This window comes from Chiayiivirga flava (genome assembly GCF_014202825.1).
GTDB lineage: Bacteria > Pseudomonadota > Gammaproteobacteria > Xanthomonadales > Xanthomonadaceae > Chiayiivirga > Chiayiivirga flava.
Genome location: NZ_JACHHP010000002.1, coordinates 172790 through 402315, shown reverse-complemented (window position 1 = coordinate 402315; position 229526 = coordinate 172790). Strand labels below are relative to the sequence as shown.

The 229526-nt window shown below is 69.0% G+C and carries 192 protein-coding genes, 3 tRNA genes, 3 rRNA genes and 2 riboswitches (2 of these 200 running past the window's edge); of the genes, 106 read left to right on the top strand and 92 right to left on the bottom strand.

Annotation, left to right across the window (positions count from 1 at the left end; genetic code table 11):
- From HNQ52_RS06260 to HNQ52_RS06235, 6 genes are all read left to right on the top strand, one after another.
- Window positions 1-2917 carry the 3' portion of a PKD domain-containing protein gene (locus tag HNQ52_RS06260; RefSeq protein WP_183960257.1) on the top strand. 548 nt of this gene lie to the left of the window's left edge, so the window shows 2917 of its 3465 coding nt (coding positions 549-3465); its start codon lies beyond the left edge, outside the window; it ends in the stop codon at window positions 2915-2917.
- Window positions 2918-2933: 16 nt separating this feature from the next.
- Complete coding sequence (locus tag HNQ52_RS06255) at window positions 2934-3401, top strand: SixA phosphatase family protein (protein WP_183960256.1); 468 nt, start codon at window positions 2934-2936, stop codon at window positions 3399-3401.
- A gap of 22 nt (window positions 3402-3423) precedes the next feature.
- Window positions 3424-3987 (top strand): YceI family protein, encoded by a 564-nt coding sequence (locus tag HNQ52_RS06250; protein WP_183960255.1) that lies wholly within the window; start codon window positions 3424-3426, stop codon window positions 3985-3987.
- Window positions 3984-5900, top strand: coding sequence for a phospholipase D-like domain-containing protein (locus HNQ52_RS06245; protein ID WP_183960254.1), 1917 nt, complete (start codon window positions 3984-3986; stop codon window positions 5898-5900). Before HNQ52_RS06250 ends, HNQ52_RS06245 begins: the two co-directional genes overlap by 4 nt.
- Before the next feature lie 122 nt (window positions 5901-6022).
- The gene (locus HNQ52_RS06240; protein WP_183960253.1) at window positions 6023-6640 is read left to right on the top strand and encodes a YkvA family protein; all 618 of its coding nucleotides are present in this window, start codon (window positions 6023-6025) and stop codon (window positions 6638-6640) included.
- 289 nt (window positions 6641-6929) lie between these two features.
- Window positions 6930-7355 (top strand): hotdog fold thioesterase, encoded by a 426-nt coding sequence (locus tag HNQ52_RS06235; protein ID WP_183960252.1) that lies wholly within the window; start codon window positions 6930-6932, stop codon window positions 7353-7355.
- Window positions 7356-7430: 75 nt separating this feature from the next.
- Here the strand turns inward: HNQ52_RS06235 and HNQ52_RS06230 are convergent, their stop codons facing one another.
- From HNQ52_RS06230 to HNQ52_RS06215, 4 genes are all read right to left on the bottom strand, one after another.
- Window positions 7431-8312, bottom strand: coding sequence for an OmpA family protein (locus tag HNQ52_RS06230; protein ID WP_183960251.1), 882 nt, complete (start codon window positions 8310-8312; stop codon window positions 7431-7433).
- The gene (locus HNQ52_RS06225; protein WP_183960250.1) at window positions 8309-8674 is read right to left on the bottom strand and encodes a DUF4398 domain-containing protein; all 366 of its coding nucleotides are present in this window, start codon (window positions 8672-8674) and stop codon (window positions 8309-8311) included. Before HNQ52_RS06225 ends, HNQ52_RS06230 begins: the two co-directional genes overlap by 4 nt.
- Before the next feature lie 170 nt (window positions 8675-8844).
- Window positions 8845-9009, bottom strand: a complete 165-nt coding sequence (locus HNQ52_RS06220) for an entericidin A/B family lipoprotein (protein ID WP_183960249.1) — start codon at window positions 9007-9009, stop codon at window positions 8845-8847.
- A 65-nt stretch (window positions 9010-9074) separates the two neighbouring features.
- A complete protein-coding gene (locus HNQ52_RS06215) occupies window positions 9075-9239 on the bottom strand; it encodes a DUF1328 domain-containing protein (protein WP_183960248.1) in 165 nt (54 codons plus the stop codon).
- A gap of 242 nt (window positions 9240-9481) precedes the next feature.
- Here HNQ52_RS06215 and HNQ52_RS06210 point away from each other — a divergent pair, with 242 nt between their 5' ends.
- From HNQ52_RS06210 to HNQ52_RS06195, 4 genes are all read left to right on the top strand, one after another.
- Window positions 9482-10837 (top strand): sigma-54-dependent transcriptional regulator, encoded by a 1356-nt coding sequence (locus HNQ52_RS06210; protein WP_183960247.1) that lies wholly within the window; start codon window positions 9482-9484, stop codon window positions 10835-10837.
- Window positions 10838-10852: 15 nt separating this feature from the next.
- A complete protein-coding gene (locus HNQ52_RS06205) occupies window positions 10853-11338 on the top strand; it encodes a YetF domain-containing protein (RefSeq protein ID WP_183960712.1) in 486 nt (161 codons plus the stop codon).
- A gap of 34 nt (window positions 11339-11372) precedes the next feature.
- A complete protein-coding gene (locus tag HNQ52_RS06200; protein ID WP_183960246.1) occupies window positions 11373-13205 on the top strand; it encodes a sensor histidine kinase in 1833 nt (610 codons plus the stop codon).
- Window positions 13206-13392: 187 nt separating this feature from the next.
- Window positions 13393-13848 (top strand): hypothetical protein, encoded by a 456-nt coding sequence (locus HNQ52_RS06195; protein WP_183960245.1) that lies wholly within the window; start codon window positions 13393-13395, stop codon window positions 13846-13848.
- Between the two features lie 120 nt (window positions 13849-13968).
- On the opposite strand, the gene HNQ52_RS06190 is transcribed toward HNQ52_RS06195, so the two are convergent.
- From HNQ52_RS06190 to oleC, 3 genes are all read right to left on the bottom strand, one after another.
- Window positions 13969-14610 (bottom strand): ubiquinone biosynthesis accessory factor UbiJ, encoded by a 642-nt coding sequence (locus HNQ52_RS06190; protein WP_246387628.1) that lies wholly within the window; start codon window positions 14608-14610, stop codon window positions 13969-13971.
- Between the two features lie 46 nt (window positions 14611-14656).
- Complete coding sequence (locus HNQ52_RS06185) at window positions 14657-15679, bottom strand: NAD-dependent epimerase/dehydratase family protein (protein ID WP_183960244.1); 1023 nt, start codon at window positions 15677-15679, stop codon at window positions 14657-14659.
- Between the two features lie 91 nt (window positions 15680-15770).
- Entirely contained in the window at window positions 15771-17438 is a 1668-nt protein-coding gene (gene oleC, locus HNQ52_RS06180) for an olefin beta-lactone synthetase (RefSeq protein WP_183960243.1), read from the bottom strand.
- Window positions 17439-17583: 145 nt separating this feature from the next.
- Between oleC and HNQ52_RS06175 the strand changes: the two genes are divergently transcribed.
- From HNQ52_RS06175 to HNQ52_RS06165, 3 genes are read left to right on the top strand one after another with little or no spacing between them, the layout of a single operon-like run.
- Complete coding sequence (locus HNQ52_RS06175) at window positions 17584-19068, top strand: alpha/beta hydrolase (RefSeq protein WP_183960242.1); 1485 nt, start codon at window positions 17584-17586, stop codon at window positions 19066-19068.
- A 1-nt stretch (window position 19069) separates the two neighbouring features.
- The gene (locus tag HNQ52_RS06170) at window positions 19070-19816 is read left to right on the top strand and encodes an ABC transporter ATP-binding protein (RefSeq protein ID WP_183960241.1); all 747 of its coding nucleotides are present in this window, start codon (window positions 19070-19072) and stop codon (window positions 19814-19816) included.
- Window positions 19813-20997: an ABC transporter permease gene (locus HNQ52_RS06165; protein ID WP_183960240.1), complete on the top strand. Its 1185-nt coding sequence runs from the start codon at window positions 19813-19815 to the stop codon at window positions 20995-20997. Before HNQ52_RS06170 ends, HNQ52_RS06165 begins: the two co-directional genes overlap by 4 nt.
- Window positions 20998-21031: 34 nt before the next feature.
- Here the strand turns inward: HNQ52_RS06165 and HNQ52_RS17385 are convergent, their stop codons facing one another.
- From HNQ52_RS17385 to HNQ52_RS06150, 3 genes are all read right to left on the bottom strand, one after another.
- Window positions 21032-21982 carry a TonB family protein gene (locus HNQ52_RS17385; protein WP_183960239.1) on the bottom strand — a complete coding sequence of 317 codons (951 nt, stop codon included), beginning with the start codon at window positions 21980-21982 and terminating at the stop codon, window positions 21032-21034.
- 163 nt (window positions 21983-22145) lie between these two features.
- Window positions 22146-23147, bottom strand: a complete 1002-nt coding sequence (locus HNQ52_RS06155) for an energy transducer TonB (protein ID WP_183960238.1) — start codon at window positions 23145-23147, stop codon at window positions 22146-22148.
- 340 nt (window positions 23148-23487) lie between these two features.
- Entirely contained in the window at window positions 23488-25314 is a 1827-nt protein-coding gene (locus tag HNQ52_RS06150; RefSeq protein WP_183960237.1) for an acyl-CoA dehydrogenase, read from the bottom strand.
- A gap of 95 nt (window positions 25315-25409) precedes the next feature.
- Between HNQ52_RS06150 and HNQ52_RS06145 the strand changes: the two genes are divergently transcribed.
- Window positions 25410-26654, top strand: a complete 1245-nt coding sequence (locus tag HNQ52_RS06145) for an acyl-CoA dehydrogenase family protein (RefSeq protein ID WP_183960236.1) — start codon at window positions 25410-25412, stop codon at window positions 26652-26654.
- Between the two features lie 353 nt (window positions 26655-27007).
- On the opposite strand, the gene mnmE is transcribed toward HNQ52_RS06145, so the two are convergent.
- The 4 genes from mnmE to rpmH form a co-directional block, all read right to left on the bottom strand.
- Window positions 27008-28348, bottom strand: coding sequence for a tRNA uridine-5-carboxymethylaminomethyl(34) synthesis GTPase MnmE (gene mnmE / locus HNQ52_RS06140; protein ID WP_183960235.1), 1341 nt, complete (start codon window positions 28346-28348; stop codon window positions 27008-27010).
- Between the two features lie 22 nt (window positions 28349-28370).
- Window positions 28371-30053 (bottom strand): membrane protein insertase YidC, encoded by a 1683-nt coding sequence (yidC, locus tag HNQ52_RS06135; RefSeq protein ID WP_183960234.1) that lies wholly within the window; start codon window positions 30051-30053, stop codon window positions 28371-28373.
- A gap of 58 nt (window positions 30054-30111) precedes the next feature.
- On the bottom strand, window positions 30112-30522 hold the full coding sequence (gene rnpA / locus HNQ52_RS06130) for a ribonuclease P protein component (RefSeq protein WP_183960233.1): 411 nt from the start codon (window positions 30520-30522) through the stop codon (window positions 30112-30114).
- Between the two features lie 107 nt (window positions 30523-30629).
- Window positions 30630-30770, bottom strand: coding sequence for a 50S ribosomal protein L34 (gene rpmH, locus HNQ52_RS06125; RefSeq protein WP_183960232.1), 141 nt, complete (start codon window positions 30768-30770; stop codon window positions 30630-30632).
- Window positions 30771-30988: 218 nt separating this feature from the next.
- On the opposite strand from rpmH, the gene dnaA reads away from it, so the two are divergent.
- The 13 genes from dnaA to HNQ52_RS06060 all read left to right on the top strand — a co-directional run bounded on the left by dnaA (window position 30989) and on the right by HNQ52_RS06060 (window position 45289).
- On the top strand, window positions 30989-32323 hold the full coding sequence (dnaA, locus tag HNQ52_RS06120) for a chromosomal replication initiator protein DnaA (protein WP_183960231.1): 1335 nt from the start codon (window positions 30989-30991) through the stop codon (window positions 32321-32323).
- 245 nt (window positions 32324-32568) lie between these two features.
- The gene (gene dnaN / locus HNQ52_RS06115; protein ID WP_183960230.1) at window positions 32569-33669 is read left to right on the top strand and encodes a DNA polymerase III subunit beta; all 1101 of its coding nucleotides are present in this window, start codon (window positions 32569-32571) and stop codon (window positions 33667-33669) included.
- A 129-nt stretch (window positions 33670-33798) separates the two neighbouring features.
- Window positions 33799-34884, top strand: a complete 1086-nt coding sequence (gene recF, locus HNQ52_RS06110) for a DNA replication/repair protein RecF (protein ID WP_183960229.1) — start codon at window positions 33799-33801, stop codon at window positions 34882-34884.
- A gap of 146 nt (window positions 34885-35030) precedes the next feature.
- The gene (gyrB, locus tag HNQ52_RS06105; protein WP_183960228.1) at window positions 35031-37490 is read left to right on the top strand and encodes a DNA topoisomerase (ATP-hydrolyzing) subunit B; all 2460 of its coding nucleotides are present in this window, start codon (window positions 35031-35033) and stop codon (window positions 37488-37490) included.
- A 109-nt stretch (window positions 37491-37599) separates the two neighbouring features.
- Window positions 37600-39267 (top strand): inactive transglutaminase family protein, encoded by a 1668-nt coding sequence (locus HNQ52_RS06100; RefSeq protein WP_183960227.1) that lies wholly within the window; start codon window positions 37600-37602, stop codon window positions 39265-39267.
- A gap of 8 nt (window positions 39268-39275) precedes the next feature.
- Complete coding sequence (locus HNQ52_RS06095) at window positions 39276-40241, top strand: alpha-L-glutamate ligase-like protein (RefSeq protein WP_183960226.1); 966 nt, start codon at window positions 39276-39278, stop codon at window positions 40239-40241.
- A gap of 38 nt (window positions 40242-40279) precedes the next feature.
- The gene (locus HNQ52_RS06090; protein WP_183960225.1) at window positions 40280-40501 is read left to right on the top strand and encodes an SHOCT domain-containing protein; all 222 of its coding nucleotides are present in this window, start codon (window positions 40280-40282) and stop codon (window positions 40499-40501) included.
- 273 nt (window positions 40502-40774) lie between these two features.
- Window positions 40775-42052 carry a tetratricopeptide repeat protein gene (locus HNQ52_RS06085; RefSeq protein ID WP_183960224.1) on the top strand — a complete coding sequence of 426 codons (1278 nt, stop codon included), beginning with the start codon at window positions 40775-40777 and terminating at the stop codon, window positions 42050-42052.
- A gap of 114 nt (window positions 42053-42166) precedes the next feature.
- Entirely contained in the window at window positions 42167-42829 is a 663-nt protein-coding gene (locus tag HNQ52_RS06080; protein ID WP_183960223.1) for an energy transducer TonB, read from the top strand.
- A 134-nt stretch (window positions 42830-42963) separates the two neighbouring features.
- A complete protein-coding gene (locus tag HNQ52_RS06075; RefSeq protein WP_246387626.1) occupies window positions 42964-43689 on the top strand; it encodes a MotA/TolQ/ExbB proton channel family protein in 726 nt (241 codons plus the stop codon).
- A 27-nt stretch (window positions 43690-43716) separates the two neighbouring features.
- Window positions 43717-44130: an ExbD/TolR family protein gene (locus HNQ52_RS06070; RefSeq protein ID WP_183960221.1), complete on the top strand. Its 414-nt coding sequence runs from the start codon at window positions 43717-43719 to the stop codon at window positions 44128-44130.
- 18 nt (window positions 44131-44148) lie between these two features.
- The gene (locus HNQ52_RS06065) at window positions 44149-44568 is read left to right on the top strand and encodes an ExbD/TolR family protein (protein ID WP_183960220.1); all 420 of its coding nucleotides are present in this window, start codon (window positions 44149-44151) and stop codon (window positions 44566-44568) included.
- Window positions 44569-44887: 319 nt separating this feature from the next.
- Window positions 44888-45289 (top strand): ExbD/TolR family protein, encoded by a 402-nt coding sequence (locus HNQ52_RS06060; protein WP_183960219.1) that lies wholly within the window; start codon window positions 44888-44890, stop codon window positions 45287-45289.
- A 124-nt stretch (window positions 45290-45413) separates the two neighbouring features.
- Here HNQ52_RS06060 and HNQ52_RS06055 read toward each other — a convergent pair whose 3' ends face one another.
- The 5 genes from HNQ52_RS06055 to HNQ52_RS06035 all read right to left on the bottom strand — a co-directional run bounded on the left by HNQ52_RS06055 (window position 45414) and on the right by HNQ52_RS06035 (window position 49019).
- Window positions 45414-46172, bottom strand: a complete 759-nt coding sequence (locus HNQ52_RS06055; protein WP_183960218.1) for a pyridoxine 5'-phosphate synthase — start codon at window positions 46170-46172, stop codon at window positions 45414-45416.
- A gap of 83 nt (window positions 46173-46255) precedes the next feature.
- Window positions 46256-47200 (bottom strand): PDZ domain-containing protein, encoded by a 945-nt coding sequence (locus HNQ52_RS06050; RefSeq protein WP_183960217.1) that lies wholly within the window; start codon window positions 47198-47200, stop codon window positions 46256-46258.
- Between the two features lie 70 nt (window positions 47201-47270).
- Window positions 47271-47732 carry a hypothetical protein gene (locus tag HNQ52_RS06045; RefSeq protein WP_183960216.1) on the bottom strand — a complete coding sequence of 154 codons (462 nt, stop codon included), beginning with the start codon at window positions 47730-47732 and terminating at the stop codon, window positions 47271-47273.
- Window positions 47729-48295, bottom strand: coding sequence for an RNA polymerase sigma factor (locus tag HNQ52_RS06040; protein ID WP_183960215.1), 567 nt, complete (start codon window positions 48293-48295; stop codon window positions 47729-47731). Before HNQ52_RS06040 ends, HNQ52_RS06045 begins: the two co-directional genes overlap by 4 nt.
- Before the next feature lie 70 nt (window positions 48296-48365).
- The gene (locus HNQ52_RS06035; RefSeq protein WP_183960214.1) at window positions 48366-49019 is read right to left on the bottom strand and encodes a 4'-phosphopantetheinyl transferase family protein; all 654 of its coding nucleotides are present in this window, start codon (window positions 49017-49019) and stop codon (window positions 48366-48368) included.
- 98 nt (window positions 49020-49117) lie between these two features.
- Here HNQ52_RS06035 and HNQ52_RS06030 point away from each other — a divergent pair, with 98 nt between their 5' ends.
- Window positions 49118-52651 carry a PAS domain-containing hybrid sensor histidine kinase/response regulator gene (locus tag HNQ52_RS06030; RefSeq protein ID WP_183960213.1) on the top strand — a complete coding sequence of 1178 codons (3534 nt, stop codon included), beginning with the start codon at window positions 49118-49120 and terminating at the stop codon, window positions 52649-52651.
- 104 nt (window positions 52652-52755) lie between these two features.
- Here the strand turns inward: HNQ52_RS06030 and HNQ52_RS06025 are convergent, their stop codons facing one another.
- The 4 genes from HNQ52_RS06025 to acs all read right to left on the bottom strand — a co-directional run bounded on the left by HNQ52_RS06025 (window position 52756) and on the right by acs (window position 57410).
- Window positions 52756-53511 carry an ATP-binding cassette domain-containing protein gene (locus tag HNQ52_RS06025; protein WP_183960212.1) on the bottom strand — a complete coding sequence of 252 codons (756 nt, stop codon included), beginning with the start codon at window positions 53509-53511 and terminating at the stop codon, window positions 52756-52758.
- Complete coding sequence (locus HNQ52_RS06020; protein ID WP_183960211.1) at window positions 53508-54605, bottom strand: hypothetical protein; 1098 nt, start codon at window positions 54603-54605, stop codon at window positions 53508-53510. Before HNQ52_RS06020 ends, HNQ52_RS06025 begins: the two co-directional genes overlap by 4 nt.
- Window positions 54606-54650: 45 nt before the next feature.
- A complete protein-coding gene (locus HNQ52_RS06015) occupies window positions 54651-55328 on the bottom strand; it encodes a response regulator transcription factor (protein ID WP_183960210.1) in 678 nt (225 codons plus the stop codon).
- 135 nt (window positions 55329-55463) lie between these two features.
- Window positions 55464-57410 (bottom strand): acetate--CoA ligase, encoded by a 1947-nt coding sequence (gene acs, locus HNQ52_RS06010; RefSeq protein ID WP_183960209.1) that lies wholly within the window; start codon window positions 57408-57410, stop codon window positions 55464-55466.
- Between the two features lie 196 nt (window positions 57411-57606).
- Here acs and HNQ52_RS06005 point away from each other — a divergent pair, with 196 nt between their 5' ends.
- Together HNQ52_RS06005 and HNQ52_RS06000 are read left to right on the top strand one after the other, a co-directional pair.
- On the top strand, window positions 57607-58977 hold the full coding sequence (locus tag HNQ52_RS06005) for a DcaP family trimeric outer membrane transporter (RefSeq protein WP_183960208.1): 1371 nt from the start codon (window positions 57607-57609) through the stop codon (window positions 58975-58977).
- A gap of 15 nt (window positions 58978-58992) precedes the next feature.
- The gene (locus HNQ52_RS06000) at window positions 58993-60651 is read left to right on the top strand and encodes an MFS transporter (protein WP_183960207.1); all 1659 of its coding nucleotides are present in this window, start codon (window positions 58993-58995) and stop codon (window positions 60649-60651) included.
- Window positions 60652-60784: 133 nt separating this feature from the next.
- Here HNQ52_RS06000 and HNQ52_RS05995 read toward each other — a convergent pair whose 3' ends face one another.
- The 5 genes from HNQ52_RS05995 to cls form a co-directional block, all read right to left on the bottom strand.
- Window positions 60785-61057 carry a type II toxin-antitoxin system RelE family toxin gene (locus tag HNQ52_RS05995; protein WP_183960206.1) on the bottom strand — a complete coding sequence of 91 codons (273 nt, stop codon included), beginning with the start codon at window positions 61055-61057 and terminating at the stop codon, window positions 60785-60787.
- Window positions 61041-61268 carry a type II toxin-antitoxin system RelB family antitoxin gene (relB, locus tag HNQ52_RS05990; protein WP_183960205.1) on the bottom strand — a complete coding sequence of 76 codons (228 nt, stop codon included), beginning with the start codon at window positions 61266-61268 and terminating at the stop codon, window positions 61041-61043. Before relB ends, HNQ52_RS05995 begins: the two co-directional genes overlap by 17 nt.
- 173 nt (window positions 61269-61441) lie before the next feature.
- Window positions 61442-61702: a GlsB/YeaQ/YmgE family stress response membrane protein gene (locus HNQ52_RS05985; RefSeq protein ID WP_221281960.1), complete on the bottom strand. Its 261-nt coding sequence runs from the start codon at window positions 61700-61702 to the stop codon at window positions 61442-61444.
- A gap of 153 nt (window positions 61703-61855) precedes the next feature.
- Window positions 61856-62215 carry a hypothetical protein gene (locus tag HNQ52_RS17060; protein WP_246387624.1) on the bottom strand — a complete coding sequence of 120 codons (360 nt, stop codon included), beginning with the start codon at window positions 62213-62215 and terminating at the stop codon, window positions 61856-61858.
- 74 nt (window positions 62216-62289) lie between these two features.
- The gene (cls, locus tag HNQ52_RS05975) at window positions 62290-63732 is read right to left on the bottom strand and encodes a cardiolipin synthase (protein WP_183960204.1); all 1443 of its coding nucleotides are present in this window, start codon (window positions 63730-63732) and stop codon (window positions 62290-62292) included.
- A gap of 106 nt (window positions 63733-63838) precedes the next feature.
- On the opposite strand from cls, the gene HNQ52_RS05970 reads away from it, so the two are divergent.
- Both HNQ52_RS05970 and HNQ52_RS05965 read left to right on the top strand, forming a co-directional pair.
- A complete protein-coding gene (locus HNQ52_RS05970; protein ID WP_183960203.1) occupies window positions 63839-64915 on the top strand; it encodes a PA0069 family radical SAM protein in 1077 nt (358 codons plus the stop codon).
- A gap of 144 nt (window positions 64916-65059) precedes the next feature.
- A complete protein-coding gene (locus HNQ52_RS05965) occupies window positions 65060-65500 on the top strand; it encodes a nuclear transport factor 2 family protein (RefSeq protein WP_183960202.1) in 441 nt (146 codons plus the stop codon).
- A 6-nt stretch (window positions 65501-65506) separates the two neighbouring features.
- Here the strand turns inward: HNQ52_RS05965 and HNQ52_RS05960 are convergent, their stop codons facing one another.
- From HNQ52_RS05960 to HNQ52_RS05950, 3 genes are all read right to left on the bottom strand, one after another.
- Window positions 65507-67585: a DUF7452 domain-containing protein gene (locus HNQ52_RS05960; protein ID WP_183960201.1), complete on the bottom strand. Its 2079-nt coding sequence runs from the start codon at window positions 67583-67585 to the stop codon at window positions 65507-65509.
- 190 nt (window positions 67586-67775) lie between these two features.
- Window positions 67776-69587: an NHL repeat-containing protein gene (locus HNQ52_RS05955; protein WP_183960200.1), complete on the bottom strand. Its 1812-nt coding sequence runs from the start codon at window positions 69585-69587 to the stop codon at window positions 67776-67778.
- Window positions 69577-70443 (bottom strand): hypothetical protein, encoded by an 867-nt coding sequence (locus HNQ52_RS05950; protein WP_183960199.1) that lies wholly within the window; start codon window positions 70441-70443, stop codon window positions 69577-69579. Before HNQ52_RS05950 ends, HNQ52_RS05955 begins: the two co-directional genes overlap by 11 nt.
- A gap of 98 nt (window positions 70444-70541) precedes the next feature.
- On the opposite strand from HNQ52_RS05950, the gene HNQ52_RS05945 reads away from it, so the two are divergent.
- Both HNQ52_RS05945 and HNQ52_RS05940 read left to right on the top strand, forming a co-directional pair.
- The gene (locus HNQ52_RS05945; RefSeq protein WP_183960198.1) at window positions 70542-71468 is read left to right on the top strand and encodes a lysophospholipid acyltransferase family protein; all 927 of its coding nucleotides are present in this window, start codon (window positions 70542-70544) and stop codon (window positions 71466-71468) included.
- A gap of 89 nt (window positions 71469-71557) precedes the next feature.
- On the top strand, window positions 71558-72844 hold the full coding sequence (locus HNQ52_RS05940) for an acetyl-CoA C-acetyltransferase (RefSeq protein WP_183960197.1): 1287 nt from the start codon (window positions 71558-71560) through the stop codon (window positions 72842-72844).
- Window positions 72845-72937: 93 nt separating this feature from the next.
- Here the strand turns inward: HNQ52_RS05940 and HNQ52_RS05935 are convergent, their stop codons facing one another.
- The 5 genes from HNQ52_RS05935 to bioB all read right to left on the bottom strand — a co-directional run bounded on the left by HNQ52_RS05935 (window position 72938) and on the right by bioB (window position 78927).
- Window positions 72938-74599, bottom strand: a complete 1662-nt coding sequence (locus tag HNQ52_RS05935) for a hypothetical protein (RefSeq protein WP_183960196.1) — start codon at window positions 74597-74599, stop codon at window positions 72938-72940.
- Window positions 74600-74756: 157 nt separating this feature from the next.
- Window positions 74757-75644 carry a malonyl-ACP O-methyltransferase BioC gene (gene bioC, locus HNQ52_RS05930; protein ID WP_183960195.1) on the bottom strand — a complete coding sequence of 296 codons (888 nt, stop codon included), beginning with the start codon at window positions 75642-75644 and terminating at the stop codon, window positions 74757-74759.
- Between the two features lie 268 nt (window positions 75645-75912).
- Window positions 75913-76680, bottom strand: coding sequence for a pimeloyl-ACP methyl ester esterase BioH (bioH, locus tag HNQ52_RS05925; protein ID WP_183960194.1), 768 nt, complete (start codon window positions 76678-76680; stop codon window positions 75913-75915).
- Window position 76681: 1 nt separating this feature from the next.
- Entirely contained in the window at window positions 76682-77893 is a 1212-nt protein-coding gene (gene bioF, locus HNQ52_RS05920; protein ID WP_425486477.1) for an 8-amino-7-oxononanoate synthase, read from the bottom strand.
- An 11-nt stretch (window positions 77894-77904) separates the two neighbouring features.
- Entirely contained in the window at window positions 77905-78927 is a 1023-nt protein-coding gene (gene bioB / locus HNQ52_RS05915; protein ID WP_183960193.1) for a biotin synthase BioB, read from the bottom strand.
- A gap of 86 nt (window positions 78928-79013) precedes the next feature.
- On the opposite strand from bioB, the gene HNQ52_RS05910 reads away from it, so the two are divergent.
- Together HNQ52_RS05910 and ppa are read left to right on the top strand one after the other, a co-directional pair.
- The gene (locus HNQ52_RS05910) at window positions 79014-79706 is read left to right on the top strand and encodes a ComF family protein (RefSeq protein ID WP_183960192.1); all 693 of its coding nucleotides are present in this window, start codon (window positions 79014-79016) and stop codon (window positions 79704-79706) included.
- Window positions 79707-80084: 378 nt separating this feature from the next.
- Window positions 80085-80633, top strand: a complete 549-nt coding sequence (gene ppa / locus HNQ52_RS05905; protein ID WP_183960191.1) for an inorganic diphosphatase — start codon at window positions 80085-80087, stop codon at window positions 80631-80633.
- Between the two features lie 92 nt (window positions 80634-80725).
- On the opposite strand, the gene HNQ52_RS05900 is transcribed toward ppa, so the two are convergent.
- From HNQ52_RS05900 to HNQ52_RS05890, 3 genes are all read right to left on the bottom strand, one after another.
- A complete protein-coding gene (locus HNQ52_RS05900; protein WP_183960190.1) occupies window positions 80726-81748 on the bottom strand; it encodes a DUF2333 family protein in 1023 nt (340 codons plus the stop codon).
- Window positions 81749-82216: 468 nt separating this feature from the next.
- Window positions 82217-84097 carry a phosphomethylpyrimidine synthase ThiC gene (gene thiC / locus HNQ52_RS05895; RefSeq protein WP_183960189.1) on the bottom strand — a complete coding sequence of 627 codons (1881 nt, stop codon included), beginning with the start codon at window positions 84095-84097 and terminating at the stop codon, window positions 82217-82219.
- Between the two features lie 81 nt (window positions 84098-84178).
- A riboswitch (TPP riboswitch) is annotated at window positions 84179-84271 on the bottom strand.
- A gap of 87 nt (window positions 84272-84358) precedes the next feature.
- Window positions 84359-85879: a right-handed parallel beta-helix repeat-containing protein gene (locus HNQ52_RS05890; protein ID WP_183960188.1), complete on the bottom strand. Its 1521-nt coding sequence runs from the start codon at window positions 85877-85879 to the stop codon at window positions 84359-84361.
- A 150-nt stretch (window positions 85880-86029) separates the two neighbouring features.
- On the opposite strand from HNQ52_RS05890, the gene HNQ52_RS05885 reads away from it, so the two are divergent.
- From HNQ52_RS05885 to HNQ52_RS05870, 4 genes are all read left to right on the top strand, one after another.
- Window positions 86030-87814, top strand: a complete 1785-nt coding sequence (locus HNQ52_RS05885) for an acyl-CoA dehydrogenase C-terminal domain-containing protein (protein ID WP_183960187.1) — start codon at window positions 86030-86032, stop codon at window positions 87812-87814.
- A 243-nt stretch (window positions 87815-88057) separates the two neighbouring features.
- Window positions 88058-88531, top strand: coding sequence for an ArsR/SmtB family transcription factor (locus HNQ52_RS05880; RefSeq protein WP_183960186.1), 474 nt, complete (start codon window positions 88058-88060; stop codon window positions 88529-88531).
- Entirely contained in the window at window positions 88528-89007 is a 480-nt protein-coding gene (locus HNQ52_RS05875) for an SRPBCC family protein (RefSeq protein WP_183960185.1), read from the top strand. Before HNQ52_RS05880 ends, HNQ52_RS05875 begins: the two co-directional genes overlap by 4 nt.
- Window positions 89004-89537 (top strand): SRPBCC family protein, encoded by a 534-nt coding sequence (locus HNQ52_RS05870; RefSeq protein ID WP_183960184.1) that lies wholly within the window; start codon window positions 89004-89006, stop codon window positions 89535-89537. The genes HNQ52_RS05875 and HNQ52_RS05870 overlap by 4 nt, the downstream gene beginning before the upstream one ends.
- Window positions 89538-89561: 24 nt before the next feature.
- Here the strand turns inward: HNQ52_RS05870 and HNQ52_RS05865 are convergent, their stop codons facing one another.
- Window positions 89562-90818, bottom strand: a complete 1257-nt coding sequence (locus HNQ52_RS05865; protein ID WP_183960183.1) for a cation:proton antiporter — start codon at window positions 90816-90818, stop codon at window positions 89562-89564.
- A 181-nt stretch (window positions 90819-90999) separates the two neighbouring features.
- On the opposite strand from HNQ52_RS05865, the gene HNQ52_RS05860 reads away from it, so the two are divergent.
- Window positions 91000-92490: an MFS transporter gene (locus HNQ52_RS05860; RefSeq protein ID WP_183960182.1), complete on the top strand. Its 1491-nt coding sequence runs from the start codon at window positions 91000-91002 to the stop codon at window positions 92488-92490.
- A gap of 224 nt (window positions 92491-92714) precedes the next feature.
- The gene (locus HNQ52_RS05855) at window positions 92715-94418 is read left to right on the top strand and encodes an alpha-amylase family glycosyl hydrolase (RefSeq protein WP_425486476.1); all 1704 of its coding nucleotides are present in this window, start codon (window positions 92715-92717) and stop codon (window positions 94416-94418) included.
- A gap of 25 nt (window positions 94419-94443) precedes the next feature.
- Here HNQ52_RS05855 and HNQ52_RS05850 read toward each other — a convergent pair whose 3' ends face one another.
- Both HNQ52_RS05850 and glk read right to left on the bottom strand, forming a co-directional pair.
- On the bottom strand, window positions 94444-95484 hold the full coding sequence (locus HNQ52_RS05850; protein ID WP_183960181.1) for a LacI family DNA-binding transcriptional regulator: 1041 nt from the start codon (window positions 95482-95484) through the stop codon (window positions 94444-94446).
- A gap of 162 nt (window positions 95485-95646) precedes the next feature.
- Window positions 95647-96624: a glucokinase gene (gene glk, locus HNQ52_RS05845; RefSeq protein ID WP_183960180.1), complete on the bottom strand. Its 978-nt coding sequence runs from the start codon at window positions 96622-96624 to the stop codon at window positions 95647-95649.
- 152 nt (window positions 96625-96776) lie between these two features.
- Here glk and HNQ52_RS05840 point away from each other — a divergent pair.
- Window positions 96777-96853: transfer RNA gene (locus tag HNQ52_RS05840), tRNA-Arg, on the top strand.
- Between the two features lie 150 nt (window positions 96854-97003).
- Window positions 97004-97534, top strand: coding sequence for a dihydrofolate reductase family protein (locus HNQ52_RS05835; protein WP_183960179.1), 531 nt, complete (start codon window positions 97004-97006; stop codon window positions 97532-97534).
- 75 nt (window positions 97535-97609) lie between these two features.
- On the opposite strand, the gene HNQ52_RS05830 is transcribed toward HNQ52_RS05835, so the two are convergent.
- From HNQ52_RS05830 to HNQ52_RS05815, 4 genes are all read right to left on the bottom strand, one after another.
- A complete protein-coding gene (locus HNQ52_RS05830) occupies window positions 97610-97972 on the bottom strand; it encodes a PilZ domain-containing protein (protein ID WP_183960178.1) in 363 nt (120 codons plus the stop codon).
- On the bottom strand, window positions 97969-100548 hold the full coding sequence (locus HNQ52_RS05825) for a DUF1631 domain-containing protein (protein WP_183960177.1): 2580 nt from the start codon (window positions 100546-100548) through the stop codon (window positions 97969-97971). Before HNQ52_RS05825 ends, HNQ52_RS05830 begins: the two co-directional genes overlap by 4 nt.
- 236 nt (window positions 100549-100784) lie before the next feature.
- Entirely contained in the window at window positions 100785-102605 is a 1821-nt protein-coding gene (locus HNQ52_RS05820) for a TonB-dependent receptor domain-containing protein (protein WP_183960176.1), read from the bottom strand.
- Window positions 102606-102746: 141 nt separating this feature from the next.
- Window positions 102747-102939, bottom strand: a riboswitch (cobalamin riboswitch).
- Window positions 102940-103182: 243 nt separating this feature from the next.
- Window positions 103183-105705 (bottom strand): right-handed parallel beta-helix repeat-containing protein, encoded by a 2523-nt coding sequence (locus HNQ52_RS05815; RefSeq protein ID WP_183960175.1) that lies wholly within the window; start codon window positions 105703-105705, stop codon window positions 103183-103185.
- Between the two features lie 159 nt (window positions 105706-105864).
- On the opposite strand from HNQ52_RS05815, the gene HNQ52_RS05810 reads away from it, so the two are divergent.
- Window positions 105865-108237: a Tex family protein gene (locus HNQ52_RS05810; RefSeq protein WP_183960174.1), complete on the top strand. Its 2373-nt coding sequence runs from the start codon at window positions 105865-105867 to the stop codon at window positions 108235-108237.
- Between the two features lie 545 nt (window positions 108238-108782).
- Window positions 108783-110036: a serine hydrolase domain-containing protein gene (locus HNQ52_RS05805; RefSeq protein ID WP_183960173.1), complete on the top strand. Its 1254-nt coding sequence runs from the start codon at window positions 108783-108785 to the stop codon at window positions 110034-110036.
- A 24-nt stretch (window positions 110037-110060) separates the two neighbouring features.
- On the opposite strand, the gene HNQ52_RS05800 is transcribed toward HNQ52_RS05805, so the two are convergent.
- The 6 genes from HNQ52_RS05800 to HNQ52_RS05775 form a co-directional block, all read right to left on the bottom strand.
- On the bottom strand, window positions 110061-110495 hold the full coding sequence (locus HNQ52_RS05800) for a VOC family protein (RefSeq protein ID WP_183960172.1): 435 nt from the start codon (window positions 110493-110495) through the stop codon (window positions 110061-110063).
- Window positions 110496-110583: 88 nt separating this feature from the next.
- Window positions 110584-111054 (bottom strand): YehS family protein, encoded by a 471-nt coding sequence (locus HNQ52_RS05795; protein ID WP_183960171.1) that lies wholly within the window; start codon window positions 111052-111054, stop codon window positions 110584-110586.
- A 76-nt stretch (window positions 111055-111130) separates the two neighbouring features.
- The gene (locus HNQ52_RS05790; protein WP_246387622.1) at window positions 111131-111952 is read right to left on the bottom strand and encodes a kinase; all 822 of its coding nucleotides are present in this window, start codon (window positions 111950-111952) and stop codon (window positions 111131-111133) included.
- A 28-nt stretch (window positions 111953-111980) separates the two neighbouring features.
- The gene (locus HNQ52_RS05785) at window positions 111981-112427 is read right to left on the bottom strand and encodes a YkgJ family cysteine cluster protein (RefSeq protein WP_183960170.1); all 447 of its coding nucleotides are present in this window, start codon (window positions 112425-112427) and stop codon (window positions 111981-111983) included.
- A gap of 11 nt (window positions 112428-112438) precedes the next feature.
- Entirely contained in the window at window positions 112439-113590 is a 1152-nt protein-coding gene (hemW, locus tag HNQ52_RS05780) for a radical SAM family heme chaperone HemW (RefSeq protein ID WP_183960169.1), read from the bottom strand.
- A gap of 29 nt (window positions 113591-113619) precedes the next feature.
- Window positions 113620-114312, bottom strand: a complete 693-nt coding sequence (locus HNQ52_RS05775; RefSeq protein ID WP_183960168.1) for a LamG-like jellyroll fold domain-containing protein — start codon at window positions 114310-114312, stop codon at window positions 113620-113622.
- Window positions 114313-114473: 161 nt separating this feature from the next.
- Between HNQ52_RS05775 and aceE the strand changes: the two genes are divergently transcribed.
- The gene (gene aceE / locus HNQ52_RS05770) at window positions 114474-117164 is read left to right on the top strand and encodes a pyruvate dehydrogenase (acetyl-transferring), homodimeric type (protein ID WP_183960167.1); all 2691 of its coding nucleotides are present in this window, start codon (window positions 114474-114476) and stop codon (window positions 117162-117164) included.
- Window positions 117165-117535: 371 nt separating this feature from the next.
- Window positions 117536-117943 carry a type II toxin-antitoxin system HicB family antitoxin gene (locus HNQ52_RS05765; RefSeq protein WP_183960166.1) on the top strand — a complete coding sequence of 136 codons (408 nt, stop codon included), beginning with the start codon at window positions 117536-117538 and terminating at the stop codon, window positions 117941-117943.
- A 5-nt stretch (window positions 117944-117948) separates the two neighbouring features.
- On the opposite strand, the gene HNQ52_RS05760 is transcribed toward HNQ52_RS05765, so the two are convergent.
- Window positions 117949-118323, bottom strand: coding sequence for a YciI family protein (locus tag HNQ52_RS05760; RefSeq protein ID WP_183960165.1), 375 nt, complete (start codon window positions 118321-118323; stop codon window positions 117949-117951).
- Between the two features lie 241 nt (window positions 118324-118564).
- The gene (locus HNQ52_RS05755) at window positions 118565-119530 is read right to left on the bottom strand and encodes a LysR substrate-binding domain-containing protein (RefSeq protein ID WP_183960164.1); all 966 of its coding nucleotides are present in this window, start codon (window positions 119528-119530) and stop codon (window positions 118565-118567) included.
- A gap of 176 nt (window positions 119531-119706) precedes the next feature.
- Between HNQ52_RS05755 and HNQ52_RS05750 the strand changes: the two genes are divergently transcribed.
- From HNQ52_RS05750 to HNQ52_RS05740, 3 genes are all read left to right on the top strand, one after another.
- On the top strand, window positions 119707-120711 hold the full coding sequence (locus HNQ52_RS05750) for an aldo/keto reductase (protein WP_183960163.1): 1005 nt from the start codon (window positions 119707-119709) through the stop codon (window positions 120709-120711).
- A 281-nt stretch (window positions 120712-120992) separates the two neighbouring features.
- The gene (locus HNQ52_RS05745; RefSeq protein WP_343059227.1) at window positions 120993-121919 is read left to right on the top strand and encodes an ABC transporter ATP-binding protein; all 927 of its coding nucleotides are present in this window, start codon (window positions 120993-120995) and stop codon (window positions 121917-121919) included.
- A complete protein-coding gene (locus tag HNQ52_RS05740; RefSeq protein ID WP_183960161.1) occupies window positions 121916-122677 on the top strand; it encodes an ABC transporter permease in 762 nt (253 codons plus the stop codon). The genes HNQ52_RS05745 and HNQ52_RS05740 overlap by 4 nt, the downstream gene beginning before the upstream one ends.
- 65 nt (window positions 122678-122742) lie before the next feature.
- Here HNQ52_RS05740 and HNQ52_RS05735 read toward each other — a convergent pair whose 3' ends face one another.
- Window positions 122743-123207, bottom strand: a complete 465-nt coding sequence (locus HNQ52_RS05735) for a hypothetical protein (protein WP_183960160.1) — start codon at window positions 123205-123207, stop codon at window positions 122743-122745.
- Window positions 123208-123337: 130 nt separating this feature from the next.
- Here HNQ52_RS05735 and HNQ52_RS05730 point away from each other — a divergent pair, with 130 nt between their 5' ends.
- Entirely contained in the window at window positions 123338-123826 is a 489-nt protein-coding gene (locus HNQ52_RS05730; protein ID WP_343059261.1) for an acyl-CoA thioesterase, read from the top strand.
- A gap of 134 nt (window positions 123827-123960) precedes the next feature.
- Here HNQ52_RS05730 and HNQ52_RS05725 read toward each other — a convergent pair whose 3' ends face one another.
- The gene (locus HNQ52_RS05725) at window positions 123961-124218 is read right to left on the bottom strand and encodes a DUF3297 family protein (protein ID WP_183960159.1); all 258 of its coding nucleotides are present in this window, start codon (window positions 124216-124218) and stop codon (window positions 123961-123963) included.
- Window positions 124219-124614: 396 nt separating this feature from the next.
- Between HNQ52_RS05725 and HNQ52_RS17055 the strand changes: the two genes are divergently transcribed.
- From HNQ52_RS17055 to HNQ52_RS05710, 3 genes are all read left to right on the top strand, one after another.
- A complete protein-coding gene (locus HNQ52_RS17055) occupies window positions 124615-125523 on the top strand; it encodes a M23 family metallopeptidase (RefSeq protein ID WP_183960158.1) in 909 nt (302 codons plus the stop codon).
- A 106-nt stretch (window positions 125524-125629) separates the two neighbouring features.
- Entirely contained in the window at window positions 125630-126010 is a 381-nt protein-coding gene (locus HNQ52_RS05715; RefSeq protein WP_221281957.1) for a hypothetical protein, read from the top strand.
- Complete coding sequence (locus HNQ52_RS05710) at window positions 125997-126287, top strand: GIY-YIG nuclease family protein (RefSeq protein WP_183960156.1); 291 nt, start codon at window positions 125997-125999, stop codon at window positions 126285-126287. The genes HNQ52_RS05715 and HNQ52_RS05710 overlap by 14 nt, the downstream gene beginning before the upstream one ends.
- A 19-nt stretch (window positions 126288-126306) precedes the next feature.
- Here HNQ52_RS05710 and HNQ52_RS05705 read toward each other — a convergent pair whose 3' ends face one another.
- Window positions 126307-127440, bottom strand: a complete 1134-nt coding sequence (locus HNQ52_RS05705; RefSeq protein ID WP_183960155.1) for a mechanosensitive ion channel family protein — start codon at window positions 127438-127440, stop codon at window positions 126307-126309.
- Between the two features lie 118 nt (window positions 127441-127558).
- On the opposite strand from HNQ52_RS05705, the gene HNQ52_RS05700 reads away from it, so the two are divergent.
- From HNQ52_RS05700 to HNQ52_RS05685, 4 genes are read left to right on the top strand one after another with little or no spacing between them, the layout of a single operon-like run.
- On the top strand, window positions 127559-128134 hold the full coding sequence (locus HNQ52_RS05700) for an RNA polymerase sigma factor (RefSeq protein ID WP_183960154.1): 576 nt from the start codon (window positions 127559-127561) through the stop codon (window positions 128132-128134).
- Window positions 128135-128136: 2 nt separating this feature from the next.
- Window positions 128137-128985 (top strand): hypothetical protein, encoded by an 849-nt coding sequence (locus tag HNQ52_RS05695; protein ID WP_183960153.1) that lies wholly within the window; start codon window positions 128137-128139, stop codon window positions 128983-128985.
- Window positions 128986-129000: 15 nt separating this feature from the next.
- Complete coding sequence (locus HNQ52_RS05690; RefSeq protein WP_183960152.1) at window positions 129001-130209, top strand: HEAT repeat domain-containing protein; 1209 nt, start codon at window positions 129001-129003, stop codon at window positions 130207-130209.
- Window positions 130206-131282: a HEAT repeat domain-containing protein gene (locus HNQ52_RS05685; protein WP_183960151.1), complete on the top strand. Its 1077-nt coding sequence runs from the start codon at window positions 130206-130208 to the stop codon at window positions 131280-131282. The genes HNQ52_RS05690 and HNQ52_RS05685 overlap by 4 nt, the downstream gene beginning before the upstream one ends.
- 42 nt (window positions 131283-131324) lie before the next feature.
- Here the strand turns inward: HNQ52_RS05685 and HNQ52_RS05680 are convergent, their stop codons facing one another.
- The 3 genes from HNQ52_RS05680 to HNQ52_RS05670 form a co-directional block, all read right to left on the bottom strand.
- The gene (locus HNQ52_RS05680) at window positions 131325-131897 is read right to left on the bottom strand and encodes a YceI family protein (protein WP_183960150.1); all 573 of its coding nucleotides are present in this window, start codon (window positions 131895-131897) and stop codon (window positions 131325-131327) included.
- Between the two features lie 25 nt (window positions 131898-131922).
- The gene (locus HNQ52_RS05675) at window positions 131923-132279 is read right to left on the bottom strand and encodes a DUF1428 domain-containing protein (RefSeq protein WP_183960149.1); all 357 of its coding nucleotides are present in this window, start codon (window positions 132277-132279) and stop codon (window positions 131923-131925) included.
- 131 nt (window positions 132280-132410) lie between these two features.
- Window positions 132411-133364: a helix-turn-helix transcriptional regulator gene (locus tag HNQ52_RS05670; RefSeq protein WP_183960148.1), complete on the bottom strand. Its 954-nt coding sequence runs from the start codon at window positions 133362-133364 to the stop codon at window positions 132411-132413.
- Window positions 133365-133481: 117 nt separating this feature from the next.
- On the opposite strand from HNQ52_RS05670, the gene HNQ52_RS05665 reads away from it, so the two are divergent.
- On the top strand, window positions 133482-133985 hold the full coding sequence (locus tag HNQ52_RS05665) for a hypothetical protein (protein WP_183960147.1): 504 nt from the start codon (window positions 133482-133484) through the stop codon (window positions 133983-133985).
- 17 nt (window positions 133986-134002) lie between these two features.
- Here HNQ52_RS05665 and HNQ52_RS05660 read toward each other — a convergent pair whose 3' ends face one another.
- The 7 genes from HNQ52_RS05660 to HNQ52_RS05630 all read right to left on the bottom strand — a co-directional run bounded on the left by HNQ52_RS05660 (window position 134003) and on the right by HNQ52_RS05630 (window position 140317).
- Window positions 134003-134776, bottom strand: coding sequence for a hypothetical protein (locus HNQ52_RS05660; RefSeq protein ID WP_183960146.1), 774 nt, complete (start codon window positions 134774-134776; stop codon window positions 134003-134005).
- Complete coding sequence (locus HNQ52_RS05655) at window positions 134773-135294, bottom strand: RNA polymerase sigma factor (protein ID WP_183960145.1); 522 nt, start codon at window positions 135292-135294, stop codon at window positions 134773-134775. The genes HNQ52_RS05660 and HNQ52_RS05655 overlap by 4 nt, the downstream gene beginning before the upstream one ends.
- Before the next feature lie 412 nt (window positions 135295-135706).
- Complete coding sequence (locus tag HNQ52_RS05650) at window positions 135707-136492, bottom strand: fatty acid desaturase (RefSeq protein WP_183960144.1); 786 nt, start codon at window positions 136490-136492, stop codon at window positions 135707-135709.
- Complete coding sequence (locus HNQ52_RS05645; protein ID WP_183960143.1) at window positions 136485-136862, bottom strand: thiol-disulfide oxidoreductase DCC family protein; 378 nt, start codon at window positions 136860-136862, stop codon at window positions 136485-136487. The genes HNQ52_RS05650 and HNQ52_RS05645 overlap by 8 nt, the downstream gene beginning before the upstream one ends.
- Before the next feature lie 215 nt (window positions 136863-137077).
- Window positions 137078-138184: a DUF4397 domain-containing protein gene (locus HNQ52_RS05640; protein ID WP_183960142.1), complete on the bottom strand. Its 1107-nt coding sequence runs from the start codon at window positions 138182-138184 to the stop codon at window positions 137078-137080.
- Between the two features lie 347 nt (window positions 138185-138531).
- The gene (locus tag HNQ52_RS05635) at window positions 138532-139551 is read right to left on the bottom strand and encodes an AraC family transcriptional regulator (protein WP_183960141.1); all 1020 of its coding nucleotides are present in this window, start codon (window positions 139549-139551) and stop codon (window positions 138532-138534) included.
- A gap of 13 nt (window positions 139552-139564) precedes the next feature.
- Window positions 139565-140317 carry a hypothetical protein gene (locus tag HNQ52_RS05630; protein ID WP_183960140.1) on the bottom strand — a complete coding sequence of 251 codons (753 nt, stop codon included), beginning with the start codon at window positions 140315-140317 and terminating at the stop codon, window positions 139565-139567.
- Window positions 140318-140511: 194 nt separating this feature from the next.
- Between HNQ52_RS05630 and HNQ52_RS05625 the strand changes: the two genes are divergently transcribed.
- The 9 genes from HNQ52_RS05625 (at window position 140512) to HNQ52_RS05585 (ending at window position 156614) form a co-directional block, all read left to right on the top strand.
- Window positions 140512-141819, top strand: a complete 1308-nt coding sequence (locus tag HNQ52_RS05625) for a PQQ-dependent sugar dehydrogenase (protein ID WP_183960139.1) — start codon at window positions 140512-140514, stop codon at window positions 141817-141819.
- Between the two features lie 68 nt (window positions 141820-141887).
- The gene (gene glnE / locus HNQ52_RS05620) at window positions 141888-144716 is read left to right on the top strand and encodes a bifunctional [glutamate--ammonia ligase]-adenylyl-L-tyrosine phosphorylase/[glutamate--ammonia-ligase] adenylyltransferase (protein ID WP_183960138.1); all 2829 of its coding nucleotides are present in this window, start codon (window positions 141888-141890) and stop codon (window positions 144714-144716) included.
- A gap of 25 nt (window positions 144717-144741) precedes the next feature.
- The gene (gene nhaA, locus HNQ52_RS05615) at window positions 144742-145953 is read left to right on the top strand and encodes a Na+/H+ antiporter NhaA (protein ID WP_183960137.1); all 1212 of its coding nucleotides are present in this window, start codon (window positions 144742-144744) and stop codon (window positions 145951-145953) included.
- Window positions 145950-146852 (top strand): SDR family oxidoreductase, encoded by a 903-nt coding sequence (locus HNQ52_RS05610; protein ID WP_183960136.1) that lies wholly within the window; start codon window positions 145950-145952, stop codon window positions 146850-146852. The genes nhaA and HNQ52_RS05610 overlap by 4 nt, the downstream gene beginning before the upstream one ends.
- Before the next feature lie 97 nt (window positions 146853-146949).
- Entirely contained in the window at window positions 146950-149094 is a 2145-nt protein-coding gene (locus tag HNQ52_RS05605) for an Ig-like domain-containing protein (RefSeq protein WP_183960135.1), read from the top strand.
- Between the two features lie 24 nt (window positions 149095-149118).
- A complete protein-coding gene (locus tag HNQ52_RS05600; protein ID WP_183960134.1) occupies window positions 149119-151080 on the top strand; it encodes a DUF1302 domain-containing protein in 1962 nt (653 codons plus the stop codon).
- Window positions 151081-151100: 20 nt separating this feature from the next.
- On the top strand, window positions 151101-152459 hold the full coding sequence (locus HNQ52_RS05595) for a DUF1329 domain-containing protein (RefSeq protein WP_183960133.1): 1359 nt from the start codon (window positions 151101-151103) through the stop codon (window positions 152457-152459).
- Window positions 152460-152783: 324 nt separating this feature from the next.
- Window positions 152784-154091, top strand: a complete 1308-nt coding sequence (locus HNQ52_RS05590) for a WD40/YVTN/BNR-like repeat-containing protein (protein WP_183960132.1) — start codon at window positions 152784-152786, stop codon at window positions 154089-154091.
- Window positions 154092-154118: 27 nt separating this feature from the next.
- Window positions 154119-156614 carry an efflux RND transporter permease subunit gene (locus HNQ52_RS05585; RefSeq protein ID WP_183960131.1) on the top strand — a complete coding sequence of 832 codons (2496 nt, stop codon included), beginning with the start codon at window positions 154119-154121 and terminating at the stop codon, window positions 156612-156614.
- A gap of 254 nt (window positions 156615-156868) precedes the next feature.
- On the opposite strand, the gene HNQ52_RS05580 is transcribed toward HNQ52_RS05585, so the two are convergent.
- The 3 genes from HNQ52_RS05580 to HNQ52_RS05570 all read right to left on the bottom strand — a co-directional run bounded on the left by HNQ52_RS05580 (window position 156869) and on the right by HNQ52_RS05570 (window position 159364).
- On the bottom strand, window positions 156869-157756 hold the full coding sequence (locus tag HNQ52_RS05580) for a DMT family transporter (protein WP_183960130.1): 888 nt from the start codon (window positions 157754-157756) through the stop codon (window positions 156869-156871).
- Window positions 157757-157942: 186 nt separating this feature from the next.
- Complete coding sequence (locus tag HNQ52_RS05575) at window positions 157943-158437, bottom strand: Mpo1 family 2-hydroxy fatty acid dioxygenase (protein WP_183960129.1); 495 nt, start codon at window positions 158435-158437, stop codon at window positions 157943-157945.
- Window positions 158438-158470: 33 nt separating this feature from the next.
- On the bottom strand, window positions 158471-159364 hold the full coding sequence (locus HNQ52_RS05570) for a phosphoribosylaminoimidazolesuccinocarboxamide synthase (protein ID WP_343059226.1): 894 nt from the start codon (window positions 159362-159364) through the stop codon (window positions 158471-158473).
- 60 nt (window positions 159365-159424) lie between these two features.
- Between HNQ52_RS05570 and HNQ52_RS05565 the strand changes: the two genes are divergently transcribed.
- The 3 genes from HNQ52_RS05565 to rraA all read left to right on the top strand — a co-directional run bounded on the left by HNQ52_RS05565 (window position 159425) and on the right by rraA (window position 161241).
- The gene (locus tag HNQ52_RS05565; protein WP_183960127.1) at window positions 159425-159772 is read left to right on the top strand and encodes a J domain-containing protein; all 348 of its coding nucleotides are present in this window, start codon (window positions 159425-159427) and stop codon (window positions 159770-159772) included.
- 288 nt (window positions 159773-160060) lie between these two features.
- Entirely contained in the window at window positions 160061-160744 is a 684-nt protein-coding gene (gene rpe / locus HNQ52_RS05560) for a ribulose-phosphate 3-epimerase (protein WP_183960126.1), read from the top strand.
- Window positions 160741-161241, top strand: coding sequence for a ribonuclease E activity regulator RraA (gene rraA / locus HNQ52_RS05555; RefSeq protein WP_183960125.1), 501 nt, complete (start codon window positions 160741-160743; stop codon window positions 161239-161241). The genes rpe and rraA overlap by 4 nt, the downstream gene beginning before the upstream one ends.
- A gap of 241 nt (window positions 161242-161482) precedes the next feature.
- On the opposite strand, the gene HNQ52_RS05550 is transcribed toward rraA, so the two are convergent.
- From HNQ52_RS05550 to HNQ52_RS05540, 3 genes are read right to left on the bottom strand one after another with little or no spacing between them, the layout of a single operon-like run.
- Window positions 161483-162949 (bottom strand): efflux transporter outer membrane subunit, encoded by a 1467-nt coding sequence (locus HNQ52_RS05550; protein ID WP_183960124.1) that lies wholly within the window; start codon window positions 162947-162949, stop codon window positions 161483-161485.
- On the bottom strand, window positions 162946-166101 hold the full coding sequence (locus tag HNQ52_RS05545; protein ID WP_183960123.1) for an efflux RND transporter permease subunit: 3156 nt from the start codon (window positions 166099-166101) through the stop codon (window positions 162946-162948). Before HNQ52_RS05545 ends, HNQ52_RS05550 begins: the two co-directional genes overlap by 4 nt.
- A 4-nt stretch (window positions 166102-166105) precedes the next feature.
- A complete protein-coding gene (locus HNQ52_RS05540) occupies window positions 166106-167326 on the bottom strand; it encodes an efflux RND transporter periplasmic adaptor subunit (protein WP_183960122.1) in 1221 nt (406 codons plus the stop codon).
- A 173-nt stretch (window positions 167327-167499) separates the two neighbouring features.
- On the opposite strand from HNQ52_RS05540, the gene HNQ52_RS05535 reads away from it, so the two are divergent.
- Together HNQ52_RS05535 and uvrD are read left to right on the top strand one after the other, a co-directional pair.
- Window positions 167500-168174: a TetR family transcriptional regulator gene (locus HNQ52_RS05535; RefSeq protein WP_183960121.1), complete on the top strand. Its 675-nt coding sequence runs from the start codon at window positions 167500-167502 to the stop codon at window positions 168172-168174.
- A 374-nt stretch (window positions 168175-168548) separates the two neighbouring features.
- A complete protein-coding gene (gene uvrD / locus HNQ52_RS05530) occupies window positions 168549-170714 on the top strand; it encodes a DNA helicase II (protein WP_183960120.1) in 2166 nt (721 codons plus the stop codon).
- Window positions 170715-171072: 358 nt separating this feature from the next.
- Here uvrD and HNQ52_RS05525 read toward each other — a convergent pair whose 3' ends face one another.
- Window positions 171073-172008: a bile acid:sodium symporter family protein gene (locus HNQ52_RS05525; RefSeq protein WP_425486475.1), complete on the bottom strand. Its 936-nt coding sequence runs from the start codon at window positions 172006-172008 to the stop codon at window positions 171073-171075.
- A gap of 192 nt (window positions 172009-172200) precedes the next feature.
- On the opposite strand from HNQ52_RS05525, the gene HNQ52_RS05520 reads away from it, so the two are divergent.
- Complete coding sequence (locus HNQ52_RS05520) at window positions 172201-173070, top strand: pirin family protein (RefSeq protein ID WP_183960118.1); 870 nt, start codon at window positions 172201-172203, stop codon at window positions 173068-173070.
- Window position 173071: 1 nt separating this feature from the next.
- On the opposite strand, the gene HNQ52_RS05515 is transcribed toward HNQ52_RS05520, so the two are convergent.
- Window positions 173072-174175 (bottom strand): acyltransferase family protein, encoded by a 1104-nt coding sequence (locus HNQ52_RS05515; protein ID WP_183960117.1) that lies wholly within the window; start codon window positions 174173-174175, stop codon window positions 173072-173074.
- Window positions 174176-174260: 85 nt separating this feature from the next.
- The gene (locus HNQ52_RS05510; protein ID WP_183960116.1) at window positions 174261-176228 is read right to left on the bottom strand and encodes a serine/threonine-protein kinase; all 1968 of its coding nucleotides are present in this window, start codon (window positions 176226-176228) and stop codon (window positions 174261-174263) included.
- 238 nt (window positions 176229-176466) lie between these two features.
- On the opposite strand from HNQ52_RS05510, the gene HNQ52_RS05505 reads away from it, so the two are divergent.
- Window positions 176467-177558 (top strand): TRAP transporter substrate-binding protein, encoded by a 1092-nt coding sequence (locus tag HNQ52_RS05505; RefSeq protein ID WP_183960115.1) that lies wholly within the window; start codon window positions 176467-176469, stop codon window positions 177556-177558.
- Between the two features lie 16 nt (window positions 177559-177574).
- Here the strand turns inward: HNQ52_RS05505 and HNQ52_RS05500 are convergent, their stop codons facing one another.
- Window positions 177575-177970 (bottom strand): DUF2782 domain-containing protein, encoded by a 396-nt coding sequence (locus tag HNQ52_RS05500; RefSeq protein ID WP_183960114.1) that lies wholly within the window; start codon window positions 177968-177970, stop codon window positions 177575-177577.
- A gap of 146 nt (window positions 177971-178116) precedes the next feature.
- Window positions 178117-179379, bottom strand: a complete 1263-nt coding sequence (locus HNQ52_RS05495; RefSeq protein ID WP_183960113.1) for a 6-phosphofructokinase — start codon at window positions 179377-179379, stop codon at window positions 178117-178119.
- 234 nt (window positions 179380-179613) lie between these two features.
- On the opposite strand from HNQ52_RS05495, the gene HNQ52_RS05490 reads away from it, so the two are divergent.
- The 4 genes from HNQ52_RS05490 (at window position 179614) to HNQ52_RS05475 (ending at window position 182912) form a co-directional block, all read left to right on the top strand.
- Window positions 179614-180189 (top strand): adenylate kinase, encoded by a 576-nt coding sequence (locus tag HNQ52_RS05490; protein WP_183960112.1) that lies wholly within the window; start codon window positions 179614-179616, stop codon window positions 180187-180189.
- Window positions 180190-180218: 29 nt separating this feature from the next.
- Complete coding sequence (locus tag HNQ52_RS05485) at window positions 180219-180752, top strand: hypothetical protein (RefSeq protein ID WP_183960111.1); 534 nt, start codon at window positions 180219-180221, stop codon at window positions 180750-180752.
- Between the two features lie 31 nt (window positions 180753-180783).
- Window positions 180784-182145, top strand: coding sequence for a UDP-N-acetylmuramate:L-alanyl-gamma-D-glutamyl-meso-diaminopimelate ligase (mpl, locus tag HNQ52_RS05480; RefSeq protein ID WP_183960110.1), 1362 nt, complete (start codon window positions 180784-180786; stop codon window positions 182143-182145).
- A 179-nt stretch (window positions 182146-182324) separates the two neighbouring features.
- The gene (locus HNQ52_RS05475) at window positions 182325-182912 is read left to right on the top strand and encodes an LON peptidase substrate-binding domain-containing protein (protein ID WP_183960109.1); all 588 of its coding nucleotides are present in this window, start codon (window positions 182325-182327) and stop codon (window positions 182910-182912) included.
- 6 nt (window positions 182913-182918) lie between these two features.
- Here HNQ52_RS05475 and HNQ52_RS05470 read toward each other — a convergent pair whose 3' ends face one another.
- Complete coding sequence (locus HNQ52_RS05470) at window positions 182919-184931, bottom strand: bifunctional DedA family/phosphatase PAP2 family protein (protein ID WP_183960108.1); 2013 nt, start codon at window positions 184929-184931, stop codon at window positions 182919-182921.
- A gap of 98 nt (window positions 184932-185029) precedes the next feature.
- Here HNQ52_RS05470 and HNQ52_RS05465 point away from each other — a divergent pair, with 98 nt between their 5' ends.
- From HNQ52_RS05465 to HNQ52_RS05450, 4 genes are read left to right on the top strand one after another with little or no spacing between them, the layout of a single operon-like run.
- Window positions 185030-185848, top strand: a complete 819-nt coding sequence (locus HNQ52_RS05465) for an SDR family oxidoreductase (protein WP_183960107.1) — start codon at window positions 185030-185032, stop codon at window positions 185846-185848.
- Window positions 185849-185858: 10 nt separating this feature from the next.
- Window positions 185859-186278, top strand: a complete 420-nt coding sequence (locus tag HNQ52_RS05460; protein WP_183960106.1) for a VOC family protein — start codon at window positions 185859-185861, stop codon at window positions 186276-186278.
- Window positions 186279-186288: 10 nt separating this feature from the next.
- Window positions 186289-187095, top strand: a complete 807-nt coding sequence (locus HNQ52_RS05455; RefSeq protein ID WP_183960105.1) for an aminotransferase class IV — start codon at window positions 186289-186291, stop codon at window positions 187093-187095.
- A gap of 27 nt (window positions 187096-187122) precedes the next feature.
- Window positions 187123-188349, top strand: a complete 1227-nt coding sequence (locus HNQ52_RS05450) for an acetylornithine/succinylornithine family transaminase (protein WP_183960104.1) — start codon at window positions 187123-187125, stop codon at window positions 188347-188349.
- Window positions 188350-188364: 15 nt separating this feature from the next.
- Here HNQ52_RS05450 and HNQ52_RS05445 read toward each other — a convergent pair whose 3' ends face one another.
- The 4 genes from HNQ52_RS05445 to thiE form a co-directional block, all read right to left on the bottom strand.
- Window positions 188365-189480: a trans-sulfuration enzyme family protein gene (locus HNQ52_RS05445; protein WP_183960103.1), complete on the bottom strand. Its 1116-nt coding sequence runs from the start codon at window positions 189478-189480 to the stop codon at window positions 188365-188367.
- 76 nt (window positions 189481-189556) lie between these two features.
- Entirely contained in the window at window positions 189557-190441 is an 885-nt protein-coding gene (locus HNQ52_RS05440; protein WP_183960102.1) for an ion transporter, read from the bottom strand.
- The gene (hemL, locus tag HNQ52_RS05435) at window positions 190438-191724 is read right to left on the bottom strand and encodes a glutamate-1-semialdehyde 2,1-aminomutase (protein ID WP_183960101.1); all 1287 of its coding nucleotides are present in this window, start codon (window positions 191722-191724) and stop codon (window positions 190438-190440) included. The genes HNQ52_RS05440 and hemL overlap by 4 nt, the downstream gene beginning before the upstream one ends.
- Complete coding sequence (gene thiE, locus HNQ52_RS05430) at window positions 191721-192338, bottom strand: thiamine phosphate synthase (protein WP_183960100.1); 618 nt, start codon at window positions 192336-192338, stop codon at window positions 191721-191723. Before thiE ends, hemL begins: the two co-directional genes overlap by 4 nt.
- A gap of 72 nt (window positions 192339-192410) precedes the next feature.
- Here thiE and HNQ52_RS05425 point away from each other — a divergent pair, with 72 nt between their 5' ends.
- Window positions 192411-192590, top strand: coding sequence for a rubredoxin (locus HNQ52_RS05425; protein ID WP_183960099.1), 180 nt, complete (start codon window positions 192411-192413; stop codon window positions 192588-192590).
- Between the two features lie 18 nt (window positions 192591-192608).
- On the opposite strand, the gene HNQ52_RS05420 is transcribed toward HNQ52_RS05425, so the two are convergent.
- Together HNQ52_RS05420 and HNQ52_RS05415 are read right to left on the bottom strand one after the other, a co-directional pair.
- The gene (locus tag HNQ52_RS05420; protein ID WP_183960098.1) at window positions 192609-193454 is read right to left on the bottom strand and encodes a SirB1 family protein; all 846 of its coding nucleotides are present in this window, start codon (window positions 193452-193454) and stop codon (window positions 192609-192611) included.
- Window positions 193455-193475: 21 nt separating this feature from the next.
- Window positions 193476-193931 carry a DUF192 domain-containing protein gene (locus HNQ52_RS05415; RefSeq protein WP_246387620.1) on the bottom strand — a complete coding sequence of 152 codons (456 nt, stop codon included), beginning with the start codon at window positions 193929-193931 and terminating at the stop codon, window positions 193476-193478.
- Window positions 193932-194450: 519 nt separating this feature from the next.
- Between HNQ52_RS05415 and HNQ52_RS05410 the strand changes: the two genes are divergently transcribed.
- The 15 genes from HNQ52_RS05410 to HNQ52_RS05340 all read left to right on the top strand — a co-directional run bounded on the left by HNQ52_RS05410 (window position 194451) and on the right by HNQ52_RS05340 (window position 210909).
- Window positions 194451-195989: ribosomal RNA gene (locus HNQ52_RS05410) — 16S ribosomal RNA — on the top strand.
- Between the two features lie 99 nt (window positions 195990-196088).
- Window positions 196089-196164, top strand: a tRNA-Ala gene (locus HNQ52_RS05405).
- A 61-nt stretch (window positions 196165-196225) separates the two neighbouring features.
- Window positions 196226-196302 (top strand) — tRNA-Ile (locus HNQ52_RS05400).
- A 205-nt stretch (window positions 196303-196507) separates the two neighbouring features.
- A 23S ribosomal RNA gene (locus HNQ52_RS05395) occupies window positions 196508-199387 on the top strand.
- A gap of 171 nt (window positions 199388-199558) precedes the next feature.
- Window positions 199559-199671, top strand: a 5S ribosomal RNA gene (gene rrf, locus HNQ52_RS05390).
- Together the 16S, 23S and 5S rRNA genes with 2 tRNA genes alongside form the textbook arrangement of a ribosomal RNA operon.
- A 384-nt stretch (window positions 199672-200055) precedes the next feature.
- The gene (locus HNQ52_RS05385; protein WP_183960097.1) at window positions 200056-202722 is read left to right on the top strand and encodes a protein kinase domain-containing protein; all 2667 of its coding nucleotides are present in this window, start codon (window positions 200056-200058) and stop codon (window positions 202720-202722) included.
- 94 nt (window positions 202723-202816) lie between these two features.
- Complete coding sequence (locus HNQ52_RS05380) at window positions 202817-203431, top strand: hypothetical protein (RefSeq protein WP_183960096.1); 615 nt, start codon at window positions 202817-202819, stop codon at window positions 203429-203431.
- Between the two features lie 194 nt (window positions 203432-203625).
- Window positions 203626-204426, top strand: a complete 801-nt coding sequence (locus HNQ52_RS05375) for a lysophospholipid acyltransferase family protein (protein WP_425486474.1) — start codon at window positions 203626-203628, stop codon at window positions 204424-204426.
- A gap of 10 nt (window positions 204427-204436) precedes the next feature.
- Window positions 204437-205483 (top strand): YheT family hydrolase, encoded by a 1047-nt coding sequence (locus HNQ52_RS05370; RefSeq protein ID WP_183960094.1) that lies wholly within the window; start codon window positions 204437-204439, stop codon window positions 205481-205483.
- 22 nt (window positions 205484-205505) lie between these two features.
- Window positions 205506-207617, top strand: a complete 2112-nt coding sequence (locus tag HNQ52_RS05365; RefSeq protein WP_183960093.1) for a tetratricopeptide repeat protein — start codon at window positions 205506-205508, stop codon at window positions 207615-207617.
- Window position 207618: 1 nt separating this feature from the next.
- The gene (locus tag HNQ52_RS05360) at window positions 207619-208233 is read left to right on the top strand and encodes a hypothetical protein (RefSeq protein ID WP_183960092.1); all 615 of its coding nucleotides are present in this window, start codon (window positions 207619-207621) and stop codon (window positions 208231-208233) included.
- A complete protein-coding gene (locus HNQ52_RS05355; RefSeq protein ID WP_183960091.1) occupies window positions 208230-208865 on the top strand; it encodes a YbhB/YbcL family Raf kinase inhibitor-like protein in 636 nt (211 codons plus the stop codon). Before HNQ52_RS05360 ends, HNQ52_RS05355 begins: the two co-directional genes overlap by 4 nt.
- A 2-nt stretch (window positions 208866-208867) precedes the next feature.
- Window positions 208868-209383, top strand: a complete 516-nt coding sequence (locus tag HNQ52_RS05350) for a YcxB family protein (RefSeq protein WP_183960090.1) — start codon at window positions 208868-208870, stop codon at window positions 209381-209383.
- A 13-nt stretch (window positions 209384-209396) separates the two neighbouring features.
- Window positions 209397-210251, top strand: a complete 855-nt coding sequence (locus HNQ52_RS05345) for an undecaprenyl-diphosphate phosphatase (protein ID WP_183960089.1) — start codon at window positions 209397-209399, stop codon at window positions 210249-210251.
- 214 nt (window positions 210252-210465) lie between these two features.
- Entirely contained in the window at window positions 210466-210909 is a 444-nt protein-coding gene (locus HNQ52_RS05340) for a PA2169 family four-helix-bundle protein (protein ID WP_183960088.1), read from the top strand.
- 90 nt (window positions 210910-210999) lie between these two features.
- On the opposite strand, the gene HNQ52_RS05335 is transcribed toward HNQ52_RS05340, so the two are convergent.
- Together HNQ52_RS05335 and HNQ52_RS05330 are read right to left on the bottom strand one after the other, a co-directional pair.
- Entirely contained in the window at window positions 211000-213177 is a 2178-nt protein-coding gene (locus HNQ52_RS05335; RefSeq protein ID WP_183960087.1) for a patatin-like phospholipase family protein, read from the bottom strand.
- Between the two features lie 408 nt (window positions 213178-213585).
- Complete coding sequence (locus tag HNQ52_RS05330; RefSeq protein ID WP_183960086.1) at window positions 213586-214722, bottom strand: acyltransferase family protein; 1137 nt, start codon at window positions 214720-214722, stop codon at window positions 213586-213588.
- Between the two features lie 242 nt (window positions 214723-214964).
- On the opposite strand from HNQ52_RS05330, the gene glnA reads away from it, so the two are divergent.
- The 5 genes from glnA (at window position 214965) to HNQ52_RS05305 (ending at window position 220050) form a co-directional block, all read left to right on the top strand.
- Window positions 214965-216374, top strand: a complete 1410-nt coding sequence (gene glnA, locus HNQ52_RS05325) for a type I glutamate--ammonia ligase (protein ID WP_183960085.1) — start codon at window positions 214965-214967, stop codon at window positions 216372-216374.
- A 180-nt stretch (window positions 216375-216554) separates the two neighbouring features.
- Window positions 216555-217286, top strand: a complete 732-nt coding sequence (locus tag HNQ52_RS05320; protein ID WP_183960084.1) for a TorF family putative porin — start codon at window positions 216555-216557, stop codon at window positions 217284-217286.
- Between the two features lie 199 nt (window positions 217287-217485).
- Complete coding sequence (locus HNQ52_RS05315) at window positions 217486-217824, top strand: P-II family nitrogen regulator (protein ID WP_183960083.1); 339 nt, start codon at window positions 217486-217488, stop codon at window positions 217822-217824.
- Window positions 217825-217843: 19 nt separating this feature from the next.
- Window positions 217844-219262 (top strand): ammonium transporter, encoded by a 1419-nt coding sequence (locus HNQ52_RS05310; protein ID WP_221281956.1) that lies wholly within the window; start codon window positions 217844-217846, stop codon window positions 219260-219262.
- A 272-nt stretch (window positions 219263-219534) separates the two neighbouring features.
- Window positions 219535-220050 (top strand): GNAT family N-acetyltransferase, encoded by a 516-nt coding sequence (locus HNQ52_RS05305; protein WP_183960082.1) that lies wholly within the window; start codon window positions 219535-219537, stop codon window positions 220048-220050.
- Between the two features lie 305 nt (window positions 220051-220355).
- Here the strand turns inward: HNQ52_RS05305 and HNQ52_RS05300 are convergent, their stop codons facing one another.
- The gene (locus tag HNQ52_RS05300) at window positions 220356-220724 is read right to left on the bottom strand and encodes a hypothetical protein (RefSeq protein WP_183960081.1); all 369 of its coding nucleotides are present in this window, start codon (window positions 220722-220724) and stop codon (window positions 220356-220358) included.
- 521 nt (window positions 220725-221245) lie between these two features.
- Between HNQ52_RS05300 and HNQ52_RS05295 the strand changes: the two genes are divergently transcribed.
- On the top strand, window positions 221246-222529 hold the full coding sequence (locus tag HNQ52_RS05295; RefSeq protein ID WP_183960080.1) for an MgtC/SapB family protein: 1284 nt from the start codon (window positions 221246-221248) through the stop codon (window positions 222527-222529).
- A 402-nt stretch (window positions 222530-222931) separates the two neighbouring features.
- On the opposite strand, the gene hrpB is transcribed toward HNQ52_RS05295, so the two are convergent.
- The 4 genes from hrpB to HNQ52_RS05275 form a co-directional block, all read right to left on the bottom strand.
- Entirely contained in the window at window positions 222932-225412 is a 2481-nt protein-coding gene (gene hrpB / locus HNQ52_RS05290; RefSeq protein ID WP_183960079.1) for an ATP-dependent helicase HrpB, read from the bottom strand.
- 166 nt (window positions 225413-225578) lie between these two features.
- A complete protein-coding gene (locus HNQ52_RS05285) occupies window positions 225579-226637 on the bottom strand; it encodes a hypothetical protein (RefSeq protein ID WP_183960078.1) in 1059 nt (352 codons plus the stop codon).
- A 169-nt stretch (window positions 226638-226806) separates the two neighbouring features.
- The gene (locus HNQ52_RS05280) at window positions 226807-227448 is read right to left on the bottom strand and encodes a ParA family protein (RefSeq protein WP_183960077.1); all 642 of its coding nucleotides are present in this window, start codon (window positions 227446-227448) and stop codon (window positions 226807-226809) included.
- 344 nt (window positions 227449-227792) lie between these two features.
- Window positions 227793-229526, bottom strand: the 3' portion of a protein-coding gene (locus tag HNQ52_RS05275) for a hypothetical protein (protein ID WP_183960076.1). 1131 nt of this gene lie beyond the right edge of the window; the window shows 1734 of its 2865 coding nt (coding positions 1132-2865); the start codon falls outside the window, past its right edge; it ends in the stop codon at window positions 227793-227795.

Below are 229526 nucleotides of genomic sequence, written 5' to 3'. Positions count from 1 at the left end.
CGGCTATCGCGATCCGTTCCAGGCGCAAGCGACCGCAAAGTCGGGCAACTGCAACATCGATACGGTCTGTCCCCAGGGCGATGCGTGGCGTGACGAGATCGCCTCCGTCGCGCAGTACACCTTCCAGGCCGGATCGTCGAGCTACGTTTGTACCGGCCAGCTGATGGCCACCGGCAACTCGGCGGCGGATAGTGCCACGCCGCGCTTTTCCACCGCGCATCACTGCATTTCGACGCAAGCCGAGGCACAGTCGATCGTCCTTTACTGGGGATACGAAAGCCCCACGTGCCGCACCCCGGGTACGGCCGCCAACAGCCAGGTTCTGAACAAGCCGAACAATTCGCGTGCGACCCAGAGCGGCACGACGCTTCTTGCAACGCATGAGGCGACCGATTGGACCGCATTGCAGCTCAGCTCGCAGGTACCAGCCGCAGCACTTGCGGAATGGAGTGGCTGGGACCGGAGCGGCATTGCCCCTCCCGGCACCGTGGGTATCCACCATCCGCAGGGTGACGAGAAGCGCATCACCTTCAACACCGATGCCCCGTCAACGATTCCAATCTGCATCCCCAGCAGCACGTCGCTGCCCAACTCCCACTGGTTCATTTCCGAATACGAGGCCGGTACCACCGAAGGCGGCTCGTCCGGATCGGGCTTGTGGAGCTCCGACGAAAAGCTCCTGATCGGTGTGCTTTCGGGCGGTTCGGCCTCGTGCACCGTTCTTGATGGGTCCGATTGCTATGGGCGGCTCAGCACCGCCTGGGAAGCGGGGAGCTCGCCCAGCAGCAGAATGCGGGACCACTTTGATCGAAGTGGCGCCAATCCGCAGCAAATGCCGGGAAGTGCCGCCTGCAACGCCCCCACCGTCACCCTGAGCTCGCCCGCCTTCACCACTGCGCCCACCGCCGGCGCCACGGTCGCGTTCACCGGCGCGGCCAGCGGTGGCTCCGGTAGCGGTTACACCTACGCCTGGGATCTGGACGGCGACGGCGTCGCCGATCGCAGCGGCAGCGTCAATACCGTGTCCACCGTCTACAACGCGCGCCAGAGCGTGCAGGTGCGCCTCACCGTCACCGATTCGGCCGGGTGCAGCGGCGTGGCCTCGCAGGCGCTCGACATCAAGGGACCGGCGCTGACCGTGACCTCCGCCGCGCCCACGCAGGTGTGCGGCAACAACGACGGCAAGATCGATCCGGGCGAGCGCTGGCAGGTGCCGGTGACGCTGCGCAACAGCGGCGATGCGCAGATTTCCGGTCCGGCACGCGTGCTGTACGCGGCATCGAACGACTACGCCGCGAGCACGGGCGCCGCCTGCGGCTTCGACTATGTCGACATCGCGTCCGGCGCGAGCGCGGTGCCGGCGGTGACGCTGTCGCCGGCCGACGGCGGCGTGGCCGCCAGCGACGACGGCCGCTCGGCCCAGGCGATCACCCTCGGCGGCGGCGGCGTGCGCCTGTTCGGCACCACGTACAGCCAGGCCGTGGTCTCGACCAACGGCTATGTCTCCTTCGACACCGCCGAATCGGGCGGCGACTACGACAACGCCTGCAACACCGCACCGGACCGCGGTTCGCTCGGCCCGCAGCTGCGCCCGATGCACGACGATCTCGTGGTCGGCGCGATCACGGGCTCGGGCCTGCGCTACCGCTATTTCGCCACCTGTCCGCGTCCCGCGGCGGGCGCGGGCGCCGGCTGCCACGTGTTCCAGTGGAGTCACATGCAGCAGTATTCCAACAGCGGCCCGGCGACCGGGGATTTCGGGTTCCAGGCGCTGGTCTACGACGGCGGCAGCGTGGTCTACCAGTACGAAACCGCCTCGCCCAACGCCGGCGCAGGCGCCACGATCGGCCTGGTCGACAGCACGGGCGCTGCGTTCGACGCACGTTGCAACGTCGCCAACGCGGCACCGGCCAACAGCGCGATCTGCCTGTCGTCGCTGGCCGGCAGCGTGCGTCCGGAATCGCCGACGCGGGCGCTGCTGGCGCTGCCGGCGAACGAATCGTCCACCGTCAACGTGCCGTTCTACGTGCCGACATCGGCCGCCTGCGGTGCGCCGCTGGCGATGGATTTCGTCGCGGCCGCGGCAAACAACCTGACCCGGGTGGCGCCGACGCGCGTGCTGAACGCCAACGTGGGCGCCGGCTGCACGGTGGTCAACAACTGCCCGATCCAGCAGCTGTCGTTCGAGACCAAGCAGGGCCTGTACCACAACCGGGTGCGGCCCGGTAACGGCATCGCCCACTATTCCTACGGCGGCGGCTGGTACACCGGCGACGCCGAGCGCAAACCGACGTGGTACCAGCTCTCGGGCAGCGTGCAGGACTATCTGATGCGCCTGCCGCTGGTGGAAACCCACAACGACGGCAGCACGAGCAACGTGGAGGTGTCGCTGCAGCAGCGCGGCCGGGCGTGGCTGGCGCAGGTGTCGCCGACCGAGATCATGTACGCCTGGCAGTTCGACGACGGCCGCAGCGGCGCCGAGCTGCTGTCGCACACGCTGTCGCTGGCGGGCTTCATCTCGCGTCCGGCCACCAACCGCACCGAGACCTGGTTCGCACTGAGCGATCCGGGCTGGGGTCTGGCGGTGGAAAGCGGCAGCAACGCCGGCACCACGCTCGAAGCCATCGGCGTGTTCCTCTACGACGCGGCCGGCGCGCCGCGCTGGACGCTCGGCAACGGCACCGGCGCCAGCGGCCAGGCCGTGGCCCTGACGGCCGTGCGTCCGCATTGCCCGGGTTGCCCGTGGTTGCCGGACTACGCCGATACCGCCGCCGCCGCGGGTACCATCACCCCGACATGGACCGGCGCAACCGGCGTCAGCGTCAACACCGCGATCACGTTCCCGGCGCCGCTGCAGGGCACGTGGAACCGCACCGCGCTGCCGATGATCCCCATTCTCCCGCCCGCGCAGGATTGACCCGGAGACACGCGAAATGGAACTGATCCTGTTGCGCCACGCCCACGCCGACAGCCCAGCCGGCCTCGACGACACCGCGCGGCCGCTCTCGCCCCGCGGTGTGGCCGAGGCGCAGGACGCGGCGCGCTGGATCGCCGCGCACGGCACGCCCGACCGCGTGCTGTGCTCGCCCGCGCAACGCACGCGCGAGACCCTGCGGCACGTGACCGCGAGCACCGGCGACATCGACACCCGCGTCGATCCGCGCATCTACGAAGCCACGCCGGGCACGCTGCTCGACGTACTGGCCGAGCACCGCGACAGCGCCCGCCTGCTGCTGGTGGGGCACAATCCCGGGCTCGAAAGCCTCGTGGCGCTGCTGGCCACCGGCCAGTCCGGCGACCACCGCGGCATGCCCCCCGGCAGCATCGCGGTGCTGTCGCTGGCGGCCGACGCGCCGACCGAGCCGGGCGTGGCGCGGCTCGACACGTTCTGGTCGCCGTAACGGACGCGCAGCGCCGGTGAGAATGCGGCTGCTGGGGGCGCTGCTGTGTCTGGTCTGCGTCCCGGCGCAGGCCGAAACCCTGCTGATCGACAAGGCGCGCTCGCACGCCGGCTTCGCGCTGCGCGCACTGTGGGTGAAGAAGATCGACGGCGCGTTCACCGGCGTCGAAGGTGCGGTGACGCGCGATGCCGCCAACGGCCGCGTCGGCGTGGACGTTCGGATCGCGGCCGACAGCGTGACCATGGACCGCGACAGCTACGCCGACTGGGCGCGTTCGGACGATTTCTTTGCCGCCGCCACCCACCCCTGGATCCAGTTCCGTGCCGAGAACATCCCCGAACGCCTGCTGCGCGACGGCGGTGAAAGCCAGGGCCTGCTGACGTTGCGCGGCATCACGCGGCCGGTGCAGCTGCGCATCGAGGCCGCCAACTGCCCGCGCCCGGGGCTGGACTGCGCGGTGCACGCCAGCGGCGAAGTGCGACGCAGCGAATTCGGCATGGACGCGCGCCGCGTGGTGCTGGGCGACAAGGTGGAGTTGCAGTTCAGCGTGCGCCTGCTGCCGGGCACGGCGGCGGAGCCGTCGTGAGTCCGCTGCGCGCAGCGGTGGCTGCGCTGCTGGCGTTGTTGCTCGCGGCCTGCATGCCCAGCCGCAAGGACATCCGCGAAGCGGTGGCGGACGCGCGCGCGCAGCAGGACACCGCGATCGCCTGCGACCGCGCCGACCACTGCGCGCTGGCCTCGCCGCTGCGCGAACTGGGCGACGCCGCGCTCGACGCGTCCACCCCGCAGGCGCCCCGGCATCATGTCGCCCTGCTCGAGAACGGCCCGGACGCGCTGCTGGCGCGCATCAACCTGATCCGCGCTGCGCGCCGCAGCATCGACGTGCAGAGCTTCATCTACGCGCAGGACGATGCCGGCTTCTTCGTGCTCGGCGAGCTGCTCGGCGCGGCGCGGCGCGGGGTGAAGGTGCGCGTGCTGCTCGACCAGCTGTTCAGCGTCGACGACGTCAAGCTGCTGGCGGGGCTGGCACGCGCCCACGTCAACTTCGAGCTGCGCCTGTACAACCCCACCTTCGGCGAGGCGCAGACCGGCCCGGTGCAGTTCGTCGCCGGCATCGTCTGCTGTTTTTTCCGCTTCAACCAGCGCATGCACAACAAGCTGCTGCTGGTCGACGGGGCCGTCGGCGTGACCGGCGGACGCAATTACCAGAACCGCTATTTCGACTGGGATCCGGAATACAACTACCGCGATCGCGACATCCTCGTCGCCGGCCCCGCCGCGGCGCAGATGCAGGACTCGTTCGACGCCTTCTGGCGGCACCAGCGCAGCGTTCCGGTGGCCGCGTTGCGCGACGTGCGGCGCTGGGTGGAGCGCGACGAGGGCGACGGCGCCGCGATGGATGCACCGCGCCTCACCGACGCGGCCCGCATCCTCGATCTCTCGGCGCAGGCCGACAACGCCGCGCTCGTCGCGCAGCGCATCGGGCCGGTGTTCGACGTGGGACCGGTGGAGTACGTGTCGGATCTGCCGAACAAGGCCTTCGAGTCCAACACCGACGCCGAGCGCGACCTCACGCGCCGCCTGCAGACCCTGTTCCTCGGCGCGCGCGAACGCATCGTGCTGCAGACGCCGTACCTGGTGTTCTCCGGCACCGCGCAGGACCATTTCCGCGACCTGCAGGAACGCGATCCGCCGCCGCGCGTGATCGTGTCGACCAACAGCCTCGCATCCACCGACGCGTTCCCGGTGTACGCGCTGTCGCACAAGTACAAGCGCCGCTACCTGCGCGAGTTCGGCTTCGAGATCCACGAGTACAAGCCGTTCCCGGCCAGCGCGCCGATCGATGTGGCCAGCACCGGCGCGCTCGGCCGCGAAGTGGCCAACAGCGTGCCGTACAACGCGCTCAAGAGTTCGGGCAGCGGCGGCCGCGAGCGCGATCCGTCGCGCTACGCCACCGAATCGCAGCGACGCTTCGGCGCCGGCAGCGGGCCGGGGCGCAATGTCGATCCGGGCCCGCTGCCGCTGGAACGCGCCGGCGTGCGGGTGGGCATGCACGCCAAGTCCATCGTCATCGACGACGCACTGGCCCTGGTGGGCACGCACAACTTCGACCCGCGCTCGGACAAGCTCAACACCGAAAGCGCGGTGATCGTGCACGACCGTGCCTTCGCCGAAGCGCTGGCCGCCAACATCCTGCACGACACCCTGCCCGAGAACGCCTGGACCATCGCGCGGCGGCCGCGGCCGCCGGTGTTGTCGGGCGTCAACTACAGCCTGGGCAAGGTGTTCGAGGCGCTGCCGCTGTTCGACTTCTGGCCGTTCCGCTACGCCACCAGCTGGGAGATCAAGCCCGGCTGCGCGCCGCTGCGCATCGACGATCCGGGCTTCGAGGCCTGCTACGAGCCGGTCGGCGACTTTCCCGAAGTGGACGTGCCGCTCAAGTCCATCTACACCCGCGTGCTCACCGCCTTCGGCGCAGGGCTTGCCCCCATCCTCTGACGCCGGGTCCGCGACCGCCGTTCGGCATACGGGGTGTGCCGCTGTTGCGGTGCAGCGACGCGATTGACGCTGTGCCCCCCGCTGGCTAGGCTGGCGTTCTTTCCGCCCGCCAGGAAATTCGCATGTCCCTCAGCGTTGCCATCGAACTCAGCGACAAGGATCTCGAGCACTTCACCACCGCGCTCAACGCGGCGCGTGAAGCGGCAGCGCACAAGACCCCCGAGGAAATCATCGCGGCCGCCAGCGGCCTGCTGATCGAGGCGCAGAAGGTGCACGTGCCCGATTTCGTCGGCGCGCGCCTGGCGCAGCTCGATACGCTGATCGCGATGGCGCGCGACGAGGGCTTCCATCTGCCGGAGGAAGACCGTCAGCGCGTGCTGTCCGCGCTGGTCTACTTCAACGATCCCAAGGACGTGATCCCCGACGCGGTGCCGGTGCTCGGCTACCTCGACGACGCGATCATGATCGAACTGTGCGTGCGCGATCTGCGCCACGAGTTCGACTCCTACGAGGATTTCTGCGACTACCGCCAGGCCGAGGCGATCCGCCGCGGCCAGGACCCGTCCACCGTCGGCCGCGCCGACTGGCTGGAAAGCCGCCGCGACGAACTGATCGAACGCATGCACAACCGCCGCGAGCGCGAATTCGGCGGCGGCTACGGCAGCTCCAGCGGCTACGCGAGCAAGCGCAGCTACGTGGCGTCGGCCAGCTGGCGCCCGGGCATCTTCAAGACCTCCTGAACCTCGCCTTCATCGGCAACAGAAAGCCACCCCCGGGTGGCTTTCTGCGTTTCGCCGGAGGCGCCCGCCGAAACGCCGCGGCGTTTGCATTTCCTTCTCCCGCCGGGAGAAGGTGCCGAAGGCGGATGAGGGAAGGGCGCCGCAACGTGCCCGCAACCGGCGCCTGCGCCAGCCACCGGGCAAGAGCGACCCAGCCCGTCAGGGTGAAAGGAGGCAAGCGCGTCGAGTTCGCGTGCGGCCCTGATCGCCGCCTTCCCGCCAGCGTTCCCCGTCCCACCGGTACGACCCCATGCCCCATTTCAAGTCCCACCCCACCCCCGAATCCATCAACGCCACCACCGGCAAGACCCTGATGCATGCCCTCGGCATCCGCATCACCGAGGTCGGCGACGACGTCATCCGCGGCACCATGCCGGTCGACGCGCGCACCCACCAACCGTTCGGCCTGCTGCACGGCGGCGCATCGGTGGCGCTGGCGGAAACCCTCGGCAGCTTCGGCGGCACGTTGTGCTGCGCTCCGGGATTCGTGGCCGTGGGCCTGGAGATCAACGCCAACCACGTGCGCGGCGTCACCGACGGCACCGTCACCGGCACGGCGCGTCCGCTGCACGTCGGCCGCAGCACCCAGGTGTGGGAGATCCGCATCGAGGACGAGGCCGGCAGGCTCGTCTGCATCTCGCGCCTGACGCTGGCCGTGGTGCCGAAGGCTGCGTGAGGCGAACAAAAAAAAAGGCGTGCGGTGTGACCCGCACGCCTTCCAGTCCTGCCCCGGACTGAGTTCCGTGGACCGTCAGCGCGGCGGACGGTCCTGGATCACCACTTCCACGCGACGGTTCTGCTGGCGACCGGCAGCATCGTTGTTGCTCGCCACCGGCACGCCTTCGCCGAGGCCACGCGCGGTGATGCGCATCGTGTCGATGCCCTGCGAGACCAGGTAGGCCTTCACCGAATCGGCGCGCCGCTGCGAGAGCGAGAGGTTGTAGGCGTCGTCGCCGGTGGAGTCGGTGTGGCCTTCGATCGCGATCGTCGACGCGGGGTTCTCGCGCAGCACGTCGACGAGGTTCGCCAACCGGGCGGTGGCGCCGGGCTTGAGCTCGGCACGGTCGACTTCGAACAAGACATCGCCCAACGTCACCACGAGGCCGCGCTCGGTCTGCCGCGCTTCCAGCTCGGCAAGACGTGCGCGGGTCGCTTCCAGCTCCAGCATCGCGCGTTCGGCGTCGGTGCGCGCCATCATCGCGTCGTCGCGTGCCATCTCGGCGGCGCGGCGCTCGGCTTCGGCGCGCGCGCGCGCCATGTCCGCTTCGCGCGTGCGGGAATCGAGCAGCAGGGTTTCGCGTTCGCGACCCAGCGTCACCGCGCGTTGTTCCGCGTAACGACCCAGACCCTCGGCTTCGGCGATCTGCACCAGACGGTCGGCGAGGTAGATGTTGTGGTCGAACAGGTCGTCGTCCATGCGCCGGCCGTCGCGCTCGAGCGTGTCGACGGCGACCTGCGCTTCGCGCAATTCCTTGTCGGCCAGCGGAGCGATGCGCGGGTCGGCGCGCAGCTGTTCGAGGTGGGTCTGGATGCGCACCAGTTCCGGCGGCGGGCCCTTCGGGCTACCCGCACAGCCGGCCAGCAGGGCCGCACCGACGAGGACGGACAGCGAGGTGGAGCGCAGTGCGTTCATCGGACACCTCCCTGGCGGTTCAGTTCGGCGCGCAGCGTTTCGACGGCGGCCTCGATTTCGGCGGTGGCGCTTTCGGCCTTTACCTGCCGCGCGCGCGCCTCAGCCAGGCGGGCATCGGCGCGGGCGCGGTGCGCTTCACGCTCGGCGTCGGTCCAGTCGCGGTCTTCGTACGAGCCTTCGGCACGGGCCAGCAGTGCACGTGCGTCGGCGGTCGGCACCGGCGCGGCCTGCACCGAACCGGCGCGTTCGGCCGCGGCGACGGCGCTGCGCGCCTGGGTGAGGGACAGGTCGGCTTCCTGCCGCCCGGCGACGGCGAGCGCCGGCAGCGACAGCAGGAGCAATGTCAGGGTCTGGCGTTTCATTCGCGTAGGTCCTCGGTGGAGTCCGGCGCAGCGGAAACGGGCGCCCGCTCCGGACCGCCGCCGTCGGGGGCGGGGCCGGCAAGGGCCGGAACGTCGAATGGGAGTCGATGCGGGCGCGTGGCGCCGCAGGCGACCGCGCGGAGAGCTCCGCGCGGCCGCGAGGGGTTGGATCAGTTGCTGGCGTCCTGCGCCGCGTCTTCGATTTCTTCCCCTGCCTTCTGCACGTCGCGCCCGGCGCCCTCGACCGTGTTGCAGGCCGTCAGCGAGCCGATCGAGCCGAACAGCAGCGCAAGGCACAGGGCGGCAAAGAATTTCCGGGTGATGTCGGTTTTCATGGTGGATTCCTCGGTTGTTATTGCTGTTGTGGAAACACGGTAACCAGTTGCGCGGGCGTGCAGCGTCAGACCCGGGGGCGGCGGCCCATGACGAGCGACACGATGAACAGGATCAGGAACACGAAGAACAGGATCTTGGCGATGCCGGCGGCCGCACCGGCGATACCGCCGAAGCCGAGGACGGCGGCGATGATCGCCACCACGAAGAAGATCAGGGCGTAGTGCAGCATGGGATTGCTCCTTTCGTCGTTCTTGTCGGTCGCCGGCCGGAGGGGATTCCGGTGCGGCCCGGTGTTTGCATTACAAGACCCATGCCAAACAGGACATCGGTCATTCGGCACGAACAAACAACGACTTGCAATTCCATCGCCGCGGCAATCCGTCGCGGAGTGCATGTCGGGCAAGTCGGTTCGTTGCAAAATGCAATTGACCCGAGTCTCGCGGCGACACCAACACCTCAGGAGAGCAACGCATGAGCAAGGACACACCGCCGCCCGCACGCATTCTGCTGGTCGACGATGAATCGGCGATCCTTCGAACCTTCCGCTACTGCCTCGAAGACGCCGGACATCGCGTCGCCACGGCCCAGAACAGCGCGCTGGCCCTGGAGGCGCTGCAGCACGACGTGTTCGATGTCTGTTTCCTCGATCTGGGCCTGGGCAGCGAGTCGGGCCTGGATCTGCTGCCGAAGATCAAGGCGGCCGCGCCGTGGACGCGGGTGGTGGTCGCCACCGCGCAGGCCTCGATCGACGTGGCCGTGGAATCGATGCGTGCCGGCGCGTCGGACTATCTGGTGAAGCCGTGCTCGCCCGAGCAGCTGCGCTTCGCGGCGAACAAGCAGATCGAGGCGCGCCGCCTGGAGGCACGCGTCGAAGCGCTGGAAAGCGAGCGCAGCGCGCACTCCAATGCCGAGCTCACGTCCGGTTCGCCGGCGATGGCGCACGTGCTCGACGAAGCCCGCCGCGTCGCCGATACCGATGCCTCGGTGCTGATCCTGGGCGAAAGCGGCACCGGCAAGGGCGTGACGGCGCGCGCGATCCACGCGTGGAGCCTGCGCAACGCACGCAATTTCGTCACCGTGAACTGCCCGTCGCTGTCGGCCGACCTGCTCGAATCCGAACTCTTCGGCCACGCCAAGGGCGCCTTCACCGGCGCGACCGAAAGCACCCAGGGCCGCGTCGCGCAGGCCGACGGCGGCACCCTGTTCCTCGACGAGATCGGCGACTTTCCGCTCGCGCTGCAGCCCAAGCTGCTGCGCTTCGTGCAGGACAAGGAATACGAGCGCGTCGGCGACGCCTCCACGCGCAAGGCCGACGTGCGCATCGTCGCGGCCACCAACCGCGACCTCGACGCGATGGTGGCCGCCGGCACCTTCCGCCAGGACCTGCTGTACCGCCTCAACGTCATCTCGCTGAAGCTGCCGGCGCTGCGCGAACGCGGCGAGGACATCATGGTGCTGGCGGAAAAGGTGCTGCTCGAGTTCGCGCTGGCCTACCGCCGTCCGGCGCGCCGCTTCGACGCGGCCGCGCAGCAGGCGATCCGCGGCTACGGCTGGCCCGGCAACATCCGCGAGCTGCGCAACGTGATCGAACGCGCGGTGATCCTGAGCTCCACCGAAGACGTGGGCGTGCACTGCCTGTCGATCGCCCAGGACACGCAGCCGCAGGCAGGATCGGTGCGGGTCGGCGCCAACGTGTCGCTGGAGGAACTCGAACGCGCCCACATCGTCGCGGTGATGGCGGCCACGCCGACGCTGGACATGGCGGCCAACACGCTCGGCATCGACGCGTCGACCCTCTACCGCAAGCGCAAGCAGTACGGTCTCTGACCGGCCGCGCCGATGATCGAATCGCTGTTCGAGCTCGCGATGCCGTGGTGGGAATTCGTGCTGCGCGCGTGCGTGGTGTACGTCGCGATCCTGGTCATGGTGCGCATGTCGGGCAAACGCTCGGTGGCCCAGACCACGCCGTTCGACATGATCCTGCTGGTGCTGCTCGGCACCGCGGTACAGAACTCGCTGATCGGCGAGGACGTCTCGCTGCTCGGCGGCTTGTTGCTGGCCGCGACGCTGGTGAGCCTCAACCACATCGTGGGCGTCGTGACCGCACGCCGGTTGCGTGTCCACAATCTGGTGGAAGGCGTGCCCGTGCTGCTGGCGCGCAATGGCGTGGTGCTGGACGCGGTTCTGCGACGCGAGAACGTGAGCCCGGCGGATTTCGACGAGGCGATGCGCCGCGCCGGACTGCGCGACCATGCCGAGATCGAATGCGCCTGGCTCGAAACCGACGGCCGCGTGAATCTGCTCAAGCGCCGGGACGCAGCGCCGTGATGCCGCGCCGCACCGCACCGCGGAGGCCGCGTTGATGCGAACGATGCGGCTGCGCACGTGGCTGATCGGCGGCTACGGCGTGGTGTTGGCGGTGGCCGTGCTGGGACTTGCGCTGGGGCTGATCGCGGCGGTCAACCTGGCCGACATCAGCCGCCGGATGGTGACCGAGAACTTCGAGTCGGTCGAGAATGCCGCGCGCCTGCGGCGGCTCGCCAACGACGAGCAGGTGGCGTTGATGGGTCTGCCCGACATCGCCGACACCGCGATCATGGAGCGCATGCGCGCGTTCGTCGCGCGCTCGCGCGAACTGCTCGCCGACGCCCGCAACGACGCTGGCGGCGATGCGCGCAGCGGCGAAACCCTGCAGGCGGTGGACGACGCGATCGGCGCGATCGCACGCCGGGTCGATGCCCCGCCGCCTCCGGTTGCCGAGGCCACCGGCACCGCCGGCACGATGATCGTCGGCATCAAGGAACCGTTCGCCGCCGACCTGGAGCGCGTGCGGGAACACGCGCTCGCCTTCTATCGCCACCAGTACGAGAGCATGGTGGAACACGGCAACGCGCTGCGCACGCAGTCGGTGCGGCTGGCGTGGGCGCTCGCGGCGCTGGCGCTGACCACGCTGGCGATCGGCATCTGGGCGTCGATGCGCATCGCGCGCCGGCTCACGCGCCCGATGGACCATCTGGTCCGCGCCAGCGACCGCGTCGCCACCGGCGACTTCACCGTGCGCACGGCGCGCAGCGGCCTGCTCGAACCCGATCGCGTCGCGCAGCGGTTCGACGAGATGGTCGCGGCGCTCGAACGCTTCCATGCGATGAATCTGGACCGCATCGTCGCCGAGCGCCGTCGACTCGACCAGGTGGTCGCCAACATCGACGACGGACTGGTCATCTTCGACGAGGCAGGCCGGATCGAACGCGTCAACCCGGTGGCCGCGCTGCAGCTGGAGGTGGATCCCGAGCGCGCCGTCGGCATGCACATCGACCAGATCGTCGCCATGCCGCAGCTGGCCGACGAAATCCAGCGACTGCTCGCGCACCCGGGCGCCGCGCCGGCGGCGGCCTGCGATCTCGTCGTCGGCGACGACACCGAACGCCGCACCCTCAACTGCTCGCTGCTGCCGTTTTACGACACCGCGCGCCTGGGCCTGATCCTGGTGCTGCGCGACGTCACCGAGCAGCGTCGCTTCGAGCGCATGCGCACCGATTTCATCCTGCGCGCCTCGCACGAACTGCGCACGCCGATCACCGGCATGCGCATGTCGATCGGGCTGCTGCGCGACAAGATCCAGTTCGCGCCGGACAACGCGCGCGACCGCGAGCTGTTCGCCACGCTGCAGCAGGAAACCGAGCGACTGGTCGCGCTCATCACCGAGCTGTTCGACCTCTCGCGCCTGTATGCGCGCAGCGAACAGCGCCAGACCGGGCCGGTCGATCCGGCCGAGCTGCTCGAACGCGTCCGGCTGCAGTTCGCCCCGCGTGCGGTCGAGGCCGCCGTGCATCTGGATCTGCTCCAGCCGCCGCCGCTGCCCACGCTGGACGTCGACGAGGAGGCCATCGAACGCGTGCTCGACAACCTCGTGGCCAACGCGCTGCGCCACACGCCCGCCGGCGGGCAGGTGCAGCTGGGCGCGAGCGTGTCGGGCGAACACGTGGCGCTGTGGGTGCAGGACACGGGCGACGGCATCGCGCCGGCCGACCGCGCGCGCATCTTCGAACCCTTCATGCAGCTCGGCGGCAAGGTCGGCGGTGCCGGCCTCGGCCTTGCGATGTGCCGCGAGATCGTGCACCAGCACGGCGGCCGCATCCTGCTCGATTCGTCGGTCGGCGAGGGCTCGCGTTTCACCGTCTGCCTGCCGATCTGATGCAGCGCGATCTGCCCGCCGCGGCCAGCGGTCCATTGCACATTGCAATCAAGCGTCGCTGCGGCTTGGACGCCAAGCCCCTGATTCCAAAGGGGGTCTCATCCCCGTGGACCGTGGCATGCAGATTGCTCACCTGATCGCAACGCGGCGAATTGCGCCGTTTTTGCCCCCTCCGAGGAGACACACCATGCGTCCTATTGCTCTCACCGTCGCGATCGCCGCCGCCCTCGCACTGAGCGCGTGCAACAAGCCCGAGACCCCGGCGGAAAATCGCCAGGACGTCCAGGAAGCCCGCCAGGAAGGCGCCAAGGATGTGGCCGAAGCGCGCCAGGATGCGGCGCAGGACGTGGCCGCCGCCCAGCAGGACGTGCAGGACGCGGTGGCCGACAACGATCCGGACGATGTCGTCGACCAGCAGGCCGACGTCGTCGACCAGCGCGCCAACTCCAACTATGACGTTGCGATGGCCGAAGCCGACGCCGCGCACAAGGTCGCGAAGGAAAAGTGCGACGTGCTGACCGGCGACCCGAAGGACGCCTGCCAGAAGGCGGCCGACGATGCCTACGACGCGGCCAAGATGCAGGCCGAGCGCGTCAAGGACGCCGGCGAAGCCGCGGCCGACGCCATGGACGACAACCGCTGATCATCCGCAGCATCCGCTCCCCACAGGGCGAAGAACGACAATAAACCCGAATAACAACGCAGCATCTCCTTCAAACCCGGCTTCGGCCGGGTTTTTCTTTGGCACGTGCCGCCGCGATGCTCAGTGCCCGGGGACGCGGTCGCGCAGGCGGCCGACGCGGCGTTCGAACCGGTCGACATCGTCGCGTATTGCGTCGACATCGTCGTGGAATGCGCCCAGTTCCGCCGCGGCGACGACGCTTCGGTTCTCCTCGGTGAGGAACTCGCCGGCATCGCGCGCGAAGCCCGACGCGGTGCGGCGCGACCAGTCCAGCCCGCGCTTGAGGGCGCGCGCGATCTGCACCCCGGCCACATCGCCGAAGACGCGGGCGAAGGCTTCTTCCACGTCCGGGTCGTAGCGCTGCACCAGCTGCTGCAGGCGGCGCGCCAGTTCGGCATCGCCGCTGATCGTGATGCGGCCGGCCGGGGCCGCGGCGCCCGCCGCACCCGGCAGCAGCTGCGCCAGCAGCGCGCCGGGCGAGGCCCGCACGCTCAGGTCCGCCGCTGCTGCCGCCTCCGCCGGGCCGATGACGAAGCGGCCGTCGCGCACGGTGGCGGACAGCGCCAGCGCCGGCGCGCTCAACGCCAGTTCCAGGCGCCGGCCCTCGAGCGCCGACAGCTGCGCGGAAAAGTCCGGATCCAGCGCCACCACGCGCGCGAGCGCGGCTTCGAGCAGGCGCCCGAGCGTGGACCTGATCATCTGCGGAAACGCGGGAGCGGTCATCGCGCGAGTGTAGGCGATGCCGCCACGGCCGTCAGCGCGGCGGCACTCAGCCGCGCTGCAGCGCCGGCGGCAACTGCTTCCACCACGCCGACAACTGGCGCAGGCCTTCGATCGTGGTGACCTTCGGCTGGTAGCCGAAATCGCGCCGCGCGGCGCCGATGTCGTAGTAGTGCGTGGTCGACAGCTGCTCGGCGAGGAACCGGGTCATCGCCGGTTCGCGCTTGAGCGGCAATACGCTGTGCACGAGTTCGAGCGCGGCACCGATGGTGTAGGCGGCACGGAACGGCAGCAGCTTGTCGACGATGGGCGCGCCGGCCGCGCGCAGCAGGCTGTTGATGATGTCGCCGATCGGCCTGGGTTCGCCGTTGGAAATGAAGTAGGCCTTGCCGGCGCATTTCGCGCCGCGCTTGCCGTGCAGCGCGTCGAAGGCGTCCAGGTGCGCCTGCGCGGCGTTGTCGATGAAGGTGGTGTCGATGCGGTTCTGGCCGTCGCCGACGAAACGCAGCCGCCCGGCGTGCGCGCGCTGCACCAGGCGCGGCAGCAGCTGGTTGTCGCCCGGACCCCAGATCAGGCGCGGCCGCAGCGCCACGGTGGCGAGCTCGGCGCCGTTCGCGGCCAGCACGTGTTCTTCGGCCACGCGTTTGGTGCTCGGGTACCAGGCCTTGAAGTTGTCGGCCAGCGGCGTGTCCGCTTCGTTGCCGCCGGTCACCGGGCGCGTGGCGCGGTGGGTGACGCTCGGCGTGGAGGTGTAGACCAGGGTGGGCACGCCGTTCATGCGGCAGGCGGCGATGACGTTCCAGGTGCCGCGCACGTTGGCGTCGAAATAGTCGTGGAAGCTGCCCCAGGCGCCGGCCTTGGCACCGACATGGAACACCGCGTCGACGCCGCGGCACGCGGTGGTGACATCGTCGAAGCTCGCAAGATCGCCCTGCACCTGGCGCACGCCGAGCGCGGCGAGGCCCGGGTAGGTGCCGCGGTTGTAGCTGACCACGTCGTGCCCGCGCGCGACCAGGCGCTGCGAAATGGCCTGGCCGAGAAAGCCGCCGCCGCCGGTGACCAGTAGTTTCATGTCTGCAACCCCGTGTCTGCGTGCCGCGTGTCGTCGCTCGGGCACTGGCGCGTTGTACCGCGGCCGCGCGCCCGGCGAAAGGGTCGGCGCGCTACCGCAGCCGCGCGGCCGCCCACCGCGCCAGCGCCTCGCGACCGATCTTCGCGTTGTGCCGGATGTCCACCGGAAACCCGGGATGGAACAGCACGCGCTGCACGCGCGCGGTGTGGGCGTGCCGCTGTCCCGCGTTGAGCAGTTCGGCCTCGATGCGCTCGCGCGCGGCGGCGTCGGTGCCCGGTTCGAGTTCGATGCACAGCACCGGCAGCTGCGCGCTACGCTGGCCGACGCCGACGAGCGCGCTGCGCCTGACCTGCGGATGGCAGTTGAACACCGGTTCCACCTGTTCGGTGTACAGCGGCCCGGTCGCGGTCTCCACGCGCTGCGTCTTGCGTCCGCAGAACCAGAGGCGGCCGTCGGCATCGAAATAGCCGAGGTCGCCCATGCGATGCAGGATGTGCGTGCTGCCGTCGGGCAGCGTCTCGCGGATCTTCGCCAGTGCGGTCGCCTGCGGCCGACCGAAATATTCGTCGGTGACGCTCGGCCCGCCGACGACGATCTCGCCCACGCTGCCGGGCGCGGCCAGCAATGCGTCGCCCCAACGTTCGATCGGCGCGTCGTCGATGGCGATGATGCGCACGATGTTCGGCGCCACGGGCCGGCCGACGCAGGTGCCGGCACCGGCCTCGGTGGCAGCGCGGGTGGCGCGCAGTTCGCGGCCCTCGATCACCGCCACCGGCAGGCATTCGGTGGCGCCGTACGGCGTCCAGATCTGCGCCTCGTCCGGCAACAGGCGCTGCATGCGTTCGACCACGTGCGGCGGCACCGGGGCACCGGCCGAGAGCACGCGGCGCAGCGTCGGCAACGTGGTGCCGTGCGCCGCGCCGAAGCGGCTCAGCGTGTCGAGCAACGCGGGCGAACCGAACATCTGCGTGACGCCGAAACGCGCGATCGCGTCGACGAGCCTGCGCGGATCGGCCTGTGCCGGGCGCGTCGGGTCCATGTCGGGAATGACGCTGGTGAGCCCGAGCGCGGGGTCGAACAGCGCGAACGGCGGGAACGTCGGCAGGCTCACGCCGCCGGCCTGCACGTCGAACGCGTCGCGCAGCATGTCGACCTGCGCGACGAAATGCCGATGGCGGTAGACCACGCCTTTCGGCGTGCCGGTCGAGCCGGACGTGAACAGGATCGCGGCGATGTCGTCGGGCAGGGTGTGGGCCATCGCAAAGGCGTCGTCCGCGCCGGCGGCAAGCAGTGCGTCGAGCGTGTGTCCGCCCCAGAACCAGCGCCGCCCGACCGTGACCACGTGCCGGCAGCTGCCGCGCGCCCAGCCGAGCACCACACGCGCGGCCTGCGCCAGCGGGATGCCGACGAAGGCCTCGGGCGCGGCTTCGTCGAGGCAGGCCTTCAGCGCACGCCGGTCGATGCCCGGATCGATCAGCACCGGCACGGCGCCGGCCTTGAACAGCGCGAACATCAGCAGGAACAGTTCCGGCGACGGCCGCACCATCAGCGCCGTGCGCGTGCCGCGCACGATGCCGGCGCGCGCCAGCGCCGCCGCGATGCGATCGCTGCGCGCGTCCAGCTGCGCGCAGGTGAGTTCGGTGGCGTACGCGACGCGTCCGTCGGGCAGGCGCCCGGACGGACAGCGGATGGCGATCGCGTCGGGACGCTGCGCGGCCATGCGCGGCAGCGCCGCGGCGATATTGCAGGGGGAAGTCATCGCGCGAGTGTATGGGATGCGGCCTGCGGAGGTACTCGACTCGTCCCGCGCCCGCCGCGGTGACTGCACGCCCTGCGTCCGTCACACTGTGTCGATACGTTCGTCTGGACAGCACATGCCGGTTGCGCCGGCCGGGGATCGATCGATGCATACACACCACATCCTGCCGACCGTCGGCCTGCTCGCCATCGGCCTGCTCGCCGGCGCGTCGGCAACGCAGGCCCGCAACTACGGCGCGATCGAATTCGCGCCGTGCACGCTCGCACCGGAGTTCTCGACCCAGTCGGTCGAAGCACAATGCGGCGTGCTCCGGGTTCCGGAAGACCGAGCCGCACCCGATGGCCGCAGCATCGAGCTTGCCATTGCGTGGGTGCCGACCGAAGGCGAGCCGTCGGCCGATCCGGTGTTCATGCTCGCCGGTGGGCCCGGGCAGTCGGCACGCGACAGCTATCCGAACGCCGCACCGGCGTTCCGCGACATCCTGCGCCACCGCGACGTGATCCTCGTCGACCAGCGCGGTACCGGTGGCTCGAACGCGCTCGGGTGCAAGGACGAGGCTGGCGAGAATGCCTTCACCGCGGCCGACGACGACTCGCTCGACGGCGCCACCCGCTTCGCGCGCGAGTGCCTCGCGGCGCTCGGCGCACGCGCCGACGTGCGCCACTACACCACCGGCGACGCGGTCGCGGATCTGGAGGCGGTGCGGCAAGCACTCGGGGTCGCGACGATCAACCTGATCGGCATCTCGTACGGCACGCGGGTGGCGCAGCAGTACGTGCTGCACCATCCGGCGCAGACACGCAGCGTGATCCTCGACGGCGTGGTGCCGAACACCCTGGTGCTCGGGAGCGAGCACGCGAAGAACCTCGATGCCGCGCTCGCGCTGCAGTACGCGCGCTGCGCCGAGGCCGAGGCCTGCCGGACCGCGTTCGGCGACCCGCGACAGAATTTCCGGACGCTCGCAGCCGAGCTGCGCGCCGCGCCGCGCACCGTGGCCTACCGCGACGCGGTCAGCGGCGAGTGGCGCGAGGAGCAGCTGACCTACGGCCACCTTGCGGCCGTGATGCGGCTGTACTCGTACGCGCCCACCGTGGCCGCGATGCTGCCGCTGACGCTGCACGAGGCCGTCAACGGCCGCGGCGACACGCTGATGGCGCAGGCGCACATGCTGATGGGCGAGATCGGCGACCAGATCCAGCACGGCATGCAGCTGTCGGTGATGTGTGCCGAAGATGCACCGGGCCTCAAGCCCGACCCGGCCGATGCCGACACCGTGCTCGGCACCGAATTCGTCGACTATTCGCTGGCGCAGTGCGGCGTGTGGCCGCGCGGCAGCGTGGCCGAGGATTTCGCGACACCCGTCACCGCGGATGTTCCCGTTCTGCTGCTCTCGGGCGAATTCGATCCGGTCACGCCGCCGCGCTACGGCGACAACGTGGCGCAGGCGTGGCCCGGCGCACGCCACCTCGTGCTCAAGGGCCAGGGCCACAACGTCATCGGCGTCGGCTGCACGCCCAAGCTCGCCGCGCGCTTCATCGACACGCTCGACGCCGCCGAGCTCGACGCCACGTGCCTGGACAGCCTCAACTACACGCCGCCGTTTGCCGGGCACTACGGCTGGGAGCCCTGAGATGATCGACGTCGACAACCTGCACAAACACTTCAAGAGCAAGACCGGCACGGTGAAGGCCGTCGACGGCGTGGGATTCTCCGCGCGCGACGGCGAGATCACCGGCCTGCTCGGTCCCAACGGCGCCGGCAAGACCACCACGCTGCGCATGCTCTACACGCTGATGACGCCGGACCGGGGCTCGGTCCGCGTCGACGGCATCGATGTGGGCAAGGACGCCGAAGCCGTGCGCCGCCGACTCGGCGTGCTGCCCGATGCACGCGGCGTCTACAAGCGCCTCACCGCGCGCGAGAACATCGCCTATTTCGGCCGCCTGCACGGCATGTCCGAGGCCGACATCCGTGCGCGCACCGATGCACTCATCGCGGCGCTCGGCATGGAAGACGTCGCCGAGCGCCAGACCGAAGGCTTCTCTCAGGGCCAGCGCACCAAGACCGCGATCGCGCGCGCGCTGATCCACGATCCGAAAAACGTGATCCTCGACGAACCGACCAACGGCCTGGACGTGATGACCACGCGCGCGATGCGCACCTTCCTGCGCCAGCTGCGCGACGAAGGCCGCTGCGTGATCTTTTCCAGCCACATCATGCAGGAGGTCGCGGCATTGTGTGACCGCATCGTCGTCATCGCGCAGGGCAAGGTCGTGGCGCAGGGCACGGCCGACGAACTGCGCGCGCAGACCGGCGAGGACAACCTGGAAGACGCCTTCGTGCGGGTCATCGGTTCGGAGGAGGGCCTGCTGCAATGAAGACCTCCGCACTGAAAGTCCTGTGGGTGGTGATGCTCAAGGAGCTGCTCGACCTGATGCGCGATCGGCGCACGGTCTACATCTCGCTGTTCATGGGGCCGCTGATCGCGGTGGGCTTCATCGTCGGCATGGGCGCGCTGATCCAGAAAAAGACCACGACGCAACTGGAGAAGACGCTGGAGCTGCCGATCGTCGGCGCCGAGCACGCACCGAACCTCGTGGCGTGGCTGACCGCGCAGAACGCCGTCGCCAAACCCGCGCCGGACGATCCGGAGGCGGCCATCCGCAACCAGGACGAGGACGTGATCCTGCGCATCCCCGAGGGCTTCGCCGAGGACTGGCGCGCCGGCCGCCCGGCGCTGATCGAGATCCTGCACGACAGCACGCGCGACGATTCGCGCATTCCGGTGGCGCGCGTGACGCGGTTGCTGGAGGCCTACAACGGCACCGTCGGCGCGTTGCGCCTGCTCGCGCGCGGCGTGAGCCCGGGCGTCGGCCAGCCGATGCGTGTGGCGCAGACCGATCTGTCCACGCCCGAAAGCCGCGTCGGGCAGGCGCTCGCGTTCCTGCCGTACCTGCTGATCATGAGTGCCTTCCTCGGCGGCGCGTATCTGGTCATCGACGCCACCGCCGGCGAACGCGAACGCCAGTCGCTCGAACCGCTGCTGGCCACGCCCGCGTCGCGCTCGATGATCATGAGCGGCAAGATCGCGGCTGCCTGCGTGTTCGGTCTCGCGAGCCTGGTGCTGATGCTGCTCGCATTCAAGTTCGCCTTCGCGATCATGCCCAAGAGCGGGGTCAAGGTGGACATGTCGGTGCTGGCGATGGCCAAGCTGCTGCTGATCCTGACCCCGATGCTGCTGTTCGGCACCGCGCTGCTCACGCTGATCGCCGCGAGCGCCAAGAGCGTGAAGGAAGCGCAGAGCTACATGAGCCTGCTGTTCCTGCTGCCGATGGTGCCGACCATCTACCTGCTGATCTCGCCGGTGAAGGATGCGCTGTGGATGATGGCGGTGCCGTTCCTGTCGCAGAACCAGATGATCATGCAGGTGCTGCGCGCCGAGACCATCACCGCGCTGGAGTGGCTGGTGTACCTGGGCGTCGGCTTCGGCGCGGGCATGCTGCTGTGGCTGGTTGCCTCGCGCCTCTACCACCGCGAGAAGCTCGCGATCTCGGCCTAGGCGCCGCGCACCGCGGGCGGCAACGCCCGCGGCTTCAGTCCAGGCGGAAATCGAACACGCGGCGCGCGCGTTGTTGCGCGCGCTGCGGCGCGAACCGCCAGCGCTGCATCGCGGCCACGGCTTCCCGGTCGAACACGCCGGCAGGGTCGCTGGCCAGCACGCGCACGTCGTCGACGCTGCCGTCCTTCAGCACGGTGAACTCGAGCTCGACCTGGCCTTCGATCCTGCGCCGCATCGCGATCACCGGATACCGCGCCTGCGCGCGCGACAGCACCTGCGGCGCAGTCGCGGCGACGAGCGCGGTCGGGGCAACGGCAGGCGCTGCCGGGTCGGGCTGCGGTGCGGGCGCGGGCGGCTGTACTGCGACTGTGGCCGGCGCCGGGGGCGAGCCCGGCGTGGCGTCGGCCGGTGCGGTAACGATGGCCGGCGCCGGCTCGGGCGCCTCGGGCCGCGCCGCCGGCGTCGGGATTGCGCCACGTTCGCCGGGCGGCAAAGGCGCCTGTGCAGCGCGCAGTTCCGCCAGCGCCGTCGACAGGCGCGGCAGGGCCGGCGCGTCCGCATCGGCGCGCTGCATCAGGGCGAGCATGCGTGCGGCATCGGACGCGTCGCCGGCAGCCAGGCGTTCCTCGATGTAGATCAGCGCGTACGGAAACAGGTCGCCGAGCGCGTTGCGCGCGGTCGCGTTGGCCGGATCGGCGTCCAGCACCCGCAGATAAAGTTCGAAGGCATTGTCGCCGGGCGGCGCGAACAGGCGCGTGTCGCGCATCGCACGCTCGGCGCGCGCGGCGCGCTCGTCGATGGACGCGGGCGGCGCGGCCGCCGGCACGGGCGGTGCCGGCACCGCCGCCGGTGCGGCGTCGGCGACCCCGCGCTGCGACCACGCGTACAGGACGGCGATCAGTCCGCCGCCGAGCACAAACGCAAGAACAATGGTCGCCATCACGCCGCGACCGCGCTGGTGCGCGCGCGAAGTCCGCTGGTGCATCGTCGATCCCCTGTGGCCGACGGCAGCGCGGGTGTGTTCCCGGCTATCCGCGTCGCCACATGCTGCGCTGCAGCGATGACGAATGCGTGAACCCGCGATGCGGGGCGCGCGCAGGGTGCGACGATTCCGCGCCGTCCGCCGGAGCGGCGGACGGCAAACCGGATCAGTCCAGCTTGAACTCGAAGACGCGGCGCGCCTTGATGTCGCCCTCGCCCGGCTCGAACCGCCAGCGCTGCATGGCGGCGATGGCGTCGCGGTCGAAGGTGCCGTTCGGCTCGCTCGACACCACCTCGATGTCGGCCACCGAGCCGTCCGCCAGCACGGTGAACTGCAGCTCGACGCGCCCGGTGATGCCGCGGCGCTTGGCCATCATCGGATAACGCGGCTGCGCGCTGCTGACCACCACCGGCACGCGCCGTGCCGACGGCGTGGCGGCCGGCGGCGTGCTCGGCGCCGGGGTGGCCGCGGGCGGCGGCGTGGCGGCGGCCGGCGCGCTGGGCTGCTCGGCCGCAGGCGGCGGGCTGGACACCGGAGCGGTCGTGCTCGTCGCCGGCGCGGGTGCGGGCGCCGAGGCAGCGGGCGGCGGTGGTTCGGCAGCGGGCGCGGCAGGCTGCGCCGCGGCGGCGGCGGCGGCGGCCCGGCGTTCGGCCTCGGCCTGCTGTTCGGACTCGCGCCGGCGCACGTCGGCCAGCTGCGACTCCAGGCGCGGCAGCGCCGGCGCCGCGGCATCGGCTCGCTGCATCAGGGCCAGCACGCGCTCGCCGTCGGCGGCATCGCCGGCCGCGATGCGCTGCTCCACGTACAGCACCGCGTACGGGAACAGTTCGCCCAGCGCGTTGCGGGCCTGGACGTTGTCCGCGTCCTCGTCGCGCACCTTGAGGTAGAGCTCGAAGGCGTTGTTGCCCGGCGGCACGAACATGCGCTTTTCCTGCATCGCAAGTTCGGCGAGTTCGGCCGGATCGCCTTCCGGCACCACGACCGGTTCGGGCGCTGGCGTCGCCGGCGTGGCCGTTGCGTCCGGCGTGCCGGGCGCGTCGACCGCAGCCGGCCGCGTCGACCACCAGTACAGAATCCCCACCAGCACCGCACCCAGCACGAGCGCCAGCACGATGGTCGCCACCACACCGCGGCCACGCTGCCGCGGCGACGAAGTCGTTCGATTCATTGTCGTTCCCCTGCGTCCGTCAACCCCCGCGTTTTAGCCCCGACCCGTGACCCCCAGGCGACGAATCCGCGCACGCTGCACTGCACAGTAAGGCAATTCCGGCCTGCTGCGAAGCGCCAAATGCCCGGATCTGCCGCCCGGCGCGCCCGCCGGGCCTCGGCCGGACCCGTGACCTTTCGTGCGATTTCATCACAAGTCATTGACTTTCAATACTGTTTTGCAGTCGGCCGACGCAGGCACGAACTGCACTTTCGTCGCGGCACATCTGTAAACGATTCCAACGTTTCGCAGCTGCGTGTCCGGCGCGACGCTCCGCTGCGTCCGCCGCACGTGCCCGGCGTCAGAACCAGGCGTCGCGCATCCGCAGCGGCGACGATTCGAACGCGGACAGCAGATCGAACATCGCGTCCACCCGCGGCAGCTCGCGGGTGAAGAAGAAGTCCGCCGCCGCGCGTTTGCCGTCGAACAGCTCGCCGCGCCGGCCCTGTGCCACGGTGGCCTGCTCCAGCCAGATCCACGCCACCACCACGTGTCCGAAGGCTTCGAGGTAGACGCTGGCGTCGGCAAGCGTGCGCGCGGTATCGCCGGCAGCCCACAGCCGGCGCGTGAGGTCCTGCAACCGCGCCAGACGCGCGCCCAGGGCGCCGGCATGGTCGGCCAGCGCCGCATGCGATCGGGCACGCGACACCGCCGCATCGATCCGCGACGACAGCGCGGCAAACGCCGCGCCGCCCTCCATCGTCACCTTGCGGCCGAGCAGGTCGAGCGCCTGGATGCCGTGCGTGCCTTCGTGGATCGCGTTGAGGCGGTTGTCGCGCCAGAACTGTTCCACCTTGTAGTCGCGCGTGTAGCCGTAGCCGCCGTGCACCTGGATCGCGAGATCGTTGGCCGCCAGGCACCACTGCGAGGGCCAGCTTTTCGCGATCGGGGTGAGGATGTCGAGCAGCTGCGTGGCGGTGCGGCGCGTGTCGGCATCGTCCGCGACACGCGCTTCGTCGACGAGTTTCGCGCAGTAGAGATTGAGGCCGAGACCGCCTTCCACGTACGCCTTCTGCGCGAGCAGCATGCGGCGCACGTCGGCGTGGTCGATCAGCGGCACCTGCGGCTGCGCGGCGTCCTTGCCGGCGGCGCCGACCGGTCGACCCTGCGGGCGATGGCGCGCGTAATCGAGCGCGTGCAGATAGCCGGTGTAGCCGAGTGCCACCGCACCGAGGCCGACGCCGATGCGCGCCTCGTTCATCATGTGGAACATGCAGGCAAGGCCCACGCCCGGTGCGCCGACGAGATAGCCGATCGCACCCGCGCGGCCGTGGGGCCGGTGCACGCCTTCGCCGAAGTTCAGCAGGCAGTTGACCGTGCCGCGGTAGCCCATCTTGTGGTTGATGCCGGCGACGACGACATCGTTGCGCATGCCTGGCGCGCCGTCCGCGTCCGGCAGGAACTTCGGCACGGCGAACAGCGAGATGCCTTTCGTGCCGGGCACGAGGCGGCCGTCGGCATCGGGGATCTTCGCGAGCACCAGGTGCACGATGTTGCCGGCGAGATCGTGGTCGCCGCCGGAAATCCACATCTTGCGTCCGTGGAGGCGGTATTGCGCGCCGAGCGCGGTGTCGGCGTCGAATTCGGCACGCGTGGCGATGTCGGACAACGACGACCCGGCCTGCGGTTCCGACAGGCACATCGTGCCGAACCAGCGGCCGTCGAGTTGCGGCTGCGCGAACGCCTCGATCTGCGCCGGCGTGCCGTGCGCGAGCAGCAGGCGCGCGTTCGCCATCGTCAGCAGCGCGTAGGCGATGGTCGAGACGTTGGCGGCGTAGAAGTACGTCATCGCCGCCTTCTCGATCAGCGTCGGCAGCTGCATGCCGCCGCGCCCGGTGTCCTGCGAGGCGGCGGCGAGACCGCTCTGGGCGAACGCACGCAATGCCGGCGCGATGGCGGGATGCACGTGCACCTGCGTGCCGTCGAAGCGCGGTTCGTCGCGGTCGGCGGCCTGGTAGTGCGGCGCGAACAGGTCGGTGGCCATGCGCTCGCAGGCATCGATGACCGCGTCGAAGGTCTCGCGCGAATGCTCGGCGTAACGCGGCGCGCGCACGAGGGATTGGGCGTCGAGCCAGTCGTAGAGCTGGAACGCAAGGTCGCGGCGCGACAGCAGCAGGGATTCGCTCATGCGGAACGCTCGGAGGATTCGACGAGAAGGCAGACGCGCGGGCCGCCACCGCGCACATAATACGGAACGCTTCCCGACGACGGCGATCGATCCGCATGGACTTCTCCCATTCCCCGAAGGTCGAGGCACTGCGGCAGCAGCTGCAGGCCTTCTTCGACGAACACATCGCAGCGAACGAGGACGCACACGCCGCCGAAGCGCTCGCACACCGCGACGCCGGCCGTGCATGGACGCCGTCGGCACTGCTCGAATCGCTGAAGGCCAAAGCGCGCGAGCACGGGCTGTGGAACCTGTTCCTGCCGCAGTCCGCGCGTGTGCCGACCGGGCTGACGAACCTCGAGTACGCGCCGCTGTGCGAGATCATGGGCCGCGTGCCGTGGGCGCCGGAGGTGTTCAACTGCTCGGCGCCGGACACCGGCAACATGGAAGTGCTGGAACGCTACGGCACACCCGCGCAGCAGGCGCGCTGGCTCGACCCGCTGCTGGCGGGCGAGATCCGGTCCGCCTTCCTGATGACCGAGCCGGATGTCGCATCGTCGGATGCCACCAACATCGCGTGTTCGATCCGGCGCGACGGCGACAGCTACATCATCGACGGGCGCAAGTGGTTCTCGTCGGGTGCCGGCGATCCGCGCTGCGCGGTGGCGATCGTGATGGGCAAGACCGATGCGGACGCAGCAGCGCACCAGCAGCAGTCGATGGTGCTGGTGCCGATGGACACGCCGGGGTTGCGCATCCTGCGGCCGGTGACGGTGTTCGGCTACGACGATGCGCCGCACGGCCACATGGACATCGAACTGCGCGACGTGCGCGTGCCGGTGGAGAACGTGATCCTCGGCGAAGGCCGCGGCTTCGAGATCGCGCAGGGACGGCTCGGACCGGGCCGCATCCATCACTGCATGCGCCTGATCGGGCTGGCGGAACGTGCACTGGAGCTGCTGTGCAGGCGCGTCCAGGCGCGCGTGGCGTTCGGCAAACCGATCGCGTCGTACTCGGTGTGGCACGAACGCATCGCGGAGGCACGCTGCGCGATCGAACAGGCCCGGCTGCTGACACTGAAGGCGGCGTGGATGATGGACACCGCCGGCAACAAGGCGGCGCGCGGCGAGATCGCGATGATCAAGGTGGTGGCGCCGTCGATGGCCGAACGCATCATCGACTGGGCGATCCAGGCGCACGGCGGCGCAGGCGTGAGCCAGGACACGCCGCTGGCGCAGGCGTATGTGTCGGCGCGGTCGCTGCGGCTCGCGGACGGGCCGGACGAGGTGCATCGGGTGGCGATCGCGAAGCTGGAGCTGGCGCGGCATGCGGTGCGCGAGGGGCGGGGGCAGCACGGGTAGCGGTTGCCCGATGTGGCTGCATCGCTTGCTGGCGCTCGGCGCCGACACGTCGCGACTCACGACTTCAGGTTCGATGCGCGATTCCCGCTGCGCTCATGACGCAGCAGCGAAGGCCGTCGTCATCACGCGCGCTGACACCCCGCATCGTCATTCCCGCGAATGCGGGAATCCAGTGACTTTGCTTGGTTTTGCTCGTTTCCGAGACGGTGAAAACAAAGAAGAGTCACTGGATTCCCGCATTCGCGGGAATGACGATGGGAGGGAGACGTGGGAGCGCGTTGCATGGGCTTGGTTGTCGCGATGTGGGTTGTGGAGACAAGCGGTTTGTGCTCTCGCTACACCTCATCGGTGCGTCACTTCCCGATACAGAAGTCCGCAAAGATGCGGCCCAGCAGATCGTCGCTGCTGACCACGCCGGTGATGTCGCCGAGGTGCTGCTGCACGACACGCAGCTCTTCCGCCGCGAGTTCACCCGCGGACTGATCGGTGAGCGCCGCGATGGCCAAATTCAGGTGCAGATGCGCCTGTTCCAGCGCGAGCACATGCCGCGCGCGCGCACTGAACGTGCCTGCGTTGTTCGCTTCGAGGCCCGCTGCGGTGCGCAACGCGACACGCAGCGCGTCGAGGCCGGCGCCGGTGGCTGCGGACAGCCACAGATGTGTCGCGGCGCCGCGCGACTCGACACGCGGCTCACCGCCGTGCACATCGATCTTGTTGTGCACGATCAGCCTCATCGCCGTCACGGGCGCCGCGTCGAGCAGCGCGAGATCGGCATCGACATGCACGTCGTCGGTCACCAGCAGCGCGAGATCCGCGCGCTCGAGCTCCGCCCGCGCGCGGCGCATGCCTTCGCGTTCGATCGCATCGCCTTCGTCGCGCAGGCCGGCCGTGTCGACCAGCGTGAGCGCGATGCCGTCGAGGTCGACCGTCTCGCGCAGCAGGTCGCGCGTGGTGCCGGCGATGTCGGTGACGATGGCGCGGTCGCTCTGCGCCAGCGCGTTGAGCAGGCTCGACTTGCCGGCGTTCGGGCGGCCGAGGATGACGACGTGCAGGCCGTCGCGCAGGCGCTGCCCGCGACGGGCCGCGGCGAGCAGTGCGTCGGACGACGCGACCAGCGCATCGAGGTCGGCACGCAGCGACGGCGCCGCAAGGAAGTCGATTTCCTCGTCCGGGAAATCGATCGCGGCCTCGATCCACACGCGCGTGCGGATCACGGCTTCGGTCAGCGCATGCACGCGGCGCGAGAACTCGCCGTCGAGGCTGCGCTGCGCGGCCCGCGCCGCAGCGTCGGAGCCGGCGGCGATGAGGTCGGCCACGGCTTCGGCCTGCGCGAGGTCGAGCTTGTCGTTGAGGAAGGCACGTTCGGTGAATTCGCCCGCACGCGCCGGTCGCGCGCCGAGGACGTGCAGATGCCGCAGCAGGCGCTGCAGCACCGGCATGCTGCCGTGCAGATGAAGTTCGAGCACGTCTTCGCCGGTGTACGACGCAGGCGCGGCGAAGAACAGGAGCAGGCCGTGGTCGATGGGCCCGTCGGCGTCGGAGAAGGTGGCGAAGTGCGCGTGCCGCACGCGCGGCGTGCGGCCGAGCAGGGTGCGTGCGATGTCTGCGGCGCGATCGCCGGAGACACGCACCACGCCGATGCCGCCGGCACCGGGCGGCGTCGCGATCGCCGCGATGGTGTCGCGCGCGCTCATGCAGACGCGGCGCGACGCACCGTCACGCCTTCGCGGGCGTCGACGCGACGGGCGCGTTGCGGCGGATGATGATCCACTGCTGCAGCAGGCCGAGCGCGCCGTTCGTGGTCCAGTACAGCACGAGACCCGCGGGGAAGAAGACGAACATCGCGCTCATCACGAGCGGCATGATCGTCATCATCTTCTTCTGCATCGGATCCATGCCGACGGTGGGCGACAGTTTCTGCGTGAGGTACATCGTCGCCATGTTGAGGATCGGCAGGATGAAGTACGGATCGGGCGCGGTGAGGTTCTGGATCCAGCCGAACCACGGCGCCTGGCGCAGTTCCACGCTTTCCAGCAGCACCCAGTACAGGCCCATGAAGATCGGGATCTGCGGCAGCATCGGCAGGCAGCCGCCCATCGGGTTGATCTTCTCCTTCTTGTACAGCTCCATCATCGCCATCTGGAATTTCTGGCGATCGTCGCCGTACCGTTCCTTCAGCGCCTCGATGCGCGGCTGCACGCGGCGCATGTTGGCGAAACTCTTGTATTGCGCTTCGGAGAGCTTGAACAGCGCGAGCTTGATCAGCACCACCAGCAGCACGATGGCCCAGCCCCAGTTGCCAGTGAGCTTGTGCAGTTGCGCGAGCAGCCAGTGCAGCGGCTGCGCGATGACGGTGAAGATGCCGTAGTCGAGCGTGAGGCCGAAGCCGGGCGCGGTCGCATCGAGCACGTCCGGCAGTTTGGGGCCGGCGTACAGGCGCGTGGTCTGCGCGATATTCGCGCCGGGCGCGAGTTCCACCGTCGGGCCGAGCGCGCGCACCAGGTAACGCGTGCCGTCGACGATGGCCGTGGAGAACTGCGTGGGCTGGTCGACCGGCGGAATCCATGCGGCGGCGAAGTAGTGCTGCAGCATCGACAGCCAGCCGCCGGTGACGTCCTTCTTCAGCGGTTGCGCGGGGTCGTAATCGGCGAACTTGAGTTTCTCGAACTTGTCCTGCGGGCTGTACCACGCCGCGCCGACGAAGCTGTACGACTCGGGATTGGTGAAGCCACCGCCCTTCGACGGCGGCTGCACGCGCAGCAGCTGGTGGTAGGGATTCGCACGCCAGGTGTCGCTGCCGGCGTTGCGGACGGCGTCGATCACCTCGACCACGTAGCTCAGGCGGGCCAGACGGTAGGTGCGCTGCACGCTGACGCCGGAGGCATCGGTCCAGACGAAGGTCTGTTCGACCGTGTCGGCGCCGTCGGCCAGCGTCGCGTCGCCACCCTGCGGCTGGAACGCGGTCTGGTGGTTGGGTGCCGCGCGCGGACCCACCCAGCCGCTCTGCGCGACGAAGAAGTGCGCCGGATCCTGGCTCATGAGCTGCACCGGCGGGCTGCCCGCTTCGGTGGACTGCGGGTAGTCGAGCAGGTCGGCCGCGAGGATGGTGCCGCCGCGCGCGTCGAGGGTGAGGCGCAGCACGTCGTTGCTCAGGATCACGCGGGACGCGGGCGGCGCCTCGGGCAGCGCGTCAGGCACCGCGGACACGCCGGGGGTCGCGGCCGGTGCATCGGTGGGAATGGCCGGCACCGCGCCATCGCCGGTGTCGAGCGCCGGTGCAGGCGCGGCGGGCGCCTCGATCGACGGCGGCGTCTGCAGGTAATCGCGCTGCCACGCGTCCCACAGGAAAAAGGCGACGATCAGCCAGGCGATCAGGAGAAAGGTGCGGGTCTGGGTCATGAAGGCAACAGGCGGCGGCGCGTGGAATGCATCGGGACGCGCGGGGCGGGAGAATGTGTCAGGCGTCGGCGGGCGGCGACGGGAGCGGCGCGACACCGTCCGCCATTGTGCCCGGCGCGGGCGCGGGCTTCAACGCGAGCGAACGGCGGAAGAGTGCGTCCAGGTCGCGGCGCAGGTCCGCCGCCGGCACGTTGCGTGCCTCGGGCCGGGCGTTGACGAAGTAGTCGGCGGCGGGGAGCTCGGCACGGCGGTGGCGAAACCATTCGCGCACGATGCGCCGGATGCGGTTGCGCTCCACCGCGCGGCCGTCGACCTTGCGCGAGATCGCGCTGCCGAGCCGGGCGGTGTCGCGCTGCGATTTGACGAGGCGGAAATAGCGCCCGCTCGCGCGCAGTCCGTGCGCGAAGCAGTGCTTGAATTCGGCCAGTTTGCGGAGCCGCGCGCTGCGCGGAAAACGGACGTCGGGCATGCCGTGGGTCCGTGCCGGGACGGCGGCACCGGGAATCGGTGCGGCGCCGTCGCTCGGGGCGTCGATCGGGCGGTCTGCGTCGTCGACCGGATCGCCCGCCGTCTCGATCAGGGGATCAGGTTCTTGCGGCCCTTGGCGCGGCGCGCATTGATGATCTTGCGGCCGTCGGCGGTGCGCATGCGGGCACGGAACCCGTGGGTGCGCGCGCGCTTGAGGTTGCTGGGCTGGTAGGTGCGCTTGGTGCTCATGGCAAAACCCGGGTGTTTTTCGCGGAGAAAGACTTTCAATGGTAGCGATCGTGCCCGCCTTCTGTCAATCGGGCCGCGCTTGGCACCGGCGTCGGCGCGCGGGTAGACTGGCCCGCTCTTTCTCGCGAACTGCGCGTGCGCCCGGCGTCACGCGGCGGATCGCTTCGACCGTGCGACTGCCCATTTCCACTTCCCCCACTCCCACCGCCACGTCCACGATGCTTGCCGCCTGGCCGCTTTGCCTCGAACGTCTGGAAGCCGAACTGCCGGCCGAGGACTTCCACACCTGGGTCAAGCCGCTGCAATTGGCCAACGGCGACGGCAACGCATTGGCGCTGTTCGCGCCGAACGCCTTCGTGGTCGACACGATCCGCGAGCGCTACCTGGCGCGCATCGTCGAACTGCTGCGCCACTACAGCGGCGAGGCCGGCCTGCAGGTACGGATCGAGGTCGGCTCGCTGCGCCGCGCCGAGCCCGCGGCCGTCGCCCGACCCACGTCGGCGCTGGCCCCCGCGCGCGGTGCCGACGAGGTTCCGAGCAACCTCGATCCGAGCTACAGCTTCGAGGTGTTCGTCGAGGGCAAGTCCAACCAGCTCGGCAAGTCCGCCGCGCTGCAGGTGGCGCAGAATCCCGGCCGCGCCTACAACCCGCTGCTGCTGTACGGCGGCACGGGCCTGGGCAAGACCCATCTGATGCACGCCGCCGGCAACATGATGCGGGCCAACAACCCCGCCATGAAGGTGCTCTACCTGCGCTCGGAACAGTTCTTCAGCGCGATGATGAAGGCGCTGCAGGACAAGGCGATGGACGCGTTCAAGCGCCAGTTCCAGCAGGTCGACGCGCTGCTGATCGACGATATCCAGTTCTTCGCCGGCAAGGACCGCACCCAGGAGGAGTTCTTCCACACCTTCAATGCGCTGTTCGACGGCAAGCAGCAGATCATCCTCACCTGCGACCGCTATCCGAAGGAAGTCGAAAACCTCGAGCCGCGGCTGAAGTCGCGCCTGGGCTGGGGCCTCTCGGTGGCGATCGAGCCACCGGACTTCGAAACCCGTGCCGCGATCCTGCTGAGCAAGGCGCGCAGCCGCGGCGTGACCCTGCCGGACGATGTCGCCTACCTCATCGCCAAGCGCATGCGGTCCAACGTGCGCGATCTCGAAGGCGCACTCAACACCCTGGCCGCGCGCGCCAACTTCACCGGCCGCAGCATCACCGTGGAGTTCGCGCAGGAAACGCTGCGCGATCTGCTGCGCGCCCAGCAGCAGGCCATTTCCATCGCAAACATCCAGAAGACCGTGGCAGACTACTATCAGCTGCGCCTGGTCGACCTGAACTCGAAACGGCGCACGCGATCGCTGGCGCGTCCGCGCCAGATCGCGATGGCGCTGGCGAAGGAACTGACCGAACACAGCCTGCCGGAAATCGGCGATGCCTTCGGTGGCCGCGACCACACGACGGTGCTGCATGCCTGCCGGGTGGTGCGCGAACTGGTCGACACGGACGGAAAGACCCGCGAAGACTTCGAAAAACTGGTGCGCAAGCTGACCGAATGACCGAGCGGCGTTTTTTTCGCCGGGCCGTGGAACATCACTCGCTTCAACCTGTGGATAAGCTGGGGAGGGGATTGGAGGGCAAGGTTATGCACAAGCCACGCACAGGCTCGGGAAGGCTTTCCGGAACGTTCGGGACACCGGTTTCCCTTTGAAAATCAATCGCCTGTGATACTTGTCCGCAGAAACATCCTGCTCCACCATCACCACCGTTTTCCATTCGATCTATAAAAAAACCAGGAATCGGTATGCGTTTCAACATCCAGCGCGAAGTGTTGCTCAAGCCGCTGCAGCAGGTGGTCAACGTCGTCGAGCGACGGCAGACATTGCCGGTGCTCGCGAATCTGCTGGTGGCCGTCGCCGACGACAGACTGTCGCTGACCGGCACCGACCTCGAAGTGGAAATGGTCGCGCGCGCCGCGCTCGAAGGGTCCGACCCGGGCGAAACCACGATTCCGGCACGCAAGCTGTTCGAGATCGTCCGGGCGCTGCCCGACGGCAGCAAGGTGAACTTCGCCCTGAGCGGCGACCGCGTCGCGGTCAGCGCCGGACGCAGCCGGTTCACGCTGTCCACGCTGTCGCCGAAGGAATTCCCGTCGACCGACGATCTCGAACTGGTCGAACGGATCCAGATCCCGGAAGCCGGCCTCAAGGAACTGATCGAACGCACCGCGTTCGCGATGGCGCAGCAGGACGTGCGGTTCTACCTCAACGGGCTGCTCTTCGACCTGCGCGAAACCGGTCTGCGGTGCGTCGCCACCGATGGCCACCGGCTGGCGCTGTGCGAAGCCGATCTGCCCGAAGGGGCGAAGAGCCGCAAGCAGATCATCCTGCCGCGCAAGGGCGTGCTCGAACTGCAGCGCCTGCTCGAAGGCGGCGACCGCGTGCTGGAACTGGAAGTCGGCCGCAACCATGTGCGCGTGCGGCGCGAGGACGTGACCTTCACGTCCAAGTTGATCGACGGCCGCTTCCCGGACTACGAGGCGGTGATTCCGATCGGCGCGGACAAGGAAGTGAAGGTCGAACGCGAACTGCTGAAGGCCGCGCTGCAGCGTGCGGCCATCCTGTCGAACGAAAAGTACCGCGGGGTGAAGCTCGAGTTTTCGCCCGGCCAGATCCGGATCGTGGCGCACAACCCGGAGCAGGAAGAGGCGGTGGAGGAGATCGAGGCGCAGAGCACGGTCGACAATGTGTCGATCGGCTTCAACGTCACCTACCTGCTCGATGCGCTGGGCGCGCTGCGCGACGACACGGTCTCGATCAACCTGCGCGACGCGAACTCCAGCGCCCTGGTGCGCGAGGCGAGCAACGCCCGTTCGCGGCACGTGGTGATGCCGCTGCGTCTTTGAGCCGCGACACGGTCCAGGTCCCGGCCGGCGCGGCGGGGCAACCGGCAGGGCGGGGGGCAACCTTCCGCCCTGTCGCGTTTTCGGGTGTCTGCATGTCCTGGCGGTTGCTGCCGGCGTTCGTGGACGCTCATGTGGATTGAACGCCTGCGGATCGAACGGCTGCGCCTGTTCGAAGAGGTGGAGCTCGGTTTCAGGCGGGGCCTCAACGTTCTGGTCGGCGCCAACGGTGCCGGGAAGACATCGGTGCTGGAGGCCGTTCACGTGCTCGCGAACGGGCGCTCGTTCCGCGGCAACGTGCGCGATGGGCTGATCCGCAGCGGGTCGGCAGCGTTGCGGATCTACGCGGAATTGGATCCCGACGACGGCAGCACGGTGCGGCGCATCGGGGTGGAGCGCGGCACCCGCGACTGGTCGGCGCGGATCGATGGGTCCCCGGTGCCGCTGCTGAGCGACGTGTACCGCGAGCTCGCGGTGGTCTGTTTCGAGCCGGGCAGCCACGCGCTGATTGCCGGCACCTCCGAACACCGGCGTCGCTTCCTCGACTGGGCCTTGTTCCACGTGGAACATGCGTTTCTGGCCGATTGGCGTGGTTACCAGCGCGCCCTCCGGCAGCGCAATGCGCTGCTCAAGCAGCCGGCGGTCGACGTCGCATTGCTCGATGCCTGGGAGGCCGACATGGCGCAGGCCGGTGAACGCCTGACCGTCCACCGTCGGGATTACCTTGCCCGGTTCGAGCCGGTGCTGCTCGACGTGGCGCGGCGCTTCCTGCCCGAGGCGGGGCAGCTCGAACTCCGCTTCCAGCAGGGATGGGGCGATCGACCACTCGCGGATGCATTGCAGAATGCACGTAACCGCGACATGGCCATCGGACACACCACGGTCGGTCCGCACCGCGCCGACTGGGAGATACGCTACGAACGGCTTCCTTCACGTGAAACCTTTTCGCGCGGGCAGGAAAAGCTGACCGTGCTGGCATGCGTGCTGGCACAGGCGGAACTGTTTGCCGCCGATCGCGGCAGCTGGCCGGTGGTGTTGCTCGACGACCTCGCGTCCGAACTGGACGCCGGCCACCTGGCACTGACCCTCGACCGGCTCGTGCACAGCGCCGCGCAGGTCCTCGTCACCGGAACCGCAGCGTTGCCCATCGTCTCCGGGGCCGAAGACCGCGCCACCGTGTTCCACGTGGAACATGCCAGGGTGCGCCGCGAGGACTGAGCTGCGGGGCAGATTCGGGCCGCCTGCTATAATCGTCGCATTCTGCGGACTGCCCTGCGTCCCCCCGGATTGCATCGATCCGGGCGGCGCATCGCAGCCCCGAGCCACCGGCGCCACGCCGGCCTGTGAACCGACCCTGTGAGCGTATGAGCGAAGAAACGACTCCGCCGACCGATCCGACCCCGCCCAACACCAGCTACGACTCGAGCAAGATCACCGTCCTGCGCGGGCTCGAAGCCGTGCGCAAGCGGCCCGGCATGTACATCGGCGACGTGCACGACGGCACCGGCCTGCACCACATGGTGTTCGAAGTGGTCGACAACGGCATCGACGAGGCCCTGGCCGGCTACTGCGATCGGCTCGTCGTGACCCTGCATGCCGACGGTTCGGCGTCGATTTCGGACAACGGCCGCGGCATTCCGGTCGACATCCACAAGGAAGAGGGCGTGTCGGCGGCCGAGGTCATCATGACCGTGCTGCACGCCGGCGGTAAGTTCGACGACAACAGCTACAAGGTGTCCGGCGGCCTGCACGGCGTGGGCGTGTCGGTGGTCAATGCGCTGTCGTCGAAGCTGTGGCTCGACATCTGGCGCGACGGCTTCCATTACCAGCAGGAATACGCCGTCGGCGAGCCGGTGTATCCGCTGCGCCAGGTCGGCCCGTCGCACGGCAAGCGCGGCACCGAGCTGCGCTTCCTGCCCAATGCCGACATCTTCACCGACGTCGACTTCCACTACGACATCCTCGCCAAGCGCCTGCGCGAGCTGTCGTTCCTGAATTCGGGCGTCCGGATCGAACTCGTCGACGAGCGCGGCGAGGGCAAGCGCGACCTGTTCGAGTACGAGGGCGGCATCAAGAGCTTCGTCGAGCATCTGGCGCAGCTGAAGACGCCCCTGCATCCCTCGGTGATCTCCGCGAGCGGCGAGAAGGACGGCATCGTCGTCGATATCGCCGTGCAGTGGACCGATTCGTACCAGGAAACGATGTTCTGCTTCACCAACAACATCCCGCAGAAGGACGGCGGCACCCACCTGATCGGCTTCCGCGCAGCGCTCACGCGCACGCTCGGCAACTACATCGAGCAAAGCGGCATCGCCAGGCAGGCCAAGATGTCGCTCACCGGCGACGACATGCGCGAGGGCATGATCGCGGTGCTGTCGGTCAAGGTGCCGGATCCGAGCTTCTCGTCGCAGACCAAGGAAAAGCTGGTCTCGTCCGAGGTGCGCCCGGCGGTGGAGTCGGTGATCGGCGCCAAGCTCGAGGAATTCCTGCAGGAGCAGCCGAACGAAGCCCGCGCGATCGCCGGCAAGATCGTCGACGCCGCACGTGCACGCGAAGCCGCGCGCAAGGCGCGCGATCTGACGCGCCGCAAGGGCGCACTCGACATCGCCGGCCTGCCCGGAAAGCTCGCCGACTGCCAGGAGAAAGATCCGGCGCACTCCGAACTGTTCATCGTCGAGGGCGACTCGGCCGGCGGCTCGGCCAAGCAGGGCCGCAACCGCAAGAACCAGGCGGTATTGCCGTTGCGCGGCAAGATCCTCAACGTGGAACGTGCACGCTTCGACCGCATGCTGGGGAGCGCCGAGGTCGGCACCCTGATCACCGCGCTCGGCACCGGCATCGGCAAGGACGAATTCAACCCGGACAAGCTGCGCTACCACCGCATCATCATCATGACCGACGCCGACGTCGACGGCTCGCACATCCGCACCCTGCTGCTGACCTTCTTCTACCGCCAGATGCCGGAGCTGATCGAACGCGGCCACGTCTACATCGGCCTGCCGCCGCTGTACAAGCTCAAGCAGGGCAAGACCGAGCTGTACATGAAGGACGATGCCGCGCTGAACGAGTATTTGATCAACCATGCGGTTGAAGGTGCCGAGCTGCGCTATGCCCCCGACGCGCCGCCGGTCACCGGTGCCGCGCTCGAAAAACTGATGACCGACTTCGTCAACGCGCAGGAGGCCGTGCGCCGTCTGTCGCACCGTTTCGATACGAACGTGCTCGAAGCGCTGTTCGACCAGCCTGCGCTGCGTGCCTCGAGCTTCGCCGATCCGGCCGCGATGGGGCCGTGGATGGAGGCCCTCGAAACCCGCCTGCGCACCTCCGGGCTGGGCAAACCGAAGTACCGCATCACCGCGTTGCCGCTGGGCGACGACGGGCAGGGCGGGGGACTGGTCGTGGAGCGTCGGCACCACGGCTTGTCCGTGACCCAGACGCTGAGCGCGGGACTGTTCGACAGCGGCGACCTGCGCCCCATCATGGACGCCGCCGCGCAGCTGCATGACCTGATCCAGCCCGGCGCCAGCGTTGCCCGCGGTGGCCGCTCGGCCCCGGTCGACGACTTCCGTCAGGCGCACGCGTGGCTCATGGACGAAGCCAAGCGCGGCCGCACCGTGCAGCGCTTCAAGGGCCTGGGCGAAATGAACCCCGAGCAGCTGTGGGACACCACGGTGAACCCGGAAACGCGGCGCCTGCTGAAGGTGCGCATCGAGGACGCGGTGGCTGCCGACCAGATCTTCGCCACGCTCATGGGCGACGTGGTGGAACCGCGCCGCGACTTCATCGAGGACAACGCGCTCAAGGTCTCCAACCTCGACGTGTGACCGTGCCGCGGCGCGCTGACGCCTGCCCGCGGCGACTCGTTATACTGCGGCGTCACGCGAGACCGATCGCGCGCGCGGCGGGGGAGCCGCGGCTGACCACAAGAAACCCATGAAAAAAGCCCATCTCTACCTGCTGGCAGCGCTGATCGCGCTGGCCGGCGCGAGTGCCATCGTCTACAAGTGGCAGGTGCTCAACTTCCCGCTGCGGCCCTCGACCGAGGCCGAGGTGTGGACGGTGCAGGCGCGCGTGGAGTACCAGCCGCGCAAGCCGGCCAACAAGGTGACGCTGCAGCTGCCGTCCGATCCGCCGGGATTCACCGTGCTGGACGAACGCTTCGTCGCAAAGAACTACTCGATGCTGGAGGAAACGCACCGCGGCGCGCGCGAGGTGCAGTGGACGATCCGCCGCGCCACCGGCAAGCAGGCGCTCTACTATCGCGCCACCGTCGTGCGCAGCGATCCGGCCGACACCCCGGCCGACACCGCGACGCCGCGCATCGGCGATCCGCCCGTGCTCGTGGAACCGTACGACACGGCCGCACGCACCCTGCTCGACCAGGTGCGCGAAGGCTCGGTCGACAACGGCACCTATGCGCAGGAGCTGGTGCGCCGCTTCAACGATCCGAACCCGACGCAGGAAGTCGCGCTGCTGTCCGAGGACCTGCCGAACGAGGAAGCGCGTGCGCGCTTCTTCGTGCAGCTGCTCGCGCTGCGCAACATCCCGGCCAAGGTGGTGCACGGGTTCGAACTCGGCGACACGCAGTCCGACGCGCCGATGCAGCCGTGGCTGCAGGTGTACAACGGCGTGCGCTGGATCACGATCAACCTGCGCACCGCGGCCGACGGCTGGCCGGACGACCTGTTCCTGTGGAGCCCGAGCCGCGAGGCGCTGGTGCAGGTGGACGACAATCCCGGCGCGCTCGTGCGGTACTCGGTCAGCCGCAACCTCGTCGACGCGATGGCCACCGCCGAACGCCGGCTGGAAGTGCAGAACGCCAACCTGGTGAACTACTCGCTGCTGAGTCTGCCGCTGCAGGCGCAGGGCGTGTACCGCGTGCTGTTCATGGTGCCGATCGGCGCCTTCATCATGCTGCTGCTGCGCAACCTGGTCGGCATCAAGAGCTTCGGCACCTTCATGCCGGTGCTGATCGCGCTCGCGTTCCGCGAAACCGAACTGCTCGCCGGCGTGGCGCTGTTCGTGATCGTGGTGAGCCTCGGCCTGCTCGTGCGGTTCTATCTCGAACGCTTGCGCCTGCTGCTGGTGCCGCGACTGACCGCGGTGCTGATCCTCGTGGTGCTGCTGATGGCCTTCGTCTCGGTGATCTCCAACCGGCTCGGCATCGAGGTGGGCCTATCGGTGGCGCTGTTCCCGATGGTGATCATGGCGATGACCATCGAGCGCATCTCCGTGGCATGGGAAGAACGCGGGCCCGGACTCGCCATCCGCGAGGCGATCGGCTCGCTGATCGTGGCCTCCATCGCCTACCTCGCGATGAGCTGGGACTGGCTCGAACATTTCGTGTTCGTCTTCCCCGAATCGCTGCTGATCCTGTTTGCGATCACGCTCGTCATCGGCCGCTATTCGGGCTACCGCCTGTCCGAACTGTTCCGCTTCCGCGCACTCGTGCGCGAGGTCGACAAGGACGCGGCCGAACGCGCTGCCGCCGCCGCGGCCGCGGGTGCCACGGCCGCTGCCGTCGCGACGCCGGGCGGCACCGGCGACATCGACGCGGCCACGCTGGACGACGCCGCCAAGCCCGGCCCGGACAAGGCCTGAGCCGCGCCATGCTCGGACTCTTCCGCACCGCAAGGCGCCTGCGCGAGATCGGCATGATGGGCATCGGCCAGCGCAACGCCGACTACGTGCTGCTGCACAATCCGCGCAAGTTCTATCCGCGCGTCGACGACAAGGTGATCACCAAGCGCCTGGCGATCGAGGCCGGCCTGCCGGTGCCCGAACTCTACGCGCTGGTGAAGGAAGAACACGAGATCGAGGAACTGCACGCGGTGCTGAAGGACCGCCAGCAGTTCGTGGTGAAGCCCGCGCACGGTTCGGGCGGCGACGGCATCCTCGTCATCACCGGCCGGCGCGGCGACAAGTACCGCCGCTCGAACGGCACGCTGATGTCGCGCGGCGAATTCGAGCACCATCTGTCCAACGGATTGAGCGGCCTGTTCTCGCTCGGCGGCCAGCCCGATCACCTGCTGGTCGAATACTGCGTGCAGTTCGATCCGATCTTCGATCAGGTGAGTTTTCGCGGCGTGCCCGACATCCGCATCATCGTCTTCCTCGGCTACCCGGTGATGGCGATGATCCGTCTGCCCACGCGCATGTCCGACGGCAAGGCCAACCTGCACCAGGGCGCGATCGGCGTCGGCATCGACATCCCCACCGGCAAGACCAAGCGCGGCGTGTGGGGCACCGAAATCATCCGCGAACATCCGGACACCGAGCACAGCATCGTGGGCCTGGAAATTCCGCGCTGGAACGAGCTGATCGGCATGGCGGCGCGTTGCTACGAACTCTCCGGGCTCGGCTACGTCGGCGTCGACTTCGTGCTCGACCGCAATCTCGGCCCGCTGATCCTCGAACTCAACGCACGCCCGGGACTGTCGATCCAGATGGCGAACGGCAATGGCCTGCTGCACCGGCTCAAGAAGGTCGAAGCACTGCGCGAGGCCGGCGCGCTCTCGGCCGACCCGGCCGAACGCGCAGAGTTCTCGCTGCGCAACTTCCCCACGCTAGGCTAGCGATTCACGCCGAATCGGCGCCGTCGCGGAGCAACGCCATGGGTTCGTTCAGCATCGTCCACTGGGGCATCGTCCTTGCGATTCCCGTGATCGTCATCGTCATCATCGCGAAGCTCGCGACGAGCGCATCGCGACGAAACAGCGCCGACGCACGTCCTGTCGCTTCGCGCCTTGCCGAACTCGACGACCTGCGCGCGCGCGGCGTCATCGATGCGGCCGAGGCCGATGCGCAGCGGGCACGCATCCTGCGCGATCTGTAGCGCCGCGCATTCATCGGCGGGCCGGTGTGCATGTGCGGCGCAACGCAGTGACGCCGGCCGTGCACGCGCCGCCGACCGTGTCGCGAAACGCTGCCGCACCGCACAAAACCGCCGTCGAACTGTCATCGGAACAAGACTTGAGCCAATGCACTAAACCCGGTTAGGCTTGCCGGCCACCCTGTCGGGCCGGACGTCTGCATCGACCCCGAACGCCGAACCGGCACGTTGGACCGTACACGCTCCCACCTCACGCTTTCGACCAAGGCGGTACCCATGAAAATCGCGCATTCCCTCAAGGCGGTCCTGGTTCTTCTGGTCCTCTCCCTGTTCGTCGTCACGCAGGCCTCGGCCGCGCGCGGCGATCGCAAGGAAAAGGAAAGCGAGAAGAAGGAAGCGTTGTATCCGAACGCCACGCGTGCGGAGCCCGAGATCAAGCCGGTCGCGAGCCTCAACAAGCAGCTGAGCAAGCTCTACGACCTGAACGAGGCCGAGAAGTTCGACGAGGTGCTTCCGCTGGGCGAGACCATCCTCGCGCACAAGAAGGCCGGTCCGTACGAGAAATCGATCGTCTACCAGGTGATGGGCTTCGTCTACATCGACAAGGACGACTACCCGACCGCGATCGAATACCTGCAGAAGGCGCTCGACGCCAACGGCCTGCCGAACGACACGCACTACCAGATCATGAACCAGATCGCGCAGATGCAGATGGCCGAGGAGCAGTACGAGGCCGCGGAGAAGACCACCGCGCGCCTGCTCTCGGAAACGCGCAGCGAGCGTCCGGAACTGCTTGCCACGCGCGGCAACGTGCTCTACCGCCTGGAGCGTTACGACGAAGCGGCCGAGGCGCTGAAGAAGGCGATCGCCGCCTCGCCCGAGCCGCAGGAAAGCTGGAACCAGCTGCTCATGGCGACCTACGCCGACCAGGGCAAGCCCGAGGAAGCGGCGAAGATCGCCGAGCAGATCGCCGCCCGCACGCCGAACGACAAGAAGGCGATGATGAATCTCGCGGCGGTCTACGCGCAGTCGGACCAGTACGACAAGGCCGGCGAGGTGCTCGAGAAAGTGCGCGCCCAGGGCATGATGACCGACGAGCGCGACTACCGTCAGCTGTACGCGATCTACCTCAACTCCGAAGGCAAGGAAGCCCAGGCCATCGACGTCATCAACGACGGCCTGGCCAAGAACGTCCTCAAGCCCAGCAGCGATGTCTACATCGCGCTCGGCCAGGCCTACTACTTCACCGACAAGCCGAACGAGGCGATCGACGCCTACAAGAAGGCCGCGCAATACGCCACCGACGGCGAAGCCTCGCTCAATCTCGCACGCATGCTGTCGAACGAGGACCGCAACGCCGAGGCCAAGGCGGCCGCGCAGGAAGCGCTGAAGAAGGGCGTGAAGAAGCCCGGCGACGCGTGGATGGTGCTCGGTCGCGCGGAGTTCGGCCTCGACAACCGCGCAGGTCTGGTGGCCGCCTACAAGGAGGCCGCGAAGTACCCGGAAACCAAGCAGGCAGCGGAAGAATGGCTGCGCAAAAACGGCTCCAAGTGACCGTAGGCACACACTGGAACTTGAGATAAGCTACGATCCCCGCGCTCACCGACCGGACGCTGCGTACGCGCAGTGTCCCGCCGGTGTCGCCCGAACCGAAGTACGCCGGCGCGCATGACGCAATCCTCCTACAACTCAGAAACCTCGAGCAACAAGCTCAGCTGGGCGCGCATCAGCGGCTTTGCGTTCGCGATCGCCCTGCACGTGTCCGGCTTCATGCTGATGCTTGCGCCCGTCTCGCCGCCGATCGCGGAGGAAGACGCACCCGACGTGGTGGAAGTGACATTCATCGAGCCGCCGCCGCCGCCGCCCCCGCCGCCGCCGCCGCCGCCGGAACCGCCGAAGCGTCCGCCGCCGAAGATCATCGAACGGCCCACGCCGCCGCCGCCGCCGCAGGAAGCGCCGCCGCCGGTCGTGCTCGACGACCCCACGCCGATGTCGATTCCGGCCCCGCCGCCGGCCCCGCCCGCACCGCCGGCCCCCGCCGCGAACTACGGCGCGAGCGAAGACACCAGCTACCGCCGCTACCGTCCGCCGCGCTATCCGCCGCAGGCCGTTCGCCGGCGCGAGGAAGGCGAGGTGATGCTGCGCGTCCTCGTCGACGAGCAGGGCAATCCGATCCAGGTCGAAGTCGAGAAGACGAGCCGTTCGCGCCTCCTCGATCGCGCTGCCATGGACGCGGTGCGCGACTGGAAGTTCAACCCCGGGATGAAGGACGGCAAGGCCGTCCAGAGTTGGGTCCTGGTTCCCATTTCATTCAAGCTTACTGATCTCTAAAAGGGATAGGCGTTATGCAACAAGATCCTGCTTCGACCCCCGCGACCACGCCGGCCCCGCCGGCCGCCGCTCCCGCTGTCGACCCTGCAGTTGCGCCGGGCGCCTCCTTCGGGGGTGATTCGGATGCGGATGCAATGTCGCAAATGGGCTTTGCCCACCTGTTCCAGGAGATGGTGGCGCACCCGGGCGAGTTCGTCGTCTCGTGGGTGGTGCTGCTGTCCCTGGTGATCATGTCGATCGGCTCGTGGTACTACACGATCGTCAACTTCCTCAAGAACAGCGTGATCCGCGCCCGCGCCGATCGCGTCATCACCACGTTCTGGGAAACGCACAATCCGCAGGAAGCGATCCGCTTCATGGAAGAGCAGCCCAAGAACGAGCCGTTCTCCAAGATCGCGCTCGACGCGGCGCAGGCTGCGCATCACCACCAGCGCCACGAGGGCAGCCGTCTGGTCGAGGCTCTGAACCGGTCCGAGTTCATCGACCGTTCGCTGCGCCAGGCTGTCACGCGCGAAAGCGGCAAGCTGGAGAACGGCCTCACGTGGCTCGCCACGGTCGGCTCCACCGCCCCGTTCGTCGGTCTGCTCGGTACGGTGTGGGGCATCTACGGCGCCCTGATCCGCATCGGCGCCAGCGGCTCGGCCTCGATGGACGCGGTCGCAGGTCCGGTCGGTGAAGCGCTGATCATGACCGCGTTCGGTCTGTTCGTCGCGATCCCGGCGGTGCTCGCGTACAACGCCTTCGTCCGCGTCAACCGCGACACGAATGCCAAGTTCGACACCTTCGCGCACGACCTGCACGACTTCTTCGCCACCGGTTCGCGCGTCGGCGACGTGCCGGCCCCGGCCGCCAAGCGCTAAAGCGGCGCAGCGACAAGGAGTCCGATCATGGCGTTCAGTAGCGGAAGCGGTGGTGGCGGGCCGATGGCGGAAATCAACGTCACGCCGCTGGTCGACGTGATGTTGGTGCTGCTGATCATCTTCATGATCACGGCACCGCTGCTGACCCACAAGGTCGAGATCAAGCTGCCCGAGGCGAACCTGGACGAACGTCCGGAGGAGCCCGGCGTGCCGATCACGCTCGCGATCCAGGACAACGGCCAGATCTACTGGAACGACGACCCGGTGAACATGGTCGCGCTCGAGTCGCAGCTGGCGGTCGAGGCGCAGAAGAAGCCGCAGCCGCGCGTCGACATCCGCGCCGACGACACCACGAAGTACCGCATCATCGCGGACGTGGTGAAGACGGCGAAGAATGTCGGCATCGCGAAGGTCGGCTTCGTCGCGACGCCCGAGCGCTGAGACAGGGAACCCGAAGACATGTCATTCAGTACTGGATCCGGTGGTGGCAACAGCACCCCGATGGGCGACATCAACGTCACGCCGCTGGTCGACGTGATGCTGGTGCTGCTGATCATCTTCATGCTCAACGCGCCGTTGACCTCCTACCCGGTGCCCGTGGACCTGCCGCAACCGACCAAGAACCCGGTCGATCCGCCGCCCGATCCGCCGCTGCCGATCCGTCTGCGCATCGACGCGAGCGGCCAGCTGTTCTGGGACAACAGCCCGCTGCCGAAGTCGGCGCTGAAGCCGTCGTTGCTGGTCGAGGCCACACGCGATCCGCAGCCGACGCTCGAACTGGAAACCAGCCCGGACGCGCAGTACCACACGCTGGCCGAAGTGCTTGCCACGGCCAAGAACGCCGGCATGATCAAGATCGGCTTCGTCGAAACGCTGTAACGCGCTCCGGCGCAGCCGCATCGAAACGCCGCCTCCGGGCGGCGTTTTCGTTTTCTGCAGTCCGGGCAGGACCGGCCGACGCCGTTGGAGTCTGCCGCCGCGGACGGCGCACGGTGTGCCGGTTCAACGGAGCCCGCCTGCACGTGCAATGCATTTGGGAGACGCGGAACACGCGCAACTGAATCGGCGCCAACGGCGAACGAAACGACGTTCCCGGAACAGACGCGAACCGCGTAGCGTCGAGCCGCGGCACACGGATGCACGCCGCCATGCGATCAGGGACGACGTCGAAGCACCGACCGGACCCGAGGACAGACACATGGCATTCGCAACGGCATCGAACGGCAATACCGCGATGAGCGACATCAACGTCACGCCCCTGGTCGACGTGATGCTGGTGCTTCTGATCATCTTCATGCTGACCACGCCGCTGCTGTCGCAGCGCATTGGCCTAGATCTTCCGCAGGTGCCGGACGCGGCGCCGCCGCCGCCGCAGGTCGATCCCATCCGCCTGCGCATCGATGCCGGCGGTGCGCTCACGTGGAACGACACGCCGCTGTCGGAACGCGCGCTGATGCCCTCGCTGCAGGTCGAAGCCACGCGCGAGCCGCAGCCGGTGCTCGAAGTGGAAACCAGTCCCGATGCGAGCTACGGGCGACTGACGGAGGTGCTTGCGGTCGCGAAGAATGCCGGGATGGTCAGGATCGGGTTCGTCGACTGACATCGTCGGCGTCGCGCCGCGGACTGTGCGTGGCGCGCGGCCCGGCGGTCGGTCGGCCGATTCGTCCTGCCGTCGCGTGCGGCCGTGCCGGAATGTCCGACTCGCAAGGCGACACCGTGCGCGGTCAGCCCGCGCCGGCAGCCGCGATCGCCCGCAGGTAGGCGCGCACCGTCGGTCCGAGTCCTGCGTACAGCGCCTCGCCGATCAGGGCGTGCCCGATCGACACCTCGCTCACGCCGGGCACGGCGCGCAGGAAGGCGGTGAGGTTGGCCTGGTTCAGATCGTGTCCGGCGTTGACGCCGAGCCCGACCGCGTGCGCGGCGCGCGCGGTCGCGACGCACGCCGAGAGCGCCGCTGCGGCGTCGCCGTGCGCATATGCGTCGGCAAACGGCCCGGTGTAGATTTCGACGCGATCCGCGCCGATGCGCGCCGCCGGCGACAGATCGACGGTGCCGGCATCCACGAACAGACTCACGCGCACGCCCATCGCCTTGAGCTTCGCCACCAGCGGCGCGAGTGCGTCGGCGTCGCGCGCCGGATCGAAGCCGTGGTCGGAGGTGATCTGCCCGTCCGAATCGGGCACGAGGGTGGCCTGCTGCGGGCGCACGGCAGCGACGAGTTCGAGGAAGCCGGGGTATCCGTCGCGCGGTGGCGCGAACGGATTGCCTTCGAGGTTGTACTCGACGCGTCCGCGCACGACCTCGGCCAGCGCGAGCACATCGTCGGGACGGATGTGGCGCAGGTCCGGACGCGGGTGCACGGTGATGCCGCCGCAGCCGGCGTCGATCGCGCAACGCGCCGCGTCGACCACGCTCGGCATGTCGCCGCCGCGCGAATTGCGCAGCACGGCGATCTTGTTGATGTTGACGCTCAGCACCGTCATCGCGAAAGCCTACTGCAGATCGTCACGCGTGCGCAGCAGCGCCGCAGACGGCAACGCCGCCCGGGGGCGGCGTTGCGATGACATCAGCGGCAGGTTTCGGCCGCTTCCGACCAGATGATCGGCTCCCAGTAACTGTTGTCGCGGATGCGGTTGCGGTTCTCCACCACCAGCTGCACGCCGAGGCGATAGGTCACGCCGGGCTGCACGTCGACATAAAAATCCTTGTAGCGGTCGCGCGCCGGGCGGTTGCGGATCGTCTGCTGCTGGTTGCTGAACTGCACCGAATCGATCGCTTCGGCCACGGTGAGGCGACGGCGGCCGGGTTCGACGCGGAACACGTCCGAACTCGTCGGCCCGGGCGTCTCGCCGTCGATGGCGATCAGCACGGCCGGGTACATCTGCTTGCCGCGCGGCACCGCGTCGAAGACGCTGATGCGGCCGCAGCGCGACACGCCGTCACCGCTGCCGCCGGCGCCCGCGGCATAGGTGGCGCCGGCGATCGCGTTGCCCAGTTCCAGCCGATACGCGGGCAGGCTCACCATGCGCACGCTGCCACGCAGATCGAGCGTGCCGCCGTCGCGCACCACGCGCAACGAGAGCGCATCGGCGTCGGCGACGAGTGCATCGCGCAGCCGCTGCATGGCCACGGCGCGCCCGGCGGCGTCCGCCCCGAGGCCGAGCAGGCTCGCGTCGTTCACCGCGACGATGCGGTCGCCGGCGCGCAGGCCGATGCCGTCGGCGCTGCCGCCGGGCGTGACCGCGGCCACCGGCAGGCCGCTGCGATTGGAGTCTGGGCGGAAACGCGCATCGATGATGGCGCCGAACACCGGCGTGCGGCTGGCGGGGGCGTCCAGGCGCAGGGTCGCCAGCTGCTCGGGGGCGACTTCGCCGGCCTCGACCAGCCGCAGCAATGCCGACTGCACCTCTTCCTGCACGCGTTGCTGGGGATCGGCCGCCGGTGCGGCGACGGCGGCACCGCCCAGGCCGGTGAGCAGCGACAGCAGGAGGGTGCGAAGGACGGTATGCATGGGTCGGTTCTCGTGGAGCTCGAAAAAACGTGGGGCGGTGGAAGAGCGGAAAGTGCCGGGCACGGCAGCGTCAGAGCTGCACGAGTTCGGCCGGAGCCGCGGTGGCGAGGCTGTCGACCAGATCGCCGCGCGCCTGCCACAGGGCATCGAGGCGTGCGTCGTCGGCATCGTGTTCGTAAGCGCGCGCCAGCTGCGCGTCCAGGCGCAGCAGGCTGGCTCGGCTGGCCGGATCCTGTGGGGTGTCCGGCACTGCCGGTGCCTCTGGGGACTTCGACGCCAGCGGGGCTGCCGGATGCGGCTGGGGCAGCAGCTGCGTCGCCAGCACGGCGATGGCGAGCGCCGCGGCACTGGCCAGCCACGGCCAGCGCGCGCGCTGGGCGGGCGCAGCGCGCGCCTGCCGCAGCCGCTCCAGCAGCGCGGCGGGCGGGTCGACCTCCGGCAGCGCGGCCAGATAGGCGCGGCAACGCAGGTCGCCGGGATCGTCGGCGAGGTACAGGTGGCGGATCGTCGGGTGCGCGTCGTGCGGTGTCATCGTACGGTGTCCTGGGAAAGCGGCGCGGCCGGTTCGGCGTCGAGCATGCCGCGCAACCGGCCGATGGCGCGCGACAACAGGGATTTGGAATAACTCTCGCTCTTGCCGAACAGTTGCGCGAGTTCGGCGTGGTTGTAGCCTTCGATTTCGTGCAGCACGAGCGCGGCGCGCGCGTGCGGCGTCATGCGCGCCAGCAGGCCCAGTGCCTCGATCTGCGCCTCGGCGCCGGACTCGGCCGGCAGCAGCAGCGTTTCCGCGTCGCCGTCCACCCAGCGCCGGTCGGCGCGCAGGCGGTCGATGGAACAGTTGGCCACCAGGCGCTTGAGCCAGGCGCCGAACGGGGCGTCGCCGCGGAAGCCGCCGAGTTTTTCCATTGCCTTCATGAAGGCCTCCTGCACCACATCGTCGGCCACGTCCGGGCGGCCGGTCAGGCGCAGCGCGAGCGTGTAGGCGGCCCGCGCGTAGAGCCGATAGATCGACTCGAACGCCCGCCCGTCGCCACGCCTGGCGCGCGCCAGCGTCAGCGCATCCAGTTCCGCGCCGAAGCCGGTTGCCATCGTCATGCCGTTACCGTCTGCCATCGCGGACAAGGACGGTGTCGGGCGGCGTGCCGTCGCGCCGGCAAACGCGCGTTCAGCTTGCGCACGGCAACCGGAATCCCTGCGCCACCGGCGCAAACCCGTGGCAGCTGAGCACGGCGGTGAAGTCCGGGTGCGGCTGCACCCGCCGATGGTGCCAGTCGACGCGCGCGCCGGCCTCGGCCGGCAGGTCCCACAGCAGCGGTGCGTCGGGTGCGGGGTCGAAGCTCCAGCGCGGCAGCCAGCCGAAGATGCCGGTGCCGGTCGCCTTGCACGAGGATTCCTTGGCGGTCCACAGGCGCAGGAAGGCTTGCCGAGCGGTCTCGTCGTCGAGGCGTTCCAGCGCTGCGATCTCGCGGTCGGCGAAATAGCGCCGGGCAAGATCGCGGTGCGAGAGCCGGCGGTCGAGGCGTTCGAGATCGATGCCGACGCGCCCGCGTTGCGCCACCGCAACGAGCGTGCCGCCGCCGGTGTCGCTGAGATTGAAATCGGGCGCGTCGTCGGCCAGCAGGAACGGCCGTCCGCGCGACTCGCGACCGAAGCGCAACGCGGCCGGTTCCTGCTGCACGTACGGCGCCAGCACGCGACGCAGGATCGCGTCGAGCCGCGCCCGGCGCGTGCCCGGCGGCGGCTTCAGCGGGCCCTCGAGCCACCACAGGTGCACCGCGCCGGGCGTCCACGGCGGGGGTGTGGCGGGAGCGGGCTGCATCTGCATCCGGGCATGCTCGCGGAACCGGCGCGCGGCCGCAAGGCGGCGGCGGTGCGCTGGTACCATCGCCGCTCGCATCGAGGGGAACACGGGTACGCATGGTCGCCGGCTGGGTCCTGCTGGGCGTGTCGCTGGTCTACGTCGGACTGCTGTTCGTCGTGGCGTACTACGGCGACCGCCGACCGCTGTACCCGGAGCGCACCTGGCTGCGGCCGATCGTGTACAGCCTCGCGCTGGCGGTGTACTGCTCGTCGTGGACGTTCTACGGCGCGGTCGGCACGGCGGTGTCGTCGGGCTGGAGCTATCTGCCCATCTATCTGGGCCCGGTGCTGCTGTTCGTGTTCGCGATCGGCATCCTGCGCCGGCTGGTGCAGATCGCGCACGAGCAGAACATCACGTCCATCGCCGACTTTCTCGGGGCGCGCTACGGCAAGTCGCAGGGGCTCGCGGCGCTCGCCACCGTCATCGCGGTGATCGCCGCGGTGCCCTACATCGCGCTGCAGTTCAAGGCCGGTGCGATGAGCATCGACGTGATGAGCGGCGCCGGCAGCGGTGGCGGCGTGTTCCGCGACTCGGCGTTCTACCTCGCCGTGCTGCTGGCGGTGTTCGCGATCCTGTTCGGCACGCGCCAGGTGGACGCCACCGAGCACCACCACGGCCTGATGCTCGCGGTGGCGCTCGAATCGGTGGTCAAGCTCGTCGCGTTCGTGGCGGTGGGTGCGTACGCGTGGTTCCACCTGCGCGGCGAGGCGCAGCCGCTGTTCGAGGCATCGGCGTTCGCGCAGCCCGACATGCCGCCCGATTTCCTCGCGCAGACCCTGCTCGCCTTCCTCGCCATGTTCTGCCTGCCGCGCCAGTTCCAGGTGGGCGTGGTGGAATGCGAGAACACGCGCGATCTGCGCCCCGCGCGCTGGTTCTTCCCGCTGTACCTGATCGTGATCAGCGCACTCGTGGTGCCGATCGCGCTGGCCGGCATCGCGAAGTTCGGCGGCACGTCGGTGAACCCGGACACCTACGTGCTGATGCTGCCGCTGGCCAACGGCAACAATGCGCTCGCGCTGGTGGCGTATCTGGGCGGCTTCTCGGCCGCCACCGGCATGGTGCTGGTGGCCTCGGTGGCGCTGGCCACGATGGTCAGCAACGATCTGGTGATGCCGGCGCTGCTGCGCTGGCGTGCACTCAGGCTCGACCAGCAGCCGGATCTCTCGCGCATCGTGCTCGGGGTGCGGCGCGGCACCATCGTGGTGCTCGCGATCGCCGCGTACGGCTACTACCGCGCCACCGAAACGCAGCAGAACCTGGCGTCGATCGGCCTGCTGTCGTTCGCCGCCGTGGCGCAGTTCGCGCCGGCGATCATCGGCGGCCTGTACTGGCGCGGCGCGAGCCGCATCGGCGCCATCGGCGGTCTGGTCGCGGGCTTCGCGGTGTGGGGCTACACCCTGCTGTTGCCGACGCTGGCCAATGCGGACTGGATGTCGCGCACCTGGGTCTATCTCGGCCCCGCCGACATCGCCTGGCTGCGGCCGCAGGCGCTGTTCGGCCTTGCCGGCTGGAACGCGCTGACGCACGGCGTGTTCTGGTCGCTGCTGTTCAACATCGGCGCCTACGTGTTCCTGAGCCTGCGCCACCGGCCGGGCGTGGACGAACGGCTGCGCGCGCTGCCGTTCCTCGATCCGTGGATGCGGCGCCCGAGCAACGTCGGCGGCGAATGGCACGGCCGCATCAACGTGGCGGATCTGCGCGCCATCGCCGAGCGCATCATCGGCCCGCGCGCGGTGGAACGCGCCTTCGACGAGTACCGCGAGGTCAGCGCCCGGCCTCTCGCCCCCACCGACGCGGCCGACCGCGGCCTGCTGCAATACACCGAACGCCTGCTGGCCGCTGCCATCGGCGGTGCGTCGGCGCGGCGCATGCTCACCACCGCCTTGCGCGGCACCGGCATGGACCTGGGCGAGGTGGTCTCGCTGCTCGACGAGGCCTCGCAGGAGCTGCGCTTCAACCGCGAGATGCTCGGCGTGACGCTGGAGAACATCTCGCAGGGCGTCAGCGTGGTCGACGGCGGCATGTGCCTGGTCGCGTGGAACCGGCGCTACCTCGAAATGTTCGGTTACCCCGACGGCATGGTCTACGTCGGCCGCCCCGTGGCGGATCTGATCCGCTGGAACGCCGAGCGCGGCGAATGCGGGCCGGGCGAGGTCGACGAACACGTGCGCAAGCGCATCGCCTACATGCGCCAGGGCTCGCCGCACGTGTTCGAGCGCGTGCGCGCGGACGGCACGGTGATCGAGATGCGCGGGCAACCGATGCCCGGCGGTGGCTACGTCACCACGTACACCGACGTCACCGCGTACAAGCGCGTCGAACAGGCGCTGATCGATGCCAACGAAACGCTCGAACAGCGCGTGCAGGACCGCACCGAGGAGCTGACCGCCGCGCTCGACGCGCAACGTCGCGCCAAACTCGAAGCCGAGGCCGCCAACCTCTCCAAGACGCGGTTTCTCGCCGCCGCGAGCCACGATCTGCTGCAACCGCTGAACGCCGCGCGGCTGTTCTCGTCGGCACTCAACGCCAACCCGCCCGACGATCCGGACACGCGCCAGCTCGCCGAGCGCATCGACAGCGCACTGAAGAACGCCGAGGAGCTGCTCGACGGCCTGCTCGACACCTCGCGCCTGGACTCGGGCGCGCTGCGGCCCGAGCCGTCGGACGTGTCGGCGGCGCGCCTGTGCGACTCGCTGCAGGAACAGTTCGCGCCGCTGGCCGAGGCCCGTGGACTCGCGCTGCGCGTGTTCTGCGACGAGCACCTGTGGCTGCACAGCGACCGCCGCCTGCTGCGCCGCATCCTGCAGAACTTCCTCGCCAATGCCCTGCGCTACACCCGTCACGGCGGCGTGTTGCTCGCGTGCCGTCCGCGCGGCAGCGAACTCGAATGGCAGGTCTGGGACACCGGCGGCGGCATCGCGCCGGAACACGTGGGCGCGGTGTTCGAGGAATTCCGGCGCCTGGACCAGCCCTCGCCGTGGGGCGAGCAGGGTCTCGGGCTCGGGCTGTCGATCTGCGAGCGCCTCGCGCGCATGCTCGGCCATCCGATCGGGCTGCGTTCGCGCCTGGGCCGCGGCAGCGTGTTCACGCTGCGCGTGCCGCGCGTGCGGGAGCCGGACATGAAACCGGTGCCGCTGCCGCAGCCCACGCGCGACGTCGCCGGCTTGCGCGCGCTGTGCATCGACAACGATCCCGCCATCCTCGACGGCATGCGCGCCCTGCTGCAGCGCTGGGGCGTGGTGGTGGACACCGCCAACGGCCTGGAAACCGCCCTCGTGGCGGCACGCGCGCATCGGCCCGACGTGTTGCTGGTGGACTACCACCTCGGCGAAACGCTCGATGGCCTCGCGGTGCTCGCGATCGTGCAGCGCGAACTTGCGCCGCGCTCGCCGCCGGGTGCGCTGCTGACCGCGGACGGCAGCGACGAACTGGCGCGGCGCGCGCGCGGCGACGGTTACCCGCTGCTGCAGAAACCGGTGCGGCCGGCGGCGCTGCGTGCATTGCTCGCGGCGCTGGCGCGGCGCACGTCGATCGCGCCGGAACCGGTGCGATCGACGCCGCTGCCGCCGGGGTCGTTGCAGGCGAAGTAGGGCGGCGCACACCGTCCGTCGTGCCGGCGAACGGCCACTGGCGTGCGGGGAAACACACGTGTTCCGTCACGAAGGGCCGGACCCCGATGATGCGGCCGCATCGATCAGCGCGCCGCCGCGCGCAGGCGTTCGACGACGGCGGCTTCGAGTCCATCGCCCTCGCGGCGCAGGCGCGCGAGTTCGGTGCGGTTCCAGTCGGCGGCGATGACGCCGTCGAGCAGCAGCACGGCGCGGTCGAGGAAGCGTTCGGCCACTTCCAGTCCGTGCGTGGCGAGCAGCACGGCGGCGCCCGCGTCGGCGCGGCGGCGCAGTTCCGATTTCAGCGCGTAGGCCGCAAGCGGGTCGAGGCCGTTGAGCACTTCGTCGAGCAACAGCAGCGGCGGATCGCCGAGCAGGGCGAGCACCACGGCGAGTTTCTGGCGCGTGCCGAGCGAGCAGTCGCCGACCTCGTGTTCGAGCCAGCGCTGCAGGCCGAGCGTGTGCGACAGCGAGAGACCCGCCTCGATCGCCGTGCGGTCGAGGCCGCGCGTGTGCGCCACCAGTTCGATGCACTGCCGCACGCGCAGCGAGGCCGGCAGGCGTTCGGGTTCGACCGCCACGCCGAGACGGCGGCGTGCCTCGACCGGCCGGGCGTGCAGGTCGATGCCGTCGACATGCACCGTGCCTTCGCACGGCAGCTGCCCGGACAGGGCGCGCAGCAGGCTGCTCTTGCCCGAGCCGTTCGGGCCGATCAGGCCGACGAGTTCGCCGCCCTGCAGCTGCAGGTCGACGCCGCGCAGCACGGGTGTCGCGGCGTAGGCGAGGCGCAGGGCGCGGGCGTCGAGGCGCGCTGCGGCGTCCGGCTGCGTTGCGATCGTCATGTCCGCATCGCCCTGCGCAGCAGCCAGCCGGTCTGCAGCAGCCAGGCGGGCAGCGCCAGCGGCGGCATCGCCTGCAGGATCGCGAGCAACAGCACGACGTGCAGCGCGACGAGCACGGGGATGCGACGCGGCGTGCGACGCGACGCGGCGACGCATGCCGCCTGCAGCGTGCCGCCGGCGAACAGCACGCCGCACGCGATCCATGCGAGCCGGGGTGTGCCGAGCGCGACGAACAGCACGCCCGCGGCCAGCATCGCGAGCCCCAGCACCGCGGCGGGCACGCCGGCGGTGCCGCGCAGCAACGCGCTCGCACGCAGCGGCTGCGGCGCGAGCCAGGCCTGCGCCGCCACCACCACGCCGAGGCTTCGCCGCCACGCGCCGAGCAGCCATGCCACCACGAGCCCGCACACCAGCATCACGCCCACCACGATCGGGCCGCTGCCCATCGGCACCAGCAGCAGCAGCAGCACGCCGCCGGCCAGCGTCCGTGCGCGGAAGGCGACGCCGGCCTCGATCGTCTGCCAGCGCCAGAGGCGGCCGGTACCGACGTCGGCGACGGCCGAGCGCTGGCGCAGCGTGGCCGCGGCCCGGTGCGTGCCGCGCACCGGCAGCCACGGCGCGAGCGTCGCGGCGAGCGGCACGAGCGCCACCGCGACGGCCAGCGCGCGGCTGCCGATGCCGCTCGATGCCAGCGCACCGAGCAGCACGACGAGCTGCAGCGCCGCCTCGGTCGCATGCCGGCGCCACGCGCGCCGGCGCAGCATCGCCGCCGGCAACGGCTGCACCGCGAGCCAGCCGCTGCGCGCCGATGCGGCGTCCTCGGCGGCGATGCGTGCCTGGCGCAGCAGCAGCACGGCAAGCAGCACGGCGGCGGCGGCCATCGGCCACTGCTGCACGATGCCGCGCAGCTGCGCCGCCACATCGAGCCGCGCGATCTGCCGCGGCGCCTGCCACGCGACGAAGGCCGCGAGCGCGCCCAGCGCCGTGGCGTGGAAGGCGGTTTCGGCGGCATTCGCGCGCCAGCGTGCGACGCGGTTGTGCCACAGCAGCCGGGCCTGCGCACGGAACGGATCGAAGAAGAGCATGGACGCCATGCCGGGCTGACCGCGCCGCGCGCCGCACAGTTCCGACGCGCCGACTCAGCCCGGCTCGTCCTCGTCCGGCGGCGGCGCCACCCCGCGGCCTTCGAGCGTGAGGCGGCCGGCCAGCAGCACCGCCTGCGTGCGCGAATGCGCGCCGAGCTTGCGCAGGATCGCGGTCATGTGTGCCTTGACGGTGGCCTCGGACACGTCGAGCTCGTACGCGATCTGCTTGTTGAGCAGCCCGTTGCAGACCATCGCGAGCACCCGGTACTGCTGCGGCGTGAGTTCGGCCACGCGCTTGGCCATCGCCTCCTCTTCCGGATCGAGCGCGGTGTGTTGCGTCGCGACGCCCGGCGGCAGCCAGGTTTCGCCGTCGAGCACCGCGTGCAGAGCGGTGCCGATCGTGGCGATGTCGGAGGACTTCGGAATGAAGCCGGCGGCGCCGTGCCCGATGGCGCGGCGCATCAGCGCGCTCTCCTCGCGCGCCGACACCACGATGACCGGCAGCGCCGGGAAACTCGCGCGCACGTGCGCGAGCGCGCTGAAACCGTGGGCGCCGGGCATGTTGAGATCGAGCAGCAGCAGCTCGGCCTGCGGATGCGCGCCGGCCAGCTCGACCAGCGAGGCGACGCTGTCGGCTTCGCGCAGCGCGGCATCGGGCAGCACCTGCATCACCGCGCGGCGCAGGGCATCGCGGAACAGCGGATGGTCGTCGGCGATGAGGATTTCGCGCATCGGGCGGAGTCGGTATCGGGCCGGCCTGTGCGGGAGCTTGGCATCGGGAACGGCGCGGCGCCAACTAGACCTTGGCCTAGCGTGCGCAACGCAGGGCGCGTGGACGTCGGCGCCCACGCGGCACCCGTCGGTCCGTCACCTGATCAGCCGCTCCTTCACGAGGCTGTCGACCACCGCCGGATCCGCCAGCGTCGAGGTGTCGCCGAGCTGGTCCGGCGCGTTCTCGGCGATCTTGCGCAGGATGCGGCGCATGATCTTGCCCGAACGCGTCTTCGGCAGGCCGGGCGCCCACTGCAGGAAATCCGGGGTCGCGATCGGCCCGATCTCCTTGCGCACCCAGGCCACGAGTTCCTTGCGCAAGTCCTCGCTCGGCGTCTCGCCCTTGTTGAGCGTGACGTAGGCGTAGATGCCCTGGCCCTTGATCTCGTGCGCGCAGCCCACCACGGCCGCCTCGGCCACCTTCGGATGTGCGACCAGCGCGCTTTCGACCTCCGCCGTGCCGATGCGGTGGCCGCTGACGTTGATCACGTCGTCGACGCGGCCGGTGATCCAGTAGTAGCCGTCCGCATCGCGGCGCACGCCGTCGCCGGTGAAATACGTGCCGGGATAGGTCCGGAAGTAGGTGTCGATGAAACGCTGGTGGTCGCCGTACAGCGTGCGCATCTGGCCCGGCCACGAATCGAGCAGCACGAGGTTGCCTTCCGCCGCGCCGTCGAGTACGGTGCCCGAGGCATCGACCACGGCCGGCTTCACGCCGAAGAACGGTTTCGTCGCCGAGCCCGGCTTCTGCGGGATCGCGCCGGCGAGCGGCGTGATCAGGATGCCGCCGGTTTCGGTCTGCCACCAGGTATCGACGATCGGGCAGCGCTCGTCGCCGACCACGCGCCAGTACCACTCCCACGCTTCGGGATTGATCGGTTCGCCGACGCTGCCGAGCAGGCGCAGGCTCGCGCGCGAGGTCTTCTTCACCGGCGCCTCGCCCTCGCGCATCAGCGCGCGGATCGCGGTGGGCGCGGTGTAGAACAGCGTGACCTTGTGCTTGTCGACCACCTGCCAGAAGCGGCTCGTGTCCGGATAGTTCGGCACGCCTTCGAACATCACGGTGGTCGCGCCGTTCGCGAGCGGGCCGTAGAGCAGGTAGCTGTGGCCGGTGACCCAGCCGACGTCGGCCGTGCACCAGTACACGTCGTCCTCGCGCAGGTCGAACACGCTTTCGTGCGTGTAGCTTGCGTAGACGAGATAGCCGCCGGTGGTGTGCAGCACGCCCTTCGGCTTGCCCGTCGAACCGGAGGTGTAGAGGATGAACAGCGGGTCCTCGGCGTTCATGCGCTCGGGGTCGCAGGTGTCGGGCTGGCCCTCGACGAGGGTGTGGTACCAGCGGTCGCGCGGGGCCTGCATCTGGATCGCGCCGCCGGTGTGGCGCACGACGATGACGGTCTCGACCACGCTGGTACCGTCGCGCCGGAGCGCCTCGTCCACGTTCGCCTTCAGCGCGACCGGCTTGCCGCCGCGCACGCCTTCGTCGGCGGTGATGACCACCTTCGAGCCGCAGTCGGCGATGCGGCCGGCGAGCGAATCGGGCGAGAAGCCGCCGAACACCACCGAATGCACCGCACCGATGCGCGTGCACGCGAGCATCGCGACGGCGGCCTCCACGATCATCGGAAGATAGATCGTGACGCGATCGCCCTTGCCGACGCCGAGGTTGCGCAGCGCATTCGCGAAGCGGCACACGCGTGCATGCAGCTCGCGGTAGCTCAGCCGTTCGGACACCTCGGGGTTGTCGCCTTCCCAGATCACCGCGGTCTTGTCGCCGCGCGTGGCGAGGTGGCGGTCGAGGCAGTTGACGCTGACGTTGAGCTCGCCGTCGGCGTACCAGCGGATGTGGAAATCCTCCAGCGCGTAGCTCGTGTCCTTGATCCGCGTCGGCGCGCGCATCCAGTCCAGGCGCCTGGCGATGTCGGCCCAGAAGGCGTCCGGGTCGGCCACCGATGCGGCGTAGAGCCTGTCGTAGTCCTCGGGCTTGAAACGCGACTTCGCCGTGAACTCGGGCGAGGCGGTATGCAGACGGTCGTTCGACATGGCAGGTCCTGACACGAAGGGAAAGATGTGGAGTGCATACGTTGCGCGCACGGGGTCTCCGGTTCTAGCACCGGCACGCGATGGACCAATTAGACCTTGGTCGAAACCGCGCCCGGTATCGACCAAAGGCGAATGGTCGCATGCGTCATCGTGCATTCAGACTCCAGACGCTCGCATCCTGGGGAGGAACCGCACCATGAGCTTCGCGACGAAGATCGCAACAACGGCGCTGAGCGCGGCAATCGTTGCCGCGTGTGCGCTTCCGCAAACCGCCCATGCACAGTCCGAACGCGAACTCGCGCTCGAAGCGCGCGTGGCCGAACTCGAACGCATGGTGCAGTCGCTGGTGTCGCAGCAGCAGACGCTGACCACCCAGCAGCAGGCCACCGCGCAGCAACTCGACGCGATGCCAGCGGCGCGATCGCTGCCGGCCGGCACGCAGCCGGTGCAGGCAACGTCGATCATGCCGAACGCGCTGGCCGGCACGCGTTTCAGCTACGGCGGCTTCATCAAGTTCGACGCGATGGCCACCGACACGCCCGACGGCCTGATCGCGGACGGTTCCGCGGGCCGTCTGTTCTACCTGCCCGGTGCGATCCCCGTCGGCGGCAGCAACGACGACGCCTACACCGACGTGCACGCCCAGTTTTCGCGCTTCTGGTTCGGCGCCGATTCGGAAACCGACAACGGCGACAAGCTCAAGGCCTATCTCGAATTCGATCTGTTCGGCGGCGGCAGCAACGCGCTGCTCGGCAACGAGGTGGCGACCAACACGCACGGCCTCGCACTGCGCCAGGCCTACGTGAGCTGGAACAAGTGGCTGGCCGGCCAGACCTGGTCGAACTTCCAGGACACCGCGGCCTTGCCCGACGCGGTCGACTTCGTCGGCACCACCGAAGGCACGATCTTCGTGCGCCAGGCGCAGATCCGCTACACCAACGGGCCGTGGTCGGTCTCGCTGGAAAATCCCGAAACCACCGTGCAGGCCTTCGGCGGTGCCACGCGCAGCAACAGCGAAAACAACGTGCTGCCCGACGCCACCGCGCGCTGGATCACCAAGGGCGACTGGGGCCATTTCACCGTCGCCGGGCTGCTGCGCCAGCTGCGCGTGAACACGCCCGGCGGCGACCAGTCCGACACCGGTGCCGCGCTCAGCGCCTCGGGCAAGTTCGTGCTCGGACCGAGCGACGACATCCGCTACATGGTCAACGCCGGCTCCGGCATCGGCCGGTACCTGGGCTTCGGCATTTCGGCCGATGCGGTGGCCAACGCCGGCGGCGACATCGACGCGATCGACGGCTACGGCGCGTTCGCCGCGTGGCGCCACGTGTTCAGTCCCAAGGTGCGTACCAACCTGATGTATTCGACCGCGATGTTCGACAACGACAAGGTCAATACCGGCTTCGGCGTCACCGAGAAGGTGCACAGCTTCCACGCCAACGTGATCTACACGCCCATCGCCAAGCTCGATGTCGGCGCGGAACTCATCTGGGCGCAACGCCAGCTCGAAGACGCGCGCGAGGGCGATCTGCGTCGCCTGCACATGTCGGTCAAATACAACTTCTAAGGGGAGGACGCACTCATGGCAACCGTCACCGCCGGGCAACCGGCGCAACTCACGCAGGGTCACCGCAAGGTCATCGTCGCGTCCAGCCTCGGCACCGTGTTCGAGTGGTACGACTTCTATCTGTACGGTTCGCTCGCGGCGATCATCGCCAAGCAGTTCTTCACCGCGCTCAATCCGACCAGCGGCTTCATCTTCGCGCTGCTCGCGTTCGCCGCCGGTTTCGCGGTGCGGCCGTTCGGCGCGCTGGTGTTCGGCCGCCTCGGCGACATCATCGGCCGCAAGTACACCTTCCTCGTCACCATCGTGATCATGGGCCTGTCGACCTTCCTGGTCGGCATCCTGCCCACGTACGCCACGATCGGCATTGCCGCACCGATCATCCTGATCCTGCTGCGGCTGGCGCAGGGTCTGGCGCTCGGCGGCGAGTACGGCGGTGCGGCCACCTACGTGGCCGAACACGCGCCGATGGGCAAGCGCGGCCTGTACACGAGCTTCATCCAGACCACCGCGACGCTGGGCCTGTTCCTGTCGCTGCTCGTGATCCTGGGTTGCCGCCTGTGGCTGGGCAACGAAGCCTTCGAGGCCTGGGGCTGGCGCATCCCGTTCCTGCTGTCGGTGATCCTGCTCGGCGTGTCGGTGTGGATCCGCCTGCAGTTGAACGAATCGCCGCTGTTCCAGCAGATGAAGGCCGAAGGCAAGGGCTCCAAGGCGCCGATCACCGAAAGCTTCCTGACCAAGAAAAACGGCAGCATCGCGCTGCTTGCCCTGCTCGGCGGCACTGCCGGCCAGGCCGTGGTGTGGTATGCGGGCCAGTTCTATGCGCTGTTCTTCCTCACCCAGACGCTGAAGGTGGATCCGACGACGGCCAATCTGCTGATCGCCGGCGCGCTCATCATCGGCACGCCGTTCTTCATCGTGTTCGGCTGGCTGTCGGACAAGATCGGGCGCAAGCCCATCATCCTCGGCGGCTGCCTGATCGCGGCGCTGACCTACTTCCCGATCTTCACCGGGCTGACGCACTTCGCCAACCCGGCGGTGGAGCGTGCCGCGGCCACGAGCCCGGTGGTGGTCACCGCCGATCCGGACGCCTGCACGTTCCAGTTCAATCCGGTCGGCACCTCGAAGTTCACCGATTCGTGCGACGTGGCCAAGGGCGCACTCGCCCGCGGCGGCGTGCCGTATTCGAACGTCGAGGCGCCGGCGGGCACGCTGGCGACGATCTCGGTCGGCAGCACGGTGATCAACTCCTACGAAGCCGCAGGCATCTCCGCGGAAGAGTCCGCCGCCCAGGCCGCGCGCTTCAACGGTGAACTCAAGGCCGCGCTGACGGCGGCGGGGTATCCGGAGAAAGCGGACCCGGCGCAGATCAACAAGCCGATGGTGCTGGTGCTGCTGACCATCCTCGTGCTGTACGTGACGATGGTCTACGGCCCGATCGCGGCCTGGCTGGTCGAGCTCTTCCCGACCCGCATCCGCTACACCTCGATGTCGCTGCCGTACCACATCGGCAACGGCTGGTTCGGCGGCTTCCTGCCGACCACCGCATTCGCGCTCGTGGCCCTCACCGGCGACATCTATTACGGCCTGTGGTACCCGATCGTCATCGCGCTGATGACGGTGGTGATCGGCACCTTCTTCACGCCCGAAACCAAAGACGTGGACATCTCCAAGTAAGGTTCCCCGGCGGCCGCGGCCTCGTGCCGCGGCCGCCCTTGCAGCGCGGTGCAACCGCGAACCCTCGGCTTGCCGGGGGTTTCTTTTTTCGAATCGTCGCACGCGTCAGCGCTACGGCCTTCAGCGCAATCTGTCAGGGTCTTTTGTAGACCGTGTCGCGTCTGCCGACCGTCAGCACGAGCACCACCAGCCGGTGGTCCTGGATGTCGCAGACCAGGCGGATGTCGCCGACCCTGTAGCGCCAGAAATCCCCGAGCGGACCGCGAAGTGCCTTGCCGATGGAGCGGGCGTTATCGGCCGTTGCGATCCGTGTCCGGAGGAACTGCAGCACGCGTTCGGCGTCGTTGTGTCCCAGCTTGCCGAGCTGCCGCGACGCCGAGGCCGCGAATTCAATGACCCAAGGCAAGCGCGCGCTCTACCTCGTCCAGCGACAACGTTGCTTCCTCGCCGCGGCGCACGCGGTCGAGCGTCTCGGCGGCAAGGTAGTAATCCTCCAGCTCGTCGAGTCCGCGCTCGATGATCTGACGCAGATAAAACGCCTTGGTTCTACCGGTTGCGCTGGCAAGATCATCAAGACGTCGTTCGGTGTCGGCGGCCAGCCGGATGGACGTGGGCATGCGCAGCATCTCGTTGGCGATACATGTATTCATTGTATCGCCAGTGCGACCTCTCGGCCATGGCGCGTCGTGATCGGAACGCCGCCGCTTGTCCGGGAGCGCGACGATCCCCGCGGAAACACGTGTCGGAACATCGGCGGGAGCACCCGCAGGCCTCCCGCCGAACCCAGGCGCTACGCCCGTTTGATCAGGCTGATCAGGAACAGCAGGATCACCGCGCCGATGAAGGCGTTGATGATCGAACCGAGGATGCCGCCGCCGATCACCACGCCCAGCATGCCCAGCACCCAGCCGCCGATGAAGGCGCCGAGGATGCCGACCACGATGTTGCCGAGGATGCCGAGGCCCCGGCCGCGCATCACGAGCGCCGCGAGCCAGCCGGCAATGCCGCCGACGAGCAGGATGATGATCAGGCCTTGCAAGGATATTGTCATGGTGCGGTCCCTCCCAGCGCGGGCTCATGCCCGGGCCGATGGTGGGAGAGGCGGCGGGTGCGCGTCAAACCCGGCTGCGTCGACATCCGGCGACAGACGGCGTTCGCGCGGATGCCGGACGTGACGCCGGCTGCGACGAAACGTGTGTCCGGCTCAGTCGCCGCCGCCGCCGCCGTCGGACCCGGCGTCGCTGCCGCCGTCGACCGAATCCAGGTCGCGATCCATGCCGCCCGCGACATGCGTGCCGACCACCGCGCCGCCGACCGCAAGCGGGGCCACGTCGGCACTGCCGCGGCGCTGCGCCGCTTCGCGCATCCGGCGCAGTTCATCGGGACCGAGCAGGGTGGTGACATCGCGGCTGCGCGCGTCGATGCGGGCCGACGCCAGCGCCACCACGCCGATCAGCAGGAACGCCAGCGCGCCGATCAGGCACAGCACCGCGAGGCCCATCGACGGGGTCTTGAACACCACGGCGAAACAGACCAGCGAACCGACAAACCACAACCAGCGCATACGGCTCTCCTCGGCCATCCGGGCCGGGCGCTAGTGTATCCGGTCGCCGGCGCCGGTCCAGCCGGCCCGCGCCCTCACAGCAGCGGCGACAGTAGCCGCGCAAACGCCTCGGCCAGGCGCCGCCACCACGGCGCGCGGCGTCGGTCGGCGTGGATCTCGACGCTGTCGGGCATGTAGCCGTCCCACACCCGCTCGAGCGCGCTCGCAATCCCGGTGTCGTGGATCAGCACCGAGAGTTCGAAATTCACCCGGAAGCTGCGGTTATCGAAGTTGGCGCTGCCCAGCAGCGCGATGTCGTGGTCCACCAGCAGGGCCTTGGAATGCAGCATGCCGGGCCGGTACTCGAACACGCGCACGCCGGCGGCGAACAGTTCGTCGTAGTACGACCGTGCCGCGGCCGTGACGATGCGCGAATCGCTCCTGCGCGGCACCAGAACGCGCACGTCCACGCCGCGCAACGCGGCGGACGTGATCGCAAAGCGCGCGGCCTCGCCGGGCACGAAGTACGGCGTCATCAGCCACGCGCGCTGTTCGGCCTGGTGCAGCGCTTCCACGTGCAGGCGATGGATCGATTCCCACGGCGAGTCCGGCCCCGACGGCAGGATCAGCGCCGGCACGCCGCCGGTGGGCAGCTCCGGCCACAGCCGCGCGTCGCGCAGCGCCACGCGCGCGGCGTAGACCCAGTCCTCGAGAAAGGTCAGCTGCAGACCGCGCACGGCCTCGCCCTCGAAGCGCAGGTGCAGGTCGCGGTAGGCCGCCGGATTGATGCGCTCGTCCTGGTCGTCGGTGATGTTGATGCCGCCGGTGAAGCCGATCCGTCCATCCACGACGACGATCTTGCGGTGGCTGCGCAGGTTGATCTTCGGACGGCGCAGCAGCCGCACGCGAAACGGATGGAACCACGCGACCTCGCCGCCCGCCTCCTTCAGCGGTTTCAGGAAGCGGTTGGACGCGCGCCCGGAACCGACACCGTCGAGCAGCAGCCGCACCCGCACGCCGGCGCGCGCGCGCTCGATCAGCGCGTCGCGCAAGGCGGTGCCGGTGCGGTCCGGCTCGAAGATGTAGTAGGCAAGATGGATGTGGTGCGTGGCCGCGGCGATGGCGTCGAGCAACGCGGGGAAGGTCTGTGCGCCGTTTTCCAGCAGCGTCGGCCGCAGTGCTGCGCTCGGCTCCAACCCGGTGGAGGCGCGCGCCAGCAGCGACAGCTTCACGCATTCGTCGAGGCGGTCGCGCGCCAGCGACACCTCGGCGCGGCCGAGCCGGCTGCGCGCGCGGATGCGCTTCATCCGCTGCCGGCGGATGCGCTGCGGCCCGAGCAGGAAATAGATCACGAAGCCCAGGTACGGCAGCGCCGCCAGCGACAGCACCCAGCTCAGCGTCGCGGCCGGCTCGCGCTTCTGCAGCACGATCCAGCCGGCCAGCAGCACCAGGTAGGCGAACCACGCGATCGACACGTACAGCCCGATGTGCGGGATGTCCGCGATGCGGTTCCAGAGCTGGGCGAGGGCGTCGGGCATCGGCACAGCTTATGCGAGCCGGGTGACGGCTGCGCGGCGCCGCACCGCAAAGGCGCCGCCGCGACATGTCGCAATCGCTGCGACATCCGGGCAGCATGGTCGCCCCATGCAGCACGAACGCATCAAGGGGCGCGGCAGCGCGCTGAACCTCGAAGGCCGCTACATCCAGCGCCGGCACGAGGCCGAGGACGACGGCTGGTTCGTCGATGGCGAACCGGCGTCGCCGCCGCGCACCACCGTCACCGACGAACGCGCGCGCAGCATCGTCAGCCACAACCAGTCGCCGGACCTTGGCTTTACCGCGTCGATCAACCCGTATCGCGGCTGCGAGCACGGCTGCTCGTACTGCTACGCGCGGCCGTCGCACAGCTATCTCGAACTGTCGCCCGGCCTCGATTTCGAGACGAAACTCTACGCCAAGACCAACGCCGCCGAGCTGCTGCGCGCCGAACTCGCCAGACCCGGCTACGTCGTCTCGCCGATCGCGCTCGGCGCCAACACTGATCCGTACCAGCCGATCGAAAAACGCTACCGCATCACGCGGCAGATCCTCGAGGTGCTGCACGAGACCCGGCACCCGGTGTCCATCGTCACGAAGAACGCGATGGTCGAACGCGACCTCGACCTGCTCGCGCCGATGGCGCGCGACAACCTTGCCAAGGTCTATCTCTCGGTCACCACGCTCGACAACAGGCTCGCCGCGCGCATGGAGCCGCGCGCCTCGGCCCCGTACCGCAAGATCGAGGCCCTGCGCCGCCTGCGCGATGCCGGCGTGCCCACCGGCGTGATGTTCGCCCCGGTGATCCCGATGATCAACGACATGGAGCTCGAAGCCGTGGTCGAAGCCGCGGCGGACGCCGGCGCGCGCAGTGCCGGCTACGTCATGCTGCGCCTGCCGCACGAACTGAAGGACCTCTTCCGCGACTGGCTCGCGCTGCACTTTCCCGATCGCGCCGCGCACGTGATGAGCCTCATCCGGCAGTCGCGCGGCGGCAAGGACTACGACGCCGATTTCGCCACGCGCCAGAGCGGCACCGGCGTATTCGCGCAGCTCGCCGCGCGCCGCTTCCGCCTCGCCGTGCGCAAGGCCGGCTTCGGCGAGCACGGCCGCAACCTCGATCTGGACACGACGAAGTTCGTGAAGCCGCGCAAGCCGTCGCCGCAGGGCGAACTGTTCCTGTAGCGACGCAATCCACCATGCACCTGTGCGCAGGTCATCGCACACCGACATCGTCCGGCCGCAGCGCGTGACGTTCGGCACCGGCCCGCGCAACGTCGGTACCGCAGCATCGCCGGCCCTCTCGAAGCGAACCGGAATACCATGACGATGCACCGCTGGACGATGGCTGCCCTGCTTGCCCTGGCCGTGTCGGCGCCGGCTCACGCCGGGCCGGACGAAGACGCGATCCGTGGCCTCGCGGACCGCATCGCGCAGGCCTGGCGCGAGGGCGATGCCGCGTTTCTCGACAGCGTGTTCGACGCGCGCTACATCCACACCAACACACGCGGCCTGGTCACCGATCGCGCGTTCGATCTGGACGAAGTCCGCCGCCGCGATCCGCACTTCGACACCTACACCCACAGCGATGTCGACGTGATCGTGCACGGCGACAGCGCCATCGCGAGCGGTCGCACCGCGGTGGCGGGGCGCTACGGCGACACGCCGTTCGCGCTCGATCTGCGCTTTACCGACACCTTCGTCCGCCGCGACGGTGTGTGGCGTCTGGCAGCCACGCACGTCACGCCGCTGCCCGCTCCGCGACGCTGAGCGTCGCTATGGCGCGCTCTCCAGACCGTCGCCGAACAGCACCGCACCGCAGGTTTCCGCCTGCGCCGGCAGCACCAGCACGTGGAACTGCGTCCCCGCGCTGACCGGTGTTCCGAAGGTATCGACGCGCCAGCCGCCGCCGTCGTAACGCACGGCGAAGTGGTTGGCGACGTCGTCGCCGACGTACTGGCGCGTCACCTGGGGCGCGGCGCACGGATTGCCGTCCAGCAGCGGATGCGGCAGCGGGATCAGGCTCGCGCCGGTGTCCGGCACCACGCGGAACGCGTTCGGGCTCGGCGCCTGCGCGTAGACGTTGAAGCCCGCGTTTTCCGGCATGGGCGCATCGTCCATGTTGTCGATGAACCAGCGCGTGCCGTTCCAGAACAGCCCCACCGGATGCGGGTTGTAGATTGGCGCGATCGACCAGTTCTGCGTCACCAGCACGATGCGATCGCCCAGGTCGTTGAGTGCGCTGTTGTCGAGGCTGGTGTAGTTGCCGAAGCTGTTCGCCGCGGTCGCCGTGTGGCGGAACGTGCCGCTGCCCGCGGCCGGGACGAAGACCTCGAAGTGCGCATCGAGCGGCATCGTGCTGCCATCCTGCGAAAACACCGCCCATCGGCTGCCGGACTGGTAGACGCCCAGTGGCCGGTCGTAGACCGACGCCGACGCCCGGTACGGCGTCGCGAAGACGTTGGCCGCAGGCATCGATGTGGTGGACGGATGCAGGATCTGGGTCTCGTTGGCAAACGTGGTGGCCGGTTCGGCCGCATGCAGGAACGCGGTGTCGCCGAACTCGTAGGCACCGATGTCGGCCGATACCGGTTCGGGGCCCTTGATGCGGCGCAAGCCGTCGGCATCGGTGGCCGGCAGCGCATTGAGGATGATGCCCAAGCCGAGCGCTGCGGTGTCTGCCGCGTCGATGGCGGGCGAGGCGGCCGTCAGGCGCGGCACGGCGCTCGATTGCAGCCGCGCGGGTGCCGTGATCGTCGCTGGGCCGAGCGTGGCGACGTTCGAGGCCGCGTTGATGAGGTTGTGGTCGTTGGTCGGCAGCGCGGCGAGCTCGCTCGAGAGCGTCAGCCCGCGGAACGCGGCGATGACATTGTTGAGCACCGTTCCCTCGACCTGCGCCGTGGGCTCCCCGCCCACCCAGCGCAAGGCCAGAATGCCGTTCGAGGCGTTGGTCACGGTGTTGTTCACCACCACCGCATGCAGCCTGCCCGCATCCACCGTCATCGCGATGCCGTTGCCGTTGCCGTCGCCCGCGTCGCCACCGGACGGTCCCACCACCACGTTGTTGAACGCACGCACCGAGTAGTCCGACGGCGACAGCGCCGCCAGCCCCTCGCTGAAATGCACGCCGCCGCGGAAGAATCCGCCGCGCACCGTATTGCCGTGCACGCGGGTCGTGCCGCTGCCGCCATTCACCGCGCTGAGCTGGATGCCTGCGCCGTCGCCGGGCGTGGCACCGGCGCGCGTGATCCGGTTCTCGAAGACGCGGGCGTTGAGCTCGGCTCCGTCGGCCTCCAGCGAGATCATCGCGGCGTTGATTCCGGTCGGCCGGCCGCGCAGGCGATTGCGCTCGATGCGCGCATCGACTGTGCCACCGAGCGCACGCACGCCGATGTAACCGCCGAACGTCGTCGGCAACGCCTGCCGGAAGGTCAGATCGCGCAGCGTGAACGCGCCGTTGCCGGCATTGTTGAACGACACCGACACGTAGCCGTCGGTGAAGGTCAACCCCTCCAGCACCACCACCACGTCGCCGCTGATCGGCGCCACGCCGATGAACACGTTGTTGCCCGGCGCGAACTGTGCGTCCACGCCCGGCGCCGCGCGCAGCGTCAGGCTGCGGTTGGGGATGTTGAGCGTCTCGTCGATCGGTTCGGACGTGACGATGACGATCTCGGCATCGGGCGCCGCGCCGTCGATGCAGGCCTGCAACGTGGCGTTGCACGGCAGCGTGCCGGGCCAGACGTAGGACGTGGTGCCGGCCAGCGCGGGGCCGGCGGCGACGGCGAGAAGCAGAAGCCCGGCACGCGCGAACGCGGACAGGGAAACGGGTGGAACATCGGGCAGCGAGCGCATGCGTCGTCTCCGGCAGAAGCCGCCCCCGCGGCAGGCCCGCCGGCGGCGGCGGGGTCATGCTGGAGGTACGGAACCGCCGGGTTGGATCGGACATACGCAATCCAGGCCGGTAGGGCGCAAGGTGAGATCACTCGAACCGTGGCGGCGCGCTCCCGACCGCACTCGGGCCCTGCCGCGGGCCCGGAAAACCTCACTCGAAGCCGTCGTCGAACACGTCCGGGCTGGCCAGCTTGAACGTGATGCGGGCAGTGCAGTGCGCAACCACCGGGGCGGTGACGTAGACGTCGCCGTCCATGCCGCCGCCGCACTCGCCCGGTGCCTTGCCGATCGTCGCGACCGCGTAGCCCGGGGCCGGCACCACGACGAACTCGGCGCGATTGCTGTGCAGTACCTGCTGCGCCACCGCCGGCATGAGCGTGCCGTGCGCCCCGACCACAGGCGTCACGGAAAACAGCTGGTTCTTGCCGTGGTCCAGGCGTGCCAGGGCGAAATCGACGCGATAGTCGTTGGGCACGTCCGGATCATCGGCGGACGCGATACCGGTCAGCAGCACGCGGTCACCCTCGAGGAGCACGGTGGATGCTCCGTCTGACTGGTATTGCAGGCCCTGGTCGAAAGCCACGGTACTTGTGCCGGGTGTGATGTCGTTCTTGAACGTGGGATCGAGTGTCCCATCGGCGAGAATGCGCATCGCGAGGAAATCCCACGCCACTTGCGAACCGGGACTCACACGCCCGGCAAGAACGAGGCGTTCGTCCTGCAGCACGGCGACATCGCGGATCGACATGCTGCAACCGAACGCATAGTCGACGCAGGGGTCGAACACGCGCTGTCCGGAGGGACCGAAGCTCAGGTCGCGTGCACCGCTGTCGGTGAGCTTGACCACGGCAGCGCGTTCGTATCCAGGAAGGGCAGTCTGCGCGTTTCCGGCGACCACGATTCCGCCGTCGGGAGACACGTCGATCGCATAGGCAGAATCGTGGTCGGCGAAGCCTGCGTCGAATGCGATTCTTGCAACGCCGCCGTCAGCGAACTCGGCCACTTTCTGGCCGTTGGCCGCAGCCAATCGCATGACCAGGAAATCCCTGTTCGACGCTTGCACCCATCCGGCAGCGAGAATGTCGCCGTTCGCGGCGAGTGCCACGTCCTCGAATCCGGAGTCGACGATACCGTCGACCAACACGGAACCGTCATCGCCGAACCCCGCGTCGAGCACGCCTTCCGGCATCAGGCGGACTACGCGTGCCTCATGATTCCATGTGGTACCGGCAACGACGATACGGCGATCGGCCTGCACTGCGAGCGCACGCAGATTGCCCCCGCCGATGTCGACGCACCCCGGCGTCTGAGACGCGCCGAACGTGCTGTCGAGCACACCCGACGGAAGCAGGCGACAGACCACCATCGCCGGGTTGGACAGTCCTACAAGCAGCCGCCCGTCTGGCTGGAGCGCGGCCGCGGAAAGATAGCCGAACATCCCGTACGCCTCCGGCACGGGCGTGACCGCCAGACCGCCGTTGCCGAAGGACGCGTCGAGCGTGCCGTCATGATGGAGGCGGACGATCTGCAGCACGGGACTGTCGCTGGTGGCGTTGGGATTGTCGGCCAGATACAGCCGACCCGCGGCGTCCCGCAACGCAAATCCGGGTTTGGGCAAGGTGGCAACAACCACCGACGCCGGCAACGCCACCGTCGTCTTGCCTCCCGTGCCGAATGAGGGGTCGAGGTGTCCGGCGGGTGCTGCGTCGGCGTGGCCGGGCAGCAACCCGGCAACGACGATCGCGCAGGCGGCGGCGAAACGCGGGTGTGAAGGCATCACGACACGGCACTCCGGTGACGCCGGCCATCGACGGAACTGTCGGGAAGGGGCGTATGGAGAGCCGTACGCCGCGGCGGCAGCTTGCGGCGCATCTGCAGCCAAACGCTTCGCCGTGTCCGTGCAGATGCCCTGCGGAAATGTCCCAGATCGGTGCTCCGCCCCGACGCGGCACTCAGCTGCCAAGCACCTCGCGCGGATCGCGCGTCGCCGGGCAGTGGTCGAACTGCACGCCGATGCCGTGCGCGCCGAGCACCGCGGCAAACTGCCGCTGGCGCCGCTGGAAGGCATCGAAACGGCGCGAGAGGGTGTTCGCGTCCACGCCGGCGGGGGCGAAGCCGCGGTCGGCCCAGGCGTCCAGGTCCAGCAGGGCGATGCGGACCTCGCCGTCGGCGAATCGCGCGAGCGGCTCGGGCGGTGCGTCGAGCCATTCCTCGCTGCCGGGCGCCAGCAGCGCGGCTTCGATCAGCGGCCACAGCGGGCCGAGGCCGGCATGTTCGTATTGCATCGCGGTGAGCGCGCACAGGTCGTGCACGCTCATGTAGCGCACGTGTTCCAGGCGCGTGCCGAATGCGGTCTGCGCGAACAGTGCGGTGGACGCGTCGGCCATGCCGGTGTCGAGCAGGCGTTCTTCCATCGCGCGTCCGACGGCCACCAGCGCATCGGCACCGCCCAGCAGCGCGAACGGCACCAGATGCAGCGCCCCGCCGGCCAGCGCGGCGTCGGGCTGCAGGCCGGCGGGCATCGCGCCGTCCGCCGCGCCGAAGCCGAGCACGCGCGCCGCCCCGCGCCCGGGCGCGGCCAGTGCCAGCTGCGCGAGCGCCGCGTGCCGCGGCCAGCCCGGGCGCAGCAATTCGGCCGGATCGAAGGCCGCGGCGGCGATGGCGAGATCGAGGCGTTCCACGCCCGGCAACAATCGCTGCAGGTCGTTCGACACATGGTCGGCCAGCATCGACGCGGCATCGCGATCGAGCAGCGCGCGTGCGAGTGGCGCGCCGCTCTCGAGCGCGAAGACACCGAAGCTGTGCAGGGGTGCGGACATGACGGGCTCGCGACGGGACACCGCGAAAGGCGACGGGTTGCGGTGACTCGCTACAGTACCATCGACCTCCGTCCATTCCCGAGCGACCGATCGCCACGATGCTCCACTCGCTCCGCCTCGAACTGCGCAGCCTGCTCGAATACTTCCTGCTGCCGGGTATCGCCGCCGTGCTGCCGTGGCCGATCGCGTTCCGTCTGCTGCGTTTCGCGGTGCGGTATCCGGGCCTGTACGAAGAGGAGTGGCGACCCGCGCTGGCGCAGGCCAGGCGCTTCGTGCCGATCGACGACGAGGCACGCTGGGCGCACCTCTATCGCCTGTCGCGCGCCGTGGACCACGCCGATTTCTGGACCAGCCGGCTGCGCGGCGATGGCTGGCTGCGCCGGCATGTCGACGTGCGGCAGCCGTTTCCCGCGCTCGACGGTCCGGCCGTCGGCGTCTTCTTCCACTGGTGCGCCGGGCTCTGGGGCGCGCGTGCGCTGAAGGCCAGCGGGCCGCGCGCCTCGGTGCTGGCCGGGCGCTTCAGCACGCGGTCGATGGGCGGCGCGCGGCTGGGCTACCTCTACGGCCACATCCGCCTGCGCGAACTGGCGCGCGCCTCCGGCAATCCGCTGATCTATGCCCCGGGCACGGTCAAGCGCGCGCTCGAAACCCTCGCCGCAGGCCGCTGGGTGTGCGGCACGCCGGACGTGCCACCCACCGAAACCGCGCTCGGCGTGCCGGTGACGCTGTTCGACCGGCCCGCGGTGTTTGCCGAAGGCCTGCTGCTGATCGCGCGCCGCGCCAACGTGCCGGTGGTGCTGTTCACGCTCGGCCTGGATCCGGTCACCGGCCGTCGCGACCAGCGCGTGGCCGGTCCGTTCGACCCGCACGATCCGGCCTTGCTGCAGCACATCGTCGACTACTGGCAATCACTGCTACGCGAACGCTCGTGGGGATTCACGCTGTGGCCGGCGATGCCGGCGTGGTTCGCCCCGGCTGCGGCATCCGTGCCGTCGCCAGTGCCGCGCAACCCGCACCCCGCCTGACCCGCGGCGTCGATCACCGTCCGCCGGCGTATGGGGCTGCGTTATCATCCCGGATCGACGCACTTCCGCTGTTGCCACGAGTCCCCAGAATGGCCAAGAACCGCGCCCTGCGCCCCGTCGGAATCATCGGCGGCGTGCGCATCCCCTTCGTCCGCAACAACACCGCCTACTCGGATGTCGGCAACCTCGGCATGTCGATCCGCACGCTCGGCGCGCTGGTCGAACGCTTCGGCCTGCACGGCCAGCACCTGGGGGAAGTGGCGATGGGTGCGGTGCTGAAGCACTCGTCGGACTGGAACATCGGGCGCGAGGCCACGCTGTCGTCGGGCCTGGCGCCGACCACGCCCGGCATCACCATGCAGCGCGCCTGCGGCACCAGCCTCGACACGGTGGTGGCCATCGCCAACAAGATCGCCGTCGGCCAGATCGAGGCCGGCATCGGTGGCGGTTCGGATACCACGTCCGACGTGCCGATCGCCGTCAGCCGCGAATTCCGCCGCCGCCTGCTCAACCTCAACATGGCGCGCACCTTCGGCGACCGCATGAAGGCGTTCAAGGGCTTCTCGTGGCGCGAGATCAAGCCCGAGTTCCCCGGCGTGGGCGAACCGCGCACCGGCAAGAGCATGGGCGAACACTGCGAGATGATGGCGAAGGAGTGGAACATCTCCCGTGCCGACCAGGACCAGCTCGCCTACGACTCGCACCGCAAGGCCGCCGCCGCGTACGAGCGCGGCTTCTTCCGCGACCTGGTGGTGCCGTTCCGCGGCGTGGAGCGCGACAACATCCTGCGCCCGGACACAACGCCGGAAAAACTCGCCACGCTCAAACCCGCGTTCGACAAGACCTCGGGCAAGGGCACGCTGACCGCCGGCAACTCCACGCCGCTGACCGACGGCGCGAGCGCCGTACTGCTCGGCACCGAGGAATGGGCCACGTCGCGCGGGCTGAAGGTGCAGGCGTGGATCACCGATTCGCAGGTGGCGGCGGTGGATTTCGTGCACGGCGAAGGCCTGTTGATGGCACCGGCGTGGGCCGTGCCGCAGATGCTCGCGCGCAACAAGCTGACCTTCGCCGATTTTGACTTCTTCGAAATCCACGAAGCGTTCGCCGCGCAGGTGTTGTGCACGCTGCGGGCGTGGGAATCGGAGACCTTCTGCCGCGATCGGCTGGGACTTGCCGCACCGCTCGGCAGCATCGATCCGGCCAAACTCAACGTGGTCGGTTCGTCGCTGGCCGTGGGCCACCCGTTCGCCGCGACCGGCGCGCGCATCGTCGCCACGCTCGCGAAGCTGCTGGAAGAAAAAGGCTCCGGCCGCGGCCTGATCTCGATCTGCACCGCCGGCGGCATGGGCGTGACGGCGATCATCGAACGCTGAGACTGTGGCACGTTCCCGGCGCTTCAGGCACCGGGAATCCGATTCTCCGGAACCGGAGTCGACAACTTCCGACTCCGGTCCCGGCCGGTCCCGCTATTCCTCGAACCCGTCGGCAAACAGTGCGGCGGGCTTCTGGCCGAACACCACGGTGATCGTGCAGTCCGCGACGATGGCGCCCGTGGTGTAGACCGACCCATACAGCGCGCCACCGCAGCCTTCCGCCGAGACGATCATCTCACCCGGCGCCGGCGTCAGGTCGAACTCGACGTGATCGCTGTGCGTGACATCCTGTGCGCCCGGAGGCGTGCTCGTGCCGTTGCCGGCGATGTCGACGGAAACATCGAAAAACGTCGTGTCGAGACCGTGGTCCAGGCGCGCCACCGCGAAGTCGGTCTGTGCCCACGGGTTGGGATCGATCGGAGGCAGCACCGCGCTGCCTGCGAGAACGAGACGGGCGCCATCCAGCGCCACCTGTTGGGCCCTGTCCGCAGACAAGTCCTCGTCGATCAGCGCAAAATCGACCGATGCCACTCCCTGGCCGTTGCCGAAGCCCGGATCCGCATCGCCGGTCGGCGACAGCTGCAGGGCCAGGAAATCCGACGATTCGCTGGTCGGCGTTCGTGTGAAGCCTGCCAGCACGATGCGGCCATCGGGCAGCACGACGGAATCGCGCGACTCGCTGGAGCATGCAGTCGCGCATGGATCGTACAGGCGGATGCCTCCGTCGAACGAGGGATCCAGTTCGCCGTCCGGTCCAAGCTTGAGGGCAAGCAGGGTGTGCGACAGGGCGGGGCCGGCATCGGGGTTGTTGTCGGAAGACACATAGCCCGTGACGAGCAGCGACCCGTCGGACAGCGCGTGCACGCGCGTCGCCACATCGTCCTTGCGGCCCGGGGACGATCCTGCGTTGATCGCGATCACTTTTGCCCCGTCGGCACCGAACGCTTCATTCGGCGCACCGTTCGGGTCGACGCGGAACAGCAGCACGTCGTCTTCGTCGTCGGGATCCAGGCGCACGCGTCCTGCAGCAATCAGGTCGCCATTCGGCGCAACGTCGATCGAGACCAGTCCGGAATCGGCGTATGCGCCGGTGAGCAACGCCGTGCCGTTGTCGCCGAATGTTTCGTCGTCGCTGCCGTCGGGCTCCAGCCGCAGCAACAGCGAGCCCACGGACTTGCGGTCCGCGGCCACGACGATGCGCCCGTCCTGTTGCACGTAGAGCGCATGCGCGGCCTGGTTGGCGCCGAACAGCCGGCAACCGGGCGTTTCCGGATCGCCGAACGTGCTGTCCGGCGTGCCGGACGGCAGGAGCCGGCAGAGCAGGGTCCGGTTCGTCGTTTCTCCTGTTGCCAGCGCCCAGCCGGCGACGAGCAGCTTTCCGTCCTGCTGAAGCGCCGTCGCCAGCGCGGCATTCCTGCCCTGGACGACGTCAAGGACGACACGACCGCCGTCGCCGAACGCAGGGTCGATCGCCCCGTCGTAGCGCATGCGCGTCACGCCGATCGCGATATCGGCTCCCTCCCGACGCACGAGTCCGGTGAGATACATCCTGCCGCCGGGGGCCATGGTCAACGCGGTCAGATCGTCGTCGTTGCCGAAGGTGTCGACAAGGGTGCCGGCGAGGTCGAACGCGGTGGTTTGCATGCCGTCGGCGTCGAACGTGGGATCGAGGGTGCCTGAGGGTACGGCATGCGCAGCACAACACGCGCCAAGCGCAAATACCGCCGTGGCGGTGCGAAACAGGGGCAGATTCATGAGCGACTCCGTCGTCGGTGGGCGAAGATGCCCGTAGAAAACCGAATCAGCGGGGCACCTTCACCTGCATACGCAGTCCGGAGCGTCAGGGCTCAGGCATGGCAGCTGCGAAACGGTCGAACGGCGGAGGGTCTTGTCAGCGACCGCGCGAACGCGTTCATCCGACCCGTCGCCGGATGCGGATGCGGTCGATCGGCACGGCGGCGACCTCGCCGTCGCGGCCACCGCGGCGCGGCTGGCCCGGTTCGGGGCCGAAGGCGTGCGCGTAGATCACCTCGTAGGTGGCCGGCAGGCGCGTGTCCGGCTGGCGGAAGGCCTCGTACGCTTCCACCGCACGCCGCAGGCGCTGCTTGCCGGTGAGCGTGCGCCGCCGCGCTGCGAGCGCGTTGCCGGCGCCGATGCCGTGCAGTTCGCGCATCAGCGTCATCGCGTCGGCGTACGTCAGCGTGAAGGTATCGCCGTCGAGCACCGGGTCGCGGAAGCCGGCGGCGAGCATCGCGTCGCCGACGGTCTGGATCGGCGCGAACGGGCTCACGTGTTCCTCGTCGTCGGCGTGGGCGAACGCTTCTCGCAGTTCGTGCAGCGTGTCGGGGCCGAACGTCGAGCACAGCAGCAGGCCGCCGGGCGACAGCACGCGACGCCATTCGGCGAACAGCGCGGGCAGGTCGGGAATCCACTGCATGCAGAGGTTCGAGAAGATGACATCGACGCTGCCGTCGGACAGCGGCACGGCGCTGGCGTCGGCGTTGACGCGCGAGAACTTCGGGCGCCACCAGCCGGCGTGCCTGCGTGCTTCGACGAGCATCGGCAACGCCAGATCGAGCGCGATGACGTGCGCCTTTGGCCAGCGCTGCTTCAGCGCGGCACTGGCGCGACCGGGGCCGGCACCGAGGTCGAGGATGCGCTTCGGTGGCGTTTTCGCGTAGTCGAGTTGTTCGAGCAGGCGCGATTCGACTTCGCGCTGCAGCACCGCGGTCGCGCTGTAGGCGGACGCGGCGCGGCCGAAGGCGCGGCGGATCTGGCGGGAGTCGAACGGGGAGGGCATGGAGCGCGGCATTGTACCCGCGCGTCGCGGCGCCACGGTGTCGCTGCCGTGCGCGTTGCGGCGTCGTCAGGTCGGGCAGCGATGCGTTGCATGCTCGCGACTCTCGCCGTCGTCCCGGCGAAAGCCGGGACCCAGTGACGTGGCTCGGTTTGCGTTCTGCGTTGACGGCAAAACCAAGAAAACGCCGCTGGGTCCCGGCTTTCGCCGGGACGACGGGGAGAGGGGCGATGCGGGGCGACGGTGTGCGCTGTCGACAGCGTGCAATCGGTCAGACGGCCGCGTGTCCGGCCGCGAAGGCGTCGATCGCGCCTGCCACGCGCTCCGGATGGGTGAGGAACGGCGCATGACCCGCCGAGACCTCGAGGAACTCCCCGCGCGGTGCCTGCGCCGCCGCCCACTGCATTGCGGCCGGCGGCACGAGGCGGTCGCGCCGTCCCGCGATCCACAGCGACGGCATCGCAAGCCGCGGCAGCTCTGCACGCAGATCGCTGCGATCGAGCGTGCGCAAGCCGTCCTGCAGCACCGACAGCGCCGGCTCGCCGCGTGCGAACACGTTCGCCTTCAACTCGCGCAACTCCGCCTGCATGCGTTCCGAGCCGTGCGCCTCCAACGCGAGGAACCGTTCGATGGTGCGTTTCCAGTCGTCGCGCAGGCCGTCGGCGAATTGCCTGAACACCGCTGCGTCGACGCCGTGCGGCCAGTCGTCGGCCAGCACGAAGCGCGGGTTCGCGGCGATCTCGACCAGCGTCGTCACTTTCCGAGGTTGCGACAGCGCCGCGTGCAGCGCGACGAGCCCCCCGAGCGACCAGCCGACCCATGTTGCCGCCGGCACCTGCGCGGCGATGCGCGTGGCGCAGTCGAGCGGGTCGAAGACGACATCGCGTTCCGCGCTGCGGCCGTGACCCGGCAGGTCGACGAGGAACACCTCGAACCGCTCGGCCAGCCGCGCCGTCAGCGGCGCGAAGATGCCGGCGTGCATCGCCCAGCCGTGGATCAGGACCAGCGCCGGACCCTGGCCGATCGATTCGATGAACACGTCAGCCCGCTGCAGCCGTGTTGCGCGGCTTGCAGCATTTCTCCAGCGCATCGAGCAAGGCGTCGATCTGCGTTTCCTCGTGCGCCGCGCTCAGCGTCACGCGCAGGCGCGCCGAGCCGGGCGCGACCGTCGGCGGACGGATCGCGGCAACGAGGAAGCCGGCGCGCTCGAGCGCGATCGAGGCATCGAGCGCGGCCTGGTTTTCGCCCAGCACGATCGGCTGGATCGGCGTGCCGGAATCGAGCAGCGGCAGGCCCAGCTGCGCGGCGCCACGACGAAAGCGCTTGACCAGCGCGCTCAGCTTGAGGCGTCGCCAGCTTTCGCCGCGCACGAGCTCGATCGCCGCGCAGCTCGCCGCGGCCAGCGCCGGCGGCAACGCGGTGGTGAACAGATACGGTCGCGCGCGCTGTGCGATGGCCTCGATCAGTTCCTCGGTGCCGAGCACGAGGGCGCCGTAGCCGCCGAGCGCCTTGCCCAGCGTGATCATCTGCAGCGGCACATCGCGCACGCCCAGGCCCGCCTGCGCGACGCTGCCGCGGCCGTAGGGGCCGATCACGCCGACGCCGTGGGCGTCGTCGATGTAGAGCAGCGCGTCCTCGCTGCGCGCGAGCAGCGCGAGCAGCGGCAGTGGCGCGAGGTCGCCGTCCATGCTGAAGACGCCGTCGCTGGCGATCAGCGCCGTGGCGTCGGGGCGCGTGCGCAGCTGACGCTGCGCGGCATCGAGGTCGAGGTGCGGGTAGCGCTTGAGGTCGGCGCCGGAGAAACGTGCGCCGTCGAGCAGGCAGGCGTGGTTGAGCTTGTCCTGCACGCAGAGGTCGCCATCGCGCAGCAGCGCCTGCAGCACGCCGAGGTTGGCCAGATAGCCCGAGCCGAACAGCAGCGCGCGCGGATACTTCTGCCACTCGGCGGCAAGCTCCTCCAGCCGGACATGTTCGCGGTGGTGGCCGCAGACCAGATGCGACGCGGTGCTGCCGACGCCGCTGTAGGCGGCGCATTCCTGCAGCGCGGCGGTGAGGTCCAGGTGCTGCGCGAGGCCGAGGTAATCGTTGCTGCTGAAGTTGACGAGGCGACGGCCGTCCACGTGCACGAAGACGCCGTCGCGCTGCTGCACCTGCCGAACGTGGCGACGCATCGCGGTGGCTTCGCGTGCCAGCGCGTCGCGGCGCAGCCGATCGCTCCACGACGGGCGCGCGCTGCGGTCGGCTCCGTCCATCGCGACGTGGCTCAGGCCGCGCGTTCGACCGGCGCGGTCGGCGTGCAGATGTCCGCGTGCACCGTGCCGGGCTCGTGTGCGACCGGCATCGGTTCCAGGCCGAGGCGTGCGAACAGGGCGCGGTCCTTTTCGGCCTCGGGATTGGCCGTGGTCAGCAGCTTTTCGCCGTGGAAGATCGAATTGGCGCCGGCCAGGAAACACAGCGCCTGCAATTCGTCGCTCATCGTTTCGCGGCCCGCCGACAGCCGCACCATCGATTGCGGCATCAGCAGCCGTGCGACGGCGATGGTGCGCACGAATTCGAACGGATCGAGTTCGACGGTGCCGGCGAGCGGCGTGCCGTCCACCTGCACGAGGCGGTTGATCGGCACCGACTGCGGATGCTCGGGCAGGTTGGCGAGCGTCTGCAGCAGGCCGGCGCGCTGCTCGCGCGACTCGCCCATGCCGACGATGCCGCCGCAGCAGGTCTTCATGCCTGAATTGCGGACATGCTCGAGCGTATCGAGGCGGTCCTGGTATTCGCGCGTCCGGATCACCTCGCCGTAGAACTCGGGCGCGGTGTCGAGGTTGTGGTTGTAGTAGTCCAGGCCCGCGGACTTGAGCGCCTGCGCCTGCGGCTCGCTCAGCATGCCGAGCGTGGCGCAGGTTTCGAGCCCCAGCGCGCGCACGCCGCGGATCATCTCGGCCACCTTTTCCACGTCGCGGTCTTTCGGCGAGCGCCACGCGGCGCCCATGCAGAAGCGCGAGGCACCGGCCGCCTTGGCCGCGCGTGCCTTCTCCAGCACCTCCTCGGTGCTCATGAGCTTGTGCGCCTTGACGCCGGTGCTGTAGCGCTGCGCCTGCGGGCAGTAGGCGCAGTCTTCCGGACAGCCGCCGGTCTTCACCGACAGCAGGGTGGAGATCTGCACCCGGTTCGGGTCGAAGTGCTCGCGGTGCGCGGCGGCGGCGCGAAAGAGCAGGTCGTTGAAGGGCAGGTCGAACAGCGCGACGACGTCGTCGCGGCGCCAGTCGTGGCGCAGAGGCGTGGAATGCATGGGGACTCGATCCGGGGCGGCCGGACTGGCAAAGTGGGGCAAGTCTGGAAAGCGGGGTCAGGACTGTCAACCGCAGGCTCGCAAGGATGCTGGGCGAATCGTTCGCGCGGGTGGGCGCGGCCCTGCTGCCGCCGCGCTGTCTCGTGTGCGGCGCGGCCGGCGCCGATGCCGACCTGTGCGCGGCCTGTCGCGGCGAGTTGCCGTGGAATCGCGCCTGTTGCGCACGCTGCGCGCTGCCGCTGCCGGCACCCGCGCCCGACTGCGGCATCTGCCAGCGCCGGCCACCCGGGTTCGCCGCCACGGTGGCGCCGCTGCTGTATGCGGCGCCGGTGGATCGGCTGCTGACGCGCTTCAAGTTCCACGCCGATCTGGCCAGCGGGCGGCTGCTGGCGGACGTGCTCGGCGCCGCGCTGGCGGGCCGCGTGCAGGGCCTGGACTTCATCGTGCCGGTGCCCCTGCACCGCCGGCGGCTCGCGCAGCGCGGCTACAACCAGACGCTGGAGCTGGCGCGCCCGGTCGCGCGTCGGCTCGGATTGCGGCTCGCCCCCGGACTGCTGCACCGCACCCGTGCCACCGCGGCGCAGAGCGAACTCGACGGCGCGGCGCGGCGACGCAACGTGCGTGGCGCGTTTGCCGCCGCCGGCGACCTGTCCGGTGCGCGGATCCTGCTGCTCGACGACGTGGTGACCACGACGACGACCGTGCGCGAGGCCGCCGCGACGCTGCTCGATGCGGGCGCGGCGGTGGTGCACGTGGGTGCGGTCGCGCGGGCGCCGTGAGGCGCGACGCGCTCGATCGCGACCTTTCTTCCCGCAACGCTCCCCGCCGATCCCGGACGATTTGAGCGCAGCCATTCCAACGTCGGCGCCGATTGGCTCGTGCCTAGGACCGCCTCAAAACCCGTCGTCCCGGCGTTCGCCGGGACGACGGAGGGGGCGCGCGGCGTTACCTTGCCACCAGCGGTCGAACGCCGGAAGGACGGACATACGGCATCGCGGAGCGGGCGGACAGCACCCCGCCGCGACGCCATCCCGGAGCGCGAATGCGTCAGGTGCCGACGCCGCCATGATGCACCGCAACATCGATTGTCGTATCCTGTTGCGCTACCGCGCGCGGCTGGTTTGCGCCGCGAAACCGACTTCGCAGGAGCAAATGTCATGGGTCTGGACCTCGTCGACGCCGGCCGCAATGTGCCGGACGAGATCAACGTCATCATCGAAATCCCGAAGGATGCCGAGCCGGTCAAGTACGAGGTGGACAAGGCCTCCGGCGCGATCTTCGTCGACCGCATCCTGTCCACGCCCATGCGCTATCCGTGCAACTACGGCTACGTGCCGCGCACCCTGTGCGGCGACGGCGATCCGGTCGACGTGCTGGTGATCCTGCCGTTGCCGCTGATCCCCGGTGCCGCGATCCGCTGCCGCCCGGTCGGCATGCTGCAGATGACCGACGAGGCCGGCACCGACACCAAGATCCTCGCCGTGCCGGTGGAAAAGGTGTTCGGCGGCTACTCGCACATTTCCGACATCGGCCAGGTCTCGCCGCACTGGCTCGAACGCATCGGCCACTTCTTCGAGCACTACAAGGACCTGGAGAAGGGCAAGTGGGTGCGGATCGAAGGCTGGGAAAACGCCGCCGCGGCGAAAAAGGAAATCCTCGATTCGCAGGTGCGTTTCAGCGAGGCGACGGACAAGCCGAAGTTCTGAGGGCCGGGATTCGGGATTCGCAATTCGTGATTCGGTAAAGCGGGCAACGCAGCCGCTGGTGTCTGCGCTGCTGGCGAATCACGAAGCGAGGCTCAGCCGCGTTCGAGCAACTGCCGCAGATCGATGATCGCCGCGTTCGCGCGCGAGACGTAGTTCGCCATCACCAGCGAATGGTTGGCGAAGAAGCCGAACGGACTGCCGTTGAGCACGACCGGGCTGCCGAGCGAATGCTGCGATTCCTCCAGCTCGCGGATGATCTGCTGCAGGCTGACGAGTGCGTTCTTGTCGCGCAGCACCGGCTCGAAATCGTGTTCCACCGCGCGCAGGAACTGCAGCAGCGCCCAGGTGGAACCGCGCGCTTCGTAGAACACGTCGTCCACCTGCGACCACGGCGTGCGGACATTGCGCTCGGCGGCGCCGGGCGTGGATTGCCGGGCACTGGGATCGTTCCCGAGATCGGTGTCCACGCGCTCCTGCCCCACGCTTGCCGACAGCCGCTGCGAGAGCGAGCCCAGGCGTTTTTCCACCACCGCCAGCCAGTCGGCGAGGTTGTCGGCGCGGGCGTAGAACTGGGCGTTGTACGGGTCGGCATCGGTCAGGCGCGCCAGGTATCCGTCGATGTGGGCGGCCGCCTTGCGGTACTGGCCTTCGGAAGACGGCAGCAGCCAGCGGTCGTTCGGCGACGAATACAGCGGGTCGGCCTCCATGAGGTCCGGATCTTCGGTGCTCTGGGTCTGCGAGCGGCTGAACTCGTTGCGCAGGGCCTTGGCGAAGTCGCGCGTCTGCACCAGCACGCCGAATTCCCAGTTCGGCACGTTGTCCATGAACAGACCGGGCGGCATCACGTCGTTGGACAGGTAGCCGCCGCGCTTGTCGAGCAGGGTGCCGGTGACGCGGATCAGCGTTTCGGTGGTGATCGTGCCCGTGACCACCGGTTGCCCGCGCGCGGCGGCGCGCTCCTGCGCGTGGGCGACCGGATCGAAGGTGTCCGGCTCGTGGTCCCACCACCACATCAGCGCGAGCGTCACCAGGATCAGCACCGCGAGCAACACCGTGGCAATGCGGATCCACAGGTGCGAACGGTTGCCGGTGCGGGCGGGGATGGCCGAGTTCATGGACGGTCCTTGGCCGGCGCGGGCCGGCTGAAAATCGTTGGATCGCGCGGCGGATGCCGGCACGCGATCGTGAGGTTAGCGCAAGCGTCGGCGGGCTGCGTGCCTGTCAGGACGCGTGTGTGGACGCGGCGTGACTTGGTTGCGCCGGGAGCGCAGCGCTGCCAGACCGGGGGCGCGATGGTATTCGTGCTGTACAAAGCCCCCCTTCCGCCTGCGTTCCGCCGGTGGCAACCGGCGTCACCCTTTCCTCGCTGCGCGGGAGAAGGATTTAATCGGTCGCGCTGCTCGCACTTCGGACTTGGGAAAATCGGCCGACAGACCGACAGACAAAGCCCCCAAGGTCACTGGCCACAGGCCATTGGCCACACGCCTGTCGACCGCATCCGGCAGGACAGTCCTTCTCCCGCGCAGCGGGGGAAGGTGCCGGCAGGCGGAAGGGGGCGATTTCCTCCCGCCCGCCCCTGATTCCTACTCCGGCCGATACACCTCGCCGCCCGCGGCGCGGAACTCGGCGGCCTTCTCCGCCATGCCGCGCTCCAGCGCCTCGGCATCGTCCGCCACGCCGTGCTCCTTCGCGTACTCGCGCACGTCCTGCGTGATCTTCATCGAGCAGAAGTGCGGGCCGCACATCGAGCAGAAGTGCGCGGTCTTGTGGGCGTCCTTCGGCAGGGTTTCATCGTGGAATTCCTGCGCCTTGTCCGGATCGAGGCTGAGGTTGAACTGGTCCTGCCAGCGGAATTCGAAACGCGCCTTCGACAGCGCGTTGTCGCGTGCCTGCGCACCCGGATGGCCTTTCGCGAGATCGGCCGCGTGCGCAGCGAGCTTGTAGGTGATGATGCCGTCGCGCACGTCCTGCTTGTCGGGCAGGCCGAGGTGTTCCTTCGGGGTGACGTAGCAGAGCATCGCGGTGCCGTACCAGCCGATCATCGCGGCGCCGATGGCGCTGGTGATGTGGTCGTAGCCCGGCGCGATGTCGGTGGTGAGCGGGCCCAAGGTGTAGAAGGGCGCTTCGCCGCACCACGCGAGTTGTTTCTCCATATTCTCCTTGATGAGGTGCATCGGCACGTGGCCGGGCCCCTCGATCATGGTCTGCACGTCGTGTTTCCAGGCGATCTGCGTGAGTTCGCCCAGCGTTTCGAGTTCGGCGAACTGCGCGGCGTCGTTGGCATCGGCGATCGAGCCCGGACGCAGGCCGTCGCCGAGCGAGAAGGCCACGTCGTAGGCCTTCATGATCTCGCAGATGTCCTCGAAGTGCGTGTAGAGGAAGGATTCGCGATGGTGCGCGAGGCACCACTTGGCCATGATGCTGCCGCCGCGCGAGACGATGCCGGTCACGCGTTTGGCGCTGAGCGGGATGTACGCCAGCCGCACGCCGGCGTGGATGGTGAAGTAGTCGACGCCCTGTTCGGCCTGCTCGATCAGCGTGTCGCGGAAGATGTCCCAGGTGAGCTCTTCGGCGCGGCCGTCGACCTTCTCCAGCGCCTGGTAGATCGGCACGGTGCCGATGGGCACGGGCGAGTTGCGCAGGATCCATTCACGCGTTTCGTGGATGTGCTTGCCGGTGGAGAGATCCATCACCGTGTCCGCGCCCCAGCGGATGGCCCACACCATCTTCTCGACTTCCTCCGCGATCGAACTCGTCACGGCGGAATTACCGATATTTGCGTTGATCTTCACCAGGAAGTTGCGCCCGATGATCATCGGTTCGCTTTCCGGATGGTTGATGTTGTTCGGCAGGATGGCGCGGCCGCGCGCGATTTCGTCGCGCACGAACTCGGGGGTCATGCGCTCGGGCAAGGCCGCGCCGAAGGATTCGCCCCGGTGCTGGCGCAGCAGCTTCGCATCGCGGATCGCGTCGAGTTTCTGGTTCTCGCGGATCGCCACGTATTCCATTTCCGGCGTGACGATGCCGCGCTTGGCGTAGTGCATCTGGCTGACGTTGGCGCCCGCGATCGCGCGCCGCGGCGCACGCAGGCCGGGGAAGCGCACATGATCGAGTTTTGCGTCGGTGGCGCGCGCGCGGCCGAAGTGCGAACTGAGGTCCGGCAACTGTTCGGTGTCGCCGCGTTCGGCAATCCACGCGGCGCGTATCGCCGGCAGGCCGGTGGTGAGGTCGATCGTCGCGTTCGCGTCGGTGTACGCGCCGGAGGTGTCGTACACCGCGAACGGAGCATTGATTTCGGCGCCGAAGATCTTCGGCGTCTGCGTGAGCTCCACCTCGCGCATCGGCACGCGGATGTCCTCGCGCGAGCCGGTGACGTGGATCTTGCGGGAGCCCGAGATCGGCCGGGTGACGTCGGCGGACAGCGCCTGCGTCTGGCGGATCAGGTCGGAAGGCTGGGCATTCATCGGCATCGTCCTCGCGGTTGAGTGACGAAGCGGCGCGGCTGCGCTCGAACGCTCGGCGCGCGGGCCGCTGCACACACGCAGCACCCGCGACACGAAGCTCCCTACGCCGGTCCCAACCGGATCAGGTTCGAAGGGACTCTCTCAGCCGGCAACGCGGCACCCCCGCTTCTTGCGTGCATTGCAGCAGATATCGCGCTGCCGGGCCAGCGTCCGGGCGTCCTGCGCCGTCCGCGGTGGGGCGAGTGAGGCGACCCGGGACGACTATTCGAAGCCGTCCGCGAACAGGCTGGTGTCGGTGTAGGCGACGCAGGCCGACAGTTCGCTGGTGTTGCCGGACGCGTCGTGCGCGAGAGCGACGATCACGCCGCCGGCAAGGGATTCGCCATCGCCCGCCTGCACCGGCGCGACGAAATCCACGGTCTTGTCGCCCGGCGGAATCGGCGCGAACGGCACGTTGACGTCGATCGCGCCGACGAAGTTCTCCGCTTCGCCGTGTCCGGTCGAGTCGCACGCGGCGTTGCTGTAGAACTCGACGGTGTAGTCGCCGGAGCGGGTGGTGAGGCTGCCGCGCACCGTGCCCGCGAGCGCGTCGCCGACGGCGCTGTCGAGTTCCGGGTAGTTCTGCGTGCCGTTTGCACCGGGGCCGGGCACCGTGTCCTCGTCCTGCGGATCGACGCCGTTCGGGTTCAGGTCGATCGCCTGGTCGCCGTTGCGCAGGAAGCGGTTGCCGGAGATGCGTGCGGCCTGCACCGCGGCCTGCGCGTTGAGGCCGTCGTTGGTGCTGAAGGCGATGGTGTTGTCCAGCACCTGGATATTGGCGCCGGAGGTGAGGCGGATGCCGTTGGTGGTGTTGCCGGCATCGCGACTGGACCCGTTCGGCACCGGGCTGTAGCCGATCAGGTTGCCGACGATGCGGTTGTAGAACTCCGGTCCGCCCTTGGCCGCCGAGGCGCGCGAAAACGTCGGCATCGCCACGCGCACGCCGAAGCTGTCGTTGTGGCCGATGCTGTTGCCTTCGATCAGGGTGCCGTAGGCGTCGACCAGATCGATGCCGACGTTGTTGCCGATGTTGCTGAAGCCGCTGACACCGATGCCGACCAGATTGTTGCGCACCGTGCGCGGTCCGCCGAGGCCGAGAAAGATGCCGGCCCCGAGCGCATTGCCGACGACGTTGCGCTGCGCCGGCGTGTCGCCGCCGATGACGGTGCCGGGGGCGTCGACCACGCGGATCGCGCTGGTCGCAAAGCCGTTGAACAACGCGGTGAAGCCGCCGCCGAAGCCGTTGCCTTCGATGTGCGCCGCGCCCGCGCCTTCGACCTCGATCGCGGCCGTGTTGAAATTGTCGAAGCCCAGGCCCCGCACCGTGATCGTCGTGCCGGCCGGCGGCTCCAGGCGCAGCGCGTGCGAGATGTTGCTGTTGAGCACGATGCAGTGCTGCGCGTCGTATGCGAGCGTCGATGTGTTCGGACTGCTGCCGGACTGGGTCAGGCCGTCGATGACGAGCGGCACCGTCACGGTGGGCAGCGGCGTCAGCGGCGCGATGACGATGAGGCAATCGTCGTCGATGGCGAAGGCGACAGTGCCGCCGCCGGCGCCGTTGGCATCAAGGATCGCCTGCCGCAGCGACCCCGGCCCGGCATCGGCGGCGCTGGTCACGAGAAAGGTGCCGGCGCCCTTGCCGGTGGCGGCGGCGGTTGCCTGCAGTACGAGGCAGAGGCAGGCGGCCAGTGCCGTGCGGTGTGGCGCATGGACGCGTGATACGCGGTGCGGATTGCAGGTCATCGTCGTCGCTCGAACCGGAGAGGCCCAGTCTGCGCCAACGGCGGCGTTGCCCGACAGGGGCCAGCATCGCCGTCACGCCCGCCCGCCTTCGCGTAACATACGCCTCCGTACGGTGCGACGTCCGCACCGGGATCCCGTCCGGAGCCAGCCATGCCCACTTATTCCGCGCCGCTGCGCGACATGCGTTTCGTGCTGTTCGATCTGCTGCGCGCCGACGAAGAGCTGCGCGCGCTGCCCCGGTATGCGGACCTGGATCGCGACACCATCGATGCGGTGCTGGACGAGGCCGCGAAATTCGCACGCGACGTGGTGTTCCCGCTCAACCGCATCGGCGACGTCGAGGGCTGCACGTACGCGGGCGACGGCGTGGTCACCGCGCCGACCGGCTTCGCGCAGGCGTACAGGCAATGGGTCGACGCCGGCTGGCCCTCGCTCGGCTGCGATCCGGACGTCGGTGGCCAGGGCCTGCCGGTGCTGGTCAACAACCGCCTGTACGAGATGATGAATTCGGCCAACCAGGCCTGGCTGATGTACTCGGGCCTCTCGCACAGCGCCTACGAATGCCTCGTCGCGTACGGCACGCCGGAACAGAAGCAGACGTACCTGACGAAGATCGTTTCCGGCGAATGGACCGGCACGATGTGCCTCACCGAAGCGCACTGCGGCACCGACCTCGGCCTGCTGCGCACGCGCGCGGAGCCGAACGCGGACGGCAGCTACGCGCTCACCGGCACCAAGATCTTCATCAGCGCGGGCGAACACGACCTGGCGGAAAACATCGTGCACATGGTGCTCGCGCGTCTGCCCGACGCACCGCCCGGCACCAAGGGCATCTCACTGTTCCTCGTGCCGAAGTTCCTGCCCGATGCCGATGGCAAGCCCGGCGCGCGCAACGGCATTCGCGCCGGTTCGATCGAACACAAGATGGGCATCCACGGCAACGCGACGTGCGTGATGAACCTCGACGGCGCCACCGGCTGGCTGATCGGCGCCCCGAACAAGGGCCTCGCGGCGATGTTCGTGATGATGAACTCGGCGCGGCTCGGCGTCGGCATGCAGTCGCTCGGCCTCGCGGAAGCGGCGCTGCAGAACGCGACGGCGTACGCGAAGGATCGCGTGCAGGGTCGCGCGGCCGCGGGGCCGCAGTCGCCGCACAGGCCCGCCGATCCGATCGTGGTGCATCCGGACGTGCGCCGCATGCTGCTCACCGCACGCGCCTACACCGAAGGCGGCCGCGCGCTCACCACGTGGACCGCGCTGCTGCTCGATCGCGAGCACGCGCACCCGGATGCGGCCGTGCGCGAGGACGCCGCCGAACTGCTCGCGCTGCTGACGCCGGTGGTGAAGGCCTTCCTCACCGACAACGCCTTCGAGACCATCAACCTCTGCCTGCAGGTCTTCGGTGGCCACGGCTACATCGCCGAGTGGGGCATGGAACAGTACGCGCGCGATTGCCGCATCAACATGATCTACGAGGGCACCAACGGCGTGCAGGCGATGGACCTGCTCGGGCGCAAGGTGCTGTTCGACGGCGGCGCGAAGCTGGCGCGGCTGTCGGCGCTGATCCGTGCGGACCTGGATGCGAACGCTGCACACGCCGAACTCGGCGGCTACGTGGCGGCGCTCGCCGAATTGCTGCGCGACATCGCTGCGCTGACGCAGGAGCTCGGCGCGCGCGCGGCGACGGATCCGGACGAGATCGGCGCGGCCGCGACCTCGTACCTGCGCCTCGTCGGGCATCTGGTGTTCGGCTGGCTGTGGCTGCGCATGGCGCGCCTGGCCCTCGACGCGGGCGAGGGCGATGCGTTCCACGTGCAGAAGCTCGCGACCGCGCGGTTCTATTTCTCGCGATTGCTGCCGGAGACGGCGACGCATCTGCAGCTGGCGCGCGCGGGTGCGCGGACGCTGGCGATGCCGGATGCGTTCGTGATCTGACGTCACCGCTGCGCCCGGCCACGCTATCGCCCCTGCCGCCGGTCGTACCCCACACCGTCGTCCCGGCGAACGCCGGGACCCAGTGACGTTGCTTGGGGGTCGGCGAAGAGCAACACCGAGAAACGCCGCTGGGTCCCGGCGTTCGCCGGGACGACGGAGGTTCAAGGTTGCAACATTCCCTGCGATTTCGTTCATTCAACAAAACGGTTGACATCGCCCTCGCTTCGGCCGAAGATCAACCTCATGGTTGAATCAATCGCTACCGACCGCCTCGACGCGGTATTCCACGCCCTCGCCGACCCCACCCGTCGCGCGATGCTGCAACGCCTCGCCACGCGCGAGCACAACGTCGGCGATCTCGCCGCGCCGTTCGCGATGTCGCTCGCGGCCGCGTCCAAGCACATCCAGGTGCTGGAACGCGCCGGCCTCGTGCAGCGCGAAGTGCAGGGTCGCAGGCACATCTGCCGGCTCGATGCCGCGCCGCTGCATCGCGGCGTGGAGTGGCTGCGCCACTACGAGCGCTTCTGGAACGCGCGCCTCGATGCGCTCGACGCCTTGCTGCGTGCGGAGGATGCCGCCGCAAACCCCGCGGGCAAGGCAGGCACGCGGAAATCCGCCGCGTCCGGCAACCCCGCACGCGCCGGCGCAGCGACGGCGCCCGCTCGCGAACGTTCCCGTGCACCCGCACCGCGCAAACGCAAGTCGAGGACAGCATGACCACCGACGCCCCGCTCGTGCTGCGCATCGCGCGCCGCTTCGACGTCACGCCCGAACGCGTGTTCGACGCCTGGCTCGACCCCGCCGTCGCCGGCCGCTGGCTGTTCGCGACGCCCGGCGGCGCGATGCAGCGGGTCGAGATCGACGCCCGCGTCGGCGGCGGCTTTCTCATCGCCGAGCAGCGCGCCGACGGCCTTGCGAGTCACCACGGCCGCTACCTGGAGCTCGACCGTCCGCGCCGCATCGTGTTCGATTTCTGGGCCGATCCCGGCGATGCCGACGATCCCGCGCGCGTCGTCATCGACATCGCGCCCGCCGCGGACGGCTGCGAGCTCGTGCTCGTCCAGCATCTGCCCGCGCGCTACGCCGACTACGCCGACCGCACGCGGAACGGCTGGACCACCCTGCTCGCGAATCTCGCGCGCACCCTCGACGCCGCGCCAGCGGCCACCCACTCCCGGGAGACCTCCGCATGACCACCTATGCCGACATCACCACCGCCACCAGCCTGCGCATCGAACGCCTCCTGCCCGGGCCGATCGAACGCGTGTGGGAGTATCTCGTCGACGGCGACAAGCGCGGCCTGTGGCTCGCCAGCGGCCCGCTCGACGCGCGCACGGGTGGCCGCGTCGGCCTGCACTTCGACAACAGCCGCCTGACCGGCCACGCCGACGACGTGCCTCCGGCGAAATACGCCGCGCACGGGAACCCGAGCACGCTGCACGGCGACGTGCTGGCCTGCGATCCGCCGCGCCTGCTTGCGTTCCGCTGGGGCGACGCGCCGGACGCCTCGCAGGTGCGCTTCGAACTGCAGCAGGAGGGCACGCAGGTGCGCCTCACCGTGATCCACACCGATGCGCGCAACCGCGACATGATGATCAGCATCTCCGGCGGCTGGCACACCCACCTCGACATTCTGGCCGACCGCCTCGCCGAGCGCGCGCCGAAACCGTTCTGGGCCACGCACGCCACGCACGAAGCCGAGTACGAACGCCGCATCCCCTGAGTGGGCGGCAGCGGCGCGGCGCGCCTACGCGCGGCGCGCCGACGCGCGGCGCGCCGGTGCGGTGCGGGCGGGCACGGCGTCGCCGGTGCCGGTCGCGCCGTGGCGCAGCGCACGCAGCTTCGGATTCACCTGCGGAATCGTCAGCATCGTGCTGCCCACCGCCATCAGCAGCAGCGCGGTGAAGGTCGCGTTGCTGATCAGCGCCTTGTCCAGCAGCACGTTGGCGAAGATGATCATGATCAGCGCCTTGGTCTGCAGCAGCCAGCCGATCACCGACGCCTCTCCCGGCGGCCAGCGCAGCAGCCGGCCGGCGAGGTGGACACCCGCGAGCTTGCCCGCGACCGACGCCACGAGCAGCAGCGCCGCGGCGCCGAACACCGCCACGCCGCCCACGTCCCACGTGGTCCGCAGCCCGGTGCTGAGGAAGAACACCGGCATCACCAGCAGCAGCAGGTGTTGACGCAACAGTTCGAGGCGGCCTTCGTCGAACCACTGGCGATCGGTCACCACGCCGGCGAGGAACGCGCCCACCATGTAGTGCAGCCCGGCCCAGTCCGCACCGAGCCCGCACAGCGCAAGCCAGATCAGCGCGATGTACCAGCGGTCGATCTCGGGCACACGCCGCATCAGGGCGCGGAAGCCGATCGCCACCGGCACGAAGGCGAGCAGGAAGACGCACTGGCGGCCGATGCGTTCGAAGTCGATCAGGATCAGCGCGAGCACGGCCCAGATCGCGATGTCGTCGAGGCTGGCGTAGCGCAGCACGCGCTGCCCGAGCGGCGTTCGCAGGATGTCGAGCTTCACCATGAACAGGATCAGGATCGGCAGCGCCGTCACCGCGCAGGCCATGCCGACGCCCAGCACGAACTGCCAGTGCGTGCCCTGCACGCCGAGCCAGCCGTCGCCCCAGGCGAGCAGCGCGATGCCCGCCGCGGCTCCGGCGAGCAGCGGCACGCCGAGGGCGAGCCCCGCGACCAGACCGCTCTCGCGCCGCTGCGTCCACGCCTCGCCTAGGTCCAGCTCCAGCCCCGCCGTCCACACGAACGCCATCACCGCCCACCACGCGATGCCGTTGAGCGCCTGGATCACCGGCGGCGGAAACACGAAGGCGTAGTACTCCGGGAACACCGCGCCGAGCACGCCCGGTCCGAGCAGGATGCCGGTCACGATCTGCACCACCACCAGCGGCGCGAAGTACTCGGTGCGGCCGACGCGCCAGATCAGGTACGGCACGCCGAAGATCAGCGCCATGGCGATGAGGAACAGTTCGGTGGTGGTCATGCGCGGGCGCGTCGGGATGGGCGCGCGCATCTTCGCGCATTTCGCGCGGCCCGCGCGCGCCGTCGCAACGCGCATGAATACGTATGCATCCGCTGCGCACACGCGACCCGGCCACTACCATGCGGCAAGCGACGAACGCGCCCGCACGAGGCACGTCGGCCGCCGGGGAGGAAACCACGCGATGACGAACAAGCCGACGCTGTCGTTCTGGCAGATCTGGAACATGTGCTTCGGATTCCTCGGCATCCAGTTCGGCTTCGCGCTGCAGAACGCGAACGTCAGCCGCATCTTCCAGACGCTGGGCGCGGAGATGGAGGCGCTGCCGATCCTGTGGATCGCGGCACCGCTGACCGGACTGATCGTGCAGCCGATCGTGGGCTACTGCTCGGACCGCACCTGGACGCGGCTCGGCCGGCGGCGGCCGTATTTCCTCTACGGCGCGCTGCTCGCGAGCGCCGCCCTGGTGCTGATGCCGAACGCGCCGGTGCTGTGGATGGCGGCCGGACTGCTGTGGCTGCTGGATGCCTCGATCAACATCTCGATGGAACCGTTCCGCGCCTTCGTCGGCGACCAGCTGCCGCCGTCGCAGCGTGCGCGCGGCTATGCGATGCAGAGCTTCTTCATCGGCGTCGGCGCGATCGTGGCGAGCGCGCTGCCGTGGCTGCTGACGCAGGCGGGCGTAGCCAACACCGCGCCGGCCGGGCAGATCCCGGCCTCGGTGCGCTACGCGTTCTACGCCGGCGCGGTGGTGATGCTGGGCGCGATCGGCTGGACCGTGCTGCGCACGCGCGAGTACCCGCCCGAGCAGCTCGACGCGTTCGACGACGCCTCGCCGCCCGGCCCCGTGCGCGCACCGCGCGATGCGCGCTCGATCGATGCGCTGCCGTGGCTGGTGCTCGGCGCCGGCCTGATCGCGTGGATCGTCGTGGCGGGTCTTGCGAAGGAACTGTACGTGCTCGGCGGCGGCCTGCTCGCGTACGGACTGGCACTGCTGTTCGTCGCGCACACGCGCGCGGTCAACGCGTTCACCACCATCATGGCCGACCTGCGCAACATGCCCGGGCCGATGCGTCGCCTCGCCGTGGTGCAGTTCTTCTCGTGGTTCGCGCTGTTCGCGATGTGGATCTACACCAGCGCCGCGGTGACGATGGTGCATTTCGGCAGCACCGATCCGACCTCGACCGCGTACAACGACGGCGCGAACTGGGTCGGCGTGCTGTTTGCCGCCTACAACGGCTTCGCGGCGCTGGCGGCGCTGGTGATCCCGCGCATGGTCGCGGCGTGGGGCCTGCGCGTGAGCCACCTGGTCAATCTGTGGATCGGCGGCGGGGCGCTGGTGTCGATCGTGTTCATCCGCGATCCGGATTGGCTGCTGCTGTCGATGGTGGGCATCGGTTTCGCATGGGCATCGATCCTGTCGCTGCCGTACGCGATGCTCAGCGACTGCCTGCCGGCAAGGAAGATGGGCGTGTACATGGGCATCTTCAATTTCTTCATCGTGATCCCGCAGCTGCTGGCGGCGAGCGTGCTCGGAGTGCTGCTGAAGCTGTTTTTCGGCAGCCAGCCGATCTATGCGCTGGTGATCGGCGGTTCGAGCTTCGCGTTGGCGGGATTGTGCGTGCTGCGCGTGCGGGAGCCGCGTGGCGTGGCGGCAGCAACGTCCCATGCATAGCCCTCGACCTGTCGTCCGTGCCCTCCTTCTCCCGCCGGGAGAAGGTGCCGGCAGGCGGATGAGGGCAAGTCACTGCAAGCTTGCCCATCGCATTCGCCCGTGGCGCGCTGTTCGCTTCGAGGCAATGCTCGCCAACACCGACACGTGGCGCCCTCATCCGCCTGCCGGCACCTTCTCCCGACGGGAGAAGGACTGTTTCGACGACTGCCTTGCGAGGGCATGACATGCTTCGGAGTACCGTACGCCGTGGTGCGATGCTTGCCGCCGCGCTTGCGCTTGTTGGCTGCGCGACGACGCATGACACCGGCACCTCACCGCCGCCCGCCGATTACTACGGCACCCTCGAACCCTTCACCGCGCACCCCATCTACTTCGTCGTCACCGACCGCTTCGTCAACGGCGATTCGTCCAACGACCACCGCGACCAGGGCGGCGCGCACCGCAGCTTCGACATCCCGCTGCACTGTCCGGACGGCACGGTCGCCCACCTCGGCTACCTCGGCGGCGATTTCCGCGGCCTGCTCGACCATGCCGACTACATCCGCGCGATGGGCTTCGGCGCCGTCTGGCTCACGCCCATCGTCGATAATCCGGACGAAGCCTTCAGCGGCGGCGACGAAGTCACCTGCACCTCGTTCCTCACCGATCGCGGCAAGTCCGGCTACCACGGCTACTGGGGCACGAACTTCTACCGCGTGGACGAACACCTGCCGAGCCCGGGCCTGGGTTTCCGCGAACTCGCCGACGGCCTGCGCGCGCACGGACTGAAAACCGTGCTCGACATCGTCGGCAACCACGGCTCGCCGGCGTTCTCGATGCCGACCGCGCAACCGCAATTCGGCCAGATCTTCGATGCGAACGGCACGCTCGTCGCCGATCACCAGAACCTGCGCCCCGAGCAGCTCGATCCTGCCAACAACCCGCTGCACCGCTTCTACAACACCCAACCCGACCTCGCCCAGCTCGGCGATTTCGACGCCGGCAATCCCGCCGTCGTCGACTACCTCGCCGGCGCCTACCTGCACTGGATCGATGAAGGCGCGGACGCATTCCGCATCGACACCATCCGCCACCAGCCGCTGGCGTTCTGGAAAACCGTCTCCGACCGTGTGCGCGCGCATCGTCCGGGCTTCTACATGTTCGGCGAAGCCTTCGACCACGAGGCGAAGAACATCGCGCCGTTCACCTGGCCGGAGAACGGCGGCATCAGCGTGCTCGACTTCCCGCTCAAGGCCGCGCTGGTCGGCGCCTTCGGGCCGGACGACGCCGGCTACGAGACGCTTGCCGACGTGCTGTACCTCGATGCCGGCCCGTACCACAACCCCTACGAGCTGACGACGTTCTACGACAACCACGACATGGCGCGGCTCGATGCCACAGACGCCGGATTCATCGACGCACACAACTTCCTCTTCACCGCACGCGGCATCCCGGTGATCTACCAGGGGTCGGAAATAGGCTTCATGCGCGGGCGCGTGGAGCACCACGGCAACCGCAACTACTTCGGCGTCGAGAACATCGCGAAGGCGGCCACGCACCCGATCCGCGCGCGGCTTGCGCGTATTGCGGCGGTGCGCGCGGCGATTCCGGCGCTGCAGCGCGGCCTGCAGCTGAACCTGCTGCTGCAGGGTGACCGCGCCGCGTTCTACCGCGTGCTGCAGCACGACGGCGTGGTGCAGACTGCGCTGGTGCTGCTCAACAAGGGCGATGCGCCGACGACGTTCGAGCTCGGCGACGGATTGCAGGCCGGCACGTGGCGAAACGCCTTGGCGACGAATGCTGCAGCATTGGAGATTGCTGCAGGCGCGCCGATGACGTTCGAGGTGCCCGCGCACGATGTCGCGGTGTGGGTGACCGACGGTCCGATCACCGATCCACGGCTGCGCGCGCGGCTCGATGCGCTGATGCGTCGCACCGTCCGCAAGTAGCCACGCCCGATCGCGCGCCGCCGTCTCAACCGGCGCGGTTGGCCCCGCACGAGCGCCGCACGATCACCTGCGCCGGCAGCATCTCGCTGCGCGCAGCTTCGCCGCGGATCTGCTGCAGCAGCCGCTCGACCAGGATCTCGCCGGCGCGCTTGGTGTCCTGCTGCACCGTGGTCAGCGCCGGGCTCGCGAAACTTGCCATCGGGATATCGTCGAAGCCGGCCACCGACACGTCGCCCGGCACCGACAGGCCCAGATCGCCGAGCGCGTGCATCGCCCCGATCGCGAGCAGGTCGCTCGCCGCGAACACCGCATCGAACGCCACGCCGCGCGCGTGCAGCGTGCGCAGCGCGCGGTCGCCGACCTGTTCGGTCGAATCCACCGCGTCGACCTGCAGCAGCGGATCGACCGCGATGCCCGCCGCGCGCAGCGCTTCGCAGTGGCCGATGTAGCGGTCGAAGAACTCCGGGCAGTGCGCCGAGGCATTGCCGACGAACGCGATCCGCCGCCGTCCGAGCGAAAGCAGGTGCTCGGTGATCGCGCGCGCGCCCTGCACGTTGTCGCAGCCGACGGAAATGCCGGGCTGGCCCTCGACCACCGCACCCCAGCGCACGAAATGCGTGTCGTGCTCCACCAGCTTCTGCAGCTTGCTGCGCGCGACCAGATAGTCGCCGTAGCCGAGCAGGATCAGGCCGTCGGCCTTGTGGCTGTCCTGGTAGTCGGCGTGCCAGTCGTCGGAGAACTGCTGGAACGACACCAGCAGGTCGTACCCGCGCCGCGCGCAGGCGCGCGTGATCGAGCCGAGCATCGAAAGAAAAAACGGATTGATCAGCGAATCGTCCGAGGTCGGATCCTCGAACAGCAGCAGCGCCAGCGTCACCGAATGCTGGCGGCGCAGGTTGGACGCGTTCTTGTCGACCTTGTAGTTGAGTTCCTTGGCGATGGCCTGCACGCGCCGGCGCGTGTCCAGGCTCACCAGCGGGCTGCCGCTGAGCGCGCGCGACACCGTCGATTGCGAGACACCGGCCTGGTAGGCGATGTCGAAGGACGTGGCCTTGCTGGTCTTCATGGATGCGCCGTTTCGTCCGCCGCGCGGTGCCGCGCGGGAAACCACCTGTCGGCGCACTGTCGCCCGAATGCGCGGCTCAGGCATCTTGCGATGCAGCAAACGGCGCGACGCCCGCGCTCGCGGCGCCTGCGGCCACGCGCGGACCGTGCCGGGCCGTTCCGCTCAGCGCGGCGCGCGCAGCGCCATCGCCGCCCCGAGCAGGCCCGGATGCGCATGCGTGACCACATGCACGCTCACCGCTTCGAGGTATGGCGCGAAGCGTCCCTTGGCGAGGAATTTCTCGCGGAAGGCGCTGGTGCGCAGGAACGGAACGAAGCGCGGCACGATGCCGCCGGCGATCATCATCGTGCGCGCGCCGTGGATCAGTACCGCATCGCCCGCGACGCTGCCGAGCACCGCGCAGAAGCGCGCCAGCGCGCGCCGCGCGTCGCGGTCATGGCCGTCGAGCGCGCCCTCGACGATGCGGCGCGGATCGCGCAGGTCCGGCTTGCGTCCGTCGGCCGGCACGCTGTCGGCGCCGCGCAGCGCCGCGTCGATGTGCGACAGGCCCGAACCGCTCAGCAGGCGCTCGGTCGAACAGCGCCCGAAGCGCGCCGTGACCCAGCGCGCGATGGTGACCTCTTCCTCGCTCAGCGGCGCGAAACTGACGTGCCCGCCCTCGGTCTCGACCACGTCCCAGCCGCGCTCCGCATCGCCGGTCAGCAGCGCCACGCCAAGCCCGGTGCCGGGGCCGATCACGGTCACTGGCCCGCGCAGCGGCGCGGACGGCGCGCCGTGCAGGGTCACGCGGTCCGCCTCGGCCAGCGCCGGCACGGCATGGGCGATGGCGCCGAAGTCGTTGATCAGGCGCAGCTCGTCCAGGTGCAGCGCCCGCTCCAGCTCGCTGCGGCTGAACGACCAGGCGCGGTTGGTCAGGCGGATCTCGTCGCTGCCGACCGGCGACGCCACCGCGATCGCGGCGCGTTTCGGGGTCGCGCCGACCTGCTGCAGGTAATGTTCGGCCGCGTGCTGCAGGTTCGCGAACTGCTCGTTCGGCAAGCCCAGCGGGTGCAGCAGTTGCGCGGTGGGCGCAGACGGATCGGTGAGCGCGAAGCGCGCGTTGGTGCCGCCGATGTCGCCGATCAATGCCAGTTCGCTCACCATCACTCCTGCCTGCGGACACCCGGACGCGCCGGCGCGGCACGGCCTGCGAGGTTAACCAAGCCCACGCCGGGCTGCACGCGCCTCCGCGGGCGGGCCGACGCCGCGCAACTGGCCGCGCGGCCGCGCGAACAGGTAAACTGCCCGGCCACGCGCCCGTAGCTCAGCCGGATAGAGTAGTGGCTTCCGAAGCCATTGGTCGGGGGTTCGAATCCCTCCGGGCGCGCCAGATTCCGCTGTCGTTCGTTTGCCGGCGCACAACGTGACGCAGACGCCGGGCCGCAGTCGCCCACAGCGTTGCGGGCCACGCCGACGCGCTCGATCCGGCCCGCCGCGGCCCGCGTCATCGCAGCGCACGATCCGGACGCAGGGAGTGGGCATGGCAAGACTCGTGTTCGGGATGAACGTGTCGCTGGACGGCTACGTCGATCACATGGCGTTTGCCCCCGGGCCGACGCTGTTCCGCCATTTCATCGATGAAGCCGGTGCGCAGACCGGCGGCGTGTACGGCCGCCGCATGTACGACATCATGCGCTACTGGGACGACGCGCATCCCGAGTGGCAGGCCGCGGAACGCGACTTCGCCGCGGCATGGCGCCGCCAGCACAAATGGGTGGTTTCGCGCTCTGCGCTGGAGGTCGGGCCGAATGCCACGGCGGTGGCCGGCGACCTCGAACACGCGATCCGCGCCCTGAAGTCCGCACAGGACGGAGAGATCGAAGTCGCGGGACCGGATCTTGCGCACAGCCTTACCGCGCTTGGCCTGATCGACGAGTACAGGATCTACCTGCATCCGGTCGTGCTGGGCCAGGGCACGCCCTACTTCGCCGGACCCCGGCCGCAGCTGCGCCTGCTCGCGCACGACCGCATCGACGAGGACGTGCTGCGGTTGCGCTACGTGCCCGTCTGAGCGCGGGTCGGGTCGGACGACGCGGCGCGGCAGTCGGCGAGGAATCCGACGACCGGCGGTCATCCTCGACTCGACTCAGACGTACTGCCCGCCCGGCTGGTCGATCCATGCGCGCAGGCGCGCGGCGTCGTCCGGCGAGATGTCGATGAAGCGGAAGCCGGCCCAGAACTGTCCGGGCATGTTGGCCGCGTCGGTCCACAGGTGGTGGGCGCCGATCTCGATCGGTTTCGGGCGGCCGTGGTCGTCCGGCAGCTGGAAGCTGAGCTGGAACAGCGCGTCTTCCGGCAGGTTCACCGTGGCGAACAGCATCATGCCGGTTTCGGAGATGTTGCCGATGCGGCCGATCGGGCGCTCGGTCATCGTGTCGATGACTTCGATCGCTTCCTGGGCACGCTTGCGCTTGGCGCGGCGGTGGTCGGTCACGGATTCGGTGCTCATGTGGCGGCCTGCGCGGGTTTGGCGGTGCCGCCGGCGAACGAGCGCAGCGCGCCGACGATGGCCTGCCAGGCGCGGTCCACCACCGATCCCTGCTCGGCCTGCACGATCTTCACCGTGCCGCGGCACATTTCACGCGCCAGCCAGCTCAGGGTGTATTCGCCGGCGCGCTGGCCGCGGTGGTTGACGAACAGGCAGTGGCCGGTGACGGTGCTGAACCACGACATGCGGCGGCGCGTGATGTCGCCCTGCTGGTTGACGGTGAAGTCGAACCAGGTGCCGAACGGCAGGCGGCGGATCTGATCGAAGCACGCGCGTTCGGCGTCGTTGAGCGGCGGCAGTTTCTCGCCGCCGGCGCCGGTGCCGGCGTTCGGCGTGCCTTCGATGTTCTGCCCGAGCCGCACGCGCGACTTGAGCTTCATCGCAAGTTCGGTGCGCGAGGCCGGATCGTCGTCGTCCTCGTCGCCGCTGGCGGCGAGCAGGCGGGCGGACACTTCCTTGGCGTCGTTGCCGTGGTAGCCGACCTGGGTCAGCGCTTCCTCGATCTCGGCCTTCAGCGCCGGCGCCTCCGACGGCGCGATCAGCGGCGTGCCGGTGGTGCGGCGCGCGACGGCCGATTCGATCAGGCGCTCGGCGATCTGCAGCTGGTGCTGGAAGCCGTCGGACTGTTCGCCGCCGCGCAGCAGCGAGAGCGAGAGCACGTCGGTCCAGGCCTGCCCGAGCAGGGTGTGCAGGAATTTCGGCACGCGCTTGCCGGCGAGCTTGGCGTCCACCGCCTCGGCCGCGCGCATGCGCGCAAGCTCGAGTTTTTCCTTGCCGCGCGCGGCTTCCACGTGGCGGCGCTCGGCCACTTCGGCCTTGCGCACCTGGGTCTGCAGATGGCCGCCGAGATCGCCGAGCAGGGAATCGAACAGCGTCATGTCGCCGCTGAATTCCTGCGTCACGCGATCCACCAGCAGGTTCATCTTGTCGATGAGCGTGCGGTCGGCCTCGTCTTCGCCGCTCCAGTACATGCCGGTTTCGGCGATGGTGTTGAGCATCTGCCGCGCGGGATGCTGGCGGCGGGTGAAGAAGGCCTTGTCGTTCAGCGCCACGCGCAGCAGCGGCACCTGCAGCTTGCCCAGCAGGCTGGCCGCCGCGGTGTTGGGACGCACGTCCTTGAGGATGTGGTCGAACAGCATGCCGACCAGATCGATGGTGTCGCTGTGTTCTTCCTCCAGCGCGGGCGCCTTGTCCTCGGGCGTGACGCTGCGCAGCTGCGCGAGCAGATCCTGCTTGAGGTGGGTGATCGACCGCGGCTGCGGCTTGCCGTCGACGATCAGCGGCTTGACCGGCCTGGTCTGCAGCACGCCGAGCATCTTCTGCACGTCGTCGGCCGAGGCCGCCTGCACCGGCTGGGTGGGGCCGGACGGTGCCTTGCTGCCGGTGCCGAGCTTGCCGAGCAAGGCACGGCGACCGGCCAGGAGCTGGCGCAGGACGTCGAACATCTCGGTGTCCTGCCGCGCGTGCGTTTCCGCCGCGGCGTCCGGCGTGCCCGGCCACGCGGTGAACGGCCGCGGGCCGTCCGGGGACGGCGTCGGCATCTCGGGATAGGCCGCGGCGGCCGCGGCCGATCGCGCCGGCGGTGGTTGGCCGTGGCCGCTGCCGCGCGTGCCCGGCGACGGCGCGGTCGGGTCGCCTTCGCCGTCGGTGGGGCCGCCGTGTGCGGAGGCGCCCTGCGGCGGTGCCGGCATCGCACCCGCACGCGTGCCGCCCGGCGGCGGCGCGATGCCGTGCTTCTCGCGGTCGGCGGCGCGTTCGGCCGCCTTGGCCGCTTCCTTGCGCGGTTCCTTCGGCGGTGGCGGCGCACTGCGCTGGGTCTGCGCGCGCAGCGGCACGTAGGTGAGGTTCGGCAACACGCGTTCGCGGATGAGATAGGCGTTCACCGCCTCGTACATCGGCGCGAGGAATTGCATCACGCTGCGGTCGAACTGGCGGTACAGTAGCTGGCGGTATTCGGAGTTCAGGTCGAGGCAGCCGACGGCCTCGCGCAGGATGTTGACCAGGCTCTGCGGCCCGATCGGCAGGGTTTCGCTGTCGAAGGCCGGGCGGCCGGCGATGACGCCGAAACGCTGCCCGAGCAGGAACAGCGGCAGGCTGTTGCGGATTTCGCAGCGCGTGGCGATCTCGTTGAGGGCGACGGATTCGTCCATCACCACGTCCTCGACCAGCGACAGCTCGCCTGCCCGCCGCCCGCCGCCCGCGATCGGACTGGGCCTGGGCGGATCCTGGATGCCGGCCAGCGCGGTCTCAAGGCCCAGCAGGAAGCGCGGCGCCAGATCCGCGCGCCCGCGCTTGACCTCGCGCAGCGCGTCGAAGAAGCCTTTCTGCATGCTGTTGCTGCGGGCCTGCTCGGCGAGCTTGAACAGCTGCTGTTCGAGTTCGCCGAGCATCGTCGCGATGCCGCGATCGACCTCGTCGGAGACAAAATCGAGCACGCCCTCGAGCAGGGTGCGTACGCGCCGCGGAAACTGGCGCTGCCCCAGCGACGCGCGCGCGGGCGCGTTCGAGCCGGTGGAAAATGAAGCCGGGCCTTGCATCGACGCTCCCCCTGAAGACCGTCACCGGATTCTATGCCAGTGCCGACGCGCCCACTAGCGAGCGCGGCGCCTGCGCCAGGTGCGGCGCGACCCGCCAAAGGACGGGGGTCTGGTCCGGATAACGATGAAACCGTGGGGGAACTGTCACGGGAAGGGGTTTTCTCCCACTGCGGCCGCGCGTTGGAGGTTGCGATCCTTCTCCCATCGGGAGAAGGACGCAGGGGCTTCCGCCGGCGTCAGCGCGCGCCGCCATCCCAGCGCAGCGTCAGCAGCGCGGTCATGCCGGGCGTGGTGTAGCCGTCGATGACGGTGTACTCGCGGTCGAGCAGATTCTCGATGCGGCCGTCGAGGCTGAGGCCAGCGCCCAGCGGCAGGCGGCCGCGCAGCGCCAGCGTGCCGTAGCCCGGCAGGCTGGTGCCGAAGTCCGGCCGCGGCGATGCCGCGTAGCCTTCGAGGCCGACACGCGCGCCGCCGTCGAACACGCGCTCCACCAGCGCGGTGGCCTTGCGCGCGGGGCGACGCAGCAGCCTGGCGCCGGTGTCGCGGTCTTCCGGGCTCTGCCAGGTGGCGTTGCCGGTCACCGCCCAGCCGTTCGCGGCCCAGCGCCATTCGGCTTCGGCGCCGTCGATGCGCGCGCGCTTGATGTTGATCGCGTTGAAGGTGTCGGGCGCCGAGAAGTCGATGAGGTCGTCGACGTCGTTGCGGAAGGCGCGCAGCGCGAGCCGCGACGCCGGCGACAGCGTGATGTCCAGCGCCGCTTCGAGATTCCGCGACGATTCGGGATCCAGCAGCGGATTGCCGCCGTACAGGCCGCCGAAGCCGGGCGAGTACAGCTCGTTGAAGGTCGGCGCGCGGTAGCCCTCGTTCCACGACAACGACAGGCGCGTGGCGTCCGTGACGCGCCAGCCGATCGCGCCGCCGACCGTGCTCTCGCTGCCGTAGACGCTGCTGTCGTCGTAGCGGCCGGAGGCCTCGAAATCCAGCACGCCGGCGCGGCCGTGCCACGTCGCGAAACCGGCGCGGCCGGTGCGGCGCGCGGCGTAGATCGGATCGCCGCCGAAGGTATCGATGTTCTCGCCGCGCTCGCGCAGGTACGACAGGCCGAACAGCAGCGAACTGTTCGAGGCCAGCGTCAGCGTGTGCAGCCAGTCGGCCTGTTCGCGGCGCGATGCGTAGGCCGAGAAAAACGCCGGCGTTTCCAGGTCCTCGCGCGAGCCGGCGAGGTTGACGCGGTGCGTCCACGTGTCCGTCAGCGGGCCTTCGAGGCCGAGCGCCAGTGTGTCCTGCGTGACGGCGGTTTCGCCGGCGTCGAATTCCACGTCGTCGTCGCTGCGCAGCAGGTTGGCCGACAGCGTGTAGGCGCCGAGTTCCACGTCGCCGTTGGCGCCGATGCTGCGCTGGACGAAGCCGTCGCGGTCCGGATCGAAACTGAAGTTGCCCGGGCGCGTGGCATTGGTTCCGCGCGATTCGAGGTAACCCACGCGCACGCCGAAGCCGCCGCGCTCGCCGCGCGTGCCGACGCCGGCGTTGGCGCCGTAGGTGTCGTGGTTGCCGACGGTCAGCGTGCCGTCGAGCGTCTCGTTGCGCCGCGTGAAGATCTGGATAACGCCGCCGAGCGCATCCGCGCCCCACACGGCCGCGCGCGGGCCGCGCACGATCTCGATGCGTTCGATCTGGTCCACCGGCAGGTGTTCCCACGCATACGCACCGGTGCCGAGCGAGGCCACGCGCACGCCGTCGATCAGCACCAGCGTGTGGTTGGAATTGGCGCCGCGCAGGAACACCGAGGCCTGCTGGCCGATGCCGCCGCCGCGCACGATGTCCACGCCCGGCACGACACGCAGCAGGTCGACGATGTCGTTGGTCGCGCTGGCCTCGATGTCCTCGCGCGTGATCACGCTCACGGCCGCGAGCGTGTCGTCGACGGCCTCGGGCAGGCGGTTGGCGGTGACGATGACGCCCGGTTGCGGCGTCGCGGGTTCGGGCGCCGGGACGGCAACGGCGGACAGGGACACGCCGACGCCCAGCGCCAGCAACGACAGTTTCAAGACTCGCATGGAATTCTCCGGCACACGCTCACCCGCGGGGCACGCGTTCGGACGACGGACAGACGAAGTGCGCGCCGCAGGCACGGCACGCGATCGCCCGCGTCGCCCTCCGCAACGCGCAGACAGTGGCGGCAACGGCGCGGGACGCGCGCTCCACCACGCTTGCAGGCCGGTCTCCGGGCTGGCAGGGCGGACGCGCACGCCGAACATGCGCCGCATCCCGTGCGATCCGCCTTCCCGGAGCGGACTCCAGTGGCATCGTGGATCGCACACCTGCTTACCGTTGCGGGGGCAGCGCCGGACTTTCACCGGCTTCCCGAGCACCTGGAAGCGCGCGCAGTGTAGCGGGCGATGCTGCGGCGCGCCATGCGCAGGACCCGGGTGGCCCCGCGCGATCTCCAGCCCGCCGTCATCCGGCCGAAGACATCCACACCCCCGTCGTCCCGGCGAAAGCCGGGACCCAGCGGCGTTGCTCGGTTGATTGAACTGCTTTAAAAACAAGAAACGTCACTGGGTCCCGGCCTTCGCCGGGACGACGGTGGGGGAACACTGCATTCCCCGGGCAGCAGCAGGGCGACGGAGGTGATCAGTCCTCGAACCCGTCCGCGAAGATCGCATCGCCCGCCGTGTTCTCGTCCACCAGCGTCATGCACTGCGAGAACTCCGACGTGTTCCCGCCCGGCGAGGTCGCCGTCAGCGTGATCGCGTCGCCGGGCGCCACGCCGACTTCCGACACCCACACGGTGAAGCCCGCCGTGCAGTTGAACTCCGTGCATGCAAAGCACAGCCCGCCGCCGTCCGGGCAGTAGGGTTCGTTCTCGATCGTCAGCGACTTCGCCGCAAGCAACCGCTGTCCTTCGCCGTATCCGTTCGCGTCGCAGGCATCGCCGCCGAACACCTCGATGCGGTAGGGCCCGCCCGGCAGCGACCGCAGCGTGCCCTCGATGCGCACCGGCGTGTCGACCGGAATCAGCCCCGTGCGCGCCCGCACCGCATCGGTGAGCACCGGGAAGTTCTGCCCCGCGTTTGCACTGCATCCCTCGGGCGGCTGGCAGAACCCCGGATCGGGATCGTTCGTGCTCACGCCGTTGCTGCCCAGGTCGATCCCCAGCGCGTCGTTGCGCGCGATGCGGTTGCCGTTGATGCTGTTGTAGCCGCCCGCATCGGGCATCACGCGCACGCCGTCGTCGCCGTTGCGGCCGATGAGGTTGTCCGGGCCGATCGCATTGGCCCACGCACCACCCTCGAGCATCACGCCCATGCGGCCGTTGCCCGTCGTGAGCGAGAGCGAGCCGGTGCCGCCGCCGATCCAGTTGCCCTGCACCACGTTGCCGCGCGCGTTGTCGCCGGCGATGCGGATGCCGTCGACGCTGTTGCCGCCGATGCGGTTGCCGAGGATCTCGTTGTTGCCGCCGTTGACGACGATGCCGGTGCCGTTCGGCACCGCCGTCGCACCGAAGCGGTCGAGGCCGATCAGGTTGTTGACCACGCGGTTGTCGTTGCCGCCGCCGCCGAGGAACTGCAGGATCCACACGCCGATGTCGCTGGACGCGGCGATCATGTTGCGCTGCGCCGGGCTGTCGCCGCCGATCACCGTGTCGGTGCCGCCGAGGATCGCGATTGCCTGGGTGTTGCCCGCGAGCGTGGTCGACGAACCGCCGCCGCTGCCCGAAATCGGTCCGCCGAACTGGCTGCCCTGCACGCGATGGGCGGTACCGAACGCCAGGCTGATGGCGAGATCGTAGTTTTCGAACGCGAGCCCGCGCACGGACACGAAGCCGTTGCCGGCATTGAGATCACCCATCGTCTCGATGCCGATCCCGCGCGTGCCGCCGCCGTTGAGCACGATGCACGGCTGGCCGTCGAAGCCGATCTCCTGCGTGTTGGCCACGTGGCCCGGCTGCGTGCTGCCGTCGAAGAACACCGACTCGTACACCTTCAGCGACGTGCCGGGCGTGATGCGCTTCGGACAGCCGCCCGGGATGTTGAAGCGGATCTGGTTGAAGCCGTCGTCGAGGTTGGACTGCTCCAGCGCCCACGCCAGCGAGCCGTTGCCGCTGGCGTTGGTGTTGGTGACGGTGTAGACGCCGCTGCCGTCGGTCGGCGACTCCAGCGCGCCCATGTCGGGGCGCGCACCGATGACGCGGTCGTTGCCGGTGTGGTCGACGCTGGTGAGGCCGCCGGGGACATTGCTGGTGCCGAGGTTCACCGCCGGCGAGCCGGGTTGCGGCACGTAGCTCGCGTCGAGCTGCGCGGCCGCGGCGGAGTTCTCGCCCGAGCCGGGCTGCAGCAGCGCGCCGTTGCCGAAGCCGATGCCGTCGTAGCGGCTGTTGCGGATGTAGAGATTCGCATCGCTGACGATTTCGTTGCCGGAGCGCACGAAGACACTGTTGTAGATCGCCGCGGAGCCCGGAAGGCCATTCTGGCTCACGAGCTGCAGACGGCCGTTGCTGATGGTCGAATTGATCATCGTGAGCTTCGAGGCGCGGTTGTAGGCCTCCTCGTTGAAAGCCAGGTAGATGCCCACGCCCACGTCGCCGGACAGCCCGCCGCCGGGCAGCGCGACGCCGTTGGTGAACAGCGAGTTGCTGATCTTCACGTCGTGGCACCAGGCGCTCACATCGAGACTGGCGCCGTCGATGCGCACGCGGCTGGTCGAGAACTGCCGCCGGCTGCCGGGGCACGGCGCCAGCGTCTGGCTGATCATGCGCAGGAAGGCGCCGTCAAAGGTCAGGCCATTGACGGCGACGTTGCCGGTCTCGGTGATGATGCTCAGGCGACTTGCGTTCGTGCTGTCGATCACGGTGGCGCCGGCGGCGAGCGAATAGTCGGAACAGTCGCTGTTGTAGCCGCCGCGCAGGGTCAGGTCGCCGGCTGGGACGACGCCTTCGAGCTCCGCGTCGTAGATCGCGTCCTGCGCCAGCACGATGGTGCCGCTGCGGATCCTGACGAGGCTGTCGTCGCCATCGACTTCGGCGTCATTGAGCGCAGCGCGCAAGCCGCTGGACGAGCCCACGCAATATTCGGTCAGCGCAAAGGCCGGTGTCGCGCACGCGAACAGCAGCAACGCGGCGAACGGGCGCCACAGGGGCGGGCGGGTCGGGGTCATGGTGGACACTCCGTGGAGGACGTGACCTGCCCCCACGCAGAACGCCGCCGGCGCGGGCCACCGACGTCTGTCAAGACTTCTCCCCGCCGCCACCCCCGCTAGAATCCGCGACCGGGTCGCATCAGGCGACCCGTTTCATTTCATACGAACGGATTCCGCATGCTCTCGATCGAACACCGCATTGCCAACGACATCGCCGCCAAGCCGGACCAGGTCCGCGCGGCCGTGGATCTGCTCGACGGCGGTGCGACCGTGCCCTTCATCGCGCGTTACCGCAAGGAAGTCACCGGCGGCCTCGACGACACGCAATTGCGCCTGCTCGAAGAACGCCTGGGCTACCTGCGTGAACTCGAGGATCGCCGCGCGGCCGTGATCGCGAGCATCGAGGAGCAGGGCAAGATGACCGACGCGCTGCGCGGCGACATCCTCGCCGCCGACACGAAATCGCGCCTCGAGGACCTCTACCTGCCGTACAAGCCCAAGCGCCGCACGCGCGCCATGATCGCGCGCGAAGCCGGGCTGCAGCCGCTGGCCGATGGCCTGCTCGAAGATCGCACGCGCAAGCCCGAAGACTTCGCCGCGTCGTTCGTCGATGCGGAAAAGGGCGTGCCCGACGTGAAGGCCGCGCTCGACGGCGCCCGCGCCATCCTGCTCGAACAGTTCGGCGAGGATCCCGCGCTGGTCGGCGAGATCCGCGACTGGCTCTGGAGCCGCGCACAGATCCGCGCGCGCGTGGTCGCCGGCAAGGAGCAGGACGGCGAAAAATTCCGCGACTATTTCAACCACGTCGAAAGCGTCGGCAGCATTCCCTCGCATCGCCTGCTCGCGCTGTTCCGCGCCAGCAAGGAAGGCGTCATCGATCTCGACCTGATCCCGCTGCCGACCAGCGCGCCAAAAGTGATCGCCAGCGACGCGATGGACGAGACCGTCGCCGCAGGCCACGCCGAAGCCGAAGGCCGCGTCGGCCGTTTCCTCGACATCGCCGACGAAGGCCGCGCCGCCGACCGCTGGTTGCTCGACACCGTGCGCCAGGTGTGGCGCGTGAAGCTGCACCTGCACCTGACCATCGATCTCTTCGGCCGCGCGCGCGAAGCCGCCGAAGCCGAAGCCATCCGCGTGTTCGGCGACAACCTCAAGGACCTGCTGATGGCCGCTCCGGCCGGCCCGAAAGTGGTGATGGGCCTCGATCCGGGCATCCGCACCGGCGTGAAGGTGGCCATCGTCGACGCCACCGGCAAGGTGCTCGGCACCGATACGGTTTACCCGCACCAGCCGCGCAACGACTGGGACCGTTCCATCGCCACGCTCGCGCATGCCTGCAAGGCCACGGGCGTGAACCTGATCGCGATCGGCAACGGCACGGGTTCGCGCGAGACGGATCGTCTGGTCGCCGAATTGATGAAGAAACATCCGGAGCTGAAGCTCGGCAAGATCACCGTGAGCGAAGCCGGTGCCTCGGTGTACTCGGCGTCTGAAGTCGCGGCGAAGGAATTCCCGGACCTCGACGTGTCGCTGCGCGGCGCGGTGTCGATCGCGCGCCGCCTGCAGGATCCGCTCGCGGAGCTGGTGAAGATCGATCCGAAGTCGATCGGCGTGGGCCAGTACCAGCACGACGTCAACCAGACCAGGCTCGCGCGCGCACTCGATGCGCGCGTGGAAGACTGCGTGAACGCGGTCGGCGTCGATGTGAACACCGCGTCGGCCGCGCTGCTGACGCGTGTGGCCGGACTGAGCGCGAGCGTCGCGGAGAACGTGGTGAAGCACCGCGATGCCAACGGTGCGTTCCGCACGCGTCGCGATTTGTTGAAGGTGCCGCGCCTCGGCGACAAGGCCTTCGAACAATGCGCCGGCTTCCTGCGTATTCCGAACGGCGACAATCCGCTCGATGCCTCGTCGGTGCATCCAGAAGCCTATCCGCTGGTGGAGCGCATCATCGCCACGTCCGGGCGCGACGTGAAGCAGATCGTCGGCGACGGCAGCTTCCTGCGCAGCCTGAAACCCGAGACTTTCACCGACGAGAAATTCGGCCTGCCGACCGTGCGCGACATCCTGCGCGAACTGGAAAAACCCGGTCGCGATCCGCGTCCCGAGTTCAAGGCCGCGGCCTTTGCCGAGGGCGTGGAAGACATCAAGGATCTCAAGCCCGGCATGGTGCTCGAAGGTGTGATCAGCAACGTGGCCGCGTTCGGCGCCTTCGTCGATCTGGGCGTTCACCAGGACGGTCTGGTGCACGTGTCCGCGCTGTCGAAAACCTTCGTCAAGGATCCGCGCGATGTGGTGAAGGCGGGCGATATCGTCAAGGTGAAGGTGCTCGAAGTCGATCTCCCCCGCAAACGCATCGCGCTGACGATGCGGCTGGACGATCCGATCGGCGAGGCGCGCACGAGCGACATGCCGCGCGGTGACCGCGGTGGCAATGCGCGCGGCGGGCAGGGCCGTCCGGGCGGCAACCAGGGTGGACGCCCGGGCCAAGCCTCGCCACCGCCGGCGAATGCGTTTGCCGATGCGTTCGCGCGCGCGAAACGTAGCTGAGGCCGTTTGCGAGCGCGACGTGTGATCGTGCTCGGGAACGGCGGCATCGCTGCGACAGATGCACACACCGCTCGTCATCAACGCAGCCGATCCGGGACAGAGGCCGCGCCACCTCGATATCAATCCCGCTGCCGCGCATCGGTGTCGGGGAAACGTAGCGCGGTCCGGCACCGTCGTCCCGGCGAAAGCCGGGACCCAGCGACGTTGCTCGGTGTGTTCAACGCACCCTGAAATCAAACAACGTCACTGGGTCCCGGCTTTCGCCGGGATGACGGGGGTTTTTGAGGTTCTCGCCGAATCGGTCGACCGGGTGGGCCTGCGCAGGCGAGCAACTGCGCGGCTGACGTTGAACGCGCCACACCGAACCGCTGCCGCACCGTGGCGCGGATGCGGCGACCACAGTGTTCGGGTTGTCTGACCGGCGTTACGCAGTCGCTTCACCGGTGAAAACCCGTTTCAAGCGGCCGAACCCGGATTCCTCCGCCGGCGGCTGTCATCTTCCGGCCACTGGCGCGTCGAACCGATGGACCCCCGGAGGAGGCACCATGACAATCACCCGCACCACCCAACCTCATCGCCGCAACCCCGCCGCAGACAACCGCACGACCATCGCCGCGCTCCTGCTTGCCGGCGCCGGCCTGTGCAGCGCCACAGAACCACCCGCGCGGCCCACGTCCACCGCGATCGAGCAGGAAGCCACGCGCGCCATGGCCGCCACCGGCGCGCAGGGCCTCGCCATCGCCGTCGTCGACGATGGCGCCGTGGTGCACGTCTCCGCGCACGGCAAACGCAACGCCGCCGGCGATCCGTTGCAGCCGGACACCATCATGTACGGCGCATCGCTGACCAAGACCGTCTTCGCCTACACCGTGCTGCAACTGGCGGACGAAGGCCGCATCGACCTCGATCGCCCCCTCGCGGCAGTGCTCGATCGCCCGCTGCCCGAGTACCCGGACGAAGACCGCTACGCGGCCTGGTCCGACCTCGCCGACGATCCGCGCTGGCGCAATATCACCGCGCGCCACGCCCTCACCCACAGCGTCGGCTTCGCCAATTTCGGCTTCATGGAACCGGACGGCAAACTGCGTTTCCACTTCGACCCCGGCGCGCGTTACGCCTACTCGGGCGACGGCCTGATCCTGCTGCAGTTCGCGTTCGAACGCGGGCTCGGCCTGGACATCGGTGCGGAAGTGCAGCGGCGTGTCTTCGACCGGTTCGGCATGGTGCGCAGCGCGATGCAGTGGCACGAGGGCCTGGCCACCAACCTCGCCGACGGCTGGCGCAGCGACGGCAGCCCCGAACCGCACGATCCCCGCAGCCGCGTGCGCGTGGCAGGATCGATGGACACCACGATCGCCGACATGGCGCGGTTCGCCGCCATGCTGGTGCGTGGCGAAGGCCTCGCCTCCGGCAGCCGTGCCGCCTTCGCCGCGCCGCAGCTGCCGATCACCACCGCCAGCCAGTTCCCCACGCTGCAGCCGGAACTGCCGGTCGAACGCCGCCGCGCCGATCTCGCGGCGGGCCTCGGCGTCGTGGTGTTCGACGGGCCGCAGGGCCGCGGCTTCATGAAGGGCGGCCACAACGATTCCACCGGCAACACGATGGTGTGCATCGAGCGCGGCAAGCGCTGCGTGCTGATCCTCGCGAACGACGTGCGTGCGGAAATGGCATTCCCGCGGCTCGTGGCCTTCGTGCTGGGCGAAACGGGCGCGCCGTGGACGTGGGAATACGGTGGGATGGCGTTCTGGGACGGCAGCGACGCGACCGTGCGCGACGTGCGGACCGGGTCGGGGTGGTGAGCGGCGGCCGGCGGCCGCGGCCGGTCAGAATTCGATCCTGACCGCCGCCGCGCTGCGTTTCGCCTCACCGTGGAACACCGCTTCGACATTGTTGCCGTCCGGATCGATCACGAACGCGGCGTAGTAACCCGGGTGGTAGTTCTCGCGCAGGCCGGGTGCCCCGTTGTCCTTGCCGCCGGCCGCGAGCGCGGCCTTGTGGATGGCGTCCACCATCGCGCGATCGCGCGCCTGGAACGCGAAGTGGCTTTTGCCGGTAAGCGTCCCCTGCGCGGCCGCGCTGTCCTTGCGCGAGACGACGAATTCGTCGGCCCAGAAGAAGCCGGCGTCCTCCACGTCGATCACCGGAATGCCGAGCACGTCGAAAATCGCGCCGTAGAAGCGCCGACTCGCGTCCAGATCCTTCACCACGAGCTGGATGTGGTCGATCAGCCGACCGCGATACAGTTCCTGCGTTTCCATTAGGCCTCCGGCGTCGGACAGGGAAGCCGATGTATACACCGCGGTCGCGGCACGATGAAGCGCTCTGCTGACCGCCGGCTGTCCGGCCTCAGCGACCGCGCAACCGCAGCGTCAGGCCCTTGAGGAAATTGCGCAGCATCTGATCGCCGCAGAGGCGGAAGTTCGCGTGCTCGGGCGCGCGGAACAGCGCGCTCAGCTCCGGCTTCGAGACCGGGAACCCCGCGTCCTCGAAGATCCGGTGCATGTCGACATCCTTGAGCTCGAACGCCACGCGCAGCTTCTTCAGCACCACGTTGTTGTTCACGCGCTTCTCCACCGGTCGCGGCGGCACGGCGTCGTCGCGTCCGCGGCGGTGGATTACGAGGCCGTCGAGGAAATGCGCCAGCACGCGATTGCTGCACTCCACGTAGCCGGGCTCGTCTTCGCGCAGCAACATTGCCTGCACGTCGGCTTTCTCGATCGGGAAGGCCGGATCGACGAGGTGCACGATCTCCACCACGTGCGCATCGCCGAGGTCGAGCATGTAACGGATGCTGCGCAGGATGTCGTTGTTGATCATCGGGGCGTTCCGAAGCGGGACATTGAACAATGTTGCCGTCGCGCAGGCGTGCTGCAGAGGATAGCGCGCAAGGGCGTCAGGCAAGTGGCCTTCTGTCGCGGTCGAGTGCGATGACACGATCGGCAAGCGCAGGCAGCGTCGCGAGCGCTTGCCGGCTGATGCGTTCGTAGTGCGCGACGAAGCGCGCCACGTCTAGCGGCGACATCGCGTGCGGGGCGCCGATGTTGCGCAGGTTCTGCTCCTGTTCGTCGCGCCAGTCTGCGACCACGTCGAAGGACGGCGCCTGCAGCACGAGGAGGCGGTCGAGCCGTTGCCACAGCTGCGCGTAGTCGCGGGCAAGCGCGGTATTGATGTGGCGGCGCCAGCGGCCGTCGGGGTCTTCGTCGCGTTCGAGGGTGTTGATCGGGGTGTACAGGGTGGCGTCCGGCTGCGGCGGGACGCCGATGCACCAGCCTTCGAGCACGATCAATTGCGGTGGCGCGACGATGCGTGGCCAGGTGGCGGGTGGTGTTCGATCGTCGGTGCCCTTGTCGAAGCGTGGGACGGCGGCGGGTGTGTCCGGCGCGGCGTCGGCGAGCGCGTCGAGTGTTGCGTGCAGCAGGGCGAGGTCGTGCGTGCCGGGCACGCCGCGGGTGGCGAGCAGCGGATGCACGTCGCGGGCGAGGTCGAGGCGCTCGGCGCGCGTGAGATAGACGTCGTCGAGCGACAGCGCGATCGCGTCGATGCCCGATGCGCCGCAGTGCGTGACCAGTTGCGCGGCGAGGGTGCTTTTGCCGCTGCCTTGCAGGCCGGAGAGGCCGAGCAGCAGCGGGAAGGTGCGGTCGGCCATCGCGTCGACGGCGAATGCGGCAAGCGATGCGATGAGGTGCTGCGGCCACACCGCGCCCGGGGGGCTCATGCGGCGCTGCCGGTGACGTCGACCTTGCTCACGCGGCAGGGTTCTCCGGTGCGGTGGGCAACGCGGCGGGCGCGGCGTGGGCGATGTGCGACGCGTCCTGGTGCGGCAGTGCCCAATCGTCCGGCCGCAACGGCGCCAGTCCGTGCCGCGCCCGCGCGCGATCGCACTGCGGGCTCGGTGCGCCGTGTTCCCATGCCGGCTGCAGTTCGCGACACGGCGAGGGGCGTCGCTCGTAAACCGTGCACGCGTTGAACGCGCCAACGTCACCCTGCAGGGCGATGCAGCGCGGCGCGCGTGCATAGGTGCCGCGCATCGCGACACGGTGTGCATCGAGCGCTTCGGTCAGCGCAGCCGGCACCGGTGCGACGGCCTCGTCGGACGCTTCCGACCAGTGGAACGCCACGACGTAGCTCGCGCAGCATGCGCCGCAGCGCTGGCACGGGTGGGTTGGTGGGGAAGGCTGGGCGGGAGGCATGCGGGGCGCGCTCAGTCGAGGAAGACCGACATCACGTCGTTGAGGAAGCGCCGGCCGAGTTCCGTCGGCACGATGCGTTCGCCGTCGCGTTCGAGCCAGCCCTTCGCGATGCAGTCGTCGAGCCGCGGCGACAGCGCCGCGCGCGGCAGGCCGGTGCGTTGTTCGAATTCGCCGAGCGCGAATCCCGCATTGAGCCGCAGCGCGTTGAGCATGTAGTCGAACGGACGCGCCGCCGCCGCGATCCACTCGTCGCCGCCGATGCGCGCATCGCTCGCGCCCGCCGCGAGATACGCGGCCGGATGCTTGATCTTCCAGCGCCGCAGGATGCCGTCGTCCGCAGGCTGGGTGAGCTTGCCGTGCGCACCGGCGCCGATGCCGAGGTAGTCGCCGTAACGCCAGTAATTCACGTTGTGCGCGCACTGGCGGCCATCGCGCGCGTAGGCCGAGACTTCGTACTGCGCGTAGCCATGCGCCGCGAGTGCGGCCTGACAGGCTTCCTGCATGTCCCAGGCATCGTCGTCTTCGGGGATGCCTTTCGGCGGTTTCGCAGCGAAGACGGTGTTGGGTTCGAGCGTGAGCTGGTAGTGCGAGACATGCGCGGGTTGCAGCGCGAAGGCGCGGTCGAGATCGTGCAGCGCCATCGCCTGCGTCTGCTGCGGCAGTGCGTACATCAGGTCGAGATTGATGTTGTCGATGCCGGCGTCCTGCGCCAGCTTCACCGCGGTCTCGGCCTGTGCGCTGTCGTGGATGCGGCCGAGGCGTTGCAGGCAGCCGTTGTCGAAGCTCTGGATGCCGAAGCTGATGCGGTTGACGCCGGCGCGGCGATACGCCTCGAAGCGGTCATGCTCGACCGTGCCGGGATTGGTTTCGAGCGTGACCTCCAGTCCCGGGCGAAAGCTCAACCGCGCCGCACAACCGTCGAGGATCGCCGCGATGCTGTCGGCCGAGAACAGGCTCGGCGTGCCGCCGCCGAAAAATACACTGGTCACCGTCCGGCCCCACACCCGAGGCAGATCCTGTTCCAGATCGGCCAGCAACGCGGCCACATACTCCCGCTGCGGCAGCGCCGAAGGCGAGGTGTGCGAGTTGAAATCGCAATACGGGCATTTGCGCACGCACCACGGGATGTGGATGTAGAGCGCGAGCGGGGGCAGCGTGAGCATCCGCGCAGTGTAGTGCGACGTTGCCCGGGTCAGTTCGGCAGCAGCTCGAAGCCGTCGCGGAGCACCACCTGGTTGTCGTCGAGCACGGCCACGACGTCGGGGCTCAGCACGTAGTCGTAGAGCCGGATACGGGCGATGGCGCCGCCGGACCGTTCGCCGACCGTGACCGCGTCGTCGACCACGAACGAAAGCAGCGCCTCGGCCGAGATCTCGCCCACGCCACCGTCGTTGCCGGAGAACTGGCGAAAGCCGTCGACATAGCCGACGTAGTCCCCGTTCGCGGCGCGCGTGACCGTCACCTGATGCCATTCGTCGGGCGGAAGCCTCGGTGCGTTGCCCGAAAACAACGGATACAGCCGCAGCCGGTTGTTCTGCGCGTAGAGGCCGGCATCGTCGTTGCGCGCCCTGGTGTCGAGGATCTTTGCGTACGAACCGGTCGAATCGAGCCGCAGCAGGATGGCGACGCTGTAGCCGGTGTTGTCGATCAAGCCGGCGGACGAGACCTGGAAGCCGCCGCCGGGGGAAAACAGCCGCACGGTGCGATTGTCCGGTCCGACAGTGTCGGTGATGAAGCTGCCGTCGGCCGGCTGCAATGCGGTGAGCGCCGGTGCCGCGCCGAGACTGTCGTCCAGGGTGTTGTCGAAGCGGTAATCCGCCACGGGTTGGGCACGGGCGACGCAGCCGAGCAAAAGAAGCGCGAGGCCCAGGAAGAGTCGGTTCATGCGGCATTCCGGCAACGGGGACCGGACCAAGGATCGCGGCATCGCCGGCAAACGTCCAGCGCTGCAGCACCGCGTGCTTCGGTTAGACTTCCGACTCTATTTTGCCGTCCGAGACCGGCCACGGTCGCGGGTGGCACGCCAGCGCCTGCAGGAGACGCCGCATGAATCCGCTCAACGACATCCTCGACCAGGATCTCGACCCCACCGAAACCCGCGAATGGACCGAGTCGCTGCGCGCCGTCATCGACAGCGACGGGGCCGATCGCGCGCACTACCTGCTCGAACGCATGGTCGAACAGACGCGCCGTGCCGGCGCCTTCCTGCCGTTCCAGCCGACCACCGAATACGTCAACACCATCCCGCCGCAGAACGAGGCCAAGAGCCCCGGCGATGCCGCGATGGAATGGCGCATCCGCAGCATCCTGCGCTGGAACGCGATGGCGATGGTGGTGCGCGCCAACCGCAAGCCGGGCGACCTCGGCGGCCACATCGCGAGCTTCGCGTCGAGCGCCACGCTGTACGACGTCGGCTTCAACCACTTCTGGCGCGCACCGAGCGACGACCACCCCGGTGACCTGATCTACTCGCAGGGCCACAGTTCCCCGGGCATCTACGCCCGCGCCTTCCTCGAAGGCCGCCTCACCGAATCGCAGCTCGACCACTTCCGCATGGAAGTCGACGGCAAGGGCATCAGCTCCTACCCGCACCCGTGGTTGATGCCGGAGTTCTGGCAGACGCCCACCGTCTCGATGGGCCTTGGCCCGATCAGCGCGATCTACCAGGCGCGCAACTGGAAATACCTCGAAGGCCGCGGCCTGATGCCGAAGTCCGACCGCAAGGTGTGGTGCTTCCTCGGCGACGGCGAGACGGACGAACCCGAATCGCTCGGCGCGATCTCGCTCGGCGGCCGCGAGCAGCTCGACAACCTCGTCTTCGTCATCAACTGCAACCTGCAGCGCCTAGACGGCCCGGTGCGCGGCAACGGCAAGATCATCCAGGAACTCGAAGGCGTGTTCCGCGGTGCCGGCTGGAACGTCATCAAGGTGGTCTGGGGTTCGTACTGGGATCCGCTCCTCGCGCGCGACACCAACGGCGTGCTGCGCAAGCTGATGATGGAAACCGTCGACGGCGAGTACCAGAACTGCAAGGCCTTCGGCGGCAAGTACACGCGCGAGAATTTCTTCAATCGCTATCCGGAAACGGCGGCGATGGTCGCCAACCTCAGCGACGACGACATCTGGCGTCTCAACCGCGGCGGCCACGATCCGCACAAGGTCTACGCGGCCTATGACGCAGCCGTGAAGACCAAGGGCCAGCCGACCGTGATCCTCGCCAAGACGGTGAAGGGTTACGGCATGGGTTCGGCCGGCGAATCGCTAAATCCGACGCACCAGACCAAGAAACTCGACGACGACGCGATCCGCGTCTTCCGCGACCGCTTCAACATTCCGGTGAGCGACGCACAGCTCGCCGACGGCCAGGTGCCGTTCTACCACCCGGGCGAGAATTCGCCCGAGGTGCAGTACATGAAGGAACGCCGCGCCGCGCTCGGTGGCTCGCTGCCGCAGCGTCGCCGCAAGAGCACGCAGACGCTGGAAGCGCCCAAGCTCGAAGTGTTCGACCGCCTGCTCAAGAGCAGCGGCGAGCGCGAGATCAGCACCACGATGTCGTTCGTGCAGGCGCTCAACATCATCCTGCGCGACAAGCAGGTCGGCCCGCGCGTGGTGCCGATCGTGGCGGACGAAGCGCGCACCTTCGGCATGGAAGGCCTGTTCCGCCAGATCGGCATCTACGCGCCGTTCGGACAGAAGTACCAGCCGGTGGATCGTGATCAATTGATGTACTACCGCGAGGACGCAAGCGGCCAGGTGCTCGAGGAAGGCATCACCGAATGCGGCGCGTTCTCGTCGTGGATGGCGAGCGCGACCAGCTACAGCACCAACGATCTGCCGATGCTGCCGTTCTACATCTTCTACTCGATGTTCGGCTTCCAGCGCATCGGCGACAGCGCCTGGCAGGCCGCGGACATGCGCGCGCGCGGCTTCCTACTCGGCGCCACCGCCGGCCGCACCACGCTCAACGGCGAAGGCCTGCAGCACGAAGACGGCCACTCGCACCTGCTCGCCGGCGCGATCCCGAACTGCCGTCCGTACGATCCGACCTTCGGCTTTGAAGTGGCCGTCATCCTGCAGCACGGCATGCAGCGCATGCTGGCCGAGCAGGTAGACGAGTACTACTACCTCACGCTGATGAACGAGAACTACAGCCATCCGGAAATGCCGGAAGGTGCAGCCGAGGGCATCATCAAGGGCATGTACCTGCTGACCGACGCAGGCAAGCCGAAGAAGAACGAACTGCGCGTGCAGCTGCTCGGCTCCGGCACCATCCTGCGCGAAGTCATCGCTGCGGCGGAACTGCTGGAGAAGGAATTCGGCGTCAGCGCCGACATCTGGAGCTGCCCGAGCTTCACCGAACTGCGCCGCGACGGTTTCGACGCCGAACGCTGGAACCGCCTGCATCCGGAAGACAAGACGCAGAAGAAGGCCTACGTCACCGAACTGCTCGAAGGCCGCAGCGGCCCGGTGATCGCCGCGACCGACTACGTGCGTGCCTACGCCGACCAGATCCGCGCCTTCGTCCCGCAGCGCTACACCGTGCTGGGCACCGACGGCTTCGGCCGCAGCGACACGCGCGCCAACCTGCGCCGTTTCTTCGAAGTGGACCGCTACTACATCGCCCACGCCGCCATCGCCGCGCTGGCGCAGGACGGCAAGATGAATGCGAAGGACGTGGCGCGGGCGATCAAGGCGTTCAAGATCGATCCGGAAAAGGCGAATCCGGTCGGGGTTTGATCGGCGACCAAACGGTATCGTCATGCGATCGCGCAATCACGCGCCGCGCTGATTTTCCGGTTCGCGCCTCGCTGCTGGTTTATTGCTGCGACGACCGCTACCGGAGAAAACGCCGGGCGCCCCGATGCGTCATTCCCGCGAATGCGGGAATCCAGCGCCCCTTCTTGGTTTCGACCGGAAAAGTCCAAACCAAGCAAAGTCACTGGATTCCCGCGTTCGCGGGAACGACGTCAGGTGAGGGCGCGAATCCGATTTGTCTACGGATTTCGCTGTAGCGCAGACCGCCGGAAGCACCCACGAGCGGTTCGGGCATGCAGTCGGGCCCACATCTCCCCTGATCCGCGGGGCCACTATCCGGCGTAAGCGGAGTCATGCGCTACGCAATCGTCATCGAAACCGCGCGTCGTAAGCTCTCGGCGTACGTCCCGGATCTTCCCGGCTGTGTTGCAACGGGCGAAACCTTGCCTCTCGTCCGGACCGCCATCCGCCGGGCGATCGAACTTCATCTGTCAGGCATGCGCGAGGATGGCATCGCCATTCCGATCCCGAGTAGCCAAGTCCATCACGTCGACATCGCGGACGGCGCACGCGATGCGACGCCAAAGCTCAGCGACTGGGATACCTGCGAGTTCCTGCTGACGCCCGAAGACGTCCGCGGCTACCTCGACGAGTGTTTCACCTCGTTCGGCGATGATGCCGTCTTCCTCGAACGCGCGTGCCGCATCGGAGCGGACGCACTTCAACGGATGAATGCGCGCTCCGCCGCCACCGACGCCTGACCGCTTCAGGCCCCCACGCGCCGCCGCACCGCGTCCATGTCCCGCACCGGTCGCACCTCGATGCTGCCGAGGCCCGCCCACGGGAAGCTCTGCGCGATCTTCAGCGCTTCGTCCATGTTCTCGGCTTCGATCAGGTTGAAGCCGGCGAGGAATTCCTTCGTCTCCGCGAACGGACCGTCGACGACGATGCTCTTGCCGTTGCGCACGCGCACGGTCTTCGCGGTGGTCGGGGCTTCGAGCTGCTGCGAGTCGAAAAGTTTGCCGTCGGCGCGCATGGCGTCGGCGTTCTCGAAGCAGTGGCGCATCATCGTGTCGGCCTCCGCGCCCGGGACGGCGTCGAGCAGGCTGGGGTCGTTGTAGATCATCACGAGGAATTTCATCGGGGTCTCCGCGGCGGTCGCGCACTGTTACCGGGGGTATGTGGCGAGGTCAAGACGAGGCGCGGGTCGAACGTGTTGCGGCGGTGCACCGTCCGCACGCGCGGGCAGACTCCGCACCGTCGTTTCGAAGGACGCGGCCGTTGTGCAGGCACGCCCGGGCGTCCCCTCACCGTCGTCCCGGCGAAAGCCGGGACCCAGTGGCGTTGCTCGGTTCTTGAACCGGCTCGAAAACCGAGAAACGTCACTGGGTCCCGGCTTGACCAGCTTCGCTGTTGAGAGCCGCCGGGACGACGGGGGATGGGGTTGCATCCGCGGTCGACGAAGCGTCCGTGCGCAGGAAGTCGACGAACGCCCGCAGCGGCGCGGTCTGGTGGCGACCCGAGAAGTACAGCTTCGGTCCGGGAAACGGCGGCAGCCAGTCCCCGAGCACCGCCTCCAGCAGCCCGGCATCGATCGCCGGCCGCAGGAATTCGTCGAACGAGGCCACGAGCCCGAGGCCGTCGACCGCGGCCTGCACCTCGATGCCGCTGTGCGAACCGATCACGCGGCCGGCCGGCGCGATGCGGATCAGTTCATCGCCGCGTTCGAACTCCCACACAGCCACGAGGCCGCTGGCGAAGCGGTGCCCGATGCAGTGCTCGGCGCGAAGTTGGTCGGGATGCGTCGGTCGTCCGTGCCGCGCGAACCACGCCGGCGCGCCGGCCACGACGAAGCGCTGCTCGCGCGGCCCCAGCGGCACGGCGATCATGTCGCGCTCCAGGCGCTCGTCGTAACGCACGCCGGCATCGAAGCCGGCCCCGAGCACGTCGATGAAGCGGTCGTCGCCGATCACCTCCATGCGCACGTGCGGATGCCGGTGCAGAAAGCGCGCGACGATGGGCGGCAGCACGTGGCTGGCGACGATGGTGGGCACATTGAGGCGCAGCGTGCCGGCGGGTTCGTCGCCGTCGGCGTGCAGCGCGGCGAGCGCGTCGGCGACGCCGCCGAGCGCGGGTTCGAGGCGGTCGAGCAGGCGCTGGCCGGCCTCTGTCGGCGTGACGCTGCGCGTGCTCCGCTGCAGCAGGCGCGTATCGAGGCGCGCTTCGAGCCGGCGCACCGCTTCGCTCAGCGCGGAGGCGGAGACGTTGCCGAGATAAGCCGCGCGGCGGAAGCCGCGCGCGCGGGCGACGGCGACGAACGCATCGAGATCGGCGAGGTCGGGGATCATGGGCGCCAGTCTGCCGCGGAGCATTGTGCGAAAAACCGCACAAGGCGTGCGGCCGGAATCGGATTATCGCACGCTGATCGCTTGGCCAGACTGCGCTCCACGGTCGGCCGCCTGTCTCGCGGACGCCGCGCCACGGTCGGAAGCGACCGCACCCCCTCACTCAACGGAGCGCAGCAATGGACACCACCACCCTCGGCCGCACCGGCCTCACCGTCTCCCGCCTCGGCCTCGGCTGCATGGCCATGTCCGGCATGTACGGCCCGAGCGACCGCAGCGAAAGCATCGCCACTATCCACGCCGCCCTCGACGCCGGCATCACCCTGCTCGACACCGGCGATTTCTACGGCATGGGCCACAACGAACTGCTGATCGCCGAAGCCCTGCGCGGCCGCAACCGCGACGACGCCGTGATCAGCGTCAAGTTCGGCGCCCTGCGCGATCCTGTCGGCGGCTTTTCCGGCTACGACGCGCGCCCTGCTGCGGTGCAGAACTTCGTCGCCTACTCGCTGCAGCGGCTCGGCGTCGATCACATCGACATCTACCGCCCGTCGCGGCTGGACCCGGCGGTGCCGATCGAGGACACCATCGGCGCGATCGCCGACCTGGTGAAGGCCGGTCACGTGCGCCACATCGGCCTGTCGGAAATGGGCCCGGAGACGATCCGGCGTGCGGCTGCGGTGCATCCGATCTGCGATCTGCAGATTGAATACTCGCTGCTCTCGCGCGGCATCGAGGCGGAGATCCTGCCGACGTGCCGCGAGCTCGGCATCGGTGTCACCGCCTACGGCGTGTTGTCGCGCGGGCTCATCAGCGGGCACTGGCAGGCGGACGCGGCGAAAGTGCCGGGCGATTTCCGCGGCCACTCGCCGCGCTTCCAGGCCGGAAACGTCGAGGCCAACCTCGCGCTGGTGGAGGCACTGCGTGCGGTGGCGTCGCGCCGCGGCGTGACGGTGGCGCAGATCGCCATCGCATGGGTGGCGGTGCAGGGCGACGACATCGTGCCGCTGATCGGCGCGCGGCGTCGCGACCGGCTGGATGAATCCCTCGGTGCGCTCGACCTCGTGCTCGATGCGGACGACATCGCCGCGATCGAGCGTGCGGTGCCGAAGGATGCGGCGGCGGGCACGCGTTACGCTGCGCCGCTGATGGCGCATCTGGACAGCGAGCGCGCGGTGCACTGACCTGATGTCTGACCGAAAGGGGCAGCGAGCACTTCAACCCCCCGTCGTCCCGGCGAAAGCCGGGACCCAGCGGCGTTGGCTCGATTGCCTGCGACCGACGGGTGCAGAAGCCACGCCGCTGGGTCCCGGCTTTCGCCGGGACGACGGGGTTAGGGGTGCGCGGTATGTGTTGTGACTTTGAGCGCGACGGCGCGGTTCGGGACAGTGAATCCCACGCCCGCACGCCGCCACGCACCACCGCATCCACTAGCATGTGCGACCTCCCAACGCCGGAGCCCCGCGTGCCCGCCGTCATCACCATCCGCAACCTGCGCAAAACCTACGCCTCCGGTTTCGAGGCGCTGAAGGGCATCGACCTCGACATCGAACGCGGCGAAATCCTCGCCCTGCTCGGCCCCAACGGCGCCGGCAAGACCACGCTGATCAGCGTCGTCTGCGGCATCGTCAACCCGAGCGATGGCGAAGTCATCGTCGACGGCCACCACATTCAGCGCGACTGCCGCGAGGCGCGGAAAAGGATCGGCCTCGTCCCACAGGAACTCTCCACCGACGCGTTCGAAACCGTGCTCGCCACGGTGAAATTCAGCCGCGGCCTCTTCGGCAAACCACGCAACGACGCGCATGTCGAGCAGGTGCTGCGCGATCTTTCGCTGTGGGACAAGCGCAACAGCAAGATCATGCAACTCTCCGGCGGCATGAAGCGCCGCGTGCTGATCGCCAAGGCCCTGTCGCACGAGCCCGACGTCCTCTTCCTCGACGAACCCACCGCAGGCGTCGACGTCGAACTGCGCCACGACATGTGGCAGATGGTGCGCCGCCTGCGCGAGCGCGGCACCACCATCATCCTGACCACGCACTACATCGAGGAGGCCGAGGAAATGGCCGACCGCATCGGCGTGATCAACAAGGGCGAACTCGTGCTGGTGGAGGACAAGGCCAAACTCATGCGCAAGCTCGGCAAGAAACAGCTCGCGCTGCAGCTGCAGTCGCCGCTGGAATCGATTCCCGCCGCCTTGCACGACCTGCCGCTGGAACTGTCGAAGGACGGCACCACGCTCACCTACACCTTCGATGCACAAAGCGACGACACCGGTATCGCGCCGCTGCTCAAACGCCTGTCCGAGCAGGGCATCGACTTCAAGGACCTGCACTCGAGCGAATCCTCGCTCGAAGACATCTTCGTCAGCCTCGTGAGGAAGAGCGCATGAACCTCCACGCGATCCGCGCGATCTACCGCTTCGAGATGGCGCGCACCTTCCGCACGCTGACGCAGAGCATCGCCTCGCCGGTGCTGTCGACCTCGCTCTACTTCATCGTCTTCGGCGCCGCGATCGGGTCGCGCATGGGCGACATCGGCGGCGTCAGCTATGGCGCCTTCATCATTCCCGGCCTCATCATGCTGTCGTTGCTGAGCGAGAGCATCTCGAACGCGTCGTTCGGCATCTACATGCCGAAGTGGGCAGGCACCATCTTCGAACTGCTCTCGGCGCCGGTGTCGTGGGTCGAAGTTGTGATCGGCTATGTCGGCGCGGCGGCGACGAAATCGGTGATGCTCGGCCTGCTGATCCTCGTGACGGCACGCATCTTCGTGCCGTACGAGATCGCGCATCCGTTCTGGATGGTGACGTTCCTGACCCTCACCGCGATCACGTTCTCGCTGTTCGGCTTCATCATCGGCGTGTGGGCCGACGGCTTCGAGAAACTGCAGGTGATCCCGCTGATGGTGGTGACGCCGCTCACCTTCCTCGGTGGTGCGTTTTACTCGATCGACATGCTGCCGCCGCTGTGGCAGAAGGTGGCGCTGTTCAATCCGGTGGTGTACCTCATCAGCGGCATGCGCTGGAGCTTCTACGGCGTCTCCGACGTGCACGTTGGCATCAGCGCGGGCGCGACACTCGGCTTCATGCTGCTGTGCCTCGGCACGATCTGGTGGATCTTCCGCAGCGGTTACAAGCTCAAGGCCTGACGGCGCGCGGGCATTCCGCTCCGCGCCCCGCCTGCCTGATTCTCAGGCGATGCCGTGCCGCATACTCACCGCGCCGGCAGCGGCTGGCCCCAGCCGATGTCGCCGTTGAGCCAGTTGTAGCATTCGGCTTCCGTGCACGGGAACGTGGCGACAAGGCGTGCGCTTGACAGCAACTGTTCGTGGCCGCGCACGCTCGTGCGTTCGCTGTCGATCTCGGCGACGGCGATGACGGCCGTCTGGCGGAAGGTTTCCGGCGTCACGTCGCCGAGCACGAAGACCGGGCCGGCGTCGTCGCCGAGCTGGCGGACCAGCGCATTGGCCGGGTCGAGCATGCGCTGCAGGCGCAGCACCACGCCGACGCGTTTGCCTTGCCACAGGTAGGGGTTGCGATCGATCTGGGTGGCGCTGAGCCACGTGGCCGCGCGCTGTTCGGCGGCGAAATCGGCGGGTGTGCGCGGCGCGGCGGCGGACGCCGTGCCGGTGCCCGAACCGAGCGTCATGGCGATCAGCAGTAGCGAACGAAGGGTCATGCGAATGCTCCGTGGGGGATCGAGGTCGGCGGACTGCCTGCCGACCCGTTCTGTTGCATACGCAGGCCGGCATCGCACGGCGCATCTGCTGCTACCATCGAACGGGCCACCGCTCACGAGGGACGCTCCCATCGCCGGCACCCAGCGCGAACTCACCTTCCGCTTCCTCGCCGAACCCGGCGACGTGAACTTCGGCGGCAACGTGCACGGCGGCGCGGTGATGAAATGGATCGACCAGGCCGGCTACGCCTGCGCCGCCGGCTGGGCCGGCACCTACTGCGTCACGGTGTACGTGGGCGGCATCCAGTTCGAGCGGCCGGTGCGCATTGGGCAGCTGGTGGAAGTGCACGCGCAGATCGTGCTCACCGGCACCACCAGCATGCACGTGGCGGTGACCGTGTCGGCCCGCGATACCACGGCCGAAGGCGCCGAGCGCACCACGCACTGCCTGATGGTGTTCGTGGCGCAGGACGCGCAGCGCCGCTCGATTCCCGTGCCCGCCTACACGCCGGGCACGGACCGCGAGCGCGAACTCGCCGCCTACGCGCGCGACATCATGCGCATGCGCAAGGACATCGAAGCTGCGCGACGCGATTTTCTTGCGCGGTATCCGGGCTGAGTGCCGGCGAGATCGATCCGGATCCTAGTGCGCCGGCAGCAGCGCCGCGCGCCGGAGCGCGGCGACCAGGGCATCGCGGTTGCCGGTGTCGAGCGGCCAGCCCGCAAGGTGTCCAACGACGCGGCGCGCGGGGCTCAGGTCTCTTCGCGGTTCACCTGATCGTAGAAATACGCCTCCACCTCGCCCTTCACCTTGAGGGTCATCGGTTGCCCGCGGCGGTCGAGCGAGCGGCCGACGGGCAGGCGCACCCAGCCTTCGCTGATGCAATATTCCTCGACGTTGGTTTTTTCCTCGCCCTTGAAGCGGATGCCGACGCCGCGCTCGAGCACGGCCTTGTCGTGGAACTTGCTGCGCGGGTCGGTGGACAGGCGGTCGGGCGGGGTGTCGGACATATCGGGGTCACCGGAAACGGGCGGCACGGGGCCGTGAAGCGCGCAAGGATACGGGGCGGGGTGGCGGCGGGCCAGTCGCGGGTGCGTCGGGCGTGCGTTTTGCCTGCCTTGTGGTCGTCCATCCGGAGCTTTGCAATCGTGGTCGCCGCGCCGCCTGCTTCCTTCTCCCGCCGGGAGAAGGTGGCCCGGCAGGGCCGGATGAGGGTGGAGCGGCCGCGACCGCCGAAGCTCGCACGCAGCGGAGTTCGGCCTGTCGGCCTCCGGCAGACCGCGACGTGGCGCCCTCATCCACCTTCGGCACCTTCTCCCGGCGGGAGAAGGAAGCAGTACATGGCACATCGCTTGCTGCACGCCCGCGTCCGCGCGGCCTCCGTCGCGCCCGCTCCGGAGACCTCCATGCACGCACCCCGCCTCGCCTTCGCCGCGCTTGCCGTCGCGCTCGCCACGTCCGCCCACGCCGCCGAGGTCGAAGGGGTGAAAGCGCCGCAGGGCGGCGTCGTGCGCTGGAACGGCATGGCTGCCGACGAATGCGGCTTCCGCGGCAAGCGCTACCCGGCCGTCGACGCGGCCTGCTACTACCCGATCGATTTCCGCGCCAAGCCCGGCGTGCACGAGATCGCGCTGTACGACCAGGACGGCAAGCAGCACCTGAGCTCGGTCACGGTCGAGGCGGTCGAATTTCCGAAGGTCGAGATCGAACTGCCGGACGACACCTATCTGAATGTGTCGGAGGACAACCGCAAGCGCCACATCGAGGAGCGCAAGCGTGTGCTCGCCCTGTTTGAGCGCGACATCGGCGAGCCGCGTTTCTCGCTGCCGCTGTCGCGCCCGTCGGCCACCCTGCCCGACAGCGAGGACGATTTCGGCAGCCACCGCCTCTTCAACGGCAGCAAGGAAAGCCAGCACACCGGGCGCGACTTTCCCGTCGGCGCGGGCAACCCGGTCAAGGCCGTGGCCGACGGCACCGTGGTGCTGGCCGAGGAGCAGTTCTACACCGGCAACACCGTGTTCGTGGACCACGGCGGCGGCCTGATCAGCATGAACTTCCACATGGCCGATCTGGCGGTGAAGACCGGCGACGAGGTCGAACGCGGCCAGTCGCTCGGCACGGTCGGCTCGACGGGGCGTTCGACCGGGCCGCATCTGCATCTGGGGTTCCGCTGGCTCGGCGCGCGCATCGATCCGCTGCTGCTGCTCGATACGCCGAACACGCTGCCGAGCATCGGCGATTCGCCACGCACGGCGGAGAAGAAGATCGATGCGGCCGATGCCAAGGAGCCGCCGGAAGATTCGCCCGCCAACTGACGGTCATGGAAATCCGCGCCGCGTGCAGCGAAGATGCACGCGGCAGCGGCGTGCGCTGCGCTGACGGGGACACGCGATGCGCGGTGCGGGTGGCACGGACGGAGGAGTGGGGCTGTTCCTGATCGGATTCGTCTGCGTGATCGCGGGCGGCTGGATGCTGCTCAACCAGGTCACGGTGAGCGGCGGCGGCTGGACGCTGTGGGGCTACAACAGCTTCGGACTGTCGCTGCTGCCGCTGCTGGTCGGCATCGGCGTGCTGTTCTTCGACGGTCGCTCGGTCATCGGCTGGCTGCTGCTGATCGCCGGCGCCGTGATTATCCTCGCCGGCGTGCTGATGAACATGCGCATCTACTTCCAGTCGACCAGCCTGTTCAACACGGTGGTGATGCTCGGGCTGCTCGCCGCCGGCATCGGCCTTGTGGCGCGCTCGTTCCGTTCGGCCGAACGCGCCGTGGGCGCGGCGTCGCGCGACGATGCCGGACGCTGATCGCGGCGGCTGGTGCCTGTACCTGATCGAATGCGTCAACGGCGCGTTGTACGCCGGCATCACCAACGATCTGCCGCGCCGCTACGCCGCACATTGCGAGGGACGCGGCGCACGCTATACGCGCGCCAATCCGCCGCGGCGGCTGGTGGGCTCGCGTCCGTATCCCGATCGCGCGGCCGCGTCGCGCGCCGAATACGCGATCAGGCAGCTGCCGCGGGCGCGCAAGATCGGCTACCTCGCGCAGATCGACGCCACACCGTGCCCGGAGCGGGACTGACCGCGTCGGCGTGCAGCGGTCAGTCCCCGGGCAGCTCCCCATCCTCGGCGTGCGGCGAACGCACGGTCTCGGCGGCCGGCGCGTGCGACGGCCCGTCGTCGCCACCGCTGCGGGTGAGCGTTGCGCGCGTCCGCGGCAGCGCCTCGGGATGCTCGCGCGCGAGAAAGGCGATCAGGCCTTCGCGCACCGCGCAGCGCAGATCGAAGGCATCGCCGGAGTTGCGCGCGCTGACCAGCAGGCGGACCTGCATCGTGGATTCGGACGTGTCGGTGACCTGCGCGATGCACACCTTGCCGTCCCAGCGTGGATCGTCGCTGCAGATGCGCTGCAGCTCGTCGCGTACCGCCGCCATCGGGGTGCGGTAGTCGAGCCACAGCACCGCGGTGCCGAGCATGTCGGCGGTGCTGCGCGTCCAGTTCTGGAACGGATGTTCGATGAACCAGGTCAGCGGCACCACGAGACGACGCTCGTCCCAGATGCGCACCACCACGTAGGACGCGGTGATCTCCTCGATGCGGCCCCACTCGCCCTCGACGATGACCACGTCGTCGAGCCGGATCGGCTGGGCCAGCGCGATCTGCAGCCCGGCGATGAGGTTGCTGAACACGGGCTTGGCCGCGATGCCGGCCGCGATGCCGATGATACCGGCCGACGCCAGCAGCGTGGCGCCGACCTGGCGCACGGCCGGGAAGGTCATCAGTGCCGTGGCCACGCCGAGCAGCACGATCGCGCCCATCACCACCCGGCCGAGCACGCGCGTCTGCGTGTGGATGCGGCGCGCGTGGACGTTGTCGGCCACGTCGATGGGGTACTGGCGCAGGATCGCGCGTTCGATGCCGGACACCACACGCACCAGCAGCCACGTCACGCACGCGAACAGCGCGATGCGGATCGCGTGCTGGCTCCAGTCGAGCGCCTGCGGCGGCAGCGGCGTCGCGCGCAGCGCGAGCGCGAGCATCAGCAGCGGCACCGCAAACGCCAGCGGCAGCGCGATCACGCGAAGGATGCGGCCGCGGCGCGAATCCGCGGCGCGCACGCGGCGGGCGATGCGCATCAGCAGCAGATGCACGGCCAGGCCCAGCAGCGCGGCCGCGCCGAGCGGCATGGCCACGGCGAGCATGGCGTCCCAGTCGATGCGTGCGGACAGGTCCATCCCGGGGACTATGCCAGCCACCGACGGCATGTCGTTGAATCGCAAGTGACCACGGGGCCGCGGATCGCCGACACTGGCGCCTGCTAACCGATCGCGCCGTGCGCGCATCCAAGCCCGCATGATCGACACCGACCCGCGCTGGGTGGAACGGGCCCGGCAGGGCGACACCGCCGCATTCAAGTGCCTGGTGGATGCGCACGCGCGCCCGCTGTTCGTGTTGTGCGAACGGATCACGCGCGACGCTGCGCTGGCCGAGGACGCGGTACAGGAGGCGCTCTACAAGGCCTGGCGCGGGCTGGCCGACTTCGACGGCCGCGCCGCGTTCCGCACCTGGCTGCACCGCATCGCGGTCAACGCCGCGCTCGAACAGTTGCGCCGCAACGCCCGGCACCGGCACGAGGTCGCCGTCGGCGGCAGCGCGCACGACGACGACCCGGGCGATTTCCTCGACGCGATCGGCGACGAGGAACCCGGCCCCGACGAACACGCCGTCGGCGCCCAGATCGGGCACCGAATCCGCGCCCAGATGCAGCACCTGAGCGCACTCGAACGCGCCGCCTTCGTCCTGCGCCACCACGAGGGCGAATCGCTCGAACACATTTCCGCCACGCTCGATCTGACCGTCGGCCAGAGCAAGCAGGCGATCTTCCGCGCCGTGCGCAAGTTGCGCGCGGCGCTGCAACCGTGGAGGTGAGCATGTCCACCATCGACGACAACGCCCTGATCCTGCATTACTACGGCGACGACGAGACACCGCAGCAGCGCGAACTCGTGGCGCAGGCGCTGCGTCTCTCGCCCGACCTGCGCCTGCGCTACGCGCGCCTGCGCGATCTGCTCGACGCCGCCGCGCACGATGTTCCCGCGCCGCCCGACGCCGGCTTCGAGCAGCGCCTCTGGCAGAACTTCAACGCCCGCCTCGCCTCCGAAAAAGCCCCTCTCCCCGTGGGAGAGGGGTTGGGGAGAGGGTCCGGCGACGTCAGCCACTCCTCGAATGCAGCAAACCTCACCCGCGGCTCCAGACCCACACCCACCGCCCACACCCGCCGCCGCCCGCGCCTGAGACTTGCCACGGCCGCAGCCACATCCGTGCTGCTGCTCCTCGGTGCCGGCTTCTTCGCAGGCCGCCTCAGCGGCCCGGACCCGGCGCCACCGCTGGCGCACCAGCCCGCCGTGCAAACCGATCCCGTGCTCGCCGCGCGCGTGCTCGACGCCTACGTCGCCGCCCACCTGCGCCAGACCGAGGGCGTGCTGCTCACCGCGCTCAACAGCGACAGCCCCGACCTTGCCGCCGGCAACGCCGATCTTGCCGCCGCGCTGATCGACAGCAACCGCCTCTACACCCAGGCTGCACAGCGCGCCGGCAACACCCGCCTCGCGGAGTTCCTGCGCCAGATGGAGCCGGTGCTGATCGAACTGGCTAACCCGCCGCGTGGCGACGGCATCGAAGTGCGTGACGGCCTGCGCGATTACGTGCGCGAGTCGGATCTGCTGTTCCAGGTGCGCGCGACCGAAGGCGCCCTGGCCACGCGCAACCTGCGCACCTGATCGTTCGAGGACACCATGATGCGATTCACCTTCCACCCCCTCTGCCTCGCGCTCGCGCTGGCGTTTGCCGCAGGCGGCGCACACGGCGCCGCCAACGACGCGGCGATGGCACCGCAGGACAGCGACGCGAAAGCCGTCTACTGGCAAGGCCACGACGCGCTCAAGCGCGCCGACTGGGACGGCGCGATCAAGCGCTTTCGCGAGCTCGAAGACCGCCTGCGCCGCGACGAACCGGCCGCCGCCGACGCCGCGCTCTACTGGCAGGCCTACGCGCAGTCGCGCGCCGGCCAGGACGGCGCGGCACGCGGCACGGTCGAACGCCTCCACCGGCAATATCCGCAGAGCCGCTGGGGCAGCGAGGCCGATGCGCTACTCGGCAAACGGCCGAGTCAGGCCGCGGCCGGCGACGATGCCGACGCGCTCGCCGAGATCGCGGTCGAAGGCCTGATCTCCGCGCCGCCGGAACGCGCCATGCCGCTGCTGAAGAAGGTGCTGGCCGGCAACTACTCGACCCGCGTCAAGAAGCGCGCGCTGTTCGTGCTCAGCCAGAGCGGCGATGCGTCCGCGCTGCAGAGCATCGAAGCGCTCGCCACCGGCGACGGCGATCCGGCGCTGCGGCGCGAGGCGGTGCAGATGCTTGGCATCAGCGGCGAACCGGAAGCCCGCGCCGCGCTGCAGCGCATCTACGCGGCGAGCACCGACGACGCGCAGCGCCGTCAGCTGCTGCAGGGTTTCATGGTGGCCGGCGACAAGGCCACGGTGCTGAAGATCGCACGCAGCGACGCCAGCCCCGACGTGCGGCGCGAAGCCGTGCAGATGCTCGGCGTGATGGACGCCACCGCGGAACTCAAGTCGATCTTCGACACCGACACCGACCCGGACGTGCGCGAGGCGGTGATCCACGCCTACGGCATCGCCGGCGACGTGCCGGCGCTGCAGGCGATCGCGGCGGGCAACGGCGACGAGGCGCTGCGCATCGACGCGATCCAGGCCATCGGCGTGGCCGGCGGCACGCAGGCGCTGCTCGCGCTCTACGCGCAGGCATCGACTCCCGCCGTGCGCGACGCCGCGCTGCAGGGCCTGCTGGTGGCGGGCGACAGCGAGGCCGTGCTGGACCTCTATCGCAAGGCCGGCAGCGCGGACGAGAAGAAGCGCCTGCTGCGCATGCTGACGCTGATGGACGACGACGCTGCGATCGACCTGATCGAGGAGACGCTGAAATGATCCGGACCATCCCGTCAAACATCACACGCCGCGACGCCCCGTTCGCCGACGCGCTGCGCGCGACCGCCGCCGGCGCAGTGGCATTCGCGAGTTTGATCCTGCTGTGCCTGGGACTCTCCGCGCAGGCCCTCGCGGCGGCGCCGCACCTGCCCGGCGCGCCGCGCGACGGCTGGGTGTCGTACCGCGTGCCGATCCTCGCCGGGCGCGCGGCACCGTGCTGCCACGATCACGGCAGCGGCACGTTGCGCAACAGCTGCGACCTCGACCGCGACAACGGCTTCACGATCTCCGACAGCGACGCGCCGAGCCAGCCCGGCGACGAACTGACCGTGTACGTGCGCTTCGCCGACGGCGCGGTCGACCGGCTGCGCGCACTCGGCGCCGCGTGCCCGGTGCGCAGCGCCACGCCGGTGCAGGCGGTGGGCATCGATGCCGGCACCAGCCTCGCGTTCCTGCGCGGGCTGGTGGAAGCGCGCGCCGGCAGCGGCCGCAAGCACGGCAGCCCGGCCGACGATGCGCTTGGCGCCATCGCCTACCACGCGGAACCCTCCGCCACGCGCACGCTCGCCGACCTCGCCGCCGCCGGCGCACCGTCGTCGCAACGCGAGAACGCGATCTTCTGGCTCGGCGTCGCGCGCGGCCGCGACGGCGCCGCCATCGTCGAGGACATCGTGCGCAACGATGCGGACGTGCGCATCCGTCGCCACGCCGTGTTCGCCCTCTCGCAGTCGGACGCCATCGACGTGCACGCCACACTGCTCGACCTTGCGCGCACCGACGCCGACGACGAGGTGCGGTCGCAGGCGCTGTTCTGGATGGCGCAGCACGGCGACACGCGTGCCGCCGCCGACATCGCCGACGTGCTGCGCACCGACCGCAGCGACCACGTGCGCGACCAGGCCGTGTTCGCCTTGTCGCAGCTCGAATCGGGCGGCGTCGAGGCGCTGATCGGCCTCGTGCGCGGCGACGCGCCGCGCGCGGTCAAGAAGAAGGCGATGTTCTGGCTCGGCCAGTCCGACAGCGACGCCGCGGTGGCCCTGCTCGACGACGTGCTGACCGACGCCGAACGCTGAACGCCAGCGGACGGCGCGGTGTCGCCGCGCCGTCCGATGGGCTCATTCGACCGCCACCGCCTCCACCTGGATGCGCAACGGCACCGCCATGTCGAAGCCGTAGTCCTTGCCGGCCGAGACGCCGAAGTCCGCGCGATCGAGCGTGGTCGACGCATCGGCGCCGCACAGTTCGCGCTGGTGCATCGGATGCGGCATGCACTTGAACGACCGGATCGTCAGCACCACGGGCCGGGTCACGCCATGCAGGGTGAGCTCGCCGTCGACGCGCGTCGGCTTGCCGTCGGCGAAGCCGGCCAGGGTGCCGGTGTAGGTCGCGGTGGGGAACGTGGCGGCGTCGAACAGGTCCGGCTTGCGCGCGTGATCGTTCATCTCGTCGTGGCCGAAGTCGATGCTGGCGATGTCGACCTCGATCCGCACCGTGCCGGTGCCGGCCTCGCGGTCGAGCGTGACGCTGCCCGAGCTGGTGTTGAACTTGCCGCGCCACACCGAGAGCCCGCCGAGGTGGTCGGCCTCGAAACTCGGGTAGGTGTGCGCGGGATCGATCTCGTACGTGACCGGCGCGGCGCCGGCCGTGGCGGCGACGAGGGCGAGCGGAAGCAGGAACAATCGCAACATGGGATACATCTCCACGCAGATGGGGTCAGATTCGGACGAAGGTCTTGAAGCCGCCGAAGATCATGCGTTTGCTGTCGAACGGCATGCTTGCGGCGGCCATGTCCGCGCCCAGGCGCGGATCGGCCATGACCTTCTTGTTGATGCGGTCGCGCTGCACACGCGATCCGTAGACGATGTAGGCAAACACGACGACCTCGCCCGGCTTGAGCTTCACGCTTTTCGCGAACGAGGTGCTCTTGCCCGCAGGCACGTCGTCTCCCACGGCCTCGACGTAGTCGAGCGCGCCGTGTTCGCGCCAGAGCTTGCCGGCCTTGCGCGACATGCGGCGATACGCCGCGAGATTCTTTTCGGGAACCGCAACCACGAATCCATCGATGTACATGCGTCCTCCGGAGTGAGCAAAGCCGACGGTGCGGCGCACCGTTGCGGATGGCACGACAGGGCGCATGGTGCCGCATCGTGCCATTCCTGTCGCACGACGAACGGCCGCGCGCAAATTCGACATGCATTGCGTCACGCCCGCGTCGCCATCCGACGGCAACGCTCGGCCACGCCCGTCACCGCGTCACGCAATGCCGGCGGCGTTGCAATCGTCACCTCGAACGGCAGTCGCGCCAGCTCGCCGGCAAACCAGTCGAGGCTGTCGACCTGCGCCTGCAGGCGCACGCCGCCGGGCACGGGTTCGAGCACGCCGAGGCTTGCGAACAGCTCGCGTCGCGCGGTGTCCAGATCGGTGTGCAGCAGCACGTCGACCGGATGGGTGCGCGGCAACCGGGCGATGGCCGCATTCATGTGTTCCCGCGCGTCGAACTGCTCGGGCCGTGCGAACGATGCATCCACGGGGACAACGGCAAGCACGCGATCGAGCCGGAATGAGCGCACCGCACGGCGCAGGTGGCAGTGGCCGAGCGCGTACCAGCGGCCGGTGCGCCACAGCAGGCCGTAGGGATCGAACAGGCGCGTGGTGGTGTCGCCCTGCGGACTGCGGTAATCCAGCCGCACGCGACGCCGTTGCTGCGCGGCCACGCTGAGCGCGGACAGCAGCGCGTGATCCACCGCCACCACCGGATGCGCGAGTTCCAGCGCCACGGTCTCGTCGAGCGCACCCACGCGCCGGCGCAGGCCGCCGGGCATCACGCGTTCGAGCTTGGCCAGCGCACTGGCCACCGCCGGCGCCGTGGCGGCCAGGCCCATCGCGCGCACGGCCCGCAGGCCCAGTGCGAGGGCGAGTGCCTCGTCGTCGTCGAACAGCAGCGGCGGCAGCTTGAACCCGGGCACCAGCGCGTAGCTGCCGTCGCGCCCGCGGTTGGCGACGATGGGAATGCCGAGTCCCTCCAGCCGCGCGATGTAGCGGCGCACGGTGCGCGGGTCCACGTCGATCTCGCGCGCGAGATCCGCGCCGCTGATGCGACCGCGCGCCTGCAGCAGTTCGAGCACCGCGAGCACGCGCTGGGTCGGTCCGGACATGGCGCCATGCTAGCGCCGAATCAGGACCGATTCTGCCCTGATACGCTGCGACAGTGGCGCCGTGCACCCGCAGCGTGGCCGATGGTCGGCGCGCCGGCGTGCACGCCGGAGACCGCCATGCAGACCACCGCCCCTCGCCCCGCCGCCGCCGCGCACGACGGCGCGCGCGATTTCGATTTCGAACTCGGCCACTGGACCGTGCACAACCGCCGCCTGTGCGCGCGCCTGGCCGGCTGCGACGACTGGGAGATCTTCGACGCCACCGTCTCCACCCGCAGCATCCTCGATGGCCTCGGCAATCTGGAGGAGATGCGCTCCGGGCATCTGCCCGGCTACGTCGGCATGGCGATCCGCGTCTACAACCGCGCGGAACGGTGCTGGGCGATCCACTGGGTCGACAATCAGCGCGGGGTGATGGATCCGCCGGTGCACGGTGCATTCCGCGACGGCATCGGCGTGTTCGAGGGCGACGACGTGTTCGACGGCCGCCCGATCCGCGTGCGTTTCGTCTGGACCGCCACCGACCCCGCCACGCCGCGCTGGGAGCAGGCCTTCTCCGACGACGGCGGCCTCACCTGGGAAACCAACTGGACGATGGACTTCCGCCGCCGCGCGGCGTGAGCGCGCGGCGTTGTGCGTCAGCCGGCGTCGTCCTCGCCGAGCGTGTAGCCCGGCGGCACGTCGGCCGAGAGCTGGCCCGGCGCGATCGGCAGGTCGAAGGCGAAGCGGTAGTCGAGCACCAGATCCTGCGCGCCGCCCACCTGCATTGAACGCGGCACGCCGTCGGCGTCGGCCCACAGGTCGATCTGCATGCCGTGGGTCTGCAGGCGCCAGCCGTACAGATCGATGCCGTCGTCCCGGCGGACCTCGTCGAGCGGCTGCGCCTCGCCCTGGAAGGCGCGGATGGCGTCGAGCCATTGCAGCGCGTCCTCGGTGCGCGGCGCGGGACCGGCGGGCAGCGGCGTGCGCAGCGCCAGGCGCGCGCCGTGCAGCAGGGTCAGCACGTGGCCGCTGCGCGTGTCGACCACCACGCTGACGTCGTTGCCGACATCGGTGCGCAGGCTGCCGCTGCGGTCGAGCTGCAGGGTCGAGCTCGGCAGCGATTGGCCGCCGATGCGCTGTTCGATCCGCACGCGCAGTGTGTCGAAGTCGCGCAGACGCTGCTGCACGGCGGCGAACGCGGGCCCTTGCTGGCCGAGGAACAGCGCGAGGCCGAACACGGCGAGCGCGCAGAACGACGCGGCCGCCAGCGCAAACCGTGGCAACGATGCGCGCCGCGGCCGGGCAGCGGGCAGTGCTGCAAGCAGGCGCGATTGTGCGGCATCGATGCGGGCGTCATCGGCGCCGTGGCGCGCCATGGCGTCGGCGTGTGCCGCGAGGGTCGGGGGCAGAATCGGCGTGGCGTCGTTCACGGTGCGGTCTCCGGAGCAGGTGTGTCGCGCAGCTGGCGTTCGAGCGCGCGTGTGGCGCGGTGCAGCAGCACGCTGACGTGGTTGGCGGTGAGGGCGAGTGCGGCGGCGATGGCGGGAATCTCCATGCCCTGCACGAAACGCAGCGCGAAACACTCGGCTTCGCGGGGTTTCAGGCGGGCCAATGCCTGTCGCAGCCGGGTCGCGCGTTCGGCATCGAGGCTGGCCGCATCCGCGCCCGGCGCGGACTGCGGCGCCTGCAGCAGCCACTGCGGCACCAGCCGCCGCCAGCGCTGCTGCCGACGCACATGGTCGATGGCGAGCCGCGTGGCGGCCGCGCCGAGAAACGCCGGCCACGACCGCACATCGTCCTCGCGCGTTTCGAGCAGGCGCAGGAAGACCTCCTGCTGCACGTCCTCGGCCTGCGCCGCGTCGCCGAGCACGCGGTAGGCGGCGGCGAACACGAGGCGGCCGTGCAGGCGGGCGAGGGTGGCGATGTCTGCGGGTGCGGATCGGGGCATCGTGGCGGCATCTTCGCAGGTGGGGATGGCGATGGATCTGCGGCGGGCGGGGGTCATGTGGGCAGAGCGCCTCCTTCCGCCTTCGGCACCTTCCCCCGCGTTGCGGGAGAAGGAACAGCGGGGCACGACTTCGTCGACATGGTTATGTCCTCGGCGGGTGGTCGAGGACATGACGTCGCGGCAGGTCGCTTCTTACAGGGCGGCTGGCGTTCGCCGCAACGCCGTGGTCGTTTCCCCCACGACAGGCAGTCGCGTCACATCCGCGCAACGGCTTCCAGCGAAGCGATCCTTCTCCCGCGCAGCGGGGGAAGTGTGACGCCGGTTGCCACCGGCGGAACGCAGGCGGAAGGGGGCGGGCGTCTCGCCACACCCGCGGTAAACCCCTCGAACACACCGGCGTCCGCGCGCACCCTCACACCATCGCCCCCAGCACCGTCCGCACAGGCACCCGCCGCGCCGCATCGAATCGCCGCGCCAGTTCCGCCAGCCGTCGCGTCGGCACCGCCGGATACAGATGGTGTTCGAGGTGGTGGAACATCCCGGCCACACACGCATCGAGCAGCCGCGAGCGGCTGCTGCGCGCGTCGAACGGCGCCGCGTCGCAGGCGCGATGCACCGCCCAGATCCCCACCATCGCCGCGCTCAGGTTGGCGAACACCAGCGCTAGCGCGATCGTCTGCAGTGCGGCACTGTCGAACACGCCCCAGACCAGCAGCTGTGCCGCGCCGACCGCGGCGAGCTCGGCCCGCACCCAGCGCCGTTGCCGCCGGCTGCCGTGGCGCAGCGCGAACCGATGGATGTGCAGCGGATACAGCGGGCTGTGCAGGAACGCCCGCCAGAACCCAAGATGCGCGATGCGGCCTTCGATGTCGTCCTCGCGCAGGCAGGCGCGGTGATGGTGCCGGTGGGTGCATTCGATCGCGTGCATCGCGCCGCCGAGCAGCACGCTGAGCACGAACATCACCGCATCGTTGCCGCGCCCGCGCAGCCCCAGCGCGCGGTGGAACGCGCCGTGCGTGACGCGCAGCCCGGTCATGAACAGCACGAAGGTCGCGGCCACCGCGGCCAGGGTCCAGTCGTTGAATGCGGCCAGCAGCGCGGCGCAAAGCCAGGGCAGGGGCAAAACCAGTTCGCGCGCGGTGTCGCGCGTGCGCATCGGCACCAGGTCGCGCCAGGCGATGTCCGGCCGCCTATCCACGACGCACCGCCTGCCGCCGTACCAGTCCCGGCCGACGCGCGGTGAACCAGCGGTAGCCGGCATCGGCGGCCCGGCGCAGCGGTGCGTTGCGCACGAGCACCCACGCCAGCACGCGCCAGCCCGGCAGCCGTGCCCACAGCAGCAGGTGCGCGTCGAGCCCGATCCGGAGCGCGCCGCCGCCGTCGCGCACGTGCAGCAGCGCGAGCGCAGCGTCGAGCCCGAAGGTTTCGCCGTCCAGCGCGGCGGGCTGCGCGATGTCGGTCCAGCGCACCGCGCCGGGCGCGGCCAGCCGCCGGTACAGCGCCACCTCGCGCCGGCATACCGGGCACAGCCCGTCGAAAAACACCGTGATCGGCGCGATGGTCGGCATGGCGGCACTCCCGTGGATGGACGACGGGGGCAAGTTGGCCGTGGCGCTGCGGTGCGCGCTTCCGTTTCGATCAGGCCGGAACACAGGCTCGGTCGCGCCGCGGAAAACTCCGTGGAAACAACAGCCTGCGAATTTCCGGAATGCCCATTCCGGCATCGGAAACGCACGCGGCCCGGGACAGGCCCGGGCCGCGCGGGTTCAGCGGGGCGGCGGCGTCACTCGGCGGACGGCGCGCAGCCCGGCAGCGGAGTGATGTTGACCAGGTCGAAGTCGCCGGTCGGGCCGTCCTCGAACGCGTACGTGGCGGCCGCGGTGCGGCAGTCGGCGAAGTCGACCGTCAGCGTGCCGACGGGCGTCGCGGTGACGTCGTCCTCGCTCAGGAACGACCCGCCGCTCAGCGCATTGACCGTGAACACCGCGGACTCGCCGTCGAAGCCGCCGTTGGCTTCGCCGTCGCCCGACAGCGAGCCGGCCGAGTCGAGGCTGTAGTAGACCTGCTCGCCGTCCGCGGTCCAGCCGTACCAGCTGCCGACCAGGCGGTTCTGCTGCGGCATCGGACTGAACGCGAGGCCGGTGGTGGTGAGGCCCGGGACATACCAGTGGCCGGACGCGCTGCCGTCCACCGGTGTTTCGGTGGCGAGCGGGCCGAGCGGCAGGGCGAGGAAACCGAGCGGCTGGTTGACGCCGTCGCCGACGGCGACCACGTCGAGGATCGCGCCGGCCGGCAGATCCACCGGCGTCGCATCGATCAGGTTGGCCGAGCCGTCCGGCGTCGCGACCTTCAGATCGTAGTTGCCGGCCGGGATCTCCAGGTACGGACTGGCCGCGAAGAACGGCACATCCGCCAGCCCGCCGACGACCGCGCCGATGTCGGTGCGCACCGACACGCGCGTGCCGTCGGTCGAATCGGCGAACGGCGCGGCGTGCACCACGCGCAGCTTGAGGTTGCCGGCGGCCGGCGCGGTGTTGTCGTCCACCACGGCCTGCAGCGCCAGCGGTTGCAGCGTGCCGTTGCCGGTCGCGAACACGGTGTAGTCGGTGTTGTCGGCGAGCGTCACGTCGGCGGTCATCGCCACCGTGGTGGTGCCCGTCGGCAGCACGTCGAGGGTGTAGTCCCCGGGCGGGAGATCGAGGTAGTCGGTGAAGTCGCCGAATTCCACGTTGGTCAGCGTGTCGGCACCGTTGACGCGCACGGTCACCGAGGTGCCGTCGAGCGAATCGGCGAACGGCGCGGCGTGCACCACGCGCACGCGGGCGTCGGCAAGGGCCAGGGTCGGCAGCAGCAGCGCTGCGACGGCGAGATAGGTGGCGGTCCTCTTCATGGGTCTTTCTCCCTCGTTGTTGTTGGTGTCGGGCACGGCCCGCTCTGGTTGAGGATGGAACACGCAGCGCGCGTGGCCCTGCGTGCGTGACGACGCTCCCTGCCGGAAATCTCCGTGCATCGGTGCAGGATCCGCGACCCGTACGCCACGCCGGACAACGCTCCGGACAAACCTTCGCCGTCGACGCGGCAGGACCGCATGCGGGATCGAAAGCGTTGGTCGGCGACGCCGGGCCGCGACGTCCTGTGAAGCTACGCGGGCGGTGCGCGTGCGGATGCAGATTCGAAGGCATCGCGACGCGCGTTCAGCGCGCGTTTTGCGTTGGCCGACCGGTGTGCGAGCCCGGTCTAGGTGTCGCCGCGCAGCGCCTGCTTGCGGTAGCGACCCGGCACCTCGCCGGTGATCTCGCGGAACGCGACGTAGAAATTCGACTGCGACGTGAAACCCACCGCGAGGCCCACCGACAGCACCGAGGCATGCGGCTCCTCGCGCAACATGCGCTGCGCCGCGGCGACGCGCTGCTCGCGCAGGTAGCGCGAGAAGCCGATGCCCAGACCGGTATTGATCAGCTCCGAGAGCTGGTGCGGCGTGAGATCCAGCGCGGCGGCGAGGCTGGCGAGGCTCAGGTTCTCGTCGGTGTAGAGGCGATCCTCGTCCATCGCGCGCCGCAGCCGCTCCAGCGCCTGGGTGCGGTCCACGCGCGTGAGCGTGGACACCGCGTACGCCGCGCGCACTGCATCGGCGGCGCGGCCGGCCACGTCCGGATACCGCAGCAACACCAGCAGCGCCAGCCACAGCGACAGGCCGATGAGGATCGAGTACGCCAGCACGAATGCCCGCGGGGCAATCAGCGGCGCCAGCAGGCCGAGCGCCAGCACCAGCACCGCCATCGCCGCGAACGCTGCGAAGGCGACGAGCTCCAGCGCAAAACGCCGCCGCTGCGCACGCAGGCGATACACCAGCTGCGCCAGGCGCAGCGCGAACCCCGCACCGAATGCAAACGACAGCGGCAGCGCCACGCGCGGGTCGAGCCACGGCACCGCCAGCGCCGGCGCGAACCACAGCAGCCACGCCGGCGACGCCGCCGCCGGCTGCAGCGCGCCGTGGAAGAACAGGTGGAATGCCGCCGCGACGATGAACAGCAACGCCAGGTAGTCCGTCCGCTGCAGCAGGGCCGGCACCGCATCGGCCAGCAGTTCCGCACCGTGCGCGGCCTGCAGCGCGGCCAGGCCCGATAGCAGCAGCGCGCCGGCCGCGCGCGTGGTCCACCGCAGCTCCGCCGCGCGGTACACCGCGAACTGCGCCACCAGCAGCAGCGCTGCCGCGCCCAGCGAGAATCCGATCAGCGCGAGCGCCAGCGATTCCATCGGGCTGTTGCGATCACGCCGCCCGCGCGCGGAACCGCAGCCACAGCGTGTGCACCAGCAGCACCGCGGCAATGGCCAGCGCGGTCCATGCCGTCACGTGCGCGCCGGGCGCCGCGCTCGCCGACTGCTTCACCCAGATGCCGATCAGCGCCCACCACGCGGTGGCGGTGAACACGATGTCGCCGCGCACGCGCCGGTTGATCGCCAGCAGCAGCACGGCCGCCAGCACGAGCAGGGCGACGCTCCACACCACCGGGGCCACGCCCGGATCGATGCGGTAGGCGAGCAGCGTCTGCGCGAGGTTGAGAACGCTCGCCAGCGCCACCCACGCGCAGAAGATCAGGAAGGTCCAGCGCACCAGCAGCACCTCCATCCCGCGCAACCGGCGCGGCGGCGGCGCGATGCGCCACACGATCGCCAGCAGCAGCGCGAGCGAGGTCCACAGGATCAGCAGCGCGAGCCAGAAGATCTCGTTCGGAAACACGATCATCCAGGCCGACGTCAGCGCGAACACACCCGCCACCGGCCATGCCAGGCGCCGCGTCAGCGCATCGCCGCGGCGCGCCGGCAGCACCTGCCAGACGCCGTAGCCGATGCTCAGCGCAAAGATCAGGCCCCAGATCGAAAAGGCATAGCCGGCCGCGACGATCAGCGACGGATCGCGGTTCGATACGCTGCCGATGTCGCTGCCGAACCAGCCTGCCTGCGCCATCCACGACACCGCGGGCATCGCCAGCGCAAGCAGCAGCACGAGGACACGGATCATGGCGGGCTCCAGCGGGACGGAGGCCGCACCATAACGCACCGCCGACCGCGCGGCACCGGCGGCAACGACGCCTGAACCGGCGCCGCGCCGTCGTCCGGCCGGGCGCAACGCGCCGACCGGCGGTGTCCGCGGTTCACCGCAGGTTCGCGGCCTCGGGGTAAGGTCGACCTTCCCCATGCCAGAGGCGCGATGCGATGACCCGACGTGCGTGTGCCCTCGTCCTTCCGCTTCTGGCCTGGTCCGCCGCCGGCCTCGCGCAGACCCCGCCGGCCGATCTCACGCTGCAGGAAGTGGCCGCCGGCCTGAGCTCGCCGCTCGCGGTGCGGCACGCGCCCGACGGTCGCCTGTTCGTGGTGCAGAAGGGCGGGACGGTGCAGCGCATCGTCGGCGCGACGCCGGTGCCCTTCCTCACCATCGCGGTCAATACCAGCAGCGAAAGCGGCCTGCTGGGCCTTGCCTTCCACCCGGACTACGACGGCGTCGCCGAACGCCGCTTCTACGTCAGCTACACCAGCCCCGATGCGGGCAATCCGCAGGCCATCGCCGAGTTCGCCACCAGCGCCGGCGACCCCGACGTCGTCGATCTTGCGAGCCGGCGCGAGGTGATCCGCATTCCCGACATGGCCGGCAACCACAACGGCGGCGACATCGCCTTCGGCCCGGACGGCTACCTGTACTGGTCGAGCGGCGACGGCGGCATCCAGAACGATCCGAACGGCTTCGCGCAGTGCCTGTGGAAAAAGCCGATCGACAACGACCCGTCCAGCTGCAGCCCCGGCGGCGGCACCAACTACTACCTGCTCGGCAAGATCCTGCGCATCGATCCCACGCAGACCACGGCCAGCGCATCGGCCGAGATGTGCGCCGCGACCGAAGGTGCGCAGGCCGGCTACCGCATTCCGCCGGACAACCCGTACGTCGGTTCGACAGACACCTGCGACGAGATCGCGCACGTGGGCATGCGCAACCCGTGGCGCATGAGTTTCGACCGCGCCAACGGCGATCTCTACATCTCCGACGTCGGTCAGGGAAGCTGGGAGGAGACCACGCGCATTCCGGCGGGCGAACTCGGCCACAATCTCGGCTGGCGCTGCTTCGAAGGCGTGGACGCGTTCAACGGCACGGGTCCCTGCGCCACCCTCGACGAGGACGCGGTGACCTTTCCGTTCCAGGTCTACGGCCACGATGAGGGCCGCTGCTCGATCTCCGGCGGCTATCGCTATCGCGGACCGATCGCCGGACTCGTGGGCATGTACATCAGCGCCGACTACTGCAGCCGGGAGATCTTCTTTGCGCGCAACGACGGCGTCGACTGGGATCCGCCGGTCGGCAGCGTGGACGTGTGGCGCACGCTCGACGGCGGCGACGGCATCGCAACCAGCATCGCCGGCTTCGGTGAGGACAGCGACGGCAACCTCTACGTGGCGGGTTTCGGCAACGGCCGTCTGTACCGCTTCTTCTCGGCAAGCAGCGGCACGCTGTTCGCGGACGGATTCGAATGAGCCGACCCCGCCGCGCAGCGGCATAGGTGCGGGCGGGGCGTCGGCGCGGCCTCTGCCACAATGGCCGCATGATCGTGCCCGACATCCTGCGCAGCGTGCTCGACCGCAGTCTCGACCGGCTGCACGCCGTCGCGCCGGAGCGCGTCGCGCGGATCACGCGCGACGCCGCCACCGCCACCGCGCTGCACCGCCTGCTGCTGGCGAGCGACTACGCGCTCGACCGACTGTGCCGCACGCCGGAGCTGCTCGACGCGCTCGATCGTGCGCCCGCGGTGCCCGTGCTGCGCGCCGACGACGAGCCGCAGTGGCCGATGCTGCTGCGGCGCTACCGCCATGCCGAGAGCCTGCGCTTCGTGTGGCGCGACGTGAATGGCCTCGACAGTGTCGAACAGACCCTCGCACGCACCTCGGCGCTGGCCGACACCTGCACCGCGGTCGCGCTCGACGCCGCGCACGGCGCCCTCGCGGCGCGCCACGGCATCGCGCGCGACGCGGCCGGCGCCGCGCAGTCGCTGGTGGTGTTCGGGCTCGGCAAGCAGGGCGGCGCCGAGCTCAACTTTTCCTCCGACATCGATCTGGTGTTCGCGTATCCGGACGGCGGCAGCAGCGACGGTGCGCGTCCGCTCGACAACGGCGCGTATTTCCAGCGCGTGGGTCAGCGCCTGATCCAGCTGCTCGGCGACATCGATGCGGACGGCTTTGCCTACCGCGTCGACATGCGGCTGCGCCCGTTCGGGCAGGTCGGGCGGCTGGCGCTGTCGTTCGCCGCGATGGAGCAGTACTTCCAGCGCGAAGGGCGCGACTGGGAACGCTACGCCTGGATCAAGGCCCGCCCGATCGCCGGCGACACGGTGCAGGGCGAGCGTCTGCTCGAGGCGCTGCGGCCGTTCGTGTACCGGCGCTATCTGGACTACGGCGCGTTCGAAGGCCTGCGCGAGATGAAGGCGATGATCGAGGCCGATGTGGCACGGCGCGAGCTGGAAGGGCATCTCAAGCTCGGCCGCGGCGGCATCCGCGAGATCGAGTTCATCGTCCAGCTGCAGCAGCTCATCCGCGGCGGCCGCGAGCCGGCGCTGCGCCAGCGCGGCCTGCTGCCGGCGCTGGCGGCGCTGCGCGCGCGCGGGTACGTTCCCGAGCACAACGCCGACGTGCTGGTCGCGGCGTATCGCTTCCTGCGGCGGCTCGAGAATCGCGTGCAGATGCTGCGCGAGGAGCAGACCCACGCGGTGCCGGACGCGGCGGAGGACCGCGCGCGGCTCGCGTTCGGGCTCGGCTATCCGCATTGGGACGCGCTGCAGGACGAACTGGACCAGCATCGTCACGGTGTGGCGCGCGAGTTCGAGCGCGTGTTCGAGGCGCGCACCGGGCCGCGTGCCGGCGGCGAGGCGCTGGCCGCCTACTGGCGCGACATCAAGCGCAGCGACGCCGCGCCGCTGGCCGAGGCCGGCTTCGCCGACGCCAACGCGCTGCATGCGCAACTGCTCGAGTTCGCGCGCCTGCCGTTGCTGCGATCGCTGTCGGCCCGCACGCGTGCGCGGCTGGATCGCGTGCTGCCGGCGCTGCTCGGCGCGGCCGCACGCAGCCGCGCGCCCGGCATCGCCGCCGGGCGCGCGCTCGCGCTGGTGCAGGCGGTACTGCGGCGTTCCAGTTACCTGGCGCTGCTCGACGAGCAGCCCGGCGCGCTCGCGCGTCTGGTCGAGGTGATGTCGGCGAGCGCGTGGATGGCCGAGCGCGTGTGTGCGCATCCGTTGCTGCTCGACGATCTGCTCGACGTGCGTGCCGACGCCACGCCGCCGACGCGCGCCGAGGTCGGCGCGGCATTGCAGGCCGTGCTGGCGGCGGCAGCGACCGACGACATCGAGACCCGCCTGGTGGCGCTCAACGAATTCCGCCAGAGCTTCGCGTTCCGCATCGCGCGCGCCACGCTCATCGATCGGCAGTCGGCGCAGGAAAGCGCGCGCCAGCTCGCCTTCCTTGCGGAGGCGGTGATCGGTGCGGTGCTGCCGGCGGCGGTCGAGGATCTTGCGCGCCAGCACGGCCGCCTGCCCGGCGGCGGTCTGGCCGCGATCGCGTACGGCAGCTTCGGCGGCAAGGAGCTGGGCTTCGGTTCCGACCTGGACCTGGTCTTCCTCTACGACGCCGGCGACGCCGAGCGCGAAAGCGACGGCGCGCGTCCGCTCGACGCGGCCCGCTACCACGCCCGCGTGGTGCAGAAGACGATCGCGCTGCTGCAGATGCCCACGCCCGCGGGCCGGCTGTACGACGCGGACCTGCGCCTGCGTCCCGACGGTGCCAAAGGCCTGCTCGTCTCCACCCTGTCGAGCTTCGCGGAGTACCAGCGCGAACGGGCGTGGACCTGGGAGCAGCAGGCCCTGGTGCGGGCGCGCTGCGTGGCCGGCGATGCGCAGGTGGCGGACGCGTTCGCGCGCATCCGCGAGGACACGCTGCGGCGCGCGCGCGATCCGGCGCAGGTGCGTGCGGACGTTGCGAAGATGCGCCAGCGCATGCGCGACGAACTCGACCGCAGCGGCAGCGCCGGCTTCGATCTCAAGCAGGGCAGCGGCGGCTTGGTCGACGTGGAATTCCTGCTCCAGGCCGGCGTGCTGATGCACGCCGCGTCGCATCGCGCGCTGTGCGAGACCACGCGCACGCCCGAGCTGATCGCCGCGCTCGCCGGCATCGGCTGGATCGCGGCGGAGGACGCCGCTGCGCTGCAGCGGGCGCATGCCGCGCTGCTGGCGCGCTCGCTCGCATGCACCCTGGACGGCCGTGCGCGCATCGTGCCGGAGAGCGACGACGTCGCGGCCGCACGCCTCGCCGTGCTCGGCGTCTGGCAGCGACTGGGATTCGCGGACGCGTCCGTGGCCGCACCCGCGGCGCCTGCACCTATACTGTGACGCCCCCGCAGCAGGCATTCCAGCGATGGCAAAGGCGTTGACCCGGCTGCCCGCACGCGCGATCAGCGCGCTGGGCGAATTCTTCCGGCTGCAGGCCGCAGGCGGCATCGTGCTGGTGGTGGCGGCCATCATCGCGATGCTGCTCGCCAACAGTTCGCTGCGCGATTTCTACGTCGCGCTGCTCGAAGTGCCGGTGCAGGTGCGCGTGGGCGAACTCGACATCGCCAAGCCGCTGCTGCTGTGGATCAACGACTTTCTGATGGCGATCTTCTTCCTGCTGGTGGCGCTGGAGATCAAGCGCGAGGCGGTCGAAGGCCAGTTGTCGAGCCGCGCCCAGCTGCTGCTGCCGATGGTGTGCGCGATCGGCGGCATGCTGGTGCCGGCGCTGATCTACATCGCCTTCAATCACGACAGCCGCACCGCGCTGCATGGCTGGGCGATTCCGGCCGCCACCGACATCGCGTTCGCGCTCGGGATCCTGTCGCTGCTCGGTTCGCGCGTGCCGATCGCGCTGAAGGTGCTGCTGTCGGCCATTGCGGTGATCGACGATCTCGGCGCCATCGTCATCATCGCGCTGTTCTACGGCGGCAAGCTGTCGCTGCTCGCGCTCGGCGGCGCGGTGGTCTCGCTCGTGGTGCTGTTCGCGATGAACCGCATGCGGGTGATGCGCGTGCCGGCCTACCTGCTGGTGGGTCTGGTGATGTGGGTGTTCGTGCTCAAATCCGGCGTGCATGCCACGCTCGCCGGCGTCGCCACCGGCCTGATGATTCCGCTGCGGCATCCGGACAATCCCGAGGTGCGGCCGCTCGCCTCGCTCGAACATGCGCTGCATCCGTGGGTGGCGTTCGCCATCATGCCGGTGTTCGCGTTCGCCAACGCCGGCCTGTATCTGGGCGACATGACCTGGGGCGACGCGCTGCAGGCAGTGCCGCTCGGCGTTGCGCTCGGCCTGCTGCTGGGCAAGCCCATCGGCGTGTTCGGCGCAGCCGCGATCGCCATCGGCATGGGCTGGTCGCCCAAGCCCGAGGGCTGCGGCTGGGCCGCGCTGTTCGGCATGTCGGTGCTGTGCGGCATCGGGTTCACGATGAGCCTGTTCATCGGCTCGCTCGCGTTCGCGCCGGGCAGCGAATACGCCCTCACCAATCGCATCGGCATCCTCGCCGGCTCCATCGCGGCGGCGATCATCGGCCTGCTCTGGCTGCAACGCACGCTGCCGCGACCCGAACGCGCGGCATGAACCGCAGCGCGCTCGTGTTCGGCGCGCGCGGACAGATCGGCGTCGGCCTGCTTCCGCGGCTGCTGGCGCACGGCCTGCGGGTGCGTGCGATCACGCGCGGCGACACGCCCGCATCGCCGCATCCGGCATTGCGATGGCAGCGGTTCGACCTGTTCGGCAGCGCGGATCCGCCGCAGGAAGAAGATCTGGTCTTCAGTCTCGGCCCGCTCGACGGCTTTCTGCGCTGGCTCGAGCGCGTGCCGGCCGCGCCGCGCCGCGTGGTGGCGTTCGGTTCCACCAGTGCCACCACCAAGCGCGACTCGATCGATGCGCGCGAACGCGATCTCGCACAGCGCCTCGCAGCGCTCGAAACGCGCCTCGCCACGGTATGTGCCGAGCGCGGGATCACGTGGACCCTGCTGCGCCCGACCCTTGTCTACGGTGTCGGGCGCGATCGCAGCCTGACGCGAATCGCCACGCTCGCGCGGCGATTCGGACTGTTCGCGCTCGCGCGCGGCGCAACGGGGCTGCGCCAGCCGGTGCACGCACACGACCTCGCCGCAGCGTGCTTTCAGGCGGCGTTGGTATCGGCTGCAGCAAACCGTGCCTACGATTTTCCGGGCGGAGAAACGCTGCGCTACGACGAAATGGTGCGCCGCACATTGGCGTGCCTGGTGCCGCCGCCACGATTGATGCGGGTGCCCGACAGTGTGTTGCGGATCGCACTCGCGAGCGCGCGGCGCGTGGGCAAGCTGCGCGATGCCGGTCCCGGCGTACTGCAGCGCCTGCGCAGCGATCTTGTGTTCGACGGCAGCGATGCGGTGCGCGATCTGGGCATCGTGCCGCGTCCGTTCGTGCCGGAGGCCGGCATGTTCGAGGCCGCGGTGCACGACCGGGAATGCTGCGGCGCAGCAGAATAAGTGCCGCTTTTTCCATACGGCACAGCATTGCCAATCCGCGCGCCGCCTACCTATGATGACGGCGCGTTGCGACCCCGATTCATCAAGGATAAAGATCATGCAGGCCCGACTGAGCTTGACGTTGGCGTTGTCGTCGCTGTTGCTGGCGGCGTGCGGCGGTTCCAGTAACAGCGACCGGGCGGCACCGACGCCGCCGGCCGAAAACAACAACGGCTCGCCGGTCAACGGCGTGCTCACCGCGCGGTTCGATCCGACCACGTCGACGATCCCGCTGCCGAACAACCTGCTGCTGTCCGGCACCACGGATCTCACGCTCAATCCGCCGGTCGCCAATCCGAACAACTTCTCCGATCCCACCGTCGCGATCAGCACGCTCGACGGATGGAGCACCACGGCGCCGTGGTCGACGGCGTTCAACGCCCGCCCCGATCCCGCCTCGCTGTTGCCGGGCCAGTCGATCCGCGTGTTCGAAGTGTCGCTGACCGGGCCCGGCGGCGGCGTCACGGGCATCGTCCGCGAACTGGCCGGCGGCACCGAATTCGTCGCCGCGCTCGCACCGAGCGACGCGACCGGGCGCACGCTGGCGATCGTGCCGACCGCGCCGCTCAAGCAGCTCACGTCCTATCTCGTGGTGCTGACCGACCGCATCCGCGACGCCAACGGCAACGACGCCACGCCCGACCAGACCTACTTCCTGTCCAAGCGCCCGACGCCGCTGTGCGTCAACGGCGTCAGCCAGGAGCCGCTGCTGCCCAACGCCACGGCGTGCTCGCTCGAACCGCTGCGCCAGCTGACCAACTCGCAGCTCGCCGCGGCCGGCAGCGCCGGCATCGCGCGCGACGACGTGGTGGTGTCGTGGGTGTTCACCACGCAGAGCATCACGCCGGTGCTGCAGGCGGTGCGCTCGATCACGCAGCCCGGCGCAACCCTGCTCGCCAACAGCGGCCAGACCATCGCGGTCGCCAACCTGCCGCCGATCGCCGACATCTACATCGGCACCATCACGCTGCCGTACTACCTGACCGCACCGTCGGCCGAGAATCCGACCGGCCCGCTGACCGGCTTCTGGAAGGCCGCACCGGGTGCGTACGTTGCGCCGTTCAACGGGCTCGGGCTGAACCCGACCTCGACCAACATCACCTTCGCCAACCCGATTCCCGTGGCCACGACCAACGTCACCGTGCCCGTGGTGATGACGGTACCGAACGCGGCATCGGGCCGCACGATGCCGGCGAGCGGCTGGCCGATCGTGATCTACCAGCACGGCATCACGCGCAGCCGCCTCGACGCACTCGCGATCTCCGGCACGGCCGCTGCGCAGGGCTTTGCCGTGGTCGCGATCGACCTGCCGCTGCACGGACTGCTTCCTGGTGAATTCACCAGCCCGTTCTACAACGAGCGGACCCCGTTCGCCGACATCGCGCAGGAGCGCACCTTCGATGTGGATTACGTCGACAACGACACCGGCGCGCCCGGTCCGGACGGTCGCGTCGATACCTCCGGCGCGCACTTCATCAACCTCAGTTCGCTGCTGACCTCGCGCGACAATCTGCGCCAGGGCATCGCGGACCTGTTCGTGCTGACCGCGAGCATTCCGTCGATGGACATCGACGGCAACGGCACCGGCGACTTCGACAGCTCGCGCATCGAATTCGTCGGCCAGTCGCTCGGCGCCATCGCCGGCACCTCGTTCCTTGCGCTGGAGCCGAACGTCAACACCGGCGTGCTCTCGGTGCCGGGCGGCGGCATCGCGCGCATGCTCGATGCGTCGCCCACGTTCGGACCGCGCATCCGCGCCGGCCTCGCTGCGGCGGGCGTGCAGGCCGGCACGCCGGACTACGATCGGTTCATGGTGGCGACGCAGCAGGTGATCGATTCCGCCGATCCGGTCAACTACGGCTTCGCGTCGGCGCAGAACGCGATCCTGCTGCACGAAGTCGTCGGCGACGGCGCTGGCGTGCTGCCGGACCAGGTGATTCCGAACAGCGTCGCCGGTGCTCCGCTCTCGGGCACCGAGCCGCTGATCCGCGCGCTCGGACTGACGCCGATCGACGCGACGGTCGAGGATCCCGACGGCATCCGCGGCGTGACGCGTTTCATCGAAGGCGATCACGGTTCGCTTCTCAGCCCGGCCGCATCGCTGGCCGCGACGATCGAAATGCAGGGCGAAATGGCGAGCTTCCTCGTCTCCGACGGCGCCGCGGTCGTCGTGTCCGACCCGTCCGTCATCCGCACGCAGTAAGCCAGAATCCAAGGAACGCATCCCATGAAACGCACGATTCAGACTTCCCGCGTGTCCGGACCTCGCCGCGCGGTGCGCGCGCCGCTGGCGCTGGCCGTGGTCGGCGCACTCGCGCTGACCGCGCAGTCGGCTTCCGCCATCGAGTTCGGCGAAGGCGACTTCAGCGGCTCGTTCAACACCACGCTGTCCTATGGCGCCTCGATGCGCGTGCAGGAACGCGACGACAATCTCATCGCCAAGTCCCATTTCGATCCGACCATCGTGTCGCAGATCGCCGCGCTGACCGCTGCGGGCGACTACCTCGGCGCGCAGCAGTTGCAGCTGCAGGCCCGCGGTCGTTTCTCGGCCAACCGCGACGACGGCAATCTCAAGTACGACGATGGCGACCTCATCTCCAACGCCGCAAAGATCACCAGCGAGCTGTCGCTGAACTGGCGCGATTCGGGTGCGTTTGCCCGCGCCACGTACTTCTACGATTTCGAGAACGCCGACCGCAACGACCTGTCGGAAACGGCCAAGGACCTGATCGGCGAGCGCTTCCGCCTGCTCGACGCGTTCGTGTTCCACAACTTCAGCTATGGCGAAACCGGCCAGGGCAGCGTGCGTCTCGGTCGCCAGGTGGTGAGCTGGGGCGAAGGTACCTTCATCCAGAACGGCATCAACGTGATCAACCCGGTGGATCTGTCGGCGCTGCGCGTCGCCGGCGCCGAATTGAAGGAGGCGTTCCTGCCGGTCGATTCGCTCTGGACGAGCTTCAGCCTGACCGACAATCTCTCGCTCGAAGCGCTGTACCTGTTCGAGTTCGAGGAAATCGAAATCGACGCCTCGGGCACGTATTTCAGCGCCAACGACTTCGCCTCGCCCGGCGGCAACTACGTGATGCTGAACTTCGGCACCGTGCCGCAGCCGGTCAACAACCCGGATCTGTTCTACAGCGTTTGCCAGTCCGGTCCCGCCGGTTTTGCGAACAGCGACCGGGATTACAGCGCCTATCCGCCGGCCGTGCAGGCACAGCTCGTCGGCGCCGGCTGTGCCGCGGCGTTCCCGCGCGCGCCCAACCGCAATGCCAAGGACAGCGGCCAGTACGGCGCTGCGCTGCGCTATTTCTCCGACGCGCTGAACGGCACCGAATTCGGCTTGTACTACCTCAAGTACCACAGCCGCGTGCCGGTGCTGTCGGGCATCGCGGTCACCAACACCAATGCCAACTCGGGACGCTATTTCCTCGAGTATCCCGAAGGCATCGACCTGTTCGGCCTGTCGTGGAACAGCTCGTTGCCCGGTGGCGTCGCGTTCCAGGGCGAGATCAGCTATCGCGACAACATGCCGTTGCAGATCGACGACGTCGAGTTGCTGTTCGCCGGCCTGTCGCCGCTCAATGCCGTGATTCCGCAGCCGGGCCTGCGGTTCGTGAGCCAGCTCGGCAGTTACGGTCCGGGCGAATACGTCAAGGGCTGGGAAGCGCACGAGGTCAGCCAAATCCAGTCGACTTTCACCAAGGCGTTCGGACCGGGCAATTTCCTCGGTGCCGAGCAGATCGCGCTCGTCGGCGAGATCGGCGCCACCAAGGTGCTCGATCTCCCGGACCAGAGCATCCTGCGCTACGAGGGCGAAGGCACCGACACCGGCGGCGGCCCGGCCATCGACAGCGGTAATCTGCGCAACCCGCAGACGCTGACGGGCGGATTTCCGACCGCATTCAGCTGGGGCTATCGCGTGGCGATGCGCGCGGACTACAACAACGTCTTCGGCGGCTCGATCAACCTCTCGCCGCGCATCGCGTTCAACCACGACGTCAACGGCATCACCCCGGGTCCGGGCGGCAACTTCCTCGAAGGCCGCAAGTCCGCGACGATCGGCGTCGAAGCCTTGTACCTGAATGAATGGTCGTTCGATCTGAGCTACACGCTGTTCACCGGCGCCAAGCCCTACAACCAGATCCACGACCGCGACTTCGTTTCGTTCGCGGCCAAGTATTCGTTCTGACCGCACAGGGAGAGAACTGCATGAAAAACCATTCGTTGAAGGTCCTGGCCGTCTGCGCCGGCCTGACGTTCGGCACCGGCGCCATCGCGGCCGTCGGTGCGGACCAGGCCGCCAAGCTCGGCAAGGAACTGACCGCCCTGGGCGCCGAGATGGGCGCCAGCGCGGACGGCACCATTCCTGCGTGGGACGGCGGCGTCACGTCGCCGCCGGCCGGTTACAAGGTCGGCGATTTCCATCCGGATCCGTTCGCCGCCGACAAGCCCGTGCTGCAGATCACGCCGGCCAACTACAAGGAACACGCCGACAAGCTGACCGAAGGCCAGCAGGCGATGTTCGCGAAGTATCCGAGCTTCCGCATGGACATCTATCCGACGCGGCGTTCGGCGGCTTTCCCGGAGCGGACCTACGAATACACCATCAAGAACGCCACGACCGCCAAGCTCATCAACGACGGCGACGGCGTGACCGACGCGGCCGAAGGCATCCCGTTCCCGATTCCGCAGTCCGGCGCGGAGGTCATCTGGAACCACAAGATGAAGTACAAGGGCATCTCGGCCGCGCGCTGGACCAACCTCGCGCCCGTGACCGCCGGTGGCCAGTACAACCTCGTGCGCATCCGCGAGGAATTCATGGGCCTGTATTACAAGCCCGGCAACACCATCGCCGACATCAACAACATGCTGCTGTACTTCTACCAGTCGGTGGAAAGCCCGGCGCGTCTCGCCGGCCAGGTGCTGCTGGTGCACGAAAGCCTCAACCAGGCCGTGCAGCCGCGCCAGGCGTGGGTCTACAACCCGGGCCAGCGCCGCGTGCGCCGCGCGCCGAACGTGGCCTACGACAACCCCGGCACCGCCGCCGACGGCCTGCGCACGTCCGACATGACCGACATGTACAACGGCGCGCTCGACCGCTTCGACTTCAAGCTCGTGGGCAAGAAGGACATGTACGTCCCGTACAACTCCTACAAGGCGCACAGCGACAAGTCCAAGGTCTCGGACATGATCAAGCCGGGCCACATCGATCCGGACTACCTGCGCTACGAACTGCACCGCGTGTGGGTGGTGGACGCCACGCTCAAGCCCGGCAAGCGCCACATCAACTCGCGCCGCACCTTCTACGTGGACGAGGACAGCTGGCAGATCCTGATCATGGACCACTACAACGGCCAGGGCGCGCTGTGGCGCTACTCCGAAGCGCCGTCGATCACGTACTACGAGGTGCCGGTGTTCTGGACCACGATGGAAAACCACCACGACCTGTTGAGCGGTCGCTACCTCGCGACCGGTGTCGACAATCAGGATCAGGCGCCGGACTTCTCGTACCAGTCGTCGCTGGAGAACTTCACTCCGCAGGCCCTGCGCACGCGCGGCGTGCGCTGATCGGAGGGTGTGAAGCACGCGCGGCGTGCGCATCGACCGCAGGACATGCGACACGTGTCACGTGCCGGGCGGAGGACGTGCAGCACGAGAGACATGTCGCACACCAAACCGGTGCCGCGACGCGACCGCACCGATGGAACCGTGACACCCCGCCAGCCGCGGCCGAAAGGCGCGGCTGGCGGCGTTTCGGGGCCTGACGAACCGCCATGTTGCACCCGTGGTGCGCAGCAGCGCGGCGCAGGTGTCGCGAATACTGCTAGTCTCGATACACACTGGAACATCGGTCCGGGCACGCATCCGGCACCGCGTCGGACGGAGGGGGACATGAATGTGAAGCAGTCGACCGCAGGCTGGCTCGTCGCCATCGCGCTGTGCGGTGCAACCGTGGCCGTCGGCGCGCAGCAGCCGTCGCCCTCGCCCGATCCGGCCGACCCATCGAAGGTCGCGTCCGATCCGGCCGTCGACGCCGCGCCAGAGGCCACACCCGATCCGGCGGTCGATGCCACACCGCCCGCCGCGGACACCGCGCCGCCGCCCGCCGCACCGGCGGCCACCACCGATCCGGTGGCCGCGCTGCGCAGCGAACTCATGCCCAACGCCGCCACGCAGGCCCTCATCCTCGACATCGCCGAAAGCGACTCGCGCGCCATCGCCGTCGGCGAACGCGGCCAGATCCTCGTGTCCGAGTCGCGCAGCGACTGGCGCCAGGTGGCCGACGTGCCGACGCGCGCCACCCTGACGGCCGTGGCCGCGGGCGGCAAGACCGCGTGGGCGGTCGGGCACGACGGCGTCATCCTGCACAGCGCGGACGGTGGTCTTGCCTGGACGGTGCAGCGCATCGACGTGCAGCGCCCGCCGGCCGACGACGAAGAGTTCGATCCGCGCCAGGGCGTGCCGCTGCTCGACGTGCTGATGTTGGACGCGCAGCGCGCCATCGCCGTCGGCGCCTACAGCCTGATGCTGCGCACCGACGACGGCGGGGCCACGTGGCGTCGCGTCGACGTCACCGGCGCCGTCGCCGATGCCGCGCCGGATGCCGCCGACGCCGATGCCGACGCCGACACTGACACCGACACCGACACCGACGAAGGCGACGCCTACGACGAGGAAAGCTGGACGATCTCCAGCGACGAACTCGTGCTGGACGAGGAATCCGATCCGCACTTCAACGGCATCGTGCGCACCGGCAGCGGCGCGCTCTTCATCGTCGCCGAGCGCGGTGCGGCATTCCGTTCGCGCGACGACGGCGCCACCTGGGAGCGGCTGCAGCTTCCGTATCCGGGTTCGATGTTCGGCGCCATCGCCTACGAGGGCGACCACCTGATCGCCTTCGGCATGCGCGGCAACGCGTTCGAGACCAGAGATCTCGGCGACACCTGGAACACGCTGGACACCGGCACCGACCTCAGCCTCATGGGCGGCGCGCCGTTGCCGGGCGGCGGTGTCGTGCTCGTGGGTGCCAACGGCATCGTCGTGCATCGCGCCTCCGCCGATGCCGCCCCGGCAACGCAGGTCTACTCCACCGAAGCCAGCGGCACGCCGGTGCTCGCGAGCGTGCTCCCGCGCGGCGGTGCGGACCTCATCGTCTCGGGCGAAAAGGGCCTGGGCACCACCCGCCTGACGCAACAGTGATCCGGCACGACTGACAGGGCATTCGACATGGCGCACGGTGGCAACGTCAACGCGGGACCGATCACCCGCTTCCTCGAAAACGCGATCTTCGGCGCGCGGCCCGTGGTGTTGGCGCTGTTCGCCATCGTCACGGTGGTGATGATCTTCTTCGCCAGCCAGCTGCGCGTGGACGCCGGCTTCAAGAAGCAGATTCCGCTCGACCACGAATACATGCAGACCTTCCTCGACTACGAAGTCGAGTTCGGTGGCGCCAATCGCGTCCTCGTTGCGCTCGTCGCCGACGACGGCGACATGTTCGATCCGGCGTTCTTCCGCGCCTTCGAAAACCTCAACGCCGACGTGCTCGGCATCCAGGCCGCGGACAACGCCCGCGCTCGCTCGCTGTTCACGCCGAACACGCGTTTCGTCGAGGTGGTGGAGGACGGCTTCGCCGGCGGCAACGTCATCCCGCCGGACTTCAACGCCGACAGCGCCACGCCGGAGGATTTCGCCACCGTCCGCGCCAACATCGTGAAGGCCGGCATCGTCGGTCGGCTGGTCGCGAAGGATTTTTCCGGCGCGATGATCTGGGCCGATCTCGTCCCCGAAACCGAGGACAACAAGCTCGACTACCAGGCCATCGCCAACCAGTTCGAGGCCTTGCGCACCAAGTACGAGAAGGACGGGCTCCGCGTCCACATCATCGGCTTCGCCAAGATGGTGGGCGACATCTCCGACGGCGCGCGTTCGGTCATCAAATTCTTCGCGCTCACGATCGCGTTCACGTGGCTGCTGCTGTTCCTGTATTCCACGTCCGTGAAGCTCGCCAGCCTCACCGTGGTGGCTGCGCTGGTGTCGGTGGTGTGGATGCTCGGTGCGCTGCGCCTGATGGGCTTCGGCATCGATCCGATGAACATGCTGACGCCGTTCCTGATCTTCGCCATCGCGGTCAGCCACGGCGAGCAGATGATCAACCGTTTTCGCGGCGAACTCTTTTTCGGCGGGCTCGAAGACGGCACCGCGGACGAACTGCGCGCGCGCCAGGGCGTGGACTCACTGACTGCCGCGCGGCTCGCGTTCCGCATGCTGCTGGTGCCGGGTGCGGTGGCGCTGATCGCGGGCTGCATCGGTTTCGCCACCATCCTGATGATCCCGATCCGGATCATCTTCGAACTCGCGATCACGGCCACGGTCGGTGTGGCGATCACGATCCTCACCGACCTCGTGCTGCTGCCGGTGCTGCTGAGCTACACCCGGCTGCGCAACATGGAGCGCAAGCGCGAATTCCGCCTGCGCCAGCTGACCCGCTTCGATAAGGTCTGGGCGGTGCTGTCCAAGCTCAGCAAACCCGTCGCCGCGGTGGTGGTGCTGGTCATCGGCGTCGCAGTGTGGTTCGTGGCCGAGCGCCAGGGCGACAAGGTGATGATCGGCGACGCGCAGGAAGGTGTCGCCGAACTGCGCCCCGACGCACGCTACAACCAGGATGCGCGCGCCATCACCGGCAAGTTCGCGCTCGGCGTCGACATCCTCAACGTGATCGCCGAGGGCCGTCCCGACGCATGCACGCTGAGCTACCCGATGATGGAACTGGTCGACCGCTTCGCCTGGCACCTTGCCAACGTGCCCGGCGTGCAGCAGGTGATGACGTTGCCGATGGCCGCGAAGATCGTCAATGCCGGCTGGAACGACGGCTCGATCAAGTGGCGCGTGCTGCCGCGCGACTCGGATTCGCTGCGTCTTGCCACCCAGGGCTTCGAAACCGACTCGGGCCTGCTCAACGCCGACTGCTCGGCAATGCCGATCATGGCCTTCCTGTCCGACCACCGCGCCGAAACCATCGACCGCGTGGTCGACGCGGTGAAGGACTTCCGCGAGGCCAACGATGCCTGGCATCCGGGCGAGAACCTGCGCGAAACGCTCGCCGAGCAGGCGCAGGCCGCGCAGGCCAACGGCGAGGAACTGCAGAGCGACGCGGTGAACCTGCGCCTTGCCACCGGCAATATCGGCGTGATGGCGGCCACCAACGACACCGTGCGCGCGGTCGAACACCACATGCTCTGGTATCTCTACGGCGCGGTCTTTCTGATGTGCCTGATCAGCTTCCGCAACCCGCTCGCCGCACTGTGCATCGTGCTGCCGCTGGTGCTGGTGACCGAACTCGGCCACTCGCTGATGGTGCACCTGGATATCGGCATGAAGGTCAACACGCTGACCGTGGTGGCGCTGGGTGTGGGCATCGGCGTCGACTACGGCATCTACATCTTCGCGCGCATGCGCGAATCGATGCAGGCCGGACGCACGGTGAGCGAGTCCTACTTCGTCGCGCTGAAGACCACCGGCATCGCGATCTTCTACACCGCGCTGACGCTCGCGGTCGGCGTCTTCATGTGGGTGTTTTCGGAGCTGAAATTCCAGGCCGACATGGGCGTGATGCTGACCTTCATGTTCATCGTCAACATGATCGCGGCGATCATCTTCCTGCCGGCGCTGTGCCGCGTGCTGCTGCGGCCGCGCGAGAAGGATACGTTCGTGCCGCACGTGTGAGTCCTCGCGTGCGTGCAGCGCATCGCGCTGCACGCACGCGTCGCACGCACACGTGAAGCGGGTAGCGAGCTGGCGTGCGACGCGGGACCGGGGCGCCGGCGCGCATCAACCTTTCATCGTCGTCCCGGCGGACGCCGGGACCCAGTGACGTTGCTCGGTTTTGCTCCGATGGCCGGGCGAAGGGCAAGAGCAACGCCGCTGGGTCCCGGCTTTCGCCGGGACGACGGAGGGCGGGGCTTGACGGCCCGCTCCGATCAGACGTCCGCAGGCTCCGGCACCGGCCGCGCCTTCTGCTTCGCCCGCACCGAAATCACCAGCACACCGGCAAGCACCATCGCACCGCCCAGATACAAGCGCGGCCCGGGCTCATCGCCCCAGAACATGATGCCGAGTCCGATCGCGATCACCGGCGTCAGCAACAGGTACGGCGTCAGCGTCGACACCGGGTGCCGCTGCACCAGCCAGTAGAACAGTCCGTGCCCAAACAGCGACGACAGCAGCGCGGCATACACCACGCCGCCCCACGCCGCCCACGACGCCGTGCGCAGCGCCTCCATCTGCCCGTGTTCGACGACGGCGCTCCACAGCAGCAACGGCGCGAACGCAAACACCGCCGTCCAGCCCTGCATCGCGAATGCATTCACGCCGGATAACCGCCGCATCAGCACCGTACCGAGCGCGAGGAAAAACGCCGACACCAGCATCAGCGCCATCGACATCGGCGCCTGCAGCACGATCGGATCGAAACCCAGCACCAGCACGCCAAGGAAGCTCACGCCGATACCGCTCCACGTGCGCCAGCCGACGCGCTCGCCGAGCACGATCACCGCCAGCACCGCCGACATCGGGATGTAGCTCTGCATCAGGATCGCCGGCGACGAGAGGTTGCCGGCAAGCTGCAGCGCCCAGAAACTCAGGCCGAAATGCAGCACTCCGATGCACAGCGCCACGGCGATCAGGCGTGGCCACTGGCCCCGTGCCGGCGGCTTCATCCACGGAATCAGCAGCAACGCGAGCGGCGCGAAGCGCAACGCAGTGAACAGCAGCGGCGGAAATTCCTTCAGCGCGATCGCGGAGGTGAGGAAGTTGATCGCCCACATGACGCAGACGGCGAAGACGAGCAGTAGGTGGCGAAGCGGCATTGCGTGTCCGGTGGGCGGCCGCGGTGCGGCGTGAGCGGCCGCTGCGCGGCCTGTAAGTGCAGCTCGCTGCGCGAGCGGCAGCGCAGCGTCGATGCAGCGTGTGGGGTCTTGCTCTTCTGGCAGCGCAGCGACGTCACGCTGCTCGCGCAGCGAGCGCACTCACAGGCCGCGCAGCGGCCGTCACGGTCAGTACGAAATCCCGGCGCGGCGGAACAGCTTGCTCATCAGCCACATCGGCCCGATCAGCAGATACACCAGATCGGTCAGGAACGACGGCCGCTTGCCCTCGATCTGGTGCCCGATGAACTGCGCGATCCACGCCGCCACGAACACGCCGATCGCCGTCCACATCAGCGCCGTGCCGCCGATGGCCTCGTAGACGAAGTGCGTGATCACCATCAGCGCTGCGAAGAACACCAGCAGCGCCACCGCGAGCCGACGCGAGAGGCGCAGGTAGAAGATCGTGGCGAAGAACAGCGCCATCGCCGCCCACATGCCCGGCTTGGCCAGCATCGTCGGCACCGGGATCACCCACAGCAGCGCCACCACCGTCCACACGATCACCGGCACGCAGAACCAGTGCACAATGCGGTTGGTGGGGTTGCGGTGGTCTTCGCTGTAGTTGCCGAGGAAGCGGTCGACGGGGCGGCGCGGATCGGCGTAGGTGGCGGTGCTGTTCATGGCTTGGCTCCGGTGGCGCGTGCTGGGTCGCGATCAGACCGCGTCGTCGCTCAGGCGGCGCAGCGCTTCGGCGTAGCGGGCGGCGGTGCCGGCCAGCACGTCCGCCGGTATTCTGGGCCCGGGCGCGGTCTTGTTCCAGTCCAGCGTTTCCAGGTAGTCGCGCACGAACTGCTTGTCGTAACTCGGCGGGCTGATGCCAACGCGGTATTCGTCCGCGGGCCAGTAGCGCGAGGAATCGGGCGTGAGCACTTCGTCCATGACGAGCAGGTTGCCGCGTTCGTCCAGACCGAATTCGAACTTGGTGTCGGCGATGAGGATGCCGCGTTGCGCGGCGAACTCGGATGCGAATGTGTACAGCGTGAGCGTGGCCTCGCGCACCTGCGCGGCGAGGTCGGCGCCAATCAGGTCGACGACGCGCTCGAAGCTGATGTTTTCGTCGTGGTCGCCGACGGCGGCCTTGCTCGACGGCGTGAAGATCGGTTCTGGCAGTTGCTGCGCCTGCTGCAGGCCGGGCGGCAGCGTGACGCCGGAGATGGCGCCCGTCTTCTGATAATCCTTCCAGCCCGAACCGATGATGTAACCACGCGCGATGGCTTCCACCGGCAGCGCCTTCAACCGCTTCGCCACCACGCTGCGCTTCGCGTACAGCGCGTAGTCGGTGCCGGCAGGCAACACGTCGGCCAGCGGCGTTGCGGAGAGATGGTTCGGCACCAGGTGCGCCGTGCGCGCGAACCACGCGTTCGACATCTGCGTCAGCATCTCGCCCTTGCCTGGGATCGGATCGGGCAGCACCACGTCGAAGGCCGAGAGGCGGTCGGTGGCGACGATCAGCAGTTCGTCGCCCGGCAGGCCGTACACGTCGCGCACCTTGCCGCGATGGAGCAGGGGCAGGCCGGGGAGATCGGAGGTGTGGAGCGTGGTCGTCACGGCGCAGCGGCCTCGCGCAAAGCGCCATTGTAGCGCCGGGCGTGGGGCTACAATGCGCCGATGCGCTATTACGGCAAGGTCCTCGGTGCCATCCTCGGCTTCGCGCTGATGCGGCATCCCATCGGCATCCTCATCGGCGGCCTGCTCGGGCACGCCTTCGATGCCGGCTGGCTGTCGAAACCGAAACCGCGCTCGCAGGTGGACGATGCCTACGCCGTGCTCGGTGTCGCGCCGGATGCGAGCGACGAGGCCATCGACCGCGCCTACCGCCAGCAGATGAGCAAGTACCACCCGGACAAGGTGGCCGGTGCGGCCGACGAGATCCGCGCGCTGGCCGAGGAACGCGCGCGTGCGCTCAACGCCGCCTACGACCGTATCCGCGACTTGCGACGCAAGCTGGGCGAGTGATCCTGATGTGCTTTGGGGTGCGGGAAACTCGGCAACGGTGATCGGTACATTCCTTCTCCCCTCGGGAGAAGGTGCCGGCAGGCGGATGAGGGCGAGCCGGTTCGTGCTGGAGAAGGCGCTTGATCGGAGCAATTTGCCTTTCTTGCCGCAAGCCTCGCAAGCCTCAAACGTGGCGCCCTCATCCGCCCTGCCGAGCACCTTCTCCCGAGGGGAGAAGGAAACGCTGCTGCCCGAAAACCGCGGCAAGCCTGCGACAATATGCACCGGTTTCCACTCCGCGAGTCCGCCATGTCCGACTGCCTGATCGCCCCGTCCATTCTTTCGGCGAATTTCGCGAAGCTCGGCGAGGAGGTCGACAACGTGCTCGCCGCAGGCGCGGACTGGGTGCATTTCGACGTGATGGACAACCATTACGTGCCCAATCTCACCATCGGTCCGCTGGTGTGCGAGGCGCTGCGCAAGCATGGCGTCACCGCGCCGATCGACGTACACCTGATGGTGGAGCCGGTGGATCGCATCGTGCCGGATTTCGCCAAAGCCGGCGCGACGTACATCAGCTTCCATCCCGAGGCGAGCGCGCATGTGCATCGCACGGTGCAGCTGATCAAGTCGCACGGCTGCAAGGCCGGCGTGGTGCTGAATCCGGCGACGCCGATCGAGGTGCTGGACTGGGTGCTCGACGAGCTCGACCTGGTGCTGCTGATGAGCGTGAATCCGGGGTTTGGCGGGCAGGCCTTCATTCCGTCGGCGCTGGAGAAGCTGCGGCGGGTGCGCGAGCGGATCGATCGCAGTGGGCGGGATATCCGGCTGGAGATCGATGGTGGGGTGAAGGCCGAGAACATCGGCGAGATCGCGGCGGCGGGGGCGGATACGTTCGTGGCCGGGTCGGCGATCTTCAATGCGCCGGACTATGCGGATGTGATTGCGCGGATGCGCCGCGCCGTGGCGGATGCGCGCGGGTTGCGCGCGTGAGCGCTGCGCACGCGACCACGGATCTGTGCGATGCGCACGGGGATGCGGTGCGCGTGATCGCGTTGCCGTGGCGTGACCTCGGTGGGCGCATGGCGTTTTCCGGCACGGTGAGCACGGTGCGTGCTTTCGAGGACAACTCGCGGGTGCGCGAGGCGGTGGCGGAGCCCGGGCACGGGCGTGTGCTCCTGGTGGCCGGCGGCGGTTCGCTGCGGCGCGCGATGCTCGGCGATCTGCTGGCGGCCAAGGCGGTGGAGAACGGCTGGGAAGGCATCGTCATCGACGGCGTGATTCGCGACAGCGGCGTAATCGCGGGGCTGGCTCTGGGCGTGAAGGCGCTGGGGGTGTGTCCGCGCAAGACCGAGAAACTCGGCGACGGGCGGCGGGATGTCGTGGTCGAGATCGGGGGTGTGGCGATCGCGCCCGGGCAGTGGTTGTGCGCCGATGCGGATGGGGTGGTGGTGATGGATCGCCAGCCGGGCGCTGCGTTGCAGCCTTGAGCCTTTGCTACTGAGCCCTTCTCCCTAGAGGGGAAAAGGGTTGGGATGAGGGTGGCCCTTGATTCTGCTGCTGTTGCTGTTCTTGCGCAGCATCATGCCCGGTAGACAAGGCGTGTATGTCGGGTGGGGCGTGTTCCTTTCCGCCAACTCCGCCGGACCCTCTCCCCAACCCCTCTCCCGGCGGGAGAGGGGCTAGTCGCGGTCGGGGACGGATGGTGTCGTCCGACCGCGTGGCGATCGATCAGGGCGTTGCCGCGACCTCGGTCGATGCGTCGGCCGCCACACCGTCCCAGCCACCGCCCAGCGCCAGCGCAAGGTCCACATACGCCGCACCCGCCGCACGCTCCGCATCCGCCACCGCAAGCCGCGCCTGCAGCAAGGTGCGCCGCGCTTCGAGCACGCCGAGATAATCCGAATACCCCTCGTCGTAGCGCCGCTGCGACAGGTTCACGGCCTTGTCCAGCGCCGCCGCCTGCGCCGCTCGCGCACGGTGCACCTCCACCGCCGCCGTGCGCGCATCGAGCGCATCGAGCACCTCGCGGAAGGATTCACGCACCGTGTCGCGGTAGGTTTCCACCACCGCCTCGCGGCGCGCATCCGCCGCCTCGATCGCGCCGCGGCGGCGGCCGCCGTCGAAGATCGTCGCCAGCAGCTCCGCGCCGATCGACCACACGCTGAAACTGTTGTCGAACAGGTCCGACAGGTCCGCGCTGGCTTCGCCTGCCGAGCCGGTAAGGCTCAGCGACGGCAGCAGCGCGCGGCGCGCGACGGCGAGATCGGCATTCGCCGCGGCAAGATCGGCTTCCGCCGCACGGATGTCCGGGCGACGTTCCAGCAGCGTACTCGGCAGGCCGAGCGGCACGGCCGGCAAGGACGCCGGTTCGACGGCTTCGTCGCGCACTTCCAGCGCCGCCAATGCCTCCTGCGTCGGCATCTCGCCCGCGAGCACGAGCAGCGCGCGGCGCGTGGCGTTGTACTGCTGCCGCGTCGACGCAAGCTGCGCACGCGAGTCCTCCACCTGCGAGTTGAAGCTCTGCAGGTCGAGCTCCGAGATCGCACCGAGTTCGAAGCGGCGGTTGCTCAGGCGCAGCGCATCCTCCAGCACCACCACGTTGTCGGCCAGGATCGTCTGGCTCACCGCGAGCGATTGCGCCTGCAGGTAACCGCGCACCAGCTCCGCGGCGATGGTCAGCCGCAGCGCCGCCTGCGTGTAGCCCTGCGCGAGGTAACGCTGCCGCGCCGCATCGGTCTGCGCCGCGAGTCGACCCCACAGGTCGACCTCGAACGCGGCCTGCATGCCGTAGCTGCCGCTTTCGCCGACGGCGGTTTGCCCGGGCACCAGCGGCGATGCGGAGCGCCCGCGATTGCCGCCGACGAACACGCCGACATCCGGAATCTGGTCGGCGCGCGTCTGGCGCAGCACCGCACGTGCCTCGCGCAGGCGTGCGGCGCCGATGATCAGGTCGCTGTTGTGTTCGAGCCCACGCGTCACCAGCGCGTCGAGCACCGGGTCGTCGAACGCGCGCCACCACGTGGCCGAGACCTCGGCTTCGTTCGTCGGCAACACGTCGTCGAAGCGCGCCGGCAATTCCGCCGCCACGTCCTCGGGCACGTTGCGCTCGGGCAGGCCGGCGCAGGCAGCGAGGCTCGCCATGCAGGCGGCCAGCACGAGGCGCTGCAGCGTGCGCTTGCTGGTCATCGAAGTCATGCCTTGTGCTCCGGTGCGATCACGTTGTCGGACGTCGCCGCCGCCTTGCCTTCGCGTTTCTCTTCGCGACGCGAGACCCAGCGGAACAGCGACGGGATGAAGAACACGGCGATCAGCGTGGAGGCAATCATGCCGCCGATGACGCCGGTGCCGATCGAGTGGCGTGCGTTCGCGCCCGCGCCCGAGCTGATCGCCAGCGGCAACACGCCGAGGATGAAGGCGAGCGAGGTCATGACGATGGGGCGGAAGCGCTGCTTCGCGGCCAGGATCGCCGCATCCACCACCTTCATGCCGTCGCGCACGTTTTCCGCGGCGAATTCCACGATCAGGATCGCATTCTTCGCCGACAGGCCGATGAGCGTGATCAGGCCCACCTGGAAGTAGATGTCGTTGCTCAGCCCGCGCAGCAGCACCGCGACCACGGCGCCGAGCAGGGCGAACGGAATCGACAGGATGACGGCGAACGGCAGCGACCAGCGCTCGTATTGCGCCGCGAGGATGAGGAACACGAACAGCAGGCCGCCGATCATCGTGATGTAGGACGTGCTCGCGACCTGCTTCTCCTGGAACGCCGAGCCGATCCACGCCACCGAATAGCCTTCCGGCAGATGTTCGCCCGCCAGCCGCTCGATCGCCGCGATCGCCGCACCGGACGACACGCCCGCGTTCGGATTGCCCATCACCTTGATCGCCGGGAAGCTGTTGAAGCGTTCCACCAGCTCCGGGCCGGTCTTCTGCACCGGCGTCACCAGCGTGTTCAGCGGCACCAGCTCGCCGGTGTCCGAACGCACCGAGACGTTGCGCAGATCCTCGATGCTGGAACGTGCTTCGCCGTCGGCCTGCAGCTGCACCTGGTAGGTGCGGCCGTCGCGGTTGAAGTCGTTGACGTAGAGCGTGCCGAACGTCGATTGCGTGGCCTCGAACAGCTGCGTCAGGCTCACGCCCATCTCCGCCGCCTTGTCGCGGTTGATCTCCAGCTCGATCTGCGGCGCGTTGGCGCTGAACTGGGTCGAGACGCCGGTGAGATCGGGATCGTTGTTGGCCGCGGCGATGAAGTCCGTCGTCACCTGCGCCAGCGCGCGGTAGTCGGCATTCGCACGGCTTTCGATGTAGAACTCGAAGCCGCCCGTGGTCGAGAGGCCGATGATCGGCGGCGGCGTGATGCCGAGCACGAAGGCGTCGCGCACCTGCGTCATGCCGAAGCCCATCAGCTGACCGGCAAACGCGGTCGAGTCCTGGCCTTCCTCGGTGCGCTCGCTCCAGTCCTTCAGCGCGATGAACTGCGTGGCGACGTTGGTTTTCAGCGACGACGAGAGCATGTCGAAGCCGATCAGCGTGGTCGCGCCTTCAACGAGCGGGTGGTCCTTCTGGAACTCGGTGAGTTGCTCCACGACGGCGGTGGTGCGCGACATCGAGGCCGCATCCGGCAGCATCGCCAGCGCCAGCACCGTGCCCTGGTCCTCGTTCGGCACCAGCGAGCCCGGCACGCGCGTGAACAGGCCGCCGGCAGCGATGATGACGGCACCGAACAGCAGCAGCGTCAGCACGCCGTGGCGCAGCAGGTAGGTGACGCCCGTTGTGTAGCGCCCGGTCATGCGGCCGAACCAGCGGTTGAAGGCCTGCAGCCACCGGAACTGCGCCTTGTCGTCCGACTTCAGCAGCAGCGCGCAGAGCGCCGGCGTCAGCGTCAGCGCGACGATGCCGGAGATGGCCACCGACACCGCGATGGTGATGGCGAACTGCTGGTACATCACGCCCGTCATGCCGCCGACGAAAGCCACCGGCACGAACACCGCGCACAGCACCAGCACGATCGCGACCACGGGGCCGGTGACCTGCTGCATCGCCTTCAGCGTGGCGTCCACGGGCGACAGATGCTCCTCGTGCATGATGCGTTCGACGTTCTCCAGCACCACGATCGCGTCATCGACCACGATGCCGATCGCCAGCACCATGCCGAACAAGGTCAGCGTGTTGATCGAGAAGCCGAGCAGGTACATGCCGGCAAACGTGCCGATCAGCGACACCGGCACGGCGAGCGAGGGAATCAGCGTCGCGCGCCAGTTGCCGAGGAAGAGATACACCACGGCGAACACCAGCAGCATCGCCTCGAACAGCGTCTTCACCACCTCGTTGATCGAGATGCGCACGAACTTGGTGGTGTCGTACGGCAGGTTGTACTGCAGGCCGTCCGGGAACTGCGCGGACAGCGCGTCCATGCGCTCCTTCACCATGTCCATCGTGGCCAGCGCGTTGGCGCCCGGCTGCAGGAAGATGCCCATCGGCACCGCCTTGTTGCCGTTGTACTGCGACGAGAACGAGTAGCTCTGGCCGCCGAGCTCCACGCGCGCCACGTCCTTGAGTCGGACGATGCCGCCGTGGCTGTCGCGGCGCACGATCACCTGTTCGAATTCTTCGGGTGTTTCGAGGCGGCCCTTGGTGGTCATCGAGTAGGTGAAGTCGACGGCCTCGTCCAGCGGTTCCTGGCCGATCTTGCCGGCCGGCAGCTGGTTGTTCTGGTCGCGCAGCGCGGCGGCCACTTCCGACGGCGTGATGCCGAGCGCCTGCATGCGCTGCGGTTCCATCCAGATGCGCATCGAGTAGTACTTGAGGCCGAACAGGCGCGCGTCGCCGACGCCGGGGATGCGCTTCAATTCATCGACGATGTTCACCAGCGCGTAGTTCGACAGGAATACTTCGTCGTAGCGGCCGTCCGGCGCCGTGAGCACGGCCACGCCGAGGATGCTCGACATCGACTTGCGCGCGGTGACGCCGAGGCGGCGGACTTCTTCGGGCAGCATCGGCAGTGCGGCGGCGATGCGGTTGTTCACTTCGACGAGGGCGTCGTCGGGATCGGTGCCGGTGGCGAAGGTCACCGTCAGCGACATGCGCCCGTCGGAATTGCTCGACGAGTTCATGTAGATCATGTCGGTGGCGCCGTTGACCTGGTTCTCGATCGGCGCGGCGATGGTGTCGGCCACCACTTCGGCCGAGGCGCCCGAGTACTGCGCGTCGACGCTAATCTGCGGCGGCAGGATTTCGGGGTATTGCGAGATCGGCAGGCCGATCATCGCGCCCAGGCCCATGATCACGATGATCAGCGAGAGCACGGTCGCGAAGATGGGCCTGCGGATGAAGAAGGCGGAAAACATGGGCTCAGCCCTCCTGCGCGGGCTGTTCGGCCTGCTGTTCGGAAGGCTGCTGCTGCGCCTGCTGCTTCTTGGCCGCGGCTTCGGCCTTCTGCGCGGCGTCCTGTTCGCGCGTGAGCGGCACCACCGGCGCGCCCGGGCGCACCTTCATGATGCCGTCGACGACGATGGTTTCGCCGGCCTGCACGCCTTCGTCGAGGATCCAGCTCGTTTCCCAGGTTTCGCGAATCTTCACCGGGCGCGGCTGCACGGTGTTGTCCGCGCCCACCACCCACAGCATCGCGCCGGCCTGGCCGAACAGCACGCCGGTTTTCGGCACGGCGATGGCCTGCGGGATCGACAGGCCCGTCACCTGCACGGCGAGGAACTGGCCGGAGACGAGGCAGCCGTCCTTGTTGTCGAAGATGGCGCGCGCGCGCACGGTGCCGGACTGGGCGTTGACGAAGGTGTCGGTGAAGTCGACGCGGCCGTCGGTGGCGCAGGTGGAACCGGAGGTGACCCTCACCGCGAGCTTGCTGTCGTCGCCCTGCGAGAGCTCGCGCAGGCGCAGGAATTCGGGTTCGGTGACGGAGAATTCGACGTAGGCCGGATCGGCCTGCACGATGGTGGTGAGCAGGTCGCCGCCGCTGGTGGCGCTGCCGTTGACCACGTTGCCGGCGGTCACCGCTTCCTTCGATGCGATGCCGGCCACGGGCGCGCGCACTTCGGTGTAGCCGAGGCTCAGTTGTGCGGTCTTCTGCGCGGCGCTGGCGGCGGCAGTGCCGGCCTTGGCCTGGCGCAGCGCGGCATCGGCGGCGTCGAACTCGCGCCGGCTGACGGCGCCTTCTTCCACCAGCGCCTTGAGGCGGTCGTACTCGGCCTGCGCGTTGGTGATCGTGGCCTGCTGCAGCGCGGTCTGGGCGCGGGCCTGGTCGAGCTGGGCCTGGTAGGTGTCCGGCTCGATGCGGAACAGCAGATCGCCGGCCTTCACCGGCTGGCCTTCGGTGTAAGCGCGCTCGGTGACGACGCCGGTGACGCGGGCGCGCACTTCCACCACGCGCGAGCCGGACACGCGCGCCGGGTAGGCGAGGGTGAGCGGCAGGTCGCGCACGGCCACCTGTTCGACCACCACCTGCGGCGGCAGCGGGGCGGGCGGGGCTTCGTCCTTGCCGCAACCGGCGAGGACCAGCGCGGCAAGTGCGCCGACGGGGAGGAGGGAGAGGCGGCGCAGCGTGGGAGTCGCAGGCATGGGAAGGGTCTCGCGCAAGCAGGAAATCGGGAATCGCGCGGCCGCATCGGGGCGTCGGGACCGGGTGAACCGGCCGTGACGCAGTGCAGCACGAGCGAGGATGCGAACTTTACATACATCCACGAACGTATGTAAAGTGAGACCAGTTCGGCTCGGCGTGGTTTGCGTTCAGATTGGCGCCACACTGCGCATCCGCCGACCTCCCTCCCTCATCCGGTTCCCCGCAGCCCATGGCCAGGAAAACCAAGGAAGAAGCCCAGCTCACCCGCGACGCCATCCTCGACGCGGCCGAAGTGGTGTTCCGCGAAAAGGGCGTGGCGCGCACGCGGCTGGAAGACATCGCCCAGCGCGCCGGGCACACGCGCGGTGCCGTGTACTGGCATTTCAAGAACAAGACCGACGTGCTGCTGGCGATGAGCGACCGCATCATCCTGCCGCTCTACGATAGTTTCGAATTGCTGCTGCGCACCCCGCATGCCGATCCGCTCGGCGCGTGGCGCGGGCATCTGCTCGATTCCATGCACAAGATCGAGCAGAACGGGCACCAGCAGAACGCCTGCGACATCCTGATCAACCGCTGCGAGCTCACGGACGAGATGGAGCCGTTGCGGGCGCTGGAGCACACGCGCACGGAATTCTTCGTCGGCTGCACGCGGCGCATGCTGGAACTGGCGCGGGAGGCGGGGCAGGTGCGTGGGGATCTGGATCTGCAGGCGGCGGCGTTCACGCTGCACGGGGCGATCCATGGGTTGATGCGGTTGTGGTTGCGGAATACGGGGAGTTTTTCGTTGTATGGGATGGTGATGCAGGCGCTGGATCTGTTGATCGACGGGATTCGGAAGCGCTGACGGAATCGTGGGCGACTGCGGCTGCGAACGCGATTGCTCGAAGGCATATCCGTTGATCGAAGTCGAAATGTCGCCCCTCTCGCCCGGCCTCAACCCAACCCGTCGTCCCGGCGAAAGCCGGGGCCCAGCGGCGTTGCTCGGTTTGCTTCCTCGCGTCGGATCAAAACCAGGAAACGCCACTGGGTCCCGGCTTTCGCCGGGACGACGGGGTGGAGGAGTTCGCAGTCGTGCGCGCCCAGGCTTCGTCGGAAGCGATGCGGCAGCGCGTCTCGACGCGCACCCTCGCGACACTCGTTGCATCTGCCGCGCATCAACGATCACGCATCCAGCAGCAACCCCGAACCCGCACGCACCACCCCCGCTACAATTCCCCGATGGATGTTTCCCACCTTCTCGACGGCCTCAACGCCGCCCAGCGCGACGCCGTCTCCGCGCCCCCCGGCCACAGCCTGATCCTCGCCGGCGCCGGCTCCGGCAAGACCCGCGTCCTCGTGCACCGCATTGCGTGGCTGCTGCAGGTGGAGCGCGTGCCCGCGTGGGGCGTGCTCGCCGTCACCTTCACCAACAAGGCCGCGCGCGAGATGCGCCACCGCTGCGACACACTGATGCCCGACGGCACGCGCGGCATGTGGATCGGCACCTTCCACTCGCTCGCGCACCGCCTGCTGCGCCTGCACTGGCAGGAAGCCGGCCTGCCGGAAAGCTTCCAGGTGCTCGACAGCGACGACCAGCTGCGCCTGATCAAGCGCGTCATCGCCGACCTCGGCATCGACGACAGCCGCTGGCCGCCACGACAGGCCGCGTGGTTCATCAACAACCAGAAGGACGAAGGCAAGCGCCCGCAGCACATCCAGGACGGCCACCACGCCACCGACACCCTGCTGCAGATCTACACCGCCTACGACGCCCTGTGCCGCCGCTCCGGCCTCGTCGACTTCGCCGAACTGCTGCTGCGCGCGCACGAACTGCTGCTGCAGAACGCCGGCCTGCTCGCACACTACCGCCAGCGCTTCGGCCAGATCCTCGTCGACGAATTCCAGGACACCAACACCATCCAGTACGCCTTCGTGCGCGTGCTCGCCGGCGACACCGGCAAGGTGCTGGTGGTGGGCGACGACGACCAGTCGATCTACGGCTGGCGCGGCGCCAAGGTCGAGAACGTGCAGCAATTCCTGCGCGATTTCCCCGGCGCCACCACGATCAAGCTGGAGCAGAACTACCGTTCCACCGCGAACGTGCTGGCGGCGGCGAACGCGGTGATCGCGAACAATCCGTCGCGCCTCGGCAAGAAACTGTGGACCGAAGACGCCGACGGCGAACCGATCGATCTCTACGCCGCCTACAACGAAATCGACGAAGCGCGCTTCGTCATCGAACGCATCCAGCAATGGATCCGCGACGGCGGCACCGCGCTCGACTGCGCCATCCTGTACCGCTCGAACGCGCAGTCGCGTGCATTCGAAGAGGCGCTGATCCAGGCCTCGCTGCCGTACCGCGTCTACGGCGGCCTGCGCTTCTTCGAGCGCGCCGAAATCAAGGACACGTTGGCCTACCTTCGCCTGATCACGAATCGCGCCGACGACGCGGCGTTCGAGCGTGCGGTCAACACGCCGACGCGCGGCATCGGCGGCCGCACGCTGGAGCAGGTGCGTTCGCGCGCGCGCGACAGCGCGGCGCCGCTGTGGGAATCGGTGCTGCTGGAGCTCACCGACGGCACGCTGGCCGGCCGTGCGAAGAACGCGCTGCGTGCCTTCGTCGAACTGATCGAACAGCTCGCGAAGGACATCGCCGATCTCGACCTCGCCGAACAGATCGACCACGTGCTGGCGAAGTCCGGCCTGCGTGCGCACTACGCGGCCGAGTCGAAAGGCCTGCTCGATTCGCGCACCGACAACCTCGACGAACTCGTCACCGTGGCGAGCCGTTTCGTGCGCATCGAAGCGGAAGAAGAATTGCCGGAGCTGGTGAGCTTCCTCGCCTATGCCTCGCTCGAAGCCGGCGAAGGCCAGGCACAGTCGTGGGAAGACGGCGTGCAGCTGATGACGCTGCATTCGGCCAAGGGTCTCGAGTTTCCGCTCGTGTTCCTCGGCGGGCTGGAGGAAGGCCTGTTCCCGAGCCAGCGCTCGCTCGACGAAGCCGGGCGGCTGGAGGAAGAGCGCCGCCTCGCCTACGTCGGCATCACGCGTGCGCGGCAGAAACTGGTGCTCACCTACGCCGAATCGCGTCGCATCCACGGCATGGACACGTACGGGATGCCCTCACGCTTCCTGCGCGAGATTCCGAACGAGGTGCTGCACGAGGTGCGGCCGCGGGTGCAGGTGAGTTATCCGTCGACGATGGGCACGTCCCGTGCCCGTTCCATCGAGCAGGAAATGCCGGCGGCATGGAAGCTGGGCCAGCGCGTGCGGCACGCGCACTTCGGCGAGGGCACGATCATGGACGCCGAAGGTTCGGGCGCGCACGCACGCGTGCATGTGAACTTCGAGGACGCGGGGCCAAAATGGCTGGTGCTTGCGTTCGCGAAACTCGAGGCGGCCTAGGCGCGGACGTCGTCGACACCGCGAACCCCGTCGAAACCCAGAACGCAGTCGAAACCGCGGCTTTCGCCGTTCCGATCACCCCACCCGACGTCATTCTCGCGAATGCGGGAATCCAGTGCCCTTTCTTGGCGTTGGCTCTTGGAGATTCAACGACAAGGCAGGCAGAGCAAAACCAAGAAGGGGCACTGGATTCCCGCGTTCGCGGGAATGACGATTGGGAAGGGTGCGACGGTTGTGCAGGTCGCGGCGTCACGCGCCGCTTCGCCTTGGTCGCGCTGCCGATGTCGATATCGGTGCCGTCGCAGTGTCGATGCGGTGGGTGCCGATGCGGTGCCGACGTGGCACCAGCACTGGCCGCCTACACCACCGGCGTCACCGCCTCCTTCCGCTGCCGCCGCAACAACCAGAACGCAAACGCCGCCGCCACCGGATACATCAGCACCGCATACACCGCCGGCGGAATCGCCACCAGTTCGCTGCCCAGCACCTGCAGCGCCAGCAGGATCGCCAGCGTGCTGTTGTGGATGCTGATCTCGAAGCCGATCGCGATCGCCTGCGGCCGGCCAAGCTTCATCACCAGGCCCGAGAGGTAGCCCGAGAACAGGCTGATGAGGTTGAACGCGAGGCAGGCGATGCCGATGGCGGCCACGTGTTCGAGCAAGGTGGAGAACTCGCTCGCGATGGCCAGCACGATGAGCAGCGCCAGCACCACCGTCGACAGAAGCCGCACCGGCTTTTCCGCCGCATCGGCCATCTTCGGCTTCCACGCACGCAGCGCCATGCCCAGCGCCACCGGCACCAGCGCGATCACCGCCACTTCCACCAGCTTGCGCAGCGGCGGCGGCACGGCATTCTCGCTGCCGAGGAACACGTTGAGCGCGAGCCCGGTCCACAGCGGCAGCGTCACCAGCGCGAGCAGGCTGTTGACCGCCGTGAGCGTGACGTTGAGCGCCACGTCGCCGCGGGCGAGGTGGCTGAAGATGTTGGCTGTGACGCCGCCGGGCGAGGCCGAGAGCAGCACCATGCCGACCGCGAATTCCGGCGGCAGGTTCAGGACGTATGCGATGCCGAACGCCACCGGCGGCAGCAGCAGCGTCTGCACGGCCAGCGCCACGATCACCGCGCGCGGTTGCTTGGCGACGCGGCGGAAATCGGCCAGCGTCAGGTGCAGGCCGAGGCCCGCCATCACGATCGCGAGCGCGATCGGCAGGAAAATCGTCAGCAGCTGGTTGCCGCCCATCGTGTGCCCCTCTCTCCCCGAAGCGTCGTGCCGACGCCGATCCAAGCCGAGCACGTCGCCGTGCGAGCGCCGATTAGACCACGCGCGGCGCCGCGTGCCGTCGCGGCATCGGGCCGGCGCGACGAATCGACGCACCGCCACGACCGCCGGCGTTCTGCCACGGTGAACGATGCGTTCCGCCTCCGGCGCATTCCCCCGGCGAGGTCGTGGCCCTACAAAGGGAACCTGTCCTTCGTGGAGTCCAGCATGTCTGCCAGCCCCGCCACACCTGTCCCGATCCGCCGCAGCGTCGCGCGCGTGCTGCCCGGCCTGCCCGCCAGCGACGGCGCGGGCGTGAAGCTCACACGGCTCATCGGCCAGCCGGCGCTCGACCGGCTCGATCCGTTCCTGCTGCTCGACGAATTCCGTTCCGACGACCCGGGCGACTACATCGCCGGCTTCCCGACGCATCCGCACCGCGGCTTCGAGACCGTCACCTACATGCTGGCCGGCCGCATGCGGCATCGTGATACGGCCGGCAACGAAGGCCTGCTGCAGCCCGGTTCGGTGCAGTGGATGACGGCCGGCCGCGGTCTGCAGCATTCGGAGATGCCGGAACAGGAAAACGGCCTGATGTGGGGATTCCAGCTGTGGGTGAACCTGCCGGCGAAGGACAAGATGACCGCGCCGCGCTACCAGGACATCCCGCCGCAGGACATTCCCGAGCGCGACCTGCCGGACGGCGGTCGCGTGCGCGTGATTGCGGGCGAACACGACGGCACGCGCGGCCCGGTGCAGGCGCCCGGCACGGAACCGCTCTACCTCGACGTGACCTTGCCGGCCGGTGCGCGCTTCGAGGCGCGGCTGCCCGACGGCCATCACGGCTTCGTGTATCCGTTCGTCGGCGATGTGGCCGTCGACGGTACCCAGCGCGCTGCCACGCTGCGGCGCGGCCAGCTCGGCGTGCTCGGCGACGGCGGCGAGGTGCACGTGGCCGCGGGCGAGGGCGAGGCGCGTTTTCTGTTGGTGGCGGGCCGGCCGCTGAACGAGCCGGTGGCGCGTTACGGCCCGTTCGTGATGAACACGCCGGACGAGATCCGCCAGGCCTTCGAGGACGTTCGCGCCGGACGGTTCTGAGTCACGGCATCGCGGCGCGCGCCGCCGGGCGCGCGCCGACGAGGCGGTGTTTCAGGCGCAGCGCAGGTGCCTCGATCCACGTCCACGAGGCCCACGCCAGCAACAGCGCAAGCACGGTCGCGACGGCCGTGTTGCCGCCCCAGCCGGCCGTGGGCCACGCCAGTTGCACCAGCTGCTGGGTCGGCCAGCCGTAAAGATAGAGCCCGTAGGAAAGATCGGTGTGCCGGATCACCGGCAGCCGCGGCACGAAGGCCAGCATCAGCACGCCGTAACACACCGCGAGGAAATAGCCGACGTGGTAGCGCGGCCCGCCGAACGTGGCCGCGGCCACGCAGAGCACCGCGAACAGCAGCGGCCACGACAGCGGGATGCGCTCGCGGTTGTGCCAGCAGAACGCGCCGGTGAGGAAATAGGCCGTGCACCACGCGCTGTTGCTGTCGGCGGGTTTCAGCGTGCCGGTGCCGAGCACGAGGAAGCCGACCGCCATCGCGACGACGAAGCACGCGTTGAAGCGCTCGGGCCGGAACAGGCCCACCAGGGACACGAGCGCGAGCACCAGGTACAGCCGCACCTCGATCGGCAGCGACCACAGCGAACCGTTGACGCCCTGGTTCGGCAGCCCCGCGAACACGCCCGGCAGCATGTGCTCGGTGCTCCACAGCGTGGCGTTCACCCACAGATAGCGCCAGGTCTGCGGGTCGCGCCAGTAGCCGGCGTCGACCGTCGCCAGCGGCCCGAGCACGAACACCGTCAGCGCCACGCACACCAGCAGCGCCGGGTAGATGCGCAGCACGCGCGCGACCAGGTATTCGCGCAACGAGTGCCGCGCCAGGCTCGCGGCGATCAGCACCCCGGACACGAAGAAGAACACGTCCACCGCCACCCCGCCGGCGAACTTGATCTGCACGTAGCGCAGGATCAGATCCCGGCCCGGATCGGCCGTGATCGCGTAGGAGTGGCCATAGATCACCAGCCACGCCGCGATCAGGCGGATCAGGTTGAAGTTGTTGTCGCGCCGGGCAAGGCCGTGCGCAAGCGTCGTCGGCGTGCCACGCGTGGCCGCGTCGTCCCCGGTGGCAGGCAATGCGGGCGGCGCGGCGCTCACGGCGAAAACGACGCCGGCCGTCGCAGGGGCGACGGCCGGCGGGGGCACAGCGCCGCAGGGACGCCGTCGGACGATAGGCGCACCGTCAGCCGCGACTGCCGCGCGGACGGTAGGCCGACAGCTCGCCGAGCAGGCGATCCAGGCGCGGACTCACCGCTTCTTCGGCCTTGGTGTCGGCGTTGAGGGTGGTGAACTGCACCTTCTCGCGGAACCCGACACCGACCGGGCGCTTGTCCTGCACGGTGTAGGCGCGCACGTTGAGGTTGGCGGTGAACAGCTCGGAAGACTGGCCGTAGTAGGTGATGAACTCCGAACCGACGGGTTCGGCCTTCACCACGATGACCACCGCCGCGTCGCGGCGCAACGCGGACAGCACGCCGGCGAGGTCGCCGCGATTGGTCGCGCCGCTCACCTCGGCGTCGAAGATGTCGAAACCGGCGTCGGCAAGACGCTCCTCGATGCGCTGGCGCGCCGGGCCAGTGATGGCCGAATCGCCGAGCGCCACCACCGCCACGCGCGGCGGCGGCGGCGGAATCACTTCGCGTGGCTTCTGCGCGCTGGCAACCTGCTTGGCGGGCGCGTCGACCGCCACGGCCGGCGTGGCCGGCGGCGCGACCGCAGCCGGTGCCTGGCTGGCGGGCGTTGCCGCGGCCATGCTCGCGTCGCCGCCCGGAACCGGTGCCACCGGGATGCTGGCCGGCCGTTCCACGGGTGTTTCGGAGGCATCGGGCGTCTGCGGTACCGTCGCGGTGCTGCTGCCGTTGCTGGCGGTGAGCGCGGTGCTCGCCGTCGCGGCCGGATCGGTGGCCGGATTGGCCGCCACGCTGGTGCCGACCGGATTGGTCGCCTTGCCGGTGGCCTTGCCCGAGTCGTACGCCGCCGTGCTGCCGGTGAAGCCCTCGCCGAAGCCGCGCGCGAAGTCGCCGAGCGGACCGCGGAACGCGTACGCGCCACCGGCCAGCACCAGCACCAGGGCCGCCGCGATCGCCAGCGGCAGCACCGGGCTCGATTTCTTGTCGCGCGCAAGCACCGACGGACGTTGCGCGCTGCGCCCGGTGGGCGGCCCCGCGGGCGGCGCGGGCGGCGCCACCGGCACCGGTGTTGCGGCACGCACCACCGGCGGCGGCGTGGGCGCACGCTGCTGCAGCGAGGCGGGCGTCGGCGCGCCGACGACGGTGGCATCGCTCGGCGCGGCTTTCGCCACGGCGAACTTGACCGTACCGCCCTTGGCCACGAGCGGATGCGCTTCCAGTGCCGCAGCGAGGTCGTGGCAGCTCTGGAAGCGGTCGGCCGGCTCCTTCGCGACCATGCGCGTGAGGATCGCGGCCGTCTGCGGATCGACTTCGGCGTTGATGCCGCGGATGTCGGGAATCTCGGCCTTGACCACTTCCAGCATGAGTCCGAGCGGGCTCTCGTCGGAGAACGGCGTCTTGCCGCTGAGCATCTCGAACATGACGATGCCGAGCGAGAAGATGTCCGAGCGCTGGTCGACGATCTTGCCCAGGCACACTTCCGGCGAGAGATAGCCGGGCGTGCCGACGAACTCGCCGGTGGAGGTGAGTTTCTTCGAGATGTCCTGCGTCGCGAGCGCGATGCCGAAGTCGGCGATCTTCACCTGCCCGCGCGTGGTGAGCATGAGGTTGCCGGGCTTGATGTCGCGATGGATCACGCCCTTGTCGTGCGCGGTGGCCAGGCCCTGCGCGGTCTGGTGCAGAATCTTGAGCGTGTTCTCGACGCTGAGCTTGCCTTCGCGCTTGAGCAGGCCCGAGAGCGAGTCGCCGTCGACGAATTCCATCGCGAAGAACGGCTGCTGCGTGGCCTCGTCGGTGCCGATGAAATAGACCTGGATGATGTGCGGATCGGAGAGCGCCGCCATCGAGCGCGCCTCGCGCAGGAAGCGCTCGACCAGGTTCGGATCGTGCGCCAGCGACGGCGAGAGCTCCTTGATGGCGACGTGGCGGTTCAGCGCCGGCTCGAAGCCCTTGTAGACCACGCCCATGCCGCCGCGCCCGAGTTCGGCGACGATCTCGTAGTGACCCAGGTGGGTTTTCATCGTGCTCTCCCGCGAAGACGGGGTGGAAGAAGTCGGAGAATTCATCGTAGCACCAGCGGCCGCAGGGCGCCGCGGGATGCGGCGTTCGTGGAGTGGGTAACGACGCCCCGCCGCCGGATCGGCCAAGCGCGCGCGCCGGCGTTCAGGCGCGGTTGGGCGGGTGATCGGGGATTCGGGCTGCGGGTACACTCCGGGTCTGTTCGCCTCGGGTCCCTCGCGCATGTCGACGCCGCGTCCGATGCACCGCCGCGCAGTCCTCGGCACCCTCGGCGGCGCCGCGCTCGGGGCCGGTCTGGCCGGCTGCGGCCCGCCGCCGAGCGCACCGGCCGCGGCGCAGGCACCGCCACTGCGCTGGACGATGGTGACCTCGTGGCCGTCGGATTTTCCCGGCATGGGCACCGCCGCGAAGGAACTGGCACAGCTCGTCGGCCGCGCCAGCGGCGGACGGCTCACGGTGGACGTGTTCGGTGCGGGAGAGAAGGTCGCGCCGTTCGATGTCTTCGATGCCGTGGCCGACGGCACTGCCCAGATGGGGCACTCGGCCGCCTACTACTGGCGCACCCGCAGCCCGGCGGCGCCGTTCTTCTGCACCGTGCCGTTCGGCATGACCGCGCTGGAGATGAGTGCCTGGCTGTACGACGGCGGCGGCCTCGCGCTGTGGCGCGAGCTCTATGCCGGGTTCGGTCTGGTGCCGTTTCCGTGCGGCAGCACCGGCGCGCAGACCGCCGGCTGGTTCAACCGCGAGATCCGCCGCCCGGCCGATCTGCGCGGGCTGAAGATGCGCATCCCCGGCCTCGGCGGCGAGGTGATGGCGCGCCTGGGCGCCGCTCCGGTGAACGTGCCGGGCGCGGAGCTGTTCGATGCGCTCAAGTCCGGCGAGCTCGACGCCAGCGAATGGGTCGGCCCCTACGACGACCTCGCCTTCGGCCTGCACCGCGCCGCGAAATTCTGCTACGTGCCGGCCTGGCAGGAGCCGGGCACCATCCTCGAGTGCACGGTCAACGCCACGGCCTGGAACGCGCTGGCCGACGATCTGAAGGCCATCGTCGACACCTGTTGCCGGGCGGTCAACGAATCGATGCTCGCAGGCTACGCCGCACGCAACCAGCAGGCGCTCGCGCAGTTGCGCGACGAGCACGGCGTGGTGGTACGCGAACTGCCGCGCGATGTGCTGGCGGCGTTGCGGCGCGCCAGCGAAGCGGTGCTGGACGACCTGGTGGCGGACGATCCGTTCGCGCAGCGCGTGTTCGATTCGTACACCGCGTTCCGTCGCCAGGCGATGGCGTGGGCGGCGCTGTCGGACGACGCATATTCGAAGGCGCGGCGCTGAGGGCGCCGCGCGCACATCAGTCCCACTCGTAGATCGTGTAGTACACCGGGCCGACGGGCGCGTTGCTGTCGCTGCGATCGAGGCGGCCGTCGCCGTTGGTGTCCATCATGGTGTACGGAATGCCGCGCTTGGGCCGCACCTTCACCATCGTGATCTGCCCGTTGATGCGGTACTCCTCCACCGTGTCGCCGTTGTCCTCGCTGCGGATGGTGACCTGCGGCGCGGCCTCGTCGGACGGGGGCAGCACGATCTTGTCCGGCAGGGTGCCGTCCGGCGGCGCCGCGGCCGCCTCGCGCGGAGGCGCATCGCGATCGATCGGCGGCGGGGGCGGCACGGGTGCCGGCTCCGCGGCCTGCGCCGCGCAGGCGCCGGCCAGCAGCAGGCAGGACAACAACGGCAGGATCTTGTGCATGATCGGTCTCCGCATCGCGAGCCCACAAGCATACGCGCCCGCGTCGTGCCCGGAGGCGGCAGGCGCACGCGGTGTCACGCCGGCGTTCAGTCCGGGGTCTGCGCCGAGCCGCGCGTCGTCGTGGACGGCGGCCGGCCGCGGATCGCCTAGCGATCCGCGATGGCGTAGTCGGCGAGCTTCTTCTTCACCGGCACATTCTTCAACCGCACATACACCGGCAAGCCATCCTTCCCGTACGGCGGCACATCCTCGCCGCGAATCAACGGCTCCAGATACGCCCGTGCCTTGTCGGTGATGCCGTAGCCGTCCTTGCGGATGAAGTTCTTCGGCAGGGTCTTCTCGTGGTTGGCCACCTTCGACAGCGGCGCCGGCTCGATCTTCCAGCGGAACGGCGCATCGGAGACGCGCTTGATCACCGGCATCACCGCGTTCATGCCCTTCAGCGCGTACTTCACCGCCGCCTCGCCGACGGCCCAGGCCTGATCCGCATCGGTCTTCGACGCCAGATGCCGCGCCGAGCGCTGCAGGTAATCCGGCACCGCCCAATGCTGCTTGTACCCGAGCTTCGATTTCACCAGCTGCGCAATCTGCGGCCCCACGCCACCGAGCTGCACATGCCCGAACGCATCCTTGCCACCGGCTTCGGCAAGGAACTTCCCGTCCGGCGTGCGCAGGCCTTCGGACACCGCCACCGAACACCAGCCCACACGCTTCACCACCTTGTCCACGGCCGCGAGGAATTTTTCTTCCTCGAACGGAATTTCCGGGAACAGGATGATGTGCGGTGCCTCATCCGGCGACTTGGCCGCGAGGCCCGCGGCGGCGGCGAGCCAGCCCGCGTGCCGGCCCATCACTTCCATCACGAACACCTTGGTCGACGACTCGCTCATCGAGGCCACGTCGAGGCTCGCTTCGAGCATCGACACCGCCGTGTACTTGGCCGCCGAACCGAAGCCCGGGCAGGTGTCGGTCACGGCCAGATCGTTGTCCACCGTCTTCGGCACGCCGATGCAGATCAGCGGATACCCGAACGCCGCGGCGATCTGCGACACCTTGTTGGCGGTGTCGGCCGAATCGTTGCCGCCGTTGTAGAGGAAATAGCGCACATCGTGCGCGCGCAGCACGTCGATCAGGCGCTCGTACTGGGCGCGGTTCTCCTCCAGCGACTTGAGCTTGTAGCGGCACGAGCCGAACGCGCCGCCCGGCGTGTGGCGCAGTGCGCGGATGGCCGCAGGCGATTCCTTCGAGGTATCGATCAGCTCCTCGCGCAGCACGCCGATGATGCCGTTGCGCCCCGCCAGCACCTTCAGCCCGTTGGCGCGCGCGGTGGCGATCACGCCCGCGGCCGTGGTGTTGATGACGGCGGTGACGCCGCCGGACTGCGCGTACAACAGGGTGCCTTTGCTCATCGGTGCTGACCTTGGTGTGGAGGTGGGACACGGGCCGCGCACCTGCTGCGAGCGCACGCGACAAAGGCCTGCGCACGCGCCGCGAAGCGCGCCGGGCCGCGGTTTGACTTGCCTGCGGACTGCGGTTAGCGTTGCTGCATCGCACTGCGTCCGGACGACGACGAGTCTAACGGAAAGGTCCCGGAACCGTCCGGTGCACCGCGCGGTGCTTCTTCGTCTTTGGGCATCACGCGTATGCGACTGGTACTACTCGGAGCACCCGGTTCGGGCAAGGGCACGCAGGCGACGCGCCTGAAGGACGCGCTCGACGTCCCGCACATCTCCACCGGCGATCTGCTGCGTGCCGCGGTGAAGGCGGGCACGCCGCTCGGCCTGCAGGCCAAGACCGTGATGGACCGCGGCGATCTGGTCTCCGACGACATCGTGCTCGGCATGCTCGAAGAACGCCTGGGCCAGGGCGACACCGCCAAGGGCTTCATCCTCGACGGCTATCCGCGCAACCTCGCGCAGGCCCACGCGCTCGACGCCCTGCTCGCGCGCCTGGGCCAGCCGGTCGACGCTGCGGTGCAGCTCGATGTCGGCACCGAGCTGCTGGTGCAGCGCCTGGCCGGTCGCGCCAGTGCCGAAGGCCGCGCCGACGACAGTCCGGATGCGGTCCGTCACCGCCTGCGCGTCTACACCGATCAGACCGCGCCGGTGATCGATTTCTACCGCGCCGCCGGCAAGCTCGTGTGCGTGTTCGGCGTGGGCAGCGTCGAAGACGTGCTGCAGCGCGTGCTCGCCGCCACCGGGCAGACCGCGAACGCCTGACCGGGTGTTCGCGCCGGCATCGCCTGCGCATGAACCAGCTGCTCCGCCTCCTCGTCGGCATCTGCCTGCGCCGCCTCGGCCCGCAGGATCTGCCGTATTCCATCCCGTTGCTGCGCGGTCTGGTGCTGGTCGCCGTCGGGCTGCAGGTGCTGTTCTCGCTGCTGCTGCGCGGCGAGGTGGCGGTGCACCGACTGCTGCTCGGCGTCGTGCTCACGCTCGGTCTGCCGTGGCTGGTGCTGCAGTGGCGGCAACGCCGCGCGCGTTACGTGCAGACGCTGACCGCGCTGGTCGGTACCGGCATCCTGTTCGCCATCGCGATGGCGCCGCTGCTGTGGCTGAGCGTGGACATGCCACCGCCGTCGGAAGGCACGCCGCCGACGCCGCGGCAAGCATTCGTCAGCATCGCCGCGATCTGCCTCGTGGCATGGAAGATCGCCGTCGACGGCCACATCTGGCGCCACGCGCTCGGCTGGCCGCTGGCCGGCGGCGTGCTGCTGGCGCTGGGCCTGTTCCTGCTGGAGCTGGGCATCGAGCAGGTGCTGTTCCCCGTGGCGTTGCAGTGACGCCAGGTCCGCGCACATCCGGAGCGTCCGCATGAAATTCCACATCCTCGGCATCTGCGGCACCTTCATGGGCGGGCTCGCGGCGCTCGCGCGCGAGCACGGCGATGCGGTCGAGGGTTCCGACCAGAACGTCTACCCGCCGATGAGCACGCAGCTCGAAGCGCTGGGCATCGCGCTGGCATCGGGTTACCGCGCCGAGCACATTTCCGGCGACGTGGACGAGGTGATCGTCGGCAATGCGCTGTCGCGCGGCAATGCCGCGGTCGAGCATGTGCTCGATGCGGGGATGCGCTACACCTCCGGCGCGCAGTGGCTGGCCGAGCGCGTGCTGCCGGGGCGCACGGTGCTGGCGGTGGCCGGCACGCACGGCAAGACCACCACGTCTTCGCTGCTGGCGTGGATCCTCGAATCGCAGGGCGCGCAGCCCGGCTTTCTCATCGGCGGGGTGCCGGGCAACTTCGAGGTGTCCGCACGGCGCGGCGCCGGCGCCTGCTTCGTCGTGGAAGCGGACGAGTACGACACCGCGTTCTTCGACAAGCGCAGCAAGTTCGTGCACTACCGGCCGCGCATTGCGGTGCTCAACAATCTCGAATACGACCACGCCGACATCTTTCCCGACCTCGACGCGATCAAGCGCCAGTTCCATCATCTCGTCCGAACCGTGCCCGGCAACGGCCGGCTCATCGTCAACGGCGAGGACGCCGCGCTTGCGCAGGTGCTGGCGATGGGCTGCTGGACGCCGGTCGACACCTTCGGGATCGACGCCGACGCGCACTGGCGCGCGCGCCTGCTCGCCGCCGACGGCTCCGCGTTCGAGGTGCATCGCCACGGCGAGCACATCGGCACTGTGCATTGGCCGCTGCTCGGTCGGCACAACGTGATGAACGCGCTGGCTGCGCTTGCGGCCGCGCAGGCCGCCGGCATCGACGCGCGTGTCGCACTGCCGACGCTGGCGGGGTTCCGCAGCGTCAGGCGCCGCATGGAGCTGCTCGCCGATGCCGGCGGCGTCCGCGTCTACGACGATTTCGCCCACCACCCCACCGCGATCCGCACCACGCTTGCCGGCCTGCGCGCGCGAGCGGGCGCGGGCCGCGTGATCGTCGCCATCGAACCGCGCAGCAATTCGATGCGCCTGGGCGCGCACGCGGTCGAGCTGGCGCCGTCGCTCGATGCGGCGGACGTGGTGGTGTTCCTGCGTCGGCCGGACCTGCCGTGGGACGCGGAGGGCGTCATCGGCGCGTTGCGTGGCGAAGGTGTCGCCGCGGCGAACGTCGATGCGCTGCTCGCTGCGTTGCGGCTACACGTGCGTGCGGGCGACCAGGTCGTTTTCATGTCCAACGGCGGCTTCGAGGGTGCCCCGCTGCGGTTTGCGGCAATGCTGTCGCAGGGTTGATCGCGCGTATCGGTTGCACCTGCACCGATGCTGCCGCTGCCGCGCCGCGCCTCTCGGCGCTGGAGTCCTTCTCCCGGCGGGAGAAGGACGGCATCCATCGTGCTTCGTTCTATCAAAGCGCTTCAGTTGACCAAGCCAAATCAGTCTCACGGCAACGCAACGCACGCTAGACTCGCAAGGTGCCCACGGAGCTCCCCCTCTTCCCCCTGCGCAGCGTACTGTTTCCCGGCGGCGAGCTGCGCCTGCGCGTGTTCGAGGCGCGCTACCTGGACATGCTGCGCCAGTGCGGCCGCCAGGGCAGCGGCTTCGGCATCTGCATGATCCTCGATGGCGACGAGGTCGCCACTCCGGAAACGCCCGCCGCGGTGGGCACGCTCGCGGAGATCGTCGACTTCCATGCCGATGCCGACGGCCTGCTCGGACTCGTGGTGCGCGGCGGGCAGCGGTTTCGCGTGCGCCGCACGCGCGTGCGCGACAACGGCCTCATCGTCGCCGATGTCGACTGGCTGGTCGAGCCGCCGCCGCAACGCCTGCGGCCGGAGCACGGCCTGCTCGGCATCCTGCTGCAGCGACTGGTGCAGCGCTTCGGCGGCCCCGTGGCCCAGGCCGAGCAGCGCCTGTTCGACGACGCGGCGTGGGTCGGTTTTCGCCTCGCGGAACTGCTGCCGTTCTCGGGCCCGGACCGGCAGGAACTGCTGCAGTGCGAAGACCCGAACGCGCGACTGGACCGCATCGTGCAGCGATTGCCGCAGCTGCAGGAGGCGTAGCCGCGCTCAGTCCGCCCGCGGCGGCTTGCCCTGGTGCAGCAGCAACACCGCGCCATCGTCGCCCGCGCGTTCCACGCGGCGCTGCTGCAGTCCCGGAACACCGCGCGCGAGCGTGGCGAGGGCATCGCCGGTGTCCGGCTGAAGGCGCCACAGGTTGAACACGCGCAGCTGCTCCTCGAACCGCAGCGTGGCGACCGTGCCCTGCCACACCGGCGCCTGCGAGGGTTCGAGCCGCAGCGGCGCCGGCCACAGGTGCAGCACGAGCAGGGTGTCCGGCGTCGGGCCGGCGTGCGTCATCAGCAGCGCGTCGCCGTGGCCGTTGTGCGAAGCCGGCAGCACCGGCAGCGTCTGCGGCGTGGCGCTCTTGTCGAGCGTGCGCAGCAGGCCCTGCCAGCTGGCCGGGGGTGCGGTCTCCCAGTGCGCGCGTTCGAGCCGGCGCTGCAGCGATTTCAGCGATCCGGCGTATTGCACGTTCAGCGGCCAGGCGCGTTCGTTGCGGAATTCGTTGCGGCGCACGGGCAGGCGTTGCCAGTCGCGGTTCCACCAGTCGGCGGTGGCGACGGGATCACGCAGTTGCGGCGGATCGAAGCGTTGCAGCGTCGCCTCCGCACTGCGGTTGCCGTGCCACACGCCGATCACCGCCACCGCGCCGAAAAACAGGAGCGAAATCGGTCGCACCCAGAACGAGCGCGTCACGCGGCGGCGGTAGGCGATGCCGAGCGCCGCGATCCACAGCAGGCCGAGCAGCACGCCGCCGAGCACGTCCGAGAGCCAGTGCGCGCCCAGGTACAGGCGCGAGAAGCCGATCATCGTCACCAGCAGGCCCGCCAGCGCGTAGGGCCATGCGCGTCGCCGCCCCGGCAACTCGCGCGCCACGAGCACGGCGAAAAAGCCGTAGACCACGGTGGCCATCGTCACCGGGCCCGACGGAAAGCTGAAGCCCGCGACGGCGGTGTTGGTGGGCGGCTTCGGCATGTCGAGCAGGAACCCGAGCGTGCTCACCAGTGCGAGGCCGAACGCGATCGCCGCCAGCCAATGCCACGCGGCCGTGTGCCGTCGTCGCCACACCAGCCAGCCGAACACCAGCAGCGCGGCCGGCGCCAGCACCTGCCAGTCGCCGAGCGCGGCGAGCATCGCCATCAGGTGATCGGCGAGCGGCGTGCGCAGGCCGAACAGGCCGTGGTGCACGGCCAGGTCCACGCCGAGCGGATCGCCGCTGCCGGCGAGCATCAGCAGCAGCGAGAAGAAGGCCCAGCCGGCAAAGATCAGCGCAATGGCCAGCAGCAGCAGCGAAGCCGACTCGCGCCGGTTCGGGTCGATCAGCGCGCCGGAGAACCGACCCAGCACGGGATGCCGGTGCGACCACGCCAGCGCGCGTTCGAGCATCAGCGTGGTGCGTGGCGCGAACCAGCGGTAGATCTGGTCGACGGTGAAGTAGATCAGCGCCAGCGACGCCAGCAGCAGGCCCAGCACCAGCGCGAGCCGGCCGGCGATGGCCGAGAACAGATCGATCGATGCACCGAAGATCCAGCCCGGCACGAGGAACACGATGGCCCAGCTCACGCCGGCAGCCAGGCTCGCCGGCACGTACTGGCGCGCCGGCATGCGCAGCATGCCCGCGATGGCCGGCACGAACGGCCGCACCGCACCCACGTAGCGCGCGATGAAGATGCCCTTGAGCCCGTGCCGGCGGAAGAACACCTCGCCCTGCTGCAGCCAGTCCGGGTGCCTGGAGAACGGCCACACGCGCTTCAGGCGGTCGCCGTACCTGTGCCCGATCACGTAGCTGATGCCGTCGCCGCAGAACGCGCCGAGCGCGGCGCAGACGATGGCGTACGGACCGTCGACGATGCCCAGGCCCACCAGCGTGCCGACCGCGAAGATGATCGGTACCGCCGGCACCACCACACCCAGGATCACCACCGCATCGCAGAACACGACGAGGAAGATCACCAGGCCCGCGGCGATCGGGTGTTGGCCGATCCAGGCGACCAGGGCGTCCAGCGTGCTCGAATCCATGGGCGCGGAGTATAGGTGGGCGGACCGCCACTCCGGCTTACACTGTGCGGCCACGGCGCGGCATGTTCCCGCCGCGTTCACCGCTTCGAGGACACCGCATGCCCGATCTGCACGGCAAGACCCTCTTCATCACCGGCGCCTCGCGCGGCATCGGCCTTGCCATCGCGCAGCGCGCCGCGCGCGACGGCGCCAACGTGGTGATCGCGGCAAAATCCGCCGTGCCCAATCCGAAATTGCCCGGCACCATCCATTCGGCCGCGGCCGCGGTCGATGCCGCCGGCGGACAGGGCCTGGCCGTGCAGTGCGACATCCGCGAGGAAGACCAGATCCGCGCCGCCGTGGAGGCCGCGGTGGCGCGTTTCGGCGGCATCGACATCCTGGTCAACAACGCCAGCGCCATCTGGCTGCACGGCGTGGACAACACGCCGATGAAGCGCTTCGACCTCATGCAGCAGGTCAACGCGCGCGGCACCTTCCTGTGTTCGCAGATCTGCCTGCCGCACCTGCGGCGCGCGGCGAATCCGCACATCCTCACGCTGGCGCCGCCGCCGTCGCTCGATCCGAAATGGTGGGGACCGCACACCGGCTACACCCTGGCCAAGATGGGCATGAGCCTGGTCACGCTGGGGCTTGCCGCCGAGTTGCGCGACAGCGGCATCGCGATCAATGCGCTGTGGCCGCGCACCATCATCGCCACCGACGCGCTCAACATGATCCCGGGCATCGATCTCGCCCGTTGCCGCACGCCCGCGATCGTCGCCGACGCGGCGCACGCGGTGCTGACGCGCCCCGCGGCGGGCTTCACCGGACGCTTCCTGATCGACGAGGAGGTGCTGCGCGAGGCCGGCGTCGACAGCTTCGACCGCTACGCCGTCGATCCGTCGCAGACGCCGCTCCCCGACCTGTTCCTCGACTGAGGGCCGCCCGATGAAGTACCTCCACGCCATGGTCCGCGTGTCCGACCTCGAGGCCTCGCTGCGGTTCTTCCGCGACGGCCTGGGCCTGGTCGAAACGCGCCGGCGCGACTACCCGGCCGGCCGCTTCACGCTGGTGTACCTTGGCGCGCCGGCCAACCCCGAGGCCGAAATCGAGCTCACGCATAACTACGACGTCGAGGACTACGGCGGCGCGCGCAACTTCGGTCACCTCGCCTTCGAGGTGGACGACATCCATGCTACCTGCGCGCACCTGCAGGCGATGGGCATCGAGATCAACCGTCCGCCGCGCGACGGCCGCATGGCCTTCGTGCGCTCGCCGGACCGGATCTCGATCGAATTGCTGCAGCGTGGCCAGGCCCTGCCGCCGCAGGAGCCGTGGCTGTCGATGCCCAACACCGGCAGCTGGTGAACGGCGTCGCGTGAGCACGTTCGCGCCGCGTTTTCGTCTCGACGGCGGCGACGCAACCGCGGCGCAGCTCGCGCACGTCGCGCGCCTCAACCACGGCCATTTCACCAGCTTCCAGGTGCGTGGCGGCGCGGTGCGCGGACTCGACCTGCACCTGGCGCGGCTGCGCGACGCCACGCGCGCGCTGTACGCGACGGATCTGGACCCGCAGCATGTGCGGATGCTGCTGCGCGACGCGCTCGGCGGCACGCGCGATGCGGCGGTCCGCATCACCGTGTTTCCGTCCGACTGGCGCCTCGACGCGATGCCGTCGCCGGCGCGCGTCGCGGTGCTCGTCGGCGTGTCGCCGCCGACGCAACGCAGCCTGCGGCCGCTGCGCCTGTGCACCGTCGAACACGAACGCTTCCTGCCGCAGATCAAGCACGTCGGCACGTTCGCGTCGATCCAGCTGCGCGCGCAGGCGCGGCGCGACGGTTTCGACGATGCGCTGTTCGTCGATCGCCACGATTGCATATCCGAAGGCACGGTCTGGAACATCGGCTTCCGCGCCGACGACCGCATCGTGTGGCCGGACGCGCCGCAGCTCGACGGTGTCGCGATGCGCCTGCTGAGCGATGGCCTCGCGCGCGCCGGCATCGCGGCGCAGCGATGCAGCGTCCCCCGCACGCTGCTGGCGACGTTCGACGGCGCGTTCGTCTGCAATGCCGGCGGTGTCGGCCATCCGGTCGTCGCGATCGACGACATCGCATTCGCCGTCGACGACGCCTTCACCCAATGCCTCGTCGCCTGCCACGACAGCAACGCCGCGCAAGCGATCTGATCCCACCTCCGGACCGTATCCTCCCCGATGACCACACTCGACACCGCACAATTGCTCGCCCGTGGCCGCGACTATCTCGTACCGGTCTACCGCCAGCGCGAACTCGTGCTCGACCGCGGCGCGGGCTCGCGCGTGTGGGACATGGACGGACGCGAGTACGTCGACTTCACCGCCGGCATCGCGGTCAGCGCGCTCGGTCACGGCGATCCGGACATCGTTGCCGCGCTCGTCGCGCAGGCCGGCCGGCTCTGGCACACGAGCAACGTCTTCCACAGCGAACCGCCGCTGCGCCTGGCCGAAGAACTGGTGCAGGCGAGCGGCTTCGCGCAACGCGTGTTCTTCTGCAACTCCGGCACCGAGGCCAACGAGGCGGCGATCAAGCTGGTGCGGCGCTGGGCCACGGCCCAAGGCCGTGATCCGTCGCGTCGCACCATCCTGACGTTCCGCGGCTCGTTCCACGGCCGCACGCTCGCGGCTGTCACGGCCACCGCGCAACCGAAATACCACGATGGCTTCGAACCGCTGCCGGGCGGATTCCGCTACTGCGATTTCAACGACATCGACGCCTTCGACGCCGCCTTCGACGACAGCGTGGCCGCGGTGCTGGTCGAACCGATCCAGGGCGAGGGCGGCGTGGTGCCCGCGGCCGACGGTTTCCTCCGGCACCTGCGCGCGCGCTGCGACGCGCGCGGCGCACTGCTCGTGCTCGACGAAATCCAGAGCGGCGTCGGCCGCACCGGCACGCTGTGGGCGCACCAGTGGGACGGCATCGCGCCGGACGTGATGACGCTTGCGAAGGGCCTGGGCTGCGGCTTTCCGATCGGCGCGATGCTGGTCGGCGAACGCGCCGCCACCACCCTGCAATTCGGCGCGCACGGCACCACGTTCGGCGGCAATCCGCTGGCGGCGTCCGTCGCGCGCGTGGCACTGCGCAAGCTGTCGTCGCCGGCGCTGCTCGCCAACGTCGCGCGGCAGTCGCAGGCGCTGCGCGATGGTCTCGGCGCGCTCGGCCGGGAGTTCGATCTCTTCGGCGAACTGCGCGGCCGCGGCTTGATGCTCGGCGCCGTGCTCAGGCCGCGCTACGCCGGCCGCGCCAGCGACATCCTCGACTACGCTGCGCGCGAAGGCCTGCTGCTGCTGCAGGCCGGACCGGACGTGCTGCGTTTCGTGCCGGCGCTGAACATCCGCGACGAGGACATCGCCGACGGCTTGCTCCGCCTGCGTGCGGCGTTGACGGCCTTCGTCGTCGCCTGAATCGGCCGCGTGGGCTCAGAAGGCCCGTTGCAGATCGTCGATCAGATCGTCGATGTGCTCCAGGCCCACCGACATCCGCAGCAGGTTCTGCGGCGACACCGGTGCTGCGCCTTCCACCGACGCGCGGTGCTCGACGAGCGATTCGCAGCCGCCCAGCGATGTCGCGTTGGTGAACAGGTTCAGCCGTCCCGCGAAGCGCAACGCGGCCTCACGCCCGCCGCGAAATTCCAGCGACAGCATGCCGCCGAAATCGCGCATCTGGCGTGCGGCGATGGCGTGCCCCGGATGCGACGCCAGGCCGGGGTAGTTGACCCGCTCGATTTCGCCGCGGCCGGCAAGAAAGTCCGCCACGCGCCGCGCGTTCGAGCAGTGCATCGCCATGCGCGCCGGCAGCGAGCGGCAGCCGCGCAACGTCAGCCACGCACTGAACGGTGCCATCGTCGCGCCGGTCACGTGCAGGCGGTGCGCGACGCGTTCGAACAGCGCGTCCTCGCGCGCGAAGACGAGCGCGCCGCCGAGCACGTCGCTGTGGCCGCCGAAATACTTCGTCGTCGAATGCATCACCACGTCGGCGCCGAGCGCGAGCGGGCGCTGCAGCACGGGCGTGGCGAACGTGTTGTCGCAGGCCAGCAGCGCCCCGTGCGCATGCGCGATGTCGGCGAGCGCGGCGATGTCGCACAGTTTCAGGCGCGGATTGGACGGTGTCTCCGCCCAGAGCACCGCAACGCCGTCGGCGCACGCCGCGCGCACCGCGTCGGCGTCGGCCATGTCGACCGCCGCGGACATGACCCCGCGCTGCGGCAGGAACTCGCCACACAGCACGCGCGTGCCGGTGTAGCAGTCGTCCGGGAACAGCACGCGGGCACCGGCGGGCAGCGATTCGAGCAGGGCGGACATCGCCGCCATGCCGGACGCGAACGTCAGCGCCGCCGCGCCGCCTTCGAGCGTGGCGATGGCTTCGCGCAGGCGGTCGTTGGTGGGATTGCCCTCGCGCTGGTACTCGTACCCGTCCACGCGTTCGCCCGCCGGCCCGTGCCGGAACGTGGTCGCGAAATGCAGCGGCGGCGTCACCGCGCCGGTGGCGGCATCCGGTGCGCCGCCGGCGTGGACGGCAAGGGTTTCAAGGCGCATCGTCGGCTCCGTCGACGGCGCCCCCACTGGCGCCGAATGCAGGTCAGTATGCGACAGTGGCGCGTCGCGGCGCAGCTCAGGTGCCGTCGGCCGGCAGCGCCGCGCCGCACCGCCGGCAATGCTGCGCGTCGCTCTCGTGGTCGGCGAGCCGGCACTGCGCGCAGGCGCTTGCGCGGCGCTTCGGCCGCAGCGTGTTGGCGAGCTCCGCGGTGTAGATGCCGGTCGGCACGGCGATGATGCTGTAGCCGATCAGGATCAGGATCGAGGTCACGAACCGCCCCAGCGGCGTGCCCGGCGCGATGTCGCCGAATCCCACCGTGGCCATCGTTACCACGGCCCAGTACATGCCGGTCGGAATGCTGGTGAAGCCGTGTGCCGGCCCTTCGATCACGTACATCAATGCGCCGAAGATCACCACGATGGTCAGCACGGTGCACACGAACACGAAGATCTTGCGCCTGCTGCCGAGCAGCGCCGTCATCAGCACGCCGGCCTCGCTCGAATATTCGACCAGCTTGAGCACGCGGAAGATGCGCAGCAGGCGCAGCACGCGCACCACGATCAGCGTGTTGCTGCCCAGGAACAGCAACGACAGATAGGTGGGCAGGATCGCGAGCAGATCGATGATGCCGAAGAAACTCGTCGCGTAACGCCACGGCCGCCGCACCACCCACAGGCGCATCGCGTACTCGACGGTGAAAAGCAGCGTGAACGCCCATTCGGCGGCATACAGCCAGCGGTGCCAGTCGGCCCGGATGCGCGGCACGCTGTCGAGCATCACCACCGCCACGCTGGCGAGGATGGCCACGATCAGCAGCAGATCGAAGTTGCGTTCGCCGGCGCTGTCGTGATGGAAGATCCACCGATACCATCGATTGCGCGCACCGGTGTCGCTGGCCGCGAGGAACTCGCGTTCGAACACGCCGGCGCGCACGTCGCGGTCCGGCGCGTCCGCGTTCATCCGCGAACCTGCGCAAAGGCGCCGCGTGCGGCGTCGAGCGTGGCGGCGATGACGTCGCCCGAGTGTGCAGCCGACAGGAATCCGGCCTCGAACGCCGACGGTGCCAGGTACACGCCGCGCTCGAGCATCGCGTGGAAAAACGTGTTGAACGCGTTCACGTCGCAGGCCATCGCCTGGGCAAACGTCTCCACCCGTTCGGCGCTGAAGAACAGTCCGAACATCGCGCCGACGCGCGTGGTGGAAAACGGCACGCCGGCGCCGTCGGCCACGGCCTGCAGGCCGTCGCACAGCAGGCGCGTGCGGCGCGCCAGTTCGTCGTGGAAGCCCGGCGCGCGGATCAGTTCGAGCATGGCAAGCCCGGCCGCCATCGCCACCGGATTGCCGCTCAGCGTGCCGGCCTGATAGATCGGCCCGGTCGGCGCGATCTGTTCCATCAGCGCGCGCGATCCGCCGTACGCGCCCACCGGCATGCCGCCGCCGATGATCTTGCCGAAGGTGGTGAGGTCCGGCGTCACGCCGTAATGCGCCTGCGCGCCGCCGAGCGCCACGCGGAAGCCGGTCATCACCTCGTCGAAGATCAGCAGCGCGCCGTGTTGCGTGCACAGCGCGCGCAGATGCTGCAGATAGCCCTCGCGCGGCAGGATGCAGTTCATGTTGCCGGCGACCGGTTCGACGATGAGCCCGGCGATGTCGCCGCCGAGCGCGTCGAACAGCGCGGTGGCCGCGTCGAAGTCGTTGTACGGCAGCGTCAGCGTGAGGTCCGCGAGCGCCTTCGGCACGCCCGGCGAGGTCGGCGTGCCGAACGTCAGCGCGCCCGACCCCGCCTTCACGAGAAAGGCATCGCCGTGGCCGTGGTAGCAGCCTTCGAACTTGACGATGCGCGCACGCCCGGTCGCACCGCGCGCGAGACGGATCGCCGACATCGTGGCCTCGGTGCCCGAGTTCACCATGCGCACCATCTCGATCGACGGCACGAGATCGACGATGGCCTGCGCCATCGTCACTTCCGCGGGGCACGGCGTGCCGAAACTGAGCCCGTCGCGGATCGCACGCTCCACCGCCTCGCGCACCTGCGGATGGTTGTGGCCGACGATCATCGGGCCCCACGAACCGACGTAGTCGATATAGCGTTTGCCTTCGACATCCCACAGGAAGGGACCGTCCGCGCGCGCGGTGAAGAACGGCTCGCCGCCCACCGACTTGAACGCACGCACCGGCGAATTGACGCCACCCGGCATCAGCGATCGTGCGCGTGCGAACAGGTCGTGGTTGGTGCGGCTCATGCGGGATTCCTGAAGCAGGCGTTGTAGGCGGCGACGGCCGCGGCGGGATCGGGTGCGTCGAACACGCCCGAGATGACGGCGAGCAGATCCGCGCCGGCGTCGACGAGGGATCGTCCATTGTCGGGCGTTATCCCGCCGATCGCCACCCGCGGCACGCCCAGCGTCGCGGCACCGCGCAGCAGCGACAGCGATGCGCGGCGCGCGTGCGGCTTGGTGGACGAGGCGAAAAACGCACCGAAGGCCACGTAGCTCGCGCCGGCCTCCACCGCGCGCGTGGCGAGCGCCGCGTCGTCGTAACACGAGGCGCCGATCAACGCGTCCGGGCCCAGTGCGCTCCGCGCCGCGGCGATGTCGCCGTCGTGTTCGCCCAGGTGCACGCCGGCACGCAGCTGCAGTGCCAGCGCGACATCGTCGTTGATCAGCAGCGGCACGTCGAAGCGCGCGCACAACGCCGCCAGCGCATGCGCCTGCTGCGCGCGCAGCGCCGCATCGGCCGCCTTGTTGCGGTACTGCAGCCACGCGACGCCACCGTGCAACGCCGATGCGACGCGGCGCAGCAGGCGCGCCGTGTCGTCCTCGTCGGGCGTCAGCAGATAGAGACCGCGCGCCGTCATCGGTTTTCGTCCCGCCGCCCCGGATGCGACAATGCCGGCAACGGCGCCACCGGGCGCGAACAAGGATCGAACATGGCGGAGGCGTATCGCACGTGGATGTGCGTGGTCTGCGGATACATCTACGACGAGGCCAGGGGCGTGCCCGACGAGGGCATCGCGCCGGGAACGCGCTGGGCCGACGTACCCGCCACGTGGACCTGCCCGGATTGCGGCGTCACCAAGGACGACTTCGAGATGGTCGAGATCGACTGAGCCCGGCGCCGCGCCGCATCAGTTCAACCGCGGCGTCGCCGCGCCCGCGTCGATCAGCGCCGTGCGGACGGCATCCACGTCGTCGGCCTCCGGTCGCAGTTGCAGGTAGCGCGACAGATCCCGGCTCGCCGCGCTGCCGTGTCCGAGCCGCGCGTACAGCTGACCGCGATCGCGGACCTCGTCCGCGCCGTTCGGATCCAGCCGCACCAGCCGGTCCGCGCAGCGCAGCGCCTTGTCCCAGGTTTCGCGCTCGGCGTAGAGCCCCTTGAGATTGCGCAGCATGCGCGTGAGGATCGCGCGGTGACTCGCCGGCGAGAGGATCTGCAGCAATTGCTGGTCGTCGATGTCGTTGCCGCCCAGGTGCGGGCGCGCGCGCAGCTTCAGCTCCTGCGCATCGATCGACCGGCCCTTGTGGTACGGATCGAGCACCAGCAGCCCGCCGTCCACCGGCAACCGCACGAGGAAATGCCCGGGAAACGAGACGCCTTCCAGCGGTACGCCCATGCGCCGCGCCAGCTCCATCTGCACCACGCCCAGGCTGATCGGGATGCCGAGCTTGCGATCGAGCACATCGTTGAGGTAGCTGTTGCGCGGATCGTAGTAGTCGTTCTGGTTGCCGGTGAAGCCGAGCTCGTCGAACAGGTAGCGATTGATCCGCGCAAGCTTGGCCTGCGGCTCGTCGAGCGCCTCGACGGTCGGCGCAAGTTCGCGCTCGTAACCCGAGCAGATCGATTCGTACGCCGCCACGTCCAGGTCCGGGTACTCGTCGCTGGCGATCAGCAGCGTCGCGCGCAGCAACGGAATGTCGTCGTCGGGCAGCGTGCACAACGCGTCCCATTCGGCGGTCTGGCGGCGGAGATCCATGGCGTTCACGTGGGTTGCGTCCTAGCGTGAATCAAGGGAACCGGCGAGCTGCGCGTCGATGTCGGGCGAAAACGTGATGGCATCGCCCGCGACGGTCTTCAACTCGCGCGACAATCCCGCATTGAGCTCCAGCACATACTGCGCCGGCCCCGCGCTCGGATACGACGGACAGCGCGGCGTGGTGCACGGCGGCACGCCGGCCGCGACCGACACCAGCCGGCGTTGTGCGTCGAAGTAGAAGATGTCGAGCGGAATGCGCGTATTGCGCATCCAGAACGCCTGCGGTTCCTGTCGCTCGAACAGGAACAGCATTCCGCGATCCCGCGCCATCGTGTCGCGGAACATCAGGCCGCGCGCGCGCTCCTCGTCGCTGTCCGCGATCTCCACGAAAAACCGCTGGCCCCCGAGCTCGACCCACGGCCCCGTCGCACCCGCGCAGCCGCCGAGTGCCGTCATCGCCAGCGCGATCAGCGCCATCCACCCACTCTTGCCCCGCACGCTCATGCACACCCCGCTGTCGCCACGCTGACTGCAGCCCGACGATAGCCGAACCTCTCCGGGCTGTCTTGCGCTTGCGCCAGGCTGCGGGCCGCGTTGTCGGCCACGGGCATCGGCGCAACCGTGCACGTCCGGCCCTCTTGTACGTGCCTCCCGGCCCATGCATAATGGTCGGCCCCCGCGACGGGGTTGAGGCGAAATGCCCGACCGCTGTTGGGAGGGGACCGAAAGAAAGTCCGTGCCGAGGTGTTGACGGACGTGAAATTCGATGTAAGATGTGCGGCTCGGTTGGACGAAACGTCCGGCTGTCGCGGATGGAGGCGAAGGCCTCTCCGCACCGTTCGAAGATCTTTGACAGTGTGCGCAGGTAATTTGTGTGGACGCCTGTGATGCGACGACGAGTCCATTGCAGAGAGTTCACGAACCAAGAGTCAGCAATGAAGCTTGGGATCGGAACGACTCGCTCAGAAGATTGAAGGTTTCGGCCTTCTGCAATTTTAAGTGAAGAGTTTGATCCTGGCTCAGATTGAACGCTGGCGGCATGCCTAACACATGCAAGTCGAACGGCAGCGCGGGGGCAACCCTGGCGGCGAGTGGCGGACGGGTGAGGAATGCATCGGAATCTGCCCAGTCGTGGGGGATAACGTAGGGAAACTTACGCTAATACCGCATACGACCTACGGGTGAAAGTGGGGGACCGCAAGGCCTCACGCGATTGGAGGAGCCGATGTCGGATTAGCTAGTTGGCGGGGTAAAGGCCCACCAAGGCGACGATCCGTAGCTGGTCTGAGAGGATGATCAGCCACACTGGAACTGAGACACGGTCCAGACTCCTACGGGAGGCAGCAGTGGGGAATATTGGACAATGGGCGCAAGCCTGATCCAGCAATGCCGCGTGGGTGAAGAAGGCCTTCGGGTTGTAAAGCCCTTTTGTACGGGAAGAAAAGCCTGGGGTGAATATCCCCGGGTCATGACGGTACCGTAAGAATAAGCACCGGCTAACTTCGTGCCAGCAGCCGCGGTAATACGAAGGGTGCAAGCGTTAATCGGAATTACTGGGCGTAAAGCGTGCGTAGGCGGTTTGTTAAGTCCGATGTGAAAGCCCTGGGCTCAACCTGGGAATGGCATTGGATACTGGCGAGCTAGAGTCAGGTAGAGGGTGGTGGAATTCCCGGTGTAGCGGTGAAATGCGTAGAGATCGGGAGGAACATCCGTGGCGAAGGCGGCCACCTGGACCATGACTGACGCTGAGGCACGAAAGCGTGGGGAGCAAACAGGATTAGATACCCTGGTAGTCCACGCCCTAAACGATGCGAACTGGATGTTGGGCTCAACTCGGAGCTCAGTGTCGAAGCTAACGCGTTAAGTTCGCCGCCTGGGGAGTACGGTCGCAAGACTGAAACTCAAAGGAATTGACGGGGGCCCGCACAAGCGGTGGAGTATGTGGTTTAATTCGATGCAACGCGAAGAACCTTACCTGGCCTTGACATGTCCGGAATCCTGCGGAGACGCGGGAGTGCCTTCGGGAATCGGAACACAGGTGCTGCATGGCTGTCGTCAGCTCGTGTCGTGAGATGTTGGGTTAAGTCCCGCAACGAGCGCAACCCTTGTCCTTAGTTGCCAGCACGTAAAGGTGGGAACTCTAAGGAGACTGCCGGTGACAAACCGGAGGAAGGTGGGGATGACGTCAAGTCATCATGGCCCTTACGGCCAGGGCTACACACGTACTACAATGGTCGGGACAGAGGGCAGCAAGACCGCGAGGTGGAGCCAATCCCAGAAACCCGATCTCAGTCCGGATCGCAGTCTGCAACTCGACTGCGTGAAGTCGGAATCGCTAGTAATCGCGAATCAGCAATGTCGCGGTGAATACGTTCCCGGGCCTTGTACACACCGCCCGTCACACCATGGGAGTGGGCTGCTCCAGAAGCAGGTAGTCTAACCGCAAGGGGGACGCTTGCCACGGAGTGGTTCATGACTGGGGTGAAGTCGTAACAAGGTAGCCGTATCGGAAGGTGCGGCTGGATCACCTCCTTTAGAGCATGAAGGCTTGGCCGTTCGTCACGGGCGTCCTCACAAGTTACCTGCATCCAGAAACAGGCTGCGACGCTGCGCGTCGTGGCCGCCTCGTTTGACGGGGCCATAGCTCAGCTGGGAGAGCACCTGCTTTGCAAGCAGGGGGTCGTCGGTTCGATCCCGACTGGCTCCACCACTGTGCGAATCCCTTCAAGACAACCGTGTACACGGTTGCCTGTCGAAGCGATCAACACATTGGGTCTGTAGCTCAGGTGGTTAGAGCGCACCCCTGATAAGGGTGAGGCCGGTGGTTCGAGTCCTCCCAGACCCACCATCTTGCGGAATGCAAGAGCGACGAAGAGCGTTCTGGATGCTGCGCACACACACGATTTTGAATCGGACAGGCGTTGAGGCCTGGCTCGAGTTCTTTGAAAATTTGGGACGTAACAAGCGTTTGAGACAACTGTCTTGAATGTGTCGTTGAGGCAAGTAAGCAAACTTGTTGTTTGACGTGATCCCGAGGCAACTTGGGGTTATATGATCAAGCGACTAAGCGCATACGGTGGATGCCTTGGCAGTCAGAGGCGATGAAGGACGTGGCAGCCTGCGAAAAGTGTCGGGGAGCTGGCAACAAGCTTTGATCCGGCAATGTCCGAATGGGGAAACCCACCCGCAAGGGTATCGTGCAGTGAATCCATAGCTGTACGAGGCGAACCCGGGGAACTGAAATATCTAAGTACCCGGAGGAAAAGAAATCAACCGAGATTCCCTGAGTAGTGACGAGCGAACGGGGAATAGCCCAAAAGTTGGCATTGATCTAGCAAAACGGTCTGGAAAGTCCGGCCATAGCAGGTGATAGCCCTGTATGCGAAAGGTCTTTGTCGATGATAAGTGAGTAGGGCGGGGCACGTGAAACCCTGTCTGAACATGGGGGGACCATCCTCCAAGGCTAAATACTCCTGACTGACCGATAGTGAACCAGTACCGTGAGGGAAAGGCGAAAAGAACCCCGGCGAGGGGAGTGAAATAGAACCTGAAACCGTATGCGTACAAGCAGTGGAAGCCCTTCGGGGTGACTGCGTACCTTTTGTATAATGGGTCAGCGACTTACATTACGTGGCGAGCTTAACCGAATAGGGGAGGCGAAGCGAAAGCGAGTCTGAATAGGGCGAATAGTCGCGTGGTGTAGACCCGAAACCGAGTGATCTATCCATGACCAGGGTGAAGGTGCGGTAACACGCACTGGAGGCCCGAACCCACTCCCGTTGAAAAGGTAGGGGATGAGTTGTGGATAGGAGTGAAAGGCTAATCAAACTCGGAGATAGCTGGTTCTCCTCGAAAGCTATTTAGGTAGCGCCTCGTGTATCACTGCTGGGGGTAGAGCACTGTTATGGCTAGCGGGACATCGCGTCTTAGCAACCCATGGCAAACTCCGAATACCAGCAAGTGCGAGCACGGGAGACACACGGCGGGTGCTAACGTCCGTCGTGAAAAGGGAAACAACCCAGACCTACAGCTAAGGTCCCAAAATTACCGCTCAGTGGGAAACGATGTGGGAAGGCACAGACAGCCAGGAGGTTGGCTTAGAAGCAGCCATCCTTTAAAGAAAGCGTAATAGCTCACTGGTCGAGTCGGCCTGCGCGGAAGATTTAACGGGGCTAAGCGGTATACCGAAGCTTAGGGTGTACACCTTTGGTGTGCGCGGTAGAGGAGCGTTCCGTACGCCTGTGAAGGTGCGTCGTAAGGCGTGCTGGAGGTATCGGAAGTGCGAATGCTGACATGAGTAACGATAAGGGGGGTGAAAAGCCCCCCCGCCGAAAGCCCAAGGTTTCCTCGCGCAACGTTCATCGGCGCAGGGTGAGTCGGTCCCTAAGGCGAGGGCGAAAGCCGTAGTCGATGGAAAGCTGGTTAATATTCCAGCACCTCGCGTGACTGCGATGGAGAGACGGAGAAGGGTAGGTGTACCGGGCGTTGGTTGTCCCGGAGAAAGGAGGTAGGCGGGGATCTTAGGCAAATCCGGGATCCTGTTAACGCCGAGCACCGAGACGAGTCCATCTGGACGAAGTCACTGATCCCACGCTTCCAGGAAAATCTTCTAAGCTTCAGGTCACGCAGACCGTACCGTAATCCGACACAGGTAGGCAGGGTGAGAATCCTCAGGCGCTTGAGAGAACTCGGGTGAAGGAACTAGGCAACATAGCACCGTAACTTCGGGAGAAGGTGCACCCTCGATCGTGGCACGTGCGTGCTACAGCGATCGGGGGTCGCAGTGACCAGGCCGCTGCGACTGTTTATCAAAAACACAGCACTCTGCAAACACGAAAGTGGACGTATAGGGTGTGACGCCTGCCCGGTGCTGGAAGGTTAATTGATGGGGTCAGCCGCAAGGCGAAGCTCTTGATCGAAGCCCCAGTAAACGGCGGCCGTAACTATAACGGTCCTAAGGTAGCGAAATTCCTTGTCGGGTAAGTTCCGACCTGCACGAATGGCGTAACGACAGCGGCGCTGTCTCCACCCGAGACTCAGTGAAATTGAAATCGCTGTGAAGATGCAGCGTTCCCGTGGCAAGACGGAAAGACCCCGTGAACCTTTACTATAGCTTTACACTGAACGTTGAGTTCGTCTGTGTAGGATAGGTGGGAGGCGTCGAAACCTGGTCGCCAGATCAGGTGGAGCCAACCTTGAAATACCACCCTGATGTGCTTGACGTTCTAACCTCGGCCCGTAATCCGGGTCAGGGACCGTGTATGGTGGGTAGTTTGACTGGGGCGGTCTCCTCCCAAAGAGTAACGGAGGAGCTCGAAGGTACGCTCAGCGCGGTCGGACATCGCGCACTGTGTGCAAAGGCATAAGCGTGCTTGACTGCGAGATCGACGGATCAAGCAGGTACGAAAGTAGGACTTAGTGATCCGGTGGTTCTGTATGGAAGGGCCATCGCTCAACGGATAAAAGGTACTCCGGGGATAACAGGCTGATACCGCCCAAGAGTTCATATCGACGGCGGTGTTTGGCACCTCGATGTCGGCTCATCACATCCTGGGGCTGTAGTCGGTCCCAAGGGTATGGCTGTTCGCCATTTAAAGTGGTACGCGAGCTGGGTTCAGAACGTCGTGAGACAGTTCGGTCCCTATCTGCCATGGGCGTTGGAGATTTGAGAGGGGCTGCTCCTAGTACGAGAGGACCGGAGTGGACGAACCCCTGGTGTTCCGGTTGTCACGCCAGTGGCATTGCCGGGTAGCTACGTTCGGAAGCGATAACCGCTGAAAGCATCTAAGCGGGAAGCGCGCCTCAAGATGAGATCTCCCGGGAGCTCGACTCCCCTAAAGGAACGATGTAGACCACGTCGTTGATAGGCTGGGTGTGTAAGTGGGGCAACCCATTGAGCTTACCAGTACTAATGATCCGTGCGGCTTGATCATATAACCTCAAGTTGTCTTGTCCTCGATGGCACATCGAGACAGTAAACCTCAGACAATACCTTGTTACGTCCCAACCCCATGAGAGCGTGAGCGCGAGTGCGTGCATGCGATCGACCATCCGGCGTCTCCGATGGCATCGATCCCACACACGACGCGACCCTCCACCCTCTCCCTGGTGAACATAGCGCTGTGGCACCACCCGATCCCATCCCGAACTCGGAAGTGAAACGCAGCTGCGCCGATGGTAGTGTGCATGCGCATGCAAGAGTAGGTCATCGCCAGGGTCTTCTCCCCAAACGCCCCGATCCCACGATCGGGGCGTTTGTCTGTGCGGACGATAATTTGCGCACGATAAATTCAACGGCGCAGCCTGCGCTGAGGCATTCCAGGAAAGCGAGGGCTTCGGCTGAATAATCGAGAAAATCCGATCCTCATGGAGTCGAAATCCGGACTGATGCTGCGTGGCGACCCTCCGCTGCGCAGTGGCGCGCTGCCACACCAATCTACGCTGCCGCCGCGCAACAGTTTGAAGGTCCGAACCATCTCGAACGCAGGCGCGCGGTTCGCATATACCCATCGCGAACCAACACGATCGCGCGCGTCCGCCGCGTCTTTGCGCCAGAATTGACGCCTGTCCCGCACCCGGTGCGCCTGGCTGCCGTGTTGCCGTGTCCGAACCTCTGAACCAGCGCTTCCTGCGTCTCGAGCCGCTGATCGACCGGGCGCTCGAACTCGACGACGATGCCCGCGAGCAGTTCCTCGCGATGTGCGCCGAGGTGCATCCGGACCTGATCGCCGATCTGCGCCGCGCGCTTGCGCCGGACGATGCGGTGCTGCCTGCGCTAGGTGGTCTGGCCGCGGAAGTGACGCGCGAGCGTCCGACCGATCGCCGCGGCCTGCGTGCCGGCGCGTGGCGCCTGCTCGAGAAGCTCGGGCGCGGCGGCATGGGCACGGTGTATCTGGCCGAGCGCGCCGACGGCGCGTTCGACAAACGCGCTGCGGTCAAGCTGCTGCGCGGTCACGATCTGCGATTCAAGGACCAGCTCGAGCGCGAACGGCGCGTGCTCGCCAGGCTCGATCATCCGCACATCGCACGCCTGCTCGATGGCGGTGTGCTGCCGGACGGGCAGCCCTATCTCGTGATGGAGCTGGCCGACGGCGAGGATCTGGACGACTGGCTCGCGCGCGCGCGTCCGTCGCTGGAAGCGCGGCTGCAGGTGTTCCTCGCGATCTGCGAGGCGGTGGCGTACGCGCACGGCGTGCTCGTCGTGCATCGCGACCTGAAGCCGTCGAACATCCGCGTGGCCGCCGACGGCAGCGTGAAGCTGCTGGATTTCGGTATCGCCAAGCTGCTGGCACCGGACGCCGAGCGCGGCAACACCCAGCACCTTGCGCTCACGCCCGATTTCGCCGCGCCCGAACAGCTGCAGGGCGGCGTGATCAGCACGCGGACCGACGTCTACGCACTCGGCGCGCTGTTGTTCCTGCTGCTCAGCGGGCGCGCGCCGCATCCGGCCTTCGACGGCAACTGGGCCGGGTTCGTCCAGCGCATCACCGAGGACGATGCGCGCCCCGTCAGCAGTGCGGCGACGCCGGACGCGACGCTTGCACTTGCGCCGGCCACCTTGCGCGGCGATCTCGACGCCATCGTCGCGCAGGCGTTGCGGCGCGAGCCCGTGCAGCGCTATCCCAACGTCGATGCCTTCGCCGCCGACGTGCGGCGCTTTCTCGACGGCCGGCCCGTGCACGCGCATCCGCCCACGCTCGGCTACCGCGCGCGCAAATGGCTGCGGCGCCGCTGGGGCCTGGCCGCGGCGGCGGGGGCGGTGACGCTCGCGTTGGTGGCGGGCGTGTCGGGCATCGTCTGGCAGGCGCGCTACACCGCCGCCGAGCGCGACGCCGCGCAGCTCGAGGCGCGCCGTTCGCAGGCGGTGCGCGATTACCTGCTGCTGATGTTCCGCGACGCCGGTGCCCAGGCCGGCGATGCGCAGGCGCTCAGCGCCAAGACGGTGCTCGAACAGGCGGCCGCAGGGATCGAGCGCGAATTCGCCGACGACCCCGATGCGCGCCAGCAGGTGCTGGCATCGCTGGCGGAGATCTACATCTACCTCGGCGATTTCGTCGCGGCGGAGGCGTTGCTGTCGCGCTTCCTGCAGCTCGACGACGGCCGCGCGCCCGGTGCGCTGCGCGCCCAGGTGCACAGCGACCTTGCCGACGTGCAACTGCGCCGCGGCAATCCGGTGGAGGCCTGCGCCGAGATCGAAACCGCGCTGTCGCTGCTGCGCGCGGAACCCGGCGACCAGCGCAGCGCCGTCGGTACCGCGCTGTCGCTGCGCGGGCAATGCCGGCGCATGTCGGGCGCGCTCGACGCGGCGCTCGCCGATCTGCGCGAGGCGGTGTCGCTGCAGCGTCAGGCGCGCGGCGCGACCGCACGCGAAACCGCCGCGGCGCACAACAGCCTGGCCGCCGGCTACCTCCAGGCCGGCGCGCTCGACGCGGCACGGACCGAACTGGAAGCCGCGCTTGCCGTGTTCGAGGCCACCGGCCGCGGCGCCAGCGTCGATGCCGCGAACACGCTCAACAACCTGGCCGTGGCCGCGATGCTGTCCGGCCGCATGGTGCAGGCGCAGGCGTGGCTGCAGCGCGCGCTCGAGGTGCGCCGCGCCGCGAGCGGCGAGTCGGCCGCGCTCGGCGCGCTGCTGGTCAACTACGGTCGCGCCCTGACGCTGCTCGGTCGCTTCGACGAGGCCGCGCCGCAGCTGGACGAGGCGATCGTCCTGCTGGAGCGCTACACCGGCGCCGACAGCATCGACAGCGCCAGCGCCGGCCTTGCGCTGGCGGACTACCAGACCACACAACGCGCCTACGGCGGTGCCGAACGCACCGCCGCACGCAGCCGCGACACGCTCGTCGCCAAACTCGGTGCCGGACATCCGGCCAGCCTGCGGGCCGCCGCGCAACTGGCCGAGATCCAGTGGCGACGCGGCGACGCGACATCGCTCGCGCGGTTGCAGGCCGCCATCGCCGGGCTGCGCGAGAGCGGCGCCAGCGGTGCCAGCTATCTGGCAGCTGCGCTCTGCCAGAGCGCGATCGCGCAGCGCACGACGTCGCCCGAAGACGCGCTGCGTGACGCCCGCGAATGCCTGTCCCTGCGGCGTGCGCGCAACGGCGAAACGCACTGGGAGACGGCGCAGGCGGCACTGCTGGTCGCAAGCCTCGATCCCGACAACGCGGACGGCGAACGCGATGCCGCGCAGGCGATGGGGGTGTTGCGCGACGCGCTCGGCGAACGCAGCCCGCGCGTCATCGAGGCGGCCGCGTGGATGCCGCGCTGAGGGCCCCGTGTCCGGCGCGGACGGTCTGCACCGTCACTGTATGCACGGCAGGCGTGGTCCTGCCCTTTCATCGAGTCATTGCGGGAGTGCGTCCATGAAAAAAGCCCTGGGGGGTTGTCTGGTGGTGGGTCTGCTGGTGCTGGTGATCGGCGGCGGCGCATTGTGGTGGTTCGTGCTGAAGCCGGCATGGCATGCCGGGAGCGAGTTCATGGGGGCGGCCACGCAGTTCGCGGAGATCGCACAGATCGAGGCCAAGGTCAGCAACCGCACGCCGTATTCCGCACCGGCCGACGGGACCATCCCGCCGGAGACATGGCAGCGCTTCGTCGCGGTGCAGCGCGCGTTGCAGGTCGATGTGGGCGACACGCTCGCCGTGCTGGAAGCCAAGTACAAGGAGATCGAGGCACGCACGGGCAACGGCAGCGAGCCGGGCCTGACGGACCTGCTGGGCGCGTACGGCGATCTCTTCGGGCTGATCCGTGACGCGAAGCTGGCGCAGGTGGATGCACTCAATGCGCAGGGCATGTCGCTGGAGGAATACCGCTGGGTCCGCGCGCAGGCGTACGCCGCGCTGGGCCTGGCCGGCGCCGACGCCGACGCCACGCCGACGCCGCTGCAGGGCAGCGCGATAGCGCGCAACGCCGAGCTCGTGCGTGAGCAGCGCGCGCTTCTCACGCAGACGGCAGCCACGGCCTGGCTCGGATTCTGACGGCGCGCAGAAGCAGATACGGTGCGGCATGCCGCGCCGAGCCCCGACCCCGGCGTTGCAGTCCGCGCAATCACGGTGGTCGGCGTGTGCGTCCGGCCATCGCACCGGTGCGTCGACACGCGCCGCGGCGCCGGTCGCTGCGCCATACCGCGGCGTTGGGTGAATTGCTCTAACGCAATCGGTATCGTGTACGGATGAATTCGATGCCGGAGACCCGCGACGTGATGGCGGTCGCACGCGACCCGCTGCGGCCGGCGCGCTACGCGGTGCGGTTGCCGCTGCTGCTGCTGCATCTGGCGATCGGTCTGCCGATCACGCTGCTGATGATCAATCCGCTCACGCAGCGCTGGCAGGTGCGCGGCGAGCGCGTCGATCACCGCGTGATCCGGGTGTGGTCGGCCGGGCTCATGCGTATCTTCGGCTGGCGCACGCGGCGCATCGGCACACCGTTGCCGGGCGCGGCGCTGTTCGTGGCCAATCATGTCTCGTGGCTGGATATCGAACTGATGCACAGCCAGCGCGTGGTCGGCTTCGTCGCCAAGAGCGAAATCAGCCGCTGGCCGCTGATCGGCTGGCTGGCGCGCCGCGGCGGAACCATCTACCACCGCCGCGGCAACACCGAATCGCTGGCCGGCGTGCTGCACCTGATGGTCGAACGGCTGCAGTCCGGCCAGGCCGTCGGCGTGTTTCCCGAAGGCGGCGCCAACGCCGGCGATACGGTGAAGACCTTCCACGCGCGCATCTTCCAGGCAGCGGTCGCCGCGCAGGTGCCGGTGCAGCCGGTCGCGCTGCGCTACGGCGCGGGCGGCAGTGCGCAGACCCTCGTCGCGTTCGGCGAGAACGAGAATTTCCTGCAGAATTTCTGGCGCGTGCTGGGCGAACCGGCGCGTGTGGCCGAGGTGTATTTCCTCGATCCGCTGCCGCCGGAGGTCGAAGGCCGGCGCAAGCTCGCGGAGGGCAGCCGCGAGCGCATCCTCGCGGCGATGCAGTCGTGAGCACCGTCGCATGAACCGGGAGCCCGGCGAATTCCGCCCGCCGCGCCTGCTGCGCAACCGGCACGTGCAGTCGGTGCTGGCGTCGAGCCGACTTCGCCGCCTTGCCGCGCGCGGCCGCACCAGCCATATCGAAACGCATGCGCAGGAAGTGATGCTCGACTGCGGCAACGGCGTGCGCCTGCAGGGCTTCCACACCGCGCAGCGCGTCCGTGGCTCCGCACGCGGACTTGTGGTGTTGCTGCACGGCTGGGAAGGCAGCGTCGAGTCCAGTTACCTGCTGCACACCGGTGCGCGCCTGCTGGAGGAAGGCTTCGACGTCTTCCGCCTGCATTTCCGCGACCACGGCGCCACGCACCATCTCAACGAAGGCCTGTTCCACTCGTGCATGATCGACGAGGTGGTCGGCGCGGTGGCGGACATCGCACGGCGCTTCCCCACGCCCTCGCTGCATGTGGCCGGGTATTCGCTGGGCGGGAACTTCGCGTTGCGCGTGGCGCTGCGCGCGCCGGGCGCAGGCATCGCGCTGACCCACGCCGTGGCGGTGTGCCCGGTGATCAGCCCGCGCGCCGGCCTGTCGGCCATCGAGGCCGCGCCGTGGTTCTACGAGCGCTACTTCCTCATCAAGTGGGGCGGCTCGCTCCGGCGCAAGCAGGCGCTGTATCCGGGGCGCTTCGCGTTCACGCCCCGCGACCTGCGCGCCAGCCTGCGCGGTCTGACCCAGCTGCTGGTCGAACGCCACACCGAGTTCGGCACGCTCGACAATTACCTCGAAGGCTATTCCGTGGCCGGTCGGCGCCTCGCCGCGCTGCAGGTGCCGGTCAGCATTCTCACGTCGGCCGACGATCCGATCATTCCGGTGGACGATTTCCGCGAACTGGATCTGCCGCCCAGCGCACGGCTCGACATCGCGCCATTCGGCGGCCACTGCGGCTTCATCCAGGACTTCCGCCTGCGCAGCTTCGCCGAGGAGTACGTCACCGCGCGCGTGCTCGGTGCGGAAGAGGTGCGCGAACGCGCCACGTCGACGCCGGAGACAGCGGCTACAATGGCGGTCTGATTCGCAGACTGCGTTGTTTTCCATGCTCGATACCGTGCTTTCCGCCCTGCGCGGCGGCGACTATGCCGCCGCCGAAACCGCCGCCCGCGCGTGGCTTGCCGACCGTCCCGACGAACCGCAGGCCGAGCACCTGCTCGGCGTGAGCCTGCAGGCGCGCGGGCAGCTCGACGCCGCCGATGCCGCGTTCGGACGGGCCCTGGCCCTGGCGCCCGAGCGTGCCGAGACCCACATCGCCCGCGCGCTGCTGGCCGCACACCGGCGCGACCCGGCGGCCGCGCGTGCCGCGCTCGACCGCGCCGTGGCGCAGGATCCGAACCAGCTCATCGCCTACCTCAGCCTGGCGCAGCTCGCGCTGGCGCGCGGCGACCTGCCCGAGGCCGAACGCCAGCTGCGCGTGGCCGAGCGCATCAACGCCGAGCACCCGCACCTGCTCGCGCTGCACGGCCAACTGCTGCTCGCCCGCGGACAAGGCGAGGCGGCGCTGTCGGTGCTCACCCAGGCGGCGCAACTGGCGCCGGACGACAGCCTCGTGCAGGGCGTGCTCGGGATGACGCTGCTCGCGCTCGGTCGCCACGCCTTCGCCGAACAGGCGCTGCGCAATGCGCTCGCGCTGCAGCCCGATGCGACCGCGTTGCGGCATGCGCTGCTGCGCGCGCTGCTGGCGCAGAATCGCCACGACGAGGCCGACGTCGAACTCGGCGTGCTGCTGAACGAAACCCCCGACGATGCCGCCGCGCTCGCGTTGCAGGGACAGCTTGCGCGCACGCGCGGCGACCTGCTGCAGGCGCGCGAACGCTTCGAGCGTTCGCTGCAGGCGCGACCGCATCCGGGCGTGCTGCGCGCGCTGCAGGGTGTGCTGCAGGAACTGGGCGCACCGCACGACCTGGCCGCCGTGCTCGAACAGGTGCTCGCGCGGCATCCGGCGTTCGATCCGGCGTGGGTCGCGCTGCTCGAGCTTGCGCGCGGCGACGGCGCCTGGTCCGCCACGATCGCCGATCGCTGGTACACCGCATCGCCGACGCCGGCGGCGACCGAGTTGCTCGCCCAGGTGTGCGAGGCGCGCGGCGACCACGGTCGTGCGGCGGAGCTCGCGCAGAGCGCGGTCGCGCGCGACCCGGCGCGTGTTGCCTCGCACATCGTGCTGGCGCGCGCCGCGCTGCGCACGGGCGACGCCGCCGGTGCGGTGACGCGGCTGCAGGCGATCGTCGCGCACGTGCGCGATCCGCAGCACCGGCGTGCGCTGCTCGGCTGGCTCGGACACGCGCTCGACCGCAGCGGCGATCACGCCGGCGCCGCCGCCGCGTGGCGCGAGGCGCAGCGCCTGACCCCGTCGCCCGTGGCATTGCCCGCGCACGCGGCCCGGCCCGCGCTCGTGGAGGCCGCGCTGGCGCGCGCCGACGGCCTCGCGCCCGCCGCGACGCCCGCGCCGATCCTGCTGTGGGCGCCGCCCGGCAGCAGTCCGGAACTGGCCGCCGCACTGCTGCGCGGTGCCGACACGCTGCAGCTCGTCGCCGACCGGTTTTCCGCAACGCCGCGGCGCGACGGCTTCACCCTGCCCGACGGCATCGATCTGTATCCCGCCACGCTCGAAGGCGCGGCCGACGAATTCGTCACCGCATGGCGCGCCGGCCTCACCGCGCTCGGCCACGCGCCGGAGACGAGCGTGGACTGGCTGCCGCATCTGGACGCGCGTGTGCTGCCGATGCTGCGCGCCGCCGCGTCCGGCACGCGCATCGTCGCGATCCTGCGCGACCCGCGCGACCTGCTGCTGAACTGGCTCGCGTTCGGTTCGCCGCAGCGCTACGACTGCGGCGATCTGGTGGCGGCCGCGCGCTGGCTGGCCGGTGCGCTCGATGCGCTGGTCACGCTGCGCGAACGCGCGCTGCTGCCGCTGCTCGAACTCGGCCACGGTGTGGCCGAGGGCGACCTCGCGACGACGGCGGACACCCTGGCCGACTTCCTCGCCCTGCCGGCCGCGCCGCACGTCGCCGCGGCGCAGCGTCTGCGCGACGGTCCGCTGGCGCTGCCTACCGCGTTCGCCGACGGACACTGGCGCCACTATGCGGCCGCGCTCGCCGACGCGTTCGCGCCGCTGGGCGCGGTCGCGCAGCGCCTGGGTTATCCCGCCGCCTGAGATGATCCCGCCGCGCGCCGCCGATGGCCGTCGTCTCGGGATGGCCGCCCTGCTGCTCCTGCTGGGTGCCTGCGCCAGCATCCCGCTGTCGACGATGTGGCGCATGCGCAACTTCGGCGCGGCCGAACTTGCCGCGATCGATCCGACGGCATTGCGCGTGGCGACGCGGATGGAGCCCGCGGCGCTGCGCCTGGATCCGGCGAAGGCGCAACTGGTGCTTGCGCTCGCACCGCGTGCCGGCGGTCCCGACGAGGTCTACGCCATGCAGCTGCGCGAGGCCTCGGTGGCGAACGACGACCTGGTTCCCGGCGACGCCGCCGACTGGCAGATCTTCCGCCTCACCGAACACAGCGCGGCGATGCTGCGCGAAGCGGTGCCGCGGTTCACGCGCGACATGGACGCCGACTACTCCGGCGCCACGTTCAGCGTGAAATTCGGCTTTACCGACGCCGGTGCGCTCGCCGGCCACGACACGCTGCGCGCCACGGTGCGGCTGGCGCTCGCCGCCGACCAGCAGGCGTTCACCCTGCTCGACCGCGTCAGCATTCCCGTCGCGCAGGGCGATGCCGCGCCACCGTCCTCTCCTTCGACACCGAACGAGGCTCCCGTCCGATGAAACTGCACAGCAACAGCTTTCCGCACCGCGGCCGCATTCCGGCGCAGTTCGCGTTCGGCCGTCCGGGCGATGCCGGCGAACCGTGCGTGCTGTCGCACAACCGCAACCCGCATCTTGCGTGGGACGAGGTGCCCGACGGCACGCGCTCGTTCGCGCTGCTGTGCATCGACACCGATGCACCGTCGAAACCCGACGACGTCAACCGGCCCGGACGCGAGGTTCCCGCGGACCTGCCGCGCGTGGATTTCGTGCACTGGGCGATGGTCGATCTGCCGGCGACGCTGCGCGAGATCGCCGCGGGCTCGGCGTCGGACGGCGTCATCGCGCACGGCAAGCGCGAACCCGCCGGCCCCGCCGGCGCGCGTCAGGGCGAGAACGACTACACCGGCTGGTTCTCCGGCGACGCCGCGATGCAGGGCGAGTATCTGGGCTACGACGGTCCGTGCCCGCCGTTCAACGACGCGCGCGAACACCGCTACTTCTTCCGCCTATTCGCGCTGGACGTGGAACGGCTCGACGTGCCGCCGCGCTTCACCGCCGCCGACGTCTTCGCCGCGATGCGCGGCCACGTGCTCGGCGAGGCCCTGCTGCAGGGCACCTACACGCTGAACCCGCGGCTCGCGCAGTCATAACGATGGAATTGCACTTCGACCTGCGCGACGACGACGTCCGCGTCGCGCAGCGTGCCGCGTCAAGAACGTGGCAGCGCCTCGCCGGGCACTGGAGCATCACGGCCACCGGCGTGCTGCACTGGATGTGCGTCGGCGCCTTCGTGGTGTGCGTGCTCGACCAGGTGCCGCCGGACCGGCAATGGCTGCTGCTCGGTCTCGGCGTCGCGATGCTGGCCACGTTTTGGGCCACGCTGCTGCTGCAGCACCATCGCCTGAAGACGCGCCTGCGCGCCGGCGCCGGCCCGTTCCCGCAGGCACATCACGTACGCATCGACACCGACGGCCTCGCCATGTCGTCGGTCACCGGCAGCACGCATGTGCCGTGGTCGCGCGTGATCGACGTGCAGTCGCTGCCTGACCATGTGCTGCTGCAGTTCGCGCAGGGCGTGTGTTTGCCGATCCCGCGCCATGCCTTCCCCGATGCCGGCGCGCGCGACGCCTTCCTCGCCGCACTCGCCGCCCACCGCCAACCCGCCTGAGCGCAGCCCCCGCATGGAACTGCTGCACATCGTCATCCTGGCCCTGATCCAGGCGCTGACCGAATTCCTCCCGATCTCGAGCTCCGGCCATCTGGCGCTTGCGAGCCAGCTATTCGGCTGGGACTACCAGGGCATCGCGTTCGATCTCGCGCTGCATTTCGGCACGCTGCTGGCCGTGGTCGGCTACTTCCGCGACGACCTGTTCGCGCTCGCGCGCGAAGTGCTGCGCTGGCGGCCGGGGCGGGCGATGAATCCGATGCAGAAGCTCGGCCTCGGCCTGGGCCTTGCGACGGTGCCGGCGGTGATCGTGGGCCTGCTGATGGGCGACGCCGGTGCGTTGCTGCTGCGGCACCCGGTGGTGATCGCCGCCAACCTGATCGTGTTCGGCGTGCTGCTGTGGATCGCCGACCGCAAGACGCGCGACACGCGCTTCCAGCAGGCCACCGCGAGTGCCGACTTCGTCGAGGATGCGCAGGCGGTGTTCTCGCGCATGACACTCAGGCAGGCGTTGCTGATCGGCTGCGCGCAGGCGCTGGCGCTGGTGCCGGGCACCTCGCGTTCGGGCATCACGATGACGGCCGGACTGTTCCTCGGGCTCACGCGCGCGGCTGCGGCACGGTATTCGTTCCTGCTGTCGGTGCCGGTGATGATCCTGGCCGTGGTGCATTCGCTGTGGGAGCTGCGCCACGGTGCGGCGGCCGTGGCATGGGGCGACATGGCCATCGGCGCGGCGATTTCGGCCGTGGCGGGGCTCGGCGTGATCCACCTGTTCCTGGGGGTGATCCGGCGCGTGGGCGTGGGTCCGTTCGTGCTCTACCGCATCGCACTGGGCGTGTTCGTGCTGGGCTGGTTCCTGCTGCGCGGCTGACGTGCGACACGCACGGCGCGGGCCGGCGCGCGGCGCATGTTGCAAGCCGGGCCACGCGACGGCGTGCCGGAAACCGCGTCAGAGCGTCGCTCCCTGCGTGGCACGCGATCTGCAGTGACGGGGGGTCGGTTCGATCGGCTTCGCAACCATGGCGCTTCGACGCGCGCTGCGATCGGTCGTCAACCTGACCTTCCCCTCACGCAAGGAGTGCCCCATGAGCAAGACCACCAGCAACCTCAACGAACTGATCGAAGTCCTCAACGACGGCGTGTCCTTCTACGAAGACGCGAGCAAGAGCGTCGACAACCCGTCCTACAAGACCCTGTTCTCGCGTATGGCGAGCACCAAGCGCTCGATTTCCGCGGATCTGAAGGCGCAGGTCGCGCTGCACGGCGAGAAGCCGGCCGACGGCGGCACCTTCGCCGGTACGCTGCGCAAGGGCTACACCGACCTGCGCGCGAGCATGAGCAAGCACGGCGACGAAACCTACATCGCGCAGCTCGAAGAAACCGAGGATCGCATCCTGCACGCGTTCCAGGACGCGCTGACCTCGTCCGACCGCGCCGAGGTGCGCCAGATCGCGCAGAACTACCTGCCGGACGTGCGTCGCATGCACGACGAGATGCGCGCGCTCAAGCAGCAGGTGAAAGCCGCATAAGCGCGCGCCGTCGCCCCACAGTCGATGCGCCAAGCCCGGCGGACCCACGTCCGCCGGGCTTTTTCGTGCATGCCGTTTGTTGGACGGGCATCAGTACGGCCGTCCGATGAACAGGTACAGCGAATTCTCGCCGCCCTCGCCCTGCCCGTAGCCCAGGTGCAGCGCGCCGAGCGGCGACTCGGCCGCGACGAACACGCTGCCGCCCCACAGCAGCGAATCGATCGAGATGTCGTCCTTCACTTCCCACGCGTTGCCCACCTCCAGCGAGCCGCCGGCGAACAGCCGGTAGCGGTCGAACACCGCGCCGAGGCTGCGGTAGTACACCGCCTGGCCGAGCGCGAGATGCCGTCCGAACAAGGCATCTTCCTCGAAGCCGGAAAGATCCAGGAAGCCGCCGAGGAACCCGGTCTCGTCCGACGGCAGGTCGTCCGCCCCCGCGTACTGCCCGCGGAACTGCAGCAGCAGGCGATCGTCCGTCGCCACCGGCAGCGCCTGGCTCACGCGCCATTCGAACAGCGTCGCGTTGCCCTCGCCGCCGACGGCCTGCACGTAATGCCGCAGCGAGAGATCGGTGAAGTTGCCGCGACGCGGGAACTGCGCGTCGTCCTGCGTGTCGCGCACGAAGTCCGCGCGCAGGCCGGCACTGCGTTCGCTGTCGGTGTCGATCGCGATCAGCGTGGTGCGCGCGGAGAATTCGCTGCTGCGCAGGAACGCGCCCACGCTCAGCGCGCCCCAGTCGCCGAGCCAGCGGCCGGCGTCGATGCCGACCTCGAGGCTCTGCCGGCGCAGCTCAACCGAACGCCGGCGGTCGATGTACAGCGGCTGGTTGCGCGCCGTGTACGAGGCATGCGGCGACCACCACAGCGCACGCCGAGCATCGAACGGCTGCAGCCACTCGTAGCCCAGGTGCGTGGTCTTGCCGATCTGCGCGTCGGCCAGCCATTCCGCGCCGGCGTCGTTGACGTTGGTAGCGCGCAGGCGGCCGCCGAGGTCGAAATTGCTGCTGCCGTCGAAGTTGTCCTCCAGTCGCAGGCCGAAGCGCAGCGTGCCGTCGCCCCACTGCTTGTCGCGCAGCGAGATCCGCACCGCGTCGCCGTCCGGACCGGGCACCACGCGGTAGTCGACGCTCTCGAATTCGCCGCGTCCATACAGGCGTGCGATGTCGCGTTCGAGTTCGGCGCGGTCGAAGGCGTCGCCCGGATGCTCGCGCAGGTAGGCACGCAGCACGGCGGACGCCGGCGTGTCGTCGGCGAAGTCGATGCTCGCGACCGTGCCCAGGCTGCGCACGGCACGGCGGCGCGTGTCCTTCCAGGTTGCGTAGACCTCCGGCGCGGCGCGGAACGCGGCGAGGCGGTCGCGTTGCGCCACCGTGGCCGCTTCGCCCGGTGCCATCGCCTCGGTCGCCGCGCGGGCGAAGTCGGTCGAGCCGATGTCGCCCAGCGCAGGCACGATCAGCACGTCGCCGGGTCCGAGCAGCGCGATCTCGGCGTCGGTCTGGCGCCGCATCAGCGCGGTGAGCATCTGGTCGGTGATGGTGACCGGCGAGGTGAGCTTCTCGCGTCCGCGCAGCGGCGCGCTGATGTCGACCGCGATGATACGCGTGGCGCCGAGCTCGCGCGCGATGCTGACCGGCAGATTGCTCGCGGTGCCGCCGTCGCTGAGCAGGCGGCCGTCGATTTCCACCGGCGGCAGGAAGGCCGGCACCGCCATGCTGGCGCGCACCGCGGTGGCGAGATCGCCGCGCGACAGCACGACGGTGCCGCCGCTTTCCAGATCGGTGGCGACCGCGCGGAACGGGGTCGCGAGCCGGTCGAACTCCTCGATGCCCGCGGCCGGCAACAGAAAGCCGCGCAACACCAGTCCCAGGCGCTGGCCCTGCACCAGCGAGCGCGGAATACCGAAGCGCCCGTCGCGGTAGCCGATGGCGGCGTTGACGAGAAAGGTGCGGTCCTGCAGGCGCGAGCGCAGCGGGCGGTCGGTGCGGTCGGATGCATCGCGGAACACGCCGTTCCAGTCCACCGCGGCGACGGCTTCCTCGATTTCGTGCGCGTCCAGCCCGCTCGCGTACAGGCTGCCGATGACCGCGCCCATGCTGGTGCCGACGATGCAGTCGACCGGCACATGCTCGGCTTCGAGCGCGCGGATCACGCCGACATGCGCGATGCCGCGCGCGCCGCCGCCGGACAGCACGAGACAGGTCTTGGCCTGTGTCGCGGTGCACGCGAGCAGTGCCAGCGGCAGCGCGAGACGGGCAAGGATCAGACGCATGGTCTGCTCCGTGGATGGGAAGGCACGGATGCTAGCAAGCGGGCACGCGCTGCGGCATGTCGCAGCAGCCGTGCGCGGCGACGCATCGGCCGCATGCCTCCACGGTCGCCGTCATTCCGGCCTTTGCGCGCTGCCGTCCGGGCGCAGGCCATTGTCGTCGGGGAACACACACGTGTTCCCACCCCGTCGTCCCGGCGAACGCCGGGACCCAGTGACGTTCCCGGCATTTGCGGTGGTTCAAGCATCCCGAGCAACGCCGCTGGGTCCCGGCGTTCGCCGGGACGACGGGGTCGGAACACTTTCGCCGAGTCGAATCGACGAAACGTCGGTTGAGGAAACCGTGCGCGCGTGGTCCAGAGCCAGGGCCACGCCCGCTGTGTTACCGCGTCGTATCCCATCCGTGACGGATTACCGCGCCAGCCAGCGCCGCCGCAGCGCACGTTCCACCGGCATCGAAAACCCGTGCGCCAGCGCAGCGCCGAGGGCCCAGGACGCGAGCACCGCCGGCAGGTACCACAGGACCGCCCAGCGCATGTCGCCCTGCACCGCGCCGACTATGCCCACTGTCACGAACACCACGAACATGTGCGTGAGGTACATCTCGTAACTGAGCCGGCCCATCGACGCCAGCCATCGCAGCCCGCGCGGCACCGGCACCGCGCCGTTGCGACGCTCGTCGAACTGCAGCGCCACGAGCAGCGCCATCGTCGACAGCGTCAGCACCAGCACGTAACCGTTGCCGATCCACCGCCACCACAGCACGCCGAACAGCAACGTGCTCGCGAGCATCGCCGTCGAGAGTGTTGCAAGCAGCCACACCACCGCCCGCGGCGGCGCCCGCCAGCGTGCGGCGAGCAGTGCGCCGAACACGCCGGCCGCGATCGCCGCCATGCCCGGCAGGTACGCCTTCTCCTGCCAGATGGCGTTGTCCGCCAGCGCCGCGCGCGTGAGCGGCAGACTGAGCGCGAAGACCGCCAGCAGCAGCATCAGCCAGCGCTCGCGTCGCACCGCCAGGCACAGCAGCGGGAAGGCGACATAGAACGCCTCCTCGATCGACAGCGACCACAACACGTCCCAGCCGCCCGGCAGATAACCGGTCTGGCCTTCGTACCAGTTCAGGTGCAAGCCGAACACCGCGAGCACGGCGCGCCCCAGCGACTGCCGCTCGGTGTCGATCACGTGGTGGGGCACCCCGAGCAGATGCAGCGCGGCGAGCAGCGCGACGATGAGCGTCAGCGTGGGCAGGATGCGCGTGGCGCGACGCACATAGAAACCGCGCGCGTCCAGTCGCGCGAGCCCGCCGTCGCGTCGCAGCACGTGCGTGGTGATGAGGAAGCCCGAAATCACGAAGAACACGAATACGGCCTCGTAGCCGTTGTAGATCAGCGCATTCAGCACGCCGCGCGGCAGCCAGTCGGCCAGCACGCCGTCCTTCAACGGAAAACGCAGGCCTAGGTGGTGCAGCACCACCAGCACGATGGAGAGTCCGCGCAGCAGATCGATGCCGGCGTTGCGCGGCTGCAGGGCGCTCGGGCCTGCGGTCATGGCGGTCGGTTCGGAGGCTGCGCATGCAGCGGCGCGCGATGGTGGCGCGGCCGGTGGAACGTCGCAAGGCTGCCTGCGACGGATCGATCGCCCATGGTGCAACGCACAAACGAGCGCACCAGATTGGTGCGTCCAGAATCCCTGCTGACGCAGCGTGGGTCATGCGATCAATGGTTTAGCCGCCATTTAGCCTGGCATGCCGATTGCTAACTCCATGCACAACCTGTCTGGAGCGTGTGTCGATGTCGTACGAGAGCGTGCAGAAACTGATCAAGGACAACAACGTCGAATTCGTGGACCTGCGTTTTGCCGACATCCTCGGCAAACAGCACCACGTCACCTTCCCGATCCGCGTGGTCGACGAGACGCTGTTCGAGGAAGGCAAGATGTTCGACGGCTCCTCGATCGCCGGCTGGAAGGGCATCAACGAGTCCGACATGGTGCTGCTGCCGGATCCCGACACCGCCGTGCTCGATCCGTTCACCGCCGACCCGACCCTGATCCTGATCTGCGACGTGCTCGAACCGGCCACGATGCAGGCCTACTCGCGCTGCCCGCGCTCGGTCGCCAAGCGCGCCGAGGCCTACGTGAAGTCGAGCGGCGCCGCCGACCTTGCCTTCTTCGGCCCCGAACCCGAATTCTTCATCTTCGATTCCGTGCGTTACGGCAATGACATGGGCCACACCTTCTTCGAGATCGACTCGGAAGAAGCGCACTGGAACTCGGCCAAGGCCTACGAAGGCGGCAACAGCGGCTACCGCCCCGGCATCAAGGGCGGCTACTTCCCCGTGGCGCCGGCCGACACCCTGCACGACGTGCGCGCCGAGATGGTGAAGGCCATCGAAGCGGCCGGCATCGAGGTGGAAGTGCACCACCACGAAGTGGCGAACGCGGGCCAGTGCGAGATCGGCACCAAGTTCAACACGCTGGTGAAGAAGGCCGACGAGCTTCTCACCATGAAGTACATCATCAAGAACGTCGCGCACCGCAACGGCAAGACGGCGACCTTCATGCCGAAGCCGCTGGTGGGCGACAACGGTTCGGGCATGCACGTGCACCAGTCGCTGTCGAAGGGCGGCCAGAACCTGTTCGCCGGCGAAGGCTACGGCGGCCTGTCGCAGCTGGCGCTGTGGTACATCGGCGGCATCTTCAAGCACGCGCGTGCGATCAACGCCTTCACCAACTCCACCACGAACTCGTACAAGCGCCTCGTGCCGGGCTTCGAAGCGCCGGTGATGCTGGCGTACTCGGCGCGCAACCGTTCGGCCTCGTGCCGCATTCCGTGGGTGAGCAACCCGAAGGCGCGGCGCATCGAGATCCGCTTCCCGGATCCGATGAACACCGGCTACCTCGCCTTCACCGCACTGCTGATGGCGGGCCTCGACGGCATCAAGAACAAGATCGACCCGGGTGCACCGTCGGACAAGGATCTGTACGACCTGCCGCCGGAAGAGGAAAAGAACATCCCGACCGTGTGCCACTCGCTCGACCAGGCGCTCGACGCGCTCGACAAGGACCGCGACTTCCTCAAGGCCGGCGGCGTCTTCAGCGACGACTTCATCGACGGCTACATCGCGTTGAAGATGCAGGAAGTGACGAAGTTCCGCGCCGCCACGCATCCGCTCGAATACGCGATGTACTACGCGCTCTGACGCGACGCGCGCGCCGGGGATGGGGATCCCGGGCGCGCGCGGCGCAACCGCTCCACCGCAACACACCAGACGAACAACGGAAGGACGGCGTGTGCCGCAACCACACGCCCGCGGTGCGGAATCGATCCCGCACGCAGTCCCGGGGAGGGCCACTCAAGTTCCATCACTGAGGAGCCTGTCATGTCGTCACGTTCCGCCCTGCGCGCGCCGTCGCTCGCGCTCGCCCTCGCTGCCTGCGGCGCCGCCGATGCCGCAGTCACGTCCAATGTCGCGCTGACCTCGGACTACGTGTTCCGCGGCGTCAGCCAGACCGACCGCGAACCCGCCATCCAGGGCGGCTTCGACGTCACGGCCGACAGCGGCGTCTACTTCGGCACCTGGGGCAGCTCGATCAGCTGGTTGTCCGATGCCTCGCCGGACATTTCCAGCAACGTCGAGATCGACGGCTACGCGGGCTACCGCGGCAGCTTTTCCGACAGCGTCGCCTACGACATCGGCGCGATCTACTACTGGTATCCGGGCAGCTATCCGGGCGGGTTCAATTCGGCCGACACCGCGGAAGTCTATTTCGGCATCACGGCGGGCATCGTCGGGCTGAAGTATTCGTACGCACTCACCGATCTCTTCGGCTACGCCGATTCCGACGGTTCCGGCTACCTCGACGCCAGCGTCAACTGGGGTTTCGCCGACGGCTGGACGCTGAACCTGCACGGCGGCAAGCAGTGGATCGAGAACAACGAGGACTTCGAGTACGTCGACTGGAAGGTGGGCGTGACGAAAGCGTTCGAGAACGGCTTCTCGATCTCGGCCGCGTACGTCGACACCGACACCGAAGAAGCGCTGTACACGAATCCGCAGGGCGAATACATCGGCGATTCGACGGCGATCCTGACCCTGGCGAGGACGTTCTGATGTCCTGCCCGTCCTTGTCCGTCCAGTTCCACCGTCGCTCCCATCCCCGTCGCCCCGGCGCAGGCCGGGGCCCAGCGGCGTCCGTCCACGCAGGCGCAGAGCAACGCCACTGGGTCCCGGCTTTCGCCGGGACGACGGGTGGGGGCGTTCGCGCCGCCATGACCACGTCGTTGCTTGTCTGCGCAACCGGAGCCACCGCATGAAACTGATCACCGCCATCATCCGCTCCTTCAAGCTCGACGAAGTGCGCGAGGCACTGACCGAGGTCGGCGTGTCCGGCATCACCGTCACCGAGGTGAAGGGCTTCGGCCGCCAGAAGGGCCACACCGAGCTGTATCGCGGCGCCGAATACGTCGTCGACTTCCTGCCGAAGATCAAGGTCGAGGCCGCCGTGCCCGACGCGCTGGTCGACCGCGCCGTGGAGGCGCTGGTGCAGGCCGCGCGCACCGGCAAGGTGGGCGACGGAAAAATCTTCGTCTCTCCGCTCGATCAGGTGGTGCGCATCCGCACCAGCGAGATCGGCGACGACGCGCTCTGACTCCGGGGGATCACGACTCATGTCTCGACACACTGTTCCGTCGCGCGGCGTGTCCGCCGCGCTGAAATCGATCGTCGCCATCGCCGGCGTCGGACTCGCCGGGGCCGCACTCGCGCAGGACGCCGCGCCGGTGCCCGACAAGGGCGACGTCGCCTGGATCCTCACCTGCGCCGCGCTCGTCATCTTCATGACGCTGCCCGGCCTCGCGCTGTTCTACGGCGGTCTCGTGCGCAGCAAGAACGTGCTCTCGATCCTGGTGCAGACGCTGGTTGTGTTCTCGCTCGTCGCGGTGCTGTGGGCGCTGTACGGCTACAGCCTCGCGTTCACGCCGGGCAATGCCTTCATCGGCGGCTGGGACCGGCTGTTCGCCGAAGGCCTGACCACGGCCGCGAACGGCGCCACCTTCACCAAGGGCGTGGTCATCCCGGAACTTGCCTTCTTCGTATTCCAAGGCGCGTTCGCGTGCATCACCTGCGCGCTCATCGTCGGTGCGTTCGCGGAGCGGGTGAAGTTCGCCGGCGTGCTGTTGTTCACCGTGCTGTGGTTCACCTTCGCCTACCTGCCGATGGCGCACATGGTGTGGTTCTTCCCGGGCCCGGATGCGTTCACGAGCAACGAGGCGGTGCCCGAGGTGCTGGCGGCGTCGGGCTACCTGTTCGCGAAGGGCGCGCTCGATTTCGCCGGCGGCACCGTGGTGCACATCAATGCCGCGGTCGCGGGCCTGGTCGGCGCGTACATCGTCGGCAGGCGCACGGGGTACGGGCGCGAGGCGATTAAGCCGCACAACCTCACCTTCACGATGATCGGCGCGTCGATCCTGTGGGTCGGCTGGTTCGGCTTCAACGCGGGCTCGTCGCTGGAAGCCGGCGGCGTCGCGGCCATCGCCTTCGTCAACACCTTCCTCGCCACGGCGGCGTCGGTGCTCGCATGGACCTTCATCGAGTGGATCGGCAAGGGCAAGCCGTCGCTGCTCGGCGGTGCGTCGGGTGCGGTGGCGGGGCTGGTGGCGATCACGCCGGCGGCCGGCTTCGTCGGGCTCAACGGCGCACTCGCCATCGGCGCCATCGCCGGTGCGGCCTGCGTGTGGGGCGTGGGCGGACTGAAGCGCCTGCTCGGTGCGGACGACGCGCTCGACGTGTTCGGCGTGCACGGCGTCGGCGGCATCGTCGGCGCGGTGCTGACCGGCGTGTTCGCGGCCCCGTCGCTCGGCGGCGCGGGCCTCTGGGACTACGTCACCGAAACCGCGCTCGCCGAGTATTCGATCGGCGCGCAAGTGTGGATCCAGGTGCAGGGCGTGCTGGTGACCGTTGTGCTGTCGGGCGTGGTCGCGGCGATCGCGTTCCTGGTCGTGAAATACACCGTCGGACTGCGCGTCACCGAAGAAGCCGAGCGCGAAGGCCTCGACATCACCTCGCACGGCGAATCCGCCTACGAGTAAGGACTCGCGCACCGGGTCCTTTCCTCCCTCCCGAGGGTCCGGTGCGCGCAGGGGCGCGTGGGGTGGCGACAGCATGCTGGCGCCGCCCGACGCGAGCGGCACGAAGGCCTGCCCCGGTTGCGCGGGGCAGGCCTTCCTTTTCGCGCGGCGCGGCCACGGCCGGGCGCCTGCAGTGGCGCAGCTCCGTGCCTGCATCGCGATGCAGGCATATCGAGCACCTCGCGGGCGCGGACACCCGCTAGCATGTCCGTTTCCCATCGCGTGCCCGCTTCATGCCCATCCTCGCCACGCCACGCCTGGACCTGCGCGAACTGCGCGACAGCGACGCCGACTTCATCCTGCGCCTGCTCAACGACCCGAGCTGGCTGCGCTACATCGGCGACCGCGGCGTGCGCAGCCTCGACGACGCGCGGCGCTACATCGCAAACGGTCCGGTGGCGATGTACACGCGGCTCGGCTACGGCCTCTACCTCGTCGAGCGCCGCGACGACGGCGCGGCGATGGGCCTGTGCGGCCTGCTCAAGCGCGACGGCCTCGACGATCCGGACATCGGCTTCGCCTTTTTCCCGGAATTCGGCGGCCAGGGCTACGCGCTCGAAGCCGCCCGCGCGGCGCTCGACGCGGGCTTCGCGCAGCACGGCATGGCGCGCGTGGTGGCGATCACGGCGCAGGACAATGCGGCCTCGATCCGATTGCTGCGGGCGATCGGATTCGTGTACGAGCGCGATGTCACGTTACCCGGTGGCACCGAAGCCTTGCGGCTGTTTGCAGCGACGCGCGCCGCGTAAGCAGAAGGTGCACGGCCACACTGCGCGTCCCATCGCGCGTTCCTTCTCCCGTCGGGAGAAGGTGGCGGCAGCCGGATGAGGGCGAGACGGTTCGTGCCGGACTGAACGCTTCGAAAAGGATTGCAGGCGGACTTGCGCTGCTCGCATGCGCCTCGCCAGCCCACAGGTGGCGCCCTTATCCGCCTGCGTTCGGCCAGCGGTAGCTGCCTCACCCTTCTTCCGTCGGGAGAAGGATCGCAGCTCGCAGCACTCGGCAGCAGCAAGGCTGCAGGATTGCGACTGCCGTCTTGCGACGCAAGCAAACGCTACCACTCACTCGCCGCCGGCATAGCGCCAGTCGGCATCGTTGCAATCGACACGTTGCGATCGCGGCCGCTCAGCGCGAACACGTGCGGGCCTTCCTTCGGCGAATGCACGGCGTCGACGTGCGGATCGGCCACCAGTCCGGACGCCGCCATCCTTGATGCCAGCGTTCGGATCGCACCGAGCGTCTGCGCCGTGCCGAGCAGGCGCACGCTGCCGTCGATGCTGCCGAGGTTCAGCACGTCGACACCGGGCGGGCGCACCTCGCGCACCATCGCGTGCAGGCGTTGCGGATCGGATTGCGGTGGCTGCGCGGCGCTGCAGCAAGCGGCGAAGGACAGGGCGAGACCACAGGCGAAACGGTTCGACATGGCGGCACTCCTCGGCGGTCGGGCCACGCGCCGTGCGGGCCCGTCTCGAGGCGTACGCCGGTGCGTCGGTGTCGGGCACATCGCCGCCGCCCGTCGCCGACGAGCGTTGAGCCCGTCGTCCCGGCGAACGCCGGGACCCAGCGAGGTTGCTCGAGCGGATCCCGGGTCGAATCCCGAGTCCGGGAACGTCCCGGGTCGGATCCCGAATCGGATCCCGGGTCGGAGCCGAAGCAAGGTCGCACGCCGCCACCCCACCCGACGTCATTCCCGCGAACGCGGGAATCCAGCGCCCCTTCTTGTCTTTGCTGTGGGCATGGAGCGGTCAACGCAGAGCAACACCAAGAAGAGGCACTGGATTACCAGCTTCGCTGCTGAGAGCCCCGCATTCGCGGGAATGACGTTGGAGAGGGCGAGGCGCCCGCGATCCCACGAGCACGCAATGCCCGTCGCACCACACGACACCCGAACGCATGCCGCGCCGCGCATTGATTTCGACGCATCCTGCACGCCATCCTCGCGCGATGGAGACCCTTGAAGAACTCGAACTGCCGCCGGACCTGCTGATCGGCCTCGCCGTCGCGCTCGGCATCGGCATGCTGATCGGCCTCGAACGCGAGCGCCGCCAGGGCCGCGAGGAGGACCGCGGCGCGGCCGGTCTGCGCACACATGCGCTGCTCGCGCTCAGCGGCGCGGTGGCGACGGTGCTCGGCGTCTGGGCGAGCGTGGTCACCGGCGTCGGCGTGCTGACGCTGACGGTCGCGAGCTACACCCGTTCGCGCGAGCGCGACCCGGGTCTGACCAGCGAGGTGGCGATCCTGCTGAGTTTCCTGCTCGGTGGCCTCGCGCTGAACCGGCCGGCGCTCGCCGCCGCGCTCGGCGTGCTGGTGGCGATCCTGCTGTCGGCCAAGGGCGCGCTGCACCGCTTCACGCACGAGCACATGAGTCAGAACGAGCTGCGCGACCTGCTGCTGCTGGCCGCGGCGGCGCTGATCGTGCTACCGCTGCTGCCCGACCACGCGGTCGATCCGTGGGGCGCACTCGAACCCGCGTCGTTGTGGAAGCTGGTGGTGCTGGTGATGGCGGTCGGCGCCGCCGGCCACATTGCCTTGCGCCTGGTCGGCGCGCGCTGGGGCCTGCCGATGGCCGGCTTCTTTTCCGGCTTCGCGTCGTCGACGGCGGCGGTGGCGGGGTTCGGGCAGCGCGCGCGCGACACCGACGCCTTGCTGGTGCCGGCGGTGGCGGCGGCGCTGCTCGCGAACCTCGCATCGCTGCTGTTGTTTGCGGCCGTGATCGGTGCCGCGTCGGCAACCTTGCTGCGCGCGGCGGCCTGGCCGCTCCTGGCCGCGGGCCTGGCCATCGCCGCGGCCGGCGCGTTCGGCTTGTGGAAGGCGCCGCGCGCGGCAGACGCGCTTCCGGACGAACCGCAGGCGCGTGCGTTCCGCCTGTCGCATGCGCTGCTCTTCGCGGCCATTGTCGCGGCGGTGTTGTTGCTGTCGGCGTGGTTGCGCGAACAGGTCGGCGACCGCGGGGCGCTGGTGGCCGCCACGCTGGTGGCGATCGCCGAACTGCACGCGGCGGGCGCATCGCTCGGGCAACTGGCCGGCGGCGGCCTGGCCATCGCGGATGCGCGCTGGGGCGTGATCGCGCTGCTCGGTGCGAGCGCGGTGGCGAAATCGGTGCTGGCCTTCGTCAGCGGCGGCTGGCGTTACGGCGCGTTCGTGGCACTCGGACTCATGGCGATGCTCGCGGCGGCGGTGGCGACGGCGTGGCTGGTGCCGTTCGAAGGCGGCGCCGCGGCGGCGTAGCGCGTTTGCCGCGCGCCGACGACGCGCATCGGCCGAGCAAGCGAATTTTGCGCGCGCACGCACGCGCTCGCGACACCGCACGCGCCGCGCGACGGCGGGTCTACCCGTACCGTCGTCCCGGCGTTCGCCCACTGCTGTCCGATTGAATGAGCGGGCCACTGGCCGCGTAGCCTGGTCCGATGCGGCCTTCATCACAACGAAGCCGGAGCACGACTTGAGTTCCGGATTACCCCATTCCCGTCGTCCCGGCGAAGGCCGGGACCCAGTGACGTTGCTCTTCTCGTGGGTGATTTGAATGAGAACCAAGAAACGTCACTGGGTCCCGGCTTTCGCCGGGACGACGGAGCGGGGGCGTGATGGGCTCGCATGCGAACGGACCGGCCCACAGCAAGCCGGCTTCGACTACGTCCCGCGCGGCTTCGCCCGATGCGTCGCCGTCGCCGTCCACGGATCGTCCGGCCACGGATGTTTCGGATACCGCCCCTTCATCTCCTTCTTCACCTCGGGGTACGTGCGTTCCCAGAAGCTGCGCAGGTCCTGCGTGACCTGCAGCGGCCGCCCGCCGGGCGACAGCAGGTGCAAGGTCAGCGGCACGCGGCCGTCGGCGATGCGCGGGGTGTCGGCCAGGCCGAACAGTTCCTGCAGTTTGACGGCGAGCACCGGTGCGGCATCGTGTGCGTACACGATGCGGCGCTCCATGCCCGACGGCACCGTGATGCGTGTCGGCGCGAGTGCATCGATGCGCTGCCGCAGCGCCCACTCGAGCCCCGAGCGCAAGGCATCGCCGAGTTCACTCTCGGACAAGGCATCGAGCCGCGTCTTGCCGGCGAGTGCGGGCTTGAGCCACGCGTCGAGCGTGTCGAGCAGCGCATCGTCGCCGACATCGGGCAGGCCGAGTTCGGGCATCCAGTCGCGCAGGCAGCGCACGCGTTCGCGCCACTGCAGCGTCGCGTCGGTCCACGGCAACGCAGCGAGGCCGAGCTGGCGCACCGCGTCGACCAGCGCCTCGGCGAAGCGGATGCGGTCCGGCGTGGCGAGCGGGCGCAGGTCGAGCACGATGCGGTCGTAGCGTCGCTCGCGCACCGCGGCGATGCCGTTGCGCGCGGCATCCCACACCACGCGGTCCTCGGTGACGAAGCGTTGCGGGAACTCGCGTTCGAGCCGCGCTTCGTCGAGCGGTGCGGCGCGCAGGATCAGCGCCTCGCGTGGGTCGTCGCGCAGTTCGCTGATGACGAGCCACGGTTCGCCGTAGACCGCGCTGTCGTCGAACAGGCGCGCGCTGCGGCCGTTGGCGAGCTGGTAGCGGCGCGGGTCGTTCGGGCTTTGGCGCGCGATGCGGTCCGGGAACGCGTGCAGTAACAGATCGCCGAGCAGATGCGCGGGCACGGACGCGGGCGGCGACGCATCCACACGCAGGCGACGGCGCCACTGCGTCGCGGCATGGTCGATCGCCGCCAGCGCGCCGCGCGATGCTTCCGGCGGCGTGCGCCCGTGGCGGAACGCGGCCAGCGCCTGCCAGCGGGCGGCCACGTCGTCGCGACGCGTGCGCGACAGCGGATCGCGCGCTTCGACCAGCGCCGCAAGATCGCAGGCCAACGCGCGTTCGTCGGCGCGCGACGGCGCCAGCAGCATCGCCGCGAGCCGCGGATGCGTGCCGAGCGCAAGCAGCTTGCGCCCGAACGCGGTGATCGCATCGCCGTCGAGCGCGCCGAGCCGGCGCAGCAGCTCGCGCGCCGCGGCCAGCGCACCGGGCGGCGGCGCGTCGACGAAGCGCAGATCGGACGCGCCCCAGGCCGCGAGTTCGAGCGCGAGTGCGGACAATTCGGTGCTTGCGATCTCCGCGCGCCGCGCCGGTTCCAGCCGCTGCGACTGCGGCCACAATCGATAGCACCAACCGTTCGCCACGCGCCCGGCGCGGCCCGCGCGCTGGTCGGCCGAGGCCTGCGAAATCGCCACGGTGTCGAGCCGCGAGAAGCCGGAGTTCGGATCGAAGCGCGGTTCGCGTGCAAGGCCGGCATCGATCACCACGCGCACGCCCGGCAACGTGACCGACGACTCGGCCACGTTGGTCGCCAGCACCACGCGGCGACGGCCGTCGGGATCGGGCTGCAGTGCCGCCGACTGCGCCTCCACCGGCAACTCGCCGTGCAGCGGCAGCACGCGTGCGTCCGCATGCGCAAGCAGGCGCTCGCAGGCCGCGATCTCGCGCGCGCCGGGCAGGAACACGAGCACGTCGCCCGGATGCGTCGCGAGCGCGTGCTCGACGCAGCGCTTCACCTGCACCTCGAGCGGCTCCTCGCGCCGCGCCGGGAAGTGCTGCACCTCGACCGCAAACGCGCGGCCTTCCGACGTGAGCCGCGGCGCATCGAGGACGCGCGCGAGTTTCTCGGCGTCGAGCGTGGCCGACATCACGACGATGCGCAGGTCCGGCCGCAGCTGCGCCTGCACGTCGAGCGCCAGCGCGAGGCCGAGGTCGGCGGCGAGATGGCGCTCGTGGAATTCGTCGAACAGGATCGCGCCGATGCCGTCGAGCAGCGGATCGTCCTGCAGCAGGCGCGTGAGGATGCCTTCGGTCACCACCTCGATGCGCGTCGCCGCGCTGGTGCGGTTCTCGAAGCGGATGCGGTAGCCGACGCTGCGGCCGACGTCCTCGCCGCGCTGTTTCGCCATGAAACCGGCCGCGGCACGCGCGGCGACGCGGCGCGGTTCGAGCATCAGCACCTTGCGCTCGCCGAGCCACGCCGCGTCGAGCAGCGCCGGCGGCACGCGCGTGGTCTTGCCGGCGCCGGGCGGCGCTTCGAGCACGAGGCGGGGATGGGCGTCGAGGCTGCGCAGGAGCTGCGGCAGCAGGGGGTCGATGGGGAACGCGGGGTCGGTCTTCACCCCGCGCAGGATACCGGACGCGACGAGGATCCCGCAGTGTGGCCTCGTCGCGTGCAGATCAGCCGACGCGACGACCACGGCTCCGGCACGCCTCGCCCCATCCGGGCGCCGAGATCGAGGGGTACGCAGGCGCGCGGTGTCGCGCCTGCGTCACGACCGCCGGAGGTCAGCGCTGCGTGCGCTCTTCGAGGCGACGCTCGAGTTCCGCGATCACCGGCGTCAATGCCGTCAGGTCGAACTTGCTTGCGGTGGCGACGCGCTTGCCGGGCAGCCGGCCGTCGACCGACAACAGGTCGCCCAGTCCGGGGCGGCGCGTGGTGCCGGACGTGGCGCGCTTGTTCGGACCGACGCCTTCCTGCACGTACGTGCGGCTCGCCGATCGCCAGGCGCGCGCCGGAAACGCGTTGTCGCCGGGCTGCGTGCCCTTGCGGTAGATGGTGACCTCGCCCTCGCCGTCGTTGGTGCCGATGCGTGCGACGTAGAGCGCGTAGTTCTCGGCCGAATCGTCCACCACGATGATCTGCAGGTTGTCCTCCGGATCGTACCAGCCCGATGCGCTGTGCAGCGACAGCGCGCCGTCGTCGCCGACGCTGCAGCCGCCGATGAGGCTGTCGTCCGGGCGGCAGCCGTCGTAGTACCAGCGCTGATCCTGGGTGTTGAACTCGTACTGATCGAACACCAGCACCTCGCCGTAGTACGGCGACAGGTTCACCGTGTCGCCGTTGGAGAAGTCCAGCACCCACTGCCACTCGCCGAGCATCTTGGTGATGTCCACCGGCGTGGCGCCGTCTTCCGGACGGCGGGTGTAGAACTCGAAGCGTTCGATCGGGATGGTGCGGCCGTTGTCCCAGGTCAGCGCCGCACGGGTTTCGTCGTCGGGATCGAACACGATGGTCAGATCGCCGCCGGCGCCCGGAACCACCGTCGGCAGGCCGAGGTACGGGCAGCCGATGCACTGCGAGCCTTCGGTCAGGTCGAGCGAACCCTCGAACAGTGCGTTGCCCTGCAGGAAGGCCGTGGCCGTGTACCAGGTCGCGTTGCCGTTCGTATCGCCGACGTAGGCCGCGACCACCATCAGGTTGTCCTGCACCTCGATGACGACGCCGGTGCCCGATTCGTTGGGATTCCACCAGATGCCGCTTTCGGGCGTGTAGGCCTGCGCGGGTGCACCGGCAAACGCGGCGGCGAAGAAGGCGGCCGCAAGGCCGGTGGAGAAACGCATCATGGCAACACTCCGGGGTCTGGAACCCCGGACGCTAGAGGCGCCGGCCTTAATCGGGTTTGAACTGGGCATGAAGCGGACTGCGACGATTCGCGCCGATGCGCTGTGGCCCTGCGCCGTCGCGGCGTGCGGCACGTATGTGCGATGCGCCCGGTGCGGCGCGCCGCCGGCGTCACTTGCCCTTGTTGACCTTCTTCAGCCACTGCAGCAGCGGCGTCCAGTCCTCCTGGTGGTTGCGCACCTGCTCGGACTGGTAGTCGAACAGGCTCTTGCCGAGGCCGGCGAGCAGCACGTAGGCCTGCGTGTCGCGCAGCTGCGCCACGAGCGGGTACGGCCATGCACCGAGTTGCTCGATCACCTGCTGCGAGGCGTTGGTCCACGGCTTGAGCCGGTTCGCGACCAGACCCACCGGCAGCTTGCCCTTGCGGATGCGCTCGTGCGCGGACAGCGAGTTCAGGAACGGCACGGTGGCTTCCAGATCGAGCACCGACGGCAGCACCGGCACCACGACGGCGTCGACACGGTCGAGGAACTGGCCGAGATCGTCGGCCATCGCACCGGCCGGGCCGTCGACGACCAGGCGCTGGGTGTCGTCGGGCAGTTGCCTGTCCCAGCCGCGGCGCGTGCCGTCGAGCGGCAGCACGACGGCGTCGAGGTTCGCCCGTTTCTCGCACCACAGGCGCGCCGAACCCTGCCGGTCCGCATCGACCATCGCGGTGTGCTTGCCCGCCAGCGCGAAGTACGCGGCGAGGTTGGTGGACACCGTGGTCTTGCCGACCCCGCCCTTGGAACTTGCGACCAGGATGCTGAGCATGGACACCTCGGCTGCGCGCGATGGGCGCAGGGTAACCCGGTGCGGGGCGGGGGTCGATGTGTTTCGCGGCGAGGGCAATTCGGGCGGCGGCAATGTCGATTCGACCCCGGCGCCGCAACGTGCGTCCCTTCTCCCTGCGGGAGAAGGTGCCGGCAGGCGGATGAGGGCGCCACCTTCGCCCTGTCGAGGCCTCTTGTGGAAGCAAAAACGTCGCATCGCTGCGCAGGTTCGCGACGCCTGCCGTGACTCGCCCTCATCCGCCCTTCGGGCACCTTCTCCCGAGGGGAGAAGGACGCTCATCCGGCTTTCGGGCACCGTTTCCTGCGGGGAGAAGGGCGCGACAGTTATTCGACGCTGCGGACGGCGGTGTCCATGCGGGTCGCCAGCGCGTGGCGCAACGCGGGCTCGACGCCGCGCAGGCCGGCGAACGCGATCAGCAGCCCGCGCACTTCGTCCGTCTGCGCCGCGCTGTCCGTGGCCCCGCCGCCGAGCCGTTCGGCCAGCCGCTTCACCTGCCAGCGGCGGCGCAGTTCGCGTGCGTCCGCGGGTGTGTCGACACCGGCGGCCAGCTCCGCCCGCACCACCAGTTCCTCGGCCAACGCGCCCGCATCGCCGGCAGCGCCGTCGAGCGGCAGGCTCAATTCCGGATCGCGCGCCGCGTCGAAACGCTGCTTCAGCGCTGCGGCCGCATCGCCGGGCAAGACGATCGCTTCGAAGCGCTCTTCCAGCGATGCACGCTGCGACTGCGGGCTGTCCGCGGTCAGCGCTTCGAGCTGGTCGCACAGGCGCGAGGCGTCGCGGATGGCGGAAAGCTCGGCCGCCGCACGTTCGCGCTTCGCCCGCTGCTGCGCGGCCTGCACCTGTTCCAGCGCACGGTCGTACGCGCGTTCGTCCGGGCCGCTGCGGCGCGGCGCGGCGTCGCGGGTGCGCGGTCCGCGATCGTCGCGGCGGACGTCGCGACGCTCCCCACCCCGCGTGTTCGGGCCACGCCCGTCGGCGGCGCCGCGCGCCGCCCCGCGCGCGCCACCGTCGCGCCGCGCGGCATCGCGCGCCTCCGGCTCCGCCCGCGGCGGCGTCAAGGCACGCCAGCGTGCGTTGAGGGCCGCGATGCGCGACTCCGCCGCGCGCAACGCCTCGGCATCGCCCTGCGCCAGCTCCGCCAGCTCGTCGAGGATGGCGCGGGCCTCGGCCTGCTGCGCGGCGTCGCTCTCGGCCGCGGCGCGCTGCTGATCGCTGGCCTGCGCGAACCACGGATCGGTCAGCGCCTTGAGTTCCTGGTACAGCGCGTCGTCGACGCCGCGCGCGGCGCGGCCGAGCTGTTTCCATTCGGCCTGCGCGTTGCGCGCGCGCTCCAGCGCAGTGTCGAGGTCCACATGCTGCAACTCGCGCTTGAGGTTCGACAACAGCTTGCGCTTGGCCGCTTCGGCGCGTGCTTCGTGCGCGGACAGCAGTTCGTCGATACGGGTGAGGCCCGCGCGCAGGCGGCGGCTGAGTTCGCCGCGCTGTTTCGGTTCGAGCTCGTCGACGCGGCGCAGGTGATCGACGATGCGGCGCTTGACGCCGATCAGCGCCGGTGGCGAGAGCGTGTCGTTCAACCGGGTGTCGATCTCGTCGAGCAGCGCATCGAACTCCTCGCGCTTGGCGGCGCGCACTTCGTGCCGCTTTTCGAAGTAGGCGCGCGTCGGCGCGATGGCGCGGTGGCACAGCGCGCGGAAGCGGCGCGACAGGCCGGTGACCGGGGTCTCGCCGCTGCCGGGCGCGCGTTCGCTGTCGTCCATGCGCTGCCATTCGGCCTGCGCTTCCCTCACTTTCACCGCGACGGCATCCGGGTGCAGGCCGCTGGATGCCAGCGCTTCGATCTCGTCGCACAACCGCGCGCGGGCCTTGTTGTTCGACCAGTGCTGCCACTCGGCGAGTTTGGCGAGTGCACGCGCCGCCTCGCCCATGCGCAGCGACAGAGCGCGAGGCATGGCATCGCCGGCGGTCTTGCGCAGCGTGCCGAGTTCGGCGTCGAGAGCGCGGGCATCGGCAAGCTTGCCGGCATCGAGCGCGGTCTGCAGTGCGTCGAGCGTCGGCGC

Coding starts and splice junctions, on each gene's coding strand:
- HNQ52_RS05775 (WP_183960168.1), bottom strand. CDS start 114,312: ATGAACCGACTCTTCCTGGGCCTCGCGCTTCTTTTGCTCGGCTGCGTC.
- HNQ52_RS05300 (WP_183960081.1), bottom strand. CDS start 220,724: ATGTCGAACCGTTTCGCCTGTGGTCTCGCCCTGTCCTTCGCCGCTTGC.
- HNQ52_RS05890 (WP_183960188.1), bottom strand. CDS start 85,879: ATGACCTGCAATCCGCACCGCGTATCACGCGTCCATGCGCCACACCGC.
- HNQ52_RS05310 (WP_221281956.1), top strand. CDS start 217,844: ATGTCTCGACACACTGTTCCGTCGCGCGGCGTGTCCGCCGCGCTGAAA.
- HNQ52_RS06050 (WP_183960217.1), bottom strand. CDS start 47,200: ATGCATACCGTCCTTCGCACCCTCCTGCTGTCGCTGCTCACCGGCCTG.
- HNQ52_RS05360 (WP_183960092.1), top strand. CDS start 207,619: ATGATCCCGCCGCGCGCCGCCGATGGCCGTCGTCTCGGGATGGCCGCC.
- HNQ52_RS06015 (WP_183960210.1), bottom strand. CDS start 55,328: ATGCGCGAAATCCTCATCGCCGACGACCATCCGCTGTTCCGCGATGCC.
- thiC (WP_183960189.1), bottom strand. CDS start 84,097: ATGAATGCCCAGCCTTCCGACCTGATCCGCCAGACGCAGGCGCTGTCC.
- HNQ52_RS05285 (WP_183960078.1), bottom strand. CDS start 226,637: ATGATGCGTTTCTCCACCGGCCTTGCGGCCGCCTTCTTCGCCGCCGCG.
- HNQ52_RS05630 (WP_183960140.1), bottom strand. CDS start 140,317: ATGATCCGTGTCCTCGTGCTGCTGCTTGCGCTGGCGATGCCCGCGGTG.
- HNQ52_RS05655 (WP_183960145.1), bottom strand. CDS start 135,294: ATGCCCCGATCCGCACCCGCAGACATCGCCACCCTCGCCCGCCTGCAC.
- HNQ52_RS05865 (WP_183960183.1), bottom strand. CDS start 90,818: ATGACCACCACCGAACTGTTCCTCATCGCCATGGCGCTGATCTTCGGC.
- HNQ52_RS05540 (WP_183960122.1), bottom strand. CDS start 167,326: ATGCCTGCGACTCCCACGCTGCGCCGCCTCTCCCTCCTCCCCGTCGGC.
- HNQ52_RS05800 (WP_183960172.1), bottom strand. CDS start 110,495: ATGGAAACGCAGGAACTGTATCGCGGTCGGCTGATCGACCACATCCAG.
- HNQ52_RS05835 (WP_183960179.1), top strand. CDS start 97,004: ATGGCAAGACTCGTGTTCGGGATGAACGTGTCGCTGGACGGCTACGTC.
- HNQ52_RS05690 (WP_183960152.1), top strand. CDS start 129,001: ATGATGCGATTCACCTTCCACCCCCTCTGCCTCGCGCTCGCGCTGGCG.
- mnmE (WP_183960235.1), bottom strand. CDS start 28,348: ATGAGCGCGCGCGACACCATCGCGGCGATCGCGACGCCGCCCGGTGCC.
- HNQ52_RS06035 (WP_183960214.1), bottom strand. CDS start 49,019: ATGCAGCCCGCTCCCGCCACACCCCCGCCGTGGACGCCCGGCGCGGTG.
- HNQ52_RS06040 (WP_183960215.1), bottom strand. CDS start 48,295: ATGACGATGGCAACCGGCTTCGGCGCGGAACTGGATGCGCTGACGCTG.
- HNQ52_RS05625 (WP_183960139.1), top strand. CDS start 140,512: ATGACCCGACGTGCGTGTGCCCTCGTCCTTCCGCTTCTGGCCTGGTCC.
- HNQ52_RS05380 (WP_183960096.1), top strand. CDS start 202,817: ATGAAAAAAGCCCTGGGGGGTTGTCTGGTGGTGGGTCTGCTGGTGCTG.
- dnaN (WP_183960230.1), top strand. CDS start 32,569: ATGCGTTTCAACATCCAGCGCGAAGTGTTGCTCAAGCCGCTGCAGCAG.
- HNQ52_RS05785 (WP_183960170.1), bottom strand. CDS start 112,427: ATGCCTCCCGCCCAGCCTTCCCCACCAACCCACCCGTGCCAGCGCTGC.
- HNQ52_RS05825 (WP_183960177.1), bottom strand. CDS start 100,548: ATGCAAGGCCCGGCTTCATTTTCCACCGGCTCGAACGCGCCCGCGCGC.
- HNQ52_RS17385 (WP_183960239.1), bottom strand. CDS start 21,982: ATGCACCAGCGGACTTCGCGCGCGCACCAGCGCGGTCGCGGCGTGATG.
- HNQ52_RS05470 (WP_183960108.1), bottom strand. CDS start 184,931: ATGGATTCGAGCACGCTGGACGCCCTGGTCGCCTGGATCGGCCAACAC.
- HNQ52_RS05675 (WP_183960149.1), bottom strand. CDS start 132,279: ATGTACATCGATGGATTCGTGGTTGCGGTTCCCGAAAAGAATCTCGCG.
- HNQ52_RS05935 (WP_183960196.1), bottom strand. CDS start 74,599: ATGAATCTGCCCCTGTTTCGCACCGCCACGGCGGTATTTGCGCTTGGC.
- HNQ52_RS05565 (WP_183960127.1), top strand. CDS start 159,425: ATGCGCTATTACGGCAAGGTCCTCGGTGCCATCCTCGGCTTCGCGCTG.
- HNQ52_RS05705 (WP_183960155.1), bottom strand. CDS start 127,440: ATGGACCTGTCCGCACGCATCGACTGGGACGCCATGCTCGCCGTGGCC.
- HNQ52_RS05790 (WP_246387622.1), bottom strand. CDS start 111,952: ATGAGCCCCCCGGGCGCGGTGTGGCCGCAGCACCTCATCGCATCGCTT.
- HNQ52_RS05695 (WP_183960153.1), top strand. CDS start 128,137: ATGTCCACCATCGACGACAACGCCCTGATCCTGCATTACTACGGCGAC.
- HNQ52_RS05640 (WP_183960142.1), bottom strand. CDS start 138,184: ATGAAGAGGACCGCCACCTATCTCGCCGTCGCAGCGCTGCTGCTGCCG.
- recF (WP_183960229.1), top strand. CDS start 33,799: ATGTGGATTGAACGCCTGCGGATCGAACGGCTGCGCCTGTTCGAAGAG.
- HNQ52_RS05545 (WP_183960123.1), bottom strand. CDS start 166,101: ATGTTTTCCGCCTTCTTCATCCGCAGGCCCATCTTCGCGACCGTGCTC.
- HNQ52_RS05500 (WP_183960114.1), bottom strand. CDS start 177,970: ATGCACAAGATCCTGCCGTTGTTGTCCTGCCTGCTGCTGGCCGGCGCC.
- HNQ52_RS05580 (WP_183960130.1), bottom strand. CDS start 157,756: ATGCCGCTTCGCCACCTACTGCTCGTCTTCGCCGTCTGCGTCATGTGG.
- HNQ52_RS05795 (WP_183960171.1), bottom strand. CDS start 111,054: ATGATCAACAACGACATCCTGCGCAGCATCCGTTACATGCTCGACCTC.
- HNQ52_RS06170 (WP_183960241.1), top strand. CDS start 19,070: ATGATCGACGTCGACAACCTGCACAAACACTTCAAGAGCAAGACCGGC.
- HNQ52_RS06190 (WP_246387628.1), bottom strand. CDS start 14,610: ATGACCGCTCCCGCGTTTCCGCAGATGATCAGGTCCACGCTCGGGCGC.
- HNQ52_RS05465 (WP_183960107.1), top strand. CDS start 185,030: ATGCCCGATCTGCACGGCAAGACCCTCTTCATCACCGGCGCCTCGCGC.
- HNQ52_RS05910 (WP_183960192.1), top strand. CDS start 79,014: ATGCTGGGCGAATCGTTCGCGCGGGTGGGCGCGGCCCTGCTGCCGCCG.
- bioC (WP_183960195.1), bottom strand. CDS start 75,644: ATGCCCTCCCCGTTCGACTCCCGCCAGATCCGCCGCGCCTTCGGCCGC.
- gyrB (WP_183960228.1), top strand. CDS start 35,031: ATGAGCGAAGAAACGACTCCGCCGACCGATCCGACCCCGCCCAACACC.
- HNQ52_RS05945 (WP_183960198.1), top strand. CDS start 70,542: ATGCTCCACTCGCTCCGCCTCGAACTGCGCAGCCTGCTCGAATACTTC.
- HNQ52_RS05460 (WP_183960106.1), top strand. CDS start 185,859: ATGAAGTACCTCCACGCCATGGTCCGCGTGTCCGACCTCGAGGCCTCG.
- HNQ52_RS05665 (WP_183960147.1), top strand. CDS start 133,482: ATGCAGACCACCGCCCCTCGCCCCGCCGCCGCCGCGCACGACGGCGCG.
- HNQ52_RS05340 (WP_183960088.1), top strand. CDS start 210,466: ATGAGCAAGACCACCAGCAACCTCAACGAACTGATCGAAGTCCTCAAC.
- HNQ52_RS05550 (WP_183960124.1), bottom strand. CDS start 162,949: ATGACTTCGATGACCAGCAAGCGCACGCTGCAGCGCCTCGTGCTGGCC.
- HNQ52_RS05820 (WP_183960176.1), bottom strand. CDS start 102,605: ATGCGAGTCTTGAAACTGTCGTTGCTGGCGCTGGGCGTCGGCGTGTCC.
- HNQ52_RS05345 (WP_183960089.1), top strand. CDS start 209,397: ATGGAACTGCTGCACATCGTCATCCTGGCCCTGATCCAGGCGCTGACC.
- aceE (WP_183960167.1), top strand. CDS start 114,474: ATGAATCCGCTCAACGACATCCTCGACCAGGATCTCGACCCCACCGAA.
- HNQ52_RS05600 (WP_183960134.1), top strand. CDS start 149,119: ATGAAACGCACGATTCAGACTTCCCGCGTGTCCGGACCTCGCCGCGCG.
- HNQ52_RS05965 (WP_183960202.1), top strand. CDS start 65,060: ATGCACCGCTGGACGATGGCTGCCCTGCTTGCCCTGGCCGTGTCGGCG.
- HNQ52_RS05870 (WP_183960184.1), top strand. CDS start 89,004: ATGACCACCTATGCCGACATCACCACCGCCACCAGCCTGCGCATCGAA.
- HNQ52_RS06225 (WP_183960250.1), bottom strand. CDS start 8,674: ATGAAACGCCAGACCCTGACATTGCTCCTGCTGTCGCTGCCGGCGCTC.
- glnA (WP_183960085.1), top strand. CDS start 214,965: ATGTCGTACGAGAGCGTGCAGAAACTGATCAAGGACAACAACGTCGAA.
- HNQ52_RS06255 (WP_183960256.1), top strand. CDS start 2,934: ATGGAACTGATCCTGTTGCGCCACGCCCACGCCGACAGCCCAGCCGGC.
- HNQ52_RS05830 (WP_183960178.1), bottom strand. CDS start 97,972: ATGAGCACCGAATCCGTGACCGACCACCGCCGCGCCAAGCGCAAGCGT.
- HNQ52_RS06150 (WP_183960237.1), bottom strand. CDS start 25,314: ATGAGCGAATCCCTGCTGCTGTCGCGCCGCGACCTTGCGTTCCAGCTC.
- HNQ52_RS05280 (WP_183960077.1), bottom strand. CDS start 227,448: ATGCTCAGCATCCTGGTCGCAAGTTCCAAGGGCGGGGTCGGCAAGACC.
- HNQ52_RS06220 (WP_183960249.1), bottom strand. CDS start 9,009: ATGAAAACCGACATCACCCGGAAATTCTTTGCCGCCCTGTGCCTTGCG.
- HNQ52_RS06055 (WP_183960218.1), bottom strand. CDS start 46,172: ATGACGGTGCTGAGCGTCAACATCAACAAGATCGCCGTGCTGCGCAAT.
- HNQ52_RS06145 (WP_183960236.1), top strand. CDS start 25,410: ATGGACTTCTCCCATTCCCCGAAGGTCGAGGCACTGCGGCAGCAGCTG.
- HNQ52_RS05365 (WP_183960093.1), top strand. CDS start 205,506: ATGCTCGATACCGTGCTTTCCGCCCTGCGCGGCGGCGACTATGCCGCC.
- HNQ52_RS05450 (WP_183960104.1), top strand. CDS start 187,123: ATGACCACACTCGACACCGCACAATTGCTCGCCCGTGGCCGCGACTAT.
- HNQ52_RS06195 (WP_183960245.1), top strand. CDS start 13,393: ATGCGTCCTATTGCTCTCACCGTCGCGATCGCCGCCGCCCTCGCACTG.
- HNQ52_RS06030 (WP_183960213.1), top strand. CDS start 49,118: ATGGTCGCCGGCTGGGTCCTGCTGGGCGTGTCGCTGGTCTACGTCGGA.
- uvrD (WP_183960120.1), top strand. CDS start 168,549: ATGGATGTTTCCCACCTTCTCGACGGCCTCAACGCCGCCCAGCGCGAC.
- HNQ52_RS05810 (WP_183960174.1), top strand. CDS start 105,865: ATGCTCTCGATCGAACACCGCATTGCCAACGACATCGCCGCCAAGCCG.
- HNQ52_RS05495 (WP_183960113.1), bottom strand. CDS start 179,379: ATGAGCAAAGGCACCCTGTTGTACGCGCAGTCCGGCGGCGTCACCGCC.
- HNQ52_RS05350 (WP_183960090.1), top strand. CDS start 208,868: ATGGAATTGCACTTCGACCTGCGCGACGACGACGTCCGCGTCGCGCAG.
- HNQ52_RS05440 (WP_183960102.1), bottom strand. CDS start 190,441: ATGAACGCGGACGCGCCGGACCGCGACGTGCGCGCCGGCGTGTTCGAA.
- HNQ52_RS05755 (WP_183960164.1), bottom strand. CDS start 119,530: ATGATCCCCGACCTCGCCGATCTCGATGCGTTCGTCGCCGTCGCCCGC.
- HNQ52_RS06045 (WP_183960216.1), bottom strand. CDS start 47,732: ATGACACCGCACGACGCGCACCCGACGATCCGCCACCTGTACCTCGCC.
- HNQ52_RS05445 (WP_183960103.1), bottom strand. CDS start 189,480: ATGCGCCTTGAAACCCTTGCCGTCCACGCCGGCGGCGCACCGGATGCC.
- HNQ52_RS17060 (WP_246387624.1), bottom strand. CDS start 62,215: ATGCGCTGGTTGTGGTTTGTCGGTTCGCTGGTCTGTTTCGCCGTGGTG.
- HNQ52_RS05985 (WP_221281960.1), bottom strand. CDS start 61,702: ATGACAATATCCTTGCAAGGCCTGATCATCATCCTGCTCGTCGGCGGC.
- HNQ52_RS05420 (WP_183960098.1), bottom strand. CDS start 193,454: ATGGATCTCCGCCGCCAGACCGCCGAATGGGACGCGTTGTGCACGCTG.
- HNQ52_RS05735 (WP_183960160.1), bottom strand. CDS start 123,207: ATGACCCTTCGTTCGCTACTGCTGATCGCCATGACGCTCGGTTCGGGC.
- HNQ52_RS05855 (WP_425486476.1), top strand. CDS start 92,715: ATGCTTCGGAGTACCGTACGCCGTGGTGCGATGCTTGCCGCCGCGCTT.
- HNQ52_RS06085 (WP_183960224.1), top strand. CDS start 40,775: ATGAAAATCGCGCATTCCCTCAAGGCGGTCCTGGTTCTTCTGGTCCTC.
- HNQ52_RS05880 (WP_183960186.1), top strand. CDS start 88,058: ATGGTTGAATCAATCGCTACCGACCGCCTCGACGCGGTATTCCACGCC.
- bioF (WP_425486477.1), bottom strand. CDS start 77,893: ATGGACGGAGCCGACCGCAGCGCGCGCCCGTCGTGGAGCGATCGGCTG.
- HNQ52_RS05330 (WP_183960086.1), bottom strand. CDS start 214,722: ATGACCGCAGGCCCGAGCGCCCTGCAGCCGCGCAACGCCGGCATCGAT.
- HNQ52_RS06240 (WP_183960253.1), top strand. CDS start 6,023: ATGTCCCTCAGCGTTGCCATCGAACTCAGCGACAAGGATCTCGAGCAC.
- HNQ52_RS05375 (WP_425486474.1), top strand. CDS start 203,626: ATGAATTCGATGCCGGAGACCCGCGACGTGATGGCGGTCGCACGCGAC.
- HNQ52_RS05860 (WP_183960182.1), top strand. CDS start 91,000: ATGACGAACAAGCCGACGCTGTCGTTCTGGCAGATCTGGAACATGTGC.
- rpmH (WP_183960232.1), bottom strand. CDS start 30,770: ATGAGCACCAAGCGCACCTACCAGCCCAGCAACCTCAAGCGCGCGCGC.
- HNQ52_RS06070 (WP_183960221.1), top strand. CDS start 43,717: ATGGCGTTCAGTAGCGGAAGCGGTGGTGGCGGGCCGATGGCGGAAATC.
- HNQ52_RS06165 (WP_183960240.1), top strand. CDS start 19,813: ATGAAGACCTCCGCACTGAAAGTCCTGTGGGTGGTGATGCTCAAGGAG.
- HNQ52_RS06185 (WP_183960244.1), bottom strand. CDS start 15,679: ATGAAACTACTGGTCACCGGCGGCGGCGGCTTTCTCGGCCAGGCCATT.
- HNQ52_RS05635 (WP_183960141.1), bottom strand. CDS start 139,551: ATGGAATCGCTGGCGCTCGCGCTGATCGGATTCTCGCTGGGCGCGGCA.
- HNQ52_RS05595 (WP_183960133.1), top strand. CDS start 151,101: ATGAAAAACCATTCGTTGAAGGTCCTGGCCGTCTGCGCCGGCCTGACG.
- HNQ52_RS05710 (WP_183960156.1), top strand. CDS start 125,997: ATGCCGGACGCTGATCGCGGCGGCTGGTGCCTGTACCTGATCGAATGC.
- HNQ52_RS05490 (WP_183960112.1), top strand. CDS start 179,614: ATGCGACTGGTACTACTCGGAGCACCCGGTTCGGGCAAGGGCACGCAG.
- HNQ52_RS05645 (WP_183960143.1), bottom strand. CDS start 136,862: ATGCCGACCATCGCGCCGATCACGGTGTTTTTCGACGGGCTGTGCCCG.
- HNQ52_RS05415 (WP_246387620.1), bottom strand. CDS start 193,931: ATGGCGCTGATCGCGCTGGCGATGACGGCACTCGGCGGCTGCGCGGGT.
- HNQ52_RS05760 (WP_183960165.1), bottom strand. CDS start 118,323: ATGAAATTCCTCGTGATGATCTACAACGACCCCAGCCTGCTCGACGCC.
- HNQ52_RS05875 (WP_183960185.1), top strand. CDS start 88,528: ATGACCACCGACGCCCCGCTCGTGCTGCGCATCGCGCGCCGCTTCGAC.
- HNQ52_RS05485 (WP_183960111.1), top strand. CDS start 180,219: ATGAACCAGCTGCTCCGCCTCCTCGTCGGCATCTGCCTGCGCCGCCTC.
- rnpA (WP_183960233.1), bottom strand. CDS start 30,522: ATGCCCGACGTCCGTTTTCCGCGCAGCGCGCGGCTCCGCAAACTGGCC.
- HNQ52_RS06210 (WP_183960247.1), top strand. CDS start 9,482: ATGAGCAAGGACACACCGCCGCCCGCACGCATTCTGCTGGTCGACGAT.
- HNQ52_RS05700 (WP_183960154.1), top strand. CDS start 127,559: ATGATCGACACCGACCCGCGCTGGGTGGAACGGGCCCGGCAGGGCGAC.
- HNQ52_RS05680 (WP_183960150.1), bottom strand. CDS start 131,897: ATGTTGCGATTGTTCCTGCTTCCGCTCGCCCTCGTCGCCGCCACGGCC.
- HNQ52_RS05960 (WP_183960201.1), bottom strand. CDS start 67,585: ATGCGCTCGCTGCCCGATGTTCCACCCGTTTCCCTGTCCGCGTTCGCG.
- HNQ52_RS05850 (WP_183960181.1), bottom strand. CDS start 95,484: ATGAAGACCAGCAAGGCCACGTCCTTCGACATCGCCTACCAGGCCGGT.
- HNQ52_RS05315 (WP_183960083.1), top strand. CDS start 217,486: ATGAAACTGATCACCGCCATCATCCGCTCCTTCAAGCTCGACGAAGTG.
- HNQ52_RS05670 (WP_183960148.1), bottom strand. CDS start 133,364: ATGTCCGGACCGACCCAGCGCGTGCTCGCGGTGCTCGAACTGCTGCAG.
- HNQ52_RS06000 (WP_183960207.1), top strand. CDS start 58,993: ATGGCAACCGTCACCGCCGGGCAACCGGCGCAACTCACGCAGGGTCAC.
- HNQ52_RS05575 (WP_183960129.1), bottom strand. CDS start 158,437: ATGAACAGCACCGCCACCTACGCCGATCCGCGCCGCCCCGTCGACCGC.
- hemL (WP_183960101.1), bottom strand. CDS start 191,724: ATGAGCCGCACCAACCACGACCTGTTCGCACGCGCACGATCGCTGATG.
- HNQ52_RS06250 (WP_183960255.1), top strand. CDS start 3,424: ATGCGGCTGCTGGGGGCGCTGCTGTGTCTGGTCTGCGTCCCGGCGCAG.
- mpl (WP_183960110.1), top strand. CDS start 180,784: ATGAAATTCCACATCCTCGGCATCTGCGGCACCTTCATGGGCGGGCTC.
- HNQ52_RS05885 (WP_183960187.1), top strand. CDS start 86,030: ATGCCCACTTATTCCGCGCCGCTGCGCGACATGCGTTTCGTGCTGTTC.
- HNQ52_RS05505 (WP_183960115.1), top strand. CDS start 176,467: ATGCACCGCCGCGCAGTCCTCGGCACCCTCGGCGGCGCCGCGCTCGGG.
- HNQ52_RS06020 (WP_183960211.1), bottom strand. CDS start 54,605: ATGGCGTCCATGCTCTTCTTCGATCCGTTCCGTGCGCAGGCCCGGCTG.
- HNQ52_RS06235 (WP_183960252.1), top strand. CDS start 6,930: ATGCCCCATTTCAAGTCCCACCCCACCCCCGAATCCATCAACGCCACC.
- HNQ52_RS06200 (WP_183960246.1), top strand. CDS start 11,373: ATGCGAACGATGCGGCTGCGCACGTGGCTGATCGGCGGCTACGGCGTG.
- nhaA (WP_183960137.1), top strand. CDS start 144,742: ATGGCAAAGGCGTTGACCCGGCTGCCCGCACGCGCGATCAGCGCGCTG.
- HNQ52_RS05605 (WP_183960135.1), top strand. CDS start 146,950: ATGCAGGCCCGACTGAGCTTGACGTTGGCGTTGTCGTCGCTGTTGCTG.
- HNQ52_RS05740 (WP_183960161.1), top strand. CDS start 121,916: ATGAACCTCCACGCGATCCGCGCGATCTACCGCTTCGAGATGGCGCGC.
- relB (WP_183960205.1), bottom strand. CDS start 61,268: ATGCCCACGTCCATCCGGCTGGCCGCCGACACCGAACGACGTCTTGAT.
- hemW (WP_183960169.1), bottom strand. CDS start 113,590: ATGCTCACGCTGCCCCCGCTCGCGCTCTACATCCACATCCCGTGGTGC.
- acs (WP_183960209.1), bottom strand. CDS start 57,410: ATGTCGAACGACCGTCTGCATACCGCCTCGCCCGAGTTCACGGCGAAG.
- HNQ52_RS05355 (WP_183960091.1), top strand. CDS start 208,230: ATGAAACTGCACAGCAACAGCTTTCCGCACCGCGGCCGCATTCCGGCG.
- HNQ52_RS06090 (WP_183960225.1), top strand. CDS start 40,280: ATGGGTTCGTTCAGCATCGTCCACTGGGGCATCGTCCTTGCGATTCCC.
- HNQ52_RS05425 (WP_183960099.1), top strand. CDS start 192,411: ATGGCGGAGGCGTATCGCACGTGGATGTGCGTGGTCTGCGGATACATC.
- HNQ52_RS05335 (WP_183960087.1), bottom strand. CDS start 213,177: ATGCGTCTGATCCTTGCCCGTCTCGCGCTGCCGCTGGCACTGCTCGCG.
- HNQ52_RS05590 (WP_183960132.1), top strand. CDS start 152,784: ATGAATGTGAAGCAGTCGACCGCAGGCTGGCTCGTCGCCATCGCGCTG.
- HNQ52_RS05320 (WP_183960084.1), top strand. CDS start 216,555: ATGTCGTCACGTTCCGCCCTGCGCGCGCCGTCGCTCGCGCTCGCCCTC.
- HNQ52_RS06005 (WP_183960208.1), top strand. CDS start 57,607: ATGAGCTTCGCGACGAAGATCGCAACAACGGCGCTGAGCGCGGCAATC.
- HNQ52_RS06060 (WP_183960219.1), top strand. CDS start 44,888: ATGGCATTCGCAACGGCATCGAACGGCAATACCGCGATGAGCGACATC.
- HNQ52_RS06230 (WP_183960251.1), bottom strand. CDS start 8,312: ATGAACGCACTGCGCTCCACCTCGCTGTCCGTCCTCGTCGGTGCGGCC.
- yidC (WP_183960234.1), bottom strand. CDS start 30,053: ATGACCCAGACCCGCACCTTTCTCCTGATCGCCTGGCTGATCGTCGCC.
- glnE (WP_183960138.1), top strand. CDS start 141,888: ATGATCGTGCCCGACATCCTGCGCAGCGTGCTCGACCGCAGTCTCGAC.
- HNQ52_RS05370 (WP_183960094.1), top strand. CDS start 204,437: ATGAACCGGGAGCCCGGCGAATTCCGCCCGCCGCGCCTGCTGCGCAAC.
- HNQ52_RS05520 (WP_183960118.1), top strand. CDS start 172,201: ATGTCTGCCAGCCCCGCCACACCTGTCCCGATCCGCCGCAGCGTCGCG.
- rpe (WP_183960126.1), top strand. CDS start 160,061: ATGTCCGACTGCCTGATCGCCCCGTCCATTCTTTCGGCGAATTTCGCG.
- HNQ52_RS05685 (WP_183960151.1), top strand. CDS start 130,206: ATGATCCGGACCATCCCGTCAAACATCACACGCCGCGACGCCCCGTTC.
- HNQ52_RS05815 (WP_183960175.1), bottom strand. CDS start 105,705: ATGACCCCGACCCGCCCGCCCCTGTGGCGCCCGTTCGCCGCGTTGCTG.
- bioB (WP_183960193.1), bottom strand. CDS start 78,927: ATGCATTCCACGCCTCTGCGCCACGACTGGCGCCGCGACGACGTCGTC.
- dnaA (WP_183960231.1), top strand. CDS start 30,989: ATGCTTGCCGCCTGGCCGCTTTGCCTCGAACGTCTGGAAGCCGAACTG.
- HNQ52_RS05510 (WP_183960116.1), bottom strand. CDS start 176,228: ATGAAAACCCACCTGGGTCACTACGAGATCGTCGCCGAACTCGGGCGC.
- HNQ52_RS06155 (WP_183960238.1), bottom strand. CDS start 23,147: ATGAATCGAACGACTTCGTCGCCGCGGCAGCGTGGCCGCGGTGTGGTG.
- HNQ52_RS17055 (WP_183960158.1), top strand. CDS start 124,615: ATGCACGCACCCCGCCTCGCCTTCGCCGCGCTTGCCGTCGCGCTCGCC.
- cls (WP_183960204.1), bottom strand. CDS start 63,732: ATGCCCGACGCCCTCGCCCAGCTCTGGAACCGCATCGCGGACATCCCG.
- HNQ52_RS05610 (WP_183960136.1), top strand. CDS start 145,950: ATGAACCGCAGCGCGCTCGTGTTCGGCGCGCGCGGACAGATCGGCGTC.
- HNQ52_RS06080 (WP_183960223.1), top strand. CDS start 42,167: ATGACGCAATCCTCCTACAACTCAGAAACCTCGAGCAACAAGCTCAGC.
- HNQ52_RS06175 (WP_183960242.1), top strand. CDS start 17,584: ATGCATACACACCACATCCTGCCGACCGTCGGCCTGCTCGCCATCGGC.
- HNQ52_RS05305 (WP_183960082.1), top strand. CDS start 219,535: ATGCCCATCCTCGCCACGCCACGCCTGGACCTGCGCGAACTGCGCGAC.
- HNQ52_RS06100 (WP_183960227.1), top strand. CDS start 37,600: ATGAAAAAAGCCCATCTCTACCTGCTGGCAGCGCTGATCGCGCTGGCC.
- HNQ52_RS06215 (WP_183960248.1), bottom strand. CDS start 9,239: ATGCTGCACTACGCCCTGATCTTCTTCGTGGTGGCGATCATCGCCGCC.
- HNQ52_RS05950 (WP_183960199.1), bottom strand. CDS start 70,443: ATGTCCGCACCCCTGCACAGCTTCGGTGTCTTCGCGCTCGAGAGCGGC.
- HNQ52_RS05765 (WP_183960166.1), top strand. CDS start 117,536: ATGCGCTACGCAATCGTCATCGAAACCGCGCGTCGTAAGCTCTCGGCG.
- HNQ52_RS05940 (WP_183960197.1), top strand. CDS start 71,558: ATGGCCAAGAACCGCGCCCTGCGCCCCGTCGGAATCATCGGCGGCGTG.
- HNQ52_RS05725 (WP_183960159.1), bottom strand. CDS start 124,218: ATGTCCGACACCCCGCCCGACCGCCTGTCCACCGACCCGCGCAGCAAG.
- HNQ52_RS05900 (WP_183960190.1), bottom strand. CDS start 81,748: ATGAACTCGGCCATCCCCGCCCGCACCGGCAACCGTTCGCACCTGTGG.
- HNQ52_RS06075 (WP_246387626.1), top strand. CDS start 42,964: ATGTCGCAAATGGGCTTTGCCCACCTGTTCCAGGAGATGGTGGCGCAC.
- HNQ52_RS05295 (WP_183960080.1), top strand. CDS start 221,246: ATGGAGACCCTTGAAGAACTCGAACTGCCGCCGGACCTGCTGATCGGC.
- HNQ52_RS06065 (WP_183960220.1), top strand. CDS start 44,149: ATGTCATTCAGTACTGGATCCGGTGGTGGCAACAGCACCCCGATGGGC.
- HNQ52_RS05585 (WP_183960131.1), top strand. CDS start 154,119: ATGGCGCACGGTGGCAACGTCAACGCGGGACCGATCACCCGCTTCCTC.
- HNQ52_RS05750 (WP_183960163.1), top strand. CDS start 119,707: ATGGACACCACCACCCTCGGCCGCACCGGCCTCACCGTCTCCCGCCTC.
- thiE (WP_183960100.1), bottom strand. CDS start 192,338: ATGACGGCGCGCGGTCTCTATCTGCTGACGCCCGACGAGGACGACACG.
- HNQ52_RS06025 (WP_183960212.1), bottom strand. CDS start 53,511: ATGACGATCGCAACGCAGCCGGACGCCGCAGCGCGCCTCGACGCCCGC.
- HNQ52_RS05805 (WP_183960173.1), top strand. CDS start 108,783: ATGACAATCACCCGCACCACCCAACCTCATCGCCGCAACCCCGCCGCA.
- HNQ52_RS06095 (WP_183960226.1), top strand. CDS start 39,276: ATGCTCGGACTCTTCCGCACCGCAAGGCGCCTGCGCGAGATCGGCATG.
- ppa (WP_183960191.1), top strand. CDS start 80,085: ATGGGTCTGGACCTCGTCGACGCCGGCCGCAATGTGCCGGACGAGATC.
- HNQ52_RS05970 (WP_183960203.1), top strand. CDS start 63,839: ATGCAGCACGAACGCATCAAGGGGCGCGGCAGCGCGCTGAACCTCGAA.
- oleC (WP_183960243.1), bottom strand. CDS start 17,438: ATGACTTCCCCCTGCAATATCGCCGCGGCGCTGCCGCGCATGGCCGCG.